The 230686-nt window shown below is 40.4% G+C and carries 229 protein-coding genes, 1 tRNA gene, 1 riboswitch and 2 other annotated features (1 of these 233 cut by a window edge); of the genes, 146 read left to right on the top strand and 84 right to left on the bottom strand.

Features of this window, described 5'->3' with window-relative positions:
- The 3 genes from AC6UD4_RS00005 to AC6UD4_RS00015 form a co-directional block, all read left to right on the top strand.
- A partial coding sequence (locus tag AC6UD4_RS00005) for an LPXTG cell wall anchor domain-containing protein (RefSeq protein WP_500693247.1) occupies positions 1–474 on the top strand: 474 nt, incomplete at its 5' end.
- A gap of 335 nt (positions 475–809) precedes the next feature.
- A complete protein-coding gene (locus AC6UD4_RS00010; protein WP_500693248.1) occupies positions 810–4820 on the top strand; it encodes a mucin-binding protein in 4011 nt (1336 codons plus the stop codon).
- 577 nt (positions 4821–5397) lie between these two features.
- A complete protein-coding gene (locus AC6UD4_RS00015) occupies positions 5398–8355 on the top strand; it encodes a KxYKxGKxW signal peptide domain-containing protein (protein ID WP_500693249.1) in 2958 nt (985 codons plus the stop codon).
- A gap of 100 nt (positions 8356–8455) precedes the next feature.
- On the opposite strand, the gene AC6UD4_RS00020 is transcribed toward AC6UD4_RS00015, so the two are convergent.
- Positions 8456–9145 (bottom strand): hypothetical protein, encoded by a 690-nt coding sequence (locus tag AC6UD4_RS00020; protein WP_500693250.1) that lies wholly within the window; start codon positions 9143–9145, stop codon positions 8456–8458.
- Positions 9138–9767 carry a hypothetical protein gene (locus AC6UD4_RS00025; RefSeq protein WP_500693251.1) on the bottom strand — a complete coding sequence of 210 codons (630 nt, stop codon included), beginning with the start codon at positions 9765–9767 and terminating at the stop codon, positions 9138–9140. Before AC6UD4_RS00025 ends, AC6UD4_RS00020 begins: the two co-directional genes overlap by 8 nt.
- A 178-nt stretch (positions 9768–9945) precedes the next feature.
- Between AC6UD4_RS00025 and AC6UD4_RS00030 the strand changes: the two genes are divergently transcribed.
- Positions 9946–10452 (top strand): type 1 glutamine amidotransferase domain-containing protein, encoded by a 507-nt coding sequence (locus AC6UD4_RS00030; protein ID WP_500693252.1) that lies wholly within the window; start codon positions 9946–9948, stop codon positions 10450–10452.
- Between the two features lie 54 nt (positions 10453–10506).
- Here AC6UD4_RS00030 and pyrC read toward each other — a convergent pair whose 3' ends face one another.
- A complete protein-coding gene (gene pyrC / locus AC6UD4_RS00035) occupies positions 10507–11781 on the bottom strand; it encodes a dihydroorotase (RefSeq protein ID WP_500693253.1) in 1275 nt (424 codons plus the stop codon).
- Complete coding sequence (locus tag AC6UD4_RS00040) at positions 11778–12728, bottom strand: aspartate carbamoyltransferase catalytic subunit (protein WP_500693254.1); 951 nt, start codon at positions 12726–12728, stop codon at positions 11778–11780. The genes pyrC and AC6UD4_RS00040 overlap by 4 nt, the downstream gene beginning before the upstream one ends.
- Before the next feature lie 380 nt (positions 12729–13108).
- Here AC6UD4_RS00040 and AC6UD4_RS00045 point away from each other — a divergent pair, with 380 nt between their 5' ends.
- Positions 13109–14050, top strand: coding sequence for a dihydroorotate oxidase (locus AC6UD4_RS00045; RefSeq protein ID WP_500693255.1), 942 nt, complete (start codon positions 13109–13111; stop codon positions 14048–14050).
- 88 nt (positions 14051–14138) lie between these two features.
- Here AC6UD4_RS00045 and AC6UD4_RS00050 read toward each other — a convergent pair whose 3' ends face one another.
- Entirely contained in the window at positions 14139–14261 is a 123-nt protein-coding gene (locus tag AC6UD4_RS00050) for a hypothetical protein (protein WP_500693256.1), read from the bottom strand.
- Between the two features lie 10 nt (positions 14262–14271).
- Positions 14272–14847, bottom strand: a complete 576-nt coding sequence (locus tag AC6UD4_RS00055) for a hypothetical protein (RefSeq protein WP_500693257.1) — start codon at positions 14845–14847, stop codon at positions 14272–14274.
- Positions 14848–14969: 122 nt separating this feature from the next.
- Here AC6UD4_RS00055 and AC6UD4_RS00060 point away from each other — a divergent pair, with 122 nt between their 5' ends.
- Entirely contained in the window at positions 14970–15818 is an 849-nt protein-coding gene (locus tag AC6UD4_RS00060) for a hypothetical protein (RefSeq protein WP_500693258.1), read from the top strand.
- A 62-nt stretch (positions 15819–15880) separates the two neighbouring features.
- On the opposite strand, the gene AC6UD4_RS00065 is transcribed toward AC6UD4_RS00060, so the two are convergent.
- On the bottom strand, positions 15881–16033 hold the full coding sequence (locus AC6UD4_RS00065; protein ID WP_500693259.1) for a hypothetical protein: 153 nt from the start codon (positions 16031–16033) through the stop codon (positions 15881–15883).
- A gap of 27 nt (positions 16034–16060) precedes the next feature.
- Positions 16061–16588, bottom strand: coding sequence for a DUF308 domain-containing protein (locus AC6UD4_RS00070; protein ID WP_500693260.1), 528 nt, complete (start codon positions 16586–16588; stop codon positions 16061–16063).
- 247 nt (positions 16589–16835) lie between these two features.
- Between AC6UD4_RS00070 and AC6UD4_RS00075 the strand changes: the two genes are divergently transcribed.
- Genes AC6UD4_RS00075 through AC6UD4_RS00090 form a run of 4 tightly spaced genes read left to right on the top strand, consistent with a single transcriptional unit; the run spans position 16836 to position 19658 of the window.
- Positions 16836–17213, top strand: coding sequence for a helix-turn-helix transcriptional regulator (locus tag AC6UD4_RS00075; RefSeq protein ID WP_500693261.1), 378 nt, complete (start codon positions 16836–16838; stop codon positions 17211–17213).
- Positions 17214–17233: 20 nt separating this feature from the next.
- A complete protein-coding gene (locus AC6UD4_RS00080; RefSeq protein WP_500693262.1) occupies positions 17234–18109 on the top strand; it encodes an ABC transporter ATP-binding protein in 876 nt (291 codons plus the stop codon).
- A gap of 1 nt (position 18110) precedes the next feature.
- Positions 18111–18869 (top strand): ABC transporter permease, encoded by a 759-nt coding sequence (locus tag AC6UD4_RS00085; RefSeq protein ID WP_500693263.1) that lies wholly within the window; start codon positions 18111–18113, stop codon positions 18867–18869.
- Between the two features lie 18 nt (positions 18870–18887).
- Positions 18888–19658, top strand: coding sequence for an ABC transporter permease (locus tag AC6UD4_RS00090; RefSeq protein ID WP_500693264.1), 771 nt, complete (start codon positions 18888–18890; stop codon positions 19656–19658).
- 82 nt (positions 19659–19740) lie between these two features.
- Here the strand turns inward: AC6UD4_RS00090 and AC6UD4_RS00095 are convergent, their stop codons facing one another.
- Positions 19741–20382 carry an NAD(P)H-binding protein gene (locus tag AC6UD4_RS00095; RefSeq protein ID WP_500693265.1) on the bottom strand — a complete coding sequence of 214 codons (642 nt, stop codon included), beginning with the start codon at positions 20380–20382 and terminating at the stop codon, positions 19741–19743.
- A gap of 17 nt (positions 20383–20399) precedes the next feature.
- Positions 20400–21599, bottom strand: a complete 1200-nt coding sequence (locus AC6UD4_RS00100) for an MFS transporter (RefSeq protein ID WP_500693266.1) — start codon at positions 21597–21599, stop codon at positions 20400–20402.
- 227 nt (positions 21600–21826) lie between these two features.
- Here AC6UD4_RS00100 and AC6UD4_RS00105 point away from each other — a divergent pair, with 227 nt between their 5' ends.
- Together AC6UD4_RS00105 and AC6UD4_RS00110 are read left to right on the top strand one after the other, a co-directional pair.
- On the top strand, positions 21827–23062 hold the full coding sequence (locus AC6UD4_RS00105) for an aminopeptidase (protein ID WP_500693267.1): 1236 nt from the start codon (positions 21827–21829) through the stop codon (positions 23060–23062).
- Complete coding sequence (locus AC6UD4_RS00110; RefSeq protein WP_500693268.1) at positions 23062–23943, top strand: glycosyltransferase family 8 protein; 882 nt, start codon at positions 23062–23064, stop codon at positions 23941–23943. The genes AC6UD4_RS00105 and AC6UD4_RS00110 overlap by 1 nt, the downstream gene beginning before the upstream one ends.
- A gap of 70 nt (positions 23944–24013) precedes the next feature.
- Here the strand turns inward: AC6UD4_RS00110 and AC6UD4_RS00115 are convergent, their stop codons facing one another.
- Both AC6UD4_RS00115 and AC6UD4_RS00120 read right to left on the bottom strand, forming a co-directional pair.
- Positions 24014–24934 carry a prenyltransferase gene (locus AC6UD4_RS00115; RefSeq protein WP_500693269.1) on the bottom strand — a complete coding sequence of 307 codons (921 nt, stop codon included), beginning with the start codon at positions 24932–24934 and terminating at the stop codon, positions 24014–24016.
- A gap of 23 nt (positions 24935–24957) precedes the next feature.
- Positions 24958–25872 (bottom strand): prenyltransferase, encoded by a 915-nt coding sequence (locus AC6UD4_RS00120; RefSeq protein WP_500693270.1) that lies wholly within the window; start codon positions 25870–25872, stop codon positions 24958–24960.
- A 105-nt stretch (positions 25873–25977) separates the two neighbouring features.
- Here AC6UD4_RS00120 and AC6UD4_RS00125 point away from each other — a divergent pair, with 105 nt between their 5' ends.
- Positions 25978–26955: a polyprenyl synthetase family protein gene (locus AC6UD4_RS00125; protein ID WP_500693271.1), complete on the top strand. Its 978-nt coding sequence runs from the start codon at positions 25978–25980 to the stop codon at positions 26953–26955.
- Between the two features lie 8 nt (positions 26956–26963).
- Here the strand turns inward: AC6UD4_RS00125 and cydC are convergent, their stop codons facing one another.
- From cydC to AC6UD4_RS00150, 5 genes are read right to left on the bottom strand one after another with little or no spacing between them, the layout of a single operon-like run.
- Complete coding sequence (gene cydC, locus AC6UD4_RS00130; protein WP_500693272.1) at positions 26964–28703, bottom strand: thiol reductant ABC exporter subunit CydC; 1740 nt, start codon at positions 28701–28703, stop codon at positions 26964–26966.
- Positions 28696–30438 (bottom strand): thiol reductant ABC exporter subunit CydD, encoded by a 1743-nt coding sequence (cydD, locus tag AC6UD4_RS00135; RefSeq protein WP_500693273.1) that lies wholly within the window; start codon positions 30436–30438, stop codon positions 28696–28698. The genes cydC and cydD overlap by 8 nt, the downstream gene beginning before the upstream one ends.
- Positions 30439–30458: 20 nt before the next feature.
- Entirely contained in the window at positions 30459–31484 is a 1026-nt protein-coding gene (gene cydB / locus AC6UD4_RS00140; RefSeq protein ID WP_500693274.1) for a cytochrome d ubiquinol oxidase subunit II, read from the bottom strand.
- On the bottom strand, positions 31481–32920 hold the full coding sequence (locus tag AC6UD4_RS00145; protein WP_500693275.1) for a cytochrome ubiquinol oxidase subunit I: 1440 nt from the start codon (positions 32918–32920) through the stop codon (positions 31481–31483). The genes cydB and AC6UD4_RS00145 overlap by 4 nt, the downstream gene beginning before the upstream one ends.
- 26 nt (positions 32921–32946) lie before the next feature.
- Entirely contained in the window at positions 32947–34125 is a 1179-nt protein-coding gene (locus AC6UD4_RS00150; RefSeq protein ID WP_500693276.1) for an NAD(P)/FAD-dependent oxidoreductase, read from the bottom strand.
- A 261-nt stretch (positions 34126–34386) separates the two neighbouring features.
- Here AC6UD4_RS00150 and hdcA point away from each other — a divergent pair, with 261 nt between their 5' ends.
- Entirely contained in the window at positions 34387–35322 is a 936-nt protein-coding gene (gene hdcA, locus AC6UD4_RS00155) for a histidine decarboxylase, pyruvoyl type (RefSeq protein ID WP_500693277.1), read from the top strand.
- A gap of 8 nt (positions 35323–35330) precedes the next feature.
- Here hdcA and AC6UD4_RS00160 read toward each other — a convergent pair whose 3' ends face one another.
- Positions 35331–35999, bottom strand: coding sequence for an MmcQ protein (locus AC6UD4_RS00160; protein ID WP_500693278.1), 669 nt, complete (start codon positions 35997–35999; stop codon positions 35331–35333).
- A gap of 58 nt (positions 36000–36057) precedes the next feature.
- On the opposite strand from AC6UD4_RS00160, the gene hdcB reads away from it, so the two are divergent.
- The 3 genes from hdcB to AC6UD4_RS00175 all read left to right on the top strand — a co-directional run bounded on the left by hdcB (position 36058) and on the right by AC6UD4_RS00175 (position 38463).
- A complete protein-coding gene (hdcB, locus tag AC6UD4_RS00165) occupies positions 36058–36579 on the top strand; it encodes a histidine decarboxylase maturation protein HdcB (RefSeq protein ID WP_500693279.1) in 522 nt (173 codons plus the stop codon).
- Between the two features lie 12 nt (positions 36580–36591).
- On the top strand, positions 36592–37137 hold the full coding sequence (locus tag AC6UD4_RS00170) for a GNAT family N-acetyltransferase (RefSeq protein WP_500693280.1): 546 nt from the start codon (positions 36592–36594) through the stop codon (positions 37135–37137).
- A 141-nt stretch (positions 37138–37278) separates the two neighbouring features.
- Positions 37279–38463 carry an aminotransferase-like domain-containing protein gene (locus AC6UD4_RS00175; protein ID WP_500693281.1) on the top strand — a complete coding sequence of 395 codons (1185 nt, stop codon included), beginning with the start codon at positions 37279–37281 and terminating at the stop codon, positions 38461–38463.
- 43 nt (positions 38464–38506) lie between these two features.
- On the opposite strand, the gene AC6UD4_RS00180 is transcribed toward AC6UD4_RS00175, so the two are convergent.
- Both AC6UD4_RS00180 and AC6UD4_RS00185 read right to left on the bottom strand, forming a co-directional pair.
- A complete protein-coding gene (locus AC6UD4_RS00180; RefSeq protein ID WP_500693282.1) occupies positions 38507–40555 on the bottom strand; it encodes an LTA synthase family protein in 2049 nt (682 codons plus the stop codon).
- Between the two features lie 134 nt (positions 40556–40689).
- Positions 40690–41637, bottom strand: a complete 948-nt coding sequence (locus AC6UD4_RS00185; RefSeq protein ID WP_500693283.1) for an NAD(P)H-dependent flavin oxidoreductase — start codon at positions 41635–41637, stop codon at positions 40690–40692.
- A gap of 225 nt (positions 41638–41862) precedes the next feature.
- On the opposite strand from AC6UD4_RS00185, the gene AC6UD4_RS00190 reads away from it, so the two are divergent.
- Positions 41863–42774 (top strand): alpha/beta hydrolase, encoded by a 912-nt coding sequence (locus AC6UD4_RS00190; RefSeq protein WP_500693284.1) that lies wholly within the window; start codon positions 41863–41865, stop codon positions 42772–42774.
- An 878-nt stretch (positions 42775–43652) separates the two neighbouring features.
- Here AC6UD4_RS00190 and AC6UD4_RS00195 read toward each other — a convergent pair.
- The 6 genes from AC6UD4_RS00195 to guaB all read right to left on the bottom strand — a co-directional run bounded on the left by AC6UD4_RS00195 (position 43653) and on the right by guaB (position 50404).
- Complete coding sequence (locus AC6UD4_RS00195) at positions 43653–44651, bottom strand: LacI family DNA-binding transcriptional regulator (protein ID WP_500693285.1); 999 nt, start codon at positions 44649–44651, stop codon at positions 43653–43655.
- A 1141-nt stretch (positions 44652–45792) separates the two neighbouring features.
- Complete coding sequence (locus AC6UD4_RS00200) at positions 45793–46539, bottom strand: hypothetical protein (RefSeq protein ID WP_500693286.1); 747 nt, start codon at positions 46537–46539, stop codon at positions 45793–45795.
- Between the two features lie 128 nt (positions 46540–46667).
- Positions 46668–47336, bottom strand: coding sequence for an SAV1803-related protein (locus AC6UD4_RS00205; RefSeq protein ID WP_500693287.1), 669 nt, complete (start codon positions 47334–47336; stop codon positions 46668–46670).
- Positions 47337–47375: 39 nt separating this feature from the next.
- Complete coding sequence (locus AC6UD4_RS00210; RefSeq protein ID WP_500693288.1) at positions 47376–47528, bottom strand: hypothetical protein; 153 nt, start codon at positions 47526–47528, stop codon at positions 47376–47378.
- Positions 47529–47691: 163 nt separating this feature from the next.
- Positions 47692–49251: a glutamine-hydrolyzing GMP synthase gene (gene guaA, locus AC6UD4_RS00215; RefSeq protein WP_500693289.1), complete on the bottom strand. Its 1560-nt coding sequence runs from the start codon at positions 49249–49251 to the stop codon at positions 47692–47694.
- 10 nt (positions 49252–49261) lie between these two features.
- Positions 49262–50404, bottom strand: a complete 1143-nt coding sequence (guaB, locus tag AC6UD4_RS00220; protein WP_500693290.1) for an IMP dehydrogenase — start codon at positions 50402–50404, stop codon at positions 49262–49264.
- Positions 50405–50638: 234 nt separating this feature from the next.
- On the opposite strand from guaB, the gene hisS reads away from it, so the two are divergent.
- The 3 genes from hisS to AC6UD4_RS00235 all read left to right on the top strand — a co-directional run bounded on the left by hisS (position 50639) and on the right by AC6UD4_RS00235 (position 54178).
- Entirely contained in the window at positions 50639–51829 is a 1191-nt protein-coding gene (gene hisS, locus AC6UD4_RS00225; protein ID WP_500693291.1) for a histidine--tRNA ligase, read from the top strand.
- A 64-nt stretch (positions 51830–51893) separates the two neighbouring features.
- Positions 51894–53354, top strand: a complete 1461-nt coding sequence (locus AC6UD4_RS00230) for an amino acid permease (protein WP_500693292.1) — start codon at positions 51894–51896, stop codon at positions 53352–53354.
- Between the two features lie 170 nt (positions 53355–53524).
- The gene (locus AC6UD4_RS00235; protein ID WP_500693293.1) at positions 53525–54178 is read left to right on the top strand and encodes a VTT domain-containing protein; all 654 of its coding nucleotides are present in this window, start codon (positions 53525–53527) and stop codon (positions 54176–54178) included.
- A gap of 28 nt (positions 54179–54206) precedes the next feature.
- Here the strand turns inward: AC6UD4_RS00235 and xylB are convergent, their stop codons facing one another.
- Complete coding sequence (xylB, locus tag AC6UD4_RS00240; protein WP_500693604.1) at positions 54207–55703, bottom strand: xylulokinase; 1497 nt, start codon at positions 55701–55703, stop codon at positions 54207–54209.
- A gap of 168 nt (positions 55704–55871) precedes the next feature.
- Here xylB and AC6UD4_RS00245 point away from each other — a divergent pair, with 168 nt between their 5' ends.
- On the top strand, positions 55872–57197 hold the full coding sequence (locus tag AC6UD4_RS00245; protein ID WP_500693294.1) for an AbiH family protein: 1326 nt from the start codon (positions 55872–55874) through the stop codon (positions 57195–57197).
- A 44-nt stretch (positions 57198–57241) separates the two neighbouring features.
- On the opposite strand, the gene AC6UD4_RS00250 is transcribed toward AC6UD4_RS00245, so the two are convergent.
- Positions 57242–58789: a ClC family H(+)/Cl(-) exchange transporter gene (locus tag AC6UD4_RS00250; protein ID WP_500693295.1), complete on the bottom strand. Its 1548-nt coding sequence runs from the start codon at positions 58787–58789 to the stop codon at positions 57242–57244.
- A gap of 112 nt (positions 58790–58901) precedes the next feature.
- Here AC6UD4_RS00250 and AC6UD4_RS00255 point away from each other — a divergent pair, with 112 nt between their 5' ends.
- The 3 genes from AC6UD4_RS00255 (at position 58902) to AC6UD4_RS00265 (ending at position 60737) form a co-directional block, all read left to right on the top strand.
- Positions 58902–59372, top strand: coding sequence for a hypothetical protein (locus AC6UD4_RS00255; protein WP_500693296.1), 471 nt, complete (start codon positions 58902–58904; stop codon positions 59370–59372).
- A gap of 199 nt (positions 59373–59571) precedes the next feature.
- The gene (locus tag AC6UD4_RS00260; protein ID WP_500693297.1) at positions 59572–60489 is read left to right on the top strand and encodes an alpha/beta hydrolase; all 918 of its coding nucleotides are present in this window, start codon (positions 59572–59574) and stop codon (positions 60487–60489) included.
- A gap of 14 nt (positions 60490–60503) precedes the next feature.
- Positions 60504–60737: a hypothetical protein gene (locus AC6UD4_RS00265; protein WP_500693298.1), complete on the top strand. Its 234-nt coding sequence runs from the start codon at positions 60504–60506 to the stop codon at positions 60735–60737.
- A 51-nt stretch (positions 60738–60788) separates the two neighbouring features.
- Here the strand turns inward: AC6UD4_RS00265 and AC6UD4_RS00270 are convergent, their stop codons facing one another.
- Positions 60789–61574, bottom strand: a complete 786-nt coding sequence (locus AC6UD4_RS00270) for a glucose 1-dehydrogenase (protein WP_500693605.1) — start codon at positions 61572–61574, stop codon at positions 60789–60791.
- Positions 61575–61800: 226 nt separating this feature from the next.
- Here AC6UD4_RS00270 and AC6UD4_RS00275 point away from each other — a divergent pair, with 226 nt between their 5' ends.
- Positions 61801–62151, top strand: a complete 351-nt coding sequence (locus AC6UD4_RS00275; protein ID WP_500693299.1) for an iron-sulfur cluster biosynthesis family protein — start codon at positions 61801–61803, stop codon at positions 62149–62151.
- 96 nt (positions 62152–62247) lie between these two features.
- Here the strand turns inward: AC6UD4_RS00275 and AC6UD4_RS00280 are convergent, their stop codons facing one another.
- Complete coding sequence (locus AC6UD4_RS00280; RefSeq protein ID WP_500693300.1) at positions 62248–63873, bottom strand: YfhO family protein; 1626 nt, start codon at positions 63871–63873, stop codon at positions 62248–62250.
- A gap of 168 nt (positions 63874–64041) precedes the next feature.
- Positions 64042–64276 (top strand) — a binding site (T-box leader).
- A gap of 47 nt (positions 64277–64323) precedes the next feature.
- On the opposite strand from AC6UD4_RS00280, the gene AC6UD4_RS00285 reads away from it, so the two are divergent.
- From AC6UD4_RS00285 to AC6UD4_RS00335, 11 genes are all read left to right on the top strand, one after another.
- Positions 64324–65166 carry a MetQ/NlpA family ABC transporter substrate-binding protein gene (locus AC6UD4_RS00285; protein ID WP_500693301.1) on the top strand — a complete coding sequence of 281 codons (843 nt, stop codon included), beginning with the start codon at positions 64324–64326 and terminating at the stop codon, positions 65164–65166.
- 99 nt (positions 65167–65265) lie between these two features.
- On the top strand, positions 65266–66246 hold the full coding sequence (locus AC6UD4_RS00290) for a LacI family DNA-binding transcriptional regulator (RefSeq protein WP_500693302.1): 981 nt from the start codon (positions 65266–65268) through the stop codon (positions 66244–66246).
- A gap of 167 nt (positions 66247–66413) precedes the next feature.
- Positions 66414–67160, top strand: coding sequence for a sugar phosphate isomerase/epimerase family protein (locus AC6UD4_RS00295; RefSeq protein WP_500693303.1), 747 nt, complete (start codon positions 66414–66416; stop codon positions 67158–67160).
- Complete coding sequence (locus AC6UD4_RS00300) at positions 67161–68447, top strand: Na+/H+ antiporter NhaC family protein (RefSeq protein WP_500693304.1); 1287 nt, start codon at positions 67161–67163, stop codon at positions 68445–68447.
- A gap of 23 nt (positions 68448–68470) precedes the next feature.
- Positions 68471–69436, top strand: a complete 966-nt coding sequence (locus tag AC6UD4_RS00305) for a sugar kinase (protein ID WP_500693305.1) — start codon at positions 68471–68473, stop codon at positions 69434–69436.
- 19 nt (positions 69437–69455) lie between these two features.
- Positions 69456–70391 carry a phosphoglycerate dehydrogenase gene (locus AC6UD4_RS00310; RefSeq protein ID WP_500693306.1) on the top strand — a complete coding sequence of 312 codons (936 nt, stop codon included), beginning with the start codon at positions 69456–69458 and terminating at the stop codon, positions 70389–70391.
- Positions 70392–70523: 132 nt separating this feature from the next.
- Entirely contained in the window at positions 70524–71927 is a 1404-nt protein-coding gene (locus AC6UD4_RS00315) for an APC family permease (RefSeq protein ID WP_500693307.1), read from the top strand.
- A 107-nt stretch (positions 71928–72034) separates the two neighbouring features.
- Positions 72035–72874: a glycosyltransferase family 8 protein gene (locus AC6UD4_RS00320; protein ID WP_500693308.1), complete on the top strand. Its 840-nt coding sequence runs from the start codon at positions 72035–72037 to the stop codon at positions 72872–72874.
- 177 nt (positions 72875–73051) lie between these two features.
- Positions 73052–73825 (top strand): (S)-acetoin forming diacetyl reductase, encoded by a 774-nt coding sequence (locus tag AC6UD4_RS00325; RefSeq protein ID WP_500693309.1) that lies wholly within the window; start codon positions 73052–73054, stop codon positions 73823–73825.
- Positions 73826–73887: 62 nt separating this feature from the next.
- Positions 73888–74337, top strand: coding sequence for a zinc ribbon domain-containing protein (locus AC6UD4_RS00330; protein WP_500693310.1), 450 nt, complete (start codon positions 73888–73890; stop codon positions 74335–74337).
- A gap of 52 nt (positions 74338–74389) precedes the next feature.
- Positions 74390–75022 carry a DUF805 domain-containing protein gene (locus tag AC6UD4_RS00335; RefSeq protein WP_500693311.1) on the top strand — a complete coding sequence of 211 codons (633 nt, stop codon included), beginning with the start codon at positions 74390–74392 and terminating at the stop codon, positions 75020–75022.
- 335 nt (positions 75023–75357) lie between these two features.
- Here AC6UD4_RS00335 and AC6UD4_RS00340 read toward each other — a convergent pair whose 3' ends face one another.
- From AC6UD4_RS00340 to AC6UD4_RS00370, 7 genes are all read right to left on the bottom strand, one after another.
- A complete protein-coding gene (locus AC6UD4_RS00340) occupies positions 75358–75729 on the bottom strand; it encodes a zinc-ribbon domain-containing protein (protein WP_500693313.1) in 372 nt (123 codons plus the stop codon).
- 17 nt (positions 75730–75746) lie between these two features.
- Positions 75747–76139: a zinc-ribbon domain-containing protein gene (locus AC6UD4_RS00345; protein WP_500693314.1), complete on the bottom strand. Its 393-nt coding sequence runs from the start codon at positions 76137–76139 to the stop codon at positions 75747–75749.
- A 144-nt stretch (positions 76140–76283) separates the two neighbouring features.
- Positions 76284–77198, bottom strand: coding sequence for an ABC transporter ATP-binding protein (locus AC6UD4_RS00350; protein ID WP_500693315.1), 915 nt, complete (start codon positions 77196–77198; stop codon positions 76284–76286).
- Positions 77191–78240: an ABC transporter ATP-binding protein gene (locus AC6UD4_RS00355; protein WP_500693316.1), complete on the bottom strand. Its 1050-nt coding sequence runs from the start codon at positions 78238–78240 to the stop codon at positions 77191–77193. The genes AC6UD4_RS00350 and AC6UD4_RS00355 overlap by 8 nt, the downstream gene beginning before the upstream one ends.
- A 14-nt stretch (positions 78241–78254) precedes the next feature.
- Positions 78255–79283, bottom strand: coding sequence for an ABC transporter permease (locus AC6UD4_RS00360; protein WP_500693317.1), 1029 nt, complete (start codon positions 79281–79283; stop codon positions 78255–78257).
- Complete coding sequence (gene opp3b / locus AC6UD4_RS00365; protein ID WP_500693318.1) at positions 79283–80215, bottom strand: oligopeptide ABC transporter permease; 933 nt, start codon at positions 80213–80215, stop codon at positions 79283–79285. The genes AC6UD4_RS00360 and opp3b overlap by 1 nt, the downstream gene beginning before the upstream one ends.
- A 16-nt stretch (positions 80216–80231) precedes the next feature.
- Positions 80232–81872, bottom strand: a complete 1641-nt coding sequence (locus AC6UD4_RS00370; RefSeq protein WP_500693606.1) for a peptide ABC transporter substrate-binding protein — start codon at positions 81870–81872, stop codon at positions 80232–80234.
- 366 nt (positions 81873–82238) lie between these two features.
- Here AC6UD4_RS00370 and AC6UD4_RS00375 point away from each other — a divergent pair, with 366 nt between their 5' ends.
- The 5 genes from AC6UD4_RS00375 (at position 82239) to AC6UD4_RS00395 (ending at position 87765) form a co-directional block, all read left to right on the top strand.
- Entirely contained in the window at positions 82239–83588 is a 1350-nt protein-coding gene (locus AC6UD4_RS00375) for a C1 family peptidase (protein ID WP_500693319.1), read from the top strand.
- Between the two features lie 57 nt (positions 83589–83645).
- Positions 83646–83902 (top strand) — a binding site (T-box leader).
- Between the two features lie 74 nt (positions 83903–83976).
- Positions 83977–84816 carry a MetQ/NlpA family ABC transporter substrate-binding protein gene (locus tag AC6UD4_RS00380; RefSeq protein ID WP_500693320.1) on the top strand — a complete coding sequence of 280 codons (840 nt, stop codon included), beginning with the start codon at positions 83977–83979 and terminating at the stop codon, positions 84814–84816.
- A gap of 9 nt (positions 84817–84825) precedes the next feature.
- The gene (locus AC6UD4_RS00385) at positions 84826–85881 is read left to right on the top strand and encodes a methionine ABC transporter ATP-binding protein (RefSeq protein WP_500693321.1); all 1056 of its coding nucleotides are present in this window, start codon (positions 84826–84828) and stop codon (positions 85879–85881) included.
- Positions 85881–86585 (top strand): methionine ABC transporter permease, encoded by a 705-nt coding sequence (locus tag AC6UD4_RS00390; protein WP_010022396.1) that lies wholly within the window; start codon positions 85881–85883, stop codon positions 86583–86585. The genes AC6UD4_RS00385 and AC6UD4_RS00390 overlap by 1 nt, the downstream gene beginning before the upstream one ends.
- Before the next feature lie 31 nt (positions 86586–86616).
- Positions 86617–87765, top strand: a complete 1149-nt coding sequence (locus AC6UD4_RS00395; RefSeq protein WP_500693322.1) for an ArgE/DapE family deacylase — start codon at positions 86617–86619, stop codon at positions 87763–87765.
- Positions 87766–87813: 48 nt separating this feature from the next.
- Here AC6UD4_RS00395 and AC6UD4_RS00400 read toward each other — a convergent pair whose 3' ends face one another.
- The 7 genes from AC6UD4_RS00400 to greA all read right to left on the bottom strand — a co-directional run bounded on the left by AC6UD4_RS00400 (position 87814) and on the right by greA (position 95601).
- Complete coding sequence (locus AC6UD4_RS00400; protein WP_500693323.1) at positions 87814–87975, bottom strand: hypothetical protein; 162 nt, start codon at positions 87973–87975, stop codon at positions 87814–87816.
- A gap of 43 nt (positions 87976–88018) precedes the next feature.
- Entirely contained in the window at positions 88019–88687 is a 669-nt protein-coding gene (locus tag AC6UD4_RS00405) for a type II toxin-antitoxin system death-on-curing family toxin (RefSeq protein ID WP_500693324.1), read from the bottom strand.
- 87 nt (positions 88688–88774) lie between these two features.
- Entirely contained in the window at positions 88775–89863 is a 1089-nt protein-coding gene (locus AC6UD4_RS00410; RefSeq protein WP_500693325.1) for a baeRF3 domain-containing protein, read from the bottom strand.
- 80 nt (positions 89864–89943) lie between these two features.
- Positions 89944–90603, bottom strand: coding sequence for a TVP38/TMEM64 family protein (locus tag AC6UD4_RS00415; RefSeq protein WP_500693326.1), 660 nt, complete (start codon positions 90601–90603; stop codon positions 89944–89946).
- 131 nt (positions 90604–90734) lie between these two features.
- Positions 90735–92651 carry an acyltransferase family protein gene (locus tag AC6UD4_RS00420; protein ID WP_500693327.1) on the bottom strand — a complete coding sequence of 639 codons (1917 nt, stop codon included), beginning with the start codon at positions 92649–92651 and terminating at the stop codon, positions 90735–90737.
- A gap of 157 nt (positions 92652–92808) precedes the next feature.
- Positions 92809–94950 carry an ATP-dependent Clp protease ATP-binding subunit gene (locus tag AC6UD4_RS00425; RefSeq protein ID WP_500693328.1) on the bottom strand — a complete coding sequence of 714 codons (2142 nt, stop codon included), beginning with the start codon at positions 94948–94950 and terminating at the stop codon, positions 92809–92811.
- A gap of 162 nt (positions 94951–95112) precedes the next feature.
- Positions 95113–95601: a transcription elongation factor GreA gene (gene greA / locus AC6UD4_RS00430; RefSeq protein ID WP_500693329.1), complete on the bottom strand. Its 489-nt coding sequence runs from the start codon at positions 95599–95601 to the stop codon at positions 95113–95115.
- A 172-nt stretch (positions 95602–95773) separates the two neighbouring features.
- Between greA and AC6UD4_RS00435 the strand changes: the two genes are divergently transcribed.
- The 22 genes from AC6UD4_RS00435 to AC6UD4_RS00540 all read left to right on the top strand — a co-directional run bounded on the left by AC6UD4_RS00435 (position 95774) and on the right by AC6UD4_RS00540 (position 119201).
- Positions 95774–96751: an LCP family protein gene (locus tag AC6UD4_RS00435; RefSeq protein ID WP_500693330.1), complete on the top strand. Its 978-nt coding sequence runs from the start codon at positions 95774–95776 to the stop codon at positions 96749–96751.
- Between the two features lie 93 nt (positions 96752–96844).
- The gene (locus tag AC6UD4_RS00440; RefSeq protein ID WP_500693331.1) at positions 96845–97510 is read left to right on the top strand and encodes a sugar transferase; all 666 of its coding nucleotides are present in this window, start codon (positions 96845–96847) and stop codon (positions 97508–97510) included.
- A 12-nt stretch (positions 97511–97522) separates the two neighbouring features.
- Positions 97523–98308, top strand: a complete 786-nt coding sequence (locus AC6UD4_RS00445; protein WP_500693332.1) for a DUF4422 domain-containing protein — start codon at positions 97523–97525, stop codon at positions 98306–98308.
- Positions 98309–98324: 16 nt separating this feature from the next.
- Positions 98325–99287, top strand: coding sequence for a glycosyltransferase family 2 protein (locus tag AC6UD4_RS00450; protein ID WP_500693333.1), 963 nt, complete (start codon positions 98325–98327; stop codon positions 99285–99287).
- A gap of 9 nt (positions 99288–99296) precedes the next feature.
- A complete protein-coding gene (locus AC6UD4_RS00455) occupies positions 99297–100133 on the top strand; it encodes a GT-D fold domain-containing glycosyltransferase (RefSeq protein ID WP_500698956.1) in 837 nt (278 codons plus the stop codon).
- Between the two features lie 16 nt (positions 100134–100149).
- Positions 100150–101208: a glycosyltransferase gene (locus AC6UD4_RS00460; RefSeq protein ID WP_500693335.1), complete on the top strand. Its 1059-nt coding sequence runs from the start codon at positions 100150–100152 to the stop codon at positions 101206–101208.
- Positions 101209–101220: 12 nt separating this feature from the next.
- Entirely contained in the window at positions 101221–102276 is a 1056-nt protein-coding gene (locus AC6UD4_RS00465; RefSeq protein ID WP_500693336.1) for a glycosyltransferase, read from the top strand.
- 9 nt (positions 102277–102285) lie between these two features.
- The gene (locus AC6UD4_RS00470; RefSeq protein ID WP_500693337.1) at positions 102286–103179 is read left to right on the top strand and encodes a glycosyltransferase family 2 protein; all 894 of its coding nucleotides are present in this window, start codon (positions 102286–102288) and stop codon (positions 103177–103179) included.
- Between the two features lie 177 nt (positions 103180–103356).
- Complete coding sequence (gene glf, locus AC6UD4_RS00475) at positions 103357–104472, top strand: UDP-galactopyranose mutase (protein ID WP_500693338.1); 1116 nt, start codon at positions 103357–103359, stop codon at positions 104470–104472.
- Positions 104473–104474: 2 nt separating this feature from the next.
- Positions 104475–105896, top strand: a complete 1422-nt coding sequence (locus AC6UD4_RS00480) for an oligosaccharide flippase family protein (RefSeq protein ID WP_500693339.1) — start codon at positions 104475–104477, stop codon at positions 105894–105896.
- A gap of 82 nt (positions 105897–105978) precedes the next feature.
- Positions 105979–106758 carry an SDR family oxidoreductase gene (locus AC6UD4_RS00485; RefSeq protein WP_500693340.1) on the top strand — a complete coding sequence of 260 codons (780 nt, stop codon included), beginning with the start codon at positions 105979–105981 and terminating at the stop codon, positions 106756–106758.
- Between the two features lie 132 nt (positions 106759–106890).
- Positions 106891–107334 carry an aggregation-promoting factor C-terminal-like domain-containing protein gene (locus AC6UD4_RS00490; RefSeq protein WP_500693341.1) on the top strand — a complete coding sequence of 148 codons (444 nt, stop codon included), beginning with the start codon at positions 106891–106893 and terminating at the stop codon, positions 107332–107334.
- 115 nt (positions 107335–107449) lie between these two features.
- Positions 107450–108208 (top strand): NADP-dependent (R)-specific alcohol dehydrogenase, encoded by a 759-nt coding sequence (locus tag AC6UD4_RS00495; protein WP_500693342.1) that lies wholly within the window; start codon positions 107450–107452, stop codon positions 108206–108208.
- A 115-nt stretch (positions 108209–108323) separates the two neighbouring features.
- Positions 108324–109661, top strand: a complete 1338-nt coding sequence (locus AC6UD4_RS00500) for a DUF6056 family protein (protein ID WP_500693343.1) — start codon at positions 108324–108326, stop codon at positions 109659–109661.
- 264 nt (positions 109662–109925) lie between these two features.
- Positions 109926–110918, top strand: coding sequence for an NAD(P)-dependent oxidoreductase (locus AC6UD4_RS00505; protein WP_500693344.1), 993 nt, complete (start codon positions 109926–109928; stop codon positions 110916–110918).
- Positions 110919–110929: 11 nt separating this feature from the next.
- On the top strand, positions 110930–111919 hold the full coding sequence (locus AC6UD4_RS00510) for an NAD(P)-dependent oxidoreductase (protein ID WP_500693345.1): 990 nt from the start codon (positions 110930–110932) through the stop codon (positions 111917–111919).
- An 18-nt stretch (positions 111920–111937) separates the two neighbouring features.
- Positions 111938–112543, top strand: a complete 606-nt coding sequence (locus tag AC6UD4_RS00515; protein ID WP_500693346.1) for a nitroreductase family protein — start codon at positions 111938–111940, stop codon at positions 112541–112543.
- A 215-nt stretch (positions 112544–112758) separates the two neighbouring features.
- Positions 112759–114390: a 6-pyruvoyl-tetrahydropterin synthase-related protein gene (locus tag AC6UD4_RS00520; RefSeq protein WP_500709622.1), complete on the top strand. Its 1632-nt coding sequence runs from the start codon at positions 112759–112761 to the stop codon at positions 114388–114390.
- Between the two features lie 121 nt (positions 114391–114511).
- Positions 114512–115558 carry an acyltransferase gene (locus AC6UD4_RS00525; RefSeq protein WP_500693348.1) on the top strand — a complete coding sequence of 349 codons (1047 nt, stop codon included), beginning with the start codon at positions 114512–114514 and terminating at the stop codon, positions 115556–115558.
- Positions 115559–115811: 253 nt separating this feature from the next.
- Positions 115812–116369, top strand: coding sequence for a hypothetical protein (locus AC6UD4_RS00530; RefSeq protein WP_500693349.1), 558 nt, complete (start codon positions 115812–115814; stop codon positions 116367–116369).
- 140 nt (positions 116370–116509) lie between these two features.
- Positions 116510–117484: an ATP-dependent nuclease gene (locus AC6UD4_RS00535; RefSeq protein ID WP_500693607.1), complete on the top strand. Its 975-nt coding sequence runs from the start codon at positions 116510–116512 to the stop codon at positions 117482–117484.
- Positions 117477–119201: a UvrD-helicase domain-containing protein gene (locus tag AC6UD4_RS00540; protein WP_500693350.1), complete on the top strand. Its 1725-nt coding sequence runs from the start codon at positions 117477–117479 to the stop codon at positions 119199–119201. Before AC6UD4_RS00535 ends, AC6UD4_RS00540 begins: the two co-directional genes overlap by 8 nt.
- A 37-nt stretch (positions 119202–119238) precedes the next feature.
- Here the strand turns inward: AC6UD4_RS00540 and AC6UD4_RS00545 are convergent, their stop codons facing one another.
- A complete protein-coding gene (locus AC6UD4_RS00545; protein ID WP_500693351.1) occupies positions 119239–120369 on the bottom strand; it encodes a DUF3290 family protein in 1131 nt (376 codons plus the stop codon).
- 368 nt (positions 120370–120737) lie between these two features.
- Between AC6UD4_RS00545 and AC6UD4_RS00550 the strand changes: the two genes are divergently transcribed.
- From AC6UD4_RS00550 to AC6UD4_RS00575, 6 genes are all read left to right on the top strand, one after another.
- Positions 120738–121271 (top strand): hypothetical protein, encoded by a 534-nt coding sequence (locus AC6UD4_RS00550; protein WP_500693352.1) that lies wholly within the window; start codon positions 120738–120740, stop codon positions 121269–121271.
- On the top strand, positions 121268–122467 hold the full coding sequence (locus AC6UD4_RS00555; RefSeq protein WP_500693353.1) for a hypothetical protein: 1200 nt from the start codon (positions 121268–121270) through the stop codon (positions 122465–122467). The genes AC6UD4_RS00550 and AC6UD4_RS00555 overlap by 4 nt, the downstream gene beginning before the upstream one ends.
- 204 nt (positions 122468–122671) lie before the next feature.
- Positions 122672–123022: a hypothetical protein gene (locus AC6UD4_RS00560; RefSeq protein ID WP_500693354.1), complete on the top strand. Its 351-nt coding sequence runs from the start codon at positions 122672–122674 to the stop codon at positions 123020–123022.
- Positions 123023–123032: 10 nt separating this feature from the next.
- A complete protein-coding gene (locus AC6UD4_RS00565) occupies positions 123033–123482 on the top strand; it encodes a helix-turn-helix domain-containing protein (protein ID WP_500693355.1) in 450 nt (149 codons plus the stop codon).
- Complete coding sequence (locus AC6UD4_RS00570; protein ID WP_500693356.1) at positions 123482–123742, top strand: hypothetical protein; 261 nt, start codon at positions 123482–123484, stop codon at positions 123740–123742. Before AC6UD4_RS00565 ends, AC6UD4_RS00570 begins: the two co-directional genes overlap by 1 nt.
- A gap of 107 nt (positions 123743–123849) precedes the next feature.
- Positions 123850–125685: a putative glycosyltransferase family protein gene (locus AC6UD4_RS00575; protein WP_500693357.1), complete on the top strand. Its 1836-nt coding sequence runs from the start codon at positions 123850–123852 to the stop codon at positions 125683–125685.
- Between the two features lie 51 nt (positions 125686–125736).
- On the opposite strand, the gene AC6UD4_RS00580 is transcribed toward AC6UD4_RS00575, so the two are convergent.
- Together AC6UD4_RS00580 and AC6UD4_RS00585 are read right to left on the bottom strand one after the other, a co-directional pair.
- Positions 125737–125883 carry a hypothetical protein gene (locus tag AC6UD4_RS00580; protein ID WP_500693358.1) on the bottom strand — a complete coding sequence of 49 codons (147 nt, stop codon included), beginning with the start codon at positions 125881–125883 and terminating at the stop codon, positions 125737–125739.
- Positions 125867–126913, bottom strand: coding sequence for a zinc-binding alcohol dehydrogenase family protein (locus AC6UD4_RS00585; RefSeq protein WP_500693359.1), 1047 nt, complete (start codon positions 126911–126913; stop codon positions 125867–125869). The genes AC6UD4_RS00580 and AC6UD4_RS00585 overlap by 17 nt, the downstream gene beginning before the upstream one ends.
- A gap of 131 nt (positions 126914–127044) precedes the next feature.
- Here AC6UD4_RS00585 and AC6UD4_RS00590 point away from each other — a divergent pair, with 131 nt between their 5' ends.
- From AC6UD4_RS00590 to AC6UD4_RS00620, 7 genes are all read left to right on the top strand, one after another.
- Positions 127045–127542 carry an MGMT family protein gene (locus AC6UD4_RS00590; protein WP_500693360.1) on the top strand — a complete coding sequence of 166 codons (498 nt, stop codon included), beginning with the start codon at positions 127045–127047 and terminating at the stop codon, positions 127540–127542.
- Between the two features lie 129 nt (positions 127543–127671).
- Entirely contained in the window at positions 127672–128430 is a 759-nt protein-coding gene (locus AC6UD4_RS00595) for a hypothetical protein (RefSeq protein WP_500693361.1), read from the top strand.
- Between the two features lie 552 nt (positions 128431–128982).
- Positions 128983–129426, top strand: coding sequence for a helix-turn-helix domain-containing protein (locus tag AC6UD4_RS00600; RefSeq protein ID WP_500693362.1), 444 nt, complete (start codon positions 128983–128985; stop codon positions 129424–129426).
- A 110-nt stretch (positions 129427–129536) separates the two neighbouring features.
- A complete protein-coding gene (locus AC6UD4_RS00605; RefSeq protein ID WP_500693363.1) occupies positions 129537–131051 on the top strand; it encodes an FGGY-family carbohydrate kinase in 1515 nt (504 codons plus the stop codon).
- 409 nt (positions 131052–131460) lie between these two features.
- A complete protein-coding gene (locus tag AC6UD4_RS00610) occupies positions 131461–131943 on the top strand; it encodes a CPBP family intramembrane glutamic endopeptidase (RefSeq protein WP_500693364.1) in 483 nt (160 codons plus the stop codon).
- A gap of 86 nt (positions 131944–132029) precedes the next feature.
- Entirely contained in the window at positions 132030–133073 is a 1044-nt protein-coding gene (locus AC6UD4_RS00615; RefSeq protein WP_500693365.1) for a ketopantoate reductase family protein, read from the top strand.
- 155 nt (positions 133074–133228) lie between these two features.
- A complete protein-coding gene (locus AC6UD4_RS00620; protein WP_500693366.1) occupies positions 133229–133426 on the top strand; it encodes a hypothetical protein in 198 nt (65 codons plus the stop codon).
- A 78-nt stretch (positions 133427–133504) separates the two neighbouring features.
- On the opposite strand, the gene AC6UD4_RS00625 is transcribed toward AC6UD4_RS00620, so the two are convergent.
- Positions 133505–134833 (bottom strand): replication-associated recombination protein A, encoded by a 1329-nt coding sequence (locus tag AC6UD4_RS00625; RefSeq protein WP_500693367.1) that lies wholly within the window; start codon positions 134831–134833, stop codon positions 133505–133507.
- Between the two features lie 133 nt (positions 134834–134966).
- Positions 134967–135911: an NmrA family NAD(P)-binding protein gene (locus AC6UD4_RS00630; RefSeq protein ID WP_500693368.1), complete on the bottom strand. Its 945-nt coding sequence runs from the start codon at positions 135909–135911 to the stop codon at positions 134967–134969.
- 146 nt (positions 135912–136057) lie between these two features.
- Here AC6UD4_RS00630 and AC6UD4_RS00635 point away from each other — a divergent pair, with 146 nt between their 5' ends.
- Positions 136058–136231, top strand: coding sequence for a hypothetical protein (locus tag AC6UD4_RS00635; protein ID WP_500693369.1), 174 nt, complete (start codon positions 136058–136060; stop codon positions 136229–136231).
- Positions 136232–136278: 47 nt separating this feature from the next.
- On the opposite strand, the gene AC6UD4_RS00640 is transcribed toward AC6UD4_RS00635, so the two are convergent.
- Positions 136279–136800 carry an HdeD family acid-resistance protein gene (locus AC6UD4_RS00640; protein ID WP_500693370.1) on the bottom strand — a complete coding sequence of 174 codons (522 nt, stop codon included), beginning with the start codon at positions 136798–136800 and terminating at the stop codon, positions 136279–136281.
- Positions 136801–137114: 314 nt separating this feature from the next.
- On the opposite strand from AC6UD4_RS00640, the gene AC6UD4_RS00645 reads away from it, so the two are divergent.
- The 4 genes from AC6UD4_RS00645 (at position 137115) to AC6UD4_RS00660 (ending at position 142098) form a co-directional block, all read left to right on the top strand.
- On the top strand, positions 137115–139778 hold the full coding sequence (locus tag AC6UD4_RS00645) for a YfhO family protein (protein ID WP_500693371.1): 2664 nt from the start codon (positions 137115–137117) through the stop codon (positions 139776–139778).
- An 82-nt stretch (positions 139779–139860) separates the two neighbouring features.
- Positions 139861–140520: a histidine phosphatase family protein gene (locus AC6UD4_RS00650; RefSeq protein WP_500693372.1), complete on the top strand. Its 660-nt coding sequence runs from the start codon at positions 139861–139863 to the stop codon at positions 140518–140520.
- A 104-nt stretch (positions 140521–140624) separates the two neighbouring features.
- Entirely contained in the window at positions 140625–141740 is a 1116-nt protein-coding gene (locus tag AC6UD4_RS00655; protein ID WP_500693373.1) for a glycerol dehydrogenase, read from the top strand.
- 1 nt (position 141741) lies between these two features.
- Positions 141742–142098: an MmcQ/YjbR family DNA-binding protein gene (locus tag AC6UD4_RS00660; RefSeq protein WP_500693374.1), complete on the top strand. Its 357-nt coding sequence runs from the start codon at positions 141742–141744 to the stop codon at positions 142096–142098.
- Here AC6UD4_RS00660 and AC6UD4_RS00665 read toward each other — a convergent pair.
- From AC6UD4_RS00665 to AC6UD4_RS00715, 11 genes are all read right to left on the bottom strand, one after another.
- Positions 142079–142864, bottom strand: coding sequence for an energy-coupling factor transporter transmembrane component T family protein (locus AC6UD4_RS00665; RefSeq protein ID WP_500693375.1), 786 nt, complete (start codon positions 142862–142864; stop codon positions 142079–142081). The genes AC6UD4_RS00660 and AC6UD4_RS00665 overlap by 20 nt on opposite strands.
- Complete coding sequence (locus AC6UD4_RS00670) at positions 142857–143408, bottom strand: biotin transporter BioY (protein ID WP_500693376.1); 552 nt, start codon at positions 143406–143408, stop codon at positions 142857–142859. Before AC6UD4_RS00670 ends, AC6UD4_RS00665 begins: the two co-directional genes overlap by 8 nt.
- 442 nt (positions 143409–143850) lie before the next feature.
- On the bottom strand, positions 143851–144198 hold the full coding sequence (locus AC6UD4_RS00675) for a type II toxin-antitoxin system PemK/MazF family toxin (protein WP_500693377.1): 348 nt from the start codon (positions 144196–144198) through the stop codon (positions 143851–143853).
- Positions 144198–144464 (bottom strand): AbrB/MazE/SpoVT family DNA-binding domain-containing protein, encoded by a 267-nt coding sequence (locus AC6UD4_RS00680; protein ID WP_500693378.1) that lies wholly within the window; start codon positions 144462–144464, stop codon positions 144198–144200. Before AC6UD4_RS00680 ends, AC6UD4_RS00675 begins: the two co-directional genes overlap by 1 nt.
- Positions 144465–144534: 70 nt before the next feature.
- Complete coding sequence (locus AC6UD4_RS00685; RefSeq protein ID WP_500693379.1) at positions 144535–145179, bottom strand: amino acid ABC transporter permease; 645 nt, start codon at positions 145177–145179, stop codon at positions 144535–144537.
- Entirely contained in the window at positions 145176–145826 is a 651-nt protein-coding gene (locus AC6UD4_RS00690) for an amino acid ABC transporter permease (RefSeq protein ID WP_500693380.1), read from the bottom strand. The genes AC6UD4_RS00685 and AC6UD4_RS00690 overlap by 4 nt, the downstream gene beginning before the upstream one ends.
- Entirely contained in the window at positions 145823–146686 is an 864-nt protein-coding gene (locus AC6UD4_RS00695) for a transporter substrate-binding domain-containing protein (RefSeq protein WP_500693381.1), read from the bottom strand. The genes AC6UD4_RS00690 and AC6UD4_RS00695 overlap by 4 nt, the downstream gene beginning before the upstream one ends.
- 17 nt (positions 146687–146703) lie before the next feature.
- The gene (locus AC6UD4_RS00700) at positions 146704–147444 is read right to left on the bottom strand and encodes an amino acid ABC transporter ATP-binding protein (RefSeq protein ID WP_500693382.1); all 741 of its coding nucleotides are present in this window, start codon (positions 147442–147444) and stop codon (positions 146704–146706) included.
- A gap of 201 nt (positions 147445–147645) precedes the next feature.
- Positions 147646–148869 carry a DUF2075 domain-containing protein gene (locus AC6UD4_RS00705; protein WP_500693383.1) on the bottom strand — a complete coding sequence of 408 codons (1224 nt, stop codon included), beginning with the start codon at positions 148867–148869 and terminating at the stop codon, positions 147646–147648.
- Complete coding sequence (locus AC6UD4_RS00710) at positions 148862–150271, bottom strand: MFS transporter (protein WP_500693384.1); 1410 nt, start codon at positions 150269–150271, stop codon at positions 148862–148864. Before AC6UD4_RS00710 ends, AC6UD4_RS00705 begins: the two co-directional genes overlap by 8 nt.
- 23 nt (positions 150272–150294) lie before the next feature.
- Positions 150295–151056, bottom strand: a complete 762-nt coding sequence (locus tag AC6UD4_RS00715; protein WP_500693385.1) for a pyrroline-5-carboxylate reductase family protein — start codon at positions 151054–151056, stop codon at positions 150295–150297.
- A 183-nt stretch (positions 151057–151239) separates the two neighbouring features.
- Between AC6UD4_RS00715 and AC6UD4_RS00720 the strand changes: the two genes are divergently transcribed.
- A complete protein-coding gene (locus AC6UD4_RS00720) occupies positions 151240–151740 on the top strand; it encodes a hypothetical protein (RefSeq protein WP_500693386.1) in 501 nt (166 codons plus the stop codon).
- A 51-nt stretch (positions 151741–151791) separates the two neighbouring features.
- Here AC6UD4_RS00720 and AC6UD4_RS00725 read toward each other — a convergent pair whose 3' ends face one another.
- Positions 151792–153531: a phospho-sugar mutase gene (locus AC6UD4_RS00725; RefSeq protein ID WP_500693387.1), complete on the bottom strand. Its 1740-nt coding sequence runs from the start codon at positions 153529–153531 to the stop codon at positions 151792–151794.
- Between the two features lie 152 nt (positions 153532–153683).
- Between AC6UD4_RS00725 and AC6UD4_RS00730 the strand changes: the two genes are divergently transcribed.
- The 9 genes from AC6UD4_RS00730 to AC6UD4_RS00770 all read left to right on the top strand — a co-directional run bounded on the left by AC6UD4_RS00730 (position 153684) and on the right by AC6UD4_RS00770 (position 161869).
- On the top strand, positions 153684–153956 hold the full coding sequence (locus AC6UD4_RS00730; RefSeq protein WP_500693388.1) for a GNAT family N-acetyltransferase: 273 nt from the start codon (positions 153684–153686) through the stop codon (positions 153954–153956).
- A 12-nt stretch (positions 153957–153968) separates the two neighbouring features.
- Positions 153969–154961 carry a UDP-glucose 4-epimerase GalE gene (gene galE, locus AC6UD4_RS00735; RefSeq protein WP_500693389.1) on the top strand — a complete coding sequence of 331 codons (993 nt, stop codon included), beginning with the start codon at positions 153969–153971 and terminating at the stop codon, positions 154959–154961.
- Between the two features lie 14 nt (positions 154962–154975).
- Positions 154976–155887 (top strand): DMT family transporter, encoded by a 912-nt coding sequence (locus tag AC6UD4_RS00740; protein ID WP_500693390.1) that lies wholly within the window; start codon positions 154976–154978, stop codon positions 155885–155887.
- A 132-nt stretch (positions 155888–156019) separates the two neighbouring features.
- Complete coding sequence (locus tag AC6UD4_RS00745) at positions 156020–158749, top strand: MMPL family transporter (RefSeq protein WP_500693391.1); 2730 nt, start codon at positions 156020–156022, stop codon at positions 158747–158749.
- 160 nt (positions 158750–158909) lie between these two features.
- Positions 158910–159848, top strand: a complete 939-nt coding sequence (locus AC6UD4_RS00750; protein ID WP_500693392.1) for a DMT family transporter — start codon at positions 158910–158912, stop codon at positions 159846–159848.
- Between the two features lie 8 nt (positions 159849–159856).
- Positions 159857–160174, top strand: a complete 318-nt coding sequence (locus AC6UD4_RS00755; RefSeq protein ID WP_500693393.1) for a DUF7671 family protein — start codon at positions 159857–159859, stop codon at positions 160172–160174.
- Positions 160175–160190: 16 nt separating this feature from the next.
- Positions 160191–161123 carry a DMT family transporter gene (locus AC6UD4_RS00760; RefSeq protein ID WP_500693394.1) on the top strand — a complete coding sequence of 311 codons (933 nt, stop codon included), beginning with the start codon at positions 160191–160193 and terminating at the stop codon, positions 161121–161123.
- 88 nt (positions 161124–161211) lie between these two features.
- Positions 161212–161475, top strand: coding sequence for a hypothetical protein (locus AC6UD4_RS00765; protein WP_500693395.1), 264 nt, complete (start codon positions 161212–161214; stop codon positions 161473–161475).
- 76 nt (positions 161476–161551) lie between these two features.
- Positions 161552–161869, top strand: a complete 318-nt coding sequence (locus AC6UD4_RS00770) for a winged helix-turn-helix domain-containing protein (RefSeq protein ID WP_500693396.1) — start codon at positions 161552–161554, stop codon at positions 161867–161869.
- 42 nt (positions 161870–161911) lie between these two features.
- On the opposite strand, the gene AC6UD4_RS00775 is transcribed toward AC6UD4_RS00770, so the two are convergent.
- Positions 161912–162241, bottom strand: a complete 330-nt coding sequence (locus tag AC6UD4_RS00775) for a winged helix-turn-helix transcriptional regulator (RefSeq protein WP_500693397.1) — start codon at positions 162239–162241, stop codon at positions 161912–161914.
- Positions 162242–162396: 155 nt separating this feature from the next.
- Between AC6UD4_RS00775 and AC6UD4_RS00780 the strand changes: the two genes are divergently transcribed.
- A complete protein-coding gene (locus AC6UD4_RS00780) occupies positions 162397–163098 on the top strand; it encodes an ABC transporter ATP-binding protein (protein WP_500693398.1) in 702 nt (233 codons plus the stop codon).
- Positions 163095–165389 (top strand): ABC transporter permease, encoded by a 2295-nt coding sequence (locus AC6UD4_RS00785; RefSeq protein ID WP_500693399.1) that lies wholly within the window; start codon positions 163095–163097, stop codon positions 165387–165389. Before AC6UD4_RS00780 ends, AC6UD4_RS00785 begins: the two co-directional genes overlap by 4 nt.
- A 108-nt stretch (positions 165390–165497) precedes the next feature.
- Here the strand turns inward: AC6UD4_RS00785 and AC6UD4_RS00790 are convergent, their stop codons facing one another.
- Complete coding sequence (locus AC6UD4_RS00790; RefSeq protein WP_500693400.1) at positions 165498–165716, bottom strand: P8 family protein; 219 nt, start codon at positions 165714–165716, stop codon at positions 165498–165500.
- A 59-nt stretch (positions 165717–165775) separates the two neighbouring features.
- Positions 165776–167035 (bottom strand): MFS transporter, encoded by a 1260-nt coding sequence (locus AC6UD4_RS00795; protein WP_500693401.1) that lies wholly within the window; start codon positions 167033–167035, stop codon positions 165776–165778.
- A gap of 251 nt (positions 167036–167286) precedes the next feature.
- On the opposite strand from AC6UD4_RS00795, the gene pyrF reads away from it, so the two are divergent.
- From pyrF to AC6UD4_RS00830, 7 genes are all read left to right on the top strand, one after another.
- On the top strand, positions 167287–167997 hold the full coding sequence (pyrF, locus tag AC6UD4_RS00800) for an orotidine-5'-phosphate decarboxylase (protein WP_500693402.1): 711 nt from the start codon (positions 167287–167289) through the stop codon (positions 167995–167997).
- Between the two features lie 21 nt (positions 167998–168018).
- Entirely contained in the window at positions 168019–168645 is a 627-nt protein-coding gene (pyrE, locus tag AC6UD4_RS00805; protein ID WP_500693403.1) for an orotate phosphoribosyltransferase, read from the top strand.
- A gap of 146 nt (positions 168646–168791) precedes the next feature.
- Entirely contained in the window at positions 168792–169820 is a 1029-nt protein-coding gene (gene adhP / locus AC6UD4_RS00810; RefSeq protein WP_500693404.1) for an alcohol dehydrogenase AdhP, read from the top strand.
- Between the two features lie 130 nt (positions 169821–169950).
- Positions 169951–171144 carry an AbrB/MazE/SpoVT family DNA-binding domain-containing protein gene (locus AC6UD4_RS00815; protein WP_500709623.1) on the top strand — a complete coding sequence of 398 codons (1194 nt, stop codon included), beginning with the start codon at positions 169951–169953 and terminating at the stop codon, positions 171142–171144.
- 46 nt (positions 171145–171190) lie between these two features.
- The gene (locus AC6UD4_RS00820) at positions 171191–172075 is read left to right on the top strand and encodes an aldo/keto reductase (RefSeq protein ID WP_500693406.1); all 885 of its coding nucleotides are present in this window, start codon (positions 171191–171193) and stop codon (positions 172073–172075) included.
- Between the two features lie 120 nt (positions 172076–172195).
- Positions 172196–173056 (top strand): hypothetical protein, encoded by an 861-nt coding sequence (locus AC6UD4_RS00825; protein WP_500693407.1) that lies wholly within the window; start codon positions 172196–172198, stop codon positions 173054–173056.
- A gap of 106 nt (positions 173057–173162) precedes the next feature.
- Positions 173163–173852 carry a hypothetical protein gene (locus AC6UD4_RS00830; protein ID WP_500693408.1) on the top strand — a complete coding sequence of 230 codons (690 nt, stop codon included), beginning with the start codon at positions 173163–173165 and terminating at the stop codon, positions 173850–173852.
- Positions 173853–173902: 50 nt separating this feature from the next.
- Here AC6UD4_RS00830 and AC6UD4_RS00835 read toward each other — a convergent pair whose 3' ends face one another.
- Together AC6UD4_RS00835 and AC6UD4_RS00840 are read right to left on the bottom strand one after the other, a co-directional pair.
- Entirely contained in the window at positions 173903–174838 is a 936-nt protein-coding gene (locus tag AC6UD4_RS00835; RefSeq protein ID WP_500693409.1) for an aldo/keto reductase, read from the bottom strand.
- Positions 174839–174852: 14 nt separating this feature from the next.
- Positions 174853–175236: a DUF488 domain-containing protein gene (locus AC6UD4_RS00840; RefSeq protein ID WP_500693410.1), complete on the bottom strand. Its 384-nt coding sequence runs from the start codon at positions 175234–175236 to the stop codon at positions 174853–174855.
- A gap of 136 nt (positions 175237–175372) precedes the next feature.
- Here AC6UD4_RS00840 and AC6UD4_RS00845 point away from each other — a divergent pair, with 136 nt between their 5' ends.
- The 24 genes from AC6UD4_RS00845 (at position 175373) to AC6UD4_RS00960 (ending at position 194687) form a co-directional block, all read left to right on the top strand.
- A complete protein-coding gene (locus tag AC6UD4_RS00845) occupies positions 175373–175915 on the top strand; it encodes a hypothetical protein (protein ID WP_500693411.1) in 543 nt (180 codons plus the stop codon).
- Positions 175916–175970: 55 nt separating this feature from the next.
- On the top strand, positions 175971–176417 hold the full coding sequence (gene fabZ / locus AC6UD4_RS00850) for a 3-hydroxyacyl-ACP dehydratase FabZ (RefSeq protein ID WP_500693412.1): 447 nt from the start codon (positions 175971–175973) through the stop codon (positions 176415–176417).
- A gap of 14 nt (positions 176418–176431) precedes the next feature.
- Complete coding sequence (locus AC6UD4_RS00855; RefSeq protein ID WP_500693413.1) at positions 176432–177409, top strand: beta-ketoacyl-ACP synthase III; 978 nt, start codon at positions 176432–176434, stop codon at positions 177407–177409.
- Between the two features lie 35 nt (positions 177410–177444).
- Positions 177445–177708, top strand: coding sequence for an acyl carrier protein (locus AC6UD4_RS00860; RefSeq protein WP_500693414.1), 264 nt, complete (start codon positions 177445–177447; stop codon positions 177706–177708).
- 34 nt (positions 177709–177742) lie between these two features.
- Positions 177743–178654, top strand: a complete 912-nt coding sequence (locus AC6UD4_RS00865) for an ACP S-malonyltransferase (RefSeq protein WP_500693415.1) — start codon at positions 177743–177745, stop codon at positions 178652–178654.
- Positions 178655–178657: 3 nt separating this feature from the next.
- Positions 178658–179401, top strand: coding sequence for a 3-oxoacyl-ACP reductase FabG (gene fabG / locus AC6UD4_RS00870; RefSeq protein WP_500693416.1), 744 nt, complete (start codon positions 178658–178660; stop codon positions 179399–179401).
- Between the two features lie 26 nt (positions 179402–179427).
- Entirely contained in the window at positions 179428–180663 is a 1236-nt protein-coding gene (gene fabF / locus AC6UD4_RS00875; RefSeq protein ID WP_500693417.1) for a beta-ketoacyl-ACP synthase II, read from the top strand.
- On the top strand, positions 180663–181106 hold the full coding sequence (locus AC6UD4_RS00880; protein WP_500693418.1) for an acetyl-CoA carboxylase biotin carboxyl carrier protein: 444 nt from the start codon (positions 180663–180665) through the stop codon (positions 181104–181106). Before fabF (AC6UD4_RS00875) ends, AC6UD4_RS00880 begins: the two co-directional genes overlap by 1 nt.
- 2 nt (positions 181107–181108) lie before the next feature.
- Positions 181109–181525, top strand: a complete 417-nt coding sequence (locus AC6UD4_RS00885) for a 3-hydroxyacyl-ACP dehydratase FabZ family protein (RefSeq protein WP_500693419.1) — start codon at positions 181109–181111, stop codon at positions 181523–181525.
- Positions 181526–181543: 18 nt separating this feature from the next.
- Entirely contained in the window at positions 181544–182917 is a 1374-nt protein-coding gene (accC, locus tag AC6UD4_RS00890; protein WP_500693420.1) for an acetyl-CoA carboxylase biotin carboxylase subunit, read from the top strand.
- Entirely contained in the window at positions 182904–183746 is an 843-nt protein-coding gene (locus tag AC6UD4_RS00895) for an acetyl-CoA carboxylase carboxyltransferase subunit beta (RefSeq protein ID WP_500693421.1), read from the top strand. Before accC ends, AC6UD4_RS00895 begins: the two co-directional genes overlap by 14 nt.
- Positions 183739–184509 (top strand): carboxyltransferase subunit alpha, encoded by a 771-nt coding sequence (gene accA, locus AC6UD4_RS00900; protein WP_500693422.1) that lies wholly within the window; start codon positions 183739–183741, stop codon positions 184507–184509. The genes AC6UD4_RS00895 and accA (AC6UD4_RS00900) overlap by 8 nt, the downstream gene beginning before the upstream one ends.
- A 65-nt stretch (positions 184510–184574) precedes the next feature.
- The gene (gene fabI, locus AC6UD4_RS00905; protein WP_500693423.1) at positions 184575–185339 is read left to right on the top strand and encodes an enoyl-ACP reductase FabI; all 765 of its coding nucleotides are present in this window, start codon (positions 184575–184577) and stop codon (positions 185337–185339) included.
- Positions 185340–185611: 272 nt separating this feature from the next.
- Entirely contained in the window at positions 185612–186058 is a 447-nt protein-coding gene (fabZ, locus tag AC6UD4_RS00910; protein WP_500693424.1) for a 3-hydroxyacyl-ACP dehydratase FabZ, read from the top strand.
- Between the two features lie 21 nt (positions 186059–186079).
- Complete coding sequence (locus AC6UD4_RS00915; RefSeq protein WP_500693425.1) at positions 186080–187030, top strand: beta-ketoacyl-ACP synthase III; 951 nt, start codon at positions 186080–186082, stop codon at positions 187028–187030.
- 29 nt (positions 187031–187059) lie between these two features.
- Positions 187060–187311: an acyl carrier protein gene (locus AC6UD4_RS00920; RefSeq protein ID WP_500693426.1), complete on the top strand. Its 252-nt coding sequence runs from the start codon at positions 187060–187062 to the stop codon at positions 187309–187311.
- A gap of 36 nt (positions 187312–187347) precedes the next feature.
- Positions 187348–188586 carry a beta-ketoacyl-ACP synthase II gene (gene fabF / locus AC6UD4_RS00925; protein WP_500693427.1) on the top strand — a complete coding sequence of 413 codons (1239 nt, stop codon included), beginning with the start codon at positions 187348–187350 and terminating at the stop codon, positions 188584–188586.
- Complete coding sequence (locus AC6UD4_RS00930; RefSeq protein ID WP_500693428.1) at positions 188586–189029, top strand: acetyl-CoA carboxylase biotin carboxyl carrier protein; 444 nt, start codon at positions 188586–188588, stop codon at positions 189027–189029. Before fabF (AC6UD4_RS00925) ends, AC6UD4_RS00930 begins: the two co-directional genes overlap by 1 nt.
- Positions 189030–189065: 36 nt before the next feature.
- Positions 189066–190445: an acetyl-CoA carboxylase biotin carboxylase subunit gene (locus AC6UD4_RS00935; protein ID WP_500693429.1), complete on the top strand. Its 1380-nt coding sequence runs from the start codon at positions 189066–189068 to the stop codon at positions 190443–190445.
- Positions 190426–191268: an acetyl-CoA carboxylase carboxyltransferase subunit beta gene (locus tag AC6UD4_RS00940; protein ID WP_500693430.1), complete on the top strand. Its 843-nt coding sequence runs from the start codon at positions 190426–190428 to the stop codon at positions 191266–191268. The genes AC6UD4_RS00935 and AC6UD4_RS00940 overlap by 20 nt, the downstream gene beginning before the upstream one ends.
- Positions 191261–192031 carry a carboxyltransferase subunit alpha gene (gene accA / locus AC6UD4_RS00945; protein ID WP_500693431.1) on the top strand — a complete coding sequence of 257 codons (771 nt, stop codon included), beginning with the start codon at positions 191261–191263 and terminating at the stop codon, positions 192029–192031. The genes AC6UD4_RS00940 and accA (AC6UD4_RS00945) overlap by 8 nt, the downstream gene beginning before the upstream one ends.
- 115 nt (positions 192032–192146) lie before the next feature.
- Positions 192147–192728: a 4'-phosphopantetheinyl transferase family protein gene (locus AC6UD4_RS00950; protein ID WP_500693432.1), complete on the top strand. Its 582-nt coding sequence runs from the start codon at positions 192147–192149 to the stop codon at positions 192726–192728.
- A gap of 3 nt (positions 192729–192731) precedes the next feature.
- A complete protein-coding gene (locus AC6UD4_RS00955) occupies positions 192732–193514 on the top strand; it encodes a biotin--[acetyl-CoA-carboxylase] ligase (RefSeq protein ID WP_500693433.1) in 783 nt (260 codons plus the stop codon).
- A 75-nt stretch (positions 193515–193589) separates the two neighbouring features.
- Positions 193590–194687, top strand: a complete 1098-nt coding sequence (locus AC6UD4_RS00960) for a M24 family metallopeptidase (protein ID WP_500693434.1) — start codon at positions 193590–193592, stop codon at positions 194685–194687.
- A 45-nt stretch (positions 194688–194732) separates the two neighbouring features.
- On the opposite strand, the gene AC6UD4_RS00965 is transcribed toward AC6UD4_RS00960, so the two are convergent.
- On the bottom strand, positions 194733–196001 hold the full coding sequence (locus AC6UD4_RS00965; RefSeq protein ID WP_500693435.1) for an adenylosuccinate synthase: 1269 nt from the start codon (positions 195999–196001) through the stop codon (positions 194733–194735).
- Between the two features lie 204 nt (positions 196002–196205).
- Between AC6UD4_RS00965 and purB the strand changes: the two genes are divergently transcribed.
- The 3 genes from purB to AC6UD4_RS00980 all read left to right on the top strand — a co-directional run bounded on the left by purB (position 196206) and on the right by AC6UD4_RS00980 (position 199724).
- Positions 196206–197501, top strand: coding sequence for an adenylosuccinate lyase (gene purB / locus AC6UD4_RS00970; RefSeq protein ID WP_500693436.1), 1296 nt, complete (start codon positions 196206–196208; stop codon positions 197499–197501).
- A gap of 81 nt (positions 197502–197582) precedes the next feature.
- Positions 197583–197674, top strand: a riboswitch (TPP riboswitch).
- Between the two features lie 67 nt (positions 197675–197741).
- A complete protein-coding gene (locus AC6UD4_RS00975; protein WP_500693437.1) occupies positions 197742–198305 on the top strand; it encodes an ECF transporter S component in 564 nt (187 codons plus the stop codon).
- A 33-nt stretch (positions 198306–198338) separates the two neighbouring features.
- Entirely contained in the window at positions 198339–199724 is a 1386-nt protein-coding gene (locus tag AC6UD4_RS00980; protein WP_500693438.1) for a class II fumarate hydratase, read from the top strand.
- A gap of 70 nt (positions 199725–199794) precedes the next feature.
- On the opposite strand, the gene AC6UD4_RS00985 is transcribed toward AC6UD4_RS00980, so the two are convergent.
- The gene (locus AC6UD4_RS00985) at positions 199795–200832 is read right to left on the bottom strand and encodes a YczE/YyaS/YitT family protein (protein ID WP_500693439.1); all 1038 of its coding nucleotides are present in this window, start codon (positions 200830–200832) and stop codon (positions 199795–199797) included.
- A gap of 192 nt (positions 200833–201024) precedes the next feature.
- On the opposite strand from AC6UD4_RS00985, the gene AC6UD4_RS00990 reads away from it, so the two are divergent.
- The 3 genes from AC6UD4_RS00990 to AC6UD4_RS01000 all read left to right on the top strand — a co-directional run bounded on the left by AC6UD4_RS00990 (position 201025) and on the right by AC6UD4_RS01000 (position 202142).
- Complete coding sequence (locus AC6UD4_RS00990) at positions 201025–201189, top strand: hypothetical protein (protein ID WP_500693440.1); 165 nt, start codon at positions 201025–201027, stop codon at positions 201187–201189.
- A gap of 71 nt (positions 201190–201260) precedes the next feature.
- Positions 201261–201542: a hypothetical protein gene (locus AC6UD4_RS00995; RefSeq protein ID WP_500693441.1), complete on the top strand. Its 282-nt coding sequence runs from the start codon at positions 201261–201263 to the stop codon at positions 201540–201542.
- Between the two features lie 75 nt (positions 201543–201617).
- Entirely contained in the window at positions 201618–202142 is a 525-nt protein-coding gene (locus tag AC6UD4_RS01000) for a TetR/AcrR family transcriptional regulator (RefSeq protein WP_500693442.1), read from the top strand.
- A 69-nt stretch (positions 202143–202211) separates the two neighbouring features.
- Here AC6UD4_RS01000 and AC6UD4_RS01005 read toward each other — a convergent pair whose 3' ends face one another.
- On the bottom strand, positions 202212–202412 hold the full coding sequence (locus AC6UD4_RS01005; RefSeq protein ID WP_010022560.1) for a cold-shock protein: 201 nt from the start codon (positions 202410–202412) through the stop codon (positions 202212–202214).
- Between the two features lie 202 nt (positions 202413–202614).
- Here AC6UD4_RS01005 and AC6UD4_RS01010 point away from each other — a divergent pair, with 202 nt between their 5' ends.
- Complete coding sequence (locus AC6UD4_RS01010; RefSeq protein ID WP_500693443.1) at positions 202615–203319, top strand: NAD(P)H-dependent oxidoreductase; 705 nt, start codon at positions 202615–202617, stop codon at positions 203317–203319.
- A gap of 2 nt (positions 203320–203321) precedes the next feature.
- Positions 203322–203501, top strand: coding sequence for a hypothetical protein (locus AC6UD4_RS01015; RefSeq protein WP_500693444.1), 180 nt, complete (start codon positions 203322–203324; stop codon positions 203499–203501).
- Positions 203502–203615: 114 nt separating this feature from the next.
- On the opposite strand, the gene AC6UD4_RS01020 is transcribed toward AC6UD4_RS01015, so the two are convergent.
- The 7 genes from AC6UD4_RS01020 to thiD form a co-directional block, all read right to left on the bottom strand.
- Entirely contained in the window at positions 203616–204320 is a 705-nt protein-coding gene (locus tag AC6UD4_RS01020) for an MIP/aquaporin family protein (protein WP_500693445.1), read from the bottom strand.
- 2 nt (positions 204321–204322) lie between these two features.
- Positions 204323–205108, bottom strand: coding sequence for a triose-phosphate isomerase (gene tpiA, locus AC6UD4_RS01025; protein WP_500693446.1), 786 nt, complete (start codon positions 205106–205108; stop codon positions 204323–204325).
- A complete protein-coding gene (locus AC6UD4_RS01030; protein ID WP_500693447.1) occupies positions 205101–206918 on the bottom strand; it encodes an FAD-dependent oxidoreductase in 1818 nt (605 codons plus the stop codon). Before AC6UD4_RS01030 ends, tpiA begins: the two co-directional genes overlap by 8 nt.
- Positions 206911–208422 (bottom strand): glycerol kinase GlpK, encoded by a 1512-nt coding sequence (gene glpK / locus AC6UD4_RS01035; protein ID WP_500693448.1) that lies wholly within the window; start codon positions 208420–208422, stop codon positions 206911–206913. The genes AC6UD4_RS01030 and glpK overlap by 8 nt, the downstream gene beginning before the upstream one ends.
- 340 nt (positions 208423–208762) lie before the next feature.
- Positions 208763–209641, bottom strand: coding sequence for a class II fructose-1,6-bisphosphate aldolase (gene fba / locus AC6UD4_RS01040; protein WP_500693449.1), 879 nt, complete (start codon positions 209639–209641; stop codon positions 208763–208765).
- 13 nt (positions 209642–209654) lie between these two features.
- Positions 209655–210260: a 5' nucleotidase, NT5C type gene (locus AC6UD4_RS01045; RefSeq protein ID WP_500693450.1), complete on the bottom strand. Its 606-nt coding sequence runs from the start codon at positions 210258–210260 to the stop codon at positions 209655–209657.
- A gap of 185 nt (positions 210261–210445) precedes the next feature.
- Entirely contained in the window at positions 210446–211246 is an 801-nt protein-coding gene (gene thiD, locus AC6UD4_RS01050; RefSeq protein WP_500693451.1) for a bifunctional hydroxymethylpyrimidine kinase/phosphomethylpyrimidine kinase, read from the bottom strand.
- A 110-nt stretch (positions 211247–211356) separates the two neighbouring features.
- On the opposite strand from thiD, the gene AC6UD4_RS01055 reads away from it, so the two are divergent.
- From AC6UD4_RS01055 to AC6UD4_RS01065, 3 genes are all read left to right on the top strand, one after another.
- On the top strand, positions 211357–211479 hold the full coding sequence (locus AC6UD4_RS01055) for a hypothetical protein (protein WP_010022570.1): 123 nt from the start codon (positions 211357–211359) through the stop codon (positions 211477–211479).
- A 212-nt stretch (positions 211480–211691) separates the two neighbouring features.
- Complete coding sequence (locus AC6UD4_RS01060; RefSeq protein WP_500693452.1) at positions 211692–212792, top strand: NAD(P)-dependent alcohol dehydrogenase; 1101 nt, start codon at positions 211692–211694, stop codon at positions 212790–212792.
- Positions 212793–212917: 125 nt separating this feature from the next.
- A tRNA-Asn gene (locus AC6UD4_RS01065) sits at positions 212918–212991 on the top strand.
- 90 nt (positions 212992–213081) lie between these two features.
- On the opposite strand, the gene AC6UD4_RS01070 is transcribed toward AC6UD4_RS01065, so the two are convergent.
- The gene (locus tag AC6UD4_RS01070) at positions 213082–213522 is read right to left on the bottom strand and encodes a hypothetical protein (RefSeq protein WP_500693453.1); all 441 of its coding nucleotides are present in this window, start codon (positions 213520–213522) and stop codon (positions 213082–213084) included.
- A gap of 107 nt (positions 213523–213629) precedes the next feature.
- On the opposite strand from AC6UD4_RS01070, the gene AC6UD4_RS01075 reads away from it, so the two are divergent.
- The 5 genes from AC6UD4_RS01075 (at position 213630) to AC6UD4_RS01095 (ending at position 217923) form a co-directional block, all read left to right on the top strand.
- Positions 213630–214304, top strand: a complete 675-nt coding sequence (locus AC6UD4_RS01075; RefSeq protein WP_500693454.1) for a ribonuclease H family protein — start codon at positions 213630–213632, stop codon at positions 214302–214304.
- 42 nt (positions 214305–214346) lie between these two features.
- Positions 214347–214904, top strand: coding sequence for a sugar O-acetyltransferase (locus tag AC6UD4_RS01080; protein WP_500693455.1), 558 nt, complete (start codon positions 214347–214349; stop codon positions 214902–214904).
- A 94-nt stretch (positions 214905–214998) separates the two neighbouring features.
- Positions 214999–216714 (top strand): BCCT family transporter, encoded by a 1716-nt coding sequence (locus tag AC6UD4_RS01085; RefSeq protein ID WP_500693456.1) that lies wholly within the window; start codon positions 214999–215001, stop codon positions 216712–216714.
- Between the two features lie 94 nt (positions 216715–216808).
- On the top strand, positions 216809–217255 hold the full coding sequence (locus AC6UD4_RS01090; protein WP_500693457.1) for a universal stress protein: 447 nt from the start codon (positions 216809–216811) through the stop codon (positions 217253–217255).
- Positions 217256–217293: 38 nt separating this feature from the next.
- Positions 217294–217923 (top strand): DNA-3-methyladenine glycosylase, encoded by a 630-nt coding sequence (locus AC6UD4_RS01095; protein WP_500693458.1) that lies wholly within the window; start codon positions 217294–217296, stop codon positions 217921–217923.
- A gap of 45 nt (positions 217924–217968) precedes the next feature.
- Here AC6UD4_RS01095 and AC6UD4_RS01100 read toward each other — a convergent pair whose 3' ends face one another.
- Both AC6UD4_RS01100 and map read right to left on the bottom strand, forming a co-directional pair.
- Positions 217969–218571: a matrixin family metalloprotease gene (locus AC6UD4_RS01100; RefSeq protein WP_500693459.1), complete on the bottom strand. Its 603-nt coding sequence runs from the start codon at positions 218569–218571 to the stop codon at positions 217969–217971.
- 128 nt (positions 218572–218699) lie between these two features.
- Complete coding sequence (gene map, locus AC6UD4_RS01105; RefSeq protein WP_500693460.1) at positions 218700–219500, bottom strand: type I methionyl aminopeptidase; 801 nt, start codon at positions 219498–219500, stop codon at positions 218700–218702.
- A gap of 351 nt (positions 219501–219851) precedes the next feature.
- Between map and AC6UD4_RS01110 the strand changes: the two genes are divergently transcribed.
- The 5 genes from AC6UD4_RS01110 (at position 219852) to AC6UD4_RS01130 (ending at position 226800) form a co-directional block, all read left to right on the top strand.
- The gene (locus AC6UD4_RS01110) at positions 219852–220670 is read left to right on the top strand and encodes a hypothetical protein (protein ID WP_500693461.1); all 819 of its coding nucleotides are present in this window, start codon (positions 219852–219854) and stop codon (positions 220668–220670) included.
- 18 nt (positions 220671–220688) lie between these two features.
- Entirely contained in the window at positions 220689–221720 is a 1032-nt protein-coding gene (locus AC6UD4_RS01115) for a WxL protein host-binding domain-containing protein (protein ID WP_500693462.1), read from the top strand.
- A 25-nt stretch (positions 221721–221745) separates the two neighbouring features.
- Positions 221746–224727: a pectate lyase-like adhesive domain-containing protein gene (locus tag AC6UD4_RS01120; RefSeq protein ID WP_500693463.1), complete on the top strand. Its 2982-nt coding sequence runs from the start codon at positions 221746–221748 to the stop codon at positions 224725–224727.
- A gap of 85 nt (positions 224728–224812) precedes the next feature.
- Positions 224813–225859: a WxL protein host-binding domain-containing protein gene (locus AC6UD4_RS01125; protein ID WP_500693464.1), complete on the top strand. Its 1047-nt coding sequence runs from the start codon at positions 224813–224815 to the stop codon at positions 225857–225859.
- 134 nt (positions 225860–225993) lie between these two features.
- Positions 225994–226800 carry an alpha/beta hydrolase gene (locus AC6UD4_RS01130; RefSeq protein ID WP_500693465.1) on the top strand — a complete coding sequence of 269 codons (807 nt, stop codon included), beginning with the start codon at positions 225994–225996 and terminating at the stop codon, positions 226798–226800.
- 50 nt (positions 226801–226850) lie between these two features.
- Here AC6UD4_RS01130 and AC6UD4_RS01135 read toward each other — a convergent pair whose 3' ends face one another.
- The 4 genes from AC6UD4_RS01135 to AC6UD4_RS01150 all read right to left on the bottom strand — a co-directional run.
- On the bottom strand, positions 226851–227018 hold the full coding sequence (locus tag AC6UD4_RS01135) for a hypothetical protein (protein WP_010022596.1): 168 nt from the start codon (positions 227016–227018) through the stop codon (positions 226851–226853).
- A gap of 38 nt (positions 227019–227056) precedes the next feature.
- Positions 227057–228985, bottom strand: coding sequence for a M13 family metallopeptidase (locus AC6UD4_RS01140; protein ID WP_500693466.1), 1929 nt, complete (start codon positions 228983–228985; stop codon positions 227057–227059).
- Between the two features lie 91 nt (positions 228986–229076).
- Positions 229077–229985: a glycine betaine ABC transporter substrate-binding protein gene (locus AC6UD4_RS01145; protein WP_500693467.1), complete on the bottom strand. Its 909-nt coding sequence runs from the start codon at positions 229983–229985 to the stop codon at positions 229077–229079.
- Positions 229985–230686, bottom strand: the 3' portion of a protein-coding gene (locus AC6UD4_RS01150; RefSeq protein ID WP_500693468.1) for an ABC transporter permease. 180 nt of this gene lie beyond the right edge of the window; 702 of the gene's 882 nt are visible here — the last part of the coding sequence; its start codon lies beyond the right edge, outside the window; the stop codon is at positions 229985–229987. Before AC6UD4_RS01150 ends, AC6UD4_RS01145 begins: the two co-directional genes overlap by 1 nt.

Consider the following 230686-nt stretch of genomic DNA (forward strand, 5'->3'; position numbering starts at 1 on the left):
CTTATCCCTGACATTCCTGGATACACTCCAGTTGATAAGAACGGGAACAAGTTGGTCCCTGGCACACCATATCCGATTGATCACAATGATTTAGGAAAAGATACCCCAATTCATTATGTGAAGAATGCTGAACCATCAACTCCGGTAGCTCCAAATAAACCAGAGAAACCTTCAGCACAACCGGAACCAACTAAGCCAAGTGCACCAAAGGAAGTTCCGGCCGCACAACCGGAAACTCCGAAGGCAAAGCAGGCCCCACAAACTCCTGCTAAAGCACCGGCTCAACCAGCTAAGCCCAAAGCAAAGCAAGCTCCAGCAGCTAAGCCAGCTAAAAAGTCTGAAAAGAAGACGACGTTACCACAAACTGGTCAAAGTTCTGATAGCTTCTTAAGCCTGATCGGAACCATGCTTCTGTCACTTCTCAGCTTCTTTGGCTTAGGAAAATGGTTTAAAGACCGAAAAGAAACCAAGTAAGTCAGTTTGTGATTTAAAGATTAAGCGAGATTAATAAGTTTAAAGGCTAATATCCATTTTGGGTGTTAGCCTTTTTTATATATTTTTAATAATTAAAAAATTCAGCAATTTATTAAGAAATGAATAAATTGCTGAAAACGTGTCGGCACTAGCATAGTGAGATTTAGGCTTAAAAATTCACAACTGAAATTACCTAACTAATTGACGAGTTTGCTAAACAAGATGATTGAGTTATCGTATTTTTTATGTATAATGAGTCTCCGTAATAATGAATAATAAGTATAGTTTGTGATTTATTATTTTGTAACCGCCAGGGTACTAAGGAGTGTTTATTTATGTTTAGGGATTCAAAGAAACGTTTTAAGATGTATAAGTCTGGGAAACGTTGGATGGTTGCTGCCCTTGTCACCACTTTTACAATCGGTGGAATGACGCTTGGGGCAAGTGCTGACACCACTTCAACGCAGGCCAATGCAGGAGCCGTTCCGTCTGAACAAAAAGCAGACCAGACGAGTACGGCGACGCAACCGGGTACTACGTCATCTAGTCAAAATGATGCGAACCCAAGTAGTTCAGACCAAGCTGTCAGTGCAACAGATGGTCAGACAAAGGATAACCAGAGTCAAACAGCTGATTCGCAAAAGCAGGCGGATCAAGCAACTCAACCAGCGACTGATTCACAAACTCAGACGCAAAATGACCAGTCGAAACAGGATGATAGTAAACAAGAATCACAATCATCCACGAATAATTCTAATCAAGCACCTCAGGACCAGAAAACTGAGCAATCATCACAAGATAGTAAAACTGATCAATCGAAGACTGACCAGTCCAGTGATGTAAAGAAGCAGACTGAGAACCAACCAAGTGATACTTCTGATAATCAAAATCAGACCCAGGATTCATCAAACCAAAATGATGCAACAGCTAAATCCGATTCACAAACTGATCAGACAAAAACTGATAATCAGAAGGATCAAGGAACTGATACCCAAGCCAAACCAGATGATACTAAGCAGGCTAAAAATGATGACGCCAAAAGGGCCAATCAGCCTAATCCTGATGTTGTAAGAAGTAATCAACAAATGAATGCTGATACCACTAGTGACAGTAGTACGTTACCAAAAGGTATCAACATCACAAGTGACGCATCTCCGGACAATACTAACTTTAACCAGTTTGGGAGTATGTCAGTTCGAACCGACATTAATATTACCGATGCTGACGCTACCATCAATGCTGGTGACAGAATCGTCTTTAACATTGCCAACAGTACTGATCCGGGTAGTGATGTCATGATGAAAAAGGTTATTGATTGGAATAAAATTACAATGACTGGTGGATCGGAATATGGTCACTTAGAATTTGATCCTAACACGGGTCAAGCTTATTACATTTTCGATAAGAATATTGCTTTTACAACGGGTTCGTTCTCGTTTACTTTGAACATTCCGTTTCAAGCTGACCCAACTGTTCCACTAGTTGGAGTTAACTTTTCAACTGAGTTTCAGCAGGGTAATTCCACTTATTTGATAAACAAATTTTACTATGGATACGTTGCTTCTAATAATAATCAACCATCACCTGACCGTGTTCAGGCACCCAACTTGGGAGCAGGAATAGGTGGAGTTGGATTTGCTGGTGTTGGTCCAAATTATGATGGACCTACTGCTAATAATCCGATTTCAGTTCCTACTTATGGTGATGCAATCTATGATCCAGCCAAGGGTGATCAACCTAGCTTTACTAATATCCTTTATCCCAATCAAGATCCAGACCCTAATCTAAATAACCTAACTGGCAGAACCTGGACCGTTGACATTCAGGGTGACGGGGCTTCGTTTGATTTAAACGGACTTCGGTTTGGAATTCCTAAGGCAGGAACTCCTTATACACCTGGATGGGCCGGACAGTATGCTGGTCAGTGGATTACGTTAGATCAGTTAAGACAGGTTTTGCCTGGCGTTCAGGTTCAAGTTGACCAAATTGATGCGAACCATGCTAGATTATCGATTACTTTCCCAGATGGGGTAACCATTCAATACTTACAGTTTACTGGTAATTTTATTGCTCCAAATACTGGTGGCAGATATTCCGTTAACTTTGGTTATCATGATGATCAGGGAACTTCGAGAAATAATAGTATTCCCATGGGTTTTGTTTACCAAACTAATGACCAACAAGGTTTCTTCCCATCCATCACGGCCAGTGATAAGTCATTAAATGCTGACACCTTCAACATTGATAATTTGGACAGTTACCTGTTAGATGGTGTAAGTTCAAGTGATGTTCAAGACGGAACCAGCGATAAAGTTGAAATCTCCGATGATGCCGCTTTAAGAGAAGCCATTGCTAACAAGCAGGCTGGTGTCTATAACGTGACTTATAAGACAACCAATTCGAAAGGATTGACGAGTTATAAGACGGTGAGTGTCACAGTCGTTCTTAGTCAAGAAGTTACAGACTCAACCACTGGAACATTTACCATTCATTACGTTGATCAAAATGGTAATACCCTCCAACCAGATAAGGTCATCACCGCGCACTTCACCCGGACTGGTCAAAGAGATCCATTGACAAATAAGGTTATTAGCTGGGATAAGTGGACAAGTACCGATAACACTTATGACATTCCATCACCAAGTGTTCCTAACAGAACTCCTAGTCAGGATTCAGTCAGTGGAACCATCAATCCTGACGAAAATGGTTCAACAAAAGTGGTTTACACTGATAATACTGAAGATTTAAAGGATGAAGCCACTGGGCAAGTAACCATTAACTATGTTGATCAAAATGGCAATCAGGTTGCCCCATCGAATACAGTTACTGCCCACTTTACTCGGACTGGAACTAAGAATTTGGTAACTGGTAAAGTTACTTGGAACGATTGGACAAGTACTGACAACACTTACGACGTGACATCGCCAAATGTTCCTAACAGAACTCCTAGTCAGAAATCAGTTATCGGAACGATTAACCCAAATGATAACAGTGAAATAAATATTACTTATGCTGACGACACTACGGAAGTAAGTGAGCAAGCTACTGGTCAAACAACCATCAATTACATTGACAAAACTGGTGGTAATCAAGTGGCACCATCAAAGGTTATTACTGGTCATTTCACCCGGACTGGGACTAAGAATTTAGTAACGAATGATGTTACTTGGAATGATTGGACGAGTGATGATGCTCATTACAATGTTGATTCACCTAAGGTTTACAACATGGTACCCGATAAATATCAAGTTATTGGAAACGTTGTTCGTGGGGAAAATAATACAATTAATGTTTACTACACCCATGACACGGCTTCAGTAACTGGTAATGCAATTGGTCAAAGAACCATTCACTATGTTGATCAAAATGGTAACCAAGTGGCACCTTCAAAGACTATTTCCGTTAAATTCACTCGAAATGGGACGAAGGACTTTGCAACGGGTGAACTTACCTGGGGACCATGGATGAGCGATGGAAGTGATACTTACAACGTTGCCTCACCAGAAATTGCTAACATGACTCCTGATAAGGACTCAGTTAGCGGAACTATTACTCCAAATGAGTATGATTCAGTAAATGTTGTTTACACGCATAATACCCAAGCAGTAACAGATCAGACAACTGGTCAAGTTACCATTCACTATGTGGACCAAGATGGCAATCAAGTAGCACCATCAAAGACGATTACGGCTCACTTCACTCGAACTGGAACCAAAGATTTGGTAACTGGCAATGTTAAATGGAACGATTGGACGAGTGATGACAACACTTATAATGTTAAGTCACCAAGTGTTGCTAACATGACGCCTGCTCAAAGTTCAGTTAGTGGGACCATTGCTGCTGGTGATGATACTTCAAGAGAAGTTATCTATTCTAAGGAACAGACAGGTGAAACTAGCCCAACGCTAAATCATCCAGAGGACCACAATGGTGGAAACCCAACGGAACCAGAGAATCCAACTAATGGAAACAATGGTGAAAGTGGGAACAACGTTGAACCAAACACACCAAACAACAATGGTGGAAATGGTACAATGACACCAAATGATCACAATGGCAATGCGGTTCCTGAAAGTAATGGAAGTTCAAATAAGAACAACTTGAATTCTTCAGAAACAACCGCCCCAGAATCCTCTACTTCAGAAAATAATACCTATGTTAAGTCACAAAAACATGGGACTAATGAAGCTAAGGAAAATGCAACCAACACTAATAAAAAGGGTGAGTTGCCACAAACTGGTCAAGAAGATAACGGTGTCCTAAGTGCCATTGGAATTATGTTACTTTCAATTCTTGGTATCTTTGGATTAGGAAAATGGTTTAAAGATAAAAAAGAAACCAAATAAGCTTTAAATTAAATTGAATGGTCGACATCTATGAAATGGATGTTGGCCATTTTTTTATGGCTAATTTATGAAAAGTTATTTAACAAAAGCCGAGTTTAATCAAACTTTTAAAATTAATTTGGTGCGGGAATAAAAAAATTTTTGCAAATATTTTTGTGAATTTTACTCACACAAAATCGGTCAAAAAAAGAATTGACAGTAGACAAATTGTGAACGATTGGATAAGACTCGTGTTATTTTAATCAATTAATTAAATAAGAAACGTTTTTTGGCAAGATTAGCTATAATTACCGGCAAATCAATGATAAATTGACTAATCATTCATAAGAGGAAATTTAAATATCGGAAATTCGATAAAAATTACGGGTTGCTAGATTTCGCACGCTATTTTTACGTAGTAATTATTATTTTATAAACCCTCTCTGCTAGTACGTTTTACAAACATTGTGAAACATATTAAAAGGTTGATTGCTGACATCATCGTGTTTACAATGTCAATTGTGAATATATAAACAGCAGTTTTACTATATATTCTGATAATTCACAAGATGTATTTTAGAACGAGAGGGGAAACCTTATGCAGAACAATACCAAGAAACATTACAAGATGTATAAAGCCGGAAAGCGGTGGATGGTCGCAGCCATTGTTACCGTCGCTACCGTCGGAGGATTGACGGTTGGCGCAAGCGCTGATACTAACGGTCAATCTAATAATAATAATCACAATATACAAATTATTCAAAAGACAGCGTCCAGTCAACCAGTAAAGGGTGACCTAGTCACGACGTCTGCTCAATCGCAACCAGAAAATCAAAGTAAGTCGAATCCAGCCGTAACTCAAACGCAGGATAATGCGGCTCAAGCTAATACTAATCAGACCACTGGGACACCTCCAATGGTCAGTGCTCAACCAGGACAAACTGATTCATCTAAACCGACGACTAACACTGCGCAGGTGGACCAATCGTCAGCAAAGAATGGAAACGGGCAAACCGAAAAAGCAGCTCAAACAAATTCACAACCGACTGACAACCAAGCCGCTACTAGTCAGAACGATGCGCAAAGCAAAAATCAATCGAGTCAACCAGAGCCAAATAATGGCCAACAAAACACAACCGACCAAAAAACTGCCCCAGCACCCGCTAATCAAGCTAGTCAAAAAACTGATAATCAAGGTGCCAATTTTAATAAACAAGTAGTTGCTCCAGAAAAGCAAGCACCGAAAACCACCAATAATGCTCAGACTAACCAACCAGCGGTAATTAATCAGCAAGCAAAACAGGTTAGAGACAACATTCAAGCTGACCATATAATTTCTAATTCGATTGCGGTTAAAGTCGGTGATCCTGTTCCTGATGATCCAAGTTCATATGGAATTGTTGCAACTGATGATCAGGGTAATCCTCTAAAAGTTACGTCTATTGATATTTCAGGAGTTAATAATCAGGTGCCTGGACGTTACTACGTCCCATTTACTCTTTCTGATGGCACGACTTCTCAAACATTTGTAGATATTGTTAGTTTTACAGCCAAGAATATTTCCATTTTTACAGGTAATCCGACTAATATCGATTTAGGAGATCCTGATAGTTATGATGCTCAAATGACGAATGGCACTATTCCATTTGCAGTTTATGGAGTTAATTATAATAGTGTTAACCTTAATAAACCTGGAAAATATGCAGTTGTAATCTACGGTCCTCTTGACACTTTATCAGGTCCAACCTTGATTGCTTATGTCACCGTTGTTCCCATTCCCGCTGACGCGATTACCGGTCACGATATCAGCATTCGAATTGGGCAAGCCGTTCCAGACGACGCTAAATCCTATGGTGCGACCGCTCTGAACCCAGATGGTAGTCCAGCAACAATTACTGGGATTGACACTTCCAAAGTCAATAACACTAAAGCGGGAGATTATCCGGTTGTTATCAGTGCGTCAAACGGTTTAACCAAGACGGTCTACGTTCACGTACTCTTTAACCACACGAGTTTAAGTGCGCATAACCTGACTATCTACACTGGCGACCAGGTTCCAACTGACCCAGCTGCGTATGACGCTAAGGCAACCGATTATGATGGTAATCCGGCTAAAATCACTAAGATTGATGTGTCGAAGGTAAATAATCAGGTCCCTGGAGTATATCCAGTTTGGATTCACGCTGACAATGGTGAGACACTAGGTGTCACCGTCACGGTCGTTAAGAGTCGGATTAGCATTGCCGCTCACGGAACCAGCATCAGAATTGGCAGACAGGTTCCAACGTGGCCAAGTGCATATGGTGCTAAAGCAACCTACAAAAACGGTAAGCCCGCTAAGATTACCAAGATTGACGTTTCAAAGGTTAATAACCAAATCCCTGGTGATTATCCGGTCACCATCACTTCAGATAATGGCGAAAGTATCACCGTGACCGTCACTGTCTTGAAGAATCACACGCGTTTAAGTGCTAACAACATCAAGATTTACGTTGGTCAAAAAGTTCCAACCGACCCGGCAGCTTACGATGCTCAAGCAACTGATTACAACGGCAATCCAGCCCAGATCACAAACATTGACGTATCCAAAGTAAACAATGAGGTTCCTGGTGTTTATCCGGTAACGATTACCGCAAACAATGGTGAAAAACTGGGTGTCACGGTTACAGTGCTCCCTGACGAAGCAACGTTAGTGGGACACGGATTAACTATTTACGTTGGTGATCAGGTCCCAACTGACCCGCAAGCTTATGGTGCCAGTTCCACTAACACGGACGGTACAGAAGCAAGTATCACTAGCGTCGACACTTCCAAGGTTAATAATAAGGTGCCGGGTCAATATCCAGTCACCATTATTTCATCAAATGGCAAGAAATTAGTAGTAACGGTGACCGTCTTAGCGGATAAGACGAGTCTTGAAGGTCACGGAATTACCATTCACGTTGGTGATCTAGTTCCTACCAATGCCGCTGCCTACGGTGCTAGAGCAACTAACGCTGATGGTACGGAAGCAACGATCACAAGCATTGACACCTCGAAAGTTAATAACCAAGTTCCTGGTCAATACAAAGTTATCATTACCGCTTCAAACGGGGACACATTGGTAGTAACGGTCACGGTTTTGGCTAAGAATGCACCAACCCCGAACCACCCAAGCAACAATGGTGGTAACGGCACTAACCCGATTACACCAAGTCATAACGGTGGAAACGGTAATGGTGGCAGTTCGGTAACTCCAAACCAACCAAGTGGCAATTCTGTCATGCCAGGTCAACCAACTAACAATGGTGGATCTGCGGTAGTTCCAAATAATGGCAGTCAGACCGGTACACCAGAAGCTTCAACGAAGCAGAACGGTAGTCAAGTAGTCGAACCGCAAAGTACGCAAGCCATTCACCAGGCTTTCAATTCTTCAGAAAAGAATGCTAAGCAGAATTCCAAGAACTTGCCACAAACTGGTGAGAACGACTCGTTAATTCTCGAGTTAATCGGTCTTGGCTTTATTGCTTCAGCAATGGCTTTGGCACTTCATGATTTGAAGCATCGGGTCAAATAACTTGATATCATGGTTAAATACGAGAAGTTTGAAAAATTTGTTTAATTAAGTTAAATTAGTTCAAAAAAATAGCCTTCAGGAAATTTCCTGAAGGCTATTTTCATTGGTCCCACTTCGTCGCTAATGAGTGGCCCACGGTCACGATTGGTTGATAGCTCAGCACTTGATTGGTCTTGGTGTTGTACAGCACGTCACCCAGCTTGTCGACGTTATCACCGCCGTTTTGGTTGTACTTGGTTGCGTACGTGACGATGACGCGAATCTTTTTAATCGTTTCGGGACTGTTGGGATTGTCGTACATCTGTAGCCCGACCATTTTACTCTTGATGCCCATACTTTTGACCTTGTCTTTAGTCTGCTTGTTTCCCTGTTTACCAAAGACCTTTTGGTTGCTGGCGTAATTTGGTCCAATGAGTCCAGCTTCCCTTAGGACTTGAGGACGTGCCAGAAATTGATCGTCGTTGTTGTAGGTATAGAAAATCTGGAAGAATTCGTTTAGGTTCTTGTAGGTCGTGTCAGCCATGTGTTGGTTTTGCAGAATACTGCCGGCCTTTTGATTTTCGGTGTTTAAAAGACGATTCTTATAACGCTTGTTTAGGGAGTTAAACCGTTGGTTGTACGTCTTCTGCTCGGCAGAAAGAGTGGCCTGATTAGTTTTAACCTGGGTGTTAATGGTGTCATTATGAATCATCAGGGTGAAGATGGCGAGGAGCAAGACGACAATGATTACGAACATGATTGCTAGAACACTGACGTTTTTATTGAGGTGAAATTTGTTGTTTTTAGCCATTGATTTCTTGACCTCCTAACGCCACGAACGTGCTGGTCCATGAAGTCCCAACGAGGGTTGTCTTTCGTTTCTTAACGTTGTAGTTAACGACGTAATTCAAGACGTTTGGCTTCTTATTCTTCCTTGAGGCAAAGGTAATGGTGATCATCGAGTTGTAGGATTGAGACTGGCTGTCGTAACGAGCGTTGTTGACGGAGACGTCCTCAATCTTTTGGTTTAGGTATTTTTGGTTGTGCCCCTTGGTGCTTAAAATGGTCTTAGTAAGGGTGGGATCGAAACGATCCTTTTTAAACTGCTTACTAACGGCTTGACGCTGTTTGCTTGATTTGGCCATGTATGCCATCTTCATGGCCTTTTGGTAGACCTGGTCGTTATTTTTCTGAATGGATGTGATGTCGACTCCGGTCTGGTGCTGCTTTTGAACTTTTTGCGTGGTCTTTTTGGCGTTTAACGTATTGGTTTCCTGCCGGGTTGTCCTAATCTTAGTCATAAGTTGTTGGTTTTTAGCCTTGGCGTGATGAGTTGAGACTAACAGACATCCTATCAGGATCACTAAGACGAAGATGATGCAGGATGCGACCGTCACGCAAACTAGGTTGACGTCATGTTTGGACTTGTTCATAAAATACCCTCGAATTCTGGAAAATGTAGTTACGTTAATTATAGCGGCTTTCCGTGAGAAGTGTAAATCAAATTTCCGTTAAGTTTCATTGGTTCTAAAGTTGTGATAAATTGTTAAGCAAAATATTTTCCCTGAAATTTCATTCCATGTAAAATTATAGGTAAGGAAGTGATAAGAAATGGCTAAAGTAGCTGTACTTGTAACTAATGACGTTGAAGATGTTGAATTGACTTCACCAGTCGAAGCATTGAAAAAAGCTGGTCACGATATTACGATCATCGATAAGAAGGCTGGCGAAGAGATCATTGGTAAACACGGACACAAGACCAAGGTTGACGCTGGAATTGCCGATGTTATGCCGGAAAGTTTTGATGCTTTGCTAGTTCCCGGTGGTTTTTCACCAGATCAACTGCGGGGTGACCCACGGTTTGTTAAATTTGTGAGAAGTTTCTTGTTAGCTGACAAGCCAACGTTTGCGATCTGCCATGGTCCCCAATTGTTCATGCAAACGGGACTGGTTAAGGGTCGCACGATGACCGCTTATAAAACCGTTCAGACTGACATTTACTACGCTGGTGCCATTGTAAAAGATGAACCGGTAGTAAAGGATCATCACTTGATTACGAGTCGAACTCCGGATGATTTGGATCAGTTCAACGCTGCCATTGTCGAAGACTTAATTTAAACTAGCAATAGTAAAAATGCTTTACGTATTTAATTACGTAAAGCATTTTTTTAATTATGAGTGATAAACGATTTGGCCGTTAACAAAGGTCATGAGGTTCTGCGCGTCGACTTGCTTGCCAATAAACGGCGAATTAATTCCCTTTGATTTCATGTTTTTGGTTGTAATTTGATGCGGCGCATTGAGATTCCAGACTGAGAAATTGGCGTGATTACCAACCTTGATTTGGTTTTCTTTTGAGAGATTGAAGGAGGCGGTTGGCTTGCTACTCATCCATTCCATCAATTGACTGAGAGTGACTCGCCCAGTTTCAACCAGTCTGGTGTACAGCAGTGGAAAGGCCGTTTCGATGCCGGTAATCCCGAAAGCTGAATCGTTAAAGGAATGCCCTTTGTCAGAGACAGTGTGGGGAGCGTGGTCGGTCGCAATCATGTCAATGGTGCCATCCAATAGTCCATCTAGTAACGCTTGCCGGTCTTTTTTGGTTCTCAGTGGCGGATTCATCTTGTACATGGGGTCGTCACTGGTAATCATGGAATCGTCTAATAGCAGGTGATGGGGAGAGACCTCGGCGGTGACGTTGACGTCATCCGCTTTAGCTCGTCGAATCAGTTCCACACTGCGCGCTGTTGAGACGTGACAGACGTGGTAATGAATGCCACTAGCGCGTGCTAGTTCGAGGTCGCGAGCTAGTTGGCTGGTTTCCGTCACTTCAGGAACGCCCTTTAGGCCAAGTTTTTGAGCTGCTAATCCTTCATTAATGACGCCGCCGTTCATTAACGAGCGGTCTTCGACGTGGGCAGCCAGAGGCAATCCAGTTTGAGCGATCTTTTTCATGGCCTTGTACATGGTCTGGGCGCTCTGAATCCCAATCCCATCGTTACTGAAGGCCACGGCTCCAGCCTGTTTCATCTCGGCAAAGTTTACGAGTTGGTCACCACGTTCGTTGTAAGTGACGGGGGCGAACTGTTTCACGTTGACAACGCCCTGTTGCAGGTTATGTTCAATCATTGATTTTAGTTTATCAGGAGTATTGGGGACGGGCATGACGTTTGGCATGGCACAAACGGTCGTGTAACCACCGTGAGCGGACGCTTCACTACCGGTTTTTACGGTTTCCTTTTCCGTTTGACCGGGGTCTCTGAAGTGAACGTGCACGTCCACCAAACCGGGCAGTACCACCTTATTCATGGCGTCAATGACCCTGTCGGTTTGCGTTGGCTCAATTTGAGGTTTAATTTGTTTAATAACACCATCATCTAACAGTAAATCACACCGTTTGAGCGCTTGATTTTGAAAAAGTTGCCCGTTTTGAATTAAAATTTTCATCGTTCGTCAATTCCCTCAATATCTGCTTTATTCACAATGCCCTTATTAACGAGGACGTCGGTCAAAATGGCCATGCGCATGTACATCCCATTCGTCATCTGTTTAAAGATTCGGGACTTGTCGGCTTCGACGAGGTCGGAATCAATCTCAATTCCCCGGTTGACGGGAGCGGGGTGCATGATGATGGCGTTATCCTTCATCGTTTGGTAGCGCTCCTTAGTTAAGCCAAATTGTTCGTGGTAACTGGTGGCGTCAAAGTTCGCCAGTTCTTTTCCGAGGCGTTCCTTTTGCACCCTGAGTAACATCACGATGTCGGATTTGTGGGCCAGTTCGTCAACGGTTAAATGCTTACCGTACTCCTCAAATTGCGGGTCGTACCACTGGTCGGGACCCGCAAACGACACGTGCGCTCCGAGTTTAGTTAAAAGTTCCATGTTGGAACGGGCCACTCTGGAGTGGTTTAAATCGCCAATGATGCCGACGTTTAAATCCTTGAAGGTGCCAAATTCCTGGTAGATGGTCATCATATCAAGCAGTGATTGCGACGGGTGTTGACCGCTTCCGTCACCACCGTTAACGACGCTGATTTTCAGGTTGTCGTCCAGTAGTTGTCGGTAGTACTCGTTTTCGGGATGCCGAATCACCGCGATGTCAACGCCAATCGCCTGAAGCGTTTTGATGGTGTCGGAGAGGGTCTCACCCTTGGTGACTGAACTAGTGTTGGCGTTAAACTGAAGGACCTGGATTCCGAGTCTGCGTTCCGCCATCTCAAAGCTGGTGTGCGTTCTGGTACTGTTCTCAAAGAAGAGGTTCATTGCGTAGGTGGGGCGGTTTAGGTGCACCGACTTGCCCTCTTTGAAGAGTTGCGCCAATTTAATCTTATGTAAAACTTGTTTCTCGTCCATGTCAGAGACCGTCACTAAGTCATGCTTGTATGAATATGCCATTTGATCCTCCTAGATTTTCACTTGGTTGAATTGCATAAATAAAGGGCCTACTACAAATTAACGTAGCACGCCCATTTTTTGACATAACCAGTTAACTTTTCAATCTCTCTGGATTGAATTAAAGTAGTCTCGATTTATTTGATAAATACTCTAACTAAATTGACGTAGAAAGTCAATTATTTTTTAGGCAGGTTTTCTAAGTTGACAATTGAGGGTGGGGGTCGTTATGATAATGACAATCAATCTTTAATTGGTTCAGAGAATCCAAAAGATTATTCATCCTAATTAAACTAATCGCGGTCGCAACTATGACAAATGGGAACTTCTCTGAATGCCCACAAGTAGTTGTGACTTTTTATATACCAAAGGAGTTATTTACAATGGATCACATTTCAATTGCAACACAGATCGGTAACGAAACGTTTGCCCATCCCTTTTTAAATGCCGCTGGAGTCTTTGACGAAACCGCCGAAGAGATGAATCAAATCCTGAAATCCGAAGCTGGTGGCGTGACGACCAAGAGTGCCACGTTAGAGCCACGTAAAGGAAATCCCAAGCCGCGCTACGCTGAAACAGAATTTGGCAGTATCAATTCCATGGGACTGCCAAACAAGGGACTGGCATACTATCTTGATTACATTGAACAGAATCAGATTGATAAGCCAATCGATTTATCAATCTCGGGAACCTCCCTTGGTGACAACATCACGGCTCTAAGAAAAATTCAAGACAGTAGCTTTACTGGTCTCTGTGAGCTTAACTTGTCGTGTCCAAATGTGATTGGCAAGCCTCAGATTGGTTACGATTTTGCGGCCGTTCACGCGGCCATGGAAGCCATTTTTAGTTTTTACACCAAGCCACTGGGCCTCAAGTTACCACCGTATTTTGACCTACAACAATACGACGCCATAAGTAAGATTTTGAACCAGTATCCCTTGACCTACATCAACACCATTAACAGTGTTGGTAACGGCTTAATTGTGGACGCTGACACCGAATCAGCAGTCATTTCCCCCAAGGGTGGTTTTGGCGGAATCGGTGGTTCATACGTCAAGCCCGTGGCGTTAGCTAATGTACGAGCTTTCAGAAAGCGTTTGAAGTCAGAAATCAAGATTATCGGAACTGGTGGCGTTCGTACTGGAAAGGATGCCTTTGAGTTAATCCTGTGTGGTGCTGATGTGGTTGAGGTCGGAACGGCCCTTTTAAAGGAAGGCCATGAAATCTTTTCACGTTTGGATTCTGAACTGACAGATATCATGCTTCACAAGGGCTACCATCAGTTGTCTGATTTTCGGGGGAAGCTTAAGGAGCGGCAGGATTAGTTTGGTTCTAGAATGATTTTAAATACTGTTATTAACGAAAAGGGTGACCACACGATCGAATCGCGTGATCACCTTTTTAATTTGAACCTTAAACTGCGTTTGAAATTTCACCAATTGGACCGGGAATTAACAGTACTAACGCCATGCAGACGAGTAGTACGATTACAAGTACAACAGCGATGGCAATAATAATCTTAGTTGACTTGGACATAAATCTCCTCCTAATCATTTTTGATTAGATCAGTCAAAAAGATGAGCTCCCATGAATTGAAACACACAATCTCGATCTTTTTGAGTTTGATCTTGTGTTCCTCATTTAAAATGGGGTCAAACGGATCGTCAACGGCTCGTGAAATCAGTGAGAAATTGGACGGTTCTCGATTTTTCATGTAGCCGATGCGGTCTTTTTTCTGGTTCTTCTTGTTAATTGTGACGACTTCAAAATTCACTTCACTCCGTGACAGATAATCAAGGACCTCCTGAAGTGGATTCTTAAAAGGAAGGTCTTCAATTGTTTTAATTTGTGGTGTATCCTTAAGCCCATATTCGGTCGCAAGGGTCCGATACTCGATCATCTGTTTTAAGTACGGAGTTCCCGTGTTAAAAACCGGAACTTCTTTCGTCAGATCGATTAATTCGTAGTTATCAAGACGACCTTCGAGGTCAATGGTCCTCATCAGCGCATACTTGTCGTTATGTTTTAAAATGTAACCAACGTCGAATTTATTTTTCCGTTCATTTTCAAAGTATTCCACCATCGTGGTGGGATTGAGTTCATCAATATCAATGTCTTCCATTTTATTAACCTCCTGGGCTCAATTTCATCATACCCAAACGCTCACGATAGTACAAACATTTAGAAAATTGAGTTTAATTGGGTGTAAAATAGATACCAGAAGAACTAATAAAGGGGAATTTCATGTTAAAAAAACTTGTCAAGACGCGTCAATTCAAAACGTTATCGCTGGAATTCGTAGCGTATGCTTTCGTCATTTTAGACTTACTTTATTATGAAGCTTTTCACCTGTCGGCTGAGATTGGTCTAATCTTCATTTTTATGGCGGTTCCAATGGCTTTCTTTGAGTCAAAGGGGAAGGGTTATCAGTGGTCGTGGCTCGCGGCTTCGACCTTGATTTGTGGAGCAGCCGCTTCCGTAATGAATCGACCGTACTTTGTGTTAGCTGTGCTGTTCTTTACCGCCGTTTATGCCTTCATGATTTATCACCCGATTAGTCTGTATCCTAAGTTTTGGATGATGTTGATCTACTGGATGGTGTTCATCTTGGGATGCGACATCATCACGTGGACGGGACGCAAGATTAATATCGTGACCGAGAGTCATAAGCAACTTTTGAGTGCTAATCTCGAGATTATTGGAATTACCCTGTTAGTGATGGTGATTTTGACGGCAATCGGCTACTTCTTGATTCATCGGCAGTTAGAACCCTTACTCATTAAAAACAGCATCATGTTCTGGATTAACGTGGTGTTGAGCGTCCTGTTGGTCATTCAGTCAGCGGTCGTGGTTTTTTGGCTGAAATTTGGACCGTTTCACCTTCACCTTGGTCCGCATTCCGTCATTGGTGGTTTCACGATGGTCGGCGGTAGTTTGATTGCCCTGGTGATTTACATTGAACTGGTGTTTATTATCATTAATTCGATTTGGTCGAGTTACACGATGGGCAAGTGGCAGGTCGTAAGTAGCTTCGTTTACTTGGACCTCGTGCTTGTGTTTATCATGCTGCTTCTGGGCAACTCATTAATTTAAATAAAATTGACAAGAGAAAATGGCTTCACGTATTTGGGTACGTGAAGCCATTTTTGGTTTGCTTAACCTTTGAGATACCAATCAATTAGTGATTGGTCATCTGAATCGGGATCGATAATAATTTGACCCATATCATTAGTTTTAGTTTTTTGAGCCGTATTTTTACTCAACAGATTATTCCAAAAATGTTGGATTTTTTTATCATTATTTTTCATGTGAATCCTTTTTAATTAATCCCTAATTTAAAATGCCATTACCAATAACTTAATTCCTTCAACGATGAAGTAGATCCCGATGAAGATAATAACAACGGCGTTTGAAAGGTATGGGGTAAACAATAGGATAATTCCAATGATGATTCCGATGATGCCGGCCGTTACGATTAACCAGTAGTAACGTTTGGCTGACTTCTGTTGTGCTTTGGTTACCGAGTAGATGCTTAGACCAGAGTCAACGATGAACCAGATCGCAAAGGCGATGGCGATGAGGTAGAAGCCAAATGATCGGCTGAATAACAGGATCAGACCAATGATGATATCGATAATTCCATTGATGATAATCAAGTATCCCGAAACATCAAAGTTCTTTTGCAGTTGATGATGAAGCACCAAGTGGTACAGGCCAATGCAGAGTGCCACGATTCCTAAAATAACGGCTAGTGCCTGCAGTGTGGCAAATGGCTTGATGAAGACAAAGAGTCCAGCGGCAACAAAGATAATTCCCGCAATTAGGGCCCATCCATCAAAACCCCTTTCTTTTTCATTAAACATATAAAACGCTCCCTTTATTTAAAGCTATTACATGGTCAATTATAACGTAGTTTGTGAGGAATGGTGAAAATAAAAAACAGCTAACTGCACGTTGATAGTGTGTGATTTGGGAACAGTTATGCACCTAACTATGCAAACATTAATTAACATAATTCCACCTTAGAAGTGCTATTCCTTATAAAGGAGTGCTTTATTATTTTTCTGTCTACGTTATATTTAAATTAATAAAACTTAAAGGAGTACATAAATGAAAATTATTTTTGCTCAGCAATTACAAAAATTACGAAAAGAAAAGGGAATTTCTCAAGAAGAGTTGGCAAATGATTTATATGTGACCCGTCAAACAGTTTCGAAATGGGAACTTGGTGAAACTACTCCAAATTTAAATACAATTGAGAAAATTGCCAAAATTTTTCAAATTCCAGTAGAGGTGTTGTTATTTGGTAATAAACCAGATAAAAATTCATCTAATCAAAATGGATACAATTCTCCTCAAAACGTTAACGAAAGATATCATCCGATTAATAATGTGTGGGAATTCTTAGCTAGATATTGGTGGATTGTTTTAATTTTGATTTTAGTATCTGGATTTGTGTTTACCGTAGCAGAAATGTTCCATAGTTAAGTTTATAGAGAGGAATTGGTATGCTTTCAGTAAAAGATATTAGTATTTCTTTTGGGAAAAATCATGTTTTGAAAAATGTTTCATTTGAAGTTAAATCTGGTGAAATTGTAGGTTTAATCGGTCCTAATGGAGCCGGTAAAAGTACGATTATGAAAACAATTTTAGGTCTTCTAAAGTTTAAGGGGTCAGTTTCCTTAAATGGTCAAAGTGTCACCACTACTAACCATATTGCACTGAAAAAAGTGGGAGCGTTGGTTGAAAATCCAGCTATTTATCCATTTTTAACAGGGATGGAGAACCTTAAACTATATAGTAAAGATTCAACAGATATGCATCATATTGTTTCGTTATTACAGATGAATTCATACATTGACCAAAAATCTAAAAATTATTCTATTGGAATGAAACAAAAATTGGGGATTGCAATTGCTTTATTAAATAAGCCTGATTTAGTTATTTTGGATGAGCCAATGAACGGTTTAGATATTGAAGCTACCATTAGTGTTAGAAAGATCATTAGGGAATATGCCCAAAATGGGACTGCCTTTTTAATTTCTAGTCATATATTATCAGAATTACAGAAAGTCATGACGGATATTTTAATTTTAAAAAATGGCAAAATAATTTTAAGTAAGTCATTACAAGAAATTTTTGAAACTAATGATCAAAAATACCGATTAATTACACGAAATATGAATAAGACAAAAGATATCTTAAAGAAATTCAAAGTTGATTTTATTGATGAAAGTGATTTTTATGTAATTAATCGAAGCAATTTGGATAAAATTCAAGAAATTCTGGCTGATAATAGTATTTATCTTGAAGAGTTGACTCCTGATAATGGTAATTTGGAAAAGATTGTAGTCCAAATTCTGGAGAAAGAGGGGGTTCAATAGAATGATTGCCAGTTTACGACATGAATTTTATAAATTTGTTCACCAAAGATTACCCTTATATGGAATTGCGATTTTGTTTGTTTTAATGCTTTACAGTGCCATAACGGGAAATAATGACAATTTAGTGGTTACACAAGGCTTCGGTATGGGCCAATGGTCCATCGTGATTTTAATTGCGATTGCGTCTGATTTTATTGCCATTGAATACCGTAATCATACTATTAGTACTCTGTTTTATAAAACATCTAATAAATTCAAGATTTATTTATCTAAGTTTATGATTGTGATGTTTTATGGAATAACTTTATTAGGACTTGGTTCCTTTGTGACTTTGATATTTACATTCTTTTTAGCTAATCAAGAATTTTCCTGGTTTTCGCTTGTTAATGATCAACATACTGTTTTAATTTCCCTCTTATTGAATATCATTGGTTATCTATTGTATATGATTTTTGTGATTGCACTTACTTTTCTTCTTATTTGTTTAACCCAAAATGAATCGTTTGTAATTGCAATGGGACTATTAATCGTGTTTTTAGGATCGAATATCTCAACCGCCATCATGAAAAGCATCCCGACTTCAGTCAATTTTATAAAATGGAATCCGTTGAATATGATTTATGTAATTAATCAATTATCTAATAAAAAGTACTTCCTATTTTCAAATTTAAGTAATGTTCAGTTAATAATAGGCACGCTTATTTATGGACTAGGATTTTTTGTTGTTGGGTATTTTATTTTTAAGCATCAACGGATTTAAAATGGAGGGGATCTAGTTATGCTACGTTGTTTACATCAGGAATTTTATAAAAGTATTCACCGAAAAATTGTTTATATTGCACCATTTTTAATTCCCGTTTATACGGTCATTGTTAAGATGGCTTCTGGTAATCAACAAAATAATTTGTTAGCTATGACAAATGACGATTCAAATCAGATTATTCCACTAGTGTTAATCATTGTCTGTTCGACACTTTTTACGATGGAGTATCAGAATAATGCGATTTTAACGATCCTTTATAAAGCTCCGCAAAAAGCTGACGTTTATTTTGCTAAAGTACTGATTGCATGTAGTTATGCGATAATATTACATTTATTTTCAATAATTTGCTTTTTTATTTTCCAGTTAGTTCCGTTTACTTCTTTGTCAATAAATTGGTTAGATTTATATCAATATCACAGTCCGTTAATTATAAATATGATTATTTTTAATTTAGTGGATTTGGTTGCATCTTTATTGATAATTAGTTTGGTATTTATTGCATCGTGCATTATTAATTCAAATGCGGTAGTTATTACAACTAATATTCTCATCGTTTTGATTGGTCAATTCGTCTCAGGCAATTTAGTAGATAAAAGTAATTCATTTTCTAATATATTAAAATGGAATCCCTTTAATATGCTGAACTTGACTAATCAATACTATAACTACGGAACTTATCATTTAACAACTCTTTTGAGCAATGGTCAATTAATGATTGGAACATTGGGATGGTCACTCACATTTTTAGTGTTAGGGTACATAATTTTTCAGAGAAAAAGTTTTTGATTAATATTTTTTATAAATAACGAAAAATACCTTTAGATCGGATTGATAAAATCCATCTAAAGGTATTTATATTGTTTAACTTTTAATAAAATGAAGGTTTTGACAGATTCTCCGTACCAGGCTCAACCACGCCAATGTCTTCACGTTGGTATTTACTTGGGTCTTCGATGATGCTGATGATTAACTTGGCAATGGCTTCCCGGGTGACTTGCGCACCCTTAAACGGTTTACCAGCGGGAATAACTTCGTATTTTTCGTTGTTCTTGTCGTTATAAAGCCAGGTCATCTTCAAGTAGGTGTAGTCAATGTCGGAATCAAGCAGTTCCTTATAGGCTTTCTTGGGATCGGCGTAGGTACTGCCAATCATCTCGTTGTTCCACTTCTTAAATGGTCCAACGACCGTATCGTCAACGTCCAGGAGACCAGCGACGATTAAACGTTTAACGTCTGCCTGGTCCATGGACTTGATAACGGAACTCATTGCCTCAGCGTGGGGAACATCCGAAAAGACGATGTCTTGGCCCTTCATGACGCTTGTCAGGGTTTCATTATCATTGATGTCGCCGTCAACGACAGTTTCTCGTTTGGGGTCACTGACAGTTAACCGACTTTTAGCGTTACGCGCTAGTAGGGTCATGTCAACGTCGGTGTCCTTTAATAATTTTTGAATTACGATGCTAGGAATTTGTCCCGCGGCACCTAAGATTAGTACTTTTTTTGCCATATGCAATTCCTCCGTTTCTATTCATCACTTTTGACGCCCTTAGTGTGACGCATTTCGTAACGAACTACAAATGTTATGAACGCCGAAAACAGTAAAATAATGGCGACAATCGTGTAGGGATAGTGCGGGTTAATGTCCATTAGAACCCCGGAAAAGATGGGTCCGATGATGTTACCAACACTGGTTAGTGACATGTTTAAGCCGTTGATTAATCCCTGGTTATTCTTGCCAAAACGAGTTAGAAGTGTTGTAATGGCAGGTCTGAGCACGTCAAAGGCACAAAAGACCACTAGGGTGGCAATGATGACTTCGATTTTGCTGTGAGCAAACAGAATCCAGACGATACAGATGGAACTAAGAACGAAACAGTCGCGGATGAGACCGAGTTCACCGCGCATTCGGACTAAGCGATCGAAGAAGACGACCTGAAGGACGAGAGAAATCATCCCGTTGATGATTAGGACGACAGCAATGTTATCAAGGGTAAAGTGAAAGACCTGGTTCACGTAGATCGTGTAGATACTTTCAAAGCCCTGCAGGCCAAATGATGAGATTAAAATCATGGCAAAAAGGGCAATCATGGTCCCGTTTAAGATGGACTTCAGGCCCTTTTCGGTGATGTGGACTTCCTCCATGACGGGATTTTTTTGATTGGTCTGTTTGATGTGCTTGGGAAGTCCTATGACAAAGAAGATGACGGCGATGATGCCAAGGACGCCCGCAAACCAGAACGGCGTCTTGTACCCAAACTTGGCGAGTGCACCACCAATCCCGGGACCGATGATTAAACCACCACTAAAAGCGGCTGAGAGCAGGCCAATGACCTTGGCCCGTTGTTCTGAAGACGACAGGTCAGCGGCCATTGCCATGGACGTTGGCACCACCATGGCGGCTGAAATTCCACCAATTAGTCGGGAAATATCGAATAACAGCAGCGTGTTAGATGCCGCAAACATCATTTCCGAGACGGAATAAAGGATTAGACCTCCAGCCAGAATTGGTGCTCGTCCAATCTTGTCTGAAATCCGGCCCACAAACGGCGATCCGATGAACTGAGCTAAGGCGTATAGTGAAGTCATGGTTCCCATCTGAGCGGTGGTTAGATGATATTCGTTTTTAATGAAGGGTTCGACTGGAATTACCAGACTCATCCCTAAACAAATGATAAAATTCGCAATAATCAGGATGAAAATTGCTCGTTTGGCAGCTTTTGACACGTCGATCCCTCCCGTTTCGTTAAGTAATATCATCCATTTTAGCACGGTATCACGCGCTTGCTCCAGTCCCTTTCTGAGAAATTGTGAAGTCAGATAAGTTGAAAAGCCGTGGTTTCGGACTTACATTCCGTAAGTTAAATTTTGATTGCAAAGCGTTACACTTATTAATTGTAATTGAAAATAAAAATCAATAGAATGGATGCAACGAGAGAAGAAGGGATGATTACATGAAGAAGGAAGAATTAGATCGTAATTTAAAAAAGTATGCGGAATTGATTGTCAAGGTCGGAGTAAACGTCCAACCGGGCCAGACGGTCGTTCTGTATATCTCTGATCATCACCAGGACTTGGCCCACATGATTGTGAAAGAAGCCTATAAAGCTGGGGCCGCCGATGTGATGGTTAAGTGGGACGACACCTTTGTGTCGCAACAATTTTTAGAACATGCCAGTGACGACCGGTTGGAAAACATTCCCCAATACATGATTGATGAGGCCAACTACATCGTTGATAAGCATGCCGCTCGGATCTCAGTTTTGTCGGAGGACCCGGCTGCTTTTGCCAAAATCGATCCCAAACGAGTGGCCAAAAACACGGCGGCCATGGGGAAGGCCACGAACGCGGTCCGGGTTGCTACGCAGAATAACGACTTAACCTGGACGGTCGTGGGTGCCGCTGACACAGCCTGGGCGAAACAGGTTTTTCCTGACTTGCCGGATGACGAATCCGTTGATAAGTTGTGGCGCGAGATTTTCAAAACCGCTCGAGTTGATAACGACGACCCCATTCAGGCTTGGAAGGACCACAAGGACCAACTCCAAGAAAAGGCAGCTTGGTTAAATGAGGAACAGTTTGACACACTGCAGTACCATTCCCCACGAACTGACATGGAGGTCGGATTGCCCAAGCACCACGTCTGGGTAGGGGCTGGCAGTACCAGTGTTGATGGCATTAAGTTCATGCCCAACATGCCGACCGAAGAGGTTTTCACCGCTCCTGACAAACGCCGCATTAACGGTCACGTCACTTCGACGAAGCCGTTAAGCTATTCTGGCACTTTGATTGAAGACATGGAGTTCACTTTTAAGGACGGACAGGTCGTAAAGGCTACCGCCAAGAAGGGGCAAAAGACACTTGACCACTTCCTTGCCACAGATCCGGGAGTTCGTTCGCTCGGAGAAGTTTCACTGGTGCCGGATCCCAGTCCAATTTCACAATCGGGCATTATCTTCTACAACACCCTGTACGACGAAAATGCCAGTGATCACATGGCCCTGGGCGCTGCTTATCCATTCAGTGTTGTTGGAGGGACCGAGATGAGTCCGGAAGAACAAGACCAGGCTGGCTTAAATAGCAGTCAAGAACACGTTGATTTCATGATGGGTTCTGACGACATGAACATCGACGGTGTTAAAGCTGATGGGACGGTCGTTCCCGTCTTTCGTAACGGAGACTGGGCCTAGTGAAAAAACCAATTGAAGTGGCTCATCCACTGACGATTGCGTCCACCACTGACAACAACATGGCACTGCCGCTGGCGATTAATTACACTTCCATCCTTTTAAACAATCCTGACGCTGACTTTGAGTTTTTTGTCGTCAACGATCATCTAAATCCCAAAAATCAGAACTTAATTGCTACCCTCCCGAAACTTTTTAGAAATTGTCGAACGGTGAAATTTTTAAAGCCCCACGAGGATCGCTACCAGAAGGCCAACACGGACGCCCCAAACAGCATCATCAAACGCAATACTTACTATCGCATTGATATTCCAGAAGAAATTGACCGTCCCAGGATTCTCTATCTTGACGCTGATATGATTTGTGTGGGAAACATTGATGAACTTTATCACGCTGATCTAAATGGGAAAGTAATTGGCGCCGTTGAAAATGCTGGTTATTTGGACCGCTTACGTGAGATGGGAATCAGTGAGAAAACTGGCCATTACTTTAACGCCGGCCTGTTACTAATTGATACCAAGAAATGGCGTAGCGCCGGTATTTCACAAAAAGCACGGCGACTTGCGAATGACCATCCAGAAATGTTACGGTTTCAGGATCAGGACGCCTTAAATGCCATTTTTAACGGTGATTGGCAGGCATTACCCTCCAAGTACAACGTGCAAAGTAACCTTATTAAAGGCAAGTACCGCAAAAGTGAGACGACGGACGGGCAACGTTCTCAAATTGAGGCGTTGGATCATCCCGTCATTGTGCACTACACAAACTTCGATAAGCCGTGGATTGTCAAGGTGGATCATCTGCATCCCTTGAGAAGTCTGTATGATGAGTACCAAAATAAATTACTGAATCAACTAGCGTGGTACGTTAGTAATCATCATTAGTTTTAGATCTAAAAAAGCACTTCAGAAAATTCTGAAGTGCTTTTAGTTTATTTAAAGAAGTGCTTTTGGTTTATTTAAATAGGTAGATGATAATGGTACCAATCATGTACGTCAAAATGTACAACATGACGATCAGTGAAACGTTTTTAACGATGACGTTATAAATTTCCCCCTTGTTTTGATTGAATTTGAACACTTTGACTTTGGTCCAAACGTAGGGATAAATTAGAATGGTCAGTAGGGCAAAGTAAGGAACGATGCCGACTGCCAAAGAAAGAATCGGAATTACGATGATTGAGAGCCAGTAGACCAAGTCAAACACCTTAATGGCGTTCTTTTTCCCGATGTAGTCGACTAGTGTATGACGGTTATTTCCAATGTCTTGTTCGAGGTCACACGTGTCGTTTGCGAGTTGGATGATAAAGAAGAGGATAAACGGTAATAGTGTCACCAAAAAGGCGTCCAGCACACTCATAAGGGTGAAGTTCCATCGGTGGATGCTTCCCATGTACATGTAAATCAGCGGAACAAAGAACGGAATTAACGTGGCGACCGCTAACTCACAGAATGGGGTGGCGTCTAAGGGCTTTGGTCCTGCCGAGTACGCCAGTCCCAATAGAAAACCAATTACACCGATGACCAGCGTGGGCCATCCGGTAAAGTAACTCAGGATCAAACCGGCGATTATAATGAAAGCGGCAAAACCGTACAACCAGTGCCGAATCATCGTGAGACTCAGATGATTACTCCCAATGGTGCTCGTACTGTGCTTGTAGTCCGTCTTGTCGGTGGCGTGTTCGTAGTCTTCGAGGTTGTTCTGCATGTTTAAAAATAGGTGCAGGGCGATGACAATCACGAAGGCACAGATGGCATACAGCCAGTTAAACGAGCCGTAGTAATAATAAGAAAAACTAGCCGCAAGTATGAGCCACGTCACGTCCAGCGGTGTTGTGTAAATCTCAGTTAGTTGATAAAAATACTTCCAGGTCATGATTTACCTCCAGTGTAAATGAATTAAAGAAAGATTTTGATGATGGTTCCGATCATGTATGTAATGATATACAACCCCATTAACATTGTCACCCCACCAACGATTTGATGATAGACTTCTTGCTTGTTCTGGTTGGTTTGAAAAACTTTAACTTTCTTCCAGGCCAGCGGATAAGCCAAAATAATTAAATTTGAGATGATTGGGACGTATCCAAAGAAGGATAAAATTGGTATGATTAAGATTGTCAACCAGAAAACAATTGTAAATAATTTAATTGCGTCTGATGGTCCGATGTAATACACCAGGGTGTAGCGATGATTCCCAATGTCTTCTCTTAGGTCACAGGTGTTGTTGGCGAGTTGGGTGATGTAGGCAAGCACAAACAGGAACATGGTGACCAAAAAGACGTCGACGATACTGTCCCAGGAAAAGTGAAAGCGATGAATGCTTCCTAGATAGACGTAGACCAGCGGGTCAAAAAACATGATGAGCATGCCGGTCGCAAGTTCACAAAATGGGGTGGAGTCCACTGGTCTCGGACCCGCCGAGTAGGCTAGTCCGAGGCCAAAGCCGATGATGCCGATGATTAGTGTCGGCCAACCGGTGAGGTATGCGAGCGTGAGTCCAAGGACGGCGACAATTATCCCCATTATTACGACCCATTTCCAGATCATCCGGGTACTTAGGTGGTACTTACCAATGATACTGGTAGCGTGCTTGTAGTCGGTCACGTCGGTCGCGTGTTCGTAGTCTTCCAGGTTGTTATGTAGGTTTAAAAACAGATGCATCAAGAACACGATGAAGAAAGCCCAGATGGCATACAGCCAGTTAAAAGAACCGTAAAAGTAGTACGAAAAGCTGGCACAGAACAGTAGGATTAAGACGTCGACTGGGGTGGTGTACATCTCGGTTAGTTGATAAAAGTATTTCCACTTCATTGTTTTGCCTCCGAAAGTCATTGTTAATGTTATTATTATTAAGGATAATGCTGTTATTATAGTACCATGAAAATATCGTAAGGTTACCATAAAAAAGGAAAAGACATGAAAACAACCATTTGGAATAAATTTCCTGAAATTGAATCTGAACTGGTTCAAGTTCAATCACTCATAAGTAAAGAGATTCAGGTTCCTGAGGCCGAGTTTAAACGGGGAATCGAAGAACTAATTAACGGAAACGGCAAGATGCTAAGGGCGGCGCTCCTGTTAATCGCGGGTAACTTTGGCACGGAAGCAGTTGAGCGAGAGAAACTCCTCCAGGCCGCCGCTTCAATTGAGGTCATTCATTTGGCTTCTTTGGTCCACGATGACGTCATTGACCAATCGGACCTAAGACGGGGGGAAGATACGTTAAACGCTCAATTTGGCCAGCGCGAAGCCATCTACCTGGGTGATTACCTGTTCACGAAATACTTTGAAATGCTTTTGGACTATGCCCCGAGTTTTGATAATTTGCGTTACAACGTTGAAAGCATGAAGGACGTCTTGTTTGGCGAGTTGGCCCAAGACGAAAGTAAGTATGATTTAGACCGAAGTGAACAGGACTACTTTGATTCAATTCAGGGAAAGACGGCGGAACTCTTCAAAGTGGCAATGGGGGAGGGCGCCATTCTTTCAATGGCTGACAATAACACCGTCCAGATTGCTGAGCAGATTGGTTTGAACTTTGGGATGGCGTTTCAGATTCGAGACGACCTCCTGGACTTTGAGCCAGACGTTGAAACCGAAAAGCCCACTCTGCACGATGCCAGTGAGGGCGTGTATACCTTGCCCGTCATTGAAACTTTCAAGACCGCTGACGGTCCGAAGTTAAAAAAAATCCTAAAAAAAGACCAGCTTAAAAAAGCTGATCTAAAAGAAATTGCTAAAATTGTGAGTGACAGTGGCGGAATGCAAGCGGCGCGTCAGATTTATACGCAGTACTTAGACGACGCTTTTGACCTAATTGCGCAGTTACCACAATCTGAGAGTACCGCTGTCCTTAAAACCATCATTTCGGAATTGTTTCAGTATTCTAAATAACCGAATAATTATTTCCCAACGTCCATTGCGTACAGTCTACGATAACGGGCGTTATTTTTATACAATGCTTGCGGATTTCCTTCCATTTTGATGACGCCGTTTTCAAGGAAGATAACCTCATTCATTTCGTCTAAGCCTTGAAGGTGATGGGTAACCCAAATCATGGTTTTGTCTTTTAAAACTCGACTGATGGTGTTAATCAGGTTATTTTCGGTAATCGGGTCCAGTCCCACCGTAGGTTCATCTAGTAGGACAATTGGATTGTCCTGCAAAAGAATGCGGGCGAGCGCAATTCGTTGCCGTTGTCCGCCAGAGAATCTGATTCCGTTTTCCTTGACGTTCGTTTCATAGCCGTCTGGTAGTGATTCAATGTAATCAGACAATCCTACGGCCTTGATGGCCCTTTTGACGTCTTCGTCAGTAGCAGTTTCGTTTCCGATTCGGACGTTGTTTAAGACCGACGTGTCAAATAGAAACGGACTCTGATCCAGGACACTGAACCATTTATAGCTGTCAGACTCAAACTTGTAGGCGTCGATGTTGTTGATTAAGACGTGTCCAGTCGTTGGCGTAAGCGCTCCGGTTAAAAGCTGCAAGAGGGTTGTCTTTCCAACTCCGCTGGGTCCGATGATTGCTAACTTGTGGTGTTTATCAATCTTAAACGAGACGTCTTTGATGATGTCACTTGGATCATCTTGGTAGTGAAAAGTCACGTGATCGAGTTTAATGGAATTAAAGTCAGATGGGGCGGGCAACTTTTCGTCTGAGACGTACGGTTTCCTCTCTTCGTCTGAAAGTTGATTCAAGTGGACCACCGAATCACTGTACATTGGCCACTCTTCTAAGGCTTGAGATACTGGGACGAAGGCATCCATCAGTGGGAAGATTCCCATGACGAAGGCGGCCGCGTAGTTAACGAGTTCCTGTGACCCCTTGAAGTACAGGTTAGACCAAAGCAGGGTCCCGATGATGACGATTGCGAAGACCACTTTAATGAGAAATTCACGATTCCACTCAAATAAGTGGGTCTGATCGTTAGACTTGGCAATCTTCGGGTCGTTTTTTCTGACATGATTAAGAAAGCCCTTTTCTCGACCGGAAATCATCCAGTCCGCGATTCCAAGGGTTGAATCCGTCAGATTTTCATAAGACTGGTGGAGTAGCGACTTTTGGTATTCCTTAGAAGCCCCCCGCATGGCCTCAGAGGCAAGTGGGACAAAGAACAAAATGATGGTAAACGCAACGAACATGAAGATGGCATAGGGCCAACTAATGATGCCTAAGGCTACAATGATGATGATACCCGTGATGTAGGCCACAAGGGTTGGAAATATGGTTCTCAGGTACAGGTTTTCAAGGTGGTCAATGTCGTCGGCTAGGACGCCCAGTAAATCACCGGTCTGAAATTTCTCACTCAAAAAAAAGGCGGATGATTCCAGGGTAGTGTAGAGCCGTTTTCGAAGGGCGGACGTTACCTTTAAGACCCAGTTATGACTGTTTAGTCGCTCTAAGTACTTAAAGACCGGTCGGCCAATTCCGAAGGCCCGCGTTAAGATGACCGGGACGTAAACGATCAGGATGTTGTAGGGATGAGTGGCCGAACGACTAATTAAGTAGCCGGCAACGAACATCAATCCAATCCCACACCCAAAGGTCAAGACTCCGAGAAAGAAGACCCAGAATAACAGGACCTTGTACTTGGTCAGGTATGGTTTAATCCACGTATCGTTTTTAAGTAGTTTACGCATTGTTTCCACCTCGAATCTCACTAATCAATTGCTTGTAGGCTCCGTTTTGGTTGGATAATTCAGTTTGAGTTCCTTGTTCAACGATTTTGCCGTCTTCCATGACTAGAATGTAGTCCATTTCGTTCATCCAATGAAGTCTGTGGGTCGCAAAGATGACGAGGTGGTTTTTGAAGATCGGAACCATGGTTTGTTTCAGTTGATATTCGGTTTCAATGTCCAAATGGGCGGTTGGTTCATCTAACAGGAGAATCGTTCGCTCGGTATCAAGCAGGGTTCGGGCCAGGGCAATTCTTTGGGCCTGACCGCCACTAATTCCTCTGCCACCTTCGCCAATCTTGGTATTCGCCTTGTCGGGAAGACTGGCGACAAACTTAGACAGACCCGCTTTTTCGATGGCCGAGTTAATGGCGTAAGCCTTAGCATCGGGTTTATAAAAGGCGACGTTTTGGGCAATGCTTCCGGCAAAGATGTATGGATCCTGGGGGATGTAACTGATGTGCTTCTGCCATTCCGATTGAGCGAGACTGTCAACTGCTTGACCGTCAACGTTGAATGGGAGATGACCGTTTTCGTTGGTTGGAGACAGCCAGCCTCCAAGGAGGTTTAAAAGCGTGGACTTTCCCGAGCCAGACCGACCCACGATTCCGATGTTAACGAATCCGTTCAGATTGAAATTGGCATCAGCGATATTGTCCTCCTTTTGGTCGTAACTGAAGTTTAAGTCACTGACCTTTAAGGTACTGTCCTTAGTCCAGTTGTGAAAGTTGGTTAGTTTAATTTTGCTGGTTGGACTTGGTAAATCCAGAATCTTGTTAATGTCAATCAGGGCATTTTTGCCGTCCAAAGTGGCATGGTAGTCATTTCCGTAATCTCTGACCGGTAAAAAGTAGTCCGGGCAGAGAATTAGGATGATTAGGGCTGGAAGCAAGGTCACCGTTCCATTAATTAATTTCACACCTAATAAGACGGCCACGATGGCAATTGACATGGTCGTAAAGAAGTCGAGGGCAAACGTCGATAGTAAAGCGACCCTTAACACGCTCATCGTGCTCTTTCGGTAATTTTCACTAACCCGATAGATGTTATCTCCGTAGGATTTACTGAGGCCAAAGAGCTTGAGGGTCTTAAGCCCCCGCATGCTGTCGATGAAGTTATTGGACATCTCTTTAAAGCCAGAATACTGTCGGTCAGATTTAGCCTGAGCGGCGAGTCCTAGAATAATCATGAACAAGATGATTACCGGAAAGACCAGTAGCATCACGACCGCTGAGAGCCAGTTAACGAAGAAGCAGTACAAAAGGATGATCCATGGAATGATCGCCAGGTTAATGGTCTTCTGCAAGATGAGGTTAAGGTAGTTTTCGACCTTATCAATCCCTTCAAGTGCTAGGGTTACCATGTGACCTGATCCGATGTTTGAGACCATGGCGGGTCCTAGTTCGAATTCTTTTTGTAGGAGTTGTTCTTTTAACTGACTACTAGCCTGACTGGCAAATTTATCGGTAATTTGATTTTCAATTCTTGTGATCAGGTATCTTAATGCGAAAGCAACAAAAAAAGATAGCACAGGTATGGTTAACGCTGCTATCTTTTTTTGTTCCCAAGTAAGCACCATTGCCTGTGAGAGAAAAAGGGCTTCTAGAATGATAGCGACCGATTGGACGACTGCTAGAATACTTAGCTTGGCAATTAATTTTTTGACCCCAGGAATTGATAGAAGTTGTTTATCAAACATGTTTTATCAATCCTTAATTTTTAATATCCAGAATTGGCATCTTCCATATCTTTAAGCGAAATGCGATGCCATTGTGAGACGTAACTCCAGGTAAAGTAGATCGCGATGAGCGGTAGGAGGATACATGCCACGATGGTCATTACAACTAACGTATATGGTGATGAAGAAGCGTTTGCGATTGAAATCGTGTGAACTGGATCATTGGCACCCAATACGTTAGGGAATAAACCAATAAAGATCAGGATTACTAGTAAGGCGAGGGTACTGGTACTTGCAAGATAAGCTTGTACTTCATGACCAGAGCCACTAGCAATTTGACCCCAAATAGTTGTAGCAACGATTAATGCTAATACTACTACAGTTGAGACCAAATGTGTCTCGAAAAAGTTGGTTTGGAAATATAAGGCAATCACAACTAGGATTTCCACTGGGTAAGCCAACCAGTATAGGTTGGATGCCATTGCTGAGGCGTGGTATCGAATTAAGCCCGCCGTGTGCAAGGAAATGTAGTGAAGGCCTTGGTAGAGACATAAGGCAGTTACCGTGATTCCACCAAGGATTGAAAGTGGGTTAACAACGTCGAAGAAGGTGACGTAGATGTTACCCTGACCGTCCATTGGCAAACTTTGAATCATGTCGGTAAAAAGCATTCCGAACAGGAAGGGGATGAAGACACTTCCGAAGAAGTTGGCCCACATCCATCGGTTTCGGCCCTTTTTGGTCTCTGCGTTTTCGGAGAATTCAAACGAGACTCCCCGAAAAATTAGAGCCACCAGGATAAAGAACAGCAGGAGATAGAATCCGGAGAACAACGAGGCGTACCACATTGGCATCGCCGCAAACATTGAACCACCAGCGGCAACCAAGAAGACTTCGTTTCCACTCCAGTGGGGTCCAATCGTTCGAAGTACCAAAGCTGCTTCGTCGTAATTACTAGCCAGCAGTCTTGTTGACATTCCGGCCCCAAAATCAGCTCCATCGAGAATTAAGAACAGTGCGAACAGTAATCCGATTAAGAAATACCATAAAAGTTGTAATAAACTCATTTCTCAAAAGCCTCCTTTGAAAATGGATCTTCGGTATCGTAGCTCTCGTGATCGCCGACACCTTCAGGCCCCTTGTAAAGTGATTTTCGTGCGTAAATAAACATGAAGACACCCAAAGTGGCAAATAAGAAGAAGTAAATAATAATGGTAAAGAGCACGGAAGCCGCCGTCGTACTTGGCGAAACCGCTTTGGCAATTGGCAGTAATCCGTAGACAACCCATGGGTCACGACCTCTTTCGGTAACCAGCCAACCACAGGTGTTAATAATGAACGGTCCAAATGTTCCAACCGTCAGCAGTAGCGTCAACCACCACTGCTTCCCAATCGTATTCTTCTTTTTCCTTGAGAACCACAGTCCACAGATGGCTAAGAAAGCTAGTGTCATTGCACCAAATACCATGATTCTAAATGAGTAGAACAAGGTGTTTACTGGTGGGTAGTAGTTCATATCTTTGCCAAACTGACTATTCCACTTCTTGTGTAATTTTGCATTAGTTTCATTCATACCGGTAACCGATCCACTTAGCTTGTGGTAGGTCAAGATGTCCATCATGTATGGAATCTCAATCTTGAAACTAGCACGGTGTTCGTTAGTATGAGCGAATTCAACGGCCGTCCAAGCAGCTGGACTTTTAACGTTTTCAAATTCACCTTCAGCAGCGGCGAATTTCATTGGTTGTTGATGGCTTAAGTAAAGCATCTGTTGGTCTCCACTAAGGAAGCTACCGCAGACAGCAATCAAACCAACGACTAAACCAATTCGCATTGATTTTCTGAAGAAGTCGGGCCACTTCTTTCTAAAGATCATCCAAGCCGATGCACCAGCGACGATGAAACCACCGGTAACACAGGCTCCGAAGATCACATGGGGAAATTCGTACCAGAGTTGTTGGTTAGTGAGAATGGCACTAAAACTAGTCATTAAAGCGTGCCCGGTCTTAGGATCAATCCGGTAACCAACGGGATGTTGCATGAAACTGTTGGCAGATAAAATCCAAAGTGCTGAAATGGCTGAACCAAAGAAGACCAACCAAATCATCAGGGCGTGCCAAGCAGGTTTTAATTTGTCCCAGGTGAACATCCAAACCCCGATAAACGTTGATTCCAAGAAGAAGGCCAACAGAGCTTCGATGGCTAACGGCGCCCCGAAGATGTCACCCATAAATCTTGAGTAATCAGACCAGTTCATCCCGAACTGGAATTCTTGAATCAAACCAGTTACAACTCCGACCGCGAAACTAAGTAAGAAAATCTTACTCCAAAATCTCGTCATCGTCTTATAGACTGGTTTTTTGGTCACCGCATAGAAGGTTTCCATGATTGCAACGATCAATGCCAATCCAATTGACATTGGGACGAAGAAGAAATGGAAAATCGTGGTTTCAGCGAACTGAATCCGCGCTAGCGGCAAAACACTTAAACCTAAATTAAGCATTGTGAATAGTTCCTCCTTAAATCAATTTAACTTTCTAACATGGTCCGAATGTTTCCGAGTTCAAGTCCGTTCTTTTTGAAGATCATGTTCTTAAAGATTGGGACAATCCATCCCTTTAACTTAAAGGTCATGCCGAACATGTAAATTTCGGCAATTCCACTGTATGGGCCAAGTGAACAAACGGTTCCCATTGATTTGTAGTCGAACTTAATGGCAGGTTTACCATTTAGTTTGTTTAAGAAATCATTGACAGCAACGTCCGCTTCGTAGATGGAAATCTGACCAGTCGTTGGAAACATCCGACCGGACTTGTCATCTTTAACGGCTGAGACGTCACCAATGATGTACTGGTTAGGAAAGTCGTCTAAGCTCATGTTCGTGTTAACGGCGACCCGGTTTCGTTTCTCGTTTGGATACTGTGAATCGGGAATAACGTCAGATCCCTTTACTCCAGCAGTCCAGAAGACTAAGTGAGATGGGATAAACTTGTTATCTTTACCATAGTAAGCACCATCAGCCGTAATCTTTGACACCGTGTCACCCATGATGAACTTAACGCCCTTCTTTTCAAGGAAGTGTTGCGCGTAGTCACCGAGTTTTTTGTTAAACATTGGCAAAAAGCCCGGAGCGATACAGGTAATTTTGAACTCTTCTTTTTTGAAACCATACTTTTTGGCCCATTTTGGCACCATGTGCACGAGATCCCCTAAAAGTTCGATGCCAGTAAAACCACCACCGACAACCACGATGTTCAAGAGCTTAGCATCCTTAAACTCATCGTAGGCATCCAGGGTGGTTTGAATCTTCTTGTAGTCAGCGACTGAGTTATCAATGTCACTGATCTGAAGACCAAACTCGTCTGCACCCGGGGTGCCAAACGTTTCGGGTTCAAATCCAAGCGCATTGAACAGGTAGTCGTAACTTAAATCACCGTTGTTTTTCGTTTGGACCGTGTTATCTTTACCATTTACTTTAATAACTTCATCCTCTATGAAATGAATCTTAGGATTGATCATGTCGGTAATTCTAAACATGAGTCGTTCTGGTGCTTCATCTCCTGATGCGACCTTGTAGAGGCCGGTCGAGTCATAATGATAAGCATTTTTATTAACCAAGGTAATGTCTAGATTGGCCTTACTCTTAGCTAAAAGCTTGCAAGCCCTTAATCCAGCGAATCCACCGCCTAGTATTAAGACTTTTTTCATTATTAGGATCTCCTTTCAATACACACCTATTATTGTGTAAATCTTAACATTATTTTAACGCTAATGCTGACATTGTGTCACTCTTTTTATGAGGAAATTTTAATAAAATATTTATTGATTGATAAGAAAGGGAGATAAAATCGTTTTAGTACCGTCATTTGGGCATTAATAAGTGATGTTCCTTGCAAGTGATTTTGAGTTAGGCGATTATGAACGTAGTCTCAAAAGCAAAATAAATTTTCCGCTTATAGGAGGCAAAAAATGGCTAAAATTGACAAAATTTTAAATCAAGAGGGGATTGACCGCATTGCGATTAGTCCCTATCAAAAATATTCACGGGGTTACATGGAGCCAGGAAATCTCGGGACTGGCTATGTTACTGGCCTAAAAGTTGACGCCGGGACCCGTGAAAAGACGGACGATGGCGTCTTGGATGGAATCGTATCTTACGACCGAGCCGAGTGTAAGAACGCCTACATCGGCCAGATTAACATGATGACGGCCTCCAGCTTCACGGGCGTTCAGGGTCACATTCTGGGATATGATCTCCTGAGAAATCCAGAAGTCGATCGGGCACAACCGTTGTTTAAGGTGACCCAGTGGGATGGTTCGAAACTACCAATTTACGATGGGAAACCACTGCAGGATTCGCTGGTAGAATTCTTTGGAACGGCTGACAATCGTCGGCACTATCCAGCTCCGGGGAGTTTCATTATTTGTGCTAACAAGGGCGTGACTGCCGAACGACCAATCGAAGACCGCCCGCTAAAACCGGGTGAAAGTTACGGCGTTTGGTCCGCCATTGCCATTTCAATTGCGAAGGATCCCGTTCATAATTCCTCCATGTTCATTGAGGATGCTGGAACCTGGAACACTCCCAACGAGGACGACCTCGGCGAATTCTTGGCCAGAAGAAGAGAAGCCATCGCGCGTTCGATTGCCCAGTGTGGTCAAGATGCGGGCACTTCGTTTGCCAGTTCGTGGATTGGCTTTGCCCACGTCATGATGAAACCGGGTGAGATTGGTAACGCGATTACCGTTGGACCCTACTTTTCGATTCCAGTTGATGCGGTTCCTGGCGGTTCGATTTTGACTCCAGACGTTGACATGAACATCATGGAGAACCTGAGTTTACCAAAATGGCTTGAAAAGATGAATTACCAGTCAATTGTCGCAGACCAAAATATTCAGTATTAATGTTGCGGTTATTTGAGAATCCGACTTAAAGATTGAGGAACGTGGCGCGGACCTCTGACGGCTTTGACCCCATGCTTCTTTAGGACGGCCACGTTAAATTCATTGGGATTAAATCTGCTAAGTAAATGAAGTAACATAACGTAGTGCATGGTGATGTTTTCATCGTGGTAGTAGTGCGGTTGATTCACCTTGATGGCCACACATTTATACGTGATGGCGGCAACTGGTGCCGTCACGTAGATGTAAACTAGGTCACCAACGTGAATGTGAGTGGTTTGTTTCCACATGATGGTGCCGTTTTGGGCGAAGTCTTTTTCTAAGTCAAAGTATTTCGGATTGGCAGGGATGAGCCACTTCGTTCCCGTTTTAACTGGGGCGTAGTCAAAACATTGCTGCGCAATGTTTTTTAAGATGGCAGTGTATCTCTGCTTGATGGTGCTGGCAAAGCCACCCTCTGGATTAGCGACCCGGAAGTTCGTATATTCGGCGTGATAATCATCGTCGATTACCTTTCCACTGACTTCGCCATTTTGCTTAACGGTAATGGTGACCGAAAAGTTGGTTTGTGGGAGGTGAGTGGTGTACGTTAAGACGTGATTTTGTTTCCTAAAACCAAACCGAATCAATTTAGAAATATCAGGTTTTAGATTAGTAAAGAGTTGTTCTTCGATTTTCATGACGATCTCCTTGTGGTTAAAGGCGTGACAGAAAAGTATGGATAGAAGGGATACGCAAATGCGGATTGGTTTAAATCAGTTTCATGGATTAAAAGCGGTGATTGGCTCAGAGTTTGACCAATATTTAACGGACCATTTGGCAAGAAAACGGGTCAGAAGCTTACTGGTTAATCAGGAAGATTCCGAGACGACCGTCTTGGTCACCACCGGGAACGAATTGATGATTTTTAGAAACGTGGCTGGTACTTTCTCAGACAGCCACTATTCTCAAGCCATGATTGAAAAGATGACGTTTGTAAGCGGCGTTCCAGATGGTGCCTTGAAGTTTCAGATTAATCAGTGCCAATTTGATTATCATCACATCAGATATGGTCGTGTCTACGATTTTACGCAGTCCATTTTAAAACGAAAGCTGACGGCTGCCAAATACGACCATACGATTCGTGGTGAAAGTAATTACCTCACAAACGTTGACCACGGAAAAGAAGTGGACCGCTTGCGAGTTGCCATGCAGACCGGCCAACTGAGTCAGAATGAATACGACGATTTAAACGGCTCAATTTCAAAAGCCGGAAAGTAGAGAAGTGATGAAATGAGGACGGAACGTGTTGACAGTGAGATTGAGTTACGCCTTCCTGACCAGCCAGAAGACGCAAAATTGGTCTATCAGTTAGTAAAGGGGTCACGCGCAATCCTTTCAAAGTGGTTGCCATGGGCGGATGCAATGCAATCAGTTGCCCAGGAGCAGCAATTTTTACACCAAACTTTAACCCATTATCGGTTAGGAAAGTCAGTTAACTTATTAATTATTTATCAGGATCAAATTGCCGGGATGATCAGTTTTAATTCGTTTGATCATGACCAAAAAAGCACGGAGATTGGCTATTGGCTGGGTAACCAGTTTACCGAGAAGGGGATCGTTTACCGGGCGCTTGACTTCATGATTGGCTTAGGTTTTCGTGATTATCAGTTGACTCAGATCCACATTAAAGTAGCCGTTGATAATAAGCGGAGTAATGCTGTTGCAAAACGTGCTGGATTTCGGCTGGAACGGGTCATTACCAATGGAATTCTCATTAACGGCGTAGGCCATGACGAAAATGATTGGGTGAAAAATCCCAACGAATCTAAGGTTTGAGACACCGCACGCATTAGGTCATTTAGATACGTGATAGCGACGCATTTAAGCTGAATGTACTATACTAATAGTGTAATGCTTTAATTACAGTGAACTTTTAAATAATAACTACCAAATGTTTAGTACGGTGAGGCGATTAAAATGGAATTTAGATACGCAAGCGGTGTGCCAGCTCATGTTAGTACGGTAACTTCAGATCTTTTTAAGGCGGCTTCCGATCCCAAGGTGATTTCATTAGGTGGTGGAATGCCAGCTCCGGAGTTATTCCCGGTTTCAGAGATCCAAAAGGCCGCAAACCAGGTTTTTGAACAGTATGGGCAAACGGTTCTGCAGTACTCGCAGTCGCTTGGTTACGAAAAACTAAGACAGCAGATTGTGGCCATTATGAAAGAACGTCACGTTGACACAACGGTTGCTAACGTTGGGATCGTGACGGGTTCGGAACAGGCCATTGACATTGTTTCCAGGATGTTGATTAATCCTGGTGACGTGGTTTTGACCGAGGATCCAACCTACCTCTCAGCCATCGACGTTTTTAAGTCCTATGGTGCCAAAATCGTTGGCATTCCCATGGACGAGGACGGGATGGAGACAGATGCCTTAGAACGGTTAATCAAAAAATACCCGCAGGCCAAGTTTATCTACACGATTCCCAATTTCCAGAATCCAACCGGACGGACCATGACGGAAGAGCGGCGGAAGAAGTTAGTTCAGATTGGTAAAGAGGCTGGGATTCCAATCCTAGAAGACGACCCATACGGTGCCATTCGTTACGCAGGAAAGTACTTACCACCACTCAAACACTTTGACCACGACGGTGGGGTAATCTATCTGAGCTCTTTTTCCAAGATTTTAGCACCAGGACTCCGGTTGGGGTGGATCGATGCACCATTAAACTTTATGGACAAGTTCATCTTGTTTAAACAAAATGCCGATTTACATACGGATAACTTAACCCAGTACATCGTGTCCCAGTACTTAGATGACGTGGATATTAACGACCACATCAAGAAGATTACCGATACCTACGAGCATCGGGCTAATCTGATGATGGACCGCATTGATAAGTACTTCCCAAAGAACGTGCGCCACAGTCATCCTGAAGGTGGGATGTTCATCTGGGTTGAAGTTCCCGGAGTGAACACGGAGGAACTGTATCAGACTTGTTTAAAAAACAACGTGGTGTTTGTTCCTGGGTCCTCCTTTTACGCGGGTAAGGTAAAACCAGGGACCTTCCGCTTAAACTTTTCCAACATGAATGACGATGAGATCGATGAAGGAATTAAACGGATGGCAACGGCCATTTCACAGGTATTAAATAAATAAAAGACTAAAATAGCACCTAACTCATGTGAGTTAAGTGCTATTGTTATTTGTCTAGGGAAGCTAGACTTGTTGACTTTTGGCCCAACTGCTTTTCGAGGCTTTTTTCGCGCTTCAATTCATGATTGTAGTGGTAATCTTTTGGATTAACCGGCTTAAAGCCCTTGGGATGATAGAAACGCAACAGGTTATCCTTGTTTAACTTGTCCGACAGTTCCAGTTCGTGGTTGACCTGGTGCTGATTCTGATTGATTTGGTTTTGCTGCTTCTGATCTGGATGAAGCTGACGTTTGGTCTGATTATCGTAAACCGTGCCGTTCGTGGAGGTGAACTGTGGTGAGACCCAGTCACGGTTTCTAAAGGCAACCACCTGATCGTGTTGTTTGGAGAAGAGGTCGGTTCCAAACTGAACGTATGGCTTGGAATTAATTCCCAACAGATGGAGAACCGTTGGCAGCACGTCAATTTCACCGCCGTACGTGTGGTGGATTTTCCCACCAGTAGTTCCTGGCATGTTAATCATAAATGGGACCTTCTGGATTTGGTTGTGGTCAAAGGCATTCCAGTCGTTTGGTTTGACGCCTAAAAGCGGTGCCAAACTATGCTCATCCTGGTCCATCAAACCATAGTGGTCACCGTAGATGATAATCATTGAGTTCTTGTCGAGTCCCGCCTGATGAAGGTAGTCGTAAAATTCTTTGACGGACTGGTCAAGGTAGTGAGCGGTGACAAAGTAGTTATTGACCTCCGGATTGTCAGTGTTGGTGGTCTTAAAGTGCATCTGCCTCTGGTCTTTTTGGTCCAGAACGTATGGCAAATGATTAGTGACCGTCAAGTACTTGACGTAAAAGGGTTGTTGAAGGTTCTCTAAATACTTGTTGGAATCTTGAAACAGATACTTGTCCTTTAAGCCCATGCCTTCCGTTCGGTCACCCCTCATGTTGTAGTCTTTGGAACTGAAGAAGTACTGGAAGCCGAGTCGTTTGTAGGTGTTGTTACGATTGTAGAAATTGGCGTCGTTGCCATGGAAGACGGCGGACGTGTAGTTTTGTTGCTGCTTCAAAATGGCCGGAGCCGCCTGGAAAGTATTGTCGTTTCCGTACTGAGAAAATAACGATCCCTCTGGTAGACCGTACGTACTGGTTTCAAGCATGTTTTCGGCATCGGCCGTTCGTCCCTGTCCCACTTGGTGATAGAAGTTGTCAAACGAGTCAGTTGACTGACTATGGTAGATTTTATTCAGGAAAGGCGTCACTTCCTTGCCATTGACCTTTTTGTCGATCAAGAATTGCTGGAAACTTTCAAGGTGAATGACAAGCACGTTTTTACCGCGCGCTTTTCCGTACATTTCTGGGGTAGGGGCAGCGTAATGTTTCCTCGTAAAGCCTAAAATATCATTTAAATCGGATTTCTTGGCGGTTGAGCGCGCGATGTTGGTCTGAATGGACTTGGTCCAGTCGTAGACGGTGTAGTTGTCGATTCCGATGTATTTCACGATATCATTTTGTTTACTTTGCGTACTTGACTGAGCAAACAGGTTGGGATTATCGATGTGAGTAAGAAAAAGGTTGAGAAACAAAAAAAGGACGCCAACTATGGTCGTTAGGAAACTAAATCTAAGTTTTAGGGGACGTTTGTCGATTTTAATAACGCGAAATACCAGCAGAAGGATAATCACGATTAAATCAAGCCAGTATAAGGCGTCCCATTTGTTGATAAGGGCGGTCGCACTGGTAATTAACCCACCGTTTAAGTTGGAATGACCGGTTGTCATCGTGTCGGCGGTCATAAAGCCCAGAAAACCCCGGAAGTAGACGATGTTTATGTACAGTAAGACGGTGTTTAAGAAGTCAATGAAGATGATAAAAGGATAAAAGAGCTTCGCGGGCTTGAAATACAACGCCAGACTCAGCGTGATGATGATCGCAGCCAGCGGATTGATTAGTAAAATGATGTGCTGCATGCGACTCGCTGGGATGAGGTAAAAGACGTGGTAGTAAGCGTAGAGGGTCTTGAACCAGAACAGGATCACTAACAGGAGAAAGAAGCCCATTCTGGTATTAAAAAGGTTGAGAATTTTCTTAATGATTTTCAAATTGAACGTTCCTTTGTAAGAATTTATGTAATTTATCACATAGGAAACATCTTATCACATTAAGAATTAGCAAAGTAGAATAAAAAAGCTTCAAATGGCTGATAGACACGCCACTTGAAGCTTTTTATTAAGATTTATTTTTGAAAATCCTGCATCATTTCGTCCACTACTGCTTGAACACTCTTGACGTCGTGAATGTTGTTGATACCAACGTCAATTGAAATGACACCGTCATCAAGTTTGCCGTCAAGCATGGCAGGACGAACGCCACCGGCCTTGCGGGTTTGTTCGTAGGTGTCTTTGACGCCATTTTGAAACTCCCTGGCCCACTTATCAGCTAGCGGATTCTTGATTGAACGTTGGTTAGGAGATACTAGGACCACGTCATCAACCGTGGAGTTGATGATTTTTTCTTTGGCATCGTCTGAAGTCCGGTTTTCGTCAGTCACAATGAACCGAGTTCCAACGTAGACTCCCTGAGCACCCAGTGCAAAGGCAGCGCGTACACCACGAACGTCCGTGATACCACCAGCGCCAACGACTGGAATGGAGACGGCATCCACAATGCGTGGAATGGTGGTAAACGTCCCAAGGCCTGTCGTTGGAATGATCCCACCTTCATCGTAACCAGTGGCAATCAGGATGTCGACGCCTAATTCTTCAGCTCTTTGAGCGCCCTTAACGGACGGATTGAGTTCGCGAAAGATTAGGGTACTACCGGATTCCTTGATTTCTTTAAAAAGTTTTGGATTGATGACACCAGAAATGATGAAGATGTTAACCCCAGCGTTAAAAGCAGCTCTAAAGGTCTTATCTGGGTAATCAAACTCATCTTCACTTCCGACAATCATGTTGACAGCAAAGGGTTTGTCGGTGAGCTGTTTGGCCTCTTTAATCTGCTTTTTTAACGTTTCCGTGGCATCTTGAGTGGGACTAGTCTTGCCAGCGTTTGGGCCAAACGTCCCGAGACCACCAGCATTTGAGACCGCAGCGACAAACTTAGCGTCAGTTAGCCAGTTGAGTGACGCCTGAATGATTGGATACTTAATTCCAAGCATTTTAGTTATTGGACTTGTTTTCAATTTAATTACTCCCTACTTATTATTAGTTAGTTATATCTTACATTTTAGTTGAAAGTTAGCTTTAAGCAAACTAAAACGATTTGTGATTAATATAATGACATTCAAATTAATCTGTAACTTGTCTGAAGCTGGCTAGTTACCGGTACCACGCGATGCTTAAAAATTAATCATGATTTGAATCGCTCTGCCCGTATAATGGCAAGTGTTGCAAAAAGGAGCGAAATTATGAAAAAAAGAAAGCTGAAGCGCTGGCACAAAGTTACAATTGCCATCGTAATTACCGTGATTATTTTAATCTTTGTGGGAACCTACTTCCTGTTTAACTTCGCGTTTAAACGGGGTGGATACAGTACGCAGGTCGGCGAAAAGGTTAACACCACTTGGATTAAAGAACAAAAGCCCCAGATTTGGCACCAAACGAACAAGGGTGGCCTAAAACTCACGGCTTACTACTTACCAGCTAAGCAAGCGACGAATAAGACCATGATCGTAATCCACGGTTACGGAAGTACCGGGCACAAAATGAATAACTACATTAGAATGTTTCATGATGATGGTTATAACGTTCTCGCACCCGATGACGAATCATTTGGTCACAGTCAGGGTGAGTACGCTGGTTATGGGTGGAAAGATCGGTCTGACATTGTGACCTGGATGAACATGATTAACCAGAAAATACCGAATGGACGACTTGGCATGTTTGGTGTCAGTATGGGAGCGGCTGCCGTTCTCTTTACTTTGCCAAAGGTCCCGCACAACGTTGACTTTGCGATTACCGACTGTGGTTATAACAGTATTTATGATGAGTTGAAATATGAACTGGGAACGTTGTTTCACCTGCCGACCTTCCCAATCTTACCCATTGCCCGCATCTACGGTGATATTTTTGCTAAGTACGACTTCTACGATGCCGACACGAAGCAGACGTTAGCGCATAATCAAATTCCACTATTCATCATTCATGGCAATGCTGATAAGTTTGTTCCCGTAAAAGACGCCTATATCAATTATAAAAACGACCACGGTCCTAAGAAATTGTGGATTGTGAACCACGCGACACACGCCGATTCTTTGAACAAAGAGGGACAGGTCTACGTTAATAAGACGAGGGCGTTCGCTGAAGAGTATTTTAAATAAACAAAAAAACTAGCAAATTATATTTATAAATAATTTGCTAGTTTTGATTCAGAAGCTAATGGCATAACACTAATGACTAATAATTTAATGCCTTTTTTCATGGTTATCTTCTTCTGTTTTTAAGAACCTATTTAGTTTTATTCCTAGGCGGATACACAAGTACAGTACTAAGATACCTAGTAAGATTAGAAGTACTGTTAACAACAAAGTACCAATCATAAAGAATAAATCAAACCAATTTATCATCTATTTTCCTCCCTTAAATAGAATAATCTAAGTATTACCAAAAATCCAAAAGAAAAAACCCTGGCTTCGCTGAAGAAGTCAGAGCAATTAGGAAGATTCGGCTAGTTAAGTTGACAGTACATTAGTTTGTGGATGCCTGACGCTTGTGAGTTATCGAGGTTTAAAAAGTATCTATATTAGTTAGGGAGTCCGATAAAAATGTTTCTTAACTAGTCGATGAGAGGAGTATATCACCAAAATAATAAAAAGAGACTAATTATGATTTTGAAATAATCATTAAACAAGAGTTAGGATAGCGGAAGTGATTGGCGCGGATGAGCTTGGCGCTGGTCTAAAGTTTTTTTGAGCCAAAATTAGGCTTAAGATAAGTTTCGTAAACGATTAACTAAACGTGATGGGTGGCGTTTTGGCAGTAAATCTTTCATTATTACTTTGAGTGGGTTTTAAACGACATCTGGTAAGGCATTTGGCCGTGTTATTCTTTAGTCGCTCCAAAAAAGATACTTTCACAATGCTTCCTACTTCTGGAGCACACATAGCTTCAAACTCCAAAAAATGCTGCTTCTCAGAAGTGGCACTTTTTATTTATTAGACAAAAACCGGCTCAGCATGGACTTAGTCGGTTACAGATATTATTCAAATTTGGCGTGGACCATGTAGCGTTTTTTACTTGGGTCCACTTTTTTGTTTAAGATGTCGTACATGAGTTGCGCGGCGTATTTTCCCATGGTGTATGCGTCTGTCCTGATACACTTCGTTTTTGGCTGAATTAGGTTAACGATGTTGGAACTCACAAATCCAGTGATGTTTGGAATCTTGTCGCGGTCAATAATGTTGTTACGCAACAACCGGGGCAAAAAGCTTAACAGCCACTTTTCCGTTAGACAGAAAATCAAACTGTTGGGTTGCTTTTTTAATTGGCGAACGATTTCATGATAGGCACGATGAAGTGACGTTTTGGAATAACCGGGCTTGACAATTGTAATATCAGGTTCGGGGTAGACGTATTTAATCCCGGCAACGCGCTCTCTGACGACCTTCATCTCGCTTTCGGCGTTAGTAACTAAGATTAACTTGGAAAGCCCCAGGTTGTTTTTAAAGTAGGCGGCGGCTTTCTGAGAAATCGCAAAGTTGTTGATGACGATATTATAAAAAAAGCCATCGTTAATGGATTTATCGGTCAAAATAACGGGGAAACGCGGTTTTAAAAGTTCGGCAATGTCCTTGATGTGGCTGTTGACGGGATGAATGATGGCGCCCCTGATGAGGCTAGTATCTAAGGCTAGAAAGAGGTCGCGTTCGTTTTTGTACTTACTGGCGGAATTAATCAGTAAGGGGATGTACTTGTAAATGGACAGTTGGTCCTGGATTCCTTCAAACATTCTGATTGAAAAGGGATCCTCGATGTCTGATACTCCCACCGCAATGATGCTCCCACTGTCATTTTGGCGGCTTAAGCCACGTGCCATTGAGTTAGGAACGTACCCGAGGTGTTTGATTGATCGTTTAATGCGATTCGCCGTGTTCTTGGACATTGAGTTCAAATGGTTGTTTAAGAACCGTGACACGGTGGCCGTTGAAACTTTGGCGTGTTTGGCAACTTCTCTAATGGTGACTCGTTTTTTGTTCATTTCTCATTTCCTCAAATTTTATTTCATAACTGCTAACTGCATGGAATTATCATATCTAATAAAATTATAAAAAGCAAAACGATCTCAATTAAGATTGAAATTAAGGTTATTGTTGTTATAAAATTGAGAAAACGGTTAACCGAGCATGCCTGTATGAGGATTAATGAGAAACATGTTTATTTTAAAAAATAAACATGAAATCAATTGAAGGGCTGGTATGACAGGCAACGGGGCCATTATTTTTAACCGTTCTTAAAGATTAGTGGGATTGTTTACAGTTTGAATAACATGTATCGCTTGTAGAAGGGGTCAAGAAGTTTGAGTGACTTTAGCTGTAATTGATCAACTTAATTTAAACAATTTGCGCAAACGCTTAACCACTTAATTAATCAGATTTTTACGCCATAAAAGGCCGTTATTTATGAAATAACTTGTGGAATTAAAGATTGAGAAGGTGGTTTCATCTCTATAATTAAAGATAAATCAAGTTTCGTTTGCGGTAATTTTGAATGTGAGAAAAGTATTTCATATTAATCAAAAATAACTAATAACAACAACTTAGATTGTCGTATGTATACATGTCAGGCCACAAGTATTGAGGGATATAAACATAAATAAATATTAAACACATAATGATAAAAAGATCCTGGCGGTTTCTTTAATATCAAATGAGTTAATTTTCGGGTGGGCCATTTCGGAATTAATACTTGTGGAAGATGTATATCAATCACCGACAATTGGGCATTTATGGCCTGATTGTTTTAATAGTAGGATTGCTGTCACTGATTAGTTTGGTAGCGATTGTTGGAGTTTTTTCGGTTTGCGCGGGGTGGTGGGAAATGCATTGCTTAAGCAGGTTTCACGGCCAATAACACTCCCAGTAACAGGTGGAATCTGCGAGACATTTGAGCGAATTGACAGGTTAGTCAATGGTGCTGGTATGCAAAAGAAGAAACGAAAGTAGTCAGAAGCAAATTAAGTCACGATTACGTAGTTCTACTGAATAGTGGTATCTAACGAAATAAGTCGAAAACTAATAAGTCACATTATATGTAAGACACTCTAACGTTAGGTATCCAAAAAGGACTCCCAAGTCGAAAGATTTGGGAGTTCCTTTTTTAGTTATCTTAATTTTTAATTGTTAGTGTCTAAAATGATGTGCTTTTCTTACGCGATACCAGACAAAAGCTCCAATTCCGACAATTAGAATGACAATAATACCACCGATCATCCATCCAGTGTGATCTTTTTTGGCTGATTTGTGGTTCCGCTTGTCTCTTTTAGCCTTTTGATTCTTGTCATTATGATGCTTGTTCTTCTGCTTTTGTTGGTCTTTTTTGGTTTTATTTTGTTGCTTAGCTTTATTTGCTTGCTTAGGTTCGTTACCGTTAGCGGCTTGTCCCTGGTTATTATTTGCTTGAGAGTTACCGTTTTTATTTATCGCTGCGTTTCCGCCACTTGAACCGTTATTCTGTCCATTTGCCGTCGTGCCGTTTGAAGGAGACGTTGCGTTTCCGCCCTGATAATTTCCACTCTGTTGTGGCTTATTGAGTGGTTGGTACGCAATGGTGACCGTCATTGACTGACCAGCAGCTGGATAAGTGTTACCACCGTTATCAGCTCGGTTACTTCCAGCAACGTAGCCAGGAATGTTTGGAACGTCGTTTGATAGGTCAAGCATACTGTTAGGAGCACCATAGATAACTTTACTGGCACGAATTGGTTGACCAGTTAAAGCATTGACGTACTGGACGACAACTTGACCTTGCGCAGTACCTGCCGCGACATTTGAGTCAGCGTGAACCATGTTTGGATGGGTTACAAACAGTCCACCGGCAAACATGGTAGTACCGACTAGAAGTGAAAGAGCGATTTTCTTGATATTCATAATAACCATCCTCGTTATGTATTTTGATATAAAATCCAAAGATAAGTATACATCAAAATAGGGGGTAACTAGTACAATCATCAAAAGAACCATTTCCAATTAAATATGGAAAAATTATTTTTTGAAATTTATTTAATTGTGATTGATACGTCATTTCTTAGAGCACTTCTTTGAATGTCTTTTATTAATTGCTTTGCATTTTCTTTATCCAAATATGATTCATCATAAAAATCTCTTAAATTCTCGTCTTTTAGGTCTTCCTTGACGTACCACACATCTATGTTTTTTAACATTGCACTAGGGTTATACTTACTATTTATTGCATCTAGATAACATTTACATATATTCCCTAACATTGCATCAGGAAAACCTTTACAAATATCTGTTAACACCGGATTAGTGTAATGAGAGCCAGGATAAATGTAATTATTATTTTCGATATATATTAAGGCATGCAAGATTGTATGCTCAATGAAATTACAATAAACAAGTTTACTTGGAGTTTGAGTAGAAAAAGGGGGACATTGGTTTTTGATGGATTTTGGTTTAGATAAATTATTATATGTATCTTCGTCAATATGATGACAATATAATCCTGGTTCTTCCTTGTTTTTGTAGTGTCCCTTATTAATTCTTTTTCTGGTACCATTATTATCATTTAAAAAGTTATTATACGAAATTTCTCCAAAATAATTACCCTTTACTTGTCCATACTTGTCCAACAGTTTTTTAACTGCATCGTTATAAGAAATTTTTAATAGTTGCTGGTATTCACTTAAATTATCGATGATATTCATCCTCCTAATAGTAGTTATGTATTCGTTGATTATGGTACTTTAGTTTTCGTTTAGTTTATCTACCCAAGCATCAAAATCACTTAATGATCCAATTGTGGTTACGTTATTAGTTTCAGCATCTTTTTTCGCATTTTGTGCCACAGGTGTATCTAAAAAATTATTGTTTGTTGTTTTGTTCACTGAATCTTTCATTATCAAATCTCCAAATGCCACATGTATTTGCTTACATCTTCATTATCCCCGCAATGATAATGATTTTAAAGCTTTTAATTATTTTAAATTTCAAACACAAAAAATGCTCTATAACCACTAGATTATCTACTAGTTATAGAGCATTTTATTTTAAAAGTTATTTTTATTGATACTCAATGGTTGCCGGTGGCTTCCCGGTAATGTCGTAGAGTACGCGGTTAATCCCGGGAACTTCATCGACGATTCGTGATGAGACCTTACTCAAAACGTCCCACGGAATTTCCGCAAATTCAGCGGTCATCCCATCAACCGAATTGACGGCTCGGATGTTGATGGCCTCGTCATAGGTTCGTTCGTCACCCATGACACCAACGGTCCGAATGCCAGGTAGGGCAGTGAAATACTGCCAAACCTTCTTGTCCAGACCGGCCTTTTTGAACTCATCACGCAGAATGGCATCAGAATCTCTGACCTTCTTTAATCGTTCGGGAGTCACGTCACCGATAATGCGAATGGCAAGACCGGGACCAGGGAAGGGTTGCCGCCAAACCATCTCGTCTGGCATTCCCAGTTTTTCACCGATTTCTCTGACCTCATCCTTGAAGAGTTTGTTTAATGGTTCAATTAACTTGAACTTGAGGTCTTTAGGTAGTCCACCAACGTTATGGTGGGACTTAATCGTTTGCGCGGTATCCGTTCCGGATTCAATTACATCGGTGTACAGGGTTCCCTGGGCCAAGAAATCAACGTCCTTGAACTTCCGGGCTTCACTTGAAAAGGTGTCGACGAATTCTTTCCCGATGATTTTACGTTTCTTTTCGGGGTCAGTTACGCCCTTTAGTTTGGATAAGAATTCATCACTGGCATCTACAAAGTCAATGTTTAAGCCAAACTCATCGCCTAAAGTGTGTAGGACCTGTTGGGCTTCATTCTTGCGCAACAAACCGTGGTCAACGAAGACGGAGATCAGTTGGTCCCCAATTGCCCGGTGTAAGAGAACGGCGACCACACTGGAATCAACGCCACCAGAGAGACCCAGTAAGACGCGTTTGTCGCCAACTTCTTCCTTGATGTTTGTAATGGCATCTTCAATGAAGTCGTCCATTGACCAGTTATCCTTAGCGTGGGCAATATCAAAGACGAAGTTGTGCAGCATTTGGTTCCCCTGTTTGGTGAGGTTAACTTCGGGATGAAATTGGACGGCATAGATGTCTTTGTCAGGGTCTTCCATGGCAGAAATGGCACACTGTTCACTAGTGGCAGTTACTTTGAAACCATCTGGCACTTTGGTCACAAAGTCTCCGTGACTCATTAAAACGGTTTGATCGGAGTCTAGTCCCTTAAAAGTACCAGAATCATTACTTGTGACCTTGATTTCTGCAGGACCGTACTGACTGTCGTCAGCGGTGGTGGTTTGACCACCCTTTAGGTCGTGGGCCAATAGTTGCATGCCGTAACAGATTCCCAGAATCGGAATGCCCATGTTTAAAATCTCGGGGTCGACGTCTAAAGCGTCTTTGCCGTTGACACTGTTGGGACCGCCAGAAAAGATGATGCCCTTAGGGGCGATCGCTTTTATTTCTTTGGCAGTGATGGTGTGTGGTTTTAGTTCTGAATAAACGCCCATGTCACGAATGCGACGGGTGATTAATTGGTTGTATTGACTCCCAAAGTCGAGAACTAAAATCTCATCATAATCACGTTTTTTTGTACCAGTTGCCATCAAATTCCTCCTATTTATCGATTGAATAGTTTGGTGCGGATTTGGTGATTTGCACATCGTGGGGATGTGATTCGCGTAGTCCTGCATTAGTAATTCTAACAAATTGAGCGTTATTAATTAAGTCGGAAATGGTGTGAGAGCCGGTGTATCCCATTCCAGAACGAAGGCCACCCGCAATCTGAAAGAGAACGGTTGAGACGTCACCCTTGTATGGGGTTTGACCCTCAATTCCTTCTGGGACGAGTTTCTTTTCTTCTTTGACCTTGCCTTGAAAGTATCGGTCAGAAGAGCCATTTTCCATGGCTGCCAGTGAGCCCATGCCACGGTAAGCCTTGTACTTCTTGCCATCAGCACCCGTATAAACGTCTCCAGGAGCTTCCGTTGTACCTGCCAGCATACTTCCTAGCATGACGGCACTGCCGCCCGCTGCGAGCGCCTTAACGATGTCTCCGGTGTACTGCATCCCACCGTCAACGATGATTTGCTTGCCGTAATCGGCGGCAACTTGGGCGGCGTCAAAGGCAGCGGTGATTTGGGGAACTCCCACACCGGCCACGATCCGGGTGGTACAGATGGAACCGGGACCAATTCCGACTTTGGCAATGTCAACACCAGCGTCAAAGAGGGCTTTGGCACCAGCACCAGTCGCAATGTTTCCGGCGATCAAAGTTTTGTCTGGGAACTTGTTTCTGATTTCAGCGATTTTTTCTAACACACCCTTGGAATGACCGTGGGCGGTATCGATGATGACGGCGTCTGCCCCGGCATCAAATAATAATTGAGTTCGATCGAAGGTATCGTTAGTTACCCCAACGGCCCCCGCTACTAATAGATGACCATTGTCATCAACCGCAGCATTGGCACCAGTAACTTCAGCATTTTTAACCGTTTTAACTTCAGCTGCTTGCTTTTTAGCGCTCATGTTTTTGTGAACTACGCCGAGTCCACCGTTTTGAGCCATCGCAATCGCTAAAGGTGCCTCTGTGACAGTGTCCATACTTGCGCTTAGAACGGGTAAGTTTAACTTTAAGTTCTTACCTAAGGTTGTTCTTAAGTCAACTTGGTTTGGTAACACGTCACTTGCTGCAGGAATTAAGAGAACATCATCAAATGTTAATCCTTGTTTCCCGAATTTATAATTCCAATCCTTCATCGTACTCCTCCTATTGTTCAGTTTTATATAAATTGTTAATAGAATACCATAAAAAACGTTGCAACATCAATGACAACTCGAACAATTTTTCTTTGGTTAACTTTAATCATATGTAGTTGGCGCTTGACTGATTTATAAAGACGGACAAGACAGAGTAATTCAATAATGGTAAAATCTACGTATATCTATTTGACAGAATTTTAATTAAACAATTAATAGAAAGATGGGAATATTATGGATGACAAATTTAAGAAAGTGCGAGGGATGTCAGACATTTTGCCTGATGAGACCAGTGTTTGGCAACGAATCGAAGATACGACGCGGGACGTTTTCGCTCGATACGACTTTCATGAAATGCGCACTCCGCTAGTTGAGAAAACCCCCGTCTTTACCAGAACTTCTGGTGATAGTTCGGATATCGTCACCAAGCAGATGTACAGTTTCCAGGATAAAAGTGGGCGAGATATCTCACTACGACCAGAGGGAACCGCTGGAGTAGTCCGTTCCTTCGTTGAAAATAAGCTCTTTGGCCCAGAACATCCCAAGCCCGTTAAGGTTTTCTACATGGGAGCGATGTTTAGATACGAACGTCCGGGTGCGACTCATAACCGGGAGTTCCATCAGATTGGGTGTGAGTCAATCGGAGCTACCAGTCCCCAGATTGATGCCGAAACGATTGCGTTAGCCCTGGACATCTTCAAGGGCGTCGACATCAACGACTTAAAGGTTGAAATCAACACGTTGGGTGACGAAGAGAGTCGGAAACGTTACCATGACGTCTTAGTAGCCTACTTCTCAAAGTATGAGGACCAATTAAGTGAAGACTCCAAACGGCGCTTAAAACAGAATCCGCTCCGGATTTTAGACAGTAAGGACAAGGGGGACCAACAATTAGTTGCTGACGCTCCGAAGTTAGAAGACAGTCTGACTGATGAATCGAAAGAGTACTTTAATGATGTCTTGTCGGCCCTTGATGCTTTAGACATTCCATACACCGTTGATGATCGGCTGGTTCGCGGACTTGATTACTACACTGATACGGTGTTTGAAATCATGGCCAAGGATCCGAGCTTCGGAGACGATTACACCACGATCTGTGCCGGTGGCCGATACAATCACATGGTGGAAGAGTTCGGGGGACCTGAAAATACCGGAGGCGTTGGCTTTGCCTTTGGTGAGGAACGGTTGGCAACCATCGTGAACTCTAACGATGACAGTGATTCGATTGACTACTTCATTGCGACCGACGTGAAAGATAAGGAAGCTGACGTTAAGAATCAGATTCTTGATAAGGCCCTAAAAACCGCTGAAGACTTGCGTAACGACGGGAATTCCGTTGAAGTCAACTTTCAGAGTCGAAGCATGAAGAGTCAGATTAAAGAAGCCAAGAAATTAAACAGTAAAAACATCATGAGAATGGATTAATTATCAAGAGGAGGGCGAATAATATCGCCTTTTTCTTTTAATTCAAGATGAAAGAAGTGAGGATTTGAGTAGTAAAAAAGAAAAGGTCGGAACTATTGGTCTGACCGCGTTTGTACTATCAGCGATGGTTGGTGGTGGGATCTACGATTTGCCACAAAACATGGCACTCCATGCCGGAGCAATTGCCCAAATCATCGCTTGGGTGCTATCGGGATTAATTATCTGGTTTATTGTGCGTTCGTTTATGACTCTATCGGAGGTTCGACCACAGTACACCACTGGTTTGTATCATTATGCCCACGCTGGCTTTGGCAACTTTACCGCCTTCTTTGTAAGTTGGGGGTACTGGATCTGTCAGTCGTTTGCCGTTGCCGCGTATTCGGTCCTCTTGATGTCGACGTTAAACGCGTTTTGGCCTGGGACGTTTACTGGTGGCAATAACTGGATTTCAATTATTGGGGGAACCGTCGTGTTATGGCTGATGACCTACCTAATTTTAAAGGGAATCCGGGTTACCAGCCACGTCGATATCTTTGGGACGATTTGTATGCTGACAATTGTGGCCATCTTCATCATTACGATGATTGTGGTGTTTAACTGGCACGCTTTTTCCACTAACATGTTTGCGTCTCATACGTTACCAAAGGTTAATGACAAGGCCATGGGGAGTTTGTTTTCCCAAGTCCGAAATGCCATGATGACCACAATGTGGGTCTTTTCTGGGGTTGAAGGAGCCGTGGTACTGTCAAGTAACGCCAAGAGTCAAAAGGACGTGCGTCAGGCCACTAAATACGGTTTCTTGATTTGTTTGGTTCTGTACGCCTTGGTTTCGATTTTGCCACTAGGCTTACGCAGTTACGGTCAACTGGCGAACCTGCAGAGTCCGTCAACTGGGGCCTTGATGCAGATTGTTTTGGGACCACTGGGACGCTTAATCATCACCTTTGGCGTCATTGTCGCCGTCTTATCCAGTTGGTTGACGTGGGTCTTAGTTCTGTCTGAGATGCCACGAGCTGCCTCCATGGACGGGACCTTCCCGAAGTTCTTTAGAAAGATGGGCAAGAACAACGTTCCGATTCACTCGCTGTTCATGACGGTTATCGTCATTCAATTAATCATTATCTTTACCCATTTTGCGGGGCGGGCCTTTAATTTCACGCTGACGATCGTGGGAACGATGACGGTGCCACCGTACCTGATTTCGATGATGTACCTGTTCAAGATTAGTCGCAATGAGAAAACGTTCAATCCTGAAGGGCACAAACTATCCGTTTCTAGAAAGAGTGCCTATTTGGTTTCAGCGCTCGCAATTTTAGGAACCATCTTCATGGGATACGCCGCCGGATTGGAATACCTGACGATTGCCTTCGTGATCTACGCTTTGGGAATCCCACTGTTTATGTACGCGAGAAAACAGTACGCACCGGGTCAACCAATCTTTGGTAAGTACGAACGTTACTTTGCCATTGCCATTTTGGTGGTAGCGGTCATCGGGGTCATCTTACTGATTCAACCGAAATTGTAATTAAATTTGGAAAAATTAAAAGACGATTGAACTTTCAGATAGTTCAGTCGTCTTTTTGATATTCATTAATTTTAGTTTAAATAGAAGCCGATAGGTGCTCCGTGGCTATTCTTGCTAGCGGCATTTTGGTAAAATTAGAAAATAAATAAATTTAAGTGGGGATTAATTATATGAGTTTTTTAGTCGATTTTGTGCTTCACATTGACCACCACCTAGTCACACTCGTCAACATGTTTGGCAATTGGACCTATCTGATCCTGTTTGCGGTTATCTTCATCGAAACCGGCGCCGTGATCATGCCATTTCTGCCGGGTGATTCACTGTTGTTTGCGGCCGCTGCCTTGGCCGCAGCGAGTACCAATGATTTAAACGTTTGGATTTTTGTGATTTTGTTCTTTCTGGCGTCCGCCTTGGGGGACTCACTAGATTTCTTCTTGGGAAGAAAAGTTGGCCTAGCCATTACTGACAATAGGCATTTGAGCCGGTTCATTAAGCCCAAGGATTTTGAGAAAGCTCATCAGTTCTTTGATAAGTATGGTTCATGGGCCATCCTACTTGGTCGCTTCATGCCAATTGTGCGGACGTTTGTTCCGTTCGTCGCTGCCAGCAGTGACTACAGTTACCAAAAGTTCGTGAAGTATGACATTACCGCATGTGTGGCATGGGTCGCACTATGTTGTGGTGGCGGATACTTTTTTGGCAACATTCCGTTCGTTAAGGAACACTTTTCGGCCGTGATTTTATCAATTATCTTGATTACGTTACTTCCGGCTCTGATCGGATTAATTAAAACCCGTTTCACTAGTAAAAAGGACGCAGCCTAGGCTGCGTCCTTTTATTTTGGGGGTTGAATTAACGTAAATCCTGTAATTCATGACTAATTTTTTTCGTTTGGGGATAAATTTGTTGATAGATTTTAAAAATCTTAGCGTATTTATCAGCGTTAGCGGCAATTGGTTCGTAGGTCTTACCGAACTTGATGAACTGATCGGCACAGGCGGGAAAGCCGGTGAACCAACCAAGTCCGACAGCCGCAATCATGGCTGCTCCAATGCCAGGTCCCTGTTCGTTTGCGAGGGTGATGACGGGTTTGTCGAAGATGTCCGCCTGCATTTGGGTCCAGACGGAACTTTTAGCGCCGCCACCAATTGAGGTCACGTGATCAATGGTCGCACCCATTTCGGCGTAAATGGTAAGGATATCTTGGAGACTGAAGGTGATCCCTTCCATCACGGCTCTAGTGAAGTCGCGTCGGACCTGGGTGCGGTCAATTCCAATGAAGCTCCCGCGAATTTGCGAATCAGCGTGAGGCATTCGTTCCCCAGCAATGTACGGAGTGAATAAGAGACCGTTGGCTCCAATCGGAGATTTACCGGCTTCATTAGTCATCTCGGTAAAGTCTTCGTCCTTGACGAAAGTGTTCTTGTACCATGTTAATGAATCACCCGCGGCCAGCGTGACACCCATTGAATAGTAGGTATCAGGAATGGAATGGTCTTCCATTTGCAGGCGGCCACCATAGTCGGTTGAGAGATCGACCTCGTGATGTAGGACTACGCCCGAGGTTCCGACACTGACTAGCGCGTTATTGGGTGACATGATGCCCGCTCCAACCGCGCCAGCGGAGTTGTCGGCGGCTCCACCATAAACCTTGGTAATGGTGGACATATCGGCTTGATCGGCGAAGTCGGGAATGACGTTTCCAGCGTAGTCAATGGACTGAATTAGTGGCGGCAGGATTTTCTCGGGAATACCTAAGGCCTTACAGATTTCGAGGCTCCACTTGTTATCGTGAATGTCTAAGAGGGTGGTTCCGGTGGCGTCAGAGAAGTCGACCGCGATGTTACCAGTCATCTTGAAGCGCAGGTAGTCCTTTGGTAGGAGGAAGGTTTTTACTTTCGCCCAGTTCTCCGGTTCGTTTTCTTTGACCCAAAGGAGTTTTGTAATGGTAAAACCCTCCAGTGGTTGATTACCGGTGATTTCAACGAATCGATTCCCTAATTTATCCTCAATCTCTTTGCGTTGTTTTGTGGTTCTGGTGTCGTTCCACAAGATGGCTGGTCTGATGACCTGATTATGCTTGTCTAACAAGACTAGTCCGTGCATTTGGCCCGAGAAACTAGCTCCACTAATGGACTCTGGATCAACATTATCATCATTGACTAGTTTTCTGATGGCCGCAATCGTGCCGTTGACCCAATCATTGGGATTTTGTTCACTCCAGCCTGGTTTTGGCTGAGGATTGGGATATGACGTTGACTCTTGTCCCACGATATCACCAAGCTTGTTGACAGCAGTGACTTTGACCGATCCCGTGCCGAGGTCGATTCCTAAAACGTTCTTTTCCATGTGTGCACCAACTTTCATAAATATTCCTTGTAGTTACAACTCTTAATTTAAGACTAGCAGGTTATGTAATCGTTTTCAATGTTTGTGTGCTGCCTTAATTATGCTAAATCAAATTATAGTTTTAATGGAATTAAGTTATAATAGTCACATTATGATAGGAGTGAAAGTATGGTAGCGTATGGAGATAAACCAAAGGATTTATTGATTGTTGGAAATGGATTTGATTTAGCTTGTGGGTTGAAGAGTAGTTTTAATGATTATTTTAATTGGATTGAGAAACAAACTTTAATTGAAAAAGAGGAAGGAGAAAAAATTAGTACTGAGGATTATGTTAATAATTTAAAAAGTACAATTCTAACAGAGAAAAATAAGTCGCACCATAATAAGTTTTTAGATGTTCCTATGATTCAATTTATTTACGGTTTATATGCCAATAAAAAAGTAATTCCTTATGCAGATTATCCATTACTTGGTGAAAATAAAATAAAAAATAGTAAAATATCACTTTTTGATGTATATTTTTTAACTAATGAGATATTAAATAATAATTGGTCTGATGTGGAAACGAATTTATATAATCTTATCAATAACAATAGCAATTGTAATTATTTAATTTTAGTGATGCAGCATTTGAAAGTTTTGAAAGATAATTTATATGATTCAATGTCATACGGATTTGCATTTGATAAAGAAAAGTATGAAAAGAAAGATCAAAAGCTAGTTTCAGAATTAAGCAGTAGTTATAAAGATAAATCTTTGGTAATGTTGTTTATTATAGTAATGACTTTTAATTATCAAATTGATTCTTATTCAGATAAGAAATTTATAGACTTTATTTTTGATCAATTAAATCAATTTGAAAAAAATTTAGGAAAATATATTGAATCTATCGAAAATGAGCCATATAAACAGAAAGCAATAAGTTTATTAAAAAGAATAGAGAAAAATATTTCACATAATAGAAAATTTAATATTTTAGATTTTAATTATACAAATCCATTTTCTGAAGATTCAACGGTGGATAATATCCATGGAGATACATCACAACCGATTATTGGAGTTGATGCTAACTTAATAAGAAATGACGACGATTTTTATAAATTCAGTAAAACATATCGGATTATGACTAGATCTACGAATAATAAAGAACCGATTTTGCCAGATGATCCTGAAAATATTTATTTTTATGGGCATTCATTAGCTCCTGCTGATTATTCATATTTTCAAACAATTTTTGATCATTATGATATTTATAATAGTTCAATTAAATTAGTATTTTGTTATTCAATTTATGATGAACGTAAAGAAGATGAAATTAAATCTAATTATTTTGAAGAAGTATATAAACTTATAAACACTTATGGTGAATCAACAGGAACTCAAAAGGGACGGAATATACTTCATAAAATGATTCTTGAGGGACGTCTTGTGTTAAAAGAAATTGATACAACTGATTTAAAAGCTATTGAACCGGAAGAAGTTAAAACTAAGTAATAAAAAACACGCATTACATATTTATTTATGTAATGCGTGTTTTTTTATTCGTCAATTTCCATCGCCATTTTCACAAGCTGCTTCTTAACTGGTCCGATGTTATCTCGATGGGCGAGGACGATCAGTGTGTCACCGGCTTTAATTTGGGTGTTTCCATTGGGAATGATGTGGAGATTACCCCGACTAATTGTGATTAGAATGGAGTGGTTCGGCCAGTGGATGTTTTTGACTAATTTGTTTTCAATTGAACTGAATTCGTAGACCGGGACCTGAATCTTGTCCGTCTTGCTGTCAGCGTTGAAATACGTCTTAATGGCTGTCAATCGTTCCGCTAAGGCTTGATAGATTGGTTGACCACCCAGCATGTCGACAACGACGTACGAAATGAGGACCACGAGCGCTAACGCCATGAAGTTCTTGGTGTTACCGACCAGTTCGGTTATTAGCATAATCGAGGTAAAAGGCGCCTTACTGACAGCCGCAAAGTAGCCGGCCATCCCGAAAATCAGCAAGTTATTAACGTATCCGGCACCAAGCAGTCCAGTCTGTGACATAAAGCCACCGTAAGCGGCACCAATCAGTGATCCAACTGCTAAGACCGGCATGAAGAAGCCACCAGGAATTCCGGCACCATACGTAATTAATCCGAAGACAAACCGGACGATTAAGAAGACGAAGATGGCGGTTAAGGGCACGTTGTGAGTGGCAACGGTCATGATAACCCGACTACCACTTCCAATGGTGGTCGGAAAGAACATTCCAACGGGAATAACCAGTAAAATCGGAATCGCACACATAAAGTACCATGGAATAATTTTAATCTTAGCGAACCACTTTGGCAGGTCTAATAAACCTAAATTATAGACGTAGCCTAGAACACCTAGAATAATGCCCAAGATGATGAGCTGCCAGTAGTTCTGGAGTTGAAAAATGTGGCTGTAAAAAATGGGTAAAATTGGTTTTAAGCCGAAAACTTTTAATGAAACAAAGTTTGCACAGATTGACCCCGTGAGTGACGAAAGCCAGACGGCGGGGGAGAAATTGCGATAAACACCTTCCATGACGAAGAACGTCCCCGCTAGTGGTGCACTAAAAGTGGCCGACAGTCCTGAGGCTGCTCCGGTCGCAATCATCAATCGCCGCTCAGAACCGCCTTCTTTAAAGCCCTGGGCAATTCCTTGACCAATGGCACCCCCTAACTGAACGGAGGGTCCTTCTCGTCCAACGAAAATTCCGGTTCCAACGGTTAGGACACCAGTGACAAATTTCCGCCATAAGACAGAGACCCAATTAGTTTCAATGTTGCCCGCAAGTTGAGCTTCAACCTGTGGAATCCCGGAGCCTTTAACGTCAGGATCGCCCTTCATGATGAGACCGGTCACGATTGAGATGAGTAAGAAAGTGGGAATTACCAACCACAGAAGATTGAGATTGTGGTCAAGTCCATGATAAATTGTAAGCGACCATTTTAAAGCGACCTGGATTAGGTAACGAAAAGACGCAATTACGGCACCCGTCAGCGTTCCAATAATGGTTGCAAAGAGAACGTATCGAATGTCTGAAAAATCAATGTGGTGTGTGCGTTTCGGCAAGTTGTTCATCTCCATTAAGCAATTACACCAATTGTATCACGATTAATTTCCCCAAATGAATTCGATTTTAGGGTAAAATAATAATATAGAAAAGATTTAATTGGAGGAATTTATGAAGAAATCAGATATTGTTCAAAAGTTAGACTTCTTGTATGTTCTAACCCTAGTAATTTCAATTATTGAAACGGTTTTGTTGTTTCCAATTCTTGGTGGGATCATCATTGTTAGCATGCTTTGGGTTCCACTACTGGTGCTATTAGGTCTCTACATTACTTGTTTCATCATCAGTTCGCAGATGGTGAGCTCACTCAGTGATGGGAAAGTTAAGGCTGAGATGGATAACATCAAACCAAGATTTATCGTTGGGATTGTCTTGTCAATAATCGCAGTCATTCCAATTGTGGGATGGATTTCACACATTGTGATGGCCATTATCATGTGGCAGGTATTTACTAACATTAGTACGCTTAAGACGAACTTGATTAACGATGATGGAACTAAGGGTGATTGGAAGGACGTTACACCAGACTCTGAGAAGCAGAATTCAAACCAGCAAGGTTCAGATAACAATTCTAATAAATAAACATATTATATAATTAGTAATTTTATCCTTATACAAGCACAAATACACCTATGGTTTTCATAGGTGTATTTTATTTTCATTAATTTTTCACTAAACTAAACCTTTTTTGTGTCATTGTGTCTGACCTCCACTAAGATAGTACATAGACTTATTAAAATCATTTTTAAAAGTGAAAATCAATTAGAAAGGAGCAAGTCCAATGAAAAGAATACTGAAATGGACTGGAGTGACGGCTTTCTTCTTTGTCATTTTCGCAATCATCCTTGATTTGGCGGTTGGCTATCTCCTGTTTAACTTTGCCTTTGGGAAGACGGGACTAGCCAGCTTGTACAACGAAAATGCTGGGACGCCCGATACCGAGTGGTTTAGTGATAATCACGCACAGGTTCTACACGAAAAGGCGAGTGATGGGACCAATCTAGTTGCTAGATACGTCCCATCGGAAAAACCAACCAACAAGACGATGATTGTCGTTCACGGGTACGGTAGTAATAGTGAAGAGATGGAATCCTTTATAAAAATCTTTCATGATGCCGGTTATAATGTTCTTGCACCCGATAACCAGTCGTTTGGTGGCAGTGGTGGTAAATACATCGGGTACGGTGTCAAAGATGCCACTAACCTGGAAAAATGGGCTCGAGTGCTCAATTATGACCACCCCGATGGCGAATTAGGGTTATTTGGGACAAGCATGGGAGCTTCGGCCGTCATGTATTCCCTGCCAAAAATGCCAAGCAACGTGAAGTTTGCGATTGAAGACAGTGGTTATGCCAGTGTCGAAGGGGAGTTGGGTGGCCAATTGAAGCGGCTATTTAACATTCCGAGTTTCCCACTGGTTCCGACGGTTAATCTCTATGTAAGAATGTTTGCGAAGTATAACATGAACGATGGGAATACAAAGAAGACCCTGAAGCACAACCAGATTCCGTTGTTTATCATTCACGGTGACGTTGACAAGTTTGTCCCCGTTAAAAATGCCTATGAGAACTACAAGAACGATGCTGGTCCAAAACAAATCTGGATCATTAAGGGTGCTGGCCACATTGAAGGTCGGAGTCAGGATCCTGATACGTATACGCAAAAAGTCGTCAACTTTTCTCAGCAGTATTTTAAGTAGTTGAATTTAGTGAAATGATTGGTAGAATTGAGACAGAAATGCTGAGGAGATGTGGACCAATCAAAGCCAAAATTAGACTAACAGTTGCGTGTTTACTTGTAATCGGGGTGATTGCTGCATATTTTATCCTGGATCAAAGAGAACGGTTGGTCCTCTTTTTTGAAGGAGTTTTACTAGTTGCTGCATGCGTCCTGTTTGGATGGCACGGAATTAATGAGTTAATCAAAAGAATTTTAAAGGTATTTTAGACCAAAAAAAAGACTACGAATTTGAATTCGTAGTCTTTTTGGTTGGTAATTTTAACCGTTACCATTTTGAAATGATGGGTATAAGGTCATTCCACCATCAACGTAAAGTGAGATTCCAGTAACGTAGCTAGCTTGGTCAGAAGCTAACCAAACGGCAGCAGCTGCAACTTCGGAAGGTTTACCAATCCGGTGCATTGGAACCATGTTAACAGTTGATTCGTAAGTCTTTGGATTAGCGAACTTCTTGGCGTTGATTGGGGTGTTAATGGCACCAGGACAAATCGAGTTAATTCGAATGTTTTGTTGAGCAAATTCCATTGCGGCAGTTTCGGTGAATAATTTAACGCCACCCTTACTTGCAGCGTAACTTGCAAATGTCGGCCATGGAATTTGTTGGTGAACTGATGAAGTTTGAACGATACTACCCTTCTTGTTGTGCTTTAAGAAGTAGTTTAAAGCAGCTTTAGTACCCAAGAAAGTACCAGTCAAATCAACGTTAACGACTGCTTCCCATTCTTCAAGGGTAACTTCGTTTGTAGGGGTCTTCTTTTCCATCCCAGCGTTGTTGAACCAAACGTCCAAATCACCAAAGGAATCAACGGCGGCTTGTACTAATGATTCAGCACCAGCATCATCGCCAATGTCGCCTTGCTTAGTAACGGCGTGGCCACCGTTTTTTTCAACGATTTCAACAACTTGGTTAGCTGCATCTTCGTTTTTGTGGTAGTTAATAACCACGTTCATGTGTTCTTGACCCAAACGTTCAGCAATGGCAGCACCAATCCCTGAGTCTCCTCCAGTGATTACGGCCGTCTTGCCTTCAAGATCTTTATACATAACCATATAATATACACCTCTACATTTCTAATCCTGTTAAGCGGATTGGACTTGTTTCTGACACTATAATAACCCATTAAGAGACTAATATAAAGGGGAAAGAACTGATTGACCCTTTAAAATTAAGTTGTGTACATTTTACTTGCGTTATGGTGAATTCCTGCTATCATAAATAGTGAAGATTTGAAGAGGTTCATTTCTGAATCACTTATAGGAGGTTATAAATATGAAACTAACAATTACTGATGACGCAATGGCCTACATGAAGAAAAGATTAGCAGGTGCTAACGCATACCTGTTGGCCGCAAATGACGGATCAAATAACTTCTCTGAAGGTGCCGGCGGTGCTTGCACCGTTGGAGATGCCTTTCAAGTTGTTGGTGTTTCAAAAGCACCATCAGACTATGATGTTAAACTTGAAAACAATCAAGGTGCTGACGTTTTAACCAGCAAGAATGATATGACTTTCTTCGGACCAGGTCTAAAACTTGATTTCAAGAATAACTTCTTACAGTTAAAAGATGACGGTGAAATGATTGATGGTCAAGTTACGACCAACAATCAGGTTGAAAAATAGAATAAGAGATTAATAAGCCAGGGAAGAACCGGAGTAATTGCTTCGGTTCTTTTTTATTAAAAAATGGGATTCACGTCACGTGAGTCCCATTTTCGTTTATTTAAAATGTTTTTTGTAAAATGCCAGCCCAAGGTATCCCAGTAAAAGTAACCAAGAAATAACGCTGATCCAAATCCCAATGATGTGAACGCGGGTGCGGTGATACGTCAATTTGATGGTGTTTGCTCCCTTTTTGACGGGAATGTGGATGGCACGCTTTTGGTCTACTTTAATTGGAACGGCCTGATTGTTAACGGTCACTACGTAGCCAGGGAAGTAAACATTTGGCAAACGAACCCTGGTGGCACTTTCAGCGTCTAACTGGTACTCAATTTGATTGTACGAGGTAGTCCGTTTCTTTTGTTTTAAGCCCTTCTGATTTGGATTCATTTTTAAAATAGAGTGTTCTTTGAGTAGCGGTTCTAGTGAATCGGAAGCATGAGGGAGGTAGTCCCAATAAACAGCCGATTTTCCCACCTTTTCAAATTCCTGTGGTGAAGAAGCCTGAGGTTCCCACGATTTGAGCTGCAAATTGGTGGCAAGTGACGAACAGAGACTAAGTCCTAAAACGCCTAAAATCAGGAGAGCTCCCGTAGAATTGTTTTTGGCAAAAATCTTGGTGATAATTTCTCCGCCTAAAAACGCTAATAGAACGGTGGTGATGATCAGAAAACGGAATGGGAATTGGATCATTCCCACCCACTTTTGCAAAAGGTCCCACGGAAAGAGATTGGAACTAAAAAGCAGAAAGAGCAGTGAGAGGACCGTCATTGATCTAGAGAACAAGTCGATTCGATGCCAGAAGACGAACAGCAAAATGATGATCATTAGTCCGACAATGCCAATGCCAGCGCCATACTGCCACGGTCCGTTCGGAGTGGGACCAAAAAACAGATTGGTGACCGGGATGCTCATGTCTTGGAGGCGACACTTCATGATGGAAATTTCTTGGTCGTAGTGGTAATTCTGAATTAATGGCAGTAAAAAGAAAGCTGACAGAAAAAAGGTTCCGACGGCAGCGGCGATTAGCGCTATGACCCGCTTCACCTTAAGTTTCAATGAATCATGGTTTAACATGATAATAATGATCGTCATGGCGGCAAAGGTACCAGCAATTAAAAACGACAAGAGGTGGGTTAAGACTAAAAATGTTAATCCAACACTTAAGACCCACCACTGACGATAGTTTTTGATACATACTTGATAAATTCCGTAGAGAACAACTGGCAGAAAGACAAACGCCATTCCTTCAGCCACATCAAAGCGAACAAAGAGGTCGAACGTTAGATACGTCGATAAACCGTAGATGATGGCGGATGCGAGCCCAGTCAGTTTCCGATTGGTAATTTTCCAGGTTGCTAGATACATGGAGATAAATACCAGAAAGTGGATTAGGATTAGGTAAAGTAAGTAGGATGTGTACGGATTCTTAATGACCAGATGAATCACGGCCTCGGGTAAGACGGCAAAGATCGGATAGAACCCGTTTAGTGGATAGCCAACCTTGACAAAAGTTTTCGTCATCATCCCTGGAATCATATGTAAGAAGCCACCGTGTTGAACCTGGATGTAACTCTCGTACGCCCGGGCAAGGTGAAAACGCATGTCCTCGCGTGGTAGGACTGGATTGCCAAAGAAATAGGGACTAACGATTGCCACACTTAGAATTAAAAATAAAATCATTGAAAATAGCGTAAAATGCTTATGTAAGAACTTTGAAATGGTAATTCCCCCTTGTGAGTTAATATCATTATTATAGAATAACTTTAAAAGTTATTCTATTTTTTCTCAAAAATGATTGACATTGAGTTTTAAAGCATGTAAAGTAACGACCATTAAAAACAATAAATTAACTAAACGGAAAAGTTGAGTAGACAGAAGAAACTCAAAGAGAGTCTCAGGTTGGTGCGATGAGATGAGTTAGCGCTGTTGAAGATGGACTTGGAGTTTTCATCAGTAAATCGTGAGCTGGTGACGGGATGCCGCCGATATCATGGCCCGGTTATTTTTACAAGTAACCGTTGAGGTAGTCCGTTGTGAGACGGCTATGAACTAAGGTGGTACCGCGGAAGCATTCGTCCTTTTTACAGGATGGATGCTTTTTTGTTTGGTTAATAAATGGGAGGAACGCAGATGAGAAGATGGGTTAAATACTTAATTTGGATTGGAATTATATTGTTTATTGGAATCGCCGGATACTTCAGCTTTTTCCACCAATCAGAAGCTGAAGCGAACACCATTACCGTTGGCATCATGGCCGGATCCAAACAGGAACAGGCCATCTGGAACGAAGTGGCTAAAGACGCCAAGGATAAGTACGGCCTAAACGTTCAGTTTCAGACGTTTACCGATTATTCACAGCCTAACAACGCTCTGACTAACGGAGACATCGACGTGAATGCCTACCAAAACTACCCATTTTTGGACAATTGGAATGACGTCCACCACACGGACATCGTGCCGGTTGGAGATACCGTGATTGAACCGATGAGGATTTACTCTAATCAGTTTAAGTCGGTTAATGAAATTTCCAGTGGAACTTCCATTGCGGTGCCAAACGACACTAACAACGAGTCCCGGGCTTTACACGTCCTTCAGAGTGCGGGGTTGATTAAGTTAAATCCGAAAAAGGCGTTCACCACCGTCAAGGACATTACTAGTAATCCGAAGAACCTGAAGATTAAGGAAGTTGACGCCTCGCAAACGCCACGATTACTGAATTCAGCGGGAGCTTCCGTTGTGAACGGGAACTTCGCTGAAAGTTCGAACCTGAGTCCGAAGAAGGCCATTTATACGGCACCATTTACCAAGGATTCGCATAAGTGGGTCAACTTCATTGCCGCAAAGAAGCGCGACGAACATAGCAAGAAAATCAAGGAATTAGTGAAAGCCTATCAGACCGAGAAGACCGCTAAACTGATTAAGAAAGAGTCCGGGATTAATCAACAAGCGGCTTGGAACCTTAAATTTAAGTAACTCAATAAGAATTCATCAATTAATTGATGAATTCTTTTATTGGTCTGAAACAATGGCTTAATAAATGGTAGAATGAAAAAAACGATGGGAGGGGTCCAAATGGGTTCAGTAGCTACGATTAGAGACGTTGCGTCAGAAGCAGGAGTGTCAACTGCCACCATCTCACGCTACTTAAACGGAAAGACCAACCACATGTCCGATGCTACTGCGAAGCGGGTTACCGAAGCGATCAAGAAGTTGAACTACGTGCCAAACGAATCCGCCAGACAGCTCATTACCAAGCAAAGTCGATTGGTGGCGGTCATTGCGGCGGATGTTGATGATTACTTTTCCACGGAGATTTTTAAGGGTGTTAATTCGGTTTTAAAAAAGAACAACTTCATCGCGGTCTTAATGGACTCCGATAGTGATGAACGGCGGGAACTTGCCACGTTATCGTCACTTAACCAACAAATGTTTGGTGGCGTCTTGATTCAGCCGTTAAGTAACGACCTGGACGCCTTTCAAAGCTCAATTCCCACAAATGTACCGGTGGTCATGTTAGATCGGCAGATTAAGGGCAGTCCGTGGCCGAGTGTGGTTACAAATAACTATGAGGTCAGTAAGAAAGCGGCGCGATACTTTAAAGACCAGGGATTAAGCCACGTCTTTGTGATTACAAATAATGTAAAAAACGTTTCCACCCGAGAACAACGACTGAACGGGATTAAAGCAGTCTATGGGAACCACGTCACGATCATTCAACCGGGAAACGATGAGGCTTCATTTCGTCAGGCATACTCCAAACTGAAAAATGACATCAAAGAAACAAATGGGGGTCTGATTTTTGCTTTAAAGGAACGGTGGCTCTTGAAGTTTTTGCCTAAGTTGATTCGGGATGGAGTCATCCGGAAGTCCGATGGGGTGCACATGACGGGATTTTCCGACACTTCACTGGTAGATAATATTGATCCAGGAATCAAGGTTATTAATCAGGATCCGTTTCAGATTGGGGTGAATGCAGCTCAGATCCTGATTGAGGGGATTGAGAGTGATTTTCAACCGATTGCGAAAAAAATTGAGATTCCAGCCCAATTTTAAAATAATAAGACTAGCCAGTGCGGCTGGTCTTTTTTTATGGCGTCATGGAAAACGATTACATATTTTTAGAAAAAAGATTACCAAATAGTATTGACTACTTTTATGTAAACGTTTACCATAAATATCAATATGAAAGCGGTATCAAATTAAAAAAGGAGTGAATACTGATGCGATTGTTTTTAAATACATGGATCTTTGTAAATGACATCGAAGCCGGTACGAGTCAGGCAGCGTTATTTCCACGCGTGAAGCAAATGAACGTTGACGGGATTGAGGTTCGACGAGAATACATCAAGGATTTTTCAAAGGAACTAGATGAGATTGATGATGCCAGATTGAGAACGGGATTACTAGTGAATTACAGTGTCCCCGATGAGCTGTTTTTAAAGGACGGTTCGGTTAATCCGAAATTGAAGCAGTATTTCAACGAGGGGCAACAAATGGGAATTACTAAAATCAAGTTTAACGTGGGAAACTTCCGGGCTTTCCATGGTGACTTAGCTCACGCGTTTGATGGTTTACCACTCGATCAGATTCAAATGAACGTGGAAAACGATCAAACCAAATTGAGTGGCAACATGGCTAATGTTAAACACTTTTTAAACCAAGCGAAAAAGAATGGGCTGCCCATTAAGTACGTGTATGACCTTGGAAACTGGGCGTTTACCCATCAAAGTGCGGACTATGCGGCTGATTCTTTGTACCAGTATACCGATTATATTCATCTAAAGAATGTCAACCAGTTTGATGAAGATGACTTACAGACCGCGGACGATCTAAACGACGGCATGTTTGATTGGAAAAACATCCTGAACGAGTTACCGAAAACGGCGGATTTGGCGCTTGAATTCCCGATGGAAGACGACGAACACGTTGAACGTCAAGTCAAGTTGCTGAGAGATGAGGTGATGTAGTTGATGAATACCATTATTGCGATTCTGTTACTAATTACCTTTGCTGGCTTTATCTTTTACATTGTTAAAGGTGGGGACCTAACCATTGGTTTCTTCGTGATGGCGATTCTTTGGACCGTCATCGGCCTAATCCCATATCACACCGCTTTGACGGCGGTCTTCTCAACACCCGCTCTGAAGTATGGTTCGACGATTATCTACATTGTCTTTGGTTCATGGTTTGGACGGGTGCTGGTTGACAGTGGCATTGCGCCATCAATTTCACAGAAAACGAATAAGGTTGGGAAATCGCATCCCTTACTAGCCGCCATCCTGATTGTCTTAGTTACGGCCCTGCTGTTTGTCAGTTCCTACGGAGTGGGTTCGGTCATTGCCATCGGTGTCATTTTGTTACCAATCCTCTTGTCGTTGGGGATTCCACGAGACGTGGCCCTAACGACGTTTGCCTTGTCGATTGGCTCGGCCATGTACGTCAACGTCGTGTTATTTAATCAGATTAAGGCGTTCTTCCCCAAGGCTCAATACAATCTGCATTACCTTGAATTTGGGTGGGCGGCCATGGCGGTGCAACTAATTGCGGTGATCTTGTTTCTAGTGATGAAACGTCACACGTTCAATCCAAAGAATGCCGAGGCCAACCTGAAGAAAATCGGGGCAACTGACCCGGGAGACGTCGACAAGATTCCGTACATTGCGTACGCTATCCCAGTTGTTCCCGTTATTTTGAACATGGCGCTCGGCTGGGATGCCATTCCGGCTTTGATCCTTTCTAGTATCCTAGCGATGCTTGTGACTGGTAAGATGAACGGCTACAAAAAATTCAAAGAATTTCTTAATACCACGATTAAACAGTCCATTAACGACATTTCGGGCTTAATCATGTTCTTGATGGCACTGGTTATGTTTGCCGGTGCGGCTCAGTTAAACGCTGGTCGTTTCAAGGGAATCTTCAGTGCCATCCTACCAAACAGTCATTTACTTCTAGCACTTGGAATCGGGGTTCTTGCTCCCTTAGCATTGTTTAGAGGACCACTTCAGGTCTGGGGTGCAGGAGCTGCGACGGCCGCCGTCCTTTCCGCTACTGGAATGTTTAATGACATGTTCCTCTTACCATTAATGTACGTTCCAACCCTGATGGCGGTTTCAACTGATATCACTCAGTCATGGAACGTCTGGGGCCTTGACTACATGAAGGTTCGTCCTCAGCAACTGTTGAAACTGGGAGTTCCGATCATGTGGATTGTCTCCATTTTAAACGAAATATTAGTGTACTTATTCTTCGGATAGATGATTAAAGAAAGGTGAAAATTATGAGTGAATTTCTGACAATTGGTGAACCAGTGGTGACGTTCGCCTCAACCGATCCTGACGCTACTTTAGCTGATTCAACCCACTATCTAAAAATCCTCGGAGGGGCAGAACTAAACGTGGCCATTGGTGCTAAACGACTGGGACATTCCGCTGAGTATGTGTCTCAAGTAGGAACCGATCCGCTGGGTAAATACGCCAAAGACGTGATTATCGACCACGGCGTTGGCATTGACTATGTTAAAGACGATCCCGATCATTGGACGGGTCATCAATTAAAACAGATGGTAACGCATGGTGATCCCCAGACGTTCAACTATCGCACGGGATCGGCTGCTTCGCATTTAAAACGGGGAGTCATTGACGAGATTAATCTTGACGACGTCAAAATGGCTCATCTAACGGGGATCTTCCCGGCTTTGTCAGCTGAAGCGGAAGGCTCATATCGTGCATTAATGGACCGATTGATTAATAATGAAATCAAGATAACGTTTGATCCAAACCTGCGTCCCGGACTGTGGGGTGATCATGATCGAATGATTAAAACGATTAACGAATTGGCTAAAAACGCTGACATTGTGATGCCAGGTGTAAACGAAGGCAAGGTCCTCATGGGAAGTGATGACCCAGAAAAAATCGCTGACTTTTACCTCCAAAATGGTGAACGCACGAACGCGGTGCTCATTAAGTTGGGCTCGGATGGTGCGTATGTGAAGACCAAAGATGGAGATTCGTACACGGTCTCCGGTTTTAAGGTCGATCACGTCGTCGACACGGTTGGTGCCGGTGATGGGTTTGCGCTCGGGGTAATTACCGCACTATTAGAGGGCAAAAATCTAAAGAGTGCGGTCATGCGTGGAAATGCCGTTGGAGCGCTTCAGGTTCAGACGCCCGGTGATAACGACGGCTATCCTACTCCAAGTGAATTAAATGAATTTTATAAAAAAGAACACGTTAGTGAATCGTAAGTAGATGGGAGAGATTATGATGGCTAAAAAAGTTGCAGTACAAGCAAGTTTGGCTCCAGATGGAAAACAGCTACTGAAAGACAGTGGCTTTGATGTTGTGGAATTACCTGACAAGAAGATTTCAACGTTGCTTGACATGGCCGCCGATGCTTATGGCATCCTGATTGGCACGACCCCGTTTCCAAATGACACCATTGAAAAGATGCCGAACTTAAAAATCATTGCTAGAAACGGTGTGGGTTATGACAACATCGATGTTCCCTTTATGTTACAACATGGCATATATGTAACAATTACGCCGCTCGCCAATGCCTCAACGGTTGCGGAGACGACGTTAGCCGAAATCTTTGACGTATCAAAGAACGTTACCAATGATTCGCACGAGATGCGTAAGGGGAACTGGAACTACAAGAAAGATCATATGGGTTTTGATTTAGAAGGCAAGGTCCTCGGAATTCTCGGTTATGGCCGAATCGGCAAGATGGTCGCTAAGAAGGTGAGTGGACTGGGGATGAATGTCATCTACAATTCACCACATGCTGAAGACTCTGAATACGGTAAAGCGGTTAATCGCGATGCCATCTTTACTGATTCAGATATCGTCACTTTACACATGCCAGTGCTACCCTCTACTAAACAAAGCGTTGGTAAACGTGAATTTGAGATGATGGACAACTCGGCGGTTCTCATTAATTTGGCTCGTGGAGCACTCATTAATACAGATGATCTAATCGACGCTTTAAAGAGTCACGAAATTAAGGCCGCTGCCCTGGATGTGTTTGATTCTGAACCGCTACCAATGGACAGTCCACTCTACAAGCTGGATAACGTCTTGTTGACACCGCACATTGCCTCTAACACGGTGGAATGCATGAACCGGATGGCGCATGACGCTGCCAGTGAAATTGTAAAAGTCCTAAAGGGTGAACAACCACAGTGGGCGGTTAAAAAGTAAAAGAATTAATTAAGAACTGGGATGCAATGGTCTCAGTTCTTTTTTATTTAAGAAAATCTTTAAAAAGTAATTGTCATCATCTTTTTTTCACGGTACAATTCAATGCAATACAAATGAAAAGGAGTGATGCATATGCATAATATGTTCAAGAAAGAATCGGTTGCTAGTTTCGTCAAAGCCGATGCTGGCTTAAAGCGAACGCTGACCGCTAAAGATCTAATCGGTCTTGGCGTCGGAGCCGTTGTCGGAACTGGGATCTTTATTCTTCCAGGACACGAAGCGGCTTTACACGCAGGACCAGCGGTTGCACTGGCATTCTTGCTTGCTGCCATCTTAGCTGGGGTCGTGGGTATGGCGTATGCCGAGTTTTCGTCGGCGATGCCCGTTGCTGGTTCAGCATACTCCTTTGGAAGCGTCGTTTACGGCGAGATTATCGGGTGGATTCTTGGTTGGGGACTAATCCTAGAGTACTTCTTGGCGGTTTCCGCTGAGGCCACCGGATTTGCTTCGTACTTTAATAACAATATTTTAGCCGCCATTGGGATTAACATTCCGAAGTTTCTTCAAAGTGGGCCAATGGAAGGTGGCATCGTCAACATCAGTGCCGTTGTCATTACCCTGTTAGTTGGATTACTCGCTTTAATGGGAACTAATTTTTCCAAGAAGATTGAGAACGTTGCCGTGCTGGTCAAGATTGGCATCATTGTTTTGTTTATCGTTGTGGGTGTTTTTTACATCAAGTCAAGTAACTACGTTCCGTTTTACCCCAAGCAATTTCACACCCCACCGTTTGGTTTGGGTGGAATTTCGACCGCCGCTGCGACCGTCTTTTTTGCCTTCATGGGCTTTGACGCGTTGGCATCGAACTCCGCTGAAACCATTAATCCTAATAAGAATATGGCCAAGGGAATTCTTGGAACCGTTCTGATTGCGGCCGTCCTGTACGTCGGGTTCTCTTTGGTCCTGACTGGAATGGTTCATTACTCACTACTAAACGTTGACGATCCAGCCGCTTTGGCATTCTCCATGGTGCACCTGAACTTCATGAACAAGGCCATCACGATTGGAGCACTGTTTGGGATTTTCACCGCCATGGTCACCATGGTCATCGGGAGTTCCCGACTGGTTTACTCACTTGGACGTGACGGACTAATTTCTAAGAAAATGGGGAAGATTAACCACAAGACTGGAATTCCAACCTACGCGGTTTGGTTGGCTGTTATCATTCAGGCCATCTTTGCTGGAGTTGTTCCATTGACTCAACTAGTTTCATTGATTAACGCTGGAACCTTGGTTGCGTTTGCCTTTATCTCATTTGGGATCATTCCATTGAGACGAAGAAAGGACATCAAGAATACTGGTTACAAGATGCCCCTTTACCCGTACTTGCCAATCCTAGCCGGACTGATGAGTATCTACTTCATTATCATGTTACCGAACGTGACCAAGATTGCGGTAATTGGTTGGTTAGCATTGGGAATCGTGATCTACTTTGTTTACGGGATTCACCATTCTCGATTGCAAAATGAAGAATAATTGATAAATGGGAAGCCGTGAAATGGCTTCCCATTATTTATACATAATTGTTGAGAAATATATTCAAATGTGGTGAAATAATATCAAATAAATTATGGGAGTAAAATATGACTACAAAACAACCAATTGAAATTCTTGTAACTATCAATCAAGGGTACATTAGTCCATTAAAAATTATGTTATATTCACTTAGACTTAACAATCCAGATGTTAATTTTAGAATTTGGGTTTTACAAGCTGATTTTACACCAGAAAATAATCAACAACTTATTAATTATGCTGGTGAACTGCATATGGAACTTCAATCAATCCAAACGGGTCAAAATTTAAAAATTCCAGATTCTTTTTTAAGTGTTTATCATTATCCAAAAGAAATGTATTTTAGATTGTTATGTGGTAATGTTCTACCAAAAGATTTAAAAAAAGTAATTTATTTGGATCCTGATCTTTTAGTTATTAACGACATTCAACCTCTTTGGAATCTCCCCTTAGATGGAAAAATGTTTGCGGCTGCAGTTCATAAAGGGCTTACTGACATGATGAGATCTATTAATAATCTACGTCTTGATACCGATGGGGGTTATTATAATTCAGGAGTTATGGTGATGAATTTGGATCAAATGCGTAAAAAAATTAGGCTTCAAGACATTATTGATACTATTAAAAAGTACAATGATTATCTAATTTTACCAGATCAAGATATTCTAAATTATTTATATGGCAGTGATACCAAGGAAATCTCTGAAGATATCTGGAATTTTGATGCGCGTCAATCTTTAAATTATTTAACTCGTAGTGGGGGAAAAGAAGACCTTGATTGGGTTATGAAAAATACGGTTATAATTCATTTCTGTGGTAAACCCAAACCATGGCAGCTTAATAGTAATTCTCCATATACAGCACTTTGGCTTAATTACCAACAAATTGTTACCAATCAATTAAATTAAAATACAAAATATATAGATTATATACTGGTTAATCATGATTTATTTTTGAACTGGCATTTAAATAAGAAAGAAATGGAAAACTAAAAATAGTTTTCCGTTTTTTATATCTTAGAAGCATTTAGCTGTGATAAAATTAACATAAAGATTGATTATTATAGTAAGTGAGGAAATTGAACGATGGATAAGAAAGTGGCTCTAGTGACAGGTGCTGGACAAGGAATCGGAGAGGCCATTGCCAAACGATTGAGTAAAGATGGCTTTTCCGTGGCACTGGTTGGTCGTCATTTGGATAAGGTGGAAGAGGTTGCTAAGGAGATTCAAAGTGACAATGGGGACGCCATTGCCATTAAAGCCGATGTTGCTAATCGTGACGAAGTTTTTGCAGCCGTTGAAAAGGCCGCTAAACATTTTGGTGACTTCAACGTGATTGTGAACAACGCTGGAATTGCGCCAACCACACCAATCCAGACCGTTACTCCAGAGGTCTTGGAACAAGCCGAAAAAATTAACGTGGGTGGTACTATTTGGGGAATTCAGGCTGCCGCTAAGAAATTCAAAGAACTTGGTCATGGCGGTAAGATTATTAATGCTTCATCTCAAGCTGGGATGACCGGTAATGAGAACTTGACCGTTTATGGTTCAACTAAGTTCGCTATCAGAGGAATTACTGAAACAACCGCCAAGGAACTTGCCGATGACGGGATTACCGTTAATGCATACTGCCCTGGCATCGTGGTCACTCCCATGATGAATGATATTGCCCAAAATGTGGCTGATGAAGCCGGAAAACCATTTGAATGGGGAATGGAACAGTTTGCAAAGAACATTGCCTTGAAACGACTTTCAAAACCTGAAGACGTGGCTGGCTGTGTTTCATTCTTAGCTGGTCCTGACTCTAACTACATGACTGGTCAGTCATTGTTAATTGATGGTGGAATGGTATTTAACTAAATAGATCGGAACTCTAGCTTTAGCTGGGGTTCTTTTAATACATACGAAAAGGGGAAAGAAAAATGACATTAAAAACAAGGTTTTGTCCTAACTGTGGAGCTGAAATTCCAGTTGACGTGAAGTTCTGTACGAAATGTGGGTACAAACAACCTACTATTGATGAATTGGAAGAAATGAATCAGGAAGAGGAGACAACTACGGTTGAGATTGGTCCAAATGAAAAACAAGACGATGGTCAACTTGAAATTGTGATTCCTGTTTCAGCTGGTGCAATTCCTGATGGATATGAATTCAAGCAAAACGGGTCAGTGGCGTTAAGTGACCACTATATTCCAGATGATGATCAGATTTTGCGTGAATTTCAACAGAAAGCTTTTAATAAAATTAGAGATATTGTGAAAGAAAATAATTGTGATGGTGCCTTTAACTTGGCAATTCAGACTCAAATTGACGGAGATAGTTCAAAAATGTTCACTTTCGCCTATTTTGACATGGCAAATAGTGTAAAATAAAAGTAGATGTTACATTAGCATCGATTTAAATACATACTATGGAGGTTTTACGATGGATGACACCAAGCACTGTCCCAATTGTGGCAAGTTGTTAAAGGCGGATGTTAAATTCTGTCCTTATTGCGGTCAAGCTCAACCCGAGATGGCTGATGCCCAAAGTAATCAAAGCACTGATAATCAACAGGCTAATTATGGTTATCAAGAAACTAATAATGAGCAGCAGACTTATCGGGCAGAATCTGATAATGGAGCGGATATTCGCTCGAAATATTCATCACCTAACATGATTACATCGTTTAAGGATTTATTTGGGAACATGTTTCATATTTCTGGAAGGATGAGCAGAGCGTCGTATTGGTGGTCATACTTAGATGTATGTTTAATTACAGTTGCTTTTTATTTCTTGATGTCTGTGTTCGGTAGTATAGATTCTTCGGTGGCATACGCGATTACAATATTGATTGGAATTGCATTTCTTGTTTTTGGTGTTGCCGCGGGTATTGCACAAATCACTTCTACGTGTCGTAGATTTCATGACATCAATTATTCAGCTGGTTTCTGGTGGTTACAACTGATTCCATTTGTTGGAAGTATCATCGTTTTCATTTTCATGCTGTTTAGCTCTGTGGACGAAGGCAATCGCTTTGGCGGACCAGATGTTAGCTACTTGAAGAAATTAAAATAGTTAGTAAAAAAACACTGCTTAATGGGCAGTGTTTTTTTACTAACTATTATTGTTGTGGACCCATAACAAAGTGTTTTCCCGATTTCATATTATTTCCCCAATTGATATTAATAGCGGTTTTAGTTAGGTGGAAAGTATCAGTGAGACTACTAGCTAATTGTAAGGGGAGTTTTTTAGGATCTTCGTTAGAATCGTCATTGTTTAGAACTTTATACATGTAAAATGACTGATTTTGGTGTGGTAGTTTGGCTTTGATCAGATAAAAGCTGCCATAATTTGTATTCTTTTTATCGTTTGGATGCTTTATGTAAAATTTATATGATTTGTCTTTCGTATTATAACATTAACGTGGCATGTGCTTCATTAAGTTCATCACTTAATGAAAATCCATTAGGTGCATCGTTGTCGGGACGGGCTGTGTGATTAATTGACTTAATCACGCTACTGGCATTGGTGTCCTGATTAGGGAAGACATGGCGCGCCCTAAAGTAGAAGTTCAAACCGAAAATAACGGCAAGGACAATGGTTCCAATCCCACCTAGAAGTTTCTTCAAGTTACTTTTATTGTTTTGGGGATGATTCTCAGTCGGACTGGTTTTGGGTTGTTGCTTGGTTGTCTGTGGCTGCTCAGCCCCACAATATTGACAAAAGCTCGCGTCTTTTTTGATCTTTTTACCACAGTTGACACAAAACTTTGTATTATTCATTAGATTTCATCTTACTTTCAAAATACTTGTGAACCCATGACCATCCCGAAAATAATTCCAATGATCATCAAAACGACTGACGCAATTATCAAAATAATTCCAGCATTTTGGTGGTATTTGAGTTCGATTGCGCCAAGCACAATTCCAATAATTCCAAACACGATGGGGACAAAAAGGGTCGACAAAACGGCGGAAATCCAACCGAACACCAGTAGAAGGGTACTGATGGTTTCAGGATTGCCTTGATTGCTAGTAGTCTGAGGTTGCATACTTGCTGGACTTGGTTGTGACTCATTATGCGGGGTAGAATTGATTTCTGGTTGTTTGGCACCACAATATTGACAAAACTTCGTTTCTTTGGGAATCTTCTTGCCGCATTTAACGCAGAATTTTTCGTTAGTGTTATTCATTGAGATAAGCCTCCATCTTGTGATTGAATTCATTATTCACATTAATAATACCATTCCCTTGCTACTCCCGCAATTGAAGGCTGAATTAAGAGAAATAAAAAACGTTCGACTGAATTTATTTTCAATCGAACGTTTTTGAAACGGTTATTTGTATTGTTTAGCTTCCTCATCACTGCAGTACAGCCAGTGACCAGGACGGACTTCTTGAAGGTATTGGTCTTCTTTAAATGGTTGACTGTGGTCGAACTTGATAATCTTGTGCTGTTTCTCTGAGTGTGGGTCAGGAACTGGCACTGCTGACAACAAGCTTTGGGTGTACTTGTGAAGTGGATGGTTGTATAACTCATCGGTATCAGCCATTTCCACGATTTTACCAGCGTACATGACGGCGATTCGGTCACTAATGTACTTCACCATTGAAAGGTCATGAGCGATGAATAGGTACGTTAGACCCTCTTTTTCTTGAATGTCCTGCATTAGGTTTACGACCTGAGCCTGAACGGAAACGTCCAGGGCGGAAATTGGTTCATCAGCGATGATGAACTTCGGCTTAACCGCTAGGGCTCTAGCGATTCCAATTCGTTGTCGTTGACCACCAGAGAACTCGTAGGGGTAACGACTGGCATGTTCTTCGTTTAGGTTAACGAGGTGAAGGAGCTCTCGAACTCGGTTATCTCGTTCATCAGAATCTTTAACCAGGTGATTGATATCAAGGCCTTCGGCGATGATATCCTCCACTTTCATTCGGGGGTTCAGTGAGGCATACGGATCCTGAAAGATCATCTGCATCTGACTTCGGAGGTTTTTCATCTGTTTGCGTTTTAGCTTCGAGATGTTTTGCCCCTCAAAGTCAATTTCACCATCAGTTGGGTCGTATAAACGAATGATGTCTCTTCCAGTCGTACTTTTACCAGAACCAGATTCACCAACCAGTCCCAGCGTTTCACCAGGATAAATGTTGAATGAGATGTCGTCAACGGCCTTAACTTCGTCGGGCTTTCCGACGTTAAAGTATTGTTTTAAATGTTTAACTGAAACAATTGGGTCCCTTTTAGTCATGGTCGTTTTCACCTCGTTTCTTAAATTCAGCCTGACGCTTTTGAATTGATTCCGGTGGGGTAACCTTTGGAGCTCGCTTGTCTAACAACCAGGTGGCGGCGTAGTGGCTGTCACTGACCTTGAAGAAGGGTGGTTGTTGTTCATGGTCAATCTTTAAAGCGTACTTGTTACGGGCATAGAAAGCGTCACCCTTTGGTGGGTTAATCAAGTTTGGCGGGGTACCCGGAATCGTGTTTAATCGATCACTCTTCATGGATAAAGTTGGCATGGAATCAAGTAGTCCCCACGTGTAGGGATGTTGTGGATTGTAGAAAATGTCGTCAACGGTTCCATACTCGACAATCTTACCGGCGTACATGACGGCTACTCGATCGGCGATGTTGGCAACCACTCCTAGGTCATGGGTGATGAAGATAATCGACGTTCCAATTCTGTCCTTTAACTCTCTTAGTAGCTTAATGATTTGAGCTTGAACCGTAACGTCCAGGGCGGTAGTCGGTTCGTCGGCAATCAGAATATCGGGTTTATCGATAATTGCCATCGCAATCACGATTCTTTGTCGTTGACCACCGGAGAACTGGTGGGGATAGTCGCGCATTCGTTCTCTAGCGTTGGGAATTCCAACTTCTTCTAAGACTTCAGCGGCCTGTTCAAGGGCTTTACCCTTAGACATTCCCTCGTGAACTCGGAGTGGTTCGGCCACCTGATTACCGATGTTCATGGTGGGGTCCAGTGAGGTCATTGGATCCTGAGAAATCATGGCAATCTTGCCGCCCCGAATCTTATCCATTTGTTTTTTGGATTCTTTTAAAATATCTTTGCCTTCAAAATCAATTGTACCGTTGGTGATGGTTTCGTTATCAGCTAGGAGACGCATGATCGTTCTCACGGTGATTGACTTACCTGAGCCAGATTCACCAACGAGCGCTAACGTTTCTCCCTTGTCAAGGTGAAAGCTAACGTCACGAATGGCTTTCACGGTTCCGTTTAGCGTAGCAAAATCAATTGACAGGTTTTTAACGTCTAAAACTTTTTGAGCCATCTTATCTGTCTCCTTTACTTAGATTTTGGATCGAACGCATCTCTTAATCCATCTCCAAGCAGGTTGGTCGTAATCATAATGACAGACAGTACGATTGCTGGAACCCACATTTGATATGGTAAGAAATGAAAGGCCTTCTGACCATCGTTTAGAAGTGTACCAAGGGATGCGTTTGGTGCTGGGATCCCGATTCCAATGAAACTTAGGAAGGCTTCAAAGAAGATGGCCGATGGAATGGTAAACATGGTTTGAATAATGATAGTAGAACTGAGGTTTGGAATCAGGTGTTTCATCGCAATCTTGAATGGTGATTCACCAAGGGTTCTGGCGGCTAGGACGTATTCGGATTCCTTTAGTTTAAAGGTCTGAGCACGAACTAAACGTGACATGGTGATCCATCCGGTAAAGGCAATGGCGATGATGATTGAAGTGATTCCGGGTTTAAGGATTAGTAGTAATAAAACAACGACGATTAGGTTAGGAATTGATGAAAGGATTTCAACGATTCTCTGCATGAAGGTGTCAACGGCACCACCGACCCAACCCGAGATTAAACCGTAAGGAACACCGACTAAGAGGTCGACGGCTGTCGCAACGACCGCGATAAACAGTGATAACCGGGTCCCGTAGAGAATTCTTGAGAAGAGGTCACGACCAAGGTAGTCGGTCCCCATGATGTAGTAGGTTCCCTTTGGAACGTGTTCTGCTTGATATGCGTTGACCATGTGGCCACCGGCTTCGTGAATCCCATTTAGACCGGGGATGTTAAGTGAACCCCACTTTGGTGGTAAGTTCGCATACAGGACGTTTTGAGCGTTTGGATCGTGTGGTGAAAGAATCGGGGCGAAGATTGCGACTAGGGCGATAATGACTAAGAGAATCAAAGAAGTCATGGCAACTTTATTTCGAACTAGTCTTCGTTTAACGTCTTGAAAGTACGTTAAAGATGGGGTGTTAATTGATTCCGATTCAGTGTCCAAGTTTGAAAGGTCGTCACTTGCGAACTGGAACTGATCTTCAAGTGGTGGTAAGTTTTCGGCCATTATTCTTTACCTCCGTTTCCTAGTCTGATTCGTGGATCGATGATTCCGTAAAGAATATCGACAACTAAGATAATGACAACTAATAAGAATGAGTAGAAGATTGTGAGTCCCATGATGGTGGGGTAATCGTTCGTCAGAATGGACTGAACGAATTGATTACCAATTCCAGGAATTGAGAAGATGTTTTCAACAACTAGTGAACCCGTCATGATTGAAACGGCCATGGGACCAACGATGGTGATGACCGGAATCAGTGAGTTTCTTAGCGCATGATGCGTAATCGTCTTTCTTTCCGAATCACCCTTGGCTTTTGCCAGTTCAATGTAGTCACTGTCTAAGACATCAACCATTTCAGTTCTCATGAACCGGGCGACGTTTGCGAGTGGAAAGGCCGCAAGCGCTAACGTCGGTAGGATACTAGAACTGAAGTTCTGCCAGAGGGCAACTGGGAACCATTGTAGTTTGTAGCCAAAGTAGTACTGAAGCAGAACGGCTAAAACGAAACTTGGGATTGAGATTCCAAGGATTGAGATGAAGGTGGCACTTGAATCAACCCAGGTATTTTTCTTGATGGCGGCAACGGCACCAAGGATGATGCCAAGAACAGAACCAACGACCATGGCTTGGGTACCAATCTGCATTGAAGGACCAATGTCATGGGCAATCAATTGAGTAACTGGTTGGTTGTTAAATTGAAATGAAGTACCTAGATTTCCGTGGAGTAAATTTCCCATGTAGATTAAGTACTGATCCCAAAGTGATTTGTTTAATCCGTACTTTTGGTTCATTATTGCGATTTGACTTGGCTGGAGTTTTGCCTGGTTTGAGTAAGGCGTACCGGGTAAAAATTTCATCAGGAAGAAGGTAACCGAAGCAACAATGAATAAAGTGAGGACTAGGTAGAAAATTCGACGGATGATGTATTTAGTCATTTTAATTTACCTCTCTTTATTTCTTGTAGGTAGCCGCGAGATTGAAATTCCCGTTTGGTGACAGGTTGTAATTGTGAACGTCGCTTCTGGTAAGAGCAGCGGTGTTTTGCTGGTAAAGTGGAACGACTCCCTCTTGCTTAGTCAAGATGGTCTGAGCGTTCAGGAGGTTCTGCCAACGGGCTTGATAGTTGCCGGCGTTTTTATCAGATGCTTGTTTGATCTGTTGGTCAAACTCTTTGTTGGACCAGTGACCGTCATTCATAGCACCACCAGTTTCAAAGAGGTTCAAGAAGGTTACTGGATCTGGGAAGTCGGCGTTCCAAGCTGAGACAACCATGTCGAAGTCCCCACTAGAAGAACGTTGAAGTCGGTTCTTAAATGGCACGTTTGAAAGGGTCACTTTTAGTCCAGGCAATTTCTGGAGTTCAGCCTGCAAGAATTCGGATTGTTTTAAGGAAGAATCGGTATCGTCACCTAATAAGGTTAAGTTGAGATTTTTCTTTCCGGTCTCCTTTAGACCCTCAGTCCAAAGCTTTTTAGCTAACTTAGGATTGTAGTCGTTATAATTTGCATCCTGTTTACTTTGACTTTCGTCTTTAAAGTCGACTCCCGTTTGTTTGTTCCAACTCATCTTAGCTGGAACGACACTTGAATCCGGTGTAGCAGTCTTACCTAACACTTGGTTAGAGAGGAGTTGCCGATTGATTGAATGCCCAATGGCCTGTCTAATCTTGGTGTTCTTGAAGAACGGATCCTTCTTCTCGTTCATCTCAATGTAGAAAGTACTTGAAGTTGGTTTCGTTGAGAAGTCTTTTTCGTTTTTCAGTTGGTTAGCTGAATCACCGGTTAGGCCGTTGTACTGGTCAATTACGTGACTAGAGTACAAGTTAAGTCCGGTATTGGGATCTTTAACAACGTAGTATTTAACGGCGTTCAATCTAATGTTCTTTTGGTTCCAGTACGAGTTATTCTTGCTCTCAGTCCAGGCGGTGTTTCCAACTTGCCATTTATCTAACTTGAATGGTCCATCGAATACCATGTCCTTACTGTTTAATCCATACTGACTTCCCGCTTTTTCAACGACCTTCTGATTAAGTGGCAAGTATGATGCTCCGGTTAATAGGGCGTTGAAGTAGGGAATTGGTTGCGACAGGTTAACTTGTAACTTATGGGGACCAATGGCCTTAACTCCTAGGGTCTTTGGTGAAGCCTTCCCGTTGGTAATCTTGTCAGCGTTTTTAACTCCCTCAAAAATGTAGGAGTATTGAGAAGCCGTCTTTGGATCAACGATTCTTCTCCATGCGTAGACAAAGTCATACGCGGTCACGGGGTCTCCATTTGACCATTTGGCGTTTCTCAGATCGAAATTATACTGAGTTCCACCTTTGGTTGGGGTAACGACTTTGGTCGCAATGCCAGGTTCAATCTTGCGGTTATTGTAGCGGTAAAGACCTTCCATCGTGTTGTTTAGGTTTTGCGCTCCAATACTATCCGTTACCATACTTGAGTCCATCGTAGAAATAATATCGCTGGAGTTGACGGCCATGTCCTTACTCCCCGATTTACTACTTCCAGAAGAACAACCAGTAAGCATTAGCGCTAAAGCGGCACCAATGAATGCTACTGAAAATATCTTCTTATGGTTCAAATGAAACACCTCCATGTTTGCTGTTTTGCTTTTTGTCGAATATACGCGCGTGTTTCACAAAAGTAAATACGTTTTTTATATTTTTCTTAAGAATCTTAATAAATTTTTAAAGCAAGTGACGTTATATCAACGTTTTTACTTGACGTTACAAAACTTGTGACATGAGTAAGGGGAGCTAAATAATGAAAATGATACACATCTTTGATTATGTAACTTTTAGCGGATGAAAATCCCTTTGTGAAGGGGTTTAGTTATGCAAATTTTTGATTAACGATTGAAATTGAGATTTGATTAGGATTGGTCAAGTTAAAAGTGTCTCAAACGAGAGGACAAGTGATACAATACTGACAAGAAAAATATTAAGGAGTGATCATTTTGGATAAGAAAGCAATTAATCCGCAAGACCTGGAATGGTATGAAAAAAGTTATGAAGACAAAGACGACAGTCTGGTCTTAGAACGGGCCGTTTCTCATAATGGAATTAACAACAGTGCTGCTGATTACAAGGCTGATGAAAAAATGAAACGAGTTTTCTCGGTCGAAGTTCCCGAACAACACGTTGCTGATCAGAAGCAAAGTGGAAGGTGCTGGATGTTTTCAGCACTTAACACCATGCGTTTTAAGATTGCCGAAAACTACAAGGTTTCACCAAAATTTGAATTATCACAAAACTACGTTAACTTCTGGGATAAGTTTGAAAAATCAAACTATTTCTTAGAAAACGTGATTAAAACCGCTGATCAACCATTAGGTTCACGCAAGATCGACTTCTTAATGGAAACCCCACAACAAGACGGGGGCCAGTGGGACATGTTGTGCGCCATCATTGAAAAGTACGGAGTTGTTCCAAGTTCAACCATGGTTGAAACTTACAATAGTAATCGCTCTGATGAATTGAATCAGACTTTAAACCTGAAATTACGTCGGGATGCGGAAGAATTGCGTAAAATGGTGAAGGACGGTGCGACCGAAGAAAAGCTTGAATCAACTAAGAGTGAGATGTTAAACGATGTTTACCGCATTTTGGCATACTCGCTGGGTCGCCCAACGAAGCGCTTTGATTTTGAATACCGTGATACTGACAATAAGTACCACATTGATAAGGACCTGACTCCGAAAGAATTCTTTGATAAGTACGTCAACATCAACCTGGAAGACTACGTTTCATTGATTAACTCACCAACTGGTGACAAGCCCTTTGACCAGACCTACACGATTGAAATGTTAGGGAACGTCGTTGGTGGCAGACAGGTTAAGCATTTAAACCTGAAGATTGATGAATTGAAAGACTTAGCTATTAAGCAATTAAAGAACGGTGAAGCGGTTTGGTTCGGCTGTGACGTTGTCCAAGATTCTGACCGTAAAAAGGGCATCATGGATACGCACTTGTACCACAAGGATGCTTTATTTAGTACCGACCTTAAGATGAGTAAGGGTGCAAGACTTGACTACAAGGAAAGCATGATGACCCACGCCATGGTGATTACCGGCGTTGACCTAGTCGATGATCAACCAACCAAGTGGAAGGTTGAAAACAGCTGGGGTGAAAAGGTCGGTGAAAAAGGTTACTTTGTCATGAGTGACGACTGGTTCAACGAATTTGTTTACCAGACCGTTATCAACAAGAAGTACATGTCTGACAAGCAACTTGAGGAACAAAAACAGGCCCCTAAGATGCTTGAACCTTGGGACCCAATGGGTTCACTAGCTAGTTTTAAAAAATAATTAAAATTTTTGTTGACAGATATTGGTCGACGGATTAGTATACTTACAACAAATTAAATAAACGAGATGGAAAAGCTGAGTACCCGTTGAATTTTCTAAGAGAGTCTCTGGTTGGTGTGAAGGGATGAGATGCATTCGGGGAATATGGACTTTTAATCATTTGCTGGCGAGATTTTCAAACCAGTGACGGGGTTGCTACCGATATCATCGCAAGGCTTTTCTAGTTCAGACGTCGACTAGAGCAGTCTTTGAGGCAGTTACTTGAAAGGGTAACTGTAAACTAAGGTGGTAACACGAAAGCATTCGTCCTTTTTAATTAAAGGGCGGATGCTTTTTTTATTTAATTTAATGAATTAAGCAATCAAATAAAAATTAGGAAGTGGACATCATGAGGAGAAGTACTAAGTGGATTATTGGAATTATCATTGTGGTTGTGATCGTTGGGTTAGGGTGGTTTAGTTTTGCTAGACACTCGGCTGAGAGTAAAAAAACCGTTAACGTTGGTCTAATGAGCGGCTCTAAATCAGACGATGAGATTTGGAAGTCAGTCGCTGAGACTGCCAAGAAGAAGTATGGGGTTAACGTTAAGTTCACTCACTTCACTGATTACACACAACCGAACAAGGCTTTGACTCAACACGAGATTGATTTGAACTCATTTCAACATTATGCCTTCTTAGACAACTGGAATAAGCAAAATCATTCTGACATTGTTTCCGTTGGTAACACCTACATCGCTCCTATCAGACTTTATTCAAAGAAGTACAAGAACGTTAAGGACATTCCGGATGGTGGGACGATTGCCGTTCCAAACGATACTTCTAATGAGAGTCGTTCGCTTTACCTCCTTAAGAACGCGGGACTTATCACTTTGAAAAACCAGAAGGGCTTTTTAGGATTAAACGCCATTCAGAGTAATCCCAAGCACTTGAATTTCAAGGAAGTGGACGCATCACAAACCCCACGAGTACTAAACAGTGTCGATGGTGCCGTTATTAATAACACTTACGCCGTTCCCGCTCACTTAGGTGATAAGGAAACGATCTTTACCGAACCACTCAACAATGATTCGAAACAGTGGATCAATTTGATTGCTGCTAACAAGGACCAGAAGAATAACAAGAACTACAAAGACGTTGTAAAATCATTCCAGACCAAGAAAACCGAGCAACTGGTCAAGAAGTATTATGGAAACACCGAAATTCCTGCTTGGAATCGTAAATTTTAGGAGGAACTAATGAGTAATAATATTGTGCAATTCAAGGACGTCTCAGTTACGTTCAAACAAAAAAAGAATGTGATTCACGCCGTTTCAGACGTATCGTTGGAAATTCCTAAGGGTGAAATTTTTGGAATTGCTGGCTACTCCGGTGCCGGTAAATCGACGTTAGTTCGAACCATCAACCTGCTACAGAAACCAACCGACGGGGAAGTCGATGTGTTTGGGAAAACCTTCTATAAAAAAGAAGGCGACCAAGTTTCTTCAATTAATACGAAAAAGTTGCGTGATGAACGGCGTCAAATTGGGATGATTTTTCAACACTTCAACTTACTTGAGGAACAAAACGTCCAACGCAACGTTGAGTTCGGATTAAAACACAGTGGTCTAAAGGAAAAGGAACGTGAAGCGAAAGCCAAGAAGATGCTCGACATTGTTGGTTTGGGTGATTACTTAAAAGCCTATCCATCCCAACTCTCTGGTGGTCAACAGCAACGAGTAGCGATTGCTAGAGCGCTCGCTAACGACCCTAAGATTTTGATCTCTGACGAAGCCACATCTGCACTTGACCCCAAGAACACCGATCAAATCTTGGATTTACTAAAAGAATTGAACGAGAAATACGGCTTAACGATTATCTTGATTACCCATGAAATGGAAGCCATCAAACGGATTTGTCAGGAAGTTGCCATCATGAGTCAAGGAAAAGTGGTTGATGTTGGTAATCTACTTGATATTTTCGTTGATTCGAAGAATCCAACTACCAGAAAGATTGTTGGAAACAGTTTCAACGCACTTGAAATCTTGAAGTCGATGAACATTGACGTTAATAAGCGAAATCTAGTTCAGTTGACGTATCTCTCCGATGACATTAGTGATCCAATCATCGTGAGCTTATACGAGAAGTTCCATATTTCGGCAAGTATCATCTACAGTAATATTGAAAAATTGGGTGAGCAGGTCGTTGGAACGTTGATTGTTGATTTACTTGGAAGTCAAGAGGATCAAGAAGCAGCGGTTAAGTACCTTAATGGTCAAGACATCAAGGTCACTGAATTGAAGGAGGCAGAATAATGGGAGCTTGGTTTGCAACTCATTTTCCCAACGTGGTTTCACAGGGATTAAATGGGGAAGAAGGCTGGATTACAGCCGTTAATCAGACAATTTACATGACGTTTTGGTCCGCAATCTTTGGTGGGATTGCAGGAATCATCTTTGGAGTTTGTTTAGTGATTTTTGCGGATAACGGGATTATGCCGTGTCATCCACTGTTCTGGATTATCGACAAAGTTGTTTCGCTATTCCGAGCCGTTCCATTTATCATCTTGCTGGCCTTCATTGCCCCAGTGACGCAAAAGATCGTTGGAACCCAAATCGGAACGACGGCCGCTTTAGTACCTCTATCAGTCGGGGTCTTTCCGTTTTATGCGCGGCAGGTCCAAGTCGCCCTTGAGAGTGTCGATCATGGCATCATTGAATCGGCGGAATCACTAGGGGCCACGAACTGGGACTTAATCTTCGGCGTGTACCTTAGTGAAGCGCGTTCAGAGTTGATTCGAGTATCAACGGTTACATTAATTAGTTTAGTTGGTTTAACCGCAATGGCCGGTGCCATTGGTGCTGGTGGTCTTGGTAACATGGCCATCTCATACGGGTACAACCGTTTCGCAAACGACACGACCTTGGTCGCAACGATCCTAGTTGTCATCATGGTTCTGATTATTCAAGTTGTTGGTGACGTCTGGGCCAAGTTCGCTAACCACGCTGATCAAGGTTAATAAATAAGAATTTAAAGAAGGGTGTTTAAGAATGGAAAAAGCAGAGAAAATCAAAATTCTACAGGATTTAATTCAGATTAAGTCCGTGAACGGTAATGAAATTGAGATCTCAGAGTACTTGTCGAAGCTGCTGAAAAAGCACGGTATTGACAGTAAGATTTTTCCGTTTGGCGACGGTCGTGCCAACCTGATTGCTGAACTTGGAACTGGTGAATCCGGCAAGGTGCTGGCTTTAGAGGGACACCAAGACACGGTGGCGGTTGCTCATCCGGAAAATTGGAAACACGATCCGTTTAAGGGTGAAATCGTGGGTGACAAGATCTACGGTCGTGGTGCCGCTGACATGAAGAGTGGGCTAGCGGCCGAGGTGATTGCGCTCTGTGAGTTAGCTGATAAGGGCGAAGTTCCTGATGGGAAGATTCGTTTGATTGCGACTTCAGGAGAAGAATTCGGTGCTCCTGGTGCTTATAAGATTGAACCAAAGTATATTGACGATGTGGACGCTATGATTGTCGGTGAACCCTCCGATGGGGATGTCACCTATGCCCACTCTGGAAGTTTGAACTATCAGATCACGAGTACCGGAAAACCAGCTCACAGTTCGACTCCTGACTTGGGATTGAACGCCATTACTGGTTTGGTTAAATACATTCAGGATGAGCCGGATTTCTTCAACGATTTACCAGTTGATCCAGTGCTTGGCAAAGTCCAGCACAGTATCACCGTCATTAACGGTGGGGAACAGGTTAACATCATTCCTGGTTCGGCTAGTTTGCTTGGAAACGTCCGTCCGACCCCTGCATTTAATAACGACAACGTGATTGAATTGATTCAAACAGTCGTTGATAAAGTGAACGACGAGACGCCATATCACCTCGAATTTAAGTTGGTTCACAACTTTTATCCAATTGAAACCGATAAGGACAATCAGTTCGTCCAAGATGCTTATGAGGTTACCAAAAAGGATTATCAGAATCGCAAGCCCGAGTTGATTGTCAATAACGGTGCAACTGATGCGAGTGTTTACGTTCAGGAAAACGAGAAGATGGCAGTCATCTTGTTAGGACCTGACAAGAACAACACGTCACACCAGATTAACGAGTATACGACACTATCGAGTTATCTTGATACGATTAATGCTTATCAGGATATTGCGAACGATTTCTTTGCAAAAAAGTAAAAATAAAGGCCTTGAACTGTGGAGTTCAAGGTCTTTTTGTGTGGTTAGTTATATTTTAGAAAGCATTTTTAAAGCATCAATGACTTTTGGATTTTTTGTTACTCGTTTATCGGCTTCGTTATAAAACTTTTGTCTTGTGTGAGGATCATTTAAATTTTCATGAATTTGTTTCAATTCTTCCTCTTGAGATTTAGACATTACATTCTTCATTTTAATGGAGCCTCCTTAATAATTAAACTATTCATATTAAAATCTACCTTTTAGCATACTTCTTCATTAGTTTAAAATCAAGAAAAGAATGTTTAGTTATATAGTTTTTTAAATCAATTTGAGTCATTTTATTAATTGATATTTTTAAAGATATATCGTATAGTGCATATTTACTAGTTACATCAAAATAATAATAGTTACGCTGAAGGAAAGTAAGACTAGCTAATAATGCCGTCCTTTTATTTCCGTTAGTGAAGAATTGATTCTTAGCAATTTTATACCAAATGTAGGTAGCTTTATCAATGATAGTTGGATGAAGATCTTTTCCAAAAACGTATTGATTAATTTGTCCTAGAATTCGATCTAAACCCTTATAATCTTTTAAGCCATAAATAGTTTCTTCGTGAATTAATGCTTCTGATTGTTTATTTATTTGCTTCATTAAATTTATATTTAAGTCAAATCGTTTTTCAGAAAGACCTAAACGTCTTACTAATAGTTCGTTTTTATTAAGAAAATCAATAAAAAATGAATTGTTATTTGGAATTATTGATTGTGTCTTATGAATCCTAATTTTAGTTATATATTTATTTTTTAATGTCTTTTTTAACAACATTTTGTATTCGTTAATTTGTTTTAATTTACTATTTTTATAGTTAGTAAGGACTAAAACTTGAGGTAATTCCCTGTTTAGCTGCTCATCTATTGACATATTTAAATTTCCTTAATATACATACGCTAAAAATATATTAAATTTGCGCATAAAAAAAGAGCTTGGTTACCAAGCTCTTTTTTAAAATTACCATCTTAAGATAGCCGCAACTTTCTTGTCAGTTGGCATATCGTCAGCAGGCAATACAGTAACATCACCATCAAGGCCAAGAACCGTCAATGCTAATGAGTTTAATTCATTAGATGGACGTGAACCTTCGGCGTTAACTTCAACGTCCTCACCGTTATCCTTGCTTTGAACGTAAGCATCCTGTTGGATGATTAAGTTAGCAATACGGTCGTCAATGGCAGCCTTCAAGATTTCATCGTAGTCATCAGTGGTTTTCTTAGCACCGTCGGCTTTGTCATAGACATCTTTCATTGATTTCTCACCATCTGAAACGAAGTTATCATGGATGGTTTGAGCAACTTCTTGAACGTTTTCGCCAGCATTTTTAACGGCGGCATCCATTTCAACGTGTTTGTCTTCAACCACGTATGGGTTGTGAGTAGCACGGTTGAAACGGCCTTCGTCTTCAGCGTTTGCAACAACTACTAATGGATTGTGGTCCTTGTTTGAAACATGTTTTTGAACATATTTGTCAACCAATTCGTAGTATTCGTGAGTGTCCCACTTAGCTCCGTTCTTTCTAGGATCATCTTGGGTCTCAGTCTCAGTCTTGTCTGAGTCAAATGGATCTGGGGTATCGGTGTCATCATCAACAACGCTCAAGTCGTTAACGTGAAATACTTTGAAGTCGTCACGTTGTAAGAACAACATGTCAAAGTCAGGAACGAATTGGTATTGTCTTATGATTGGTAAGATTTGCAATTTGTCTGAGAATGAGAATGCTGTTTGTGGAGCGTAGTTCAATTGAGCAACTTCGATGGAATCGTTAGTTACGTACATGATGATCCCCTTAGCAATGGTTGCCTTAGGTTGTAAAGTCTTTAAGTAGTTCTTAATTTGAAAATCATAGGCGTTCCAAAGTTCTGGTTTATATTGCTTTTGAAATGCTTTTTTAGCAGTGTCAACCAAACTATTGATTTGGGTGTTGTCTCTACGAGTATTGTCTTCCTTAGGATCCAAGGGTACAGTGATTGTTAAAACTGGACCGTTATCGGATTCCAAGTCAAGCAAGTTTTTAATTTGATCTTTTTTGTCATGCTTAGCCATGGTAAAACCTCCATTAATAAATTGTTACTATACTCTACTATATTACCATTTTTAAAAACAATTGGAAACGGGTACCTCGATTAGAGTTTATCGGTTACCAGTCGTTTAATTAAAAAGAACACAATGAGGGCAAAAACGACGATGATACCGACTAACACCATCAGTTTCTTGAAACTCCCCTGCAAAATCGTGTCACCACCAAGCGAATAGATGATTGAGATGGGAATGCTTCCTAGAATCGTCGCAATCTTCACTTTCTTGTCTGGAAACCGTTTCTTATCCTGATTGGCCTGAAAACTGACTAGAAACGTTGGGATAAAGGGGATCGAATATCCGATAATCAGACCGAGGAGGGGATGCTTTAAGTGTTTAAAGTGTTTGGCGTACTTATTGTTCTCGTATTTTCTAGCAATCCCTTTAAATGATGAAACAATCTTAGTCGTCCCAAAGTTTCCGGCTGAAAGTCCAATCACGTTGATGATAATGCCAAGCCATTTTCCAAAACAAATCCCAGTGATAACGCCGACAACTGCGACTGGTGCCCCTGGAATCATGGTCAAGATGTACAACAAGAAGATCAATAAGACAGCATCAATTAGACCGTGGTCACGGATTTCTTGAATCGCCGTGCCACGGGTAGCTGGATTGAACATCATTTTAATCTCTGGCCAATAATCCATGAATAGGATGTAAAAGAAGAGGACGGCGATGACAATGCCAAGGTATTTTAAAATGTCCATGCGATGTTCTTTAATGAATTCTACGATGATAAAAGACTCCTCCAAATGTTATAGCTATATCTTATAAGAAAATCTTAGCCACGTCTATTCTTTCGAAAAAAATAAGCCAACCATTTGGGTTGGCTTATTAATTATTTTTCGGCGTGCTTCAAAACGTTTTGAGCGATGAAGGAAGCATACTTCGGCGTTCCTTGCACGTTAGGGTGCGTCTGGTCTTGATAGAGGTACTGTGGATGTGACTTAGCATAATCATACCAGTCGATCACATACAAGTTCTTATACTTCTTTTGAGCCTTCTTTAGAAACGAGTTAACTTGATTCTGCCATGGTTGAGTTGGAACGTAAGTGTTAATCCAGAAGACGTGACGGTCCTTTCCGGCAATTTCCATGTATTGCTTCAGCGTCTCGTCACTGATAGCCCCGTTAGTTCCAAGGCCGATAATGACGTTTTTACCCAACAAACCTTGTTGTTGCATACTCTTCATGATGGCAACGCCATCTTGAGGGTGACGCGAGGTGGCAGCATCAATGTACAGTTTTGGAAAGATCTTTTGGAGGTTATCGCGTCCAGATAGCATGACTGAGTCACCGATCGCACTTCCAGAGAGGTTCTGAGCTTCTTGGAGTTGTTGCTTGGTTAGGCCGTCTTTTTCCAGCTTCTTATTGACTTTCGTGTTCTTTGATTTTTTACCGGATTTGATTTCTTTGGCTAGTTTTTCGTTGTGCTTATCTTGCGCCTTAGAGTTCTTTTGAATTCGGTTGGCCAGTTGCGTGTGATTGGCGGCCTTCGGATTAACCGTGGTTGATTGGAAGATACCAACCGTGCCAATGGTTAATACAATAATTGCTAGGACCTTTAGGACCATGTGATGTTTAAAGCACGAGGTCAGCCAATCTTTAATCTGGTTAAGACTCATCTTGTAAACGTTGAAGAGAGTCTTGAAAAACTCAGGGACCCGATGGTAATCGTATTTAGCGAGCGGAACCTCAATGAAGCGGTACGATAATTCTGAGATAACGATGATAATCGCAATTTCGATAAGAGCGTATAACCATTGATGATCAGCTACATCTTTAAATTTGTCGGCAAAGAAGACAAAAACAGGGAACTGGTAAACATAGATTTCATAACTTCTAGAACCAATCCAGTCAAATAACTTGTTGGTTAGGATGCGATTCCAGTGACTATTAGGATGAACAACCGCCATCATGGCCATTATGGTAAAGATTGAGAACAGTGCCATGCCACCATGATACAAAAACGGTGATTGTGAACCAGTGGTAACGATGATCCAACCCATTCCTACCATTCCGATTAAACCAAAGACGTCCAGTAGAAATGACTTTTGGTTGTCATTATCGCGTTTCTGGGTACTCGGCCAGAAAACGGCCAGGGCAGCGCCAAAAAGAATTGAGAACATTCGGGTGTCAGTCCCGTAGTAAACTCGACTAGGATCACTACCAGGATGATACAGAACGGCCATTAAAAGGACTGAAAGAACTGATAATAAAATGGCAGTGTAGAAGATGGGGTGTTTGTTTCCGTGGAATTTTTTAAGTAAGAAGTAGGCAATTAGTGGCCAAATTAGGTAGAATTGTCCTTCAATTGCTAGGGTCCAAAGGTGAGTAAATGGGGAAGCACTTCCAGCAAAGTTCTGGAAGTATGATTGACCATTCATGATTTCCCACCAGTTATATACGTAAGCTAAGTTAGATACCACGCTCTGCCATAGATTCGCTAGTAGATTACGTTGAAACAATGTTATGTATGCAGCGGTCGCAAATAACATCGTAATGAGGGTGGGATACAGCCGCTTTAATCGTTTTGACCAAAAATAGCCGTAACGGAAATGGTTCGTTTCATGATATTCGGTAATCAGATGATCGGTAACCAAATACCCTGACAACGTCAAAAACACCGGAACCCCTAGGTATCCTCCAGTAAATACGCTAGGTGACAGGTGGTATAAGATGACACAGATAACGGCAAGTGCCCGTAAGCCGGTGAAGCCGGTAATAAACCGACGTTTTGTAGTTTTATTATTCATATTATTGGATCCCTAATTATTAGTTTGTATAACAGCAAGTCTAGCACGCAAAGACCGCACTGTATACGGGTTTCAGCAAATCTTAAGAAAAAGATTTTGGGCACAAAAAAACATCTACCAGAATTAGTAGATGTTTTTAAAAATATAACTAACTTAATTAGTCACCACTAGCAAGTTTAGTCTTGTCAGTATTCTTAGTGATTTCGATGGTGTCTTTTCTAAGATCAGCCTTAAGGTGTTTTACATCTTGGTGATCCAAGTAGTACATTGCAATCTTATCTCTTAATTGTTGTTCGATTACTCGACGTAATGGACGAGCACCCATGGCTTCGTCGTAACCTTGATCCATCAACCATTTCTTAGCATCTGGAGTTACGTAAAGTTCCATGTCTTTTTGAGCTAAGGTGTCGTTTAAGTTACCGATCATAAGATCAACAATCTTGCTTAAGTCTTCCTTAGTCAAGTGTGAGAACTCAACAATGGCATTGAATCGGTTCAAGAATTCAGGTCTGAAGTATGGAGCCAAACGGTCCATAATTGACATGTCCTTCTTGTTGTTCTTGCTCATCGAATCGTTTCCGAATCCGGCGTTTGAAGTAGCAATGATAACGGTGTTCTTAAAGTCGACCACGTTACCTTGACCATCAGTCAAACGACCATCGTCCATAACTTGAAGTAATAGGGTAATTACTTGTGGGTTAGCCTTTTCAATTTCATCAAGCAATACGATTGAGTATGGGTTTCTTCTTACTTGTTCAGTAAGGGTATTACCATTGTCACCGTAACCAACGTAACCAGCTGAAGTACCAATCATCTTGGATACAGCAGTTACATCTTGGTATTCTGACATATCAAGTCTGATGATTGAGTTTTCATCGTTGAACATGTCTTTAGCCAATTGCTTAACTAATTCAGTTTTACCAACACCAGTAGGTCCAACGAATAAGAATGAACCGATTGGACGGTTACCTTCGTCAAATCCGGCACGGTTTCTACGGATAGCGTTAACAACTAAGTCAACAGCTTGGTCTTGTCCAATAACACGGCCCTTAAGTCGAGTGTCCATGCCTTTCAATCTTTCAAGGTCGTTAGCACTCATTTGTGAAACTGGAATACCAGTTAATCTTTCAACTGAGTCGGCAATGTCAGATACCTTTGCAACAGGACGGTCAGTGTTAGTGTCGTCACTCTTAAGTTTCTTTTCGATATCTTCGATCTTAGTCTTAGCCTTAGCTGCGTCTTCGTACTTTTCAGCTTTAGCTGCGTCTTCTTTTTCCTTCTTAGCGTCCTTTAATTCACTTTCAAGGGTAACCTTGTCAGTAACAGGGTGCTTTGCGGCTAAGTGAGCAGCGGTCATATCGATCAAGTCAATGGCCTTGTCAGGTAATGAACGTTGAGGGATGTATTGAACTGAGTAGTCAACGGCAGCTTTTAAAACATCGTCAGGTAAGGTAACTTGGTGATGGTCTTCGTAAGCTTTCTTGATGCCCTTCAAGATTTCAAGGGTAGTAGCTTTACTTGGAGCGTCAACGGTAACGTCATTGAAACGACGTGCAAGTGCAGAGTCTTTCATAATGGTGTTTCTGTATTCGTCTTGAGTAGTGGCACCAATAACTGAGATTTCACCACGACTCAAAGCTGGTTTGATCATGTCAGCTAACCCTTTGCTTCCAGATTCGTCACCAGAAGCACCGGCACCGACGATTTGATGAATTTCATCAAAGAATAGAATAACGTTTTTACGTTCTTCAACTTCTTTGATTAATTTTTGAATATTTTCTTCGTATGAACCACGGTATTGAGTACCGGCTTCAAGAGAAGATAAATCGATTGAAATGATTTGCTTGTCTTTGATTGCGCCAGGGACATCACCCTTAACGATCTTTTGAGCTAAACCTTCAACGATGGCAGTCTTACCAACACCAGCGTCACCAACTAAAATTGGGTTATTTTTGATACGACGACTCAAAATTTCAGCGGTTTCTTGAATTTCTTTGTCACGTCCAATAACTGGGTCAAGTAAACCTTGTTTAGCTTCATCAGTTAGATTTCGGCCAACTTTGTCCAAGTAACTTTCGGCTTTCTTTTGTTGCTTGGCGTTGTTGCCTCCGCCGTTTCTACCACGACGACCAGGAATTTGACCTGATTTTCTCATTGCTTCAACTTCTTCAGGAGTAAGTTCGTGACCGTTAACAACGTAACGAGCATTAGGGTTTTGACCCATTCCTCCATTCATTAGACTATTAAATAAATCGTCCATTCCGTTTCCGAATGGATCATTTCCAAAATTGTCTGCCATGTGCAATTTCCCTCTTTCCTATTTTCACCACTTGGTGAGTTTATAACTACATAAGATAAACAATAGGAACATATCTCAAGTTCCAATTCTAATTATACCAGTTTTGAATTGAATGCATAGTAATTAGCTCATATCTACCGGGTTTGGTCAACGTTGGTCAAACTATTTCCCTTGACTGGTGCCGATTTGCAAGATTTTTAATTTATAGTTTACTTCGGGGGCTTTTACTGAAATTGTTTCATTAAGATGATGACCTAGTAATGATTTTCCAAGCGGAGAATCGTAAAAAATTTTGTTTTCATCTAATTTAGAGAATTCAGCTTCTTGTTTCCCAACAATAAGGAAGGAATCTAAATCACCGTCTTCTAAAAATTGCACTTTGACCTCGCTACCAATGCCGATTCGGTCATTATCAGGTTTTCTAACAATCTCGGCATATTGTTCCTGTTTTCTAAAATAACGCAAGCGACTTTCTAATCGATGGAGCTCTCTTTTAGAGGTACTGTATTCCGCGTTTTCAGAACGGTCACCCAGAGCAGCGGCATCGTGTAAGGCTTGGATTTTTCCCGGACGCTTTTTTTGAAGCTTTTTGATTTCATTTTGAATCTGTTTGTAGCCGTTGCGTGTCATTTTATTAAAGTATGTCGCCAACTTAGTTCACCTCAGTCTTTTTCCTATTTTCGCCCAAATTTTAACATAATGTAGTTTAAATAATGGTAACAAAAGGTAACTTATTGCCTTATAAAGTTTTCATCGTTAGCAGCTTATGATATTATTACACTATGATTAATTCAAAATCGATTTTATTCTAAGGAGAAATAATATGAGAAGCCGTCACATGGAGAAGAAATCTCATAAGACTCGTAACATCATTATTCTAGTTGTGATCGTGATCGTAGCGATTGTTTTAGCGTTTTTAGGATATGGTGCTTACAAGTATAAATCTGCATCAAATGAAATTAACAAAGCTTATAAGAGTGCAGGAATCAAGAAACAACGAGATACTGACGCGCTGTTAAATCATAAAAAACCAATTTCAATCCTATTACTTGGGACTGATACGGGTGCTCTTGATCGTGATTATAAAGGTCGAACCGATACTTTAATGGTTGCCACCCTTAATCCAGAGACCAAGAAAATGACGCTCACAAGTATCCCACGTGATACTGCCGTTAATATTCCCGGATACCCACAGTATTCACCATCTAAGATTAATGCCGCTTACACTTACGGAAGTGCTGGGACCGCCATTAAGACCGTTGAAAAACTGTTAAACGTTCCAATTGATTTCTATGTCTTAATTAACATGGGTGGCTTAAAGGAAATCGTTGACCAAGTAGGTGGAGTGACTATCACACCAACGTTGTCCTTTAGTTATGAAGGCTATAACTTCAAGAAAGGTCAACCAACTAAGATGGACGGAAAAGAAGCACTTTCTTATTCAAGAATGAGATATTCTGACCCAGCTGGTGATTACGGAAGAACAATGCGGCAACGTCAGGTTCTTCAAGCAATTGCAGCTAAGGGTGGTTCGGTATCACATCTCATGAACAACGACTTCATTAGTTCAATTGCCAAGTCCAGTCAGACTGATTTGGACTCAAGTGATTTGACGAAACTTGCTACTAGTTACCGAGAACACGGTGACTTTGTTGATAATCATCTTCAGGGTGAAAACCAGATGATTGAGAACTCAGCAATGCAGGTGCCAACGGAAAGTCAATTGCAACAGACTACCAACTTTATTCGGAAGAATCTAGGTTTGCCTGCCGCTAAGACTGGAACCGCAGCTTATCACTAGATTTAAATAGCAACGAGATGTTCTCCTAAGTTTATGAGGAGAACATTTTAGCGTAAAGGGTAATTAGAACTAAGTATGAGGGAGTCATGATGAATGGAAGAGAACCTAAAGAGAAAGACGATCTGGCTTGATCCCAAAAAAGTCCAGAATCGCCCAGTCTACTTTACGTGTAAAAGAATATTTGACATCACTGCCAGTCTAATTGGGCTTATCTTACTAAGTCCTTTATTCTTAGTGCTTAGCATTCTAATCAAGTGTGATGGGTCTCATGGTAAGGTTTTTTACACGCAAAAACGAGTTGGTTGTAATGGGGACGTCTTCAACATGTATAAGTTTCGGTCGATGATCCCTAACGCTGACAAAAAATTAGCTGAACTTAAAAAATTTAATGAAGTTGACGGGGCCATGTTTAAGATGAAGGATGACCCCCGAGTTACCAAAGTCGGACGTTTCATTCGAAAGTATAGTTTAGACGAACTGCCTCAGTTAGTGAACGTCTTAATTGGTGAAATGTCACTAGTGGGACCGCGTCCACCGCTTCCAAAAGAAGTCGCCGAATACACGGACTATGACCGCCAGAGACTGTTAGTCAAACCTGGCTGTACTGGTTTGTGGCAGGTGACGGGGAGAAATAACGTCGGTTTTGATGACATGGTTTATTTGGACATCGTCTACATTATGAACAGTGGTTTCTGGTTTGATCTGAAGATCATATGCAAGACGGTTCAGATTATGGTGGTTCCAAACGCTGCTTATTAAAGAGGTTGAAGGATGAAAATTGCAATTTTGGTGGCGTCCCATAAAGATGCGCCGATGCCAAAAGATCAAGATTTGTACCGACCAGTTTTGGTTGGTGCTGACAAAAATTACAAGGGCCAAAAGGGTTTTCAACTGGATAATCAAGGTGACAACATCTCGGCCAAAAATCCCAATTACAATGAATTAACTGCTGTTTACTGGGCATGGAAGAACTTACATGACGTTGACGCGATTGGACTAGTCCACTATCGTCGTCTTTTCAGCAAACACCTTGATCGTTCGCTTGATAAGGTGCTAACTAAGGAGCAGGCCGAAAGGATGCTAGAAAAGGCTCCAGTCGTGTTGCCACGAAGACGGTACTATGTCGTTGAAACCATTTATTCGCATTATGTGCACTCTCACTACAAAGAGCCGTTAGAGGAGACTCGTCAGGTCATTTCAGAAATCGATCCCGATTACTTAGCCAGTTTTGACCAGGTCATGCACAGTCGTTCAGCCCACATGTTTAACATGTTCATCATGAAAACAAATTACTTTGACGACTATTGTAAATGGCTCTTTAACATTCTGTTTAACGTCGAAAAACGAATTGACATTTCCAATTATTCGGTTCAAGAAGCGCGGGTCTTCGGTTATTTATCCGAAGTTTTGATGGACGTTTGGATTAATAAAAATCACGTTAAATATATCGAATGCAACTGGATTCAAATCGGCGATCGTCATTTAGTTAAAAAGGCGTGGGGCTTTGTAAAACGAAAGTTCTCCAGTAACGTCGGAAAAGACGAAACGCATTACTAGAAAGAGGAGTCCATTAATGACTGACTATGACATTAGTATCATCATGCCCAGTTTTAATTCGGAAAAATCAATTGGAAACGCCATTGATTCGATTTTCAATCAGAAAACCGATTTTAGCTTTGAGCTTTTAGTTATTGATGATGGATCCTCCGACGACACTGTAAATATTATCAAGTCACGGATGCTCCATCACAAGAGCATCCATCTTTTTTATACTGACCATCAGTATCAAGCTGAGGCCAGAAACAAGGGGCTTAGTCATGCTGCCGGGAAATACATCATGTTTTCTGATGATGATGATGAATATTTACCCGGATACATTCAAGCGATGGGTGAGAAGATTCAAGATAGGCAACTAGTAATTGCGGGAATCGAGAAGAAATTTCCGAATGGTCGGGTCGAGGTTGAGGATCATTCGGTAATGGAGGATGCTACTAGTGATGCTCAGCTGCTTGGGGATTACCTGACTAAGAACCAAGAAATGGACGTCGGCCTTTGGAATAAGATTTTTGTTAAAGCCATTATTGATAAAAATCAGATTAAGATGAGCAACAAGAACTTTTTTGAAGACAGTTTGTTTGTACTTCAGTACCTGTTGTCGATTAATCGGGAACAGATTGGCTACATTAATCAACCAATGTATTTATTGAACAAGCACGAGGGATCTACTACGAATACATATGATCCTCAATTACTTGATAAGTGTAATGAGTACATTGATAAGGTCGATAAATTAATCGCAAACCACCCAGAATTAGCGAAATACTTCAGAAGCTTCAAGGCGCGGATTGACTTGTTTTACGTTCACCGCAACATCTTGAATAATCCGAATTGGGACGCTCAATCGCAGCGTTTGATCTTGCGACCTTTAATTAGTTCGTCCGATTTAAAGGAATTGAGCAAGAAGTATGTTGTTGCAATTATTTTGGCTTTCATGATGCCCAAGACTTACATTAAGTTGTATTCAAAACGAAAGTGAGAAATAGATTTGAACTTAAAATCTTTTATGTATAAGGCGTTTAACGACGCTCTTTACATCCCAATCTATCAAATTAAATATAAGAAACAATTTCAAGCTTTGAAAGTTAAGTCCATTGAACAAACCATCGATGCGATTACTAGGTATCATATTTCCCTTAGCCGATTTGGTGATGGCGAGTTTAAATGGATTAACATGACGGGTCAGAAATCGTTTGAACGCGATTCAAAAGAATTAAGCAAACGACTTTTGGAAGTGCTGCACTCGAATCTTAATGGTCATGGAATTGGTCTTCCTCAAGCATTTAGAGATCCAAGTATCATGAACGCTGACATGTACTGGGAACGTGAAATGGGAAAGTATGGCTCAGAATGGCTCAAAGATTTAGATCGAAATAAGACTTACTATAATACCAGTGTGACGCGTCCGTACATGGACTTAAAAGATAAGAACATTGCTAAGCACGTTTTTAATGAATTTAAGAAATATGTCGCAAATAAAAAGGTGTTAGTAATTGAGGGAAACCAAACTCACTTTGGCCAGGGAAACGATTTGTTAGAAAGTGCCAGTAAGGTTCTGAGGGTGGAATGTCCAAGTCATAATGCTTTTGAACAGTATGATGACATCTTGACGCAGTCGAAAGACCTCATCATAAAAGAAAATCCAGACTTAGTCCTAGTTGCACTGGGACCAACGGCGACCATTCTTTCGTATGACCTGACTAAAACCTTAAACAAACAGGTTCTTGATATCGGACATTTCGATGTGGAGTATACTTGGTTTTTAAACGGAGACAAAAAAAGAACCAAAATTAATGGGAAAGCCGTTAATGAAGTAAAAAATTAAGAAAGTGAGATTTAAAATGAAAAAGAACATTACTATTGCAGCCTCTTTTTTAAGTGGGCATGGTGGTACCGAAACTGTTTTGTCATTTATCGGCAATGATAAAAAAATAAATGATTCTTTTAATTTAAACCTTTTTCTTTTTGATAATGTTCGATATAAAAAGTTTATTGATTCTGCTGGATTTAATAAGATCAGCAAAACTAAGTTAAATAATAAATTCTTATGTACGATTAGATATATATCTTTTTTAATTAACTTCAGTGGTGATGCTTTAATAATTACCAATCAGACCATGATAATGATTGCTTATTATATTAGAAAAATATTAAATAAGCATTTTAAAATAATTTCTTGGATGCATTTTTCGTTAGGAAATAAATCTGTTCAAAGTAATGTCAAGCGAGTTGCTATGGCAGATTATCATTTAGTGATTTCATCTGGAATTAAAAATGAATTGATTAAAAATGGTGTAGATCCTAAAAATATTCAGATTATATATAATCCTGTGTCTGAAAAAAATAGGACTATTTTTCCTAATCCAAATGTTTGTAAATTTATATTCGTTGGTCGTTTAGAAACCGAAAGCCAAAAAAACCTTCTTCCGTTAGTTAAACATATAAATAAATTATCTGGAAATTGGACTTTTGATATATACGGTGATGGTCCACAAAAAGACCAATTAGAAGATTATGTTAACAATGACGCAAATTTAAGACGTAGAATTTCATTTAAAGGTTGGACTAATGATCCCTGGACAAAAATTAAGTATGCCAATGCACTATTACTTAATTCTAATTTTGAAGGATTTCCTATGGTTCTTGCTGAAGCGTTGAGTTTCGGCATACCTTGTGTTTCGTCTGACTGTAAAACAGGACCAAATGATATGATTATAAATGGTAAAAATGGTTTTCTATATCCTGTAGGTGATTACGGAACAATGATTCAAGATTTGAATAGTATCATTGACAATAATGTAACTTTTAATCCTGAAACTATTAAGAAATCAGTTGATTTTGCTTACCCCCAAAACTATGAAAATAGATTTATTAAAGCTTTACAAGGCTTTTCTAACTAGAGGTGTGTTGATTTGAAAAATAAAGTAACAATCGTCGTCGCTTTATCTGGGAGAGGTGGAGTAGAAACGGTTATTGACCATGTTATGCATGATAATTTAATCACTAAGAGCTTAGATCTTTCATTATTTGGCTATAATCGATTCGAATTTCATGATCTTGAAAATAAATTGAAAGGATTGAAGACTAATTATACAAATATGTCCTCAAAGTTTTTGTGTCTGATGAGATATTTGCATTTTCTTATTACATATGATGGCGATGCACTTATAATTACTAATCCGGTTCAAATTTTATTTGCAAAATACGTTAAAATTATTTTTAGAAAAAAGTATAAAGTTATTTCGTGGATTCATACTGCTTTAATTCAAAACGGTTTAAAAGAACGGGTATGGATGATTAAAATGGCAGATGATCATCTTGTTATTTCATCTGGAATAAGAGATGAAATGATCCATGCTGGAGTTAATCCAACAAGTATACAGATAATTTACAATCCAGTTAAAAAAGAAAAAAAGACCATTGTCCCTGACTCTAAAGTATGTAAGTTCATATATATTGGGAGATTAGAAGCTAAAAATCAAAAGAATTTATTTCCTCTTATCAATCTTTTAAGTAAAACGTCTGGCAATTGGGAACTAGATGTATATGGCAGTGGTAATGATATGGAAAAGCTAGAGAAGTTTGTTGATAGTAGTAAATCTTTAAAAAATAAAGTTATTTTTAAGGGTTGGTCAAGTGATCCATGGAGTAAAATCAATCGAGCCAATGTATTATTACTAAATTCTAACTACGAAGGATTTCCTATGGTTCTTGCTGAAGCATTAAGTTTTGGAATCCCATGTATATCGACAGATTGTCCTACGGGACCTAATGATATGATTAAACAAGGTAAGAATGGATATTTATACGATATTGGAGATTATGAAAAGCTTCAAAAATATTTGAAAAAATTTATTGATGATGATGTTCACTTTAATGGGCAAGAAATAAAGAATTCTATTAGTTTTTTGTATGATAATGAATATTCTAATAGATTTGTAAATGATGTAAATGAAATTATTAAATAGGAGAATTATATGGATAAGAAAGTAGCTTTAGTTCTTGTTACTTATAACAGACTCGACTTGCTAAGGGGTTCATTGGAAAAGATTTATGAACAGGATTATCCGGTAACTGATGTTTATGTTATTAATAATGATAGTAATGATGGTACTAGTAATTATTTAAAGCAGTTAAAACAAACCAAATCAAATCTTCATGTAAAAAATTTAGAGAAAAACGTTGGTGGTGCTGGTGGGTTTAATGCTGGTTTAAAGTATGCTCATAAATCTGGTCCATACGATTATTATTGGATAATGGATGATGATACTTATCCTGAGTCTTCGTCTTTAGGGAAGTTAATGAACACTACTGATTTATTGAGCGATGATATTGGATTTTTGGCAAGTGATGTGGTCTGGACTGATGGATCGCCAGCGTTAATGAATGTTCCAACTGTAAATGGAGTTTGGAATGGCAAAGTTGAAGATGACATTGTTGAACTAAAAGCAGCATCATTTGTTTCTATGCTTGTAAGTAATAGGGCGCTTGAGAATTGTGGTCTTCCAATTAAAGAATTCTTCATTTGGGGAGATGATGCAGAATTTTCACAGAGAGTTTCTCAAAAGTATCCCTCTTATTTTGTAATGGACAGTCAAGTTGTTCATCATACCAAAACTAATAATGGCGCTAATATAATTACGGATGATTATAAAAGAATTGGGAGATACTATTATGAAACACGAAATCGATGCTTTATGTGTAAAAAAGCTGGATTTAAAAAAGTAATTAAGTATTTTATTGATCGTATTTGTGTGTCTTTTGAGATTTTATTTACTAAAACAGATCATAAATTAAAAAAAGTTTGGATTCTTATTAAAGGATTTTTTGCAGGTTTATTCTTTAATCCATCAATTGAAAGTGTTAAGTAAAATAATAGTTATGTATCTTAGATATGTTTTTTGTTTTAATGTAACATGTTAATTTGTCATATAAAATAGAAATGAAAGAGATATATTTACTGTGTTATCATGATTATTGTTGTTTGTTTTTATTATAGTTTGTGTCAATTGCCGTGAATAATTTGTTATGAGAAAGGATGAATGTTAATGGACTATTTAGTTGTTGGTTCTGGATTATTTGGATCAACCTTTGCATACGAAGCTGCTAAACGCGGAAATCACGTTGAGGTGATCGAAAAACGTGATCACGTTGGTGGCAATATCTATACCAAGGAAGTAGAGGGCATCCAAGTTCACGAATATGGAGCTCATATTTTTCATACCAAAATGAAAGACATCTGGGATTATGTCCATCAATTTGCTGACTTTAACAACTACGTTAACAGTCCCATTGCCAATTACCACGGCGAAATCTATAACATGCCATTTAACATGAACACCTTTAATAAACTATGGGGTGTTAGAACACCAGAAGAAGCTAAGGCTAAGATTGAGGAACAAAAGCGGAGTGCCCATATTCCGGATAAGCCAACTAACCTGGAAGAACAGGCTATCTCACTAGTGGGTCCTGACTTGTACGAAAAATTGGTGAAGGGCTACACTGAGAAACAGTGGGGCAGAAAAGCCACTGATCTTCCAGCTTTCATTATTAGAAGAATCCCAGTGCGATTCATTTATGATAACAACTACTTTAGTGATCCATACCAGGGAATTCCAATTGGTGGATACACTCAAATTATCGAAAAAATGCTTGCTAGCGACTTAATCGATGTTAAAACTAACACTGACTTCTTTGATAAAAAGGACGAATATCTAAAGTCCGATAAGCGCATTATCTTTACCGGAATGATTGATCAATTCTTTGAATATCAATTGGGAGCTCTGGAGTACCGGAGTTTGAAGTTTGATACTGAAGTGAAAGATGTTGACAATTATCAAGGAAATGCGGTTGTCAATTATACTGATGCTGAAACTCCATATACCAGAGTCATTGAACACAAGCACTTTGAGTTCGGTAAGGGTAACAAACACAAGACCGTCATCACTCATGAGTATCCCAAGACCTGGCATCGTGGGGATGAACCATACTATCCAATCGATGATAAAAAGAATCGTTCTTTGTACAAGAATTACGTAGAATTAGCTGAAAAAGATGCGCCAAACGTTGTCTTTGGTGGCCGTTTAGGTCAGTATCGTTACTACAACATGGATCAAACCATCATGTCAGCTTTGAGACTAGTTAAAAACGAATTTGGTGAATAAATTTGGGTAAAGTAATTAAGAACTATTTATATAATGCTTCCTATCAACTATTTATATTAATAGTTCCTTTGTTAACCACACCTTATTTGGCACGTATTTTAGGCCCACAGGGTGTGGGAATTAATTCATATACTAATGCTAATATCCAATACTTCATTATTTTTGGAAGTGTTGGGGTCGCACTTTACGGTAATCGGCAGATTGCGTATGTGCGAAACAATAAGCAAAAACTAACCAATACTTTTTATGAAATATTCTTTATGCGAATAGTAACAATTGGTATTGCTTACATCGCCTTTTTTATTTTTTTAGCTCTCGTTCATCGTTATCATAGTTATTATATTGCGCAATCTTTCTCATTGCTTGCGGCAGCTTTTGATATTTCTTGGTTTTTCCAGGGTGTGGAGAATTTTAGAGTTACGGTTCTAAGAAACTTTGTTGTAAAGATAATAACTCTTATTAGTATTTTTTCTTTTGTTAAATCTTACAATGACTTATGGCTATACATATTTATTTTGTCGATGTCATTGTTGATTGGAAATTTGACTTTATTTCCAAGCTTAAAGGGATATTTAGGGAAAGTAGATTGGCAAAATTTCCACTGGTTTAGGCATTTTTGGCCGTCAATGGTTCTTTTTATTCCTGAGATTGCCACTCAAATTTACTTAGTGGTTAATAAAACGATGCTGGGAGCAATGACTTCTGTTACTGCGGCTGGTTACTTTGATCAATCTGATAAGATTGTTAAATTATCGTTAGCCGTTGTCACTGCAACGGGAACAGTCATGCTTCCCCATGTGGCAAATGCCTTTATGCATGGAAAACATGAGAAGGTTAAAGGTTATCTTTATCAAAGCTTTGAGTTTGTTACGGCGCTATCCATTCCAATTGCATTTGGAATTGCGGCTGTTGCACCAACATTTGTTCCATTATTCTTATCTAAAAGATTCTTAGAAGTCATTCCACTTATGATGATTGAATCTATTGTAGTGGTTATGATCGCCTGGAGTAATGCAATTGGAGTTCAGTACCTGGTTCCTACCAACCAAAACAAGGCCTACAATTATTCAGTTATTATTGGAGCTGTTATTAACATTGTTGCCAACGTTCCTTTAATTTTATTATGGGGAGCAATTGGAACTACTATTGCAACGGTTCTGTCAGAAGCAAGTGTCACTGCTGTACAATTATATGCAATTAAGGATGAAATTAGTTTTAAAAACTTATTCAGAGACTTTTGGAAGTATCTAACTGCAGGAGTTTTAATGTTTGCTATCGTATTCGGTCTTAATCTATATCTTCATATCTCGTGGAGCCACTTAATTATTGAAGTTTTACTTGGTATAATCATTTATAGCATTATGTTACTGATTTTAAGACCTAATATTATTAATATTACTATTAAAAAGATAAAAGAAAGATAATTAAGAAACGACGTGTTAATCTATTAGTTAATATTATTAGCTAATGATCATCACGTCGTTATTTTTTTATGGGAGTGATTTTATGATGAAAGTATTAGTGCTGGGTTCAACTGGTCAGTTAGGTCAAACGTTAGCAAATCTGCTAAATGAGAAACAAATCGAATTTGATGCACCTTCTTCAAAAGAAGTTGATGTAACTAATCAGAAACAAGTAATGGATTATTTTCAGGTCCATCAACCAGAAGTTGTTTTTGATTGCGTTGGATACACCGACATTGTTAACGCCGAAAAGGAACCGGGTAAGACCATCAATAAGAACGTGAACTTTCTTGGCACCCAGTATGTGGCTTTAGCCGCTAGAGATGTGAATGCAACGTTAGTCCATATCAGTACGAATCGAGTGTTTGACGGAAATGATAATTCTAAATCACATGAGATAACGGACATTCCCAATCCAATAAGTGAGTATGGTAAGCAGAAACGCATGGCAGAACGTGCCATCGAAGAAATTAGTACGAAATATTATACGATTCGAACGGCCAATCTATATGATGAAAATGGAAGTAAATTTGTTGATGAATTATTAAAAAGTGGTGAGATTAAGACTAGTAACCAACCAATGCAGGTAACCGATACCCGAAGATTGGCGGAGTTTATGTTGTTTGTAATCCAAAGTGATTTACCATATGGGATGTATCATTTAACAAACGAAAAATTAATTACTCCATGTGAATTTGCCAAGATAATCTTGAAAAGTCACATTTTGAAAATCTCCCCAGAAAGCACTGAAGGAAAGGACGTAAGGGAGCCCATTCTCGATTCGGGGAAGCTCAATAACACTTCATTTATGAATACAAAATAGTAAAATGACTTGCGGAAATTAATAATACTAAATCCCGATTTCTGCAATGTTTTTTAACATCCGTGTAATATTTTACTAATATTATTGAAATTTTTTCCCCTTAATGTATTGACTGTTGAGAGGAGGAACAAAATGGAGTGGAAACATATTATTCTCACAGCAGTTAGTGTTACAGCTATTTTTACCACGGGCATAGCAGTCGCAAATAGTTCACGCGCTAATGTTAATGCTGATTCATCGCGCTACACCACCGTTAATAAGCTAGTCAAATTTCGAAAAGCACCACACGCCAATAAACCTGTCAAAGTTATAAAATCAGAAAGTTCAGTGTCGAAATTAAGTCCGTCAGAGATGACAGCTAAGAATTGGATTGCTTATCATGAATCACGTGGTGAGTATCATGCTGAGAATCCAACTAATCCACAAGTGTATGGCAAGTATCAATTGACTAAGACTTACCTTCACGGGGATTACTCGAAGGAGAATCAAGAACGTACTGCTGACAACTACGTTCATGATCGTTATGGTTCATGGCAAAATGCTAAGAAGCATTGGGAAAGTAATAACTGGTACTAAATTAGTTTTAGCGCGGAAGGCTCATGATGAAAGTCATGAGCCTTTTTGTGTGCGTTTATAAGGGTTCATGATACAGTTAAGTCGGTAAATGACTAAGTAATTGGAGGGATATATTATGACAGACAGATTAAAAAACAAAGTTGCAATCATTACTGGTGGAACACTAGGAATTGGCTATGCTATTGCTGAAATGTTCGCTAAAGAAGGAGCTAAAGTAACGATTACTGGACGTAATGAAGATCGTGGACGCGAAGCAGTTGAATCGATTGATAAAAAGTATCCTGGAACTGTAAAATTCATGAAACAGGATGTTTCTGATCCAGACCGTTGGCCAGAAGTCTTTGAAGAAACCAAAAAAGATTTCGGACAGGTAACGACCCTAATTAATAACGCTGGAATTGCCCTTGGTAAGTCTATTGAAGATACTACAACCGAAGAGTGGCATAAAGTTCTAAGCATCGATCTAGACGGAGTCTTTTATGGGATACGTGAAGGCATCAAACAAATGAAGAATAAAGGTGTTGGTGCTTCAATTGTGAACATGTCGTCGATTGAAGGATTAGTTGGTGATCCTAACCTAGGCGCTTACAATGCTTCTAAAGGTGCAGTTCGTATGATGTCCAAATCAGCGGCACTTGATTGTGCGTTGAAAGATTATGATATTCGGATTAACTCTGTTCATCCTGGATATATTCAAACTCCAATGGTTAAACCAGACTTTGCGAAAGCCATGTCACAAAGAACCAAAACTCCAATGGGACACTTAGGTAAACCAGAAGACATCGCATATGCAGCTGTTTACTTGGCTTCTGATGAATCTGAATTCACGACTGGTAGTGAGTTAGTGGTCGATGGTGGCTACACGGCTCAATAAGATTTATTAAAACGAGAATGAAAGGACTATGCTATGTGTATAGCCCTTTTTTCTGTATTTTGATATTTTTTCTTATGATACAATTATAATATCTATATTATGAGGTGAATTATCTATGGATAATATAGTGTCTTTTTGTAAAAAGTATTTTATATTAATTGTTTCAGTTTGTTTGTTTATCTTAGTGTCGTTTTGGGGAATGATTACTCCATTATTTTCAGATGATGCTTTAGCAGTTAGGATGAGTCCTAGTGAAATTTTACATAGTGGAATAAATGATTGGTTTGTGTGGAATGGAAGGTTTGTAGGTCAAACATTTTATAGAATTCTTGTGAATTTACCACCATCAATTTATGGACTAGTTAATGCTTTAATTTTTATCCTTCTCCCATTACTTATGTTGGTTCTAACATTTAAGTTTTCGGGCAATACAAAGCACAAAAATTTAAAGTACATCTTAATAGTCGCAATGATTTTTGCTTTTTTCCCAAATTTCTCACTTAATTTCCTATACAGAGCAATTTCGGGGAATTATTTATGGACTGGAATAATAAATTTACTGTTTGTTATTTTGTGGATTCAATATAAAAACAATACGAGTAAATTAAGAAATATTTCTTATAGTATTTTGTTAATTGTTCTGGGGATAGTCGCAGGTTGGTGTAATGAAAATCTTGGAATTGGAATAATTGTTCTGCTTATTGGATTAACGTTAATTTCAACTCAGAAATATAAAGGATTAAATGTTAAAAAAGTTATCTCATTGATTGCTTATGTTTTTGGTTATGTAATGTTGCTCATTGCTCCAGGTAATATGGTTCGAGGAAGGTCCAGAGATCAAAGCTTTTTGAATAAATCATTTATTCAAAAGATTGCCACTAATATTCCCACAATTAATCAATATATTCTTCAACATATTCTTCCTTTGCTTATTATCTTTATTATTGTTCTATTTATTAATATTTATTTAGTTAAGAATCGTTATGCAATTTTAAGTAGTTGTATTTTGTTTATTTCAGCACTTATTACATTTTATGCATTATTACTATCTCCTGAATCTGTTGATCAATCAAGATGCTACTTTTTTGGAACGATGCTATTGATTATTGCCATTGTTCAGTTAATACCATTGTCGTCTAATAATGATTTAATAAAAATAGTGATAAATTCTTTTGTAGTTTGTTTGTGTGGATATGTATTATTAACTTTAAGTACTGGATTCATTCTCTCATATAAAACGGATATGGAGCTATTGCAACAACAAGATATGATTAAAACTAAACTAAAAAATAAGAAAAATAATGGAAACATTACTGTGCCGAAAATAAATAGTGTTCCGTACTCGGATTATGGTTTATGGGATATTCTCTCTGATAATCCAAACGATTGGCAAAACACATGTTATGCTCATATGTTTAAAGCTAAAAGTATTAAAGTAGCTGGAAATTATTAATCTGAAAAAAGACGACTAATCAGTCGTCTTTTTCTTAATTATTTCGTTAAAATTGCGTAAATACCAGCGATGACCAGGATGATCATTACCACTGCCATTACTACGATTCGTTTAACTTGAGTTTTGTGAAAGTTATTAAATTTGTTTGCCATACTATTCTCCTCTGATTGGTTATGAACATTTTAGCATTTAATAAGAGAAAAGAATTGCATTTTAACCACGATTTAATTCATAATTGGGTTGTTAAGATAAGGAGATAGTTTAATGTTTAAAATAACAATATACCATGCTGATGAAATGCAGAAGCAATACTTTGAAGATTATAATCAAACAGAATTCGACTTAAAGTTTGTTAATGAAAAGTTAACGATGGCCAATGTAAGCCAGGCTCAGGGATCAAACGGGGTTTTGATCGACGGGATGTGTGACGCTGACGGGACAATCGTTGACCACTTAGCCGATTATGGCGTTGAGTACTTATTTACTCGTTCGGTTGGAGTTAATAACATTGACATTAAGCGGGCAACCGAAAAAGGCATTAAAGTTGCTAACGTGCCCGACTATTCACCACATTCGGTAGCAGGATTGGCGTTTACCCTTGGAATGACCCTCTTTAGACATGTTGCTCAAGCAACCGCCAACACGCATGACGCTGATTTTCGTATCTTACCACTGTACTTTAGTCGTGAGATTCACGATTCAACGGTTGGAATCATTGGAGCAGGCAGAATCGGAACGGCTGAGGCTCAGATGTATGATGCGGTTGGAGCGAACGTTTTAGCATATCAACGTCACGCTGATCCTGATAATCATTCCGTTAAGTTTGTTGACATGGATGAGTTACTTACAAAATCGGATATTGTTTCCATTCACGTACCACTCACTTCTGGTACGGAGAAATTAATTGGCAAGACCGAACTTGATCAGATGAAGAACGATGCCATCCTGGTCAATACAGCTCGAGGCGGCGTGGTTGATAACAACGCCGTTGCTGACGCCGTTGAAAACTTTGAAATTGGTGGCTATGGAACCGATGTCCTACTAGATGAAGGTCAAATTATGGGTAAAGAATTCAATAGTTTGGATGATGTTCCTAATGCTGAAGACAAGAAGCTAATGAAGAACTATCCCAATGTGATCGTCACGCCACACATGGGTTCGTTCACTGAGGAAGCCAATAAGGACATGGTTCGGATCAGTTTTGATAACTTTCAAAAAGTGATTGAGACCGGGAAACCACTTCATCCATTAAACTAAGGAGAGATATAATGGCAAAGATTACTGCTTATGATGTAAGGCCATTTGAAAAAGAATACTTTGTGGATTTAAATTCATATGACTTTGATTTAAATTTGGTTGAAAAACCATTGAAGATTGATACGGTTGACGAGGCAATGGGCACGGATGCCATCCTGATTGACGGTTCTTGTATCGCTGATAAAGATGTCTTGGATAAGGTCAAGGATATGGGAATTAAGTATCTGTTTACCCGTTTTGTTGGGTACAACAATATTGACCTAGATGCTGCTGAAGCAGACGGGATCATGGTTGCTAACGTTCCCAGTTATTCACCATACTCCGTTGCCGAATTAGCACTCACGATGGGAATGGACCTATTCAGACACGTTTCCCAGGCAACGGTAAATACAAATAACGCTGACTTTCGGGTCCTGCCAACGTATTTTAGTAATGAAATTCATGATGCAACCGTTGGAATTATTGGAGTTGGTCACATGGGTAGTGCGGAGGCCAAGTTATACCACAATCTTGGTGCCAATGTGCTTGGCTATCAACGTCATCCAAATGACAATCCAGATGTGACTTTCGTTGACGAAGACGAATTGTTAAAGAAGTCGGACATTGTTTCACTTCATGTTCCTTATGTACCGGGTGAAAATGATGAAATGATTGGGGCTCCAGAATTAGCCAAGATGAAACGGAACGCTATTTTAGTTAACACGGCGCGTGGTGAACTGGTAGATACCAAGGCCGTTACGATTGCATTGTCGGGTAGTAACATTGGTGGTTACGCTGCTGACGTGATTATTGATGAGAATCAGATTGACGGTAACGAATTCAACTCATTAGATGATCTTCCAAACAAAGACGTGTTAGAATTGATGAAGCGTTATCCAAATGTTATTATTACTCCGCACATGGGTTATCTGACTAAGCCAGCCACGGTTGACATGATTAAGGTTAGTTATGATAACTTCCACGAAGCAATGACAACGGGGAAGACCAAGAATCAAATTTGACGAAAGAAGTTTTGGAACATGGAATTAAAGAAACAATTCTTAGATCTTGAGAAGAATCGTCGGACCATCTATGACTTGGGTAAGGATGTGCCTTTCTCACAAGACGATCTATATACTTATATCAAGGAATTAATCAAATACACACCAAGTGCCTTCAACGGGCAGACAGTTCGAGCTGTGGTACTTTTTAACGAAAATCATGATAAGTTGTGGGATATCGTTGAAGATGCCCTTAGAGAAAAGGTGCCAGCAGACGGATTCCTTCGCACCAAGGCAAAAATCTCAACTTTTAGGGATGCCTATGCATCAATCTTGTTTTTCACTGATATGGACAAGGTCAAAGAATTGCAAGGTCAATTTAAGACCTATCAATACGAGATGTACAACTGGTCTGAAGAAGGACAAGGAAACGCTCAGTTTGCCGTTTGGACCGGCCTTGAAGAAAATGGCTTAGGTGTTAACATTCAACATTATGACCCATTGATTAATGCGCAGGTGGCTTCAACGTTTGATATTCCGGATCATTGGCAATTACGGGCTGAGATGAACTTCGGTTCAATCAACACTCCAGCTAGCGAAAAGGATTTCATGGATGATAGCAAGCGATTTAGAGTACTTAAATAGAATAATACGTAAAAGAGCGTGGAGATAAAATCATCACGCTCTTTTTGTATGTAAAATTAAATTTCTTATTTTTTAAAAGTTCTGATATGATTATATATGTATTTAATATTTATTGACCATGAGGTGCTGTTATCACAAAATGTAAAAACATCGTCAAGAAACATTCAAACCTATTTATAATTTTATTATTTGCACTACTTAGTGTTTTAATTGTATTGCCATATTTCCATGGCGCAGGCATAATAACAAATGTTGATGGGCCTTTCCATGTTTCACGTTTACAGGAAAGTTATTTAAACTTAAAATCAGGGAATTTTTTTGGTATATTCCCAGATATTATGACTAAGACTTTTGGAAAAATTGGATATCCGCAGAATTTATTTTATCCAATTTTCATGGTTACTCCAGAAGCTATTATTCATGTGATTATCAAAAACGGTTACTTTGCTTATTATATCTTTCTCATGATAGTCAATTTTGGTATTTTTATTTCTATGTACTTATGTTCTGCTAAAATTGCTAAATCAAAATTTGCTGGTATGGTTTCTGCACTAGTATATGGATTTTTTCAATATAAAATTCATGTGATGTTTTATCAAGGCGATTTAGCTGAAAGTATTGTCTTTATTTTCTTGCCAATTGTTGTTTATGGGTTATATGAATTATTGGTAAAAGATTATCACAAGTGGTGGATTCTATCTATTGGAATGGCATTAATAATGCTAACTCATGTATTGTCTACTTTTTTGGCTTCAATAATGGTTTTATTTAGTCTAGGTTTATTACTTTTTATTCATGATAGTAATAAAATCAAACTTAAAAGATTATTATTTACTGTTCTTTCGGGCATTGTTGCGATTCTTTTATCATGTGTATTTCTGATTCCATTTATTCAAGATTATAAATTTACAGGGAAAATGAATATAGGAACTGCAACTTTGTATGCTAATGCTATGCCTATTCAAAATATGATTTTTAATTTTTTGCCTGATCAAGGTCCAGGACTCGGAGTTGGAATTGGAATTATTGGAATTCTAATTATAATCTTATCAATCTTTGTGTGGAAAAGATTATCGATATTTTATAAATATATGAGTTTTGAAGCAATAATTTTTCTATTGATGGTATCTAATTTTTTTCCTTGGCAACTTGTTCAAAACGAACTTAAGTTTATACAAGTTCCATATAGGTTGCTTCTACTAGTTACAGTTTTGATTGGATTAATTTCAGGCCAATGTGTGTTAATTCTATGTAGAAAATTTAATACTAATAAAAAAGTCATTTTCATTGGTGGTTTAACGTTATTTAGTTTGTGTATTTCTTTTGCTTCTAATGAATACGTAAAGACGAATCCAGCGAGTGTTGTTGGTTATTATATTTCCAAAAATGATAATGGATTTAAGGTTATGACTAATAGTCAGGTTTTTGATTATTTGCCCCAAACTACAAATCCAATTGAATCATCATTATTAGATCATTCTGTTAAAAGTTTGAATAAAGACACTAAAAAAATTCAACAAATTCAGTGGAGCACTTCATATAACAAAATCTATTACAAATTAGAATCTCAAAAGAATTATCAAAGTATTACAATGCCTAATATCTATTATCCTGGATTTCATGCTTATGTAAATAATATAGAAGTACCGATTAAAATTGATAAAAACAAAGCTATTAACATCCCTGTCCGAAGAGGAATAAACGATATTAATATCGTTTACAAAAAAACTATTACACAAATTATTACTTTATGGATCAGTCTTCTTAGTTGGATTTTATTAATAGTTTGGATTCTTTGTAAGTGTGTGATTAGTAGACAATTAAAATATAAAAGTGTAGCTAAATAGAGTTAAAAACGTGGAGAAACCATTCTTCCACGTTTTTAATATGCGTAAATAGTGTTTTTTGTTAGTTAAAAGTTTGATATCATTGTATTTGTGTTCAATATTACATAATTTAGGAGAAAATATGAAAAAAAGATTAACTTATATTGATGTAATCAACATCATTGCTATTATATTTGTTTTGTTTATTCATTCATCGTGGGATTCAACTAATAGTGCTTTAGGAGTTTTTGATTCAGTTGTTAGAGCAATCGTTGCACCTGCAGTATTTCTGTTTTTAATGAATTCAGGAACAACTTTAATTGGGTATCGAGAAAAGTATGATACAAGGATATTTTTTAAGAAAAGATTTTTTAGGGTAGTAGTACCCTTGGTTGTCTGGAGTATTATTTACTACCTTGTAGATATTGTTGTAAAAAATCCCCTTCCAGATGTTAACTTTGTCCATCACAACCCTAGTATTGGTGATTTTTTTGCCAGTTTTCTTTCAGGAAATATTAATGGAACCTTTTGGTTCTTTTATTGTGTCATTGCTCTTTATTTAGTCACTCCAATATTGTCAGTTCTTGCCAAAAGCCATAAGAATGTTTTGTTTTATATTGTAGTATTGGATTTCTTAATTAATTCCTTAATTTTATACGTGAACAATAATTTATTCCATATTGACCTATCGCCTTATATTTTACCAATTACTTCTACTAGTTATGTTGGATTCTTTATTATGGGTTATTTGATTATGGTAGGATACTTCGATGAAAAGTGGCTAAAGATCACCAAATGGATAGCCTTTGCTGCGTTAATTATCTCTATTATCATTGCGTTGTTTACTTTTAAAGGATTGCCTGATTGGCTTAATAATCTTAAAGAATATGGTAGTCCCTTGCTATTTTTGTATGTTATTGGTTTATATCTTTGGATTAAAGATTTTGTTGAATTGCATACGATATTTGTAAAACCTAAAGTTCAGAGATTGTTAGCTAATATGGCTTCAGTTAGTTTAGGCATTTACATTTTACATCCATTTTTCTTAAAACTGTTTATGCACATTACACATACGGCTTTCAATAGTTGGATTGATATTTTGGTTATGCCATTGTTTACTTATGTAGTTTGTGGATTAGTGGTTTATGTGATTAAGAAAGTTCCATTTGTAAAAGAGATTTTGCCATAAGTTAAATCATAAAAATAAAAGCATATTGTGAAAAAATAATATTACTTTTTTCACAATATGCTTTTTTGTGATAAGGTATTATTGATATTTATAACTTATGGGAGGGAGATAATTATGAGAGTCACGAAACTAGATATACATAATTTTAGGAATCTAGATAGTATTAGTATTAGTTTTAATAAAGAAGGCAACTATTTAGTAGGGAAAAAACAATATTGGCAAAACGAGTACACTAGATCTTTTATCTAAGATTTTGAATGGAAAGAATTTTTCTGAGGATGATTTTTCTGATTTATCTGATGCAATTATTATTAAATTAACATTGAGTCTAGAAGATGAAGAGATTGGGATTTTTGATAAAAATATGCGAGGGGATAAATATAACGAAATTGTTCTTAAGTTTAAACAAGATAGTCCCGAAGAACAGATTGAGATTGTTAATGATGATAATGAAGATGAATTAACTAATTCCATTTCTACATCTCAAATAAAAGCATCAAATTTTATTGAATATTCTTCTAGTGTAAAACCAATACAAGAAAATGATCTTACTAGAAACAATGGCCCATATAAATTGATTCCATTCTTAGTTAAAAAAATGTCTAATGGTAATAATGTAAAAGAATTAATGCCCGATAATAATAGAAAAATTATTAATGATATCAATAGTGAACTTGGTAATATTGAAAATTTTAGAACTAATAATATTAAAGTTGGATTTGATGATGATTATGTAAAACTTTTGCTAAATGCTCTTAGTTTAAAAAAAGATGATAATAGTTCTGACACAGAATTTTCAAATGATTCTTAGACTTTGCTAATTTAGGATATGGTTTACAGTTTAGTAGTCTTATTCCGCTTAAAATAATTGATCAACTTATTCAGTGGTACAAGTATCCAACAACATGGAAAAAACATGTAGTTAAAAGTTCAGACAATGACAACAATATTATAAATGTTATCTTTTGTTTGGATGAACCAGAAACCCATTTACATCCAAATTTGCAATTAAAACTTATGAAAGAAGTAAATAAATTATTAAGTGGTGAAGATCAATCTTTCAACAAGTTATTAAAAAGTTTGTTTGAAATAGATAAAATTGTGGGACAGTTTTTTGTTGTAACCCATTCTCCTAACATATTGTCAGATGATTATACTAAAATTTGTAGATACTATACTACCCCAACTGGTAAAGTTAACGTTTCATCTGGGAATGAAATTAATTTTAACAATAGATTGGAAAAACATGTAAAAATGCAACTTCAGAATATTCTTAATGCGATGTTTGCAGATGGAATTATTCTTGTAGAAGGGCAAACTGAAGAAAGAGCAATTCCTGTTTTTGCGGAAAATTTGGATATCTCGTTAATTAATAAAAATATTAATATTGTAAGGTGTGAAGGATATGATAATGTAAAATCTCTAAGGCGGGTTTTTGAAAAATTTCATATTAATTGTTCTGCAATTATAGATAAAGACAAAAATAGTCATAAGAATGATAGGTATAAGGGGATAATCCAAACTGATGATGTTGATTTTGAAAATGAGTGTTTTAATGCAATGAGTCTTGATAATATTAATGAATATTTATTAGATCTTAATAACACTTTGACTAATCACAAATATGATGGGAAAATTTGGGAACCTTTCCTTACTGTTGAACAAAAAGATAATTTACATAATATTAAAGATTTAAAAGGAAAAAATACCGCAAGTAGTATTTTTGAATTTATTAAGAAATGTATTTTAAATTGGGATGAAGATAAAAGTAAGGATATACACAATAGAATCAAAGAAAGTATGCTTTCAAATGAGGTAATGAAAGCCAAATCAATTTTTAGTGGTGAAATTATAGCACGCAATCTAAGTTATGTTCCTTCTTCTTATAAAAAATTAATTTTAAGTGTGGTTGATAAGAATGAATAAAGATGGATCTTTTGATGAACAACAGTTAAGGGTTATTAATTCTGATGATAGTATGATCATTACTGGACCTGCTGGTTTTGGCAAGACTCATGTTATGTCAGGAATGATAGCTAACTGGATTTCCAATGGTGAAATTAATTATCCAAAAAAAATATTATGCATATCTTATACAGTCACTGCTGCGTATCATATGAAAGATAGTATATTTCAAATGATTTTAAATAATGACATTCATGATAGATATAAAACATCTTTAGTGGAAACAACAAATTTTCATGGTTTTAGCCGTAAAGTTCTTAAAAGTTATGGGCATTACTTAGGATATAATGTAGATTTTAAAAATTTGGATAATTTTAAATATGTGAATTTAGATAATAAAACACTTAGTAAACTTAATGATGACGACAAGAAAATATGTATTGGATTAAAAAAGCAGTTAAACGATCAAGAATATATAAAAGAGGATATTTATAATAGTATTATTTCTTTTAATAAGATAGTTGTTAATCATTTTTTAAATAATAATCAAATACCTTATAATGCGATCATTTCTTTAGTGATTGAATTATTTAAGAAGAAACCACAGATTAAGTTATTTTATCAAAATTATTTTAGTGCTATTTGCATAGATGAATTTCAAGATACAAATATGCTTTGTATTATAATAATTAGACAATTATTTGGTTCCCATACCAGACTTGTTGCTTTTGGTGATCCAATGCAACAAATTTTTAGTTTTAATGGTTCGCTTAAAAACATAATGGATAACGATAATTTGTTTTCTAAAAAATTAACTAGAATTTCACTTAAAACCAATTATCGGTTTCAAAATAATGATAATCTTAAAAATTTAGATTCAGATTTAAGAAAAGTTGGTAAAAGTTTAAATATCAATGATAATAGTTTAATTGATGCCGATTTAAAAGTTATTCATGGAAAAACAATAAATGAAGAGTGTAAAAAAATTGTTTGTCTTATTAAATCAGTTTTGAGAAAAAATTCGACTGCAAATTTTGGTATTTTAGTTAGACAAAATTCAAAAACCACAAAAAAATTATATAAAACTCTTGAAAAAATGATAGCTTCTGAAGATTTATTTAATGCATTGTTTAAAGATACAGATAAAACGTTTATTGAGTTTCAAAATTTCGTTTTAAACAAATACAAAATAAAATTTGATAAAAATCCTATTTTACAAAAACAGATAGATAATTTCGTTAAAAGTATTGATGAAGAATTTAAAGAGTGTCAATATCATAAGTCTTTTGTTATATTGCTAAAATATTTTTTATATGATGCCATTCATCGAGTCCATAGAAGTAACTTAAATGATTATATATTTGATGTTTTAGGATCTAAAAATTTGAGACAAAGTATATCTTATGTTAAAAAAAGAGTTACTATTTCGACAATACATGGAGCTAAGGGACTAGAGTGGGATTATGTTATTTTAGCTAATTTTGAAGACAATGAATTCCCAAATTATGGTGACATAAAAAGTATAAAAGAAAATCATGGATCAAGTGTTGAAGACGGAAGAGCAAAAAAAGATATATTAAAATTATTTTATGTTGCTCTTACTAGAGCAAAAAAACATTTTTATGTCTCTTATAGTGATCGTCACTATTTTTTTGAGTCACCCAAAAGTGCGAAAATTAGTTGTCTTGCTAATCTTCGATTTATCAAGCTAAACCCTGTTAAGCTAGATAGTAAATAAATAAGCCCAATCCATTTGGATTGGGCTTATTTATTTACTATCTATTCGTTTTCTTCAAACTTTTTCTCTTTCTTGGATACAACACAAGGTCTAAATCACCCTTAGATCCAAACTGACCTAAGTAGACATCCTGAATGGTGCATCCCTGTTTTTCACACATTTGTTCAACTTGATTGTCATTTAAGTTACGACGTTTAGCAACGTTTTCGTTTAATTGACCATCGGTGATAATGGGGTAGTTCATAGTAGGTTCATCGTTTAACGTCACGGTCAATTGACCGTTTTCTTCAAGAGTGGCGTTCTTAACGTCCTTGAAGTCGTTAACCCCATGAGTTCTGAGCTTGAAAGCAAGCTGATTAGCAGTTAAACCGTTCCGCAATGCACGGTTGACGTTTACGACACCATTTAAAATCAGTATCTGCGGACTTCCGTTAATCAGCTTGTTCAGCGTATTACTCGTTCCGGTTAAGAACTTACTTGCAAAGACGATAACAGACCAAATTAACAGAATGATGACAAATTGAATTGGAGTGATGTCTTGGTTGTAAATAACACCACCAATAATTCCACCAAGAATATAGTTTTGTAGTTGGTCGACGGCATTTGATGGAGCCAGGTTACCTTTACCAGAAAGGTTAATCTGTAAGACAATCATGATGAATCCAATCAGGAACTTCAAGAAGATGGTCCAATATTGAGAGTCACTACTACTCCACGTGAAGCCACCCTTGTTGATATGCTTGGGTTTAGATACTAGTTTAGTTGGGGTGACAGTGTAGTTGGTCATGTCAGTATTGAAGTGAACCACGTAGGCGTCTTTTCCCGCTTGAATCGTCATTCCATCAACCAGATTATTGCTACTAGCATACATCTGGTTTAGCGGAACTTTTTTCTGTTTACTGATGTTTTTCATGATTTGGACGGTCTGAGTAGTTTGACTATCAGCGTTTTTTTGCTGAAAGACTCGGCCCGTCTGCATCGCGATAATCAGTGCCCCTAACATCGTAACTAGGATGAATAGGCTTCGAAATCTTAGATTACTTCTATTTCGATAATAGAAGATCCCAGTTCCAATGATGACCAACGCAATCACAATGATTAAACCAATAAAGATGTAGTTGGTAAAATTGAAATTGTGGGAAATAAATGAATATGAATAAAGCTTCACAACTCTCACTCCAGTTCTGTATTAGTTATGTAACAATTATACTCAATTCAGGCGGTTTGTGTTTTATATTTAGCAAGAAATTAACTTTTTGTTTATTTTATTGTCTGGCAGGACGTGAAAATGGTATTAATCTAAAGCTTATGAAAGTGATACAATGGTTTGTGCTATAATATCTGTATTATTAACGTATCTATTAATTAAAAATAATATATACATTAATCGTATTATCATTTATAAGTAGGAGTGGTATTATCAAATATTCAAATACGCAATGGGTTATATACAAAGCCTCTGAGCTACTATCTAGCAAACTATTTGTATTATTAATATTACTGGTAGCGTTTGTTATTTTAGTCCTTGGATATGTTTTGATCAGAAATAGTTACTATCAAGACAAGGCAAGCAATAGCCATGGCATCAAACCAAATCATAAAAAAACAGGTGTATGGCTGGTTTGTATTGGGATCGTCTTCATCGGAATCTTTTTTGTTGGCTCTAAGTACGTTAAGGCTAGAGCGGTGGACCCGAATGAGATTGAAAGGACGAATCAAGTTAACTTTGATGAGACTGGTACGATCACCAACATTAATCAATCTGATGATAATTACTTGTATGAGATTAAGGTTAACGGTAAACGTAAAAATCAGACCGTCTATGTCTCGATGCTTGATAAACCCGTTAGCATGGACGTTCAACCGCCAATTCATCCCTTCAGTGGGACGATAATTACGCAACCAGTGATTAGTAATGCAACGGTGGGCAGTAAAGTAACGTTAAGGTCATGTAAATACGACTTTAAGTATAAAAACCATAAGGATTTTGTGCCTAATGACGATTCTGCTAATAAACAGTTGAAATTATTAAATGAGAATTACGTAAATGGAGTTGTAACCGAAAAATGATAAAAGATTCAATTTATTTTTTAAAAAAACATGAATCTTCTTTGTATCTGTGTGCTCTGGTAATCGGAATCCTCGATGCATTAGTTGGGACCACGATGATCATTAAAATGCATCCAGTCATTGGACACGTGTTACATTTAGTGCTCCTGTTGGCGTTTGTCTATGTGTTTTTTAAGATTTTTTTCTTTGATAACTTAAAGCCGATTTATTTGGTGGGAATTTTCGTCCTAATTACCTTCATATTCATAAATGGTCATTTTGCCAGAGACCAAAGTTTGTTATATACGATGGTGTTTCTTGTTGGTATGAAGGACGTTCCGATTAAACGGATTATTAAAACGGAAATAATTGTTACGATCTGTGTGATTGGGGTAGTTATTTTATTTTCCGCATTTGGTATTTTGCCAAACCTGCAATTCCCACGAAACGGATTAATTCGCAATAGTTTAGGATTCGTTTACCCATTATTATTGTCCTCAGCGGTCTTTTTCTTAAACGTTGCGTTAGCGAGTTATTTATTGATTAATAAAATATCGTTTAAGAACAAGCTGATTGGTGCATTAATAATGGCAGTTGGAACGATTGCCATTTACTTGATTACTGATTCCAGAACCGATCTGTTGCTTAACATCGCGATCGTGATTGTTATCATCCTTTCATGTTTTTCCATTAATTTAAGAAATCGATACACGAAGATACTGGCGGAACTGACACCGCTCTTGATTGCCTTCTGGACCATCATATCAATGATTTTTTATAAAAATGATAGTCTTTGGTTAACTTTAAATAAGCTGTTTAGTAACCGGTTGGCTCTGGTGCATGAAGCCTATTTAAAGTACATGCCAGGCATGTTTGGTCAATACATTAAGCAGCGTGGAAATGGCGGTAAGGTGAGTGATGTCTTACATTACTTTTACATTGATTCCAGTTTTTCACGGGTGCTGTTTATGGATGGCTACATTGTGTTTGTAATATTGATGGTTTTAATTACCATTGGACTTGTTCGTTTATTGTCGAAAGACAGTGCGGTGGCCTCATATTTAGCCTTGATTATTATCATTACACTAATCGAAGGGGTCTTTACCGACCACATGTTTTATGCTAATAACGTCGCCTTGTTTATGATCGCTGGTCAGATCATGGAACTAATCAGTCAACGTGGTGCTAGTGAGAACCTTTTGAAGAGTGCCATATAAAGTTTATTGAAGTGCTTTGTAATTACTAGGGTGAATCTAGTAGTTACAAAGCGCTTTTTTTGTGAGTAAATTTAATGCAAAACACATTTATTCTATTTTTCTACGTATTTCATAAAAATGCGTAGTCTTTTAATTGATGGTTATGTTTTTTGAGAGAAACACATATGCTATAATTAAATTGAACTACTATAGGTGGTTTGATTTTTGACATTTATTAATAAACATGAGGTTTGTTTGGCGGTAAGAAATATAAAAGAACAAAGAAGAAAGTGGAAAATTAGCAAGCGTAGAAAAAATATGCTTACTTTAATAAAGTTAGGAATGTCTTCAGAAGTTGTTTTTGACTTTATTTTTAATAATTTATCAGTTGAGGATTATGTATCCGGTCCTGAAATAGATAATCACGTTCCTCCAGTCCCTGGACAAATTTGGAAATTTGGATTAAAAATTAGTGGTAAAGAATTATATCTTAAATATCAGATAAAGGATACCGGGATAATTTGCTGGATTTCAATTCATATTGCTGAACATAAAATAAATTATCATTTTAAATGAGGTGAATTATATGACACGTAAGCTTTTTAATGAAGAATTAGATAAATATGACGTTTATCAAGATGTTTTTCCTACTGAAACAATCAAAGTTAAAGATGAGTCGATTACTTTAAGAATGCATTATTTAAAGGATTCAGAGGGTGAACTTTGGGTTGATTTTAATGATCCTGAAGAAAATTTGCGTGTCGCCTTTAATAAATATCGTGAAATAAAGGGGTTTATGTCGCCAATCGAAGTGAAAAAAGTTCGTAGACGATATGGTTGTACGGTTCGAAAATTTGCTAAAATTCTTGGGATAAGTTCAAGCATGCTTAATCGGATTGAAAATGATAAAATAGTTCAAACGAAACAACAGGATAATTTATTTAAAGCGGCCCAAAATTCAGCAATTTTTAACACGTGGACGACTGATCATCACGATTTTGCTACCAAAACGGGGAAACTAAAGGAGTCTTTTTAATGGAGTCAAAAAGTAAAGAGGAAGCATTAAACAAAAAGATTAAGAATCTGCATAACTTTGCCAACTGGGGCTTAACGCCGCTAGTTGTGATTTTTATCGTGGTTTACTTTTTAACCAAGCCAACCTCGATCTGGACGATTTTATTGGCATTACTAGTGGTCTTTACGACGTTTATCGTCTGTGTAATGGCGCTAGTTTACATTCACCAGAAGAAGAAACTTCAAAAGGAAGCCAATCAACAGAATTCTGATCAAAAATAGCGAGATAATGGCGGTACGATAGGTAACCGTCTTTTTTTGTGGCAATTAATTAGTGTATAATTGATGATAATTAAGAAGTTAATCACAATTATTTATAAGAGGAAATCATGAAGAAAAATAAATATGCTAAAACGACGTTAGCGGTTCTTTTAATTTTGTTAGCGGCCCTTTTCTTAGTTGCGCTTCAGTACTTTTCACACAGTATCCTACTAGGAAACGACTCGCTCTTTCATTTTAATCGCATTTATGACGTTGAAAGACAGCTTCAGACCGGCAACTTCAATTATTTCATGACTAACTATGGCTTCAATCAGACCGGGCGAATCGTCAACGCGGTCTATGGACCTTACATGGCATTTATTTTGGGTGTAGTTTTGCTAACGACTAAGAGTTGGTTTAGCTTCCAGCTGGTAACGAGTTTTGTCCTGTATGTCATCGCTGGATTGGGTTCGTACGGCTTGCTTCGCCGAGTCAAGGTCAATCTTTTTTTTGCCACAGCCGGCGCCATTATTTATTTATCGCAAAATTTCATTACTGGTTGGCAGACTGATGCCCAGTTCCTAGCTTGGGGCGCAGCGATCCTGCCGTTTGCGGTGATGGTGGCTCTTGATTTAATGGACGGTTCACCGAAGAAGATCCACGTGACATTAGCGTTAGTCGTTGCGATTTTACTTGAGATGCACATCCTGAGTGCCTTGTTCACGGTCATTATGCTAGTCCTATTTGCGGTCGTTGGTCTTTGGCGTTCCCGAGCTAAGTGGCAGTATCTAGGCAAGATTGCGTTGAACGTGCTCTTAACGTTGATTTTGGCTGGAAACTACTTCGTGGGCTTCTTGAACATTTTCGGGAAAAACGAGCTCATGCCACCGTTTATGATGGAGGACATGAGTACGTATTCGGCTAATTTTAATTTTTATAATAATTTACCCAATGAAGTTGGAATCGTGCTGACTCTAATTTGTGTCTTCCAACTGGGTTACATGATTATTGCCAAAAAGAAGAATCTGACTAACATCGTGGTCACGATTGTGGGTGGCTTGTTTCTCCTAGTATCATCGGCAATTCTACCTTGGAACGCGATGGGTGAGAAGTGGACCTACATGCAGAACTTTATCCAGTTCCCATACCGTTTCTTTCCGTACGCGGCAATTTTGCTGATGGTGGGTTTCTTCATATCTATCAGTCAGATTAGTAGTGACTGGTACGAAAAAATCAGTGCATCGCACGGTGATATTCGCTATAATTACATGAAAATTTTCATCGGGATCGTGGTATCCGTCATGGCGGTTGTTGCCCTCTGGTTTGCATATTCAAACGTTCAGTATGGTGTAGATGTTTGGCATAACCCAAAGAGTTCTCCGATTAAGCGTAATATGATTAGGGCCCTTCCAAACGTGGAGACACCACGCAAGTACCTGCCACCAGCTAAGAGTCCGTTTAAGAAAAATTTGAGCGTGAAACAGGTTCGCTTAGACTTTATAAGTGGCAACCTTGATAAGCCATTGCGCGACGTTTCTGAGTCAAACGGGGACTACTTGCCAAATGATTCTGGTAATCCCAACTTTAATTCGGTTGGATCGCAGTACCATACGGATGTCATGAATAATCATGGCTTTAAAAAACAAGTGAACCATAATGGTGATTTAACCGTTAAGTGGAACACTGATACCAGTCAGATGAAGAATGATTATCGAACCGTTCCGGTAATTTTGTACCATAGTTCGACGGTTAAACTGAACGGGGCCAAACTTAGTCGTAATCAATATCGCGTTTCCGATATTGGAGCGGCAAGGGTTAAAGAAAAAGCTGGTCAAAATCAGATGACGGTTGGATATCAAAACCCGGCTCATTTCATGGCAGTGGTTGCTCTATCACTGTTGGCATGGATTGTGACGGTCGGATGCGTGATGATTAAGGGAATTTATCATTGGTTGAAAAAATAATAGACATACAAAAAAGATTGAGCCTTGAGAAAGGTTCAATCCTTTTTAGTGTTAAAGATTATTCCAGTTAATGCCTTTACTAATATCAGAATAGTGATCTGGATTCTGGTCTTTTTGTCCCTCAAGTGCCTCTTTGAGTTGACCATTCTTTTTTAGTTCTTCGGTTTCCTTTGTAGCACTATTATTTTTCGTTTTCATCATTGGCCACCACGACTTTCCCAATCATTTGCTTACTTTCGACTAACTTGGTAGCTTTTCGTAAATTTTCGGCATTGATGGGATCAAACTGCTTGGTCATGGTGCTTACTAAATTCCCCTCATCGAGCATGATACTAATCTTATCCAAGATTTCGTGTTGGGTGATCATGTCAGGAGTATGGAATTCGGATTTGGTAAACATGTATTCCCAGGCGAAGCGAGCACGTTTTTCCTTTAATTTACTCATGTCGAGTGACTTGCCAGAGCCGGTGATTGATACAATTGTGCCAGATGGGGCAATTAACTCACAGATTTCGTCCCAGTACGCGTCGATGTTACGTAAATCTAAGATGTAGTCAACGTATTTGAAGCCCTGGTCGTGAATCTTTGAAACGATGTCATCGTGGTAGTCAACAACGATGTCGGCGCCGTGATCGAGTTCCCACTGTTTCGTCTCATCTTTTCCAGCAGTGGCAATGACTTTGAGGTTAGCGCGGTGGGCCAATTGGGTCGCAATTGAACCAACTCCACCAGCACCATTGATAATTAAGATTGATTTATTGTGGTTCTGTTCGTCACGGTCGTAAAAGTCAATGTTCATCTGTTCAAACATGGCCTCCCACGCCGTTAGGCTAGTGAGTGGCATGGCGGCAGCGTGAGCATTGTCTAACTTCTTCGGGGCAATGCCAACGATGCGTTCGTCAACCACCTGATACTCACTATCGCTACCTGGACGAACGTGTGAACCGGCGTAGAAGACGCGGTCACCAACCCTGAAACGATTGGTCTTAGAACCAACTACCTCAACGATTCCAACGGCATCCCATCCGATAATTTTCGGTTCTTTTAGTGGCTCTTTTTGAGCTTCACGGGTGAAAACATCCACTGGGTTAACCGAAACGGCAGCCACTTTTACTAACAGGTCGTGTGGTTCCGGTTTGGGCACTTCGGTGGTGAAATCAAACAGACTCTTGGGGTCATCAATTGGTAGGTATTTTGTGTAACCAACGGCATTCATTTCTTTAGTCATAAGCGTTCTCCTTTTTCGTATTCTACCCCTAGGATACCACGCAGACGGCGATAATTGTTTCCCTGGAGTTAGGTTACCATCACATTTTATGATAAAATGATGATATGGAAAGAGTGGGATGAGGTAAAAAAATGCAAAGATTGTATTGGGATTCCGTTCATGTTAACGGGGATAAAGTCTTCTTCACGATTGACGATCATGGATTGAATTTCGTAAGCAGTCCAGGTCAAGGAGTGTCTCAACTGCTTGATTTTTATACGAATGATCATTTTGAGTATGCCAAAAATAGTGAGCACAGCTTGCAGTATCGTAAAACAATTAAAAACTATTTGCGAGGTAAGTCAACCAGTCTTGATTTGCCAACTGATTTTATGGGGTACGGTTCTGATGAAGACCGGTTGATTTGGAACGAAATTGCCCAGATCCCGTTTGGTGAATTAGTTACGGTTTCCGATCTGGCAGACCGTTCTGGTGTTAGTCAGGATAAAGTGGAGGCTGCCATTTCAAGAAGTCCCATCTGGATCGTGTTGCCACTTCACCGGGTAACGGATCGAAACGGACGGTATCCATACCGGACAAACGAAATGACCCGTGATTTCTTGGTAAATCTTGAGCATCCTAAAAAGTAAATAATGAAATCGAGATTTCAGTCGTGAAGTCTCTTTTATTTTCGATAAATTGATGTGAAATGACTTTTGTAAAAATGTGTGATGTTGTATAGTCATAATCACAATCAATTAATGAATGGAGTATTTAAAATGAAACATATTATTAAGGCAGATAACGGGCGAGTGTTTAAACGATTGGTAGCGACAGGAGTCAACGATAACAGTAATCAGTTTGATTTCAACAAGGTCAGACCGATTCCGCAACAAATTAGGGACGTAATCGTCGATAATTATTTGTCAAACGCTGCAATTGGGGTGTACATGGTTAACGTTGACTTTAACCGGGATGACATTCCGTCGACGGTGGAGGCGCTTGCGGCTGACATGAATCACAATGGGGATGAATTCTACGACCACGTCCAGCGTGACCAACAGAAGTTCCTTTCAACTTTCATGGAGGTCTACGGTCAATTTGAGCAACCCATGGATGACAAGATGAAAGAGGCCACCATTGCTTCACTTCAACGTGGCTACATTGGGGCTAAAAAGTATTTGATTAAGGACAATATTGACTTAGACGTCTTTCAACCATATGATCCAGAGAAGGTTTTGCAACCGGACTTAAGGGAGGGTTTTCAAGGCATTGACCTGAACGTACTTGCTTGGTTGTCCAAACAGGGTAAGATGTTGATTAATAACTACATTGCCTTTCAGGCCTTTAATCAGGAAGACTGGACCAACGAGAACTGGCGCATTACCGAGAATGCGTTTGATACTGAGATTGATAAAAAAGAAAACACCATTACTTTTCATACTAATGAAATTGTCGGCTTGACTGATTTGTTTGAGACCTTGTTGGTTAAGTCCGATGCCCAGGCGGATGATGTGAGGTATATGTATGAGTTGTAGGATGTAACAGAAAAGTATTTTTTATGAAAAAGTCTCTGTGAAGATAAGTAATTAATGCGTATATGCACGATGTAAACCATTTAGTTAATTAATTTAACTAAATGGTTTTTATTATTGGTTAATTTATTGTTTTGTTTCTGATTAGAAACAAATGGTATAATGATATTAGCCAAGGGAGATATGGTGATAAGCACCATGAATAATGCATCTAAGCCTAAAGTTAAAAGTGTTTTAAAGAAGATCGAACAAAATCGATCAACTTGGTAGGTAAGCAGACGCTCTAAAAACCTGGAAACTCAAATTAAATTAGATATGGATTCAGTAGGAATCATGAATTTTATGACAATCTTTCTTGGAAGGATTATGTTTGTGGTCCAGAAAGTGATAACCACATTCCATCAATTTTTGGAGACATTTGGGTATTCGGGTTAACTAGATTAAATTATGATTTGTATTTAAAATTTCAATTGAAGAAGAATTCAGTATATTGGATTTCAATTCATATTGCTGAATATCCAATACAGTATCGTTATAAGTAGGAAGGAGAAAATAATGACGAAATTATTATATAATCCAGAAACAGACCAAACTGGTCAATACCAAGATGTCTACGAAAATAAAACTGTCAATTTTAAAGGCGTAGATGTTAATGTTAACGAACATTTTCTCGTTGATGAATCAGGTGAAAAATGGCTGGATTTTAATGATCCAGATGAAAATATTCATAAGATATTTGATGCTTACCGTAAATTAAAGGGGTTTATGGTGCCAACAGATGTTAGAAAGCTCAGGAATAGTTATGGATTGTCTAGTAGGGACTTTGCTAAAACATTGGGGATGGGATATGGAACACTGAACCAGATTGAAAATAACCATATTGTACAAAGTACTCAACAAGATGCATTGTTTCAGATGGCAAAGAATAGAAGTGCTTTTGAAAGGCTAGTAATTGAACATCATGATAATCACAAGCTAGCAACTGAGATGGAATTGTAATACTTATTTTTGAGATACATTGTTTTATGTTCACTCATTAACAAATTACTCTCAATAAGCTAAACTTAAGTCATCAAACAGCTCACTTTATTTCGCAAAGGAGACTTCCCATGACCCAATACATTTTAGGAATTGACATCGGCACCTCAAGCACCAAAGCCATCTTGATGACGACCACTGGTGAAATTATCGCTCAAGACAAAGCTTCATATCAGTTAGAAACCCCACATCCAGAATGGGCGCAAGAGAATGCTGACGACTGGCTCCAGGCGGTGACGTCCTTGATTAAAAAATTGGCCCAAAAAGTCGATAGTACCCACATCATTGGTATTGGCATCGACGGTCTTTACGGTGGTTCTGGAGTTCCAATTGACAAAAGTGGTCAACCACACGGTCCCGCGTTAATTTGGATGGATCGCCGGGCTACAAAAGAAACCGAAGAAGCACTGAAACTTGTCAGTAAGTCAGAACTGATGGATATCACTGGCAACTTGGCCGATCCGTATTACGGTTACACTAAAATTATGTGGCTGAAACAAAACAAGCCGGAGTTGTACCGCGACACTTATCAATTTTTGCCACCAGAATCGTACGTCATTTACAAGTTAACGGGGAACATCAGTATTAATTACTCTGCGGCTGGTAACTTAGCGGGGATTTTCAACATTAATGATGATGAGTGGTCAACTGAACTGGCCACTAAATTAGGCATTGATTTAAAAAAATTGCCACAAAAGATGATTGCTAGCACGGATGTCGCCGGTCAAGTCACTGACAAGTGGGCGCAAAGGCTAGGCATCGAAGCTGGAACACCAATCTTTAATACTGGGGTTGACGTTGGACCAGCGACGGTTGGAACTGGCGTCCTTGGCACCGGTCGCATGACGATTGCATTAGGAACGTCAATGAATGCGGCGCTTGTGACCGACAAGCCACTTAAAGATGACAATCTGATTATTTGGCCGTACGCTTACAAACCGAAGGAATACTACTATAACTTTGCCGGAGCTAACACGGCTGGCGCGGTAATTGCGTGGTTCACCCGTGAATTCGCTCAGGAAGTTGATAATAATAACAGTACGAAAATGCTGGACGAAGAGAGTGAGCACGTTCCCACTGGTAGCAACGGCTTGGTTGTTTTACCGTACTTTATGGGAGAACGCAGTCCAGTTTGGGATTCTAACGTTCGGGGAACCATCTTTGGGATTTCAATGACGACAAAACGTTACGAGTTATTTAAGGCGTTTCAGGAGGCCATTGCCTATTCCGTTCGTCAGAGTATTGAACAGTTTGGGGATCATATTGGCGACTCGTTTACTCTAGTTGGTGGTGTTAGCAGCTCTAAAAAAATGGTCCAGATCATTGCGGATGTGACGGGTAAGACCGTCAAAACGACTGATTCTGGTGGTGAAGCCGACCTTGGAAGTGCCATTCTGGCAGGAATTGGATTGAATCAAATTCAACCACAAGCAGTCCAGAAGTGGGTCAAGATTAATGAAAAAATTGAACCCAATCCAGAAAGACACGAAGAGTATAACAATTACTATGAGTTGTATCGTTTGGCGTATACGGATACGAAGGACTTTTATAAAAAATACAACAAGCTAGTTAATAATCATGATTAACTAAATTTCACACTGAAAGATGTTTTATTATTTTATAATTAAAAGATAAAATGAGTGCCTATCAACACTCATTTTTTATACCTAAATACTTAAGGATGTGTTTTCAATTAAGTCGTTAACCAAAAATCATTTATTTCAATTAATTGTGTTTTACTTTGCTATTTTAATATCATTTCCATGTGTTCACTTAATTTATGAACTTACCAATAAGGGAATTGCTGTATTTGCGGTTACATACGTCGTTTTATTTTTGTTTTTCTATTTGGTAAATTTTTGGTGGTTAAAACAGCCAATTTACTTAAAATCAAACATCTCGTTTAAAAAGCAGTGGATAATTGATGTAATAATACTAATTTATATTTGCTTAGTTGTATTGCAACTGTCTTCCGTAGATATCTTTAGAACGGCAATGATTAAGCTATTGATAATTTCGTTAGGCTCAGGCGTTTTAGAGGAATTTCTTTTTAGAGGAGTCATTTTAACCATGTTATTGTCAATCTTGCTTCCCGTTCTAAAAAATAAAACCCATCTTATTTGTCTCATAGCGGTCATGGTTAGTAGTCTGATGTTCTCGGGAACTCACTTAATTAACATTGAAACCCTTCATCAAGGATTATGGATAACGCTGGTTCAGGTCCTGTTCACGATCTCAATGGGAATCATTAATGGTGTGATTTATCTTCGGACCAGAACCATTCTTTTTCCAATGTTGATGCACTTCTTGTGGAATTTTACGACTTCAGCTAGTAATGGAATCCATGAAGTCCTTCCCGCTAGTGAGATTGTCTCGGCTGTTACAACGATGTCGATTGTGGTACTTGTTAGTTTATTGTTTATGGTTTGCTTTATTAGAAAATCTAATTCACAAAATATCATTAATGATTTTTTATAAGCCCTCGTTTTTGACATTCCCGCTTCACAGCGACATACTTCTCCATGTATTCCAAAGTATTCCAAAAAGAAAGAAGTATGGTAATAATGAAAATTGCAGTCTACGGCGCTGGTTCACTTGGGACCATTATTGGTGCATATCTCACCAAAGCATACGGCAAAGACAACGTAGATTTGATTGCCAACAATCCCCAGCACGTTAAGGATTTAAATGATCAGGGTGCGACGGTTACTGATACGGCTAACTTTACCGTTTCTGTATCGGCCAAGACTCCAGATGAATTAAAATCGGACGAGTATGATCTCATCTTACTTTTAACCAAGCAGACTCATAATGATGAAGTTCTTCCCAAGGTTAAAGAAGTGTTGAAACCGGATGGAACTTTAGTTTCACTTCAAAACGGGGTTCCAGAAATTGCGATTTCAAAGGTCATTGATCCCGCAAACATCGTTGCTGGTTCGGTTGAATTTGGTGGGACCCAACTTAACCACACGGAATCCGAATTGACCACGGCACTTCCTGCCTTTGAAAATGCGGCGTTTCAGATTGGTGAACTTGACGGGAAAGACACCGACCGCATTAAGAAGGTCAAAGACGTGCTGAGTCACGTTGGTGGCACCATCATTTCCGATAATTTACTTGGAACCAAATGGTCTAAACTTTTGGTTAACTCATCGTTTAGTGGGTTATCAGCCGCAAGTGATGCTATGTTTGGACAGGTTGCTGATAGTGAGGTTGGCTTAAAGAGTGCGCTAAAAATCGTCAATGAAGGATTAAAGGTCGGTCATGCTGACGGTGTGAAATTTGCCAAAATGGGAAATCATGACCTCAGTTCATTTACTATCGAACATCCCAATGATGAACCAGCACAGTTGTCCTACCTGAAGTCCGCGATGAACAACAGTAAGAATCTAAAGGCCAGTATGCTGCAAGATTTGGAGAAGGGCAGAAAGACTGAGGTTGATGACATCAATGGAGTGATCTCCGAGACGGGCAAGAAATATGGAATCAAGACTCCATTCAACGATTTGGTTATTAAAATTGTTGAAAATGCCCAGGATATGGGGAAACTACCGAAGTTTGATGATACCATGGACCAGTTTCAACAATTACTTGATAGCAAATTGTAATTATTGTAATGAGGCTTCTTACAGTACGTTATAATTATTCGTTGTTTACTTTTAAAATATGTAATATTATGAATCTCTAAAGGAACTTTGAGAGGTTCATTTTTTGTGTTTAAATATAAAGTGTATGAATTAATCGTATCTTAGAAAGGCGAAAAATGACTGTTGCAATATCAATCTTTATTTTTTTGTTTCTGGTCTGGTTACTGTTTGAGTTTATCAGCAGTGCCGCTTGTGGTTGTCTTTTGTTGATGTTTCTATTAGTCGCTACGATTGGTTTGTTTGCGGCTAATTTCTGGATTCTCGGACTGATTATGTTGGTATTAGTTGTATTTGGGGCGTTATTTAATTATTAGTAGCGTCGATTTTTCTTAAAATTACAGTAAATTAAAATTGTCAGCTCTGATTAAACATCGGGCTGGCAATTTTTTGACTTAATTTTTATTATCATGTTGTTCATGCCACTTCTTGATTTGTTTAAGGCGTTCCTTGAACCGGATCTCATGGCCTTCACTCGTGGGTTTGTAGTAGACGTGGCCTTCAACTGATGGTGGCATCGTTTTCATCGTCGTTAGTTTGTCTTGATAGTTATGCGCGAGTTCATATCCTTTCCCGTAGCCCAAGTTTTTCATCAACTTGGTGGGAGCGTTTCTGATTTGCAGTGGAACGGGATCGTCAGCGGTTTCCTTGACGTCTTTCTTGGCCGCCAGTCGTGCCTTATAGAGGGCGTTTGATTTTGGTGCGAGTGAGAGGTACGTAACGGCCTCTACGAGGTGGACGTCACACTCTGGCATCCCCAGAAACTGACAGGCTTGAAACACGTTAATGGCAACGTTTAAGGCGTTGGTATCAGCTAAGCCAACGTCTTCACTTGCAAACCGCACCAGTCGTCTGGCAATGTAAAGCGGGTCTTCTCCACCATCTAGCATACGGGAAAGCCAGTAAATGGCGGCGTCAACGTCACTATTACGCATCGATTTATGCAAAGCTGAGATAATGTTGTAGTGTTCTTCGCCATTTTTGTCGTACAGCACAAACTTATTACCAATCAGTTGTTTCAGACCATCTAACGTTATTTTAGTGACACCGTCTTTTTTGTCACCGTTGAGGACGGCCATTTCCAGGGTGTTTAAAGCTTTTCGGGCGTCACCGTTAGCAAAATTAGCAATTTCGTTAATTTCATCTTTGCCAATCTTGATGTTCTGTTTGCCAAAGCCATTAGGATTCTTTAAGGCGTTGCTTAAGAGCCTAACCACGTCAGACGGTTTTAAAGCGTGCAGGACGAAGACCTTACAGCGTGATAGTAACGCCGAATTGACTTCAAACGACGGATTCTCGGTGGTGGCTCCAATCAAGATGATGCTACCCTGTTCGACGTAGGGTAAAAAGGCGTCCTGTTGGGCTTTGTTGAAACGATGAATTTCGTCGACGAAGACAATCGTTTTTTGCCCAATTGCTTGATCTTGCTCAGCCTGACGCATGATTTTTTTAATTTTGCTGATGCTGCTGTCGGCCGCACTGAAACTATAAAAGTTTGATTGCGTTTTTCTGGCGATAATTTCGGCCAAAGTGGTTTTACCAACCCCAGGTGGTCCCCAGAAAATCATGGAAGAAACCTGGTCGTTTTCAATTAGTTCTCTTAAAATTTTTCCCTCTCCAAGGAGATTTTGCTGTCCCACAAATTGGTCTAAAGTCTTGGGACGAACCCGACTGGCCAAGGGGACGTTTTGGTCTTGATTATTAAAAAGTGATTCTTGCCGCATGGTTACTCACTTCGATTCTGCTAGAAAGTTTAGTCTTTAATTAAGTTTAAGTTAATACACTTGGGGAAATCATGCAATCAATGGGTTTAAAAAAGCTCTCTGATTAAAATTTTAATCAAAGAACTTCTTTTGCTTAGATTTCATATGATGGTTTAGTGGATAATAAATCTTTAACCTGTTCATCAAGGGTTGGTAATGGTCTACCAATGACCTGCGGCAGGTCCGGATCGTTGTCAGTATTGTTTGCCAAGATTTCTTGATGAGTCATGCCAAATTTGACGGCCTGTTCGTCGATGTTTTCATCTAAGACCCCGGCCCTGATCATGCCTTGAACGCCGACCATGAAATTAATTGAACCCTTGTCATAGCCACGTTTTGCTAAAGCTTGGCGGTAGTTGTCATCGTTTAACAAGTTAACTTTAAAGTCCTTATTGGTATTGGCAACGACTGAGGCTGCTAGGTCGGCGTAGGTGTGTTCGTTGCCATAGAACTCATAGACATCCTTGGTCTTTTCGTCGCTTGCCATGACCTTGGCCGCCGCAAACGCGTAGTATTTCTCTTCGGCCCAGCCAACTTTGCCGTCACCAGCGGAGAAGATAAAAGCCGCTCCCTTAGCGGAACGTTTGATGAGGTCGAGGTCGTTTTCTAGGTACCAGTTGTTTCTAAGAAAGGAATGGTTGATGCCAGTTGCCTCAATTAATTTTTCGGTCTTGGCGTGGTCCTCTGCTAGTGGCACCTTGGCGATGTCAGCGTGGGGGAAGCTCGTATAAGCGATAAACTTGACCTTAGCTTTGACGGCGGCGTTGACCACGTTTTCGTGTTGGACGTAGCGGGGATGTTCTGGATCAGGTTGCGATGAGACAAATAGGAGCTTGTCAATTCCATCAAAGGCCTGATTCAGACTTTCAGTGTCATTATAGTCACCCTTTCTGATTTCAACTCCCGCAGGATACATCTTTTTGGCTTTTTCCGTGTTTCTAGCGATTACGACGATGTCTTCGACAGGGACCAGTCGAATCAAGCCCAAGATAGCACGTTCACCGAAACGACCCGTTCCGGCAGTAACTCCATATTTCATAGTATTTTCTCCTTCATTTTCGTTATCTAGAAACTAGCATGAATCTTTTCAAAAGGCAATTAAACCATTTTTGGAAATGATTCTTTATGAAAGCCACGATGATAATGATATAATGGGAACGTATAAACAGAAGAGGAGGGTTTAGTATGAGTGACAGAAGACCTAGTGAAAAACAAGAAAAGAACTTATTGCATAAGTTAGAAAAAGACGATCACAAAAAGGATCGTGGCCATGAAAACCGTTCAACCGATGGGAAGGAAATTCATAAACACATCGAACGTAGTGACCGTCCTGAAGAACCAAATAAGGATCGCAAATAATTAATGGTACAAAAAAAGATCGCGAATCCGCGATCTTTTATTTTTGATTAGAATGAACGAACAATTAACAAAATTCCAAAGAACATGAAGTAAAATGCCACTAAGAATAATGCAACTGACATTGCCATGGCTGGTTGGAATAATAGAACAATTCCTAAGATCAAGCCAATAATACCAAGAATGACTTCAAACCAGAAGTAACCCTTGTGGTTTCTTTCGGCAAATCGACTGTACCATAGTTCAAACAATGAATCGATGATGAACCAGATTGATAACATCAACCAGATGTAGATTCCACCAACGGCAGGGTCTAAGAAGATCAAGATACCAATGATGATATCAAGCACACCGTTAATGACAAGCCAAACTGGTGACATCCCTAATGATTTGTCTAGTTGAGAAATTTCAGCAATCTTGAAGATCCCTTCAACGATTGACAAGATGGCAATGACGAAAACTAATGCCTTAAATGAGTTCAATGGATTCTTCAAAATGAAGAGTGATAAGATCACACTCAGGATTCCGATAACCAGTGAAAACGGGTCAAAGCCCTTTGTTTTACTAAACATATGAACACTCCTTTTTATTTATTAGCCTAAGCTTAAATTCATTTTACCAAAATTTAAGAAATAAACCACCATTGAAATGTTAAATGACGTAATTTAGGGAGATATTTAACTTTAAGGGAAGTTAATTGGAATAATTGACGTATCCTAGTTATGAAGGCTAGCTGGTTTTGTCAAAGACGCTAGCGTTAAATGATTGAACTAACAAATTATTCCTAAAGAATTGTCACATTTGTTAGGTTACGTCACAAAAATATAATACAATGAACTGTGGTTACATAATTTTACAAATATTAATATCGAGGGATTTTTTAGCTATGAAAAAGAAAATGCATGTTTGGAAATACTACGCGGCCGCATTTATCATTCCGGTCGTAGTGGCTTCCATCGTCTTCGCAATTTACGGAATAACACCATTTGGTAACCATAATCTACTTATCAGTGATTTGCTCACGCAGTACATGCCATTTTTTAAGTTACTTCGTGATCAAATGCTCCATCATACCTTTAGTGCATACTCGTTTTTGGTCTCGATTGGTGATAATACTGTTCCGATCTACACTTACTATTTAATGAGTCCTCTGAACTTATTGGTTTCATGGTTCAGTGTGGTTCACATGCCAATTCTGATCTCAATCATCATTTTGATTAAGATCGGACTAATTGGTTGGTCAATGGCCTTCTTTTTGAAGGTGAAGTATCACAGACAGGACATGATGCAAATCATGGCTGCCGTAGCATACAGTTTGAGTGGTTACGTTGCCCTCTACTTCTATGATTTCATGTGGCTTGAGGCTTTAATGATTCTACCGCTTTTAACCCTTGGAATTGAACGACTGTTTTATAAGGGGAAATGGGGCGGATACGTCGTCGCTTTGACGGCCATCATTATCATGAATTACTACATGGGCTATATGCTGTGTATTTACTCTTTGATCTATTTTGTCTACCTCGTCTTTTTGAACCGTCCAGCTAAAACTGGGTTTTGGCATTACTTAAAGGTTCATGGTTCCATGACGTGTAAGTACGTCGTTAGTTCGATCATTGCCGCCCTGTTGTCGTGTTTCATGTTGATTCCATCAATTGTGGGGATGCTTTCAACCAGTAAGGGATTATTCAAAATCTGGGACTTTCTGCCTTATCCAAGGTTTAGTCCTGCTGTTTTTGTTAATCTTGGGGTGGGAGCCAATAACTTTATGGGCCGTTTGTCCCATGATCCCAGTATCTTTGTGGGTACGATCTTCATCATGGGCCTCCTGGTGTTCTGGTTATCGAAGAAGATTACGAAACGACAGAAACACGCTTCCTTCTGGCTAGTTGGGGCAATTTTCGTCGGGATGTGGATTACCACTTTTAACACTATTTGGCACATGTTCCAAAATCCAGCTGGATTCCCGTATAGAGAAGCCTTCATGTTCGGTTTTGTGACCATCATGTTCGCATATGAAGCTTACATTAACGGAGCGTTTAAGGACAATCGAGTTGTTAAAAACGCTGGTTTAATCGTTTCCTTCCTGTTAGTAATTGGGTACGGTTGTGGCGATTTGGTTGCCTTATTTAACCACATGCATCAGTATGGCATTCAGCTTATTGCTGGGAATTCCCACTTAATTTATGCTTTAATCTTTGTCTTAGTAACCACGTTGTTGTTAATGGCAACGAATCGCTACGGCAAAAAGATTTGGTACCTGCTTTTCGCAGTCCTGTGTGTTGAGATGGGAGTTAACCTCTATCTTTCCCTTCAGGGACGACGGATTGATGCGTTTAGGAATGCTCCTGCAATGTTTGGGAATCAGAAAAAATTTGAAAATGCCTATAACCAGTCTAAAGGCATTATTGACCAAAAAGTTGATAATAAGAAGAATCAAACGACGTTCCATCGTAATGACGTGAATAATCAACTGTACAGTGGGATCTTTGATCAGGATTACAACCAGTATAATGATGGAATTATCTTTAATTACCGTGGGGTAAGTGGCTATAGTTCAACTTTAAACATGCATACTCAAGCAGTCCTTTCTAATCTGGGATTATCGTCAAGAAACGTGCGCCGGGTTAGCGTGATTGGTAGTTCGCCGATTACCGACCAACTACTTGGAGTTACTAATCGGTTAACCATTTTGAAAAATGGTCAGACGATCAATAAAAAGAATGAACGCTATAGTGGACTGGGCTATGCGGTTTCTGATCGGATTGTTAAGACCAAACTAAACAAGGGTCATGTTTTTAAGAACTTGAATCGTTTCGTTCAAGACGAGTCCGGAACCAAGAAGAAGTTCATGCATAAGGCTCAGGTTACCGTTAATAATTCTGGTAAGTACCGTTATCAGACGGTTGATCCATACGATACTAGACAAATGGATACGGTGGACGGATACAAGTATAATTTGACGGTTAATCCGGTTATTTCCGGTAACCAATACATGTATCTGAGTCAGGCCAACCTCTACAAGGATAAAATCTTTGTGAATGGCAAGAAGATTCCTGAAAGATACCGGATGATCGGGACTGAAAACGTTAAGTTAGGTCATTTTGATAAAGGACAGAAATTTACGGTTAAGATTATTTCTTCTAATAGTCTGAAGGAGAAGAGTCTATTAAAGAGCTTCTCTGGCTTAGACGGTGTGGCTTTCAATCAATTTGTTGACGAAACTCAGCCATACAAGCTGAGAGTGGATCATCCTGAGAACCTGAAACTTTCAGGATCCGATTTCACTGGTCACGTTAAGACGAGTTCAAAGCGCAACGTGCTCTTATTGAGTATTCCTTATGACAAGGGATGGCACGTGACTGAGAATGGCAAGAAAGTCAAGACTTTGATGGTTGCTGACGGCCTTACTGGGATAAAATTAAAGCCCGGTAAACACACCCTTCACTTCCATTACCGCACTCCAGGATTGATCCTGGGATTGCTTTTGACCCTAGTTGGAATTTTGGGGGCATTCTGCGAGTGGCTATTCTATCGAAAACGAAATAAATAGAAATTAGCATTCCCAAAATACTTTGGGAATGTTTTTTGTTATAATTGGGTTAGAGTTAAGGAAACGAGTGAGGTAATAAATTATGAAAGTAACTGCATACTTAGTACGACACGGACAAACCTATATGAATCTTTATAACAAGGTACAAGGTTGGATTGATTCACCCTTGACCAAAAAGGGACTTGAGGACGCCGATAACGCTGGTGAACGATTGAAGGACATCAATTTTGATGCGGCCTTTAGTAGTGATTCTGGTCGAGCCATTCAAACCGCCCACCATATTTTGCAAGCCAACAACAATAACATTAACATCATTAGTTATCAGTTCCCCGAATTACGGGAACAGTTCCACGGCTACTTTGAGGGTGAAAACTTGGAGCAGATGTGGCAGTTTGTTGGTGAGCAGGTCAAGACGACTTCTGAGGCTGGGGTGCTCAAAAACTTTGGTCTTGAAAAGGCTCGTGATTTGATTGCCAGAGCCGATTTGTACAATAATGCGGAGGACAACAAGACGTTTTGGAAGCGAGTTGACCGTGGAATTGATCGAATCCGAAAAAACACCAAGGATGGTGACAAGATCCTGATTGTTTCTCATGGGATGACCATTCGTTCCATCGTTGATCGTTATAATCCAGCGTTGGATATTGGTGAACCAGCTAAGAACGGTAGTATCACTAAACTGATTATTACTGATAAAGATATCAAGGTTGAGTATTTTAATAGTTTAGATGAACAAGTCTAAAAAGTCGGGACAAGCGTCCCGGCTTTTTCTTATGCCTTTTTCAAATGATTTACTTCTTAATTTGTGAATAATATAATTATGACAGTTTAAAGGAGGAGTAAAAAATGGTTGAATTATATGCAAGTCCTAGTAATTATGTCCAAGGTTCAGATGTATTAATGAACAGTGCGGACCGAATCGGTAAGTTTGGGAAAAAGGTGCTACTTCTATCAAGTGGGACGGAACTAAGAATGGTTGGAAATAACTTTGCTGATTACTTGAAACAACATGACTTTGACGTAACCGTCGTTGATTTTGCCGGGGAGTCATCTGAAAGTGAGATTGATCGGGTCACTAAGATTGGGCAAAATAACGATGATGACATTGTCATTGGTCTGGGCGGTGGCAAGGTGTCCGATAGTGCCAAAGCGATTGCTGACAACTTGAACACAACCGTAGTGATTGCCCCAACGATTGCCTCGACGGATGCGCCATGTTCACGGTTATCGGTAATTTACACTGACAGCGGTCAATTTGACCACTATCGTTTTTATAAGAAGAATCCTGACATGGTGATTCTTGATACCAAGGTGATTAGTCAGGCGCCAGTCAAGTTTCTGATTTCAGGAATGGCTGATGCCATGGCGACTAACATTGAGGCGACAGATACCCGCAAGTCGAACGGGACGAACATGCTAGGTGGAAAATCAACCCTTGCTGGCGAAGCGATTGGACAAATGTGTGAACAAACGTTGTTTAAATATGGCAGTTTGGCAGTGGCTTCAAACGTGGTTGGATCGGCTACTTCCGAACTTGATAAAGTCGCTGAAGCCAACACGCTTCTTAGTGGAATTGGTTTTGAAAGTGGTGGATTAGCAGCTGCTCACGCCATTTATAATGGCTTTACGGCTTTAAGTGGTGAGATTGACCAGTTATCTCACGGACAGAAGGTCGCCTTTGGAACCCTATGTGAGTTGGTTCTGACTGGTTCTGATCACCGTCAATTTGAGAAGTATTTGAAATTTGATCTTGAGTTTGGCTTACCAACGACGCTAGCGGATCTGAAGTTAGGGAAAGCTAGTGATGAAGAGTTAATGAAGGCAGCCACTCAAGCGTGTGATCCAAGTGACACCATGGCTAATTTACCAGTTTCAGTAACACCAATAGATGTGATGAATGCCATGAAAGCTGTTTCTGAATTCAGTCATGAGTATCAGGTTAAGAATGGGTTAGGGAATTAAAATGAATAATCGTGATGATGTAGTTGAATACGTTAAAAAGAAGTTTGATGTTGAACCAGATCGACCTTTTAAAGAATATCCGAAGTACTTGGCTTTTCGTCACAAAGATGACCAGAAGTGGTTTGGCTTGGTCATGAACGTGCCTCAAAATAAGTTAGGATTAAACGGAACCGATGAGATCGATGTCTTAGACGTGAAAGTTGATCCAGATGTTGCCGGACTTTTGAAACAGTCTAAGGGATATTTACCGGCTTATCACATGAACAAGGAGCACTGGATTACGGTTGTGCTTGGTGAAGTTGATTCAAAACAGGTCCAAAAGATGATTCAAGATAGTTTTAAAATGACCTTAAAGTAAGAATTAAAGCTAAGTAGATGATGACACCGCCGTCAAAGATAGTATCTCGCATACTAAACTGGGTTTCGTGATATCTAGTTGATTGAGATTTAGGCGTGTAGCCACGGGCATCTAAAGTATTGGCTAGCTTATTAGCGTGGTTTGTGACCGCGTACAACAGTGGAATAATGAGTTGAACGTGGAGTTTGATTTTCTTGGTCAATTTTGATGAAGTAAAGTCAACCCCACGGCTGGTTTGGGCAACTTTCAGGTCGTTTAGTTCACCTAAAATGATGGGAATAAACTGCAGGGTGAGGGTAATCATTAACGAAAACTCAGATACAGGTAGATGCAGATAAGTTAATGGTCTCAGTAGTCGCGAGATTGCCTGCGATAAATAGGATGGACTGGTCGTAAACGATAAAAGCGCGGCCATTAGAAGCAGAAGGATGATTTTGACGCAAATTTGGCTTCCATAAAGCCAACCACCCACGTTCATTTGATTTATATATAAATTCTGATTGGTTGGAAAAATTCCATGATAAATTAAAATAAACACTAAAATAAATAAAATGGGCTTGATGGAACTAAGTGCCATGCTTACCTTGATGTGTGCCAGGTGATACAGACCAATTAGTCCTAAAGCACCAATTCCAATTTGAATGGTCGTGGTTGACCACATGAACGTGATCGTTATGAGCGTGATACTGATGAGCTTGGTTCGCGGATCTAATTGCTGCATGAAGGAATGATTGTTTGCGTATGTGCCAAAGATAAAATTATTCATGTTTGAGTTGTAACACCAGACTAATTTTCTTGGTGGAAGCGCAGATTAGACTAACGATTACGGCCTTGATGATATCACCAGGGATGAAGGCTAAGTTTGAAACTAGTGAGGCCGTCACTGACATGTGGGCAATCACTGAAAGGTACAGGGCCCCAAAAACATCAATCAGAATCACACCACCGATGACATTAGCAACAAGATACTTCCAGAAATTAATCTTCTTCCACAATTTTTCAACTAGGAAGCCAATAAGAAAGGCGGCAATGGGCCAAATGATGAAGTAACCACCGGTCGGACCCGCTAAAATCCCTAAGCCGCCACGTCCACCTGAAAGGACTGGCAGTCCAATTAAGACCAGGATGACTACCAGTAGGGCACTTAGAAAGCCGTTTTTCTTACCTAGAAAACTTCCCTGAAGCATGATGCCCATACTTTGTAGCGTAATTGGAACTGGGATAAACGGCAGTGTCAGCGGTGGAAAGAGGCCTAACACAACGACGATTGCGGCAAATAGTGCGTCATAAACAAGTTCTTTGGTTTTCATGATTATTGCTCTCCTTAATTAATTACTTAAATGTCTTTATTTAAGATTATCGATTAAATTCATGAGAAACAATCATTTCATTAAATGATGTGGACCAAATGTTGTTGGAACAATTATTTATCCGAAAATAAAATTGAGCCACATATTTATTTTTGCAACCTATGCCATCTGCATATGACTTATGAATACAAGAAAGCAGTAGACAGGTTGTCCGCTGCTTTTTATATCATTTAGAATAAATAAAAAACATGGTTTATTCTAAATTGACGAATTGATTGCTATAATAAAAATGAAGTTGCATTAGAGTTATCCAATTGTATGTGACTTTTGTGGAGTCGTTATCATGCAATGAAGCTCAGCGTCTTCTTTTCTAGTCAATTGACTAGAAGGGATCCATATAAAAAAGAGGTCACACCTTCGTGTGGCCTCTTTTTCGTATCCTTTAAAAGAACTGTTTAATATTATTAGTAATTTTCCGCATGTCCCGATCGTCTAATTTCGCGACCAACTTGGTTTCACTTCTAACTTCCATGTCCACGGTTCGGACGTGCTGAAGCATGGCAGTCCCATGAACGTTTTTGTTATTGACCTGAAAGTATAGTGGTGATTTCACGTACTTCTTTTCTTCCAAGTACTTAGCGGAAGAACTGATTGGGATTACAATCACCGTGTTCATTAGATGATTATAGTGATTGTTACTAACCACCAGACACGGACGTTTTTTCTTGGTTTCGGTGCCAAGTGCCGGTTCAAGATTAACGAAGTAAATCTCACCTTGTTTATAATTCATTAATCGATAACCTCCGACCCCTGATCAGGGCCCCAATCTTGTTCCGAACTGCTGACGTTACCGTATTTCTTTTCCTGATCTTCAACTATTTTCCAAAACCCTTCAAAGGATTCTTTAGGTGCCATTGTTACCGAACCATCTTTTTGAATTGTAAATTCCAGTTGGTCGTTTTGCTTAAGATTGAGAATGTCACGGACGGTTTTTGGAATCGTAATTTGATTCTTACTCGTCATTGTTGCTGTGATTTTAATTTTGTTTGTCAACATGCATTAACCTCCCATATGCCCTCATCCAATGTAGCTCAAAATCAAGGGAAAGGGAAGCAATTTGTGCAGGCTAGACCATTCTTTTGTCAAACCATTTTGCAAGTAAGGAGAGTCCGTAGTTAATAATGAAGTACATGATGGCAATCGTGACAAACATCGGGATCATGTAATTAGGGTTCTGACCGTAGATGACCTGAGACCTAAAGGTTAGTTCTGGAAGGACAATGGCGGTTGCTAACGAAGTATCCTTAACTAGTGAAATGAATTGGGAAATCAGTGGTGGAATGGACTTCTTTAGGGCCTGTGGCAACAGGATGTGCCATAACGTTTGGGCCTTATTCATCCCGGTTGAAAGGGCACCTTCAGCCTGGTCAACTCCAACTGAGAGTAAGCCACCACGGATAATCTCACCAACCATGCTGGCTTCAAAGACCGACATGGCAACGACCGTGGCCGCAAAGGAATTCAACTCCACCCCTAACTTTGGTAAAGCGAAGAAGGTGAAGAAGATAAGAAGCAGTAAAGGAAGATTTCTGATGGTGTTGGAAATGAAACGAACCGTTTTGGTAAAGTAGGGAACTTTTTCAAATAGGATAATTCCGATTAGAGTTCCTAGGATAAAACTAATAATAATTGAAATCACTGATACCAGAATGGTAACGACTAGACCACCCAGTAAATAGTGCATGTTAATTAAACTAAATGCTCCACTCATTGTGTGACACCTCCGTTCACTTTGCGCTCAATCACGCTCATGCATTTGGAAACGGAGACGGTGATGATGAGGTACAAAATTCCAACGATGATGTAGGTGTTAAATGGGTCAAGATTTTCACCAGAGATAACGTTGGCCTGGTACATTAAATCGAATCCGGCCACAAATGACAGAATTGATGAGTTTTTAACCAGGTTAATGAACTGGTTTCCAAGCGATGGAATGGCTAGCTTGAATCCCTGGGGTAAGACCACTTGAATCATGGCCTGAGTGTACGTTAATCCGTTCGCTCTGGCACCTTCCATCTGGCCCGGATCAACTGAATCAACGCCACCTCTAATACACTCAGCGATAAACGCAGACGTATAGAGGATTAATCCAATGGTCCCAGACCAAAATCCAGAAATGTGAAAATCAGCTGCGACCACCACGTAGAAGAATAAGGTGATGACCAGAAGTGGGATGTTTCTAAAGAATTCGACAAACGCACTTCCGATGAATTTAAGTAATTTATTTGGAGCCATTTCTAGAAGGGCAAAGATGGTCCCTAAGACTAGTGATCCAACTAATCCAATGATTGAGGATAGGATGGTAATCCAGAAGCCGTCTAGAAGAGTTTTCCAATTTTCAAGAAAGATATTTATCATTTTTCAAGACTCCTCCAATCTAATCCAGGCACGTTTGAGAACCATTTCTTAATCAACTTGTTGTAAGTTCCGTCGGAAATGACTTGTTCTAAAGCTTTATCCATGGCGGCCTTCAGTTCAGGTTGGTGCTTGTTCATTGCTAGTCCGTAGGGTTGATTAGTGAATGGTTTTCCAACAACCTTGGTGGAACGATTTTGATCAGCGAGACCATATAGAATGGCGTTATCGGTAGTCACGGCCACTCCCTGACCAGATTCAAGAGCACTTAAGGCCTGGGAGTTATCTGGCATCGAGATGACCTTCGCCTTTGGAGCAAACTGTTTCATGGTTTGAATCGCAGTGGTTCCGATCGTCGTGATCACGGTGTATTTAGGATTGTTTAACTGACGAATGTCCTTAATTGGGGAATCTTTTTTAACCAGAATTGATTGGCCAGCTGGAAAATACGGTTTGGTAAAGTCAATCACTTTGGCTCTCTCGGGTGTGATGGTCATTGTTGCGGCTACTGCTTCAACCTGATTGTTTTTTAGTAATTGGATTTTAGAGTTAGTGGTGACCGAAGTGAATTCGGGCTTGATTTTCGTTCCGGCGTCCTTGGCCATTTGGGCGGTGACGGCGCGTGCCATGTCGACATCAAATCCTTCACTTTGACCGGTCTTGGGACTGATTAAGCCAAATAGTCTGGTATCACCTTTAACTCCCCAGTGCATGACATGGCTGTCCTTGATCCTGGCGTAGTCATTGGTTGCGACCGATTGGTGTTTCTTAGCATCAAGACCAGTAAAGATGCCGCCAATGATTATGACAATTAGGATGACGGAGGCAATCAAACCCACTCGTTTTAACTTAAATTTACTCATGGAATCTACCTCACTTTTTATTTATGTTCAACTTGTGATAGGAATTTGCGAGCTCGTTCGGTCTTAGGGTGATCGAAAAATTCATCGGTTTTAGAATTTTCCAGGATTTTCCCGTCAGCCATGAAAATAACGCGATCAGCAACGGATCTGGCAAAGCCCATTTCGTGAGTAACAACGAGGGTCGTCATGTCCGATGTGTTGGCGATGTCCTGCATGATGTCTAACACACTTCCGACCATCTCGGGATCAAGGGCAGAGGTTGGTTCGTCAAACAGCAACACCTTAGGATTCATTGCTAGGGAGCGAGCAATAGCAATTCGTTGTTGTTGACCACCAGATAATTGAGCTGGGTATTTGGCTCCTTGTTCCGGTAGGTTAACTCGTTCAAGTAGTTTTTTTGCTACCTCTTCGTTTTCAGCTTGAGGACGTTTTAAGACGATTCGTGGAGCCAACGTGATGTTTTCGGTGATGGTTTTGTTGTTGTAAAGGTTGAAATGTTGAAAGACCATCCCAACGTCAGTTCTAAGTTTATTGAGGTTGGTTTTGTTGCTTGACAGATCTTTGCCGTCAACAATGAGTTGTCCCTGTTGAATGGTCTCTAGTCCATTAATGGTTCTAAGTAAAGTTGATTTACCCGATCCAGATGGTCCGATTAACACAACGTTTTCACCTTCGTGAATATCAAGGTTAATGTTGGTTAACGCGTGAAATTTGCCGTAGTACTTTTCTACGTCTTTGAATTGAATGATTGATCCCATTAAATTGTCCTCCTTATCATAAGCTCCAAGAAATGTATTTTGGGGTTATGACTAGATTATACGCATTGAAAGGAAATTACTAGCACTGATGGCACATTTTGTTACACAAAAGTAAATTTTTTTATCAGAACAACCAAAAAGGTCCCAAAATGCGAACATTATGGGGCCTTTTAGCTTAATTATCTTTAAAATGGAACTTACTTAGTGGTTGATCTTTTGAAATGATTTCATCAATGCTTCTCTAAGCTTCGGATCGTGAGCAAAGATGAAAGTCCCAAAGACACCGCGCTTCATCAACACGTTCACGGAGTTCAGGATGATTTGCCGCCTTATTTGTGCAAATTCTTTTTGATCCGTGATGTCTTTTCGGTGTTTTTTGCTTTCAACATCGGTTTGCTTTTTTAAGTCAACCTTTACGCGATGGTCTTTAGGGTCAAGATAGATTGGTGGCCCTAAAATAATGCCAACGTAGTTCAAATCAAATCCCTGACAGGTGTAAATGGAACCAACCTCATTGATGGTCTGGGGAATTTCCGCCCACGGGGTACTGGTGTAATTGTACTGATCCCACGGCATTTTGAAACCGCCAAGCTCTTTGATGTAATGTTTTCCGCCATCTAAAGTTGATGGATAGCCGGTGGTCGAAACAATTCGGGATAAGCCCACCTCATGGTTTTTCTTCACAATCGCTTGGCGCATTTTTTCAGCGTCATCAAAGATTTGAAAGTCGTAACCAGTATCGGCGTCCTTGGGGATTGGCAGCAACTTGCCTCTCGTAAATTCATTGATCCAGTGAACCAAGTCTGGTTTAGCGGTCATGCGAAACTGATGGGTCAGTTGATAACTTTCGTGATAGTAGGGTTCAAGTAGTTTGTTTAAACGTTGCTTGTCCCAGTAACACTTGGTTCGTAGTACCTGATTCATGTCAAAGACGGCAATGACGACCTTGCTTGACTTAATGATTTCTTCTAACTGGTTTTCCTGGTAGAAATTATTGTAATGGTCTGGTGAAGACAGTAGTAAATGGGCCTCATCAACAATCACAACGTCAGCACGTTCGTTTCGCTTGTGCATTTGGTTAATAAATGAGGTAGGACGCATAAAGTTCTTTTTTAAAACATTATCTTCGGATCCAGCAATTTGTTTGTAAACCTTCAAAATTTCTGGATGGTTAACTAAGAAGTAGTTCTTAGTGTCATGAAGCTTGCCTTTTTTCTTTGCGGCTTGTTGAATGTTGAAAAAGAGTTGACTCAAAATGACACTTTTACCCGTACCGGCATCTCCAAAGATCGTGAAAACGGACGGTTGTTTTTGATCGATTTGTTGATTAATAAATTGTTCGATTTGATTAATTAATTGTTCCTGTTCCGTAGTTAAATGGTGAAGGTTGGGAGCAAGTTTCTTAATTGCTTGATTGTTATGCATTTTTTGCGAGGTGCTTTCTTTGAATGGTCCAGTTAACTAGCGCAAGGATTAAGCCGAAAACGGCCAGTACGAACAGGAGTAAGAAGTCCATGTGACCACCCATGACCGTCTTTGAGACATATTGGGCAGCACTGTGAGCCTGATTCTGGTTAAAGGCGTAGATCGTTGCCAGGACACTGGTACCGATTGAACCAGCGTATTGTTGGAGCATGTTGAATAACGAGTTCACGTCGGCTGAATCAGATTGTGGTGCGGTTTCTTGAGCATTGGTAATGGTACAGGAGAACGCGAAGTTAAATCCAATTCGTAAAAGTGTGAATAACAGTGTCAATACGACCACCGTGAAGGCCGCCGTCATGGAACTAAATAAGAACGTGGCGATTGACAGCAGAACCATCCCAATCATGATTGGTTTAAAGGCTCCGAACCGGTCATAAGCGCCTCCCGCAAATGGCGAAATGAGTCCACCAATGATTGAACCTGGAAGCAGGATCAGTCCGGCAACCATGGCACTGGTATGAAGAACGGTCTCAGCGTAAATTGGAATTACGAATGACGCCCCAATATTAATGAACATCAACAAGAAGTAGTTCACGGCGTTCAGTGAAACCGTGGGGATCTTGAGTGGGTGAAGCGACATTAGCTGTGAATCACCATGACCATTGAGGTAGATAAATAAGACCAGGGTGATTAATCCAATGACGATGGGAATGAAGCCACTCATAAACGTTGCACCCTTGACGCCAAACTGATTAGCACCCCAAACAAATGAGAATAGGGTCACGATCAAGAGGGCAAAGCTAACGAAATCAAATCGTTTGGAGATTCCCGGAGCTTTAAGATCAATGCTCTTAAGTCCGATAAACAGGGTAATTAGGACGATTGGGAAAGCCACGATGAAGATGTAACGCCATGAAAGTAGTGATGATAGCGTTCCCCCGTAAGTTGGTCCCAGTGCGGGAGCTAGTGAGATAACCATTGAAGCAATTCCAGTGTAAAAACCGATTTTTGGTCGGGGTACTTCAGCAAAAATGATTTGATACATCATCGGAAGTGAGATTCCGGTGGCAGCTGCTTGAATTAGTCGTCCGACTAATAGGAGCCAGAAGTTGGGTGCGACCGCACACAAAATATCACCAAGGATAAACGCGGTGACCGCAAAGACGAAAATGTTTTTTAGTGGGAATTTCTTTAGGAGGTATGCTGTCGTTGCCATGGTAATGGTAACGACTAGTAGGTATCCAGTTGAAATCCACTGAACTAAGTTTAACGAAATGTGAAAAATTTGTGAGAGTTCTGGAAACGTAACGTTCATTGAAGTTTCTAATAGAATTCCACAAAATGATAGTAACGCGGTGGCGAGGATCGCGATTTTGGTTTTTAAGCTTACTTTTGAATCCAAATAATTTCCTCCATTACCGTATTTTATTTGTTGGCGTCGTTAACCGCCTTGTTGACGGCATTTCTAAAGCCGGTGGCGTCTAAAGCAACCACCCCACGAATGGTAGAACCACCAGGTGAGGTAACTTGGTCTTTCAAAGTTGCCGGTGAAATGCCAGTATCGAGTGCTAATTTGCCACTACCTTGAACCATACTTGCAGCGACCTTAAAGGCGGTCTCACGGTCAAGGCCATTTTGAACGGCGGCGTCAGCTAAGGCGTCCATGAAGACGTCGACAAAAGCCGGGCCACATCCAGCAACCGTTCCCACGATGCCAAGGTTTTGGTTACTGGTCTTAATGAGCGTTCCTAGGTTAGTGACAACGTCTAAAGCCGACTTAACGTCTGCTTCATTAGCATTCTTAGATTTACCAACGGCGATGCAACCGGCGTTCACGGCAACCGGGATGTTAGGTACGATACAAACCACTGAGTTGTTTTGGTGCACGTCATTAATGGCTTGTTCACTAACCCCCTGGGCCGCTGAAACGATCACAGTTTGGTCTGGCAATTTGGTGTTCTTCAGCACTGCCACTGTGATTGGTGCGGGAGTTGTTACAAATAGGACGTTTAAGTCACTTGGAAAATCATCGGTGACAATTGTGAAGCCAAGGTCTTTTGAGAAGTTTTTGAGCTCGTCGGTTACGTGATGTCCCTTTACTAAAATGTCACTCGCGTTATATTTGTTGACAAGTCCTTTAATGATGGCGCTGCCCATATGGCCGGCACCTAATACTCCAATTTTCATGTGATTCACTCCTTAATTTATCATTATGATAATAATGATACATCATTGTTAATTGGTTATGTAAGCAAGAATTAACAAACCAATGATTTTACCGGGAGAAAGTTACTATTGGTAAGCGCTTACAGCTAATGATATAATGAAAGTAATAATTCACAAACCAAACATCAGAAAGGGGTTGGCAATTTGAGCTTAAAAAGTTGGTTTAGTAATTTGACGGATAAGGAGACCCCGAGCCTTTCGGATTCGAAACTAGCGGATAACGTTCAATTCATTGATAACGAAGGAAAATACCTTGAAACGGTTGTTAATAGTTTTAAAGATAACTCCGGGTTAGTTCATTATCGTGGTGATGGTTACACCGTTGAGAATTCATTTGCGTTTGCGATTGGTGACCTAGTCAATGACGATAACTTGCTTGAAAAATGCGCTTATTCGATTAAATTGTTAAAGAGAATGGACGCACCCAAAAAATCAAAGTTGGCCTCCTTAATTGCGCAGTTGATTAAGATGATTACGTATGTTTCTGATTATGTTACGGGAATGCGGCGTGATATGCGCCAGGGGACAACTGGTCATGCTGCGATCCAGATGTTCTGGCGTAGTGAGAAGGCCATTAAGGAATTTAAGGTTGAAAAAGTGTACACGGTCGCACTTGTTAATGCTGATGAACCAGTAACTAAATGAAAGTATCAAAAAACTGGACTCAAACGAGTCCAGTTTTTTGTTTGCTTAAAATTATTTATTTAATAGTTCATCGTCAACGGCTTGAGTGTAGCTCTCGAGTTTTTGATCAGCTGCCTTTGCTGTATCAGCTTTAACCCCGATGTAAAACTTGATCTTGGGTTCAGTTCCAGAAGGACGAATTGCAAGCCAAGTCCCATCATCAAGCCAATACTTTAAAACGTTCGATTGTGGTAACTCAATTTTTTGGGTTGAACCATCAGCCATCGTGGTGGTGGAAGTCTGGAAGTCTTCAAGCTTAATCACCTTGGCGCCATTGAATGTTGTCATGGGATGGTCTCTAAAGTCTTTCATGATTGCGGCCATCTTGGATTTACCCTCTAGACCATCGAATTCCTTGGAGATGGTCTTTTCTCTAAAGTAACCGTACTTCTTGTAGATATCCTGAAGACCGTCGTACAGGGTCATCCCCTTTTCCCGGTAGTAAGCAGCAACTTCAGCAAGCAGTAGGGTTGACTGAATGGCGTCCTTATCTCTTACAAACGGTTTGATAAGATAACCGTAGCTTTCTTCAAATCCAAAGAGGAAGGTGTGATCGTGATTTTGTTCAAAGTTTTTGATTTGTTCCGCAATAAACTTGAACCCGGTTAGGACGTTCTTCATCTCAATCCCGTAATTCTTGGCAATATCGGTAGCGAGTTCAGTTGAAACGATTGATTTGACCACTACTCCATCCTTTGGAAGGGTACCAGCGTCTTTTTTGGCTTGAAGAATATAATTTAAAAGAACACTGGCAATTTGGTTTCCAGTCATGAGTTTGTATTCACCGTCAGGTTGTCTAACGGCGGCTCCCAAACGGTCAGCGTCAGGGTCGGTCGCAATCAGAACGTCCGCATCTTCTTTTTTACCCAATTTGATGGCAAGATCGAAGGTTTGCGGGAATTCTGGATTAGGAAATGGTGTAGTAGGAAATTCAGGGTCGGCGATGGTTTGTTCAACAACCGCGTCGTAGTTCTTGAACCCAGCGTCTGAGAGTGCCCGTCTAGCAACAATTTTACCAGTCCCATGAAGGGGAGTGTAGACAAACTTCAGATCTTTTCCTACCTTATTAATCAGGTCATGGTTCACGTTGACCGTTTGAACGGCTTCTAGATAAGGAACGTCGACGTTTTCACCAACGATACTCATGAGCCCATCCTTTCTAAGGTCCTTTTCCTCTGAAACTGGAATTTTGAAGAGGTCGTTGACCTTGCGGATGTAAGTAGTTATTAGATCGGATTCTTTGGGTGGCATTTGACCACCATCTTCACCGTAAATCTTGTAACCATTGTATTGTTTTGGATTGTGACTAGCGGTAATCATGATTCCGGCGTAAGTGTGTAAGTGACGCACAGCAAACGAAAGTTCCGGAGTTGGGCGAATGTCATCAAAAACAAACGTCTTGATGCCGTGAGCACCAAGTACCCGAGCCGCTTCGTGAGCAAAAAGTTGCGAGTTGTATCGGGGATCAAAACTAATAACAACCCCACGCTTTTTTACCTCAGGATCAAGGGTGTCCATCAATTGGGCGAGACCCTCAGTGGCTTGTCTAACGGTATAAACGTTCATCCGGTTCGTTCCAGCACCGAGCGTTCCACGCATTCCGGCCGTTCCAAATGAAAGTGATGACCCAAAAGCGTCTTCAATTTGTTCCGAATCGTTTCTCATTTTGGCCAAATCGATTTTTAATTCTGCCGGCATATCTTCTTGAGAAACCCAGTTATCATATTCCTGTTTAGTATCTGTTGCACTCATAATTTTCCTCCTGGAAATAATTTTTCCACGTCGAATAGTTTGAATTGTAACTTCTAATATGGATTATAATTAAAGTCCGACACTCCGTCAATGTAAGCGCCTTTATATTGATGTCAAGACTGTGATATACTTACGCTAAGGTGGTGAGACAAATGAAATTTGATTATGAACCAGGCCGTTTCTATGCTAACGATGTCCATGGTGATTTAATTGCTGAAGTTACTTTTACTGAAGATAATGGAATAGTCTCCATTAACGAAACATTTGTGAACCCCAGTTATCGTGGCCAGGGTTTAGCTGGAAAGTTAATTATGGTAATGATTGATTACGCCAAAGAAAACCATGATTTAATCAAACCAGTTTGTTCCTTTGCCGTTAAATTTTTCGAAAAAAATACTCAATATGATGATTTATTAGATAAATAGGAGGTAATTAAGATGGCTGTATTAGTTGCTGGAGGAGCCGGATACATTGGCTCACACATGGTCGATCAATTAATTAATAAAGGTTACGATGTTGTAGTGGTTGATAATTTGTCAACGGGACACCGCAAGGCCGTTAATCCTAAAGCAAAGTTTTATGAGGGGGATACTCGTGATTCTGACTTTTTGGATGACGTTTTCGCTAAGGAAAATATCGATGCTGTAATCCACATGGATGCTTTCTCACTGGTTCCCGAATCAATGAAGGATCCTTTGAAGTATTTTGATAACAACGTGATTGGGATGATTAAGCTGTTGGAGTCAATGAAGAAAGCTGGGATTAAGTACTTGGTCTTTTCTTCCACCGCTGCGACCTACGGTAATCCAGAGCGAATTCCAATCTATGAAAAAGACCGAAAAGACCCCATCAACCCTTATGGTGAAAGCAAGTTAATCATGGAGCACATTATGAAGTGGGTTGATGAAGCTTACGGCATTAAGTTTGTTGCTCTTAGATACTTTAACGCTGCTGGAGCCAAGGAAGACGGCTCCATTGGGGAGGATCATCATCCAGAAACCCATTTAATTCCCATCGTCTTAAAGGTGGCTGCAGGTCAGCAGGATACCATGAAGATTTTTGGGGATGACTATGACACGCCAGACGGGACCAACGTTCGTGATTACGTGCACGTCCTTGATTTAGCGGACGCTCATATTTTAGCCATGAAGTATCTGGAAAAGGGTAATCCAAGTAACATCTTTAACCTCGGCTCATCAACTGGTTTTTCCAATAAACAGATCGTTGATGCCGCTCGAAAGGTTACTGGTAAGAAGATTCCGGTTGAAATTGACGCAAGACGTGGTGGCGATCCTGATACCTTGATTGCTAACTCTGACAAGGCGAGAGAAGTTCTTGGTTGGAAACCACAGTTTGATAACGTTGAAGAAATCATTAAAACCGCTTGGACCTGGAAGACTAAGCATCCAAATGGTTACGAAGATAAGTAAATGGGGCACAAATATTGAAGAAAAGTAAAACTTACATTGGTGTCATCCTAGCAATTGCTGGAGCCATCATGTGGGGAATTCAAGGACCTGTTTCGCAGTTCTTGTTTCAAGATAAGAATTTTTCAACGGAATGGTTAATGGGAGTTAAGATGTCGGTTGCCGGCATCTTAATTCTTTTATTTACAAAGTTTGTTCAAAGAAATAGGATTTTAAAGATTTGGCACACCGGATATAGCTGGGTCATCCTGCTCTGTTATGCGATTTTTGGTTTATCGGCCGTTCAGTACCTATACTTACTGACAACGAGAGCCAGTAATGCGGCAACTTCAACTATCATGCAGAGCCTTGGAACGGTCATCATTATGATTTTGACGGTGATTGTGTACAAAAAAGCACCAACGATTCAGCAGGGTGTCGCTGTAGTGGTAGCCCTACTTGGAACGTGGTTACTGGTAACAAAGGGAGATTTGACCCATCTCGCAATGAGTCCTAAAGCGTTTACGCTTGGCCTCTGCCTGGCCTTTGCTGGCGCGCTTCAGACCATGCTGCCGGTCAAACTCCAGGAAAAGTTCAGCACGTTTGTCATCATTGGATGGGCAATGATCGTTGGTGGAGTGATCTTCACCTGCGTTCATCCCTTTTGGGTGGATGTTCCCAAGCTTTCTCTTGGTGGCATTTTGGGAGTGGCCTTCATTGTGCTTTTTGGCACAATGTTGTCATTTCTATGCTTCACATCGAGTTTAAGGTACGTGTCCGCTACGACTGCTGGACTACTAGATACGTTTGAACCTTTGTCGGCAACGATTGGAACCGTGGTTTTCTTACATACCAGTTTCAATATCTATGAAATCATTGGTGGCATTTTGGTCTTGAGTACCGTTTTTATCCTGGCAATCAGACCCAGAAAAGCATCACTTCAGCACTGACTAATTGGTTGGTGCTTTTTTGATTGAACTGCTTTTGGCGGATTGCTTGTTTGTGATCAATTTTGTATAATTGGAAGCGTTATGAATGAATTAATGTTTTAAGTAAAATATTAAACATTGAGGAGGAGTTTGATGAATAGGTTCGTCAAGAAATACATATTTTTTGCGATATTTTGGGTTCTTGCCGTTTTAGCTGCCATTTTCTTTTTGCCTAGCATTTCACAGGTAACTGCACAACATGGACAAACTAAGATTCCAGCTAACATGCAGAGTCAGGTTGCTGAAAATATTCAAAAGCATTGGGGCCATCACATTAGCGATACCAGACAAGTTGTACTGGTATATAACAACGGCAATAAACGCATTAATGCTAGTAAACAGGCTAACATCGATCGAACCGTTTCGAAGTTAAAAAATGATGCCGATTACTATGGAATTAAGGGTGTTACCTCAGCAAACGAGAATGCCGCCGCCAAGAAACAACTGATTTCAAAGGACGGTACGACCGAATTAGTTCAACTGAATGTTTCTAAAAAGGACTCGGTTGAAACGATGAACAACAAACTCAAAAAGGGTGCGAAAACGGCGAACTTGAAGTCGTACGTGACGGGATCTGATGTCTTAGATGACGACATGCGGCAGTCAATGATCGACGGCATCAAGCAAACCGAAATCATTGCGGCAGTCTTTATTTTGATTGTGTTGATCATTGTCTTTAAATCTCCAATCGTTCCGTTGATTTCACTTTTGACCGTGGGAGTTTCTTTCATTGTCTCTTTGAGTGTCGTCATGAATTTGGCGAAGTATATGGGCTTTCCACTCTCAAACTTTACCCAGGTCTTCATGGTGGTAGTGCTGTTTGGAATCGGGACTGACTACAATATCCTGCTGTACGACCGGTTTAAGGATAATCTGGGACAAGGAATGGACAAAGTTGAGGCGACGGTCGATGCCAGAAGACGAGCCGGTAAGACCATTCTCTACAGTGGTGGTTCTGTCCTAATCGGTTTCTTTGCCCTTGGACTAGCCAAGTTCTCAATTTACCAATCTGGAGTGGCAGTTGCCATCGGAGTGGTGGTACTATTACTGGTACTTCTCTCATTAAATCCGTTCTTTATGGCGCTCCTTGGTAAGACCATGTACTGGCCAGCTAAGAATCTGTCACCAAAGAAACGGGGTAGTCGAATCTGGTACTTCTTGTCCAGTCATTCAGTTGCACATCCGGTGATGGCGATTGCCTTAGTTCTAGTTTTGACTTTGCCGTTGATTTTCTTTGCGGGAAAGAGCAGCTTGAACTACGATAATTCGGTTGAATTAAGTAATTCATTGCCTTCAAAACAAGGATTAAATACGGTATCCAAGCATTTCTCAAAGGGGACTGCTGAACCGTCAACGATTTATATTCAATCTAAACACAAGGTCAATAACGAGAAGTCAATGATGGAAATTGATCGGATTACTCGTCAATTGGAGAAAAATAAGGAAATTAAGACGGTTGCTTCGGTCACCCAGCCAAGTGGCGAACCAATTAACCAACTCTACTTAAACGATCAGCTGGGGACTTTGAACGGTAAGATGCAACAGGCTAATGCTGGTTTAACCCAACTTCAGAGTGGGGCTAACAGTGGTTCATTTAATGCCGATCAACTAAAGGCAATTGGTGCTTCGGCACAATCAATTGGAGATCATTTAAAGACCATTCAAGGCGCTAGTGGAGCAAGTACCGCTCCTGGTCAAACTTCCGGTCAGCAAGTCATCGCCCAGATGCAACAACAAGCCACCGCTATGGGGTCACCAATGAGTCCCCAGCAGTTACAAATTGTTGCTAGTGGCCTTCAAAGTGTTAGTTCCAAGGTGCAAATGCAACAGGCCGCTTCTATGTCAGGTCTTCAAAATGAATTGGCCGGGATTGCCTCAGATACTCAAAACATTGGTGCAAATGCTCAGACGATGGGGCAACAACTCCAGGGTGTTCAAGCCCAATTGTCGCAAGCAAATGATGGCCTAAGTAAGATTAATAAGGGCATGCAACAGTCAAATGAATACTTGACCGGCTTACAGAACTCAGCTGCGGCTGCGAACACGTTCTATATTCCTAATCAGGTGCTTCAAAGTGATACTTTCAAGCAAGCCTTAAACAACTACGTTTCTTCTAATGACAAGATTACAAGCATCACCTTTGTCTTAAAAGATAACCCATCAAACGCTAAGTCGATGAACTTGGTTAAGGATGTTCAAAATCAAGTTAAACAGTCACTGAAGGGAACTAGTTTAAATGATGCAACCGTTGCAATTGGGGGAGAGACAGCAACCATGTCTGACACCCATGATATTGCCTCACAAGACTTCTTCAGAACAGCTGTCATCATGTTAGTCGGAATCCTGATTGCACTGATGTTTGTAACCCGTTCAATTTTACAACCACTTTACATTGAAGGAACATTAATTTTGACGTACTTCACTTCATTGACGTTGACACGGATCTTCTCGGATATTTTCCTCGGACAGAGCATGTTGACTTGGAACACGCCGTTCTTTACCTTTATCATGTTGATTGCGTTGGGGGTTGATTACAGTATCTTCTTGATGATGAGGTACCGAGAAACCAAAGACGGAACGCCTGCGAAACGAATCGTTAATTCGGCCAACTATATTGGAGTAGTGGTATTATCTGCTGCTGTGATTTTAGGTGGTACGTTTGCCGCACTGATTCCATCAGGAATTTTGACACTGATTCAGGTTGCCATCGGGGTAATCATTGGTTTGATTATCTTAGTAATCATCTTGCCAATCCTATTACCAGCTGCCATTCGGTTAACATATCAACCAATGAGTTTTAAACGAGATAAAAACGAAGATTAGTTTTTAATTTAAAAGCGAAACCAGGTAAAACTGGTTTCGCTTTTTTATGTTAGATAAAATGACATGGACTATTGACCGCCCTGTTCTTTACGCCTAAAATTAAACTATTAAATTGATGTGTAAAAAAATAAATCGGTTTATGCCGAGTTAGGGTGAAAATATGAGTGAAGAAAAGACTAGCATTGGAAAAAGTAAAGTATTAAAAGGCATTGCTTGGGCAACCCTTGCATCCACTTTTTGGGGTATTTCTGGGGTTGTTTTGCAGTTTGTCTCACAAAATGCCGCTATTCCAGCTTCATGGTTCTTGTCCGTCAGGACTATTTTTTCCGGGATTCTACTTTTAGCAATTGGTTCGATTATGTATGGGAAAAAAATCTTCCATGTTTTTAAGGACTGGAAGTCGATTATTTGTATTGTAGCATATGGAATTATTGGCTTAGGTGCCAACCTGATGTCGTTTTACCTTAGTGTTCAGGACGGAAACGCAGCATCAGCAACCATCTTGCAGTATTTATCACCACTGTTCATTCTTTTAGGTGGATTTTTGTTCTTTCATAAACGTCCCTATAAGATTGATTTAATTGTGTTCCTGTTGGCACTTGTGGGGGTGTTTTTGGCAATTACCAAGGGTGACATTAATCAGTTAGCTATTCCGCTGCCAGCGTTACTTTGGGGAATTGTTTCAGGAATCACGGCCGCATGCTACGTTGTCATCCCTCGGCCATTAATGGAAGAAAATTCACCAATTGTCGTCCTTGGATGGGGAACCTTGATTGCCGGATTGGTCTTTAACATTCATCAACCAGTTTGGGTTGGTGTACCTCACTTAACGATGGGTGCGATCATTGGGATTGGTGCCATTGTTATCATTGGAACCGTAATCCCATTTGCATGTTTGCTTCACAGTTTACACTTTGCTTCCTCTGAAGATGTTAGTTTAGTTGACGCCGTTCAGCCAGTAGTGACTTTCATTTTGAGTGTTATCTTCTTGCACACCAAAATTAGTTTAATGGAAATTGTCGGATCCGCCTTGGTAATTCTTGCCATCTACATCTTGCAGGATTCCAAGCGTCGCAATATTAAACAACAGAAGCTTTAGCCAAGATCATGGCAGATAAATATAAAGTAATTCGTTTTACCGGGGTTCCAGTTAAACTGGATGACTCCGGTAATTATGTAATTAAAAAGGATGAACAGGGTAATTTTAAACTTCATACTTGGCGAATCGGAAAACATACTAAGGGACATTTTCAGCGCATTGGTCAGGTTTTTTTGACGGAAAATAAATTAAGGGTTGCCATTGTGGCGGATTTTAGTGTATCTTTTAAAAAACGACATTTGTACACACCGATGGAACGTTTTTTAAATGATTACGTTGATTTGAAGTTGATTGATGAGGCAAAGTCACATTTAGATCAAGAGTAGACTGTGAGGAGAGAATATGAAAAGTAAAACGGGTAAGATGAGCAACACCGTTAAAGGAATTAGTTTAGCGGCGTTTGCTTCAACTTCATGGGGTGTTGCTGGCGTTATTACGCAGTACGTTTCACAAAACGTTGGGATTCCAGCTGCGTGGTTCTTGTCAGCACGAACTACCGGGGCTGCCATTGTATTATTACTAGTCAGTGCCATTATTTACGGAAAAGGCATTTTTAGTGTTTTCCGTTCATGGAAATCAATCATGTGGCTAGTTTTATACGGTTTGTTCGGTTTGGCTGCCAACATGGGAAGTTTCTACGTTAGTATCCAGACTGGAAACGCCGCTGCCACCACGATTTTGCAGTACCTGTCACCGTTATTCATCCTACTGGGTGGTTTTCTGTTCATGCACAAAAAGCCTATGAAGATGGACATCGTGGTCTTCATTTTGGCGCTAGCTGGAGTTTTCCTTTCAATTACTAAAGGGGACCTTTCTCAATTATCCATTCCCTTTGACTCGTTTTTCTGGGGGATTATTTCTGGAATTACTGCCGCTTTGTACGTGGTGCTTCCAAGACCACTGGCTCACGACAATTCACCAATCGTGGTTCTTGGTTGGGGAACTCTGATTGCCAGTTTAGCCTTTAACATCAATCATCCCGTTTGGACCAACGTGCCCCACTTAGGAATGGGTGGAGTCCTTGGTGTTTGTGGGATCATCCTCTTTGGAACCCTACTCACATTCTCATCACTGATCTACGCTTCCCGCTTTACTTCATCAGAAGTTATTAGTTTACTAGACGCCATTCAACCGGTTGCAACCTTTATCTTGAGTGTGATCTTTTTACACACCCACATCAGTTGGATTGAAGTTCTTGGTGCCGTTCTGGTTATTTTGGCCGTTTACATCCTGCAGTACGTCCAGCGACACAAGAATCAAGAAGAACTCTTATAACTTTCTTAAACCCTTGAGCATATTGGTTTGAACCCCTGATGTTTCAAGATATAATGATGTCATACTTAAATAAAGGGGAGAGATTGTTATGTCAGACGAAAGTAAAGAAACAAAAGCATTAGATAAGATTTCAGAAATTATGAACGAACTCCAAAAAACTTTGGACAAGGAAGGCACTGAATCACAAGAGGGCCACAAAGTTCATCGTTGGTTAGAAGAACACCGTGCCATTCATGAAATTAAACGCACCCTTCATGAAGTTGGTAAGTTCGACAAGTTCGATTCTGCTGCTTATGATAAATTTATGAAAGATTACAAAAAGGTTGTCGACGATTTGGACGACAACGATTAATAAGCTCTAAAAGGAGGCTACTTGGTAGCTTCCTTTTTTTGTGACAATTTTAATAAATAAAATCGGAGATGAGAATTTGGTAGATAAAAGTAATGGATTTAGTTTTGATGGGTTCACTTTAAATCCGGCAGTGGGAGAACTAAGCAGTAATACACAGTCGATTAAGCTAACTCCAACGGAGACTTCACTAATGGTCCTTTTCATTGAGCATAAGAATAAGTTAGTATCCAAAAAGGAATTGATGACGTTTCTGTGGGCGAACGGAAGTTTTATTGACGAGGATGCCATTGAAGATGACATTAGTTTACTTCGACGCAAGTTAGATCAAGTTGGATTAAAAGAAAAGATTAAGACGGTACCAATACGGGGTTATAAGCTGGTTGTCGATCGTTGATAATTTAATATAAAGAAATAGAAGCAGAATGACTTCCAAAAGTCATTCTGCTTCTATTTCTTTATATCGTTCTGACCATTTCTTCATTGACTTTAAAATAGGTGCTAAATCCATTCCACGTTTAGTTAAATTATATTCTACAGTGGGAGGGTTTGTATTAAAGACTTTACGCGTAACTATTTGCTTGTCTTCTAACATTTTTAATCTTGTTGATAATGTTCTGGTACTAATTCCAGGTAATGCCCGCGTGATACCACCATAATGATTATTTCCATTATAAATTTCCCAGAGAATGTATGAGGTCCATTTTCCACTAATGATGTCCACAACTGGTTGAATAGGACAGTCATCGATGATGTTATTGTTTTCCATAAGTGCCTCCAGTTTACTTTTATGCTGATACTTTAAAAAATTACCCTACTTTTATTTTTAAACTTATAAATATATTATACAAATAACACCTACAAATCAAAGGTGCAAATAAAATATTTTCATACTTTTAATAATTAATCATGGAGGTACCACTTATGCTCAGCTTAAAACATGTCAGTAAAAGTTATCAAAATGGATCTGAAACAACTCATGCTTTAGACGATGTTAGTTTTGATATCGAGTCGAATAAGGTTACGGTGATTTTGGGACCAAGTGGGTCTGGTAAAAGTACAACTTTAAATATCTTAGGTGGGATGGATAAACCAACGTCAGGTAAAGTTTTATATAATGATGATCTGATTAACACAGAGTCGGATAAGCAATTGACACTTTATCGAAGAGACGTTGTCGGATTTGTGTTTCAATTTTATAATTTAATTTCTAATCTTACGGCATTTGAAAATGTGGCAATTTCAGCACAATTAAAAAACAAGAAGTACAAGAAAGTGTCAGAAGAATATTTGAAAAAGGTTGGTCTTTTAAAACAAAGAAATAATTTTCCTGATCAGTTATCTGGAGGTGAAATGCAACGTGTTTCGATTGCGAGGGCTTTGGCTAAAGATCCTAGAGTGCTTCTTTGTGACGAACCCACTGGTGCACTTGATACTGAAACCTCAAAACGAGTTTTTAAAATTCTGAAGGGTAGTAAAAATGAAAATACGGCCGTAGTGATCGTCACCCATAATCCATTAGTTGCTCCAATTGCTGATCGAGTTATCAATATTAAAGATGGCAAAATAGATAAGATCGTTGACAATCCAACTCCGCTTGAAGTTGAGGAGGTTGATTGGGGATGAAGTTTTTATTTAAGAAATTAATCCGCACGGTTGTGAAAAATTGGACTCAATTCTTTTCCGTTTTTTTGATGGCGTTTCTAAGTGTTCTTTTTTATACCGGTTTAGAGGGTACCTGGAATGGTATGAAACAAAATATTAATCAGTATACGAGTGAAACCCATTTGGCTACATCGACATTACAATCGACAGGCTTGAGCAATAAAGAACTAAATACAATTAAGTCAATTCCAAGTGTTTCAAAGGCATCGGCTAAAACAGAAATTAGTACCACGGCACAATTAAAAGGGGATAAACGTTATTTAGAGATTGATACTCCTGGAACCCAAGAAATTTCTCGTACATTTCAAACTAATGGCAAGAAGATAAATAAAAATACTAACGGTATTTATTTGAATGAGAAGTTTGCTAAAAAGAATGGGTTAAAGAAGGGAAAACAAGTCACTGTTAGTTTCAATAACCAACCCATTAAATTAACAGTGGTCGGTATGATAAATTCTCCGAACAAGATGTATTATACCGGAACCAATGATTTCATATCTCCTCAAGAACAAAACTATGGGTATGGAATCATTAGTGAAAAGACATTCCTTAATAAATTTAAATTGCCAGCCCTTAATAATATTGTCGATATTAAAGACAGTGATAATTTTAAGACTGAAAGTAAAATTAGAGACATCATTGGTAGTAAATTTATCACTTTGCAAACTCAAAAATCCGATGTTGGCATCTCAACAGCTATTGATCGAGTAAAACAAATTCGTAATCTTTCAATTCTATTTTCAATTATCTTCATTCTATTAGCGGTCTTGGCCATGTATACCACTATTAGAAAAATAATTGATCAGCAACAAAAGGACATGGCAACTTTACAGTCATTAGGATATTCCAATGTAGTATTGTCCATGTATTACTCAATGTATGGTCTTTTTGTTGGAGGAATTGGTGCAATTGCTGGTTTGATAGTAGCTCCAGCACTTTCAACATTTGTAATGAATTCACAGAAATCTATGTTTTCGCTTCCTTCATGGCAAATTGCCTATACTACCGCACCGGTCTACGTTGCTGTGGGGGTAATAATTATATGTATTTTTTCAGCACTACTAGCGGCGCAAGTGAATCATGGATTAACTCCAGCCCAGGCATTTAGGAAGGGTAGTACTGCTAAAAATGGTAAACGAGTCTTTCTCGAAAAATTTCCTCGAATTTGGAATAAAATTCCTATTGGTAATCGTTGGTCAATTAGAGATAATCTTGGTAATAAAATTCAAATGCTGATGGGATTAATCGGCGTTATTGGTGGACTAGCTTTGGTGATGACTGGATTTGGTACGAAAAATTCAATGGATAATCAGGTTAATCAAACGTATGGACATGAGTATAACTACGCTAAAAAAATTAATTTAAACCAAAAGACTAGTGAGATAGAGATTAATCGAATTGTTAACAAAACTAACGGACAGAAGATTGAAACGTCTTACGCTAGTTTAAGTCCAAATGGGAAATTTGATCGTCCACTTACTGTCTTGGGTTCTGGATCTCAAATTAATCTTAAAACTGATGATGGACAAAGAATTAAGGATGGTGGTATATATCTAGCTGAGGGAATTGCTAAAATTGCTAACGTTAAGAAAAATGATACCGTTTTTATCAAGCCGTCATTAAGTACGAATAAATTGAAGTTGAAGGTAAAGGGCATCGTTAAATCAAATGCACCACAAGGAATGTATGTAACTAAACAGACGTGGACCGGTAATGGGTTGAAATTTCAACCAACGTCAATTTTGACAAATCATCAAGACGTTTCAAATTCAATTAAGAAGAGTCCAGATGTTAGTCAGATTGTTAGTTTGAAAGAACAAAAAAGTAATGCTAAAAGTATGGTAAATAATTTGAGTAGTATTTTCTTGATGATTCAAATTTTTGGAATCCTTTTGACCATTGTAATTCTTTATAATTTGGGATCTCTAAGCTTTACAGAAAGGTCAAGAAGTTATGCCACTCTTGAGATATTAGGATTCTCTCGTAAACAGATCCGAAATTTAACGATTATTGAGAGTTTAACAATTACGGTAGTTGGTTGGTTTTTGGGAATTCCGTTTGGATACTGGTTCCTATCCAAGTACGTAACTACTTTTAATACCAGTCAGATAATTTATTATCCGTTTATTTCTATTACTAGTATCGTTCTAGCTTCATTGATTGTTGTTCTAGCTGCTTTGTCTACAATTATAATGATTAGGAGCAGATTAAAAAAACTAGATATGATATCTTCAACTAAAGGCGTAGAATAAGACGAATTGTTAACAATTAATTCTAAATAAAAGAGATGACAATTCAGTCATCTCTTTTTGTATAAAAAAAAGAACCCATCAATAATGATGAGTTCTAAGAATCAAAAACTATTTCTTAAGTAACTTTTCAGCATCAGCTTTAACATCGTCATCGCTCATGTTTAAGTACTTTTCCATATCAGATTCAGTCTTCATGGTATCATGACTGTTATCTTCCATGTAGTGATCCCATAATGCATCACGTACTGGAGTTGAGTCGTCGCTCCAATCAAATACTTCTGACATCTTTTCGTCTAATACGCGTGGTGTTTCAAAATCATCAGCCATGTTATATATCCCCTTTTTCATTTATTCATGTCTATTCTAATTCTTTTGGGTTAAAAATGTTAGTTATTTGCACTTAATTTGGTGTTTTTACTTAATTTTTTAATGCCAGGGATGCTTATCATGGTGACAAAGCTGATTAAATACAAAACGGAAAGGAAAATCATTACTACGTACAGGTTATATTGATCCATTAGAATTCCGATAATGACCGATGACATTCCACCAACAGCTCTCCCAACTCCCACGATGATATTGTTGGCACTACTTCTCACTTCAGTGGGGTAGAGTTGACTCACAACCGCACCGTATCCGCCGTACATCCCGTTTGAGAAGAAACCAACGACCGCACCAATCACTAGTAGAGCAATCGTGGTGTGCGCTAGGGCCAATAAGTAAACCATGATTGATGAGGCAATTAGGAAGATCCCAAATGAGAGCCGTGGTCCGATGTGATCAAGAATCGTACCAAACACCATCATGCCAATACTCATCCCAATAATGGTGGAAATCATCCATAGTGAGGATCCAGCAACGTTTAAACCACTTTGCTTTTGAACGATGGTTGGAAGCCAGTTCATTAACCCGAAGTATCCAGCGATCTGAACGGTCGTCATAATCATCAAACCGACACTTTGATAGGCGGTCTTAAAGTCTGAAAACATGTATTTTTTAATGGCTTCGCCAGTTGAAATGGTCTGTTCCTGCTTTGATTCAAGAAACTCGTCTGACTCGTGTAAATGGCGTCTAACGAAGAAGATTAGGACAATCGGAATGAGCCCGAACAAGTACAACGCATGCCAGCCAAGGTGTGGAATAACAAAGGCAGCCAGGATGGCGGCAAGTAAGGCACCGACTTGCCCGCCGACAGATGCAATTGATGACATTTTTCCTAACTTATTCTTTGGAAATGCTTCAGCTAGTAAAGTAATCCCGAGTCCGTATTCACCACCAGCTCCAATCCCGGTCAACAGTCTTAGAAAGTAGATTAAGTAGATGTTGTTGGCAAACCCCATTAGAGCGGTCGCAAACGCAAAGATGAAGATGGTGTAGGTAAACGTTTTGACTCGACCAAAACGGTCACCAAGAAATCCAAAGATCACGCCACCAAGCAACATTCCCCAGTTGGTGATGGTTCCAATTAACCCGGCCGCTCCGGCTGAGATGTGTAAGGATGCGATGATCGAACTCATTGTAAAAGACAGAAAAAGCACATCCATGTTTTCAAGGCCAAAGCCAGAACTAGACGATAGTAAGACTAGTTTCTGGTTCTTGCTCATTGATGCATGGCTGTGCTCAGTATTATTACTTATTTTATCCATAATTTCCTCCAAATTAAGACTCACCGGTCTTGTTTATTTGACGCTGTTAGTGATTATTACATAGTAAAATTGTTTTGACAAGATGAACTTTTACCTTGACGGCCCCACCGATATTCCCTATATTTAGAGTAATAATTAATTAAGTTGGTTCAGAGAAACCAGGATTATGTTTATTAACTGATATAAATTTAATTTTAAAGGACCATTCTCTGACACCCGTCTGTGATTGGTCCTTTTTGCGAGGTAAGAAAATGAAGAAGACAATGATGATTGCGCTGGATTTTCCGACGCAGATGGACGTAAATACGTTTTTGGATCAATTTGCGTACCCAAGTCAGTTGACGGTCAAGATTGGCATGGAACTTTTCTATCGATACGGTCCTGAGACGGTCAAAGAAATCAAAAATAAGGGGTGTTCAATCTTTTTAGACCTGAAGTTAATGGACATTCCTAATACTGTATACGCGGGTATGTTTCAGCTTGCTCAACTTGGAGTTGACTACGTGACCGTACACATGCTTGGTGGAAGTGAAATGATGAGGGCTGCCAAAAGGGGATTGGTTGATGGCAGTAATCAATCTCATAATCAGGTTCCCGAGTTATTAGGGGTGACCGAATTAACTTCCATTTCAAAAGCCGGACTTGCTAACGAGCAAAATTGTTCTTTGAGTATGAATGAGCAGGTGGTTTCTCTAGCTAAGTTAGCTAAAAGTTCTGGTTGTGAAGGGGTCATTACCTCAGCTAAAGAACTGCCTGACTTAGTGAAGCAAGTTGGGAATGATTTTGATTACGTTGTGCCGGGAATCAGAAGTAAAGACGACGCCAGTGAAGATCAAAAACGGGTGGCAACACCAGAACAAGCAAGACGTGATGGTGCGTCTGCCATTGTGGTAGGACGTCCAATTACGCAGAATGAACATCCCTATCGGGCTTATCAAAAATACAATGATGAATGGAATTAAAAAAAGGGGGACAGATTAGTTATGAATAGTACAACTGAGATTTTAGAAGACCTGATTAACGACCAAATCGTTCAACTGAATCCAAGACGCCCCTTTACGTTTGCCAGTGGGATTAAGTCGCCAATTTACACCGATCTGCGTTTAACGATTTCGTATCCAGAACTAAGAAAAAAGATTTATCAGGCACTTAGTCAGTTAATTCAGACTAATTTTCCGAACGTCACGGTCATTGGTGGAGTAGCAACTGCTGGAATCCCTCATGCAGCTTGGGTAGCTGAAGAAATGAAGTTACCGATGATCTACGTTAGATCCAAACCAAAGGATCATGGGACTAGTAAACAGATTGAAGGAAAAGTAGGCCCAGATGATCACATTGTGCTGATTGATGATCTAATCTCAACTGGCGGAAGCGTGATTCAGGCGGCTCAGGCAGTTCAAAATGACGGCCATCAAGTTGATGGGGTAGTTTCCATCTTCTCCTATGGTTTTAGTGATGCCGACGATAATTTTAACAAGGCCGATTTAAGATTTGTTCCGCTGTTAACTTATCCTGAACTAATTAAGCAAATGCTTAACAACGGTCAAATCGAAAATGATCAGTACGAGCGACTTAATAAATGGCATCAAGACCCCTGGGCATGGAAATAAATCACTTTTTTAATTCTTCGTTTTTTAAGGATATATTACAATCTGTTATCGCTTACAATTCCCTGTTGACACGTGAAAATTTTAACTATATGATAGGAATTGTTGATAGATAGACGACTATAAATCATGGGAATAGGAGAATTAATATGGTAAAAGCAGCAGTTGTTAGAGATAATTCAGATGGATACGTTGATGTTAAAGATGTCAAACTTCGTCCAATTCACGAGGGTGAAGCTTTAGTTAAAGTTGAGTATTGTGGACTCTGTCATACTGACCTCCACGTTGCCTCAGGTGACTTCGGTGAAGTTCCTGGCCGAATCATTGGTCACGAAGGTGTTGGACGTGTAACTCAAGTTGCTGACGATGTTACCGACTTAAAAGTTGGCGACCGAGTTTCCATTGCTTGGTTCTACTCAGCTGATGGCACTTGTGAATACTGTGTTACTGGTAATGAGACCTTATGTCGTAACGTTAAAAACTCTGGTTTCACCGTTAACGGTGCCATGGCGGAAGAATGTATTGTTGATGCTAAGTACGCCGTTAAGGTTCCCGAAGGTTTGGACCCCGTTGAAGCAACTTCATTAACTTGTGCCGGTGTTACCACTTACAAGGCTTTAAAGATTGGTGACACGAGACCCGGTAAGTGGGTTGAAATCGTTGGTGCCGGTGGATTAGGTAACCTGGGTGTTCAACTTGCCAAAAACGTCTTTGGTGCTCCAGTTGTAGTTGTGGATGGAGATCCTAAGAAGTTAGAAGCTGCTAAAGAAAATGGTGCCGATGTTTTGATTAACAGACATGACGGTAACGTTGCACAACAAGTTCAAGATAAAGTTGGTGGGGTTTACGATTCAATCGTTACTGCCGTTAACAAGGATGCTTTCACTCAATCAGTTAACGCTTTACGTCCTGACGGAACCTTAGTTGCGGTTGCTCTACCAAAGGGTGATATGGCACTTAACATCGACAAGACCGTTCTTGACGGTATTAAAGTTGCTGGTTCACTAGTTGGAACTAGACAAGATCTTAGAGAAACCTTCCAGTTCGGTGCTGAAGGTAAGGTTAAACCAATCGTTAGAACTGACAAGTTAGAAAATATCAACAACGTAATTGATGACATGAAGGCTGGTAAGATTGTTGGCCGTGTTGTTTTCGATTTCACTGGTGATGACAAATAAATTAAAATTATCAACTAACTTAAGAAGTAGAATTCATAGAATTCTGCTTCTTTTTTTAATAATTAGTCCTGGGTCCGTTATAATAGAAGAATAAAACTATTTTCAAATTCATAACGAACGAGGAATCATAATGACGGAACCAAAGTATAAAATTGCAATCCCAAATCAGGTCGTTGAACGTCTCCATATTAAGCCGGGAGCCAAATTGAACTTGACACTGCGAAGACAGGGCATGACGGTAGAGAAAGTTAATGATGGCACGCCGAATTCGTGGAACGTTTCGATCTGGTGGTCGCTGATTCCGGCGGTGATGACCGCGTTAATCTCACTGATCTTTTTTAAGTATCGGCACTTTCAGATCGTCCCCATCAGTGGTAAATATTCGATTGCCAGTGGCACCATTGTATTGGGACTGTTTTTTGGTGCTTTACTGTTTACGATTTTTCTCATTAAAAGTCGCAAGAATCCACAAAATACCATTTATCGCAATATTTACTGGCGAAACTTTCCAACGATTGTTCTATCCTTTACTGCCAGTTTATTGGTTGGGCTGCTTGGGGTATTTTGGATTCTGGGAATTGCTTTTAAAGGCGCCACTTTCGATGTGTATACGGCGACCATCATCATTGCCATTTTAGAGGGAATCGTGAACTACGTCATGATTAGTGTGGCAGTGGCTCTAACGCCGACTTTATTAGTCGATCTTTTGAACCTAATCATTGTTTCTGGTGTTCTGATCTCCATGTCGTCAAACAGTCATCGCTACTGGTGGCGCCATAATCTGAGCTTTTTGGGGACGAGTCGAGCAACCGACAGTTGGCAGTTTAACTTGACCATTATCTTTTCCGCTTTATTGATGTGGGCCGTGATTGATTTCTTGTTTGTTTCGTTAAAATCAGTTCAAAGACCAACCATTCAAACTTGGATTTTACGAACCCTTTTGACGTTAATGGCGTTTAACGTGGCCGCTATCGGGATTATTCCCAATGACATTCAGATTCCGTGGATGCATTTTTGGCACACTCAGTTTGGCTGGTCGTTAGTTTGGATTATTATTATTCTGATTGCTGGAATTCGTTGGCTTTGGCCTGGAATTTCTAAAAACTTCCTGAAAACGTCGTATTTGATTGGACTACTACTAGTGCTGGCCAGTATCCTCTTTCAAGTTGTGCACTACTTCTCACTAACAGCCTTTGAGATTACTTCGTTCACGTTGGCCTTTTCTTGGATTATGATGTTATTTCAGTACATCTTAGACGTCGTGAACAAGGGAACGCTTGATTTTACCGTGACGCTCGCTAAAAATAACAAACAAAATTCATGAAATAAATAACGTGATATCCTACAATTAGTTCATGGAGGTGTTAAGTATGAGTAGAGATTTAGAATCAAAAGTACGTTTAAATAATGGCGTTGAAATGCCCCAATTAGGAATGGGTGTTTGGAAGAGTGATAATAAAACCGCCGCTCAATCCGTTGAATGGGCACTAAATGATGGTTATCGAGCAATCGATACCGCTAAACAATATGGAAATGAAGCCGGTGTTGGTGAAGGTCTGAAAAAAGGTCTGGCTGACAACGGATTAAAACGTGAAGATGTTTTTCTAACGACTAAAGTATTTAATGGTGATCAAGGATACGATTCAACTCTTGAAGCTTTTGAAGGCCAATTAAAGCGTCTTCAAACTTCATACGTTGATTTGTTACTAATTCACTGGCCAGTTAATGGCAAGTACAAGGAAACTTGGCGCGCTCTTGAAAAGATTTACCATGAGGGTAAAGCACGTGCCATTGGAGTTTCAAACTTCAATATTCGTCGTCTAAGAGATTTGATGAAGCATGCTTCCGTAAAGCCAGCTGTCAACCAAATGGAATTTCATCCCTTAGAACAAGAAGCTGACATTAAAGAATACTGTGACTTAAATGACATTAAACTTGAAGCATGGTCACCACTTGGTGGTGGAGCCGCTTTAAACAATCCACTTGTTAAGAAGGTTGCTGAAAAGTACGGTAAATCAACCGCACAAATCATCATTCGTTGGGACATGCAACGTGGCATTATCTCAATTCCAAAGTCAGCTCATGAAAAATACATTAAAGCCAATGCTGACATCTTTGACTTTGAACTTGACGACGATGACATTCGCCTAATTAATAGCCTTAACGTTGACAAGCGTTCAATTTGGTACGGTGACTTCCGTTGGAATGGGAATCCTGATGCTCCAGTTGACACTGTTGACCAATGGGATGACTAATTTAGTCAAAAGAGAAGCGTGTGCTTCTTTTTTTTATTGGTTGTGATTGTGACTGATAGCGTTTTTATTAAGATTTCGTTATAATGAAATTGTAAATAAATTAACAAAGGGAGAATTATTATGATTATTAAAGCAATTAAAAGTGCCCTTAACGTAACCAAAAAGCATTTTTGGATTTTGTTAGCAATGGTTGTTCCTGCGATCTTAATATCCGCTGTTCTGGGTGGATTAGTTAGCAGCCTGCAAAATTCTGAGGCTTTGAGTTTAAGTTATAGTTTGGGTGCCAGTTTTAGTATCTGGTTAATCTCGATCATCGTTGGAATTATTGGGATTGTATTATTTGAGTCAGCAGCGATGGGATACCTGACTGGTGACGAGACCAATACGTTTAAATTTGAAGATGCCTTTGTGGCATTTAAACAAGGAAACACTTGGTTAGTGGCAGCATTGTATGCCGCTTTTATGGATTTGATTAGTTTCATTTTTGGTGCATTATTTGTTGCCTCCGCTGGCGTTATTAGTGCTTCATTTGTTCCTCGAGTCTTTGGTTTTAACACCACCACCGCTCAAGTGGTCGCTTTGATCATTGTTGGAATTGTGATTCTAGCATTAGTTGGAATTGCTTGGATCTTCGTTGCTACTGGGTTAGCGTTCATTTACTTAACCTACTTTGATGCCCAACGAGCTGGTAAAAAAGTTCATCTAATGGATGGCTTTTCAGCTTCATGGAAACTCATGACTGGCAATCGTTGGGGTCTGATTGGTTTGAAGGTTTTAAACCTAATCATTGCCATCGTAACCTACGCGGTGATTGTGCTAGTAGGTGCACTACTATGGTGGATCTTTGCCTCAATGTTGACATGGACCGTCTTTGCAATTGTGCTTGAAGTCATTTTGACGGTGCTCGCCATCGCAATTTCAATCTTTTACATGGTATGGTTCTCAATGGCTAACATTAAATTCTACGAAGAAATTAAATAGTTAATCATTAGTTACAAAAAGAGAAGCAAGTTGCTTCTCTTTTTTTACGTTGTCAAAAAGAACTCGGCGTGTAATAATTCTAGTAACGAAAAATGGAGGAATACATATGATTGCAAATGCAATGACAAAGTCGTGGGGAATCGTTAAGAAGAACTGGTGGATGATGTTTTTAATGGGCATCCCAGCTGGGGTCGTGGGAGCTTTTTCGGATCCAATGATGTTGTTCAAGCTTCAAGGCATGCAAAGAGCCCTTTTCTCAATCTTTGAATTAATCGTTGGTCTGGTGGGAATCTTATTTGCTGCCTCTCTGGCCATGGGATACGCCAAGAGTATTCAAAATGATAGTTTTAAGTTTAAGAATGCTTTTGTGGCTTTTAATCGTAAGTACAATTGGCCTGTCATCATTCTGGTAGGACTATTAATGACACTTGCAGAGGCCTTTGCAACCCTCCTATTGATTGTTCCCGGCGTCATCTTGTCGGTTGGATGGGGTCTTTGGATGTATTCGTATCAAGATGAAATTGAGACCGGAAAAGAAGTTGGGATTACTCAAGCATTTACCGATGCTTGGCAAACAACGAAGGGTTACAAGTGGAACTTTTTTTATCTGCAGCTGTTATTTTTCTGTATGTATTTCGTATTAACCATTTTGATGACAGCCGTTACAACCGTTGTGAAGGGTAATTCTATTTTAGCCGCGGTGGTTTCTGTGATTGTATATGTTCCAATGATTTTCATTAGTTTCTGGAATTCAGCGGCTCAAATCATTTTCTACCGTGAAATTAAAAATAAATAAGTGTCAAAAAAGCGTTCATCATTTGATGAACGCTTTTAATTTTTCTATCTTTATTTAAACAGGGTGTTAATTTGATCATACTCGGCGTGGCTAAGGTCAATATCTAACGCTTTAGCATTGCTTTTGACTTGCTCTGGCTTTTTGGCACCCGGAATAACAACCGTGATATCAGGATTCTTGATGTACCAAGCAATGACGATTTGAGCAACGGTAGCGTCATGCTTGTCGGCAATTGGCTTTAGTTGGTCAACTTTTTCAACAATCTTTTTGAACTCTTTGCCTTTAAAGTCGGGATTGTCATGTCTGATATCATCCTCTGGGAACTTAGTCTCTTTGCTGTACTTGCCGGTCAAGAGTCCAGATGCAAGTGGGAAGAATGGAACAAATGAAATATCGTGTTCCTTTAGATATGGGAATCTTTCCCTTTCGGCTGAGCGATCAATCAAGTTGTATTCTTCTTCATCAATGTCAACCAGCCCGTCAAGGTTGGCCTGCTTTAATTGTTTCATTGACATGTTTGAAACTCCGATGGCACGAATCTTACCGGCTTTTTTCATTTCGTTTAAAGCAGCCACTGATTCGTTTAATGGGGTGTGATCATCTGGAAAATGGATGTAGAAGATATCAACGTAGTCGGTTTGAAGTCGTTTCAAACTATCTTCGACGCATTGTTTTAAGTATTCCGGAGAGTCATCAATAACAACGCTTCCATCGCTTTGAACCTTTTGACAACCCTTAGTAGCGATCTGAATCTTAGAACGATCGTATCCCTTGATGGCTTCACCGATTAGTTTTTCTGATTCGCCCATGCCATACGCAAAGGCAGTATCTAGCAGGGTAATGCCAGAGTCTAAAGCTGTTTTAACGATTTCGATTCCGGTTTGGTCACTTAAGTTTGGAAATAAGTTGTGACCACCAACGGCATTAGTGCCTAAGCCTAGTGGGACTGTTGTTACATCTGATTTGCCAATTTCTACTGTTTTCATGTTAAATCCCTCCGTTACTGATTGAGTTCTGCTTTAATCTCAGGTTGGGCAAGCAAATAGTGATAGATAATGATCGCTTGATTACGCTTGGTATCTTTTGCTCCATACAACAAAATTACGTTACCCGATTTTAAATGGGTGGAAATTAATGATATAAATCCGGGCATTTGTGGATTATTTTTTAGTTCATCCAAATACTTTTGTTTGAATTCCTCAAACTTGGCGGGGTCGTGTCCGAACCATTTTCTTAGTTCGGTACTTGGAGCGATTGATTTGAACCAAATATCTAGATCGGCGTTAACCTTCGAGATTCCACGAGGCCAGAGACGATCAACTAGGATTCGGTATCCATCCTTATCGACGGGCTTGGTATAGATTCGTTCAAGCTTCAATTCCATTTTTCTTACCTACCTTCATTGATTATTTGATCTCTTATACTATAAGCAAGTATACGATACCTTGGTGCCCAAACGTTAGAATTTAGTCTTCAATGTGGTAAAATCAAGTGTAAAAAAATTAAGGAGGGACAGTATCATGGTTAGAAAAAATCGGATTTCGGATGGTATTTCCAAATTGCACGGTTCGGCCAATGAATTCTTGAAAAAATTTCAAACTGAAATCGATGAAAAACGACATCCTAATAAACAGAGAGTGATTGATGGGACAGATATTGAGCTGGCGCCACGGCAAAAGATTGAACGTCATCGTTATCCAGATTTGGTGGACTATGGCACCTATTATTCCGCAATCATGGATAATGGGCATACTGTTCTGGTCAACCCAGATTACCTTGAGTACAGCGTTGAGGTTATGCCCGGTTCCTATGATCAAGAGCATCATTTCATAAATGACACTAATCACTGGCGGATGTATTATGTTGATGGTGTTGGAATCGATCGTTACTCGGCTCCCATCCCAGAATCCTATGATTATCTACAGGATATGGATAATGATGAGGCCGATAAATTCCCAGGAATTCCCGGAGATCGATACGGAAATCGATGGGCGATTGGGTATAATTCAAAGGATAAAATCCTGTTAGTAAGTAGCGAGGCACTCAGTTTGAATAAACGTTAAGATGTTACCAAACGTCACATTTGTAACGTAAAACTAAATTTTGTGAGATGAAAATATGGAACAGTTAAGCATTGATAAAATAATGGAAATTCTTCCAAACCGTAACCCAACTTTATTTGTGGACCGAGTGGATCAGCTAACTCCGGGCGAGTCAATTGATGCCGTAAAGAACGTCACCGCTAATGAAAATTATTTTCAGGGTCATTTTCCCGGATTTCCACTAATGCCAGGAGTTTTAATTGTTGAGACCTTATCGCAGGTGGCGTCAATCCTCATTTTGAAATCGCTTGATGTTGATCCTAAAAGTAAGGTTACTAAACTTAACAAAACTAAAAATGTGAAGTTTAGACACATGGTTCGACCCGGCGACACTTTGAAAGTTCACGTTGATTTAAAAGAAGTTAACGATGGAACCTACACGATGGTGGCTGATAGTGAAGTTAATGGCGATAAAGCTTGTTCGGCCACGCTTGAATTCTCGTTAGCTGACCGGGTCGATTAAGTAGGTGATAAGTAGTGAGTGCTTTTAAAATTATTTCAAGCGCCAAAAGTGTTCCTGAAGAGGTCGTCACTAATGACGACCTGGCTAAGATTATGGACACCTCTGATGAATGGATCAAGAGACGAACGGGCATTTCAAGTCGGCACATTGCGGTTAATGAATCTACAACGTCAATGAGTGTGGAAGTGGCTAAAAAGCTTTTGAAAAGTTCTGGGACTGATCCTAAAGACTTGGATTATGTAATTGTGGCCACCATGTCATCTGATTATCAGACTCCATCGACGGCTGCTAGCGTTCAGGGTGCGATTAACGCTACCAATGCGGTGGCGTTTGATATTGATGCCGCATGTACGGGTTTTGCGTTTGGAACGTCAATTCTTAATTCGTTGTTAGCAAAAAAGAACGGTAGTTGTGGGATTTTGATTGGTGCGGAAGTATTAAGTAAGTTTTTGGACTGGTCAGATCGATCAACTGCCGTGCTTTTTGGTGATGGAGCCGCTGGAATCTTGGTTAAAAATGATCCTAGTTCTGATTCGAAGATCTTAGGAGAGTCCCTTCAAACTTATGGTGATTTGGGGTCAGCTTTAACAGCTGGACACTTTCCCTGCGTTACACCATTTGGGAAAAGTACCAATCAGGAAAATCGGTTCTTTAAGATGGATGGTCATAAAGTGTTTAACTTTGCGTTAAAGAGGGTTCCCAGTTCAATTAAAATAGCACTAACAGATGCTCATTTAGCTTTAGATGATATTGATGTTTTTGTCATGCATCAAGCTAATGCCAGAATTATTACTAGCGTTGTTAGAAGGCTTGATTTGCCGAAAAGTCGGTTCCCAATTGATATTGATGAATATGGGAATACAGCGGCAGCTAGTGAACCACTGCTATTGGCAGATTTGCTTACAAGCGGTAAAATTCAAAGAGGAAACAAAGTTGCCCTTGTCGGTTTTGGTGGCGGATTAACTACTGGAACTGTTATAATTAATTATTGAGGACAAACAAATTTTATTAAATGGAGTGATTATTTATGGCTGAAAAAGCAGATAAGAATCAGATTTTTGACAAGATTAAGGCGGTTGTTACCGACCAAACCGATATCAACCCCGATGACATTAAAATGGACGCCAACTTCAAAGATAACTTGGATTTAGATTCATTAGATATCTTTGAAATTGTGGATGCCCTAGAAGATGCCTATGACATCGAAATTGATAGTGATGAGGGCATGGAGACGGTTTCTGACCTAGTTGATTATGTTGCAAAGCAAATTGACGAAAAGAACGATAAATAATAAAGTGTTTTTTATTTTAGGAGTGTTTTAAATTTTGAAAATCGGTTATTTATTCAGTGGCCAGGGACAACAGTTTGCTAACATGGGATCTGACTTGTATCAAAATAACGATACCTATAAAAACGTGGTCGATACCGCGTCGCATACTTTAAATCTTGATCTATCCGATCCGAAGGTTTTTGACGATCCTGAAAATACTCAGATTGCCATTTTGACTTTGAGTTATGGGATTTACCAGATTTTAGCTGGCAAGCTTCCTAAAGCGCAGGCAATGATGGGTCTTAGTTTAGGCGAGTATAGTGCTTTAGTATCTGCTAAAGCACTATCTTTTCAATCAGGATTAAAATTAGTGCGTGACCGAAGCTACTACATGGATGAAGCCGGAAAGCAAAATCCCGGTTCAATGGCTGCTGTGTTAAAGGTTGAGCCCCAAGTGGTGGTTGACGTAACTAACGAAGTTGATGGAGCATACCCAGCTAATTTCAATACCAGCGAACAAACTGTGATTGGTGGGACTGAGTCTGGGGTCAAAACAGCTAGTGCAGAACTTAAGAACCGGGGAGCAAAGCGAGTCGTTCCCTTAAAAGTTGCCGTTTCTTCACATACTCCGCTGATGCAACTAGCTAGTGATTTGCTTTCAAAACGAATGGAGAATGTTGCCTTTAAAACCCCGGAGGTTCCAGTTATTAGTAATACTGACGTTGACCTGTTTAACAAGGATAACCTCTCCGATACGTTAACCCGTCAGTTGGTCAATCCAACCCACTTTAAAGCGGATCTAGAATTCATGGTCAAAAACTATGGAGTGGATACGCTGATTGAGATCGGGCCGGGGAACACACTGACTAAATTTGCAAAAAAGACACTTAAAGATGTCGATGCTTATAGCGTTGACAGTTTGAAAAAATTGAATGATTTACAAGCAAAACTTGGTTTGGAGAACTAATTCATGACAACGAAAAATGACAAAAGCACGGTTTTAATTACTGGTGCTACTAAGGGAATTGGTCTGGCAACCGCTAAACGATTAGCAAAAGATCCACATAATTTTGTGATTGTGAATTCTCATCAAGAATTAAGTGATGACGAAGTAAAAGATTTAAAGTCACAGTTTGACACTGAGATTGAGATCTTGATTGGCGACGTTTCAAAAGAAGAAGACGCTGAGTCAATGGTGAACCAGATCTTAGATGAACATGATCATCTCGATGTATTGGTTAATAATGCTGGGATTACCAGGGACAAACTCTTAACGCGGATGAGCGAAGAGGATTTTAAAGCTGTGTTAGACACCAACCTCGTTGGAACGTTTAATATGACTAAGTATGCCTTAAAGACCATGCAAAAGAAACGAGCTGGTGTTATCATCAACACTTCCAGTATTTCGGGACTTCACGGAAATATGGGACAGGCTAATTATTCGGCAAGCAAATCAGGGATTGTTGGTTTAACAAAGACGACGGCACAAGAGGGATCACTTAGAGGGGTTCGTTGTAACGCCGTTGCTCCTGGCATGATCAAGACCGACATGACGGCCAAATTGAGTGACAAAATTATTTCGAGGTGGGAAGATACCATTCCCCTTCATCGTTTTGGAAGTGCTGAAGAAGTAGCCGAAACAATCGAGTTTTTGATTAATAATCAATACATTACCGGACAGGTAATCACTGTTGATGGCGGACTCACAATGTAGTTCCGTTTATTTAAGGGAGGATTCAATTGGGTAATAGAGTTGTTGTTACGGGCATGGGTGCAGTAACCCCGATCGGGAACGATGCTGAGACTTTTATTGATAATTTGTTGGCTTCAAAGGTTGGAATCGAAAAAATCACTAGTTTTGACACCTCTGAGATTAAAGCTCACGTGGCAGCCGGCGTAAAGGACTTTGATCCAAGCAAACGCTTAGCTAAACGAGACTATCATCGAGTAGATCCATTTGCGCAATATGCACTTTACAGTGCCGTAGAGGCAATGGACCAAGCTGGGTTGAAACGAGGAGAATATGATGGAAAGGATCTTGGCGTCATCTACGGATCTGGGATTGGTGGTATTAGTACCATCGAGACGCAGGTTCTAAAAATGTACAAAAAGGGTCCCAGACGTCTTTCTCCGTTATTTATCCCAGAAACCATTATTAATATGGCTGCTGGCAATATTTCGATTTACTTTGGCGCTAAAAACACCAGTAAAGCCGTGGTTACAGCTTGTGCAACTGGAACCAACGCGATTGGCGATGCTTATGAATACCTTAAAGCTGGTAAGGCTAAAATGATGATCGCTGGTGGATCAGAGGCAGCAATTACTCCGGTTGGGATTTCAGCCTTTGCGGCCCTAACAGCTCTTTCTTCAAGTGAAGATCCAGCTCACGCTTCCATGCCATTTGATAAAGATCGGGACGGTTTCGTAATGGGCGCTGGTGCTGGAACCTTAGTGCTTGAAGATTACGATCACGCCAAAGCGCGTGATGCACATATTTTGGGTGAAATCGTTGGCTACGGCCAAACGAGTGACGCTTACAACCTTACTGCTCCGGATCCAGATGGGGAAGGGGCCATTGGGGCCATGCAACAAGCATTGGATGAAGCTCACATCAAGACTTCCGATCTTGATTACATTAATGCCCATGGCACAGCAACTCAATCTAATGATGTTTCTGAGTCAAAGGCCATTAGCAAGTTGTTTAAAGATAATGACCACGTCTTGGTTAGTTCAACCAAGGGGATGACTGGTCATGCCCTTGGAGCTGCCGGGGCCATTGAGGCCGTGGCAATTCTTGGAGCCATGAAGCACAGTCAAATGCCAGTGAATGTTGGTGTCAGTACCCAGGATCCAGAAAGTCATATCAGGCTAGTGGATAAAGAGAATGCTAAAAGACCGGTCAGTACCGCCATTAGTAATTCATTTGGATTTGGTGGTCATAACGCGGTCATTGCGATAAAGAAGTGGAATCAATAATGAATGAAAAAGACATTGAAAAATTAATAACTAAATTTGATAAGTCCAACTTACAAGAATTAAAAATTGACGAAAACGGTCAACAACTTTATTTCTCCAAGATTGACAGTCATTCTAAACTAGTCACCCGTGTTGAAAAAACGGCGGATGATAAATCGGATGAAAATCAGGAAAAGCTTCAGTTGAATGCACCTACTAGTGGTAATTATCAACTAAAGGCACCGATGGTGGGAATATTGTATTTTGCTCCTAGTCCTGAAAAGCCCGACTTCAAAAAAGATGGTGATCGCGTTCAAAAGGGTGAAACGGTTTGTATCATTGAGGCCATGAAGATGGTCAATGAAGTCAAAAGTCCGGTGAGCGGCACCGTCGTGAAACGTCTGGTTGAGAATGGTTCGATGGTTGAGTATAACGAACCAGTTTATGAGATTAAGGAGGATTAGTTATGGCATTGAATGTTAATGATTATATCCCTCAACGTCCCCCAATTCAGATGATCGATAAGATTGACACCATTACCCCGGGAGAGGGAGCCGAGGCCACTAAGATGTTGGCAGGAAACGAATGGTACTTTGCAAATCAAGGTAATCATCCGACACTGCCACGTCCGTTGGTGCTTGAGTCAATGGCTCAGACTGGAGTGGTTGCTCTCTTATCAATGCCAGAATACAAGGGTAAAAACGCCTTTTTTGGTGGAATCAAACAAGCTGAGTTTAAAGATGATTTTCGACCGGGCGATGTTTTACATTTAAAGGTTGATTTATTAAAGGTTAAACATAATATTGGAATTGGAAAAGGTGTTGTCACTAGGGACGGACAAGAAATCGCTAATGCAACGTTGATGTTTGCGGTTGAATCATAGTGAGTGAAAGGTGATTTAATGTTTAAAAAGGTACTGGTGGCTAATCGGGGCGAGATTGCAGTCCAGATTATCCGTGCGCTTCATGATATGAATATTAAGGCAGTGGCAGTGTATTCAACTGCTGACGCTGATAGTTTATTCGTAAAATTGGCCGATGAGTCAGTCTGTATCGGTGGACCATTTCCAGACGAGTCATATCTCAATATGGCAGCAATTGTTGATGCAGCGGTACTTACTGGTTGCGATGCTTTGCACCCGGGATATGGCTTTTTGTCTGAAAACGCTGATTTTGCGGAACTTTGCAATCAGTGTGGCATTAAGTTTATCGGTCCAAGTGCTAAGGTCATAAATTTGATGGGAAATAAAGGCAATGCTAAGGAAGCCATGAAAAAAAGTGGTGTCCCAACGATTCCTGGCAGTGATGGTTTTATTGACTCCGTGGAACAAGCCAAAGAAGTCGCTCATCAAATTGGTTATCCAGTAATGCTGAAGGCTGCTGCCGGTGGTGGTGGTAAGGGCATCCGAAAAGTTGCTGATGACGATGAACTGGCTAAGGCTTTTCAGGATACGAAACGGGAGGCTAAACTTTCCTTTGGCGATGATCGATTGTACATGGAAAAAGATCTAAACGATGCCAAGCACATTGAGATGCAAGTCATTGCCGATGAGCATGGTAACGTTGTTTATTTTCCCGAACGTGATTGTTCACTTCAACGTAATCACCAGAAGATCATTGAAGAAAGTCCATGTGCCGAAATTAGTCCGGCAAAGCGCAAAGAACTTGGTCAGATTGTCGTTAACGCCACCAAAGGAATCCAGTATACAAATACAGGTACATATGAGTTCTTAATGGATCGGGATCACAACTTCTACTTTATGGAAATGAACACCAGATTGCAGGTCGAGTACACCATTACCGAAGAAGTTGCCGATGTGGAAATCATTAAAGCCCAAATCTTAGTTGCAGAAGGTGAAAAATTACCCTTCACGCAGGCTGATTGTGGCGTAAAAGGCTACGCTTTGGAGTGTCGAATTGATGCAGAAGATCCCAGCAATAATTTTGCCCCATCGCCGGGTAAGATTACGAGTTTGCACCAGACTTATGGTACAAAGGGAGTTCGAGTGGACTCTGGCATTGGACAAAACGACGTCATTTCGCCGTACTACGATTCAATGATTGCCAAAATCATTGTTCACTTGCCCACTAAGAAACAGGCTGTCCATAAGATGCGTCGGGTTCTTAATGAGTTTCACATTGAAGGGGTCAAAACCAACCGAGATTTCTTGATTGCTTTACTAAATGACAAGCATTTCTTGGCTGGGGATTTTAACAATAATTACATTGAAAGTACGTTCTTAAAAGAATGGATGAAGAAACATGGCAAAAAGTGATTTTGAGAATTTGAATTCTGATGAGCTGACCAAAAGAATGGATCAGATTCCTGATGATATTTGGGTGAAATGTCCTTATTGTGGGACTACTTTTTACAAAAAGAAACTTGGTAAGTACAAAGAATGCCCAAATTGTGGCTATGCTTTTCGGATTGGAGCCAAAGAATGCATCCAAATGATGTGCGACGACTTTGCACCCATTAATACTGATTTAAAGGCTTCCAAAAAATTTAAAGACGATAATTATGTGGCAAAACTAAAGAAGGCCAGAGAAGTTACTGGGATAAACGAAAGTGTTCTATCGGGAATCGGAACGATCAACGGTGTCAAAGTTGCGGTTGCCGCAATGGACTGGCGTTTTATTATGGCCAGTCTAGGAACGGCTACTGGCGAGATCTTGGCTCGTTTATTTGAAACGGCTACTAAGAAGGATCTGCCAGTGATTGTCTTTACTGCTTCTGGTGGTGCGCGAATGCAGGAGGGAATTCATTCCTTGATGCAGATGGCCAAGGTCTCTGAGGCAGTAGCTGAGCATAGTAAGGCTGGGTTGCTTTACATCAGTGTGCTGGGCGATCCTACCACTGGTGGTGTGACCGCCAGCTTTGCCATGCAGGGTGATATTTTGTTGTCAGAACCCCATGCTTTGATTGGTTTTGCTGGTCGTCGGGTGATTGAAAAAACGATCCAACAGCGTCCGCCAAAAGATTTTCAGCGGGCTGAAACGTTGCTTAAAAATGGCTTCTTGGACGATGTCATTAAACGTTCTGAATTGAAAGAAACGTTAGGGAAGTTACTAAAATGGCATCAGGTAGGTGATCTTAATGGCTAAAAAAACGGCATGGGATAAGGTGCTGGCCGCTAGAGCTGCCAAAAAAATTGGGGTTGATGATTTAATCAATGGCATTACCGATGATTTTATGGAACTTCATGGTGACCGGGCTTATGGTGATGATCCGGCTGTTTATGGTGGGATTGGCACCATGGACAACATTGCCACTACGTTTGTGGGGATTAGAAAAGGGTCGGACTTAAACTCCAACATTGAGCGGCACTTTGGTTCCGCAGAACCAGATGGATATCGGAAGGCTTTGCGTCTGATGAAACAGGCCGAAAAGTTCAACCGGCCGATTGTCACCTTAATTAATACACCAGGCGCCTATCCTGGCGTTGATGCCGAGTATCATGGAATTGGTTATACGATTGCTCAATTAATCTTACAAGGAATGCAACTAACCGTTCCTTATATTAGTGTGATCGTTGGCGAAGGTGGCAGTGGTGGTGCTTTAGCACTGGCTGTCGGTGATTGTGTCTGGGCCTTTGAGGATAGTATTTATTCGGTGCTCTCACCCGAAGGTTACGCCACGATTTTGTGGAAGGACCCCAGTCGGATGAAAGAAGCTGCTTCAGTGATGAAATTAACGCCGGATGATTTGTTGTCTGAAGGAATCATCGATCAGATTATTCCCGAAGCTGATACGGTTGATGGTTTCGAACGTTTCAGAGGCGATCTGGTTAAAAAAATTAGGGAATTAAATGCATTATCTAAGGATGATTTGGTTGCTAAGCGACTTTCCCGTTACCGAAATTTTTAATGAATGAATTAATTTTTTGATATAATGATGTAAATTAGATATTTGGTTCTAGGAGGATTTTGAAGATGGCTGATTTATTAAAAGGAAAAAAAGTTGTTGTGATGGGTGTGGCGAATAGGAAAAGTATTGCTTGGGGATGTGCACAAGCAATTAAGTCACTTGGAGCTCAAGTTATTTTGACATACCAAAATGATCGTTTAAAGAAGAGTATTGAGAAGACCATTGGTGATGAAGAGTTCCCACTGGTTGAATGTGACGTGGCCGAAGATGCTAACGTCCAAAAGGCTTTTTCCGAAATTCATGACCGTTTTGGAAACATCGATGGGGTTATTCATGCCATTGCTTTTGCTGACAAAGAAACCCTTCAAAATGGTGTGATTAACACCAAAAAAGATGGTTACAACTTAGCCGAAGACATTAGTGCGTACTCATTTATCTCAGTTACTCGTTATGCCAGCAAGATTATGAACAAACCTGGTAGCATTTTAACGTTAACTTATATGGGTTCAACTCGTGCCATTCCTGATTACAACATGATGGGAATTGCTAAGGCATCCCTTGAATCAGCTATGCGTTACCTTGCTTCTGAACTTGGTAAAGACCAAATTCGAGTAAACGCAATTTCCGCTGGAGCCGTTAAAACTTTGGCTGTTACCGGAATTAAGGGTCATCGTGACCTTCTTAAAATGTCACAATCATTCACCGTTGATGGTGAGAATGTAACAACTGATCAGATTGGTAACGTTGCTGCTTTCTTAGTTAGTGATTTATCAACCGGTGTTACTGGTGACATTATCTACGTTGACAAGGGTGTTCATTTACTTGCCTAAATTAAAATTAATTTAAATATCCCATAGTCGTTGATCGGCTATGGGATTTTTTTGACTCAAAGGTGGGAGTTTGGTCATGATTACACATTAAAACAAGTGTAACCAGATACATACTTGCTTTAAAATGCTGATATGACAGGCTTTTATGTCAGAATCATTCTAACTAGAATTGTTTTTGATTGCTAAATAACGAAAACTTGTTGAATATGAACACATGGTAATTACTCGAAATACCATGCTTGAATCAAATTAGATTAATAGAGGTGAATAATTTGAGTTTAATGAACGCAAAAGAAATTATGGATCTAATTCCTAATCGTTACCCGATTTTATTTATTGACCGGGTCGATGCGATGGATCCAGGCAAGTCCATTACGGCTACCAAGAATGTTACAATTAACGAAAATTATTTCCAAGGACATTTTCCTGGTAATCCAGTCATGCCCGGTGTTTTAATTATTGAATCGATGGCCCAGGTTGCTTCAATTCTGATTTTGAAGTCGCCCCAGTTTAAGAACAAAACGGTTTATATGGGTAGCATTCGCAACGCGAAGTTCAGAAAGATGGTGGAGCCCGGTGATGTTCTACGCTTTGAGGTTAAGATTGATAAGGTTAGAGGAAGTGCTGGCTCAGTTTCGTGTGTGGCATACGTTGGCGATAAAAAGGCTTGTGACGCTCAGTTGACCTTTATCGTAAGTAACAAGGAAAGAGAACAATAAAATAGGTAATAGGAGTCGCAAATGGGTAGTTTTTCAATCTTAGAAACGGCAAGGTCAACGCCCAATAATGTTGTTACTAATCATGATTTAACTAAAATCATGGATACCTCTGATGAGTGGATCAAACGACGGACCGGTATTCACGCCCGTCACATTTCTAAGTCAGAGACTAATACTTCCATGTGTACTGATGTTGCAACTAAGCTCATTAATAAGGCCAATATTTCTGCAAGTGACGTTGATTTCATCATCGTAGCCACCATGTCATCAGACTTTCAAACTCCCTCAACTGCAGCAGCGGTTCAAGGAAATCTTCATGCCGACAATGCAATTGCCTTTGATCTAAACGCCGCTTGTTCCGGATTTGCTTACGGAATTTACGTCTTGAATGCGTTGCTTGCAAATAAGCCGCATGCAAAGGGCATTTTAATTGGCGGTGAGAAGCTAAGCAAATACATTGATTGGTCGGACCGTTCAACGGCGGTCCTGTTTGGGGATGGTGCTGCGGGAATTCTAGCTACCAATGATGGAAGTGAGTCAGAGGTACTTGCTAGTGACTTAGAAACAGTTGGAGAACTTGGTAATTCGCTAACGGCTGGGCACTTCGCTGATGATACACACCAGCCGTATTTCAAGATGGATGGTCATGAAGTATATCGTTTTGCTACTCAAAGGGTTCCAGAATCCATCAAACTGGCGCTTTCAAAGGCAAACATTGGCTTAAGTGATGTGAAGTACTTTATCGTTCATCAAGCAAATGAACGAATTATTAAAAGTATTGCTAACAAATTAGATTTATCGATGGAAAAGTTTCCCGTTAATATCAATAAGTATGGCAATACCGCTGCGGCGAGCGAACCATTGCTACTTAGTGAAATGGTAGAGGAGCATCAGATTAACCGTGGTGACAACCTTGTTTTAACCGGTTTTGGTGGTGGATTAACCATTGGAACCGTAGTAATTAGATACTAAATACAAAAAATATTATGGAGTGATAAATTATGGCAGATCAAAACGAAATTTTTAACAAAATCAAGGACTTAATCGCAAAACAAACTGATGTACCAGCATCAGACATCAAGATGGACACTAATCTTAAGGAAGACGTTGATATTGATAGTCTTGACTTTTTTGAAGTGGTTGACGGACTTGAAAATGAATATGACATCGAAATTGAAAGTGATGAAGACATCAACACCGTCCAACAATTAGTTGACTACATTCAAAAGAAGATTGCGGAGAACGATAAATAATCAGTAAAATTATTTATTTGAACAGGAGGAAATCATTTGAGTAATCGAGTAGTTGTAACAGGGATGGGAGCTGTCACCCCCATCGGAAATGATGCCGAAACCTTTTCCAACAATTTGTTTAACTCTAAAGTGGGCATTGCACCAATTACCAAATTTGATGCTAGTAACACGGGTGTAACGGTAGCTGCTGAAGTTAAAGACTTTGATCCAAGCAAGCGTTTAGATAAACGTGCCTACAAACGAATTGATCTTTTTTCACAGTACGCTTTGTACAGTGCTAAAGAGGCCATGGATCAAGCTGGCCTGAAACAGGGTGATTACGAACCTGAGGACCTTGGTGTCATGTACGGAAATGGAATTGGTGGTCTTACTACCATTGAGAGTGACATCATCAAGATGCACGAAAAGGGACCAAAGCGAGTTTCACCACTTTTTGTTCCTAAAGCCATTGCTAACATGGCAGCTGGAAATGTTTCCATGTACTTTGATGCGGAAAACACGTCTCAGACCATTGTGACGGCTTGTGCTTCAGCTAATAATGCCATTGGAAACGCCTTTGAACTAATTAAACAAGGGAAAGCCAAGATGATGATTGCTGGTGGAACTGAAGCTGCCATCACCGAGATTGGAATTGCTGGATTTGCTAAATTGACAGCTCTTTCAACCGCTGAAAAAGTAGAAGATGCCTCAATGCCATTTGATAAAGACCGCAATGGCTTTGTCATGGGAGAAGGGGCTGGTACTCTTGTACTTGAGGATTATGACCATGCTAAAGCACGTGGTGCTAATATTTTGGCCGAAGTGGTTGGATACGGTGCTACCAGCGATGCTTATCATATGACTGCTCCGAACCCCTCTGGAAAAGGTGCCATTAGAGCCATGAAGGAAGCCATTGATGAAGGTCACATTAAAACTAGTGAACTTGATTACGTTAATGCGCACGGTACCAGCACTCACGCTAATGATGTTGCTGAAGCTGGTGCGATTGAAAAGTTGTTTAAGGATAACGATCACGTCAAGGTTAGTTCCATTAAAGGAATGGTGGGACACTCCCTAGGTGCCGCCGGTGGACTTGAAGCGGTTGCTTTAGTTGCTGCCCTTCAAAATGATCAGATGCCGGTTAACGTGGGGATGAAGCATAAGGATCCTGAGATTCACGTTGATTTGGTCAATGAAGATAACAAAAAGGCGCCCGTTAATACTGCAATTAGTAATGCCTTTGGCTTTGGTGGTCACAATGCGGTAATTGCAATGAAGAAGTGGAATGAAGATTAGTGAATGAACAAGATATTGAAAAATTAATTGATAAATTTGAGCAATCGAGTTTACAAGAAATTAAGATTAATCAGAATGAAGGGGCCGTTTACTTATCCAAAATTCCTGATCACGACAGCTTGCATGCAAGTGAGTCAGTTAATGAATCCAGAAAGCCGGCTCAACTTGAATCTGCGTCAATTGATGCAACTGACGACTCCGATAATTATCAATTGAAAGCTCCAATGGTTGGAATTCTTTATTACGCTCCAAGCCCAGAAAAGGCCGACTTTAAGCAAGATGGTGATCATGTTAAAAAGGGTGAGACCGTTTGTGTAATTGAAGCCATGAAGTTGGTTAATGAGGTTAAAAGTCCAGTGAGTGGGACCATCGTTAAACGAATGCCTGAAAGTGGTTCGATGGTGGAATACAATGAACCGATTTTTGAAATTAAGGAAGACTAGAAAGCTCAATTCATATTAGTTTAAAAAGGTGATTTAATGTTTAAAAAAGTGCTGGTTGCAAACCGCGGTGAGATCGCAGTTCAGATCATCCGTGCACTTCACGAAATGAATATCAAGGCGGTGGCGGTTTATTCAACCGCTGATGCTGATAGTTTATTCGTAAAATTAGCTGACGAATCCGTATGTATTGGTGGACCGTTTCCAGATGAGTCATACCTAAACATGGCAGCAATTATTGATTCCGCGGTTCTTTGCGGATGTGATGCGCTCCATCCCGGGTATGGCTTTTTGTCTGAAAATGCTGATTTTGCTGAATTATGTGAACAGTGCGGAATTAAATTTATTGGTCCCACCGCTTCAGTAATTAATCTGATGGGGAATAAGGGTAATGCCAAAGAAGCCATGAAAAAGAATGGCGTTCCGATAATTCCTGGTAGCGATGGGTTTGTTGATACTTACGACCAGGCTAAAGAAGTGGCCCAAAAAACTGGTTATCCCGTGATGTTAAAGGCTGCTGCCGGTGGTGGCGGTAAGGGAATTCGAAAAGTTACTAGTGAATCTGAATTAAAAAAAGCCTTTAGTGATACGAAGCGTGAAGCCAAACTTTCATTTGGGGATGACCGGCTTTACATGGAAAAAGATTTAAATGATGCCAAACACATTGAAATGCAAGTCATCGCCGATGAACACGGGCACGTGGTCTACTTTCCGGAACGAGACTGCTCAATGCAGCGTAATCATCAAAAAATAATCGAAGAAAGTCCATGTTTAAAAATTACGCCTGAAAAACGCCAAGAACTTGGACAGACCGTGGCTAAAGCCGCTAGGGGAATTGGCTACACTAATACCGGAACCTTCGAATTTTTGATGGATAAAGAAGAACATTTTTATTTTATGGAAATGAATACGAGGCTTCAAGTTGAATATACCGTTACCGAAGAGGTTACTGGAGTAGAGATTATTAAGGCTCAGATTTTAGTGGCGGAGGGTCAAAATCTGCCATTTAATCAGCAAGACTGTGCGGTCAAGGGTTACTCACTTGAATGTCGGATCGATGCCGAGGATCCTAGCAATAATTTTGCTCCGGCACCAGGTCAATTGCGTCAGATGAAATTTCCAACTGAATCAGATTCCATCCGGGTTGATTCCGGAGTGGAAGCTGGTGACATGATTTCACCATATTATGATTCGATGATTGCCAAAATCATTGTGCACCAACCAACTAAACGCAAAGCCGTTTTAGAGATGAAACAGATTTTGAAAGAATTGGTTGTTAGTGGTGTTACTACAAATCGTGATTTCTTGATGGGTCTGATCTCTGATCAGCATTTTTTGACCGGTGATTTTAACAATAATTACATTGAGAGTACGTTCTTAAAAGAATGGATGAAGCAGTATGACGAGCAAACGGTTTGAAAGTATTAGTCAAAAAGAGTTAAGTCAGCGAATGGATCAAATCCCCGATCACATCTGGGTCAAATGTCCAATCTGTCAGAAAAGTTTCTACAAGAAAGACTTGGGAAGATATAAAGAGTGTCCCAATTGTCACTACGCCTTCCGAATTGGAGCTAAAGAACGCATTGAGTTAATGTGTGATGATTTTGAACCCATTAATACCGATTTGAAGGCTTCCAAAAAATTTAACGACGAAAAGTACGTAGCTAAATTGAAGAAGGCACGCGCGGTGACTGGTCTAAATGAGAGTGTTTTGTCTGGGATTGGTACCATTGATGGAAATCAGGTAGCGATGGCTGCGATGGACTGGCGCTTTGTAATGGCAAGCCTTGGGACGGCAACGGGTGAGATTCTGGCACGACTGTTTGAAACGGCAACGAAAAAGAAGCTTCCCGTGATTGTGTTTACTGCTTCTGGAGGAGCCCGGATGCAAGAGGGGATTCATTCCCTGATGCAGATGGCCAAAGTGTCTGAAGCGGTTGCGCAACACAGTAAAGCGGGCTTACTGTACGTCAGTGTTCCCTGTGATCCCACTACTGGTGGGGTGACTGCCAGTTTTGCAATGCAGGGAGACATTATTTTGTCAGAGCCCCACGCTTTGATTGGTTTTGCGGGACGTCGGGTGATTGAAAAGACGATTCAACAGCGCCCACCAAAAGACTTTCAACGATCAGAGACATTACTTAAAAATGGGTTTTTGGATGGGGTCGTGAGACGACGCGATCTAAAAGAGACACTTAATAAAATTCTAAAGTGGCATCGGGTAGGTGATAATGATGAGTAAACCAACCGCATGGGATAGAGTTATAAATGCTAGAGCTGCGGGTAAGATTGGGGTTGATGACCTCATTAACGGAATTACCGAAGATTTTATGGAACTGCATGGTGATCGGGCTTACGGTGATGACCCCGCCGTATACGCTGGGATTGGAACCCTTGATGAAATTCCGACGACGTTGATTGGGATTAGAAAGGGCTCGGATCTAAATTCCAACATCGAAAGGCACTTTGGTTCGGCTGAGCCTGACGGATACCGCAAAGCGCTGCGATTGATGAAGCAGGCCGAAAAATTCAATCGTCCAATTGTTACCTTGATTAATACTCCTGGAGCTTATCCTGGTGTAGAAGCCGAGTACCACGGGATTGGCTATACGATTGCGCAATTAATCTTACAGGGAATGCAACTGAAAGTTCCTTACGTAAGTGTGATTGTTGGTGAAGGTGGCAGTGGTGGTGCCCTGGCATTAGCTGTTGGTGACTGCGTCTGGGCTTTTGAGGATAGTATCTATTCGGTTCTTTCTCCAGAAGGATATGCCACCATTTTGTGGAAAGATGCTAGTCGGATGAAAGAAGCTGCTTCAGTCATGAAGTTGACTCCAGATGACCTACTAAAAGAAGGAATCATTGATCGAATTATTCCTGAAGTAAATACCGCCGATGGTTTTGAACGGTTTCGTGGTGATTTGGTGAAAAAAATTAAAGAACTAAATGCGATGCCAAAGGATGAGATGCTTAAGAAGCGGTTTGCTAGGTACCGTAATTTTTAGTCAATGACCAAGATGTATGAGAGTGTTACTATTGTATCTGTTGAAAATAGTGAGACTCTTATTTTTTATCTCTCGGACCCAATCAGGTCTAATAAAATGAAAATGAGGAATTAGCATGATTAAATTTTTAAGTGATTCGATCACCACAAAAGCATTTCAACCATACTACCAAGACTTAGAAATCACCGATAAGCCCAAAAAGCAACAGACGCTTGTTGGAAGGGTTTTGTTAGCTAAACTGGTGGGGATGCCAGTACAAGACGCCATTAAAAACGTTGACATTGATTTTGGACATTACGGGAAACCCTATTTTGTGCCAAATGGCTATCATTTTAACATTGCTCACTCTCATGACGCGGTTTTGGTGGTAATTTCTGATCAACCAATTGGAGTTGACTTAGAACAGATTCGTCCTTATGACTACACCAGGATTACCAAGGCTTTCACCCCAGCAGAACTTGATTACTTAAAGAATTTAAAGGGCGAACGGCAAGGTGAACAAGCCTTAAGATTATGGACCATCAAGGAAGCGGTCTTAAAACTTCAGGGAGTCGGATTGATCGGAAAACCCAAGTCCGTTGAGGTTTCATTACCTCACATGGAAAGTGCTAGAAGAAACGATGATTTGTACCAGATTAACTTTTTGGACGTGGGATGGAAGTACATTGGGACTCTTGCTACCCAGGTGAGTGAATAAATCATGAACGATATTTTAAATGCACGCGTAATTCATAGCTTAATTAGTAATCCCATTGATCAAATCGAGGTTTATGACCAGTTACCGTCGACTAACGAAGAGGCTCAAGTTGAAGTCTGGCATCGTCCTGGCATGATCATTGCTAACGAACAGACGAAGGGGAAGGGCCAAAATGGTCATCATTTTTATTCTCCTGCAAACAACGGGGTTTATTTTACGGTGGTGTTTCAGGCCCAACCAAGGTATCTTGATAATCCAGGCGTTTTAACACTTGGGATTGGGGTTGCCGTTACGGACGCCATTAAACGGGTCTACAACATCGATACTCAATTGAAATGGGTCAATGACGTGTATCACGATGACAGTAAGGTCTGTGGGATTTTAACTGAAATTCAGAGTAACGAAGATAACGAGCCCGAGAACTTTATCATGGGCATCGGCCTCGATATTGGGATCATGCCGTTTTCACGTAATGGTGACCAAATGGTGGGGAGTTTAAACGTGGTACCACCACTTAAAAGGAACCAGTTAATTGCTTCGGTTTATGACCATTTGTACGAGGTCTATCGCGAGTGGGACGATGATCGGATTATTAATCAATATACTAAGCGGCTGCTGTGGCTTAACAAACAAGTTTCCCTTATCAATCATGATAATGAAATCACTGGAAAATTGGCGGGAATCGACGAACGTGGGCACCTTTTGTTAAAGACACGAGACCAGCAAACGTTAAACCTGGATCCGAATGTGACCAGACATATTAGGAAGATGAAATCTGACGATTAATGTTAGGTTTTTCTTTTTGTGTTGATTAAATTTAATTGTATGCTAAAATTAGCAACAAATTCAGGAGGTCTTATTATGGTTAAATTAAATGAAATGAGAGACTACGTTAACCAAAAGAAGCTTGATGTTGCTTACATCAGTAATTTTGAGGATATTAAGTACTTTACTGGTTTTGGTAGTGATCCCGTTGAACGGGTGTTGGCACTTTTTATTTTTCCTGATGCGGAACCATTTCTGTTTGCACCAGAACTCGAAGTGGAAGCCATAAAGGAGTCAGGATGGAAGTATCCCGTTTATGGTTACTTAGACCATGAAGATCCCTTTAAACTGATCGCCAAGCACATTCGTGATGTAACTCCTGATCCCAAGCGATTTGGGATTGAAGACGACAACTTGGTCATTAGTCGTTATCAACAGCTTCAAGCTGAATTTCCGAAGGCTGACTTTAGCACTAACGTGGCTCCAGAAGTTAGTGAACTGCGGGTAATTAAGACGCCATATGAGATTGAACAGTTAGACGCTGCTGGAAAAGAAGCCGACTTTGCTTTTCAAGTTGGTTTTGAGACCACTAAAGCCGGTAAAACGGAGGCAGAAGTGGCTGCTGAGATTGAGTACCAGGAAAAAATCAGAGGGGTTATGAACATGAGTTTTGATACTCTGGTTCAGACTGGACCTCACGCGGCGGAACCACATGGTGCTACTGACATGAACAAGATTAAGAACGATAACCTGTTATTATTTGATTTAGGAACGGTTCATAATGGCTACATCTCTGATGCTTCCCGGACGGTCGCTGTTGGTGATAAAATTCCGGCCAAACAAAAAGAGATTTATGACGTTTGTTTGGAAGCTCAGTTAGCTGCCCAATCTGCTGCTAAACCAGGTATTCGGGCCGAAGACCTGGATGCGGTTGCAAGAGATATCATTGACAAGGCTGGTTATGGTAAATACTTCATCCACCGTTTAGGCCACGGCATGGGGATGGGTGAGCATGAATTCCCTTCAATCATGGAGGGCAATAAGATGATTTTAAGGGAAGGCATGTGCTTTTCAATTGAACCGGGTATCTACATTCCTGGCGTAGCTGGGGTTCGAATTGAAGATTGCATCCACTTAACCAAGGATGGAAATGAACCATTTACTCACACGTCCAAAGAATTACGTTATGTATAAGAGTTGACATAAAAAGACCCTGGATTTTATCCAGGGTCTTATTTTTTACATTTGATGGGTCTGTTCTCGCTTGGGACCAGTTGAGAAAGTGACTAACGGGATACCTACAAGTTCTGAAACCCGGTCAAGAAACTTTTGGGCGTTTTTAGGAAGCTTGTCGTAAGTATCACAATTAGTGATATCCTCGTTCCATCCCTGGAGCGTTTCGTAGACCGGTTTGCACTTGTCCAAGATATCCAAGTTAGCGGGGTAATAAGTGATTTTCTTACCGTCTAGTTCATATGCGGTACAAATCTTAATTTCTTTTAATCCGTCAAAAACATCCAGACAGTTTAAGGCTAGGTGGGTTAGACCAGAAACACGACGAGCGTGTCTTAAGGCAACGCTGTCAAACCAACCGATTCGTCTGGGACGCTTGGTCACAACCCCGTACTCATGGGCGGTTTCTCTGATGTAGTTACCGGTCTCGTCTAGTAGTTCCGTTGGAAATGGTCCCTCACCGACACGTGAAGTATAGGCTTTACAAGTTCCAATGACCCGATCAATCTTGCTGGGTCCAATCCCAGCACCAACGGCAGCGCCTCCGGCAACGGGGTTCGAAGAAGTGACGTAGGGATATGTCCCATGGTCAACGTCTAACATAATTCCTTGAGCACCTTCAAACAGGACGTTTTGGTTATGATCGATTTCATCGTTTAAAAGAACGGAGGTTTCGGTTACGTATGGTTTTAATCGTTTCCCTAACTGGACGTATTCATTATAGATTTCTTCAAAATTAAGGGGCTCATGGTTGTATAGTTTAACCAAAATTTCGTTCTTTTCAGCCAAGACGTCTTTCAAACGCTTCTTGAAAGTTACTGGATCAATTAAATCGGCCACCCGAATTCCAACCCTAGCAACCTTGTCCATGTAAGCAGGGCCAATTCCCTTCTGAGTCGTCCCGATCTTATGATGTTTGTGTTCCTCTTGAAGCTTATCAAAAAGAGGATGGTATGGCATGATGACTTGAGCACGAGATGATACACGGAGGTTGTCGGTAGAAACACCATGTTTGTTTAGATAGTCGACTTCTTTAAATAGTGACTTGGGGTTCAAAACAACGCCGTTTCCAATTACTGCCAACTTGTCAGAATAGAAAATTCCGGACGGAACGAGTTGAACGTGAAAATTTTGATTGTTATACACAATGGTGTGACCCGCATTGTCACCGCCCTGATATCTAGCAATGATATCCGCGTCAGCACTTAGGGTATCGACAATCTTTCCTTTGCCCTCATCGCCCCATTGACTACCAACAACAACTGTTACAGACATAAATAGCACCTCGTAAATGAATTTTTTTACCAAGAACAGTTTACCAATCACATATGGAAAAATCAAGAACGTTCAAAATATTGTTAAAAATAATGTTCGTGTTTTATTGAATATTAGAATTATAATAAAGTAGTAGCGGCGTTGATTTGACTGAAAAGAAAACATTATGTAAGATTATCCTGTAATTATAATGAGGTGAATGAAATGATTGATCGTTATACAAGAGCACCAATGAAGCGAATTTGGAGTAAGCAGAATCAGTATCAGACATGGCTTGAAGTTGAGATTGCGATTGATGAAGCATGGAATAAGTTAGGTAAGATTCCAGATGCTGACATTATTGCCATTAAAAGAAACGCGACCTTTGACGTGGACCGCATTGCACAGATTGAATCGGAAACTCACCATGATGTGGTGGCTTTTACCCGCGATGTTTCGGAGTCGCTTGGCCCCGAAAAAAAGTGGATCCATTACGGCGTTACTAGTACTGATGTTGTCGATACCGCTCAGGGACTTAGACTAAAGCAGGCTGACGAGATTCTTCGTCAGGATATTTTAACTTTAATGGATACCATTAAGCAGAAAGCCTTAAAATATAAGGATACGGTTGAAATCGGAAGAACCCATGGGGTTCAGGCGGAACCAATGACTTTTGGCTTAAAGATGGCACGTTGGTATTCAGAAATGAAACGAAACCTAAAACGATTTAACGAAGCAGCTGCCGGAGTGGAAGCCGGGAAAATTTCTGGAGCCGTTGGGACGTTTGCTAACATCGATCCTCAGGTAGAGGCTTACGTATGTAATAAATTAGGACTACGAGCCCAAGAAATCACTAGTCAAGTCTTACCTCGTGATTTGCATGCCGAATATATCGCCACTTTGGCGTTGATTGCCACTAGTCTTGAAAATTTTGCAACGGAGATCCGTGGTTTGCAACGTTCTGAGATTCATGAAGTAGAAGAGCATTTTAATCCTGGTCAAAAGGGTTCTTCAGCAATGCCACATAAACGGAACCCAATTGGATCAGAAAACATTTGTGGGTTGGCCAGAACGATGCGTGGACTAATCACCACTGCCTACGAGAACGTTTCTTTGTGGCATGAGCGTGATATTTCCCATTCTTCGGCTGAGCGAATTATTCTACCAGAGAGTACCACGCTCTTAGATTACATGCTCCATCGTTTCAACAACATTCTTTCAAATCTAGACGTGTTCCCAAAGCGGATGAAGGAAAATATGAATCTAACTTATGGCCTAATTTACAGTCAACGAGTAATGCTAAAACTAATTGATAAAGGCATGAGTCGGGAAGAAGCGTACGACTTAGTTCAACCACTGACGGCTCAGTCATGGGAAAACCGCGAGTCATTTGAAAAGTTAGTTAAAGCTAACGATCAGATTAATGAACGGTTGTCTGACCAAGAGATTAACGATGCGTTTGATTATCATTACCACCTTAGACACGTTGATGATATTTTCAAACGGGTCGGATTAGAATAGGTTAAATGGAGATGCATTAATGCATCTCCATTTTGATTTTGATTGCTTTTACCATTCAATCAGTATATTATTAAAGTGAATTATATAATTCTGGGGTGCCGAAAGGCTGAGATAATACCCATTGAACCTGATCAGGTTAAGACCTGCGAAGGGATCCGACTACACTACAAGTGTCATTTTTAATCATGTGTTGAAGTTCCCGGGGTAGATCCAGGAACTTTTTTTATTGGAGGAGATCACATGAAAATTTTGAGAGAATGGCATTTAAAGGACATTATTTTAGTTACATTGATTGGTGCTTTTTGTGGAGTGATTTTTTGGGGAACTTCATTTCTCTATAATATCTTAGCTGCGGCACTGACACCATTTGGATTGCAGCCGTTTGCAAACGAAGCCACCTTTGGATTATGGACGCTTGCTGGACCGTTAGCAGCGTTTATCATTCGCATCCCATTTTCCGCTACCCTTGGTGAGTTACTGGGAGCCTTCGTCGAGATGATCCTTGGCAGTCAGTGGGGAATTGCTGATTTGTTATCCGGCTTAATTCAAGGACTATCGTCTGAGTTAGGATTTGCCGTATTGGGATATAAACATTATGATTGGTTAGGAATCATAAGTACGACGATTACCACCACGGTAATTACGTTTGCTTGGGATATGATCAAAAGTGGATACGCAAATTATCATTTTGGATTTTTACTCCTACTGTTTCTAACCCGGCTTGTATCGGTCTTCTTATTCAGTGGAGTGCTGACTTATTTCATCAGTCGTTTACTAGAAAAAAGTCAGGTCTTAAGCAGATAAGTCGTACCCAATATTTAATTAGGAGATGACAAAATGTCTGATTATCGAATTGAAAGTGACACGCTTGGAGACGTCAAGGTGCCAAAGGATGCTTTGTGGGGTGCTCAAACCGAGCGGAGCCGGCATAATTTTCCTGTCGGTCCCAAGTTACCAGTATTGGTAATTCGCGCTCTCATAAACATTAAAGCAAGTGCTGCCGAGGTGAGCATCAAACAAGACACCATCGATCGAAAAAAGGGTGAGTTGATTGAGCAGGGTGCCCAAAAACTATTGAGTCTTTCCGATAATCAATTAATGCAAAACTTCCCGTTACACATTTACCAAACTGGATCGGGAACTCAGACTAACATGAACGTGAACGAGGTGATTGCCCACGTTGCTAATCAGATTAATCCAAAGATTAATGTTTTACCAAATGATGATGTTAATCATTCCCAGAGTTCAAATGATACGTTTCCAACGGCAATGAACATTGCAAGTCTGGTTGCCATCAATCAGCTGTTACCTGAGTTGGAGCATTTGATTAATGTTATGCATCACTTACAGAAAAAGTATTGGGATGTGGTTAAGATTGGGCGCACTCATTTACAGGACGCCACTCCGATGACGTTTGGACAGGAAGTGTCGGGATGGGCTAGCACCATTCAACACGACCTTGATTTTGTGAGGGACAATTCGAAGTCACTACTGGGGCTACCAATTGGTGGAACAGCAGTCGGGACCGGCCTTAATACGACGGAAGACTTTGATAAGGAAATGGTTCAAACCCTGGGTAATAAGTATCATGAGCCGTTTGAAGTTGAAAATAAATTTTATGGATTAGCTTCCCATTCGGCCATTACCATGACGCATGGGGCTGTGCGGACGCTTGCAACTGATCTGATGAAAATTGCCAATGACATTAAATTTCTAGCGAGTGGTCCTAGAGCTGGTTACGGTGAGATTAAAATTCCCGCTAATGAACCTGGGTCATCGATTATGCCTGGCAAGGTGAACCCGACTCAGGGTGAAGCCATGGATATGGTAGTAGCGCGCATCATGGGAAATGATACGACCATCGAAGTTGCTAACACCCAGGGAAACTTTGAAATGAATGTCTATAAGCCAATTATCATATCCTGTTTTCTTGATTCCGTTCAGTCACTGACAGGCATCTTAAGCCACTTTACGGACTTGATGGTCAAAGGGATTGAAGTCAACCAAGATCGCATGGAGGAGTTGGTCCATAATTCTTTGATGACGGTAACGGCATTGTCACCACACATTGGCTATCATCGAGCAGCTGAAATTGCCAATGCTGCTTTAAAGGGAAAGACGAATCTTAGACAGGCGGCCATTGATTCAGGATACGTCACTGGTGATAACTTTGATAAATGGGTTGAGCCATTAAAAATGACTAATTATAAGCGCGAACAATGATCAAGATTATAAATAAAAAAAGGTCCAGCAACTAACGTCTCCGTTATTGCTGGACCTTTTGGGTATTTAATTACTTTTTGGAATCATTGAGATTATTATTATTGGCATCAGAATCTTTTGAATTTTGCGGAGCACCATCAGTAGTACTACCAGTTGATTGTGGATTAACGTTACCGTTTTTGCTTCGTTTCATCATTTCTGCCATCAACATTCTGTACTGGGTCCGGTAAGCATTGTAAGCCTTCTGTGAGTCTTCCATGTTCGTTTGGGCGTCGTGAAGACGAGTCCCTAACTGTTGATTAGTGTACCCTGATAAGTTCATCTGAACGTTTAAAGTGGCGTTATAAGCATGGGTTAGATAATGGTACCCAGATAACGTCGCCTTAGAAATCGTACTAGCGGCGTGTTTAACCGTTGGCTGTTCACTGAAGTCGTCAATTCCGTTAACAATGGGGTCACTAATGTGTTTGTTCCAGTAGGAAATTAGTGGACCGGCAAAGAAGGCGACGATGATTGATGCAAATCCAACGGGGCCACCAGCAAGGACAGCGGCAATCAAGAAGAGGATATCTTGGATCACACGAGCCGTCTTGTACTTGATGTGTAGTCGTGATGATACAATTGGAGCAATGGCATCATAGGGGGCAACACCAAGATTAGGAGCCATGTAGATTGAACTACCAGCCGTAAATAGGATTAGTCCCAAGAAGGCATTAGCAACGATTACGAAGAAGTTAATCCCCGACGGGAAGATTTGTTGGTAAAATTGAGTGAAAATTTGAATCTCAAATCCAACTAGCACCATGTTCATGATGGTTCCAATTCCGATCATGTGACGGTCAAGGAACAAGACAAACACGAAGATTACCAGGTTAGCCAGTAACTGGTACAAACCAAGTGACATGTGCAGATGGTTTGACATACCAATATTAACGGCAGTAAAAGGATCAAGACCTAAAATCTTGCTTGATCGAAGTAACGTGGCACCAAGTGATAACATGGTGATACCAACAAACGACATTAAAACTTTAAGTAATATATTAAATGTTTTACCGTACCAAGTCATTTGTGGTGCGGCAGTATTGCCTGATTGGGTAGAATTACTCATTGAATAGACTTCCTTCTTAATTTGATATTTGTATTATAACTTATTGCATACAGGATTGTAAGGGCTGGGCGGCACAAACGTATTGATACGGGCAATAAATTACAAGAGATGACTAATTTTGAAATATGTATTATAATTCTTGTTAACTTGAACTAATCATTTAAGTTGATTTTGTATTTGGAGGGATTGCTTATGAATATTAAAGTATTAAACAAGCAAGGCGCTCTACCAGTCAAAGACTGGCAACAGCGTGAAAATAACCTTTTTCGAGTTCATCAGCTAATGCACAATAAGAAACTTCAATTGAGTAAATCAGCCAGAGCAATGATTGCACCCATCTTGAAACCGTTAACTTAGTAAATTTTAGTAATTTAATTGCAAGGTGCTGCGGTTTCAACTAAAATGCAATTGTCTAGGAAGTGAGTATAATGGTTGATTCAGATTTGAAACAACAGGTCAAAGATTTATTGGCTCGTAATAAAGAGCTTAAAAGTAAAATTCAAGCTTTGACAAGTGGTACTGACATTTCAGATAAGAGCACTAGTGATTTGAAGTCACAGGTGGTCCAGTTTCAAGACGAATTAAAAAATGCTCTCGATCGAGCTACTCAGTATGAAAATAAATATAATAAAATGAGTACTGAATACATGGAATTATCAAATCAGTATCATGAATTGCAAACGCAACTTGACTCGTTAAAAAATAAATAAGTGTGAGGAGAACATTCTTCACGCTTATTTATTTGCCAAGTTAATCTCTCATGTTTATGGTCGAATGGTGAAAATATGGCAAAAAAAGAAACAGCCAAAAAGAGAATAATTGAAGGAACGTTTGAGATGCTCCAAACTAAGTCTTATCAAGAAATTACGGTGAAAGACATTTCCAAACACGTTGGGGTTTCCCGGATGACGTTTTATCGTAACTTCCATACCAAGGAAGACGTCATCGTTGGTCAATTTCAGGAGACCTTTTCAACCTTTATTAATCGTTTATTAGCGCAAAAGGTCTCTAATTTTAACGGCCTAGCAACGACTTTCTTTACGATTATTAAAGAGAATAAGCGGATGATGGATGTAATCGTTGATAATGATCTGTCTTATTTGTTACTTAAAATCTTAAAAAAATACATTACGAATCTGGTTGACGACGATATATTAGAGTTGCGCGCCAATTCATCGAAAATGCTAATTTCGTTGATTTCAGGTGGTTTAACTGAAGTTTTACTAACGTGGACAGAAGACGGGATGGAAGAGCCCGTTGAAGAATTGGTCATCTTTGCATCGAAGTACATGAACTTTAAGGTTAACTAGTTTTTTAATTTAAAAATATGTATAAAAAAAGAGCTCTGCGATTGCAGAACTCTTTTTGTTTGGCTAAAATTAGTCCATTGGAGTAACGTTAGCAGCTTGGGGACCACGGTCTCCTTCTTCAACGTCCAAAGTAACCTTTTCGCCTTCGTCAAGGGTCTTGAAGCCATCCTTGTTGATAGCTGAGTAATGTACGAATACATCACCATCATCAGTAGTAATAAAACCATAACCCTTGTCAGCGTTAAACCATTTAACAGTACCTTGTTTCATAATATGAAACCTCCTAGCGCATAGCGCAATAAATTTTTCAGTGTTGCTTAGTTTGAATCTTAAAAGGAAGTCATTTCATAATAATACAAAACAAGAAACCTTAGAAACTCGAAACCATTCACACATCTATTTAAATATAACATAAATTCTACTGATGTCAATATGATAGACTTATATTAATCAATTAAAAGAAGATGAAGGCATGAAAACATTAATAATCGTTTCACACCCCAAGTTTCAGGACTCAATTACCCAGGAATTTCTAAGAACCAGTCAAGCTGATTTAGCCGATGTTACATGGCACTGTTTAGATGAAATATATGGAAGTGATCCAATTGACGTGCAAGCTGAGCGTGACCTCTTAAATAAGGCTGATCGGATCATTTTTCAGTTTCCACTTTATTGGTATAGTGCCCCCTCATCGCTTAAAGTTTGGGAGGATGAGGTCTTAAGTCGGGCCTACACGTACGCTAATGAAGATGGCCGTTTAAAGGGCAAGAAACTCGGAATCGTGACGAGTGTGGGCTACCCTAAATCATCGTTTGCGGTGGGTGCTAGTCAATCCTTTAGTATTTCTCAAATTATGACACCATACGAAGCCCTTGCTAGACAAGCAGGTATGAAGTTTATGACACCACTTGTGATTTCGCAATTTGGGTACATGTCGGATGATGAGAAAAAAAAGTTGCTTGTTGACTACCAGATGTATTTGACAGCTAAGTATCCCTTTAACTTTAACGAACGTGAGACGTGGATGGCTTTTCAACTAAAGAAATTGGCAACTGGAAGTATGAAATCACATAAGCAGGATCTGGATTTAATTATTAAAGAAGTGGAAACCAGTCAAGATAATTTAAATGACTTAAAGGAACAAATTAACCTAATTCGGAATCAGGAGGAAGACTAATTATGGATGATAACGAAGAATGGACGACTAATAAGATTAATGAATTAATTAAGACCCAGACGTCATTTATTAATCGTGCACTGTTATATGGATGTAAACAGTTAGTTAAAGAACAGGCCAAAAGAAATGAGCAGGCTGAAAATGAAATTGATGGGAGAAGTTGGAGTCCCGAAAAATGGTAAGGACTCTTTACGTTGATGGTATTGACAACAAAAGGGACCCGTCGTTAAAGACGAGCCCCTGTGGGTACGGTTTGATTTAAAAGCTCCGGTTTGGGAGCTTTTTTATTTATAATACTAAATTCGTTCGCTTCGGTCTGAAATAATGTATTGGTTTATTAAGGCTGCCAGAATCGAACCGACAAGTGGTGCTGTTAGATAAAGCCATAGTGATTTTAATGCTAATCCGCCAGCAAAAATAGCGGGGAACAATGATCGGACGGGATTCATTGAAGCGCCGGTTAACTTACCACCAACAATTACCAAAACAAAGATGGTAAAGCCGACGGCAATTGGTGACTGAATGGCATACATATTTGTTTTAGAATGGTTTAAGACTAGGATCACAATTAACAAAGTGGTGGTCAGTAGAACTTCGGTGAAGAAAGCAATTGGAGCGGAGATGTGGGGGAAGACCGTTCCACCTAAATAATTAGTGCTAACTTCCTTGTTCCAACTTTCACCAGTCTTGTTAAGCAGTGAGACGTAGGTTAAAACGACACAAATTTCACCTAAGAGACCGCCGACTAGTTGACTAATTACATAAATAATCGCCTCTTTTCCGGGCATTCTTTTAGTTAAATACATGGTAAGGGTTACGGCTGGATTTAGATGAGCTCCTGAAAGTGGTCCAGTGGCATAAACCAGAATGGATAAGGTGAGACCCCATCCAACCGACGGACCTAACTGGTCAGCGTACGGTCCGCTGAAAATGATGAGGCCTGTTCCTAAATAGATTAATAAGGCAGTCCCAACCAGTTCACCAAAGATTTTTAATTTCATTATTAGGTTCCTCTTTGAACTTCGGCCACGTCATTGATGATTTTAAGAAAGGTATCTGAAGATAATGAGGCTCTTCCAATCAACAGTCCGTCGATATTTGGTGATGAAAAAATGGCTTTGGCATTTTCTGGGGTGACTGCTCCACCGTATTGAATCCTAATCTTTTCGGCAGTGTCATTTCCAAAAATAATCTTAAGGGAGGTGCGAATCACCCGTGCTGCATGTTCAATCTCCGCTAATGAGGCTGTTTTAGCGGCACCGATGGACCACGATGGTTCGTATGCGATGACTAAATGTTCAGCATCCTTTCTGTTGATGCCAGCAAATGAAACGGCAATTTCGGTTAAGGGTGACATCTCCAGATCATCAGGATTATAGGTTGAGGTATCTTCTGAGATTGCCACTACCGGAGTGAGGTGATTGCGAAAACTACCCATGATTTTTAATCCAATTGTACCGTTCGTTTCTTTAAACATCTTGCGGCGTTCATAGTGACCAATAATAGAACCATTGATTCCAAGGTCTGATAATGCAACCGGGGACGTTTCTCCGGTGTACGGACCTTCGTCGGCCCAGTGCAAATTTTCGGCAAAAACTTCGATGGGCTCTTTTTGGGATTGAATGAACTGAACCATTTTATAAAGGTAGACGTTTTGAGCCGCAATGCCAACTTGAACGAGGTTTTTATCAGGCAACTTACCTTCTAATGATTTTAAGAAGTCCTCAATATCTTTGCTGGTTTTGTTCATTTTCCAATTTGCTAAAATAAGTGGAATTCGATTACTCATTGAGACTAGCCTCCTTTAGTTTCTTTAATTGAGACTGATGGCGGATCTTAAAGTATTCCCTGGTCATGTTTTCTTTAGTTGCTCGATCCCAGCCTAATTGGCGACTCATCTCATCGATGACCGGCCTCTCGATTTGATTGGTTTTTTCGGAATCAAATAGGAGGTAGTTCGTTCTTCTAAGTAAGAAGTCGATCGGACGACTGATCATTTCGTGATCGATTGAGTAGTGAAGAACACTTGTTTCTGCCAAAGTTAGACCTGGCGCAGTGACGCCACTGGCAACGTAGTTAGCGATTAAGGGAGTGTTTGATCCAAACAGGTTGGCAATCGCCATGGCTTCCTTGGTGCTTAAGCCGCGGTTGACTAAGGTGGCAGCATAACTTTTAATGTTGCCGTTAACGTCGTTTGAATCGAAGTGGCCACCAGAGATTTGGTAATTTTTAGAGTCAATTAATGAAACAGGTTGATCAAATTTTTGTTCCAGTTCTTTTTTGACAAGTTTCATCGTGTCTTCGCCCATTAGCCGGTAATCGGTTAATTTACCGCCAGAGACATTGATGACACCGTCGACCAGTTTGATTTCAAATCCACGTGAAACACTTGAAGCACTTTGGTCGTTTGAAACTACCGAATGAACGTAATTGTTAACGTCGTTGTGGTCAATCTGCCGGTTAAAGTATTGATTGATTTTAGTGTCCAAGTGGTGCAGATCGTCGTCGTTTAAGTTTTTGTGCGTGGTATTCCCGTTATAATCACCGGATTCAATCAAAGGACGAATGCCAGCCCAGCTTGCTTCTATATCGTTAGTCGTTAAGTTAGCGTTTGGGAAGTGTTGGTTAACGGTCTTTAAGAGATAGTTAACATCTTTTTGATTAACGGTTGGGTTACTGTAATCACCATCGTAATCCGTGTCCGTCGTTCCAAAGTAAGTTTTTCCAAATCTTGGGATGATAAAAATCATCCGACCGTCGTCTAACCCAGAGTCTAAGTAAACGGGGAGGGGCACCTTAAGTTTGCTTTGATCAACTACTAAGTGAACTCCCTTGGTAGGTCTGATTTTTTGCTTATGATCGTAATCAAACATTTTAACAATGCCATCGTACCAAGGGCCTGCCGCATTGATGACGATTTTGGATTTAATTGGAAATTCGGTGTTATCTTCTCTATCAATCACGTTTACAATCTTTTGATTGTGATCGTTTTCGATGTTGACTGCTTTAACGTGACTAACGGCAACGGCACCATCACTGACTGCTTGTTTAATGTTTTCGATTGTGAGGCGCGCATCGTTATTTTTGTAATCAAGATAGACTCCCATCCCAACTAAATGATTGTGGTTTAGGTTGGGTAATTTTTTCTCTGCATCCGCTTTTGACAGTGTTTGGTGTGCAAAGGGACTGTCTTTTGGAACGTTGGCTAAATGATCGTAAATGGCCATGGCGACTTCTGCGCTTAACGGGGTGAAGGTGTCATCCTTATTATCGTAAAGTGGCAGTAGCATTTTAGAAGGACGAGGGATGTGTGGAGCGATATGTTGCACAATGGCTCGTTCCTTGACGGTGTCGTTTACGACGTCAATATCAAAAGTCTTGAGGTAGCGGATTCCCCCATGAACGAGTTTGGTCGAACGACTACTGGTTCCTTCAGCAAAATCCTGCATATCAATTAAAGCGGTTTTGAGACCCGAAGCAGCGGCCTGAACGGCAATGCCTGCTCCAGTGATGCCACCGCCAATGATTGTGACGTCAAAATCATCATTTTTAAGTTGATCAATATCTTGGTTTCGGTTTTTATACGAAAAGTTATTCATTTTCATTCTCCTGAGGCTTAAATGATTCAGTTGCCTTAACTGCTTGTTTCCAGCCCGAATATAAGCTTTCTGCTTCATCTTTTTCCATGTTGGGATTGAAAATGGTTGGCTCAGGCTGAAGTTTTTTAAGTTCGTCAATACTCTTCCAGAATCCAATGGCTAGTCCCGCTAAATAGGCGGCACCACGTCCTGTCATTTCAATGTCTTTTGATCGCACGACTGAGGTCTCTAAAAGATCGGATTGAAATTGCATTAAATAGTTATTTAACGAGGCTCCCCCATCAACATGGAGGTTGGTGACTGGCATATTAGTATCATTTACCATGGCACCCACAACGTCCCGACTTTGATAGGCAATGGACTGTAACGTTGCCTTAACAAAGTCATTTTTGGTGGTTCCACGTGATAAACCGAAGACCGCACCACGCGCGTCTGGATTCCAGTATGGAGCACCTAATCCAGTGAATGCTGGGACGACATAAACCTCATTGTGATTATTAGACTTGTTGGCTAGATTTTCGGTATCGGGAGCCGTTTTAACTAACTGCATGCGATCCCTTAGCCACTGGATGGCGGAACCAGCAATAAACACGGATCCCTCCAAAGCGTAGGTAATTTGACCACCAATTCCATAACCAATCGTGGTTAATAAGCCGTTGTGTGAGTATTTGGGCTTTTTTCCCGTATTCATCACAATAAAGGAACCGGTACCATAAGTGTTTTTAACGTCACCGGAATTAACCGCTAAATGACCGAATAGAGCGGCTTGTTGATCACCAGCGATTCCAGAGATGGGAACCGAAGCACCAAAAAAGTTTTCCGGCAGACTCTTACCAAAGACTCCCGATGAGTCCTTGACTTCTGGAAGCATGACTTTAGGAATATTGAGAATGTTCAGTAATTCAGGATCCCAGTCGAGATTTTCGATGTTATATAGCATGGTTCGAGAAACGTTCGAATAATCGGTCGCATGAACTTCACCGCCCGTTAGTTTCCAAAGTAACCAACTGTCGATCGTACCAAACAGAAGTTCACCATTTTCGGCTCGTTCCTGGGCACCAGAGACTTGATCCAAGATGTATCTGATTTTAGTGGCAGAAAAATACGCATCGATAATTAAGCCGGTTTTCTTTTGCACCATGCTTTTATACCCGGCATCAATCATTGTTTTGGCTATTGGGGCAGTTTGACGTGATTGCCACACAATGGCCTTAGAAATGGGCAATCCACTTTCTTTGTCCCAAATTACGGTGGTTTCTCGTTGATTAGTAATTCCGATACTAGCGATCTCATTCGGATTAATCCGGCCCTTGATAATGGCGGTTGCCATCACGGCTTGGGCGGTTAACCAAATTTCGTTAGCATCCTGTTCCACCCAACCGGGTTCCGGGAAATACATGGTTAATTCTTTTTGATCGCTAGATACCACGTTTGCGTTTTTATCGTAAATGATAGCGCGAACACTGGTGGTTCCTTCGTCAATTACTAAAATATATTTTTTCATTTTGTCTATCACTTCTTACTTTCACAAATAAACCATATTTCACATAATTATTAAATGTGCCATTTTCCTAGGATTCGCTTGATGGCAGCATTCATAAACTAAAGAAAACGTTTTCTTTAACGGTTAGTATACTACCAATATCAAATTTCACAATAAAAGCATCCTGGATAATATCCGGCTTTGAGTAAGAAAATGAGTAATCACGTGGGTTAACGTTCGTCAAACTTTATTCATTTTATTATATGTAGTTGATGAATGAACTGATGGAATAAAAAAAGGATTCACATTTTTAGATAAATGTGAATCCAGATGGATTAATTATTTTGATAACGGGTATGAATTAGGCTTTGTTTTCTGATCCAAAGACTCTAATCCGGTCTAGGCACATGTTTTTAAGCGCGTTGGTTCCAGCCTTTAAGAAGATTCGGGGGTCATAATTTTTTCCTTCGAGGTCTTTATCAGAGTGGACGTAGTCACGCATTGCTTGGTGGAAAGCTAATTGTCCCTCAGTATTGACGTTGATCTTAGAGATTCCTAATTGAATAGCCTTTTTGATTTGGTCATCAGGAATTCCAGAGCCGCCATGGAGAACCAATGGGATTTGCTTTCCCGTATTATCATAAAGGGCTTGGTCGATCTTTTTTAGATGAGCAAAGTTGAGACCCTTCCAGTCCTTTGGATACTTACCGTGGATATTACCGATGCCAACTGCCAGCATGTCTACGCCAGTCTCGGCCATTTTGACGGCTGAATCAACTGGTGCAATTTCACCATCAGCAATTACTCCGTCCTCTTCACCACCAATGGTTCCGACTTCAGCTTCGACACTAACGTCTTCTGCGTGTGCTAACTTAATTAGGGTCTTGGTTTTTTCAAGGTTTTCGTTTAATGGTAAGGCAGACCCGTCAAACATGATTGAAGTGAACTTGATTCCAAGGGTTTTAATGGAGTCGTAGTAGTTTCCGTGATCGAGATGGATTGAGACCGGTACGGTGATGTTTAATGCATTGTGCATATCCACGATCAAATCATAGGCTAATCTAAAACTGCCCATGTAGTTGGCCGCACCAGAAGTAACCTGCATAATGACCGGTGACTTGGCTTCTTCACATGCTTCTAAGATGGCTTTCGCCCATTCGAGGTTGTTGACGTTGAATGCCGGAACGGCATAGTGTTCTTTTCGAGCTTTATCTAACATTTTAGTACTGTTTGTAATCATTTTATTTTCTCCCTTATTCCCAATTTTCTTTTTGAAACGTACTTACATTTCCGTGGACGACGTATTTTGGATTTTGATCATTAGCTTGATTGACGGCATCAATCAACTGGTTAGTTTGATTGTCATATTGGGCAATTTTAATCAAGAATGGAACTAGATCATCTTTCCAAGTCAATCGTTTATCAAATCCGTATTGGATCCACACACTGTTGGTTTTGGTGTCGTTCCAAGCACTGGCACCATGATACGGACGATCATCGATCAGAATTCCACCAACGTAGTGAACGAGACTCTTATCGTGAGTCATTGTGATTTTTTTGTAAAAGGGGCTTCCTTTTTCCTGACCAAAGTAGCGTTGAATCCACGCTACCTTATCCTGCCAAGCACTTGGATTGCTCCACGGAGCAGTAGTGAGGATGTACAAATCATAATATTTTTTTAATTGATTAACACTTTCAATCGCATTTTCGGTCGGATCAAGATCCTTAAAGATGCCGGGGATCCGATCAGGACGAGCTCCGGTTGGTAATGATTTCGCCCGTTGGTTTAGAACAGGGATGGTATTAACTAACACGTTATCCATGTCTAAAAATAATTTTATTGGTTTGTTTGCTTTCATGAAACATAAGATTCCTTTCCTTTTTGATCAATAAATTAATAATCAAAATTATTTAAGCTTGGATAATTAGAACATACCACATTATGATTAATTTGCCTCAAATGAAAATTGAGCTCAATCCAAAAAAAGACCCAAACTCATCCCTTAATTAATGAATTTGCGTCTTACAAATATTAATTCCTAAATTATCTTGCCCAATGATTGATTGGACCATATTTATGACCAACTTGGATCTCGTCTTCGATTGCGCCATCAACGTATTGTTTGGCAATCTTAATGGAATCGGCAACAGTGTGTCCTTTTGCCAGTTCAGCGGTAATGCCAGCTGAAAGAGTATCACCAGTTCCGTTTTTACGGTCGGTGGTAAAATAAGGGCCGTCGGTATTAAAATGTTTGCCGTCTTCAAGTAAAACGTAGTCAGAAACCTTGGTCTGACTAGGGTCATCATGGCGTCCTTTGACAATTACGTTACTAGCCCCCATGTCCTGCATGGCTTGAGCTGACTTTGCCATAAAGTTGGGATCGTCAACGTCTAAACCAGTCAACTTTTGCGCTTCAAAAAAGTTCGGCGTGAGGACGGTTGCCATGGGAACCAGTTGGTTTTTCATGGCGTCAAAAGCATCCGTTTCTAAAAGCATGGTACCAAATTTGGTGGTGATTACTGGATCAACCACGAGGGGACCAAAGTCATAGAGCTGATAATCTTTTACGACCGTATTAATGATGTTAGCGTCTGATAACATGCCAGTTTTAGCAGCCAAGATGTGAAAGTCATCACCGAGGTCTTTAAATTCCTGGTCAATAAAACTAGTCGGCATGTTAACACTATCGTGAATCCCATATGAATTACCCGATACACATGCTGTGATAATCGATGCCCCGTAGACCCGACGGGCAAAGAAAGTGTTTAAATCAGCTTGGACGCCAGCACTACCGTCGCTATCGCTTCCAGCAATCGTTACTGCTTGTGGATAATCTTTAGCCATTTTTTGCGTCTCCATTCTAGTTTGATTTGATTTTTACCTGTTCCATGTATTATAATACTAAGAGCTGATGTATTTAAGGAATTAGACTTAATTGGAAGGAGTTTTTCATCATGAGAATTTGTCATCCAAATGGTGTCCAAGGTCGTCGTCCGATCGACACTAAAAAACGTAAAGCAAAACAAAAAGAAGTAGCAGACTTACAAAAGTTTTTGAAGCAAAAACCTGCTAAATAATTGAACTAATTAACTTTTACTAGACGTCTGATTATTGATTTATTTTGATAATTAGTGGTCTATTTTTTTGTGCTTTTTTATTGATAACCACTGAGCAAGGTGTGATAATGATGGTGAAAATTATGGGAATGGGATGATAAAAATGGGAGTTGTAGGTTTCTAACCTAAAATGATTTTTGTAAATGAGTTCTTAATAAAGGAGACTGAAAATCATGACTGATGTAAAAATTCCCGACTATGACAAAAATAATATGCCTAAGACCACTAAAAGTGCGGTCTTAGAAAAAATGTTTGATATTGATATGAAGGACACTAAGTTAAAGAAAATGGGTCCAACTGATGTTTTGATTAAAGTTGTGGCAGTTGGAATCTGTGGTTCAGATGTTCACTACTATGACCAAGGACACATTGGTGATTTTGTGGTTAAAAAACCCTTAATCTTAGGACATGAAAGTTCTGGTGTGATTGTAGCAGTGGGTGATCAAGTAACCGACTTTAAACGTGGTGATCGAGTCGCAATGGAACCGGGTGTTCCCTGTGGTCATTGTGAGGCTTGTCGAACCGGTCATTATAACCTCTGTCCTAACATGCAATTCATGGCGACCCCGCCAGTTGATGGTGATTTAACTCAATTCATCGTTTATCCACAAGACTTTGTTTATCACATTCCTGAAAACGTTTCTTATGAAGAGGCGACTCTAAATGAGCCACTATCAGTTGGCGTTCATGCTACACAGAAATTGGGAGTTGACGTGGGATCTACTATTTTGATTTCAGGGATGGGACCAGTTGGATTGCTTGCGATCTTAGCTGCAAAGGCCCATGGTGCTGACACCATCATTGTTAGTGATACCGAGCAACTCCGACTTGATACCGCCAAGAAGCTGGGAGCTACTCATGCAATTAACATTAAAAATGCGGATGTTTTAGACGAAGTTAAGACCATCACAAATGGAACGGGCGTTGATTACGCCATTGACGCTTCAGGATCAGTTCCAGGTGAACAAACTTCACTTCACGCACTGAAGCGGGGTGGCAAAGTCGCCTACATTGGTGTCCCAACAACCGACCAAACGCCACTGGATGTTCCGTTCATGACTGACCATGAAACCACCATTATGGGGATCTTTAGATACTGTAACAACTACAAGACTGGATTAAAGATTTTAGCTAAAAACACTGATAAGGTTGATAATCTATTAACTAACTTTTATCCACTAGATGAAACGAAAGCGGCTCTTGAAAAATCAAGAACGGATAAATCGAACTCTTTAAAGGTTATCATTTACCCAAACGAGCAGCTGCGAAAATAGATTAAACTTGAGTTCTGCGTTTCTTTAGCGCAGAACTTTTTTTATTTAAAATAATTTGATAAAACAGTAGACAGTTAATTAATAACTGTGTATACTTGTGAACAACAAATTAAGTAATTCATTATTGCTGTGTAGTTCAGTTGGTAGAAACGCTTCACTGTTAATGAAGATGTCGCTGGTTCGAGCCCAGCCACAGCAGCTACAAAAAAGCACCCCTCATTTGATTGAGCGGTGCTTTTTTGTGAAATTAGTTAATCAAAAACCCAAATTCAACTCGGGACTTTTGATATTAATGCTTTTTACCCTTTTTAGCTTTTTTTGGTTTACTTTTTTTAGGTTTTGGCATTTGTCTAAGCTGGTCTTTCATGCCTTCAATTTCTTTTGCATGCTCTTGTTTCCATTCTTTGAATGAAGATCCTGAATCAGAATCGGCTGGTTTAAGGCCGGTATCTAACCAGAATAATGCTTCTGATAGACTAGGGAAATTGTGCAACCAAAGCGTCTGACCATTCTCTGAATCGAAAGCAACGTATGAGCGGGAGCGCCGCTTTAAGAAAGTATGCTTTCTAATCTTAAACGCTTCCCTTTTTCTAGTTAAGAAGTAATCTGGTAAAATGTACTTACCGGGAGTCATTAACTTGGGAAAACGTTCATTTTTTTGAGCATGACGGTCCTTGAGCATTGCTAACGCTTGATCAACTGTAATTAATTTTGCAGCTATGTCAGCCATTGTATGAATCCCCTCCTGTATGTTATTTTCGCATAAATATTACAAAATGCAAAATGATATGATTAAATGTAATAATTAATTAAGATTTTAATTCAAATGGAGCTAAAATGGCAAAGAATAAGAAGTATTACGCGGTAAAGCAGGGGAGACACCCTGGAATTTATCCGACGTGGGAACTCACTAAAAAGCAAGTTGATGGATTTTCGGGAGCTGAGTATAAAAGTTTTACAACTAAAAGAGAAGCTGGCGCGTACTTATATGGGGTTCAATTTGAAAACCATCCGGTGGAAAGTAAAGTAGGTAAACGCCCAACCATCATTGTATTTACCGATGGTGGTTCCAGAAATCACGGTAATGTTGCTGGTGGTCACGTCAAATCAAACGATAAGGCGGCGTGGGCATACCTAATTGATGCTCCGACCGGTCAGCACGTTGATTCAGGCGGTGAGTATGGGGTGACTAATAATAGAATGGAGATTATGGCACTCGTGAAAGCTTTGAAATGGTTGTTTGATCATCAGCTTAACGACCAGAGTGTTGGGGTTGTCAGCGATTCAAAATACGTTTTAAACGCCATTACTAAACACTGGATTGACGGGTGGAAAAAGCGCGGATGGAAACGTAGTGGCGGAGAACTTAAAAATAAGGAACTCTGGCAACAATTGGATGATTTATTGAAACAGTTTCCTAACATCCAATTTGGTTGGACGAAGGGTCATGCCACAAATAAAGGGAACGTCTTCGTGGACGAGAAATTGAATCAGACTATGGACAAAATGTAAATTTTCCTAATAATAAGGTTAAGACCTAAAAGGAGTGATTCAATGACGAGTGAAAGAGAAAAAATGACTAAGGGAGAATCTTATAATCAATTTGATAAAGAACTGATTAGTCGAAGGATCCTTTGTCGAAAGCAGTTGCAGGAGGCTAATAATACCCCTAATAATGAGAGGCGGAACCAACTGATTCAATCCTTGTTAAAAAAGAGCGGACCAAGATTCTTTGTTGAGACTGGGATGGAGTTTGATTATGGCTTTAATATTTACATCGGAGACAACTTTTACGCTAACTACGGATTAACGCTGCTTGATACGGCTCCAATCACATTTGGTAAAAATTGTTACATAGGTCCTAATTGTGGACTTTATACAAACGTCCACCCGTTAAACGCTAAAAAGCGAATCGCGGACGTCGAGATGGCCGCTCCCATTACCATCGGTGATAATGCCTGGTTTGGTGGTCATGTCACCATTGTTCCCGGCGTAACCCTCGGAAACAATGTGGTGGTTGGTGCTGGAGCTGTTGTTACCAAATCATTTGGAGACGATGTGGTTTTAGTCGGCAATCCAGCCAAAGTATTAAAAAAGATTGATAATAATTAGTGAATTTTACTTATTATCTTAGTTGTGTATAATGATAGTGAAAGATAAGTAATTATCATTTGTGTGACCTTTACAACGCTATGCAAGTGGCTCTATGAGCACCATACATAGCGTTTTTTGTTGTGAAAAAAGCGTTTGGAGGGATTTCTTTATTTTTAAAAAATTTAATATTGATAAATTCGTCTTTATTCCAACCTTATTAATTTTTGGAATTGGTTCAATCATTCTGATTATTGGTGGTTCCAAGTTGCAAGGAGTACTAGCGGTAGCCTTAAATTGGATCACTAATCAAATGGGATGGGCCTATATGGTGGTTTACATAATTAACTTCTTATTTTTTATGTGGTTAATCTTTTCAAAGTATGGTGCTATCCGCTTGGGTGAGCCCCACTCCAAACCAGAGTATAGTGATTTGCAGTGGGGCAGCATGGTCTTTGCGACCGCAATTGATGCCAGCATTTTAATGTTGAGTATGGTGGATCCGCTTCGATACTTGCAGCATCCTCCCTTTGGGGCTAAACCATTTTCACAGAGTGCTTATAATTATGCGCACATGTTTGGTCAGTTTAACTGGGGACCAATGGCATGGATGATGTTTGCTCCGGCCACGATTGCCATTGCTTATATTCTATTTGTTAAACACGGCAAGGTACAACGCCTTAGCTCTGCCATTGATTTTATTCAAGGTGAGGCTAGGTGGAAGTATTACACCAGACAGCTAGTTGATTTTCTGGTTGTCTTTGGAATTATGGGTGGTGTTGGATCATCGGTTGGAATGGAAATTCCCATTATTTCTAATGTTTTAAGTCGTTTATTAGGGATTCCAGATAATTTGGAACTTAAAACTGCGCTCTTTGCGGTGCTATTTGTGATCTTTGCCTGGACCGTTTATAAGGGATTAAATGGTGGAATTGATCGTTTGAGTGATGCCCATATTTGGACAGCCATTATTTTCTTAGCCTTTGTCCTGTTAGTTGGTCCAACTATTTATATCTTAAGTTCAGAGACCAACAGTTTGGGACTCTTGGCTGATAAGTTTGTTTCCATGTCGACTAATACCATTCCCAATGGAACTGCGGACGTTGCCAAACTGGAAACGATTTTCTACTGGGGCTGGTGGCTGTCATACATGCCGGTCATGGGACTCTTTATTGCTCGTATTTCTAAAGGACGAACCATTCGTTCCACTTTGATTGGAATGCTTGGTTACGGTTCAGTAGGATGTTTAAGTTTTTATGCAATTCTTGGTGGCTATTCGTTATGGTTACAAAGGACCGGACAGATTAACTTGGTTCATATTTTGAATACTCAGGGGCAGGCTGCTGTCATTACTGCTGTATTATCCAGTTTGCCCTTTAAGGTAATTGTTTTTGTCGTTTACTGTATTTCGTGTTTTATCTTTCTGGCGACGACCATCTCGTCCTCAGCTTTCATTGTTTCCTCATTTACAAGTTTAGGGTTAAAGGAGGGACAGGAACCAACCCAGTTTAACCGAATGACATGGGTTGTTGTCTTTGTCTTATTCTCGTTTGGACTAGTAGTTGTCGGAGGATTTAGCACCATCCAGACATTCTGTGCGATTGCTGGATTTCCATTAATGTTTGTATGTATCATGATATTGATATCGATTTACCACATGGTTAAAAATGATGAAGGAATCGTGCTTAAAAATAAAGCAATGGACAATCTAAGAATTAAACAAAAAAAGGAAAAGATGCGTCGTATTCATGCTAAAAAAATGGTAAAAAGTATTGAAGACGCTCAAAATGGTGCTGGTGAAGCGTCGCTACCTGATCCTAATAAAGAATAATGAGTTAATAATAATCAGTGGGTTGCTACTGATTATTTTTTTATTAAAAATCATAAAATTAATGATATGATGTTATTGAAAGGGGATGGAGACAATGGAAAAATTTAAACCATTGACATTTGAAAGAATTTTATTGACAGTTGATCCCGACGATAGTAAGTCAACGCAACGGGCTTTTCGTTACGCAGTTACTATTGCCATTAAGTTTCATGCGGCACTTGGAATTTGCTCGGTGTTAGAAAATAATGATATTAATATTTATGATTCTTTAACACCAAGTAAAATCGAAGCAAAACGGGATCATTTACGAGAAGTGGTTGGTAATTACACCGATCGAGCAAGTGACGCTGGCGTGGAGGACGTAACCCCCATTATTTCGGTTGGTGGGAACATTGACGATGAAATTTTGGATGCCATTGCTCCCAAGTTTAAGGCAGATCTCTTAATTTGTGGAGCTGATGCGACCGGTGAACACGGTAATCGTAGTATTAGTGTTAAACTGGTTAAGCAGTCTAAAATTTCAACGATTATCATTCGTTAGTCTAAAGTTTTTAATAAGAAGTAGGGTAGGTAAGGGTTTTGTCAGATAAGTTAAGAGATTTTTTTAATGAAGGTACCACCGATGAGATTACTAAAAAGATGCTTGGAACGTTACTGGTTTATCATTCTCCAAAGGGGTTGATGAGCGGATACGTTACCGAAGCGGAAGCCTACCTGGGACAAAGAGATTCAGCAGCGCATGCCTATCAGGGGAAAAGGACCCCATCGAACGAAGCCTTGTATGGTGTTCCTGGCACGATTTATATCTACTCCATTCATGGTCGACTTTGTTTGGACGTTGCTGCTCAGGCTAAGGACGTACCAGAGGGAATTTTGATTCGTGGAATCGAACCTTATCAAGGGATTGACTTGATGAAACAAAATCGTAAGAAAAATGGTTTTGAATTGACTAATGGCCCGGGAAAATTAATGGATGCCTTGGGGATTTATGACAAGGATATGAACTTGATTGAGCTTGGTAACACCGCCCTTGACTTAGACATTGATCATGTGAAAGTCCCAAAAGAAGTGGTCGAATCGGGACGAATTGGGGTTAGTGACCGAGGAACTTGGACGGACAAGCCGTATCGTTTCTACGTTAAAGGGAACCCTTATGTGTCTAAGATACCTAAGCGTGATATGGATTTAAAAACATACGGATGGAAATAAGGAAGGGATGCTACTTTCATAAAGTAGCATCCCTTTAAAATTGTTTTATTTTTCATTGTACAGGTTTTTTAAACCATGAATGTCACTAAGACCAATCTGATTAGGATCAAGTGAATTATAGTAGGTGTCATTTGGGAACATGATACTTTCTTGAGCGTGATTGTGCTTAAGCCCCATTGCATGACCAAATTCGTGTTCGGTTGTTAGTAGTTGCTGCTTGTAAGTGTATTCCATGTTGCTCATTACCCGCGGATTGAGCGTGATTTTGGCACCTGACTGATAAGTGTGATTTTTAACGTTGACGGTTTTAGTGAGATTTAAAGTAACTCCAGCGTACCGATTGCCCTTCCAGAAGCCAGTATTACTATTGGTAGTACCAATGGTTGTCGGAACTTTGGTTTTGGAACGAATCCAGGTAAAAGCGTGCGTTTTATTCCAGTTTCTGGCAGCTTGTTCAATGATAGTTTGGTACGATTGGGGAGTTCCTCTCCGAATATAGTATTTGGCGGTGGGGTGTTCATAACGAAAACCAATGTTAGGGTCAACTTTCTGATCAGCTTCAGTGGTCGAGCTCGTGAGAGAACTAAAGGCAATCATTGAAATTAATAATACCATTAGGGTTCCCACAATTTTGATTGATTTTTTCATTTTTGGTCCACCTTTCATTCCTGATTTAGTCTGAAACAAATCCATCTTAGCATAGCGAAACAGGATGGAGAATAAAAAAAGAAATGGGTCCGAAATTCTTAATGATTTCGGATCCATTTTAATTACTTTTATTTTTTGAACATGTATTTAGCGTCAGCAACGTGATCCTGAGAAGTGAGAATTTTAGGACCATCTTCGGTGATTGCTAAGGTGTGTTCGTATTGAGCTGAGTATGAACCATCTTGGCTAACGTAATAGGTCCAATCGTCTTTTTTATCATAGTCATCTTTGATTTTCCAAGTACCGAGGTTAACCATTGGTTCAATGGTAATGGTCATGCCCGGTCTGAGACGCATTCCATGACCGGCAACCCCATAAGCTGGAACAGCTGGATCTTCATGAATGGAAGGCTGGATGCCATGTCCAATTAATTCTCGGACATCACCCATATGGTTTTCGTCTTCAACGTAGTGTTGAATGGCAGCACCAATGTCTCCAATTCGATTACCAACTTGAGCTTGGTCAATGCCAAGGTAAAGTCCCCTTTTAGTAACTTCCATGAGTTTCTTGATCTTAGGTGAGACTTCACCAACCGCGTATGACCAGCAGGAGTCACTTTCAAAACCGTCCTTATTGACACACATGTCAACTTTGACAATGTCGCCTTCCTTTAATTTTAAGCCCCGACGCGGGATTCCATGGGCAACTTCATTGTTGATTGAGATGCAAGTCCCGTAGTTATAGCCGTCAAAGCCCTTTTCTGATGGAGTAGCCCCGTGGTCAGTAATGTACTTGTCAGCGAATTCTTCAATTTCCCAAGTATCAACGCCCGGCTTAATGATTTTTTTCAAACCATTGTGGACACCAGCTAGAACTGCACCAGACTCGGCCATTTTTTTAATTTCACGATCTGATTTTAAAGTAATCAAGTGAATATCTCCTTTTATTAGTTGGATAAATTATTTTTTCTTCAATAATTAAAATTAAATAAAGCGTAAAAATAATTTTTAATTACCAAATTTAGTTAAAATCTCACACCTCTAATATATCACTACTGGGCCTATTATTTCTAATCATAAATTAACCGACGTCTTTGTGAAAGAACATCACATTTATTTTTATAAAATTTAAAGATTGATGGGGATCGTGTTACAATATCAATTAATTAAGTGATAAATTAATAATTATTCTAAAATATGAAGCAAGATATCTGGTTTAGTTAACAAGTTGTTGTTAAAGAAGATTACTTTTTATTCTTTGAGATAAAAGAGGCGACGAGTTTGGTAGCAAAAGTTAAATATGTAGGGCTTTTTCTATGCAGCATGGTTTTGTTAGTGTGCCTATTTTCCAGAGTTGTAAGAGCCGATGGGTTAGTTGATTACTCCCAAAATAATGATACCAACGTGGGCCTAAACGTGCAGGGAAGATTTAATGTTCCAATCATCAATCCCTTTACCCCAAGTGAAAATTCCAACATTGGTGCTAATGGAGCGGCTGGTGAGAATAATGATCAAGATGCCGTCGATTATGTCCCCAAAGATTTAACCTTTCAGGCTCTCAGTGACCCACATTTTGCGGATAGTCCGTTAACTTCAAGTGGCTCTAGCACGTCTAAAGATGGAAGTCAGAATAACTTTGTGTTTGTCCAAGTTCATGACTTTGGTGATACCGGACCAATGGAGTTAAAGGCCACGCTTGAAGCCGATGGGAATGGAAACGGGTTTGTTAACGGTGATGGAGATGCCCTTCCCGGAGCGTACATTGAATTAAAGAATACCCAACTGTTTCAATATGACATTGGGGATGCTGTGTACAATAATCTCTCACAACCAGCGTCACCAGACAACATTGGAACGACCACCATTACGACTGATGCAGATGCTCCGGTAATGTTGTCGAATACTAATAATGGCCCCGCTGATCAGTCAATGACTCCGGTTGGTTCGTTTGGCGTGTATGAATTAGCGTGGACGTTAGGAGATTTCCGTCTGGAAGTTCCGTTTAATAGTAATAGTTTTACTGGCTATGATAAAGTCCCTAGTCAAGATAATGAATACAACGGCACAATTGATTGGAATTATGCTCCTCAGGTTCACTAAAAAGTTAGGACCCTAATTATGAAAAAGTTCGTTAAATCACTATTAATCACGCTGATTGCTTTATTTATGGTGGTAGTCTTGGCCACTTTGACGACTTCGGCTGCTAGTATGAGCAGTACGGCCCCAATCCAGGTCAAGATTGATGACAATTATCATGTGTCACATGATAATTCATACTACCAGATTATAACTAACCAAGCACGTGATTATCCAATTGCTGTCTCGTTAACTAACTTAAGTAAAACCAACGCTTGTCAGATTAGCACTCGAGTTGATTCTGCGTCCACATCATCTAAGTTGGCGTTATTTTTTAATAATAATCAAAGTCAGTTTCGTGGATTACCCGTTAACATGCGCCAAGTGGTCTCATTTAATGAGTTAAGTGATCGTGATTTTCAGTTAGCTCCCAGGCAAACTCGGATCGTGAAAATGTCCCTCAACCTAAATAATGATAATTTTCGCGACTTTAATGGCGAAATCCTTGGTGCAGTAACTTTTACACAAGATGCGCCGGCAGTTAAAGGTGAGATTAATAATCAATTTTCTTACACCATCCCGATTGAAGTTAGAAAAGGGAAACCGCAAGGTAGTGAGATTAAGGCAACCAAAAACGATCTCAAGAAGGATGCTGTCAAACATGCAATGTTTACTTTTGGACTAGTAAATAAAAAACCGGCCATGTTGGATGACGTGAAAGCTAATGCAACGTTGAAGAACGTGACGTTCAATCAACTTATGACGAGTACCGACGAGATTAGAAGGGGTCAGATAGCCCCCAACAGTGAATTTGCGATCAAACAACCACTAAATAAACAATTATTGCCCGGTAGGTACGTTGCCACCGTTAATCTCAGTGGTAAGAATTCAGTTAATGAATCACCTAGTCACGTTAAATTACAAAGGGAATTTATCGTTAGTCCGGTTGACTACATCAGGACATTTTCAGATCGAACACTCTTGATTATGATCGGAATTATAGTTGCGTTAGGCCTGATTGTCACAATTTTGGCATCTCTAGTAATGTTTAATCATCGAAAACACAAGGTGTAAGTCTTAAATCAGGGAGGAATGAACGGTGAAAAAGGATAAATGGATCCAACGAGTAATTCTCGGTGGAGTGACCATATTATTTATAGTGGCTTGTACGATCCTATTCTTATATACAACGAGTTCAAATCGTTCTGCTTCAGTAAAGGCCGAAAGTAATCCTCAAACAGCTAGTCATGCTCATTCTGCTAGTCAAAGTAGTTCGTTTAAAAAGACAAGTTCAAATAGTGATAATCCGGATCAGGCGTCATCTGGAAACGACCAGAAGACAAAAACCTTAAGTAACCATGATATGGACCAAAAGAATGGTAAGTACACACAATTAATGCAAGAAAGTCAGAATGACGAAAGTGATTTTAAGGCGGGTAAGTACGTGCCAGCCACCAAGTTGTCGGCTGCGCAAATTAAAACGGCTGATTTATCGACTGTCTCGGTGGGCGACTGGAGTAGTTTTGTTGCGGCCATCCAGAATTCAAACGTCGATCATATTTTAATTGCAAATGATTTTGCCGCTCCTGATACCGGAATGCGACAGGTCCAGGCTGCTTCTCGTCTAAGTGGCAATCTGGTGGTCGACGGACAAGTTACCGCTTCTAATAGTAATCCGGACGATCAACACGTTAATGGTCCAACGGTTGATTTAGGCGGTAATAGTTTTGATTGGCATGGAAATAATAGAAGCAATTCGAATGGGACATCCCAGTTTCCAGACGTTCAGGTTAACAACTTGAACGTGTATGGTGGTAATTATTATGGGATGTTTTGTGATAGCAACGGTGGAATTCATGGTGATGTACAAACTTACACCAATTATTCGTATACTGGTTCCCAACCGTTTGTTAACTATGGTGGATTAGACGTTTTAAAGGGCCAAATCCGGTTGAACCAGGTTAATCGGTATTCAGCGATGGGGCGAACTAATACTAATATTTCCTTTGGTGGTCAACAACTGATGGAAGCATGTGCATTGTGGATTGCCGACAGTAATGACAGTTCCAATCCAACTAACGTTAAAACCACCAGTAATAACAATTCTTCTCTTCCTAATTTTGAAATTGGTGACTGGGGAGACGAACGATGGGATCAGCGGATTCAAAATGTTCCCACTAATCCTAATACTGGTCAACCCTTTAATCTGGGTCAGATTGCGATTGGTAACAATGTCAATGTCGATATGGATGCGACCGCTAAAAACTCAGTTGGTGGTGGTAATAGCAACAGTTCAGGTCAAACTTCTGGATTTGATCTGGGGCGTGGAAATAACCAAAATGACTTTAGTATTGGTAATTACTCCAAGGTTAATATTGATATGACGCCTGGTCATACGGCCATCACTTCTTATAATCGAGCAAATAGTAGTGCTCAATCTGGAATTAATATTGGGAGTTCAACCCTAACGGTCAATAGTAATCATGGTTACGGAAGCCCAGCAACTAATCGTCCAGGCATATTTGCTAACGGGGACATTACCTTTGCTCCTAATCAGGTTGCTGGACTTGACCCAGGTTCTGATCAACAGCCAACCTTAAACATTGATAAAAATGTTCAAAATAATGACTCAAGAATGGCAATTCAGTCGCTAACTGGGAACGTTGATTTACGTAAACTAGGGTATGGCGATCTGCGGATGAGTAATTATAGTCATCCGGTTAACGAACCAATTATTTCGGTTAATCGCGGTCGTACAACCGGGAGCAGACAAATTGAGTTTGGTGCTAATCAACCATTCTCAGCTTGGAACTTAACTAATTCTGATAATGACGGTTCGCCTCAGTGGAGTTGGGAACAATCACCGGCTAGTGGCTGGTCATATCCAAATGATACCTTTCAACCCACTTCGTTTGATCCATATCAATACTCTCGTTTAAAGGTGGGGACTTCCCAGTCTGAAGGTAACCTGCAGTTTGACCATTCATTAAATGATGCAAGGGATTCGAAGTACTCGTACCAGATTGACGGAACCGTCACGGATGACAACGGTGCTCCCTATGCAAATGCATATGTTAGTTTAACTGGTGATCCGAATATCCAACCCAATGTTGGTAACAACGATAGTATCCCAAATGATGGTTACGCCTTTGGATATCCAATGTTTCAACCCAAAGCTCCTGATAATATTTCCAAAAGGGAGTACGTCGCTAAGACTGATTCTAACGGGCACTTCAATTATACGTTGCCTAAAAGGAACGGACAGCAAACCTACCTGACTGCGAACGAAACCATTACGGCTTTTGCCGCTGGATATAATGATTCCAGCTGGTTTTACACGAAGGAGACCCCAGAACCAGTTGACGGTGTTAATAGCCCAGGGGTGATTAATCCATATCAACCGCAAACACAGGATGACAATGGCTTTCCACAAAATGTCGATCCGGGTGACCAAGTTGCGGGAGCTAACAACCCTGCTGACAATAATGATCCGGCAATGTTAAGACTCGACGCAGTTCCTCAAAGCATGCAATTTAACATGAACGGTGGGAATGCGTCACCGATTAATGGTCATTTGGCGGTTCCAATTTCTGAGCAGGGAACTTCGTTAGCTTACAATCCAAATAGTTCGAAGCCAGGGATCTTTACCCAGTTTACTAATTCTGTTGGTAGCGAAATAAATGATGACGGTTGGAACTTATCGGTTACGGCTACAGCAAATGATAATCAAGGAAACCTGTTAAATGATGCATCGTTACTTTTGGGTGGGTCCCCACTTGGTGATGGTTTTCTCCAAGAGTTAAGTACCCCAAGTGGCATGGGACTTGCGCAGTGGAATAAAACGGGAAACAATCTTTCCGACCTCATTAACTTTAATGGACAGGAAACCCCGATTGTCTCAAGTAATGATGTGAGTTTAGATAATTCAACCTATCAGACATTTTGGAATTTGGATAACATTAAATTGAACCTAGATGAAGAAGTTTTAAGGGATAATAAAGCGGGCCTTGGTGGCAATTCACAGAACTCTAGTGGAACGCTGACTTGGAACCTGTCACACGGGCCTTCTGAGGGCGACTAATGATTAAGACGATGATAATTTAAGAATTGTTGTCGTCTTTTGTGCGTAATGAATGATTAAACTTGGAAATTGGAGTAGCGTTATAATGAAAATAGTTCAAAGATTAATGGTGATGATAGTTGCACTCGGTGCTTTTGTTCTTTTCTTCTTACTTGGAAGTATTTTTACCCAGGCCGATACACAAAATCAGGTCCCACTGGAAGTTCTTCCTCAGATAAAAGATGTGAAAGGCCAACAAAAAAGGGCTGATTATTTCGATATTAAGGCAACTCCTGGGATGAAACAACAGCTAAAAATCCAGTTGATTAACCGAAGCACTAACATGCCATTAAAGGTTAAATTGGGAGTTAATCCCGCTACTACTTCTGGAGCTCCTACGATTAGTTACGCTAATAAAGAGAAAACTAATAACCGTCAATTTCCGATTGAGAAGTTGGTAACTTTTGCTAAAACTTCCGATCAGTCGGTTTCACTTCAACCGCAACAAAAGCAAACCGTTGTTTTAAATCTAAATGTTCCGAATGACAGGCGATTTCAAGACTTCAAGGGAACCATTCTTGGTGGCCTTTACGTTGTCGAAGATAATGGCAACCAGTCGTCATCACCAGTCAATTCACTGTATTCATATTCGGTTGGAATTCAGTTAAAACACGGAAAACAACCTGCTAACATCAAAATGAATGGGATTAAGATGCTGAATGCTAGTAATCCTAATTTGATGGAAGTCAAGTTATCAAATGACAGAGCAGCGGTGCTTGGAAAAACCAAGATTAAGACTGACGTTACACCGATTAACAGTATGAATGCTTTAGACTCACATACAACTTTTGATGCCGTAATCGCGCCTAATAGTTCGTTTAATTACCTGGTTCCTAAGTCCGCTAACCAATTACCGAACGGACGCTATTTGCTTCACTTAAAAATTATTTCTAATGATCCTCAATTTAAGGGAACTAAGGTCTGGAACTTTACGCGTGGGTTTACTGTCAATAACCCAATTTCAGCGACTCATTCAATAAATAAAGCGGTTTCAAAGAGCATCTTCTGGTTGGTTATGTTAATATTGTTGTTGGGTATCATTGGTATCTGTCTTTATTTCTTTTTTGCCGGAAGAAAACAAGATGAGCTATAAATCTAATAAGACTATGTTTCATACACAATTGTGTATTATTATTTGGAAACCGGTGCTTGCGTGTTCCGGATTTTTTGTGCGGGATTTTTGTGTCACTGGGATTCCTAATTTATGAACAAAGGAAGAGTGATTTTTTGGAAAAAGCAGCAAAGAAAAACATTTTTTTATTTGCGATTGGAATTGCCATTGTTGTGGCTGGTTTTCTTTTTATTGAATTTGGGATCAACGTTGATGGTGTAAAGCGTGGCGAACACACCCCCATTTTATTTGTATCAGACCTAAATAAAACTTCCAAGGCTGCTAACCACCTGACGGTTACTTCTAGTCGTGAGGGCGGCGAGTATGCCATGAAGATTAATGTTTATCCGGACGGTAAGATTTATTACCATCCTAACGGAAATGTACACGCTAAGTATCCGATTATCAAGGTCAACTTTACCGACAATACTGCTTCCACGGTAATTCAGGCGAAGTGGCTGAATGAGATTCTCGTTCATTTAAATCATAAGTACCATTATCAACAATATAATGCTTTAGGATTTGGTTCTGGGAGTCTAACGATTTATCAGAACGCCGTGGCATATGGTCAAGAATCGAATCATATGCGACTGACTAAGTTCATATCAATTGGTGGACCATACAAGGGCATCATGCCGGTAACTGATGTTATGAACCATCGCTACCCGAAAGTTAGTGAATTAAAGGATGCCTCTAAGAGTTTTCCGAAAGGTGTGAGTGTCCTCAACGTTTACGGACAATTGAGCAAGACAAATAAATCTGACGGACGAGTTACTACTTCGTCTGCTCGTGAATTAAGAAAGCTTGTCCCGGGCTCTGACTATCAGGAAATTAAAGTAAGCGGAAGATCAGGTCAACACAGTAAGTTATTAAACAATCAGATGGCTTCAAGAATTATTGAAAGATTCCTGTTCGCTGAATAATCAAACAAAAAGCGAGATCACAAATTAATGTGATCTCGCTTTTGTTTTAATTAGAGTTGGTTAACGACACCTTTTTCAACGGCACGGCTTAATGCTTGAAGTTCGTTAATCTTTGATTCAATGAGGTATTGACCCTTAACTTCACTCTTGTCTTTAGCATCTTGTAATTGTTGGTCTAAGAATTGAATTTGTTTATCGATATAATCAGTAAGTTTCATATTATGCACTCCCATCTGTTCTATTTTTCACTTACATCCTACCAGATTTGAACTCGTTTATCAGGTTTTAAGTACATCTGATCTTTGGCGGTTACGTCAAAAGTTGTGTAAAAGTCATCAAGATTCTTAACTTGAACAGATGCCCGAAGTGGGGCAGGTGCATGCACGTCAATTGATAGTAATAGATTCTGGTATTCTGGGGTGGCTTTCATCCGCCAAATCCGACCCCAGTTGGTAAAGAACTGGTATAAGTCAGTATTATCACCATTTTTAGCGGCTTCTTCAGCACAGCTAAGACCACCCGCATCAGCGATATTCTCTGAAACGGTCAATTTACCGTTAACTTTACCACCCGCAAATGGAATGCCGTTGAATTCGTCAATCATTTTCTGGGCTAACTTGGAGAAGTGTTCGTGATCGGACTTGGTCCACCAATTATTCAGGTTACCATACTGGTCGAATAAAGAACCATTATTGTCAAAGGCGTGTGAAATTTCATGAGCCATAACCGCTCCGATTCCGCCATAATTAGCGCTTTCGGGTTGATCTAAACTGTAAAATGGTGCTTGTAGGATGGCAGCCGGGAAGACAATGATGTTTTTAAAGGGGTGATAGTAAGCATTCACGGTGTTGGCACTCATTTCCCAACGTTCTCGTTCCACTGGTTTGTTCCACTTTGAGAATTCGTCTTGGTTGGCAATTTTTTCAAAGTTAAGTAGGTTACTTAAAACCGTGCCACCATCTTTTTCCTCGGTAACGTGAAATTTCTTGTAAAGCGGATCTAATTCATCAGGATATCCGACTTGAACTCCAAGGGTAGAAAGCTTTTTAGTTGCCATCTTCTTAGTGTCGTCGCTTAACCATTGGTTGTTTGAAAGTCGGTTTTTATATACGTCGATCATACTATCAACCATTTGATGAACGTCAGCTTTGGCTTTTTCACCAAAGTATTTTTTACCGTAGTAGTCACCAACCACTTGATCAAAAGTTCCTGATGCAAGGTAGTAGGCGGCCTTCTTTTTATTAGTGGCTTCCTTCTTGCCTGAGAGCGATCTACTATAGGTCCCACCAACTACCCGGAATTCGTCTGAGAGAGCGCCACTGTACCCATTAAGTGTCTTCACAAGCATCCAGTCCTTCATAAGCTGGAAGTGAGATGAAGTTAAAAGTTCGGAAAGATTACTAAAGAATTGGGGTTCGGTGACGATGATCTTTTCAGGAAGGGTACCCACTAATTGGTTAATGGTTTCCTTTAGGTTCAAGGCATTGGTTGACCGAGCTAATTCGTCGGTACTTTCTGGGTTGTACATTTTACTGTAGTCAGCAGCTTCTTCAGCTGACTTGACGTTTGGGGCGATTAAGCGATCAAATTCAACCGCATTTTCAACGATCTTTTGACTGTCGTTCTCACTATATCCAGCCATTTCAAATAACTTGGTGGTCATTTTAATGAAGATTGGCATTAAGGTTTTGGCCGCTTCATTATCTTTTTCGTAGTAAGTTTTATCTGGCATAAAAAGGGAAGGTCCACTCGCAAAGAGGGCGTTCACTTTCGCATTCTTCATGTCAGGATCAAGTCCCAATGAAAATGGGGTTGGGAGTCCAGAAAGGATCCAATCGGGGAGCTGATCGTTTAAATCATTGTAATTTTCCAGATTACTGATTCGGTCAAGGACTGGCTTTAAAGGCTTAACACCATCTTCATCACGCTTTTTGAAGTTATTAGTCATGTTATAGAACTTTTTGTATTCCTCGAGTTCAGGGGTTTTAGCAGGTAACTTTCCACTTGATAGGTCGGCTGAATCCTTCATTAAGGTCTTGTCGATATCATCAACTAGATCCATGAAACCACCGGTTGACGAGTGATCAGACGGGATGGTTGCTTGTTTAATCCATGCTCCATTAATGGCGTCATAGAAGTCGGTTTTTAGTTCCGACTTATCAATTGGAAATTCTTTGTTAGTCATAGTCATTGTCCTTTCGAATTTTTTCTCATAATTAAATGGTATCAAAAAAGTCTCATGAATGTTGTTCATGAGACTCATTTTTTTCGATTATTTATTTTTTTAGGTCTTCAATTGAGTTAACGTTCTTCATGTACTTCGGAACAGCTAAGCCAACTTTAGCCTTGTCAATACTGGTACCAACGATTTCAACGTTGTTTTTGTACTTCTTGTACATCGGTGCCATCGTTGTTGGCAACCAACCAGCAGTTGAAGCATCGGCCGATCCAGTTGAAAGGGCCGTCCACATTGGTTGAGCTTCCATTGCTGAAAGGGTTGGTTTATAACCCTTCATCCGTAGCAGTTGAGCAACCACGTTGGATGATGACAATTCAGAGTCCCAGGAAACGAGGACCAGTTTAACGGGTTGACCGTGTCCCTCAGGAACACCGTTAAGCCACTGTTTAACTAGTTCGGGGTGTTTATTGATGAATTCTTTTGATGCTTTTTCAGCATTTTCACCCTTATCAATCTTAAACATGACTTCACTCATTAATTCGTCGTTCCAGTGGAATTGTCTGAGAAGTTTTGTTGCCCCAGGATTTTTCTTTTCAAATCCCTTGTGGATGATAGTTTGAATGTGTTCACCCTTACCATAGGCGTTCTTTGGATCTTTTAAGAACTTGATAGGATACTTTTGAAACATCCAGTGCGGGGTCCAACCAGTAATTACGATTGGTTGTTTGTACTTGAGCGCTTTATCAAGAGATGAAAGCATGGCAGCAGTAGAACTAGCCTGAAGTTGCCATTTTTCTTTCTTAAGTCCATAGGTGTTTAACGCCTTGGTGGTTGATGACATGATTCCGGCTCCGGAATCAATTCCGGTTATTGTGTAGTTAACTTGTGGTCCAACTTTAGCGTTGGGATTGTACTTTGGTGGATTTACACTACATGCGGTTAGAGTTACCGCTAAAAGTAACGCGGAAGTGATTCCTAGAATCCATTTTGTAAATTTTTTATTCATTATTTATTTGCTCTTGCATCAGCTTTATTGGCACCACCAAGGCCTTTACTGATTTTATCAAGAACAATGGCAAGAATAACGATTGCGATACCCGCTGCAAAACCAGTACCAACATCATTTCTACCAACTGCAAAGTAAACGGCTTCTCCAAGCCCCATTGTACCGATCATTGAAGCAATAACTACCATTGAGAGGGCAAGCATGATTCCCTGGTTAATCCCTGACATAACGGTTGGTTTTGCTAGTGGGAACTGAACTTTGAAGAGTTTTTGCCATGCGGTACAACCAAATGATTCCGATACTTCAAGATATTCACTTGGGACTTGTCTAATTCCAAGGTTGGTCATGTTGACGATTGGTGGAATTGAGAAGATTACGGAAGCAAATACACCAGGAACTTGACCGATTCCGAATAAAGCAACGGCAGGGATCAAGTAAACAAAGGCTGGCATGGTTTGAAGAAATGACATGATTGGACTCACAATGGTTTCTACAATTTTACTTTTAGCCATCCAGGTTCCAAGTGGAACTCCAATGATGACGATTAAAAGACAGGTTGTCAGAACCAAGTCCAAAGTTTGAGTCATGTCACGCCAGTATCCTTGGTTCCAGATTAAAAGGAAGCCAAGAAGTTCAAAGAGCATGAAGCCCCAGTGCTTTGTTTTGCGAAATAAGAACCATGTTCCAAGTAGGATAATGAC

The organism is Fructilactobacillus sp. X3R5C2 (assembly GCF_059901175.1).

Excerpts from the sequence above, each read along its gene's own strand:
- AC6UD4_RS00010 (WP_500693248.1), top strand. The coding sequence starts at position 810 with ATGTTTAGGGATTCAAAGAAACGTTTTAAGATGTATAAGTCTGGGAAA.
- AC6UD4_RS00015 (WP_500693249.1), top strand. The coding sequence starts at position 5,398 with ATGCAGAACAATACCAAGAAACATTACAAGATGTATAAAGCCGGAAAG.
- AC6UD4_RS00020 (WP_500693250.1), bottom strand. The coding sequence starts at position 9,145 with ATGGCTAAAAACAACAAATTTCACCTCAATAAAAACGTCAGTGTTCTA.
- AC6UD4_RS00025 (WP_500693251.1), bottom strand. The coding sequence starts at position 9,767 with ATGAACAAGTCCAAACATGACGTCAACCTAGTTTGCGTGACGGTCGCA.
- AC6UD4_RS00030 (WP_500693252.1), top strand. The coding sequence starts at position 9,946 with ATGGCTAAAGTAGCTGTACTTGTAACTAATGACGTTGAAGATGTTGAA.
- pyrC (WP_500693253.1), bottom strand. The coding sequence starts at position 11,781 with ATGAAAATTTTAATTCAAAACGGGCAACTTTTTCAAAATCAAGCGCTC.
- AC6UD4_RS00040 (WP_500693254.1), bottom strand. The coding sequence starts at position 12,728 with ATGGCATATTCATACAAGCATGACTTAGTGACGGTCTCTGACATGGAC.
- AC6UD4_RS00045 (WP_500693255.1), top strand. The coding sequence starts at position 13,109 with ATGGATCACATTTCAATTGCAACACAGATCGGTAACGAAACGTTTGCC.
- AC6UD4_RS00050 (WP_500693256.1), bottom strand. The coding sequence starts at position 14,261 with ATGTCCAAGTCAACTAAGATTATTATTGCCATCGCTGTTGTACTTGTA.
- AC6UD4_RS00055 (WP_500693257.1), bottom strand. The coding sequence starts at position 14,847 with ATGGAAGACATTGATATTGATGAACTCAATCCCACCACGATGGTGGAA.
- AC6UD4_RS00060 (WP_500693258.1), top strand. The coding sequence starts at position 14,970 with ATGTTAAAAAAACTTGTCAAGACGCGTCAATTCAAAACGTTATCGCTG.
- AC6UD4_RS00065 (WP_500693259.1), bottom strand. The coding sequence starts at position 16,033 with ATGAAAAATAATGATAAAAAAATCCAACATTTTTGGAATAATCTGTTG.
- AC6UD4_RS00070 (WP_500693260.1), bottom strand. The coding sequence starts at position 16,588 with ATGTTTAATGAAAAAGAAAGGGGTTTTGATGGATGGGCCCTAATTGCG.
- AC6UD4_RS00075 (WP_500693261.1), top strand. The coding sequence starts at position 16,836 with ATGAAAATTATTTTTGCTCAGCAATTACAAAAATTACGAAAAGAAAAG.
- AC6UD4_RS00080 (WP_500693262.1), top strand. The coding sequence starts at position 17,234 with ATGCTTTCAGTAAAAGATATTAGTATTTCTTTTGGGAAAAATCATGTT.
- AC6UD4_RS00085 (WP_500693263.1), top strand. The coding sequence starts at position 18,111 with ATGATTGCCAGTTTACGACATGAATTTTATAAATTTGTTCACCAAAGA.
- AC6UD4_RS00090 (WP_500693264.1), top strand. The coding sequence starts at position 18,888 with ATGCTACGTTGTTTACATCAGGAATTTTATAAAAGTATTCACCGAAAA.
- AC6UD4_RS00095 (WP_500693265.1), bottom strand. The coding sequence starts at position 20,382 with ATGGCAAAAAAAGTACTAATCTTAGGTGCCGCGGGACAAATTCCTAGC.
- AC6UD4_RS00105 (WP_500693267.1), top strand. The coding sequence starts at position 21,827 with ATGAAGAAGGAAGAATTAGATCGTAATTTAAAAAAGTATGCGGAATTG.
- AC6UD4_RS00115 (WP_500693269.1), bottom strand. The coding sequence starts at position 24,934 with ATGACCTGGAAGTATTTTTATCAACTAACTGAGATTTACACAACACCG.
- AC6UD4_RS00120 (WP_500693270.1), bottom strand. The coding sequence starts at position 25,872 with ATGAAGTGGAAATACTTTTATCAACTAACCGAGATGTACACCACCCCA.
- AC6UD4_RS00125 (WP_500693271.1), top strand. The coding sequence starts at position 25,978 with ATGAAAACAACCATTTGGAATAAATTTCCTGAAATTGAATCTGAACTG.
- cydC (WP_500693272.1), bottom strand. The coding sequence starts at position 28,703 with ATGCGTAAACTACTTAAAAACGATACGTGGATTAAACCATACCTGACC.
- cydD (WP_500693273.1), bottom strand. The coding sequence starts at position 30,438 with ATGTTTGATAAACAACTTCTATCAATTCCTGGGGTCAAAAAATTAATT.
- cydB (WP_500693274.1), bottom strand. The coding sequence starts at position 31,484 with ATGAGTTTATTACAACTTTTATGGTATTTCTTAATCGGATTACTGTTC.
- AC6UD4_RS00145 (WP_500693275.1), bottom strand. The coding sequence starts at position 32,920 with ATGCTTAATTTAGGTTTAAGTGTTTTGCCGCTAGCGCGGATTCAGTTC.
- AC6UD4_RS00150 (WP_500693276.1), bottom strand. The coding sequence starts at position 34,125 with ATGAAAAAAGTCTTAATACTAGGCGGTGGATTCGCTGGATTAAGGGCT.
- hdcA (WP_500693277.1), top strand. The coding sequence starts at position 34,387 with ATGGCTAAAATTGACAAAATTTTAAATCAAGAGGGGATTGACCGCATT.
- AC6UD4_RS00160 (WP_500693278.1), bottom strand. The coding sequence starts at position 35,999 with ATGAAAATCGAAGAACAACTCTTTACTAATCTAAAACCTGATATTTCT.
- hdcB (WP_500693279.1), top strand. The coding sequence starts at position 36,058 with ATGCGGATTGGTTTAAATCAGTTTCATGGATTAAAAGCGGTGATTGGC.
- AC6UD4_RS00170 (WP_500693280.1), top strand. The coding sequence starts at position 36,592 with ATGAGGACGGAACGTGTTGACAGTGAGATTGAGTTACGCCTTCCTGAC.
- AC6UD4_RS00175 (WP_500693281.1), top strand. The coding sequence starts at position 37,279 with ATGGAATTTAGATACGCAAGCGGTGTGCCAGCTCATGTTAGTACGGTA.
- AC6UD4_RS00190 (WP_500693284.1), top strand. The coding sequence starts at position 41,863 with ATGAAAAAAAGAAAGCTGAAGCGCTGGCACAAAGTTACAATTGCCATC.
- AC6UD4_RS00195 (WP_500693285.1), bottom strand. The coding sequence starts at position 44,651 with ATGAACAAAAAACGAGTCACCATTAGAGAAGTTGCCAAACACGCCAAA.
- AC6UD4_RS00200 (WP_500693286.1), bottom strand. The coding sequence starts at position 46,539 with ATGAATATCAAGAAAATCGCTCTTTCACTTCTAGTCGGTACTACCATG.
- AC6UD4_RS00205 (WP_500693287.1), bottom strand. The coding sequence starts at position 47,336 with ATGAATATCATCGATAATTTAAGTGAATACCAGCAACTATTAAAAATT.
- AC6UD4_RS00210 (WP_500693288.1), bottom strand. The coding sequence starts at position 47,528 with ATGAAAGATTCAGTGAACAAAACAACAAACAATAATTTTTTAGATACA.
- guaA (WP_500693289.1), bottom strand. The coding sequence starts at position 49,251 with ATGGCAACTGGTACAAAAAAACGTGATTATGATGAGATTTTAGTTCTC.
- guaB (WP_500693290.1), bottom strand. The coding sequence starts at position 50,404 with ATGAAGGATTGGAATTATAAATTCGGGAAACAAGGATTAACATTTGAT.
- hisS (WP_500693291.1), top strand. The coding sequence starts at position 50,639 with ATGGATGACAAATTTAAGAAAGTGCGAGGGATGTCAGACATTTTGCCT.
- AC6UD4_RS00235 (WP_500693293.1), top strand. The coding sequence starts at position 53,525 with ATGAGTTTTTTAGTCGATTTTGTGCTTCACATTGACCACCACCTAGTC.
- xylB (WP_500693604.1), bottom strand. The coding sequence starts at position 55,703 with ATGGAAAAGAACGTTTTAGGAATCGACCTCGGCACGGGATCGGTCAAA.
- AC6UD4_RS00245 (WP_500693294.1), top strand. The coding sequence starts at position 55,872 with ATGGTAGCGTATGGAGATAAACCAAAGGATTTATTGATTGTTGGAAAT.
- AC6UD4_RS00255 (WP_500693296.1), top strand. The coding sequence starts at position 58,902 with ATGAAGAAATCAGATATTGTTCAAAAGTTAGACTTCTTGTATGTTCTA.
- AC6UD4_RS00260 (WP_500693297.1), top strand. The coding sequence starts at position 59,572 with ATGAAAAGAATACTGAAATGGACTGGAGTGACGGCTTTCTTCTTTGTC.
- AC6UD4_RS00265 (WP_500693298.1), top strand. The coding sequence starts at position 60,504 with ATGATTGGTAGAATTGAGACAGAAATGCTGAGGAGATGTGGACCAATC.
- AC6UD4_RS00270 (WP_500693605.1), bottom strand. The coding sequence starts at position 61,574 with ATGTATAAAGATCTTGAAGGCAAGACGGCCGTAATCACTGGAGGAGAC.
- AC6UD4_RS00275 (WP_500693299.1), top strand. The coding sequence starts at position 61,801 with ATGAAACTAACAATTACTGATGACGCAATGGCCTACATGAAGAAAAGA.
- AC6UD4_RS00280 (WP_500693300.1), bottom strand. The coding sequence starts at position 63,873 with ATGATTTTATTTTTAATTCTAAGTGTGGCAATCGTTAGTCCCTATTTC.
- AC6UD4_RS00285 (WP_500693301.1), top strand. The coding sequence starts at position 64,324 with ATGAGAAGATGGGTTAAATACTTAATTTGGATTGGAATTATATTGTTT.
- AC6UD4_RS00290 (WP_500693302.1), top strand. The coding sequence starts at position 65,266 with ATGGGTTCAGTAGCTACGATTAGAGACGTTGCGTCAGAAGCAGGAGTG.
- AC6UD4_RS00295 (WP_500693303.1), top strand. The coding sequence starts at position 66,414 with ATGCGATTGTTTTTAAATACATGGATCTTTGTAAATGACATCGAAGCC.
- AC6UD4_RS00305 (WP_500693305.1), top strand. The coding sequence starts at position 68,471 with ATGAGTGAATTTCTGACAATTGGTGAACCAGTGGTGACGTTCGCCTCA.
- AC6UD4_RS00310 (WP_500693306.1), top strand. The coding sequence starts at position 69,456 with ATGGCTAAAAAAGTTGCAGTACAAGCAAGTTTGGCTCCAGATGGAAAA.
- AC6UD4_RS00315 (WP_500693307.1), top strand. The coding sequence starts at position 70,524 with ATGCATAATATGTTCAAGAAAGAATCGGTTGCTAGTTTCGTCAAAGCC.
- AC6UD4_RS00320 (WP_500693308.1), top strand. The coding sequence starts at position 72,035 with ATGACTACAAAACAACCAATTGAAATTCTTGTAACTATCAATCAAGGG.
- AC6UD4_RS00325 (WP_500693309.1), top strand. The coding sequence starts at position 73,052 with ATGGATAAGAAAGTGGCTCTAGTGACAGGTGCTGGACAAGGAATCGGA.
- AC6UD4_RS00330 (WP_500693310.1), top strand. The coding sequence starts at position 73,888 with ATGACATTAAAAACAAGGTTTTGTCCTAACTGTGGAGCTGAAATTCCA.
- AC6UD4_RS00335 (WP_500693311.1), top strand. The coding sequence starts at position 74,390 with ATGGATGACACCAAGCACTGTCCCAATTGTGGCAAGTTGTTAAAGGCG.
- AC6UD4_RS00340 (WP_500693313.1), bottom strand. The coding sequence starts at position 75,729 with ATGAATAATACAAAGTTTTGTGTCAACTGTGGTAAAAAGATCAAAAAA.
- AC6UD4_RS00345 (WP_500693314.1), bottom strand. The coding sequence starts at position 76,139 with ATGAATAACACTAACGAAAAATTCTGCGTTAAATGCGGCAAGAAGATT.
- AC6UD4_RS00350 (WP_500693315.1), bottom strand. The coding sequence starts at position 77,198 with ATGACTAAAAGGGACCCAATTGTTTCAGTTAAACATTTAAAACAATAC.
- AC6UD4_RS00355 (WP_500693316.1), bottom strand. The coding sequence starts at position 78,240 with ATGGCTCAAAAAGTTTTAGACGTTAAAAACCTGTCAATTGATTTTGCT.
- AC6UD4_RS00360 (WP_500693317.1), bottom strand. The coding sequence starts at position 79,283 with ATGGCCGAAAACTTACCACCACTTGAAGATCAGTTCCAGTTCGCAAGT.
- opp3b (WP_500693318.1), bottom strand. The coding sequence starts at position 80,215 with ATGACTAAATACATCATCCGTCGAATTTTCTACCTAGTCCTCACTTTA.
- AC6UD4_RS00380 (WP_500693320.1), top strand. The coding sequence starts at position 83,977 with ATGAGGAGAAGTACTAAGTGGATTATTGGAATTATCATTGTGGTTGTG.
- AC6UD4_RS00385 (WP_500693321.1), top strand. The coding sequence starts at position 84,826 with ATGAGTAATAATATTGTGCAATTCAAGGACGTCTCAGTTACGTTCAAA.
- AC6UD4_RS00390 (WP_010022396.1), top strand. The coding sequence starts at position 85,881 with ATGGGAGCTTGGTTTGCAACTCATTTTCCCAACGTGGTTTCACAGGGA.
- AC6UD4_RS00395 (WP_500693322.1), top strand. The coding sequence starts at position 86,617 with ATGGAAAAAGCAGAGAAAATCAAAATTCTACAGGATTTAATTCAGATT.
- AC6UD4_RS00400 (WP_500693323.1), bottom strand. The coding sequence starts at position 87,975 with ATGAAGAATGTAATGTCTAAATCTCAAGAGGAAGAATTGAAACAAATT.
- AC6UD4_RS00405 (WP_500693324.1), bottom strand. The coding sequence starts at position 88,687 with ATGTCAATAGATGAGCAGCTAAACAGGGAATTACCTCAAGTTTTAGTC.
- AC6UD4_RS00410 (WP_500693325.1), bottom strand. The coding sequence starts at position 89,863 with ATGGCTAAGCATGACAAAAAAGATCAAATTAAAAACTTGCTTGACTTG.
- AC6UD4_RS00415 (WP_500693326.1), bottom strand. The coding sequence starts at position 90,603 with ATGGACATTTTAAAATACCTTGGCATTGTCATCGCCGTCCTCTTCTTT.
- AC6UD4_RS00420 (WP_500693327.1), bottom strand. The coding sequence starts at position 92,651 with ATGAATAATAAAACTACAAAACGTCGGTTTATTACCGGCTTCACCGGC.
- AC6UD4_RS00425 (WP_500693328.1), bottom strand. The coding sequence starts at position 94,950 with ATGGCAGACAATTTTGGAAATGATCCATTCGGAAACGGAATGGACGAT.
- AC6UD4_RS00435 (WP_500693330.1), top strand. The coding sequence starts at position 95,774 with ATGAGAAGCCGTCACATGGAGAAGAAATCTCATAAGACTCGTAACATC.
- AC6UD4_RS00440 (WP_500693331.1), top strand. The coding sequence starts at position 96,845 with ATGGAAGAGAACCTAAAGAGAAAGACGATCTGGCTTGATCCCAAAAAA.
- AC6UD4_RS00445 (WP_500693332.1), top strand. The coding sequence starts at position 97,523 with ATGAAAATTGCAATTTTGGTGGCGTCCCATAAAGATGCGCCGATGCCA.
- AC6UD4_RS00450 (WP_500693333.1), top strand. The coding sequence starts at position 98,325 with ATGACTGACTATGACATTAGTATCATCATGCCCAGTTTTAATTCGGAA.
- AC6UD4_RS00460 (WP_500693335.1), top strand. The coding sequence starts at position 100,150 with ATGAAAAAGAACATTACTATTGCAGCCTCTTTTTTAAGTGGGCATGGT.
- AC6UD4_RS00470 (WP_500693337.1), top strand. The coding sequence starts at position 102,286 with ATGGATAAGAAAGTAGCTTTAGTTCTTGTTACTTATAACAGACTCGAC.
- glf (WP_500693338.1), top strand. The coding sequence starts at position 103,357 with ATGGACTATTTAGTTGTTGGTTCTGGATTATTTGGATCAACCTTTGCA.
- AC6UD4_RS00485 (WP_500693340.1), top strand. The coding sequence starts at position 105,979 with ATGATGAAAGTATTAGTGCTGGGTTCAACTGGTCAGTTAGGTCAAACG.
- AC6UD4_RS00490 (WP_500693341.1), top strand. The coding sequence starts at position 106,891 with ATGGAGTGGAAACATATTATTCTCACAGCAGTTAGTGTTACAGCTATT.
- AC6UD4_RS00495 (WP_500693342.1), top strand. The coding sequence starts at position 107,450 with ATGACAGACAGATTAAAAAACAAAGTTGCAATCATTACTGGTGGAACA.
- AC6UD4_RS00500 (WP_500693343.1), top strand. The coding sequence starts at position 108,324 with ATGGATAATATAGTGTCTTTTTGTAAAAAGTATTTTATATTAATTGTT.
- AC6UD4_RS00505 (WP_500693344.1), top strand. The coding sequence starts at position 109,926 with ATGTTTAAAATAACAATATACCATGCTGATGAAATGCAGAAGCAATAC.
- AC6UD4_RS00510 (WP_500693345.1), top strand. The coding sequence starts at position 110,930 with ATGGCAAAGATTACTGCTTATGATGTAAGGCCATTTGAAAAAGAATAC.
- AC6UD4_RS00515 (WP_500693346.1), top strand. The coding sequence starts at position 111,938 with ATGGAATTAAAGAAACAATTCTTAGATCTTGAGAAGAATCGTCGGACC.
- AC6UD4_RS00525 (WP_500693348.1), top strand. The coding sequence starts at position 114,512 with ATGAAAAAAAGATTAACTTATATTGATGTAATCAACATCATTGCTATT.
- AC6UD4_RS00540 (WP_500693350.1), top strand. The coding sequence starts at position 117,477 with ATGAATAAAGATGGATCTTTTGATGAACAACAGTTAAGGGTTATTAAT.
- AC6UD4_RS00555 (WP_500693353.1), top strand. The coding sequence starts at position 121,268 with ATGATAAAAGATTCAATTTATTTTTTAAAAAAACATGAATCTTCTTTG.
- AC6UD4_RS00565 (WP_500693355.1), top strand. The coding sequence starts at position 123,033 with ATGACACGTAAGCTTTTTAATGAAGAATTAGATAAATATGACGTTTAT.
- AC6UD4_RS00570 (WP_500693356.1), top strand. The coding sequence starts at position 123,482 with ATGGAGTCAAAAAGTAAAGAGGAAGCATTAAACAAAAAGATTAAGAAT.
- AC6UD4_RS00575 (WP_500693357.1), top strand. The coding sequence starts at position 123,850 with ATGAAGAAAAATAAATATGCTAAAACGACGTTAGCGGTTCTTTTAATT.
- AC6UD4_RS00580 (WP_500693358.1), bottom strand. The coding sequence starts at position 125,883 with ATGAAAACGAAAAATAATAGTGCTACAAAGGAAACCGAAGAACTAAAA.
- AC6UD4_RS00585 (WP_500693359.1), bottom strand. The coding sequence starts at position 126,913 with ATGACTAAAGAAATGAATGCCGTTGGTTACACAAAATACCTACCAATT.
- AC6UD4_RS00590 (WP_500693360.1), top strand. The coding sequence starts at position 127,045 with ATGCAAAGATTGTATTGGGATTCCGTTCATGTTAACGGGGATAAAGTC.
- AC6UD4_RS00595 (WP_500693361.1), top strand. The coding sequence starts at position 127,672 with ATGAAACATATTATTAAGGCAGATAACGGGCGAGTGTTTAAACGATTG.
- AC6UD4_RS00600 (WP_500693362.1), top strand. The coding sequence starts at position 128,983 with ATGACGAAATTATTATATAATCCAGAAACAGACCAAACTGGTCAATAC.
- AC6UD4_RS00605 (WP_500693363.1), top strand. The coding sequence starts at position 129,537 with ATGACCCAATACATTTTAGGAATTGACATCGGCACCTCAAGCACCAAA.
- AC6UD4_RS00610 (WP_500693364.1), top strand. The coding sequence starts at position 131,461 with ATGATTAAGCTATTGATAATTTCGTTAGGCTCAGGCGTTTTAGAGGAA.
- AC6UD4_RS00615 (WP_500693365.1), top strand. The coding sequence starts at position 132,030 with ATGAAAATTGCAGTCTACGGCGCTGGTTCACTTGGGACCATTATTGGT.
- AC6UD4_RS00620 (WP_500693366.1), top strand. The coding sequence starts at position 133,229 with ATGACTGTTGCAATATCAATCTTTATTTTTTTGTTTCTGGTCTGGTTA.
- AC6UD4_RS00625 (WP_500693367.1), bottom strand. The coding sequence starts at position 134,833 with ATGCGGCAAGAATCACTTTTTAATAATCAAGACCAAAACGTCCCCTTG.
- AC6UD4_RS00630 (WP_500693368.1), bottom strand. The coding sequence starts at position 135,911 with ATGAAATATGGAGTTACTGCCGGAACGGGTCGTTTCGGTGAACGTGCT.
- AC6UD4_RS00635 (WP_500693369.1), top strand. The coding sequence starts at position 136,058 with ATGAGTGACAGAAGACCTAGTGAAAAACAAGAAAAGAACTTATTGCAT.
- AC6UD4_RS00640 (WP_500693370.1), bottom strand. The coding sequence starts at position 136,800 with ATGTTTAGTAAAACAAAGGGCTTTGACCCGTTTTCACTGGTTATCGGA.
- AC6UD4_RS00645 (WP_500693371.1), top strand. The coding sequence starts at position 137,115 with ATGAAAAAGAAAATGCATGTTTGGAAATACTACGCGGCCGCATTTATC.
- AC6UD4_RS00650 (WP_500693372.1), top strand. The coding sequence starts at position 139,861 with ATGAAAGTAACTGCATACTTAGTACGACACGGACAAACCTATATGAAT.
- AC6UD4_RS00655 (WP_500693373.1), top strand. The coding sequence starts at position 140,625 with ATGGTTGAATTATATGCAAGTCCTAGTAATTATGTCCAAGGTTCAGAT.
- AC6UD4_RS00660 (WP_500693374.1), top strand. The coding sequence starts at position 141,742 with ATGAATAATCGTGATGATGTAGTTGAATACGTTAAAAAGAAGTTTGAT.
- AC6UD4_RS00665 (WP_500693375.1), bottom strand. The coding sequence starts at position 142,864 with ATGAATAATTTTATCTTTGGCACATACGCAAACAATCATTCCTTCATG.
- AC6UD4_RS00670 (WP_500693376.1), bottom strand. The coding sequence starts at position 143,408 with ATGAAAACCAAAGAACTTGTTTATGACGCACTATTTGCCGCAATCGTC.
- AC6UD4_RS00675 (WP_500693377.1), bottom strand. The coding sequence starts at position 144,198 with ATGAATTATAAACAAGGTGAGATTTACTTCGTTAATCTTGAACCGGCA.
- AC6UD4_RS00680 (WP_500693378.1), bottom strand. The coding sequence starts at position 144,464 with ATGTTGACAAACAAAATTAAAATCACAGCAACAATGACGAGTAAGAAT.
- AC6UD4_RS00685 (WP_500693379.1), bottom strand. The coding sequence starts at position 145,179 with ATGAGTGGAGCATTTAGTTTAATTAACATGCACTATTTACTGGGTGGT.
- AC6UD4_RS00690 (WP_500693380.1), bottom strand. The coding sequence starts at position 145,826 with ATGATAAATATCTTTCTTGAAAATTGGAAAACTCTTCTAGACGGCTTC.
- AC6UD4_RS00695 (WP_500693381.1), bottom strand. The coding sequence starts at position 146,686 with ATGAGTAAATTTAAGTTAAAACGAGTGGGTTTGATTGCCTCCGTCATC.
- AC6UD4_RS00700 (WP_500693382.1), bottom strand. The coding sequence starts at position 147,444 with ATGGGATCAATCATTCAATTCAAAGACGTAGAAAAGTACTACGGCAAA.
- AC6UD4_RS00705 (WP_500693383.1), bottom strand. The coding sequence starts at position 148,869 with ATGCATAACAATCAAGCAATTAAGAAACTTGCTCCCAACCTTCACCAT.
- AC6UD4_RS00715 (WP_500693385.1), bottom strand. The coding sequence starts at position 151,056 with ATGAAAATTGGAGTATTAGGTGCCGGCCATATGGGCAGCGCCATCATT.
- AC6UD4_RS00725 (WP_500693387.1), bottom strand. The coding sequence starts at position 153,531 with ATGAGTGCAACAGATACTAAACAGGAATATGATAACTGGGTTTCTCAA.
- AC6UD4_RS00730 (WP_500693388.1), top strand. The coding sequence starts at position 153,684 with ATGAAATTTGATTATGAACCAGGCCGTTTCTATGCTAACGATGTCCAT.
- galE (WP_500693389.1), top strand. The coding sequence starts at position 153,969 with ATGGCTGTATTAGTTGCTGGAGGAGCCGGATACATTGGCTCACACATG.
- AC6UD4_RS00745 (WP_500693391.1), top strand. The coding sequence starts at position 156,020 with ATGAATAGGTTCGTCAAGAAATACATATTTTTTGCGATATTTTGGGTT.
- AC6UD4_RS00750 (WP_500693392.1), top strand. The coding sequence starts at position 158,910 with ATGAGTGAAGAAAAGACTAGCATTGGAAAAAGTAAAGTATTAAAAGGC.
- AC6UD4_RS00755 (WP_500693393.1), top strand. The coding sequence starts at position 159,857 with ATGGCAGATAAATATAAAGTAATTCGTTTTACCGGGGTTCCAGTTAAA.
- AC6UD4_RS00760 (WP_500693394.1), top strand. The coding sequence starts at position 160,191 with ATGAAAAGTAAAACGGGTAAGATGAGCAACACCGTTAAAGGAATTAGT.
- AC6UD4_RS00765 (WP_500693395.1), top strand. The coding sequence starts at position 161,212 with ATGTCAGACGAAAGTAAAGAAACAAAAGCATTAGATAAGATTTCAGAA.
- AC6UD4_RS00775 (WP_500693397.1), bottom strand. The coding sequence starts at position 162,241 with ATGGAAAACAATAACATCATCGATGACTGTCCTATTCAACCAGTTGTG.
- AC6UD4_RS00780 (WP_500693398.1), top strand. The coding sequence starts at position 162,397 with ATGCTCAGCTTAAAACATGTCAGTAAAAGTTATCAAAATGGATCTGAA.
- AC6UD4_RS00785 (WP_500693399.1), top strand. The coding sequence starts at position 163,095 with ATGAAGTTTTTATTTAAGAAATTAATCCGCACGGTTGTGAAAAATTGG.
- AC6UD4_RS00790 (WP_500693400.1), bottom strand. The coding sequence starts at position 165,716 with ATGGCTGATGATTTTGAAACACCACGCGTATTAGACGAAAAGATGTCA.
- AC6UD4_RS00795 (WP_500693401.1), bottom strand. The coding sequence starts at position 167,035 with ATGGATAAAATAAGTAATAATACTGAGCACAGCCATGCATCAATGAGC.
- pyrF (WP_500693402.1), top strand. The coding sequence starts at position 167,287 with ATGAAGAAGACAATGATGATTGCGCTGGATTTTCCGACGCAGATGGAC.
- pyrE (WP_500693403.1), top strand. The coding sequence starts at position 168,019 with ATGAATAGTACAACTGAGATTTTAGAAGACCTGATTAACGACCAAATC.
- adhP (WP_500693404.1), top strand. The coding sequence starts at position 168,792 with ATGGTAAAAGCAGCAGTTGTTAGAGATAATTCAGATGGATACGTTGAT.
- AC6UD4_RS00815 (WP_500709623.1), top strand. The coding sequence starts at position 169,951 with ATGACGGAACCAAAGTATAAAATTGCAATCCCAAATCAGGTCGTTGAA.
- AC6UD4_RS00820 (WP_500693406.1), top strand. The coding sequence starts at position 171,191 with ATGAGTAGAGATTTAGAATCAAAAGTACGTTTAAATAATGGCGTTGAA.
- AC6UD4_RS00825 (WP_500693407.1), top strand. The coding sequence starts at position 172,196 with ATGATTATTAAAGCAATTAAAAGTGCCCTTAACGTAACCAAAAAGCAT.
- AC6UD4_RS00830 (WP_500693408.1), top strand. The coding sequence starts at position 173,163 with ATGATTGCAAATGCAATGACAAAGTCGTGGGGAATCGTTAAGAAGAAC.
- AC6UD4_RS00835 (WP_500693409.1), bottom strand. The coding sequence starts at position 174,838 with ATGAAAACAGTAGAAATTGGCAAATCAGATGTAACAACAGTCCCACTA.
- AC6UD4_RS00840 (WP_500693410.1), bottom strand. The coding sequence starts at position 175,236 with ATGGAATTGAAGCTTGAACGAATCTATACCAAGCCCGTCGATAAGGAT.
- AC6UD4_RS00845 (WP_500693411.1), top strand. The coding sequence starts at position 175,373 with ATGGTTAGAAAAAATCGGATTTCGGATGGTATTTCCAAATTGCACGGT.
- fabZ (WP_500693412.1), top strand. The coding sequence starts at position 175,971 with ATGGAACAGTTAAGCATTGATAAAATAATGGAAATTCTTCCAAACCGT.
- AC6UD4_RS00860 (WP_500693414.1), top strand. The coding sequence starts at position 177,445 with ATGGCTGAAAAAGCAGATAAGAATCAGATTTTTGACAAGATTAAGGCG.
- fabG (WP_500693416.1), top strand. The coding sequence starts at position 178,658 with ATGACAACGAAAAATGACAAAAGCACGGTTTTAATTACTGGTGCTACT.
- AC6UD4_RS00880 (WP_500693418.1), top strand. The coding sequence starts at position 180,663 with ATGAATGAAAAAGACATTGAAAAATTAATAACTAAATTTGATAAGTCC.
- AC6UD4_RS00885 (WP_500693419.1), top strand. The coding sequence starts at position 181,109 with ATGGCATTGAATGTTAATGATTATATCCCTCAACGTCCCCCAATTCAG.
- accC (WP_500693420.1), top strand. The coding sequence starts at position 181,544 with ATGTTTAAAAAGGTACTGGTGGCTAATCGGGGCGAGATTGCAGTCCAG.
- AC6UD4_RS00895 (WP_500693421.1), top strand. The coding sequence starts at position 182,904 with ATGGCAAAAAGTGATTTTGAGAATTTGAATTCTGATGAGCTGACCAAA.
- accA (WP_500693422.1), top strand. The coding sequence starts at position 183,739 with ATGGCTAAAAAAACGGCATGGGATAAGGTGCTGGCCGCTAGAGCTGCC.
- fabI (WP_500693423.1), top strand. The coding sequence starts at position 184,575 with ATGGCTGATTTATTAAAAGGAAAAAAAGTTGTTGTGATGGGTGTGGCG.
- AC6UD4_RS00915 (WP_500693425.1), top strand. The coding sequence starts at position 186,080 with ATGGGTAGTTTTTCAATCTTAGAAACGGCAAGGTCAACGCCCAATAAT.
- AC6UD4_RS00920 (WP_500693426.1), top strand. The coding sequence starts at position 187,060 with ATGGCAGATCAAAACGAAATTTTTAACAAAATCAAGGACTTAATCGCA.
- AC6UD4_RS00935 (WP_500693429.1), top strand. The coding sequence starts at position 189,066 with ATGTTTAAAAAAGTGCTGGTTGCAAACCGCGGTGAGATCGCAGTTCAG.
- AC6UD4_RS00940 (WP_500693430.1), top strand. The coding sequence starts at position 190,426 with ATGACGAGCAAACGGTTTGAAAGTATTAGTCAAAAAGAGTTAAGTCAG.
- accA (WP_500693431.1), top strand. The coding sequence starts at position 191,261 with ATGAGTAAACCAACCGCATGGGATAGAGTTATAAATGCTAGAGCTGCG.
- AC6UD4_RS00950 (WP_500693432.1), top strand. The coding sequence starts at position 192,147 with ATGATTAAATTTTTAAGTGATTCGATCACCACAAAAGCATTTCAACCA.
- AC6UD4_RS00955 (WP_500693433.1), top strand. The coding sequence starts at position 192,732 with ATGAACGATATTTTAAATGCACGCGTAATTCATAGCTTAATTAGTAAT.
- AC6UD4_RS00960 (WP_500693434.1), top strand. The coding sequence starts at position 193,590 with ATGGTTAAATTAAATGAAATGAGAGACTACGTTAACCAAAAGAAGCTT.
- AC6UD4_RS00965 (WP_500693435.1), bottom strand. The coding sequence starts at position 196,001 with ATGTCTGTAACAGTTGTTGTTGGTAGTCAATGGGGCGATGAGGGCAAA.
- purB (WP_500693436.1), top strand. The coding sequence starts at position 196,206 with ATGATTGATCGTTATACAAGAGCACCAATGAAGCGAATTTGGAGTAAG.
- AC6UD4_RS00975 (WP_500693437.1), top strand. The coding sequence starts at position 197,742 with ATGAAAATTTTGAGAGAATGGCATTTAAAGGACATTATTTTAGTTACA.
- AC6UD4_RS00980 (WP_500693438.1), top strand. The coding sequence starts at position 198,339 with ATGTCTGATTATCGAATTGAAAGTGACACGCTTGGAGACGTCAAGGTG.
- AC6UD4_RS00985 (WP_500693439.1), bottom strand. The coding sequence starts at position 200,832 with ATGAGTAATTCTACCCAATCAGGCAATACTGCCGCACCACAAATGACT.
- AC6UD4_RS00990 (WP_500693440.1), top strand. The coding sequence starts at position 201,025 with ATGAATATTAAAGTATTAAACAAGCAAGGCGCTCTACCAGTCAAAGAC.
- AC6UD4_RS00995 (WP_500693441.1), top strand. The coding sequence starts at position 201,261 with ATGGTTGATTCAGATTTGAAACAACAGGTCAAAGATTTATTGGCTCGT.
- AC6UD4_RS01000 (WP_500693442.1), top strand. The coding sequence starts at position 201,618 with ATGGCAAAAAAAGAAACAGCCAAAAAGAGAATAATTGAAGGAACGTTT.
- AC6UD4_RS01005 (WP_010022560.1), bottom strand. The coding sequence starts at position 202,412 with ATGAAACAAGGTACTGTTAAATGGTTTAACGCTGACAAGGGTTATGGT.
- AC6UD4_RS01010 (WP_500693443.1), top strand. The coding sequence starts at position 202,615 with ATGAAAACATTAATAATCGTTTCACACCCCAAGTTTCAGGACTCAATT.
- AC6UD4_RS01015 (WP_500693444.1), top strand. The coding sequence starts at position 203,322 with ATGGATGATAACGAAGAATGGACGACTAATAAGATTAATGAATTAATT.
- AC6UD4_RS01020 (WP_500693445.1), bottom strand. The coding sequence starts at position 204,320 with ATGAAATTAAAAATCTTTGGTGAACTGGTTGGGACTGCCTTATTAATC.
- tpiA (WP_500693446.1), bottom strand. The coding sequence starts at position 205,108 with ATGAGTAATCGAATTCCACTTATTTTAGCAAATTGGAAAATGAACAAA.
- AC6UD4_RS01030 (WP_500693447.1), bottom strand. The coding sequence starts at position 206,918 with ATGAATAACTTTTCGTATAAAAACCGAAACCAAGATATTGATCAACTT.
- glpK (WP_500693448.1), bottom strand. The coding sequence starts at position 208,422 with ATGAAAAAATATATTTTAGTAATTGACGAAGGAACCACCAGTGTTCGC.
- fba (WP_500693449.1), bottom strand. The coding sequence starts at position 209,641 with ATGATTACAAACAGTACTAAAATGTTAGATAAAGCTCGAAAAGAACAC.
- AC6UD4_RS01045 (WP_500693450.1), bottom strand. The coding sequence starts at position 210,260 with ATGAAAGCAAACAAACCAATAAAATTATTTTTAGACATGGATAACGTG.
- thiD (WP_500693451.1), bottom strand. The coding sequence starts at position 211,246 with ATGGCTAAAGATTATCCACAAGCAGTAACGATTGCTGGAAGCGATAGC.
- AC6UD4_RS01055 (WP_010022570.1), top strand. The coding sequence starts at position 211,357 with ATGAGAATTTGTCATCCAAATGGTGTCCAAGGTCGTCGTCCGATCGAC.
- AC6UD4_RS01060 (WP_500693452.1), top strand. The coding sequence starts at position 211,692 with ATGACTGATGTAAAAATTCCCGACTATGACAAAAATAATATGCCTAAG.
- AC6UD4_RS01070 (WP_500693453.1), bottom strand. The coding sequence starts at position 213,522 with ATGGCTGACATAGCTGCAAAATTAATTACAGTTGATCAAGCGTTAGCA.
- AC6UD4_RS01075 (WP_500693454.1), top strand. The coding sequence starts at position 213,630 with ATGGCAAAGAATAAGAAGTATTACGCGGTAAAGCAGGGGAGACACCCT.
- AC6UD4_RS01080 (WP_500693455.1), top strand. The coding sequence starts at position 214,347 with ATGACGAGTGAAAGAGAAAAAATGACTAAGGGAGAATCTTATAATCAA.
- AC6UD4_RS01085 (WP_500693456.1), top strand. The coding sequence starts at position 214,999 with ATGAGCACCATACATAGCGTTTTTTGTTGTGAAAAAAGCGTTTGGAGG.
- AC6UD4_RS01090 (WP_500693457.1), top strand. The coding sequence starts at position 216,809 with ATGGAAAAATTTAAACCATTGACATTTGAAAGAATTTTATTGACAGTT.
- AC6UD4_RS01100 (WP_500693459.1), bottom strand. The coding sequence starts at position 218,571 with ATGAAAAAATCAATCAAAATTGTGGGAACCCTAATGGTATTATTAATT.
- AC6UD4_RS01115 (WP_500693462.1), top strand. The coding sequence starts at position 220,689 with ATGAAAAAGTTCGTTAAATCACTATTAATCACGCTGATTGCTTTATTT.
- AC6UD4_RS01125 (WP_500693464.1), top strand. The coding sequence starts at position 224,813 with ATGAAAATAGTTCAAAGATTAATGGTGATGATAGTTGCACTCGGTGCT.
- AC6UD4_RS01135 (WP_010022596.1), bottom strand. The coding sequence starts at position 227,018 with ATGAAACTTACTGATTATATCGATAAACAAATTCAATTCTTAGACCAA.
- AC6UD4_RS01140 (WP_500693466.1), bottom strand. The coding sequence starts at position 228,985 with ATGACTAACAAAGAATTTCCAATTGATAAGTCGGAACTAAAAACCGAC.
- AC6UD4_RS01145 (WP_500693467.1), bottom strand. The coding sequence starts at position 229,985 with ATGAATAAAAAATTTACAAAATGGATTCTAGGAATCACTTCCGCGTTA.